Source organism: Serratia sp. OLAL2 (assembly GCF_002752475.1).
In the GTDB taxonomy this organism is placed as follows: domain Bacteria; phylum Pseudomonadota; class Gammaproteobacteria; order Enterobacterales; family Enterobacteriaceae; genus Serratia; species Serratia bockelmannii.
Map to the genome: position 1 here is coordinate 1 of NZ_MSTL01000020.1, position 230686 is coordinate 230686.

Here is a 230686-nt window from a genome sequence, read left to right on the forward strand (position 1 = left end):
TTACTGCATGAATTTTACTTCAGTTAGTCACTCTTCAAGACTTGATATTTTTTTGCATCCGAAGATGCTGGATATCGTCTTGTGGAGTGCCCACACAGATTGTCTGATAAATTGTTAAAGAGCAGTGAGTTAGGCGCTTTCGCTTGCTAACTCGAGGTGGCGTATATTACGCTTTTCACCCGGAGAGTCAAGCGTTTATTTCGCTTTTCTCTCGCTGACCCGGCGGCTTGTCAGTCGTTGTTCCCGGTCAGTGGAGGCGCATTATAGGGAGTTCTCGGCGGGCCGCAACCCCTAAATGCAAAAAACTTTTCAAGCGCGGATTTTTTCGGCAAAAGGGCGAAAAAGCGACGAATTTATGTCACTTTTTCAGGCAAACAGCCATAAAAGCTGGCGATCGCTGGAGTAAAATAGAAATAACGATGTCAGTAAGGACCCGCAGCCATGCCGTTAAATGCACAACAACAGGCCGCCCAACGCAATCTTTCTTATCTGCTTGCAGAGAAACTCGGCCAACAAATTCTGGCGGGCGATTATCAGGCCGGCAGCATCCTGCCCGGTGAAATGGAACTGGGCGAGCAATTCGGCGTCAGCCGCACCGCAGTACGCGAAGCGGTAAAGATGTTAGCCGCCAAAGGCATGTTGCTACCACGCCCGCGCATCGGCACCCGCGTGATGCCGCAGAGCCAATGGAATTTCCTCGATCAGGATTTACTGACCTGGTGGATGACGCGGGAAAACTTCGATCAGGTGATGCAACACTTCCTTATCTTGCGCACCTCGCTGGAGCCACAGGCCTGCGCGTTGGCGGCAGACCACGCCAGCCCGCAGCAAACCAAGCTGCTGGCGGAACTGATGGCGGAAATGCGCGCGCTGCATACCCAGTTTGACCGCGAGCGCTGGATCCAGGTCGATACCCAATTCCACCAGCTCATCTATGAGGCCAGCGGCAACCCGTTCCTGACCTCGTTCGCCAACCTGTTCAGTTCGGTGTACCAAAGCTACTTCCGCGCCATCACCGGCAATGAAGTCATTAAGCTGCGCCATCATCAGGCTATCGTCGATGCGATACTCGCCGGGGACAGCGCCGGCGCGCTCGTCGCCTGCCAGGTGCTGCTGAAAGAGAAAGACTAGACACGCTCCCCGCTTATATATAGAAGAAAGAGACGAGGGACAGACGACCATTTAACCAGGACCGACCATGACCCAATCCGCGCGCAGTATGGCAGGGCTACCGTGGATCGCCGCAATGGCGTTCTTTATGCAGGCGCTGGACGCCACCATCCTCAACACGGCGCTACCGGCGATCGCCCAAAGCCTGGGGCGATCGCCGCTGGCGATGCAATCGGCCGTCATCAGCTACACGCTGACGGTGGCAATGCTGATCCCGGTCAGCGGCTGGCTGGCGGACCGCTTCGGCACCCGGCGCGTGTTCATCTTCGCCGTCACGCTATTCACCCTCGGCTCGCTGCTGTGCGCCCTCTCCCCCACGTTGAGCGCGCTGGTCGCCTCTCGCGTGCTGCAGGGCATCGGCGGCGCGATGATGATGCCGGTCGCGCGGTTGGCGCTGCTGCGCGCCTACCCGCGCAGCGAACTGCTGCCGGTGCTGAACTTCGTCACCATGCCCGGCCTGGTCGGGCCGATTCTGGGGCCGCTGCTGGGCGGGTGGCTGGTCACCTACGCCACCTGGCACTGGATTTTCCTGATCAATATCCCTATCGGCCTGCTCGGCATCTTCTATGCGCGCAAATACATGCCGGACTTCACTACGCCCAAACGCCGCTTCGATTTTCTTGGCTTCATGCTGTTCGGCCTGAGCCTGGTGCTGATCTCCACCGGGCTGGAGCTGTTTGGCGAGCGGGTACTGGCAAGCTACGTTTCGCTGGGTATTCTGCTCAGCGGCTTTGTGATGCTGTTCGGCTACATCGCGCACGCCCGCCGTCACCCTCAGCCGCTGATCGGTCTCGACCTGTTCAAAACCCGTACCTTCTCGGTCGGTATCGCTGGCAACGTCGCCTCCAGGCTGGGCACCGGCTGCGTGCCATTTTTAATGCCGCTCATGCTGCAGGTGGGATTCGGCTATACGGCGATCGTCGCCGGTTGCATGATGGCGCCAACCGCCATCGGCTCGCTGATGGCGAAATCCACCGTCACTCAGGTGCTGCGCTGGTTCGGCTACCGTAAAACGCTGGTCGGCATTACCGTTATCATCGGAGTGCTGATCGCCCAGTTCGCCCTGCAAAGCCCGGGCATGCCGCTGTGGCTAATGATCCTGCCGCTGTTCGTGCTGGGCATGGCGATGTCCACCCAGTTTACCGCCATGAACACCATCAGCCTGGCGGATTTGAACGACGCCAACGCCAGCGCCGGCAACAGCGTCCTGGCGGTCACCCAGCAGCTGTCCATCAGCTTCGGCGTGGCGATCAGCGCAGCGGTGCTGCGTTTTTACGAATCCCTGTCGTTAGGCACCATGATCGACCACTTCCATTACACCTTTATCACCATGGGGATCGTCACCGTGGCGTCGGCGCTGGTGTTTATGTTGCTGAGAAGGAAAGATGGCCGCAATTTGATCAGCGGCCAGGAAAGCAAGAAAGAAGCGAAGGTGGCGAGCTAACGGCGGCCCACCGAGGCGCGTTCCACCAGCTCGGGCGTCAGCACCAGCACCTGGGGCGCGCGCTCCGGGTTTTGCAGGCGGTTGATCAGCGCATCGATCGCCAGTTCGCCCAGCGAATCCTTCGGCTGATGAATGGTGCTCAGCGGCGGCGCCAGATAACGGGCCAACTCAATGTCATCGTAGCCCATCACCGCCATATCCTGCGGCACGGAAAGCCCGGCCTGATACAGCGCCTGATAAACGCCTACCGCCACCGCGTCGTTGCCAGCGAACACCGCATGCGGCGGCTCGTCCAGCGCCAGCAGTTGGCGCATGGCGTTTACCCCGCCCTCAAACTCAAAATCGCAATGCACTTCATACCCTGGCGAAACCGGCAATCCGGCGCGACGCATTGCGTTGCGATAGCCTTCCAGTCGGTGACGAGCGGTGGTTTTATCCTCCGGGCCAGCAATGCAGGCAATCTTGCGGTAGCCGCGGGCGATCAAATGATCGGTCGCCATCTCGCCGCCCAGCAGCGAGTTATCCTGAATAATGTCGTTGGCGCCCTCGAACGGCGCCCAGTCCATCATCACGATCGGCAATGACGGGTAGCGGCTCAGGGCATCTTGCGATGGCCGGTGGTTTTCGGTGCACATCAACAGCAAACCGTCGACGCGCTTTTGCAGCAGCGTCTCCATGCTGCGGTTCATGCGCGCGGCGTCTTCTTCGGTGTTGCACAGGATCAGGCTGTAGCCGCGTTCATAGCAGCTGCGCTCTACGCCGCGCACTACTTCGGCATAAAACGGGTTGTTGCTGGCGGTCACCAGCATGCCGATAGTGCGCGTCTGATTGAGCTTCAGGCTGCGCGCCAGCGCAGAAGGCGCATAGTTCAGCTGTTCCACGGCCGCCATGACCTTGTCGCGCACGCTGTCGCTGACAAAGCGATTGTTGTTGACCACATGCGAAACGGTAGAGGTTGAAACGCCCGCCAGGCGGGCGACATCTTTCATGGTGGCCAAAGGATCACCCCTGCTGCTGCAAGAAGGCGTCGATCTCTTCACGCCACGGCACCGAAGGCTGCGCGCCGGGGCGGGTCACGGCGATCGCCGCCGCCGCATGGGCGAAACGCACCGCGTCGGCCATGACCTTGCCTTCCAGCAGGGCGGTCACCAGCGCGCCGTTAAAGGTATCGCCGGCGGCGATGGTATCCACCGCTTGCACCTTGAAACCGGGCACCAATTTGCCGTTGCCGTTTTCGCTCAGCCACACGCCGCGGCTACCGAGGGTGATGATCACCGTCGCGATGCCCTTGTCGTGCAGCGCCTGCGCCGCACGCGCCGCATCGACGTCGTTGTCCACGGCGATGCCGGTCAGGCGCTGGGCTTCGGTTTCATTCGGGGTGATCATATCGATCATGCCCAGCAGCTCGTCAGGTAGCTCGCGCGCCGGAGCCGGGTTGAGGATCACCTGCGTGTGATGTTGCTTCGCCAGGCGGGCGGCGGCAATCACCGTCTCCAGCGGCGACTCCAGCTGCATCAGCAGGGCATCGGCGTCGATCACTTTTTGTTGGTAGCGCGCCAGGTAATCCGGCGTCACCGCGGCGTTGGCGCCGGCATCAATGCCGATCACGTTCTCGCCTTCGGCGTTGACGAAGATCAGCGCCACGCCGGTGGTGCTGTCGGCGATGGCTTCAATCGGCTGGGTATCAATGCGATCGCTCGCCAGCTGCCGGCGGACACGTTCGCCGATATCGTCGGCGCCCACGCAGGCGATAAAGGCGATCTTCGCCCCGCTGCGCCCGGCCGCCACCGCCTGATTCGCGCCCTTGCCGCCAAACGCCACCTTATACTGTTTCCCGATCACCGTTTCGCCCGGGTGAGGGAACTGTTCAATATTGAGGATATGGTCGGCATTGATGCTGCCAAGAACCACCAGCTTACCTGTTTCCATCGCATTGATTCCTGAATTGCGCGCCATCGTAAACGCCCCGTTCCGATGGCGCTGGTATGACTTACTGAGTGACCAGTTTCAAATCGACCGGGATGGTCGCCGGCACTTTTTCGCCTTTCAGCACTTTATCGGCGGTTTCCACGCCGATCACGCCGATCTGATCGGGACGCTGCGCCACCGTCGCCGCCAGCTTGCCGCCTTCGACCGCTTTCACGCCGTCAGCGGTGCCGTCGAAGCCTACCACGATCACGTCGGTTTTACCGGCGGTTTGCAGCGCGCGCAGCGCACCCAGTGCCATTTCATCGTTCTGGGCGAACACCGCCTGCACATCCGGGTGCGCGGTCAGCAGGTTCTGCATCACGTTCAGGCCCTTGGTGCGATCGAAATCGGCCGGCTGACTGGCCAACAGTTTGAATTTATTCTGATCCAGCGACTGCTTGAAGCCTTCACCGCGTTCACGCGCGGCAGAGGTGCCGGCGATGCCTTCCAGCTGAATCACCTTGGCATCGGCGCCCGCTTTCTTGGCGATGAAATCACCGGCCATTTTGCCGCCCACGCGGTTATCCGAAGCGATGTGGCTCACCACGTCACCCTTGCTCGCCACGCGGTCCAGCGTGATGACCGGGATCTTAGCCTGGTTGGCCATCTTGATGGCGTTACCCACCGCATCGGAGTCGGTCGGGTTGATCAACAGCAGCTTGGGCGCCCGCACCATCAGATCCTGCACGTTGGCCAGCTCTTTCGCCGGGTTGTTCTGGGAATCCAGCACCACCAGGTTGTAGCCCAGCTTGTTGGCCTCTTGCTGCGCCCCATCCTTCATCGAGACGAAGAACGGGTTGTTGAGGGTGGACACCACCAGCGCGATGGTGTCTTTGGCCATGGCATTGGCGCTCAGGGTGGCGCTCAGCGCGATGGCGGAAGCTAAGGTTGCCAGTTTTTTCATTTTCATCATCGTGATTCCTGTAGGGGGAGGTTACTTGTTGCTTTTGTTATCTACCAGAACCGCCAGCAGTATCACCACTGCCTTCACGATCATTTGGTAGTAGGAAGAAACACCCAATAAATTCAGGCCGTTGTTCAGGAAGCCGAGGATCAGCGCCCCGATCAGCGTGCCGACGATGCGCCCCTTGCCGCCGGCCAGGCTGGTGCCGCCCAGCACCACGGCGGCGATGGCGTCCAGCTCATAGCCGGTGCCGGCGGTCGGCTGCGCCGACGACAGGCGCGCCACTTCGATCACCCCGGCCAGCGCCGCCAGCAGGCCGCACAGCGAGTAGACGATAATCTTCACTTTATCGACGCTGATGCCGGACAGGCGGGTCGCTGCTTCGTTGCCGCCCAGGGCATAAATATAGCGGCCCAGGCGCGTATGGTGCAGCATATACCAGGCGGCGATGAACACGATCGCCATGATCCAGATCGGTGTAGGCACGCCCAGCGGGCGGCCGATACCGAACCAGCCGAAGGTGTCGGCCACGTCGGTGAAACCGGTATTGACCGGGCTACCGTTGGTGTACACCATGGTGACGCCGCGCAGCAGCAGCATCATCACCAGCGTGGCGATAAAGGCCTGCACTTTGCCTTTGGCGACGATCACCCCGGTGCAGGCGCCAATCGCGGCGCCCAGCGCCAATGCCGCCGCCACCGCCACCAGCGCGTTGACCTCAAAGCCGACGATCGACGCCGCCACCGCGCCGGTCAGGGCCAACAGCGATCCTACCGACAGATCGATGCCGGACGTGAGGATCACCAGCGTCATCCCCACCGCCATGATGGCGTTCACCGAAGTCTGCTGCAGAATATTGAACAGGTTGTTCAGGGTGAAGAAGTTCGGGCTCATGGAAGAGACCACGGCGATCAGCACCAGCAGCGCAATCAACGACTTCTGCTCTAACAGCCACTCTTTACTGAACCAGCGCTTGGCTGCGATAGTCTGGGAACTCATATCTGATTACTCCTGCTTTACGCCGTATTGCTTGCCGACGGCTGCCGCCATCAACGCTTCCTGGGTGGCCTGTTCAATCGGGAACTCGCCGCTGAGATGCCCTTCGTGCATCACCAGAATGCGATCGCTCATGCCCATCACCTCCGGCATTTCCGAAGACACCAGAATGATGCTCAGCCCTTCCTGCTTGAACTGGTTGATTAACTGATAGATCTCTTTTTTGGCCCCGACGTCGACACCGCGCGTCGGCTCATCGAGGATCAGCACTTTCGGCCGGGTCATCAAACCACGGGCGATCGCCACTTTTTGCTGGTTGCCGCCGGAAAGCAGGCCGATCTGCTGCTCCATCGACGGCGTTTTGATATTGAACAGGCGGATGAAATCCCCCACCGCCTGCCGCTCGTCGGCCTGTTTCAGGCTGCCGTCGGCGCGGCTGAAGTAGCGCAGCGCGGTCAGCGACATGTTTTCCTTCACCGACATGCCCAGCACCAGGCCGTCGCGCTTGCGGTCTTCCGAGATATAGACGATGCCGTTCGCCAACCCGTCCTGCGGCGAGTGGGTGACCACGTCGCGGCCGTCCAGGCTGACGGTGCCGGCCTTACGCGGCGCGGCGCCGTACAGGATCTTCATCAATTCAGTGCGCCCGGCGCCCATCAGCCCGGCCACGCCGAGGATCTCGCCGCGGTACAGCGTAAAGCTGACGTCTTCAACGCCGGGTCCGGAAAGGTGGCTGACGTCCAGCCGCTTTTCCCCGCGCGGCAAATCAAGGCGCGGGTATTGTTCTTCCAGCTTGCGGCCGACCATCATCTCTATCAGCGAATCTTCCTGCAGCTCGCTCACCGGCCGCTCAGCGATGAACTGCCCGTCGCGGAACACGGTCACGTCGTCGCAGATTTCAAAAATCTCTTTCAGGCGGTGCGAGATATAAACGATGCCGCGCCCTTCGGCCTTCAGCTCGTTGATCACCTTGAACAGCGAGGCGGTTTCGGTGTCGGTCAGCGCATCGGTCGGTTCGTCCATGATGATCACTTTCGATTCGAAGCTCAGTACCTTGGCGATCTCCACCATCTGCTGATCGCCGATCGACAGCTCCCCCACCAGCCGGTGGCTGCTGTAGCGCAGGTTGAGGCGCGCCAACAAGCGATCGGCCTCGGCGTACATGCGCTTCCAGTCAATGCGGCCGAAACGGTTGACGAACTCGCGGCCGAGGAAGATGTTTTCCGCAATCGTCAGCTGCGGGATCAGGTTCAGCTCCTGATGAATAATGCCGATGCCCGCTTCCTGCGAATCTTTAGGCCCGTTGAATACCACCTCTTTACCGAGAAAATACTGACTGCCGGCGTCTTTCTGGTAGATGCCGGTCAGCACTTTCATCATGGTGGACTTCCCGGCGCCGTTTTCCCCCACCAGCGCCATCACCTTGCCGGGATAGACGCTGAGGGCGGCGCCGGAAAGCGCCTTCACGCCGGGAAAGGCTTTATCAATCCCTTTCAGTTGCAGTAAAGGTTGCATACGCGCCTCAGAAAGTTACGCCGCCGCACAGGATCACGTTCGCGTAAGGCGAACACTCTCCGCTGCGGATCACCGCCCGGCTGTGCTCGGTTTGCGCTTTAAACGCCTGATGGCTGATATAGCGCACGCTGATGGTATTGCCCTGGCGTTGGCCCAGTGCGGTCAGTTCAGCCAACAATGCCTCGTGGAGCGACGGATTTTGTTTCACGATCTCTTCCGCCAGGATGGCGTTTTCTACCTGCATCTCTTGCGTGACCGCCGCGAACACCTGCATGAAGGTCGGCACGCCCTGCGTCAGCGCTAGATCGATGCGCTGCGTCGCCGCCGGTATCGGCAGGCCCGCATCGCACAAGGTGAGCTGATCGGTGTGCCCCAGCCGGGCAATCACGGCAGACACGTCGGAATTCAGTAATACGCCTTTTTTCATCTTCTCACTCCGCTAGCGAAACGTTTCGCTCTCTGGAGGAGTTTAAAAAAACGGCAGGGGAAGGCAACCGGGACAATGCAGAAGTGTGATCGCTATCGAAACGTTTCGTTCGCGCGCGGAAAAAGCGCAAACAAAAGGGGCTCAGCCATGCTGAACCCCTGTCAGGCGGGTTAGATCTCGACCTGCGTGCCGAGCTCGATGACCCGGTTCGGCGGGATCTCAAACTGATCCGGCGCGCGCAGCGCGTTGCGGCTCAGAGCGACGAACAGCTTGCCGCGCAGGTAGAGGTACCATGGCCGCTTGGTGAGGATCAGCGATTCATGGGACATGAAGAACGACGTCTCCGACATGCGGCACGGCAACCCTTCCAGCCCGCAGCGGTGGAACACTTCCTCCACGTTCGGCGTTTCGCGCCAGCCGTAGCTGGCCACCACCCGCCAGAAGGTCGGCGACAGCTGCTCGATGGTCACCCGGCGCACGTTGTGCACGTAAGGCGCATCCTCGGTGCGCAGCGTCAGCAGCACCACGCGCTCATGCAGCACCTTATTGTGTTTCAGGTTATGCAACAGCGCAAAAGGAATGACATTGGTGGCGCGCGACAAGAAGACCGCGGTGCCCGGCACCCGTACCGGCGGCGATTTCTCCAGCGAGGCGATCATCGCCTCCAGCGAGTTGCCGTGCTCATGCAGACGGCGCAACAGGCGGAAGCGCTCGCTCTTCCAGGTAGTCATAATGATGAACATCACCAGCGCCAAGGTCAGCGGCAACCAACCGCCAGAGAACAGCTTCAGGGCGTTGGCGGAGAACATCGGCACGTCGATGATCAGCAATATGGTCACGATGCCGATCGCCAGGAAGCGGTTCCAGTGCCAGTTGTTGATCGCCACCGAGGTGACCAGAATGCTGGTCAGCACCATGGTGCCGGTGACGGCGATGCCATAAGCCGCCGCCAGGTTGCTGGAGTGCTCGAACCCGATGATCACCAGCACCACCGAGATGTACAGCGTCCAGTTGATCACCGGAATGTAGATCTGGCCAGATTCCATTTCCGAGGTGTGAATGATGCGCATCGGCGAAAGATAGCCCAGGCGCACCGCCTGGCGGGTCAGCGAGAAGACGCCGGAAATCACCGCCTGCGAAGCGATAACCGTCGCCAGAGTCGCCAAAATCAGCAGCGGGATCAGCGCCCAGTCGGGCGCCAGCAGGAAGAACGGGTTTTTGATCGCCTCAGGGTTTTTCAGCAGCAGCGCCCCCTGCCCGAAGTAATTGAGCACCAGCGAAGGCAGCACCACGGTGAACCAGGCCAGGCGGATCGGGAACTTGCCGAAGTGCCCCATGTCGGCATATAGCGCCTCAACGCCGGTGATAGACAGCACCACCGCCCCCAGCGCGAAGAACGACACCTTCTTATATTCCATAAAGAAGTTGAGCGCCCATTTGGGATTCAGCGCCTGCAGCACTTCCGGGTTCGAAATGATGCTGCGCGCGCCCAGCACCGCCAACACGATGAACCACAGCAGCATTACCGGGGCGAACAGCTTGCCGACGCTGCCGGTGCCGTGTTTTTGGATAACGAACAGCAGGGTCAGCACCAGAATCGAGAGCGGGACGATATAGGCGTCGAGCGCAGGCGCGGCGATTTCCAACCCCTCTATCGCCGACATCACCGAGATCGCCGGGGTGATCACCACCTCGCCATAGAAGAAGCTGCCGCCGATCAGGCCCAGTATCACCAGCACTGCGGTGGTGCGCGCCGAGGTATTTCGCCCGGCCAGCGACATCAGCGTCAAAATGCCGCCTTCGCCGGCGTTGTCCGCCCGCATCACGTAGGTAAGATATTTGAGGGAAACGATCACGATCAGCATCCAGAAAATCAGCGACAGGAAGCCGAAAACCACGTCTGGACGAACATCGAAGCCGTAATGGCCGGAGAAACACTCTCTCAACGTATAGAGAGGACTGGTGCCGATATCACCGTAGACCACGCCGATGGCAGCCAGGGTTACCGCCGATAGGGACTGCTTATGCTCTGCGCTCATAATTCGTTTCTTTATCAGAACATCCGTTAGCGATGCATCCGCATCAGGCAAAATACGGGCTCAAAGATCCGTCACGCCCACCAGAAAGCCGCACAGTATGCACCATTTATACGGCTTGCCTACCCTTATATCAGAGCCGAAAAATAAACAAAATGTGAACCGGATATCCGACTCAACTGAGAAAAATTTTACTAATCAATAAGCTATACCATTAAAAATAATGGTGGTTTATCATCGAATTATCGACCAAGATTGGCTAACTCTCGGACAATACGACGATTATATGACGCCATCATCCCTTCTGGCAGAACGAATTTCCCGCCTCAGCAGCGCGCTGGAGAGCGGCCTCTATGAGCGGCAAGAGGCAATCCGCCTGTGCCTGCTGGCGGCGCTGAGCGGCGAAAGCGTATTCTTGCTCGGCCCGCCCGGCATCGCCAAGAGCCTGATCGCGCGCCGGCTGAAGTTTGCCTTCCGCAACGCCCGCTCCTTTGAATACCTGATGACGCGCTTTTCCACGCCGGAAGAGGTCTTCGGCCCGCTCTCGATTCAGGCGCTGAAAGACGAAGGGCGCTATCAGCGCCTGACCGCCGGCTATCTGCCGGAAGCGGAGATCGTGTTTCTGGACGAGATCTGGAAGGCCGGCCCGGCGATCCTCAACACCCTGCTGACGGCGATCAACGAACGGCGCTTTCGCAACGGCAACAGCGAAGAACCGATCCCGCTGCGCCTGCTGGTCACCGCCTCCAACGAACTGCCCGAAGCGGACAACAGCCTCGAAGCCTTATATGACCGCATGCTTATCCGCCTGTGGCTGGACAAGGTGCAGGATAAACAGAATTTCCGCTCGCTGCTGGTCAACCGCCAGAGCGAAAGCCAAAACCCGGTGCCGGCGGCGCTGAGCATCAGCGACGAAGAGTTTCTGCAGTGGCAGCCGCAGATCGACAAGGTGGCGCTGCCGGAAGCCTGCTTTGAGCTGATTTTCCAGCTGCGTCAGCGGCTGGACGCGCTGGAGCAGGCGCCATACGTCTCCGATCGGCGCTGGAAAAAAGCCCTGCGTCTGCTGCAGGCCTGCGCCTTCTTCAGCGGGCGCGATGCCATCGCCCCGCTCGACCTGATGCTATTGAAAGACTGCCTGTGGCACGATCTCACCTCGCTGAAGCTGCTGCAACAGCAGATCGATCAGCTGCTGACCGAGTCGGCCTATCAGCAGCAGTCGATGCTGATCCAGTTGCAACAGATCCATACCCGCTGGCTGCAGGACCAGCAGCAGCAAAGCGATCGGCAGGCCATCAGCCTGGTGAAAAAGGGCGGCATGTTCAGCCGCAAACCGCAATATGCGCCGGCCACGCCGTTCGCCGGCGGCACCCTCACCCTGCTGCTGCAAAAACCGCTGCAGCTGCATGACATTCAGGTCAACCATCTGAGCATTGAGAGCAGCGTGCTGGATAACTGGCTGCAAAAAGGCGGCGACGTGCGCGCCAAGCTGAACGGCATTGGCTTCGCGCAGCCGATCGATTTGGACGTCGATGACCAACTGCACCTGACGGTGCTGGACGTCAGCCGCCAGCCTTCGCTGCTGGCGCTGCCGGGCAAACAGGCCACCGCCACGCCGCAGGCGCTGCTGGATGAAATGGACGCGTTGGCCCAGCGCCTGGCGGAGCAGCGCCGCGCCTTCAGCCAACATCAGCCCTGTCTGTTCACGCCTGCCGCTGGCCTGGCCAAGATCGAAGCCAGTCTGCTGCAAGTGGCGGAACAGGTTAAACAGCAACAGCAGCAAATGCGCGGCCAGTAACCATGCTCAGTCTGGAGACGCTCGATCTGCTTCTGGCGATCACCGAAGGCGAGATGATCGAGGAGATGATCGTCGGCATGCTGGCGGCGCCGCAGCTGTCGGTGTTCTTTAAAAAGTTTCCGGCCCTTCGCCGGGCGCTGGATCGCGATCTGCCACGCTGGAAACTGCAGCTCAAGGAGCGTCTGCAGGAGGCTATGGTGCCGCCGGCGCTGGCGCAGGAGTTTTACCGCTACCAGCAGTGCCAGCTGGAGAACAACACCCAGTTCTATCACAACCTCAATGACACGATGGAGCTGCTGCGCCAGCTGGTTTCCCCGTTTTATGAACAGGCGCGCGCTCTGGTGGACGCCGCCGATCTGCCCAATCACCCGCTGGACGACAGCTTCCAAACCCTGTTCTTGCAGCGCTGGCGCATCAGCCTGACGCTGCAGGCCACTATGCTGCACCACCAGTTGCTGGAACAAGAGCGCGAGCAGCTGATGGCGGAACTGCAGGAGCGCCTGGCGCTGAGCGGCGCGCTGGAGCCGCTGCTGTCGGAAAACGACACCGCCGCCGGCAGGCTGTGGGACATGAGCAAAGGCCAGCTGCAGCGCGGCGATTACCAGCGGCTGGTGGAGTATGGCAACTTTTTGCAGCAGCAGCCGGAGCTGAAAAAGCTGGCGCAGCAGCTGGGCCGCAGCTATCAGGCCAAGGCGGTGCAGCAACAGGACGCGCAGCCGGAGCCGTTCAGGGTCATGGTGCAGGTGCCGGCCACGCTGCCGGAAGAAGTGAGCGGCATTCATCAGAGCGACGACATCCTGCGTCTGCTGCCGCCGGAGCTGGCGACGCTGGGGATTGAAGAGCTGGAATTCGAGTTTTATCGCCGTCTGTTGGAAAAGCGACTGCTGAGCTACCGTCTGCAGGGCGACGTCTGGCAGGAACAGATCCTGATCCGTCAGGTCACCCACCAGCAGCAGGATCAGCAGCCGCGCGGGCCGTTTATCGTCTGCGTGGACACCTCAGGATCGATGGGCGGCTTCAACGAACAGTGCGCCAAGGCGTTCTGTCTGGCGCTGCTGCGCATTGCGCTGGCGGACAACCGCCGCTGCTACATCATGCTGTTCGCCAACCAGATCGTGCATTACGAGCTCACCACCGCCAGCGGCATCGAGCAGGCCGTGCGTTTTCTCGGTCAGCAGTTTCGCGGCGGCACCGATCTGGCGGCCTGCTTGAACGCCACCATCACCAAAATGGCGGAGAGCGGCTGGTTCGACGCCGATGCGGTGATCATTTCCGATTTTATCGCCCAGCGGTTGCCGGAGGAGGTAATAAAGAAGGTGAAACAACAGCAGCAAAGCCACCAGCAGCGTTTCCATGCGGTGGCGATGTCCGCCTACGGCAAACCCGGCATCATGCGCATCTTCGATCATATCTGGCGCTTCGATACCGGGCTGAAAAGCCGTTTGATGCGCCGCTGGCGGCGCTAGGCGGTTAGAGCAGGCCTTCGACCGCCCCGCGCACTTCCGGCGACCACACGCCGCACTGCACCTGGCCGATATGCGACAGCTGCAACAGCAGCATCACCAAACGCGACTGACCGATGCCGCCGCCGATGGTCTGCGGCATATCGCCGCGCAACAGCGACTGGTGCCATTCCAGCTTCATGCGTTCTTCATCGCCGGTCAGCGCCAGCTGATGTTTCAGCGCCGTGGCGTCGACGCGGATGCCCATGGAAGACAGCTCGAAAGCGTCCTGCAGCACCGGGTTCCACACCACGATATCGCCGTTCAGGCCCGCCAGTCCATCCGTCGCCGGCGTGGTCCAGTCATCATAATCCGGCGCCCGCACATCGTGCGATTTGCCGTGCGACAGCTTGCCACCGATGCCGATCAGGAACACCGCGCCCAATTCTTTGGCGATCGCCCGCTCACGCCCTTTGGCGTCCAGATCCGGATAGCGCTGCAGCAGGGTTTCGCTGTGTACGAAGTGGATCTGTTCCGGCAGGAACGGGGTCAGGCCATGCTCACGGCTGACTTCCGCTTCCGTCGCCTTGATCGCGGCGTAAATGCTGCGCACGGTGCTTTTCAGGTAGTCCAGGCTGCGCTCACCGTCGCCCATCACCCGCTCCCAGTCCCACTGATCGACGTACACCGAGTGGATTGGCGTCAGGCGGTCCTCATCCGGGCGCAGCGCCTTCATATGGGTATACAGGCCCTCGCCGGCGCCGAAATCGTAGCTGCCCAGGGTTTTGCGTTTCCATTTCGCCAGCGAATGCACCACTTCGAAGGTGGCGTCAGGCAGAGTTTTGACCTTAACCTGCACCGCTTTCTCGCTGCCGGAGAGGTTATCCTGCGTGCCGTCGCCCAAACGGCTGAGGATCGGCGCTTGCACTTCGATCAGGCCGAGCTGTTGCTCCAGCTGGCGGGAGAAGAAGGATTTGACCTGGCTGATTTGTTGTTGTTTTTGGATAAACTGTTTTTTCATTGCCGTATCTCTTGTAAACCTGTCTCTGTTGACATCGATTAAGCAACAAAATGACACGTCAATTCAATATCCATTAATCAATATTGCCTTTTCACTTTTAATCGTTCATTTTTACCCGGACAGAATTCAACAATCGTTAATTAATGGGGGATTAAATGGCGGAAATTTATCAGATCGATAATCTCGATCGCGGCATCCTCAACGCCCTGATGGACAATGCGCGCACACCGTACGCTGAACTGGCGAAAAACTTCGCCGTCAGCCCCGGCACCATTCATGTGCGGGTGGAGAAGATGAAACAGGCCGGGATCATCACCGGCGCGCGTATTGACGTCAGCCCTAAACAGCTGGGCTACGACGTGTGCTGCTTTATCGGCATCATATTAAAGAGCGCCAAGGACTACCCTTCGGCCCTGAAGAAGCTGGAAAGCCTGGAAGAAGTGGTAGAAGCCTATTACACCACCGGCCACTACAGCGTCTTTATTAAGGTAATGTGCCGATCGATCGACGCGTTGCAACAGGTACTTATCAACAAGATCCAGACCATCGACGAGATCCAGTCTACCGAAACGCTGATCTCGCTGCAGAACCCCATTATGCGCACCATCGTGCCGTAACCCGCCAAATTGCATACCCACATTATCCACAGGTAGATCCCAGCCGATTCACAGCGTACAATGCAGCCACTTTGAGTGAGAAGGTTGGGATCGTTGGTTCATGGCAGACATTACTCTGATCAGTGGCAGTACGCTTGGCAGCGCCGAATACGTGGCTGAACATTTGGCTGAAAAGCTGGAAGACGCGGGTTTCTCTACCGAGATGCTGCACGGCCCTGAACTGGATGAACTGCCGTTGACCGGCCGCTGGCTGGTGGTCTCTTCCACGCACGGCGCCGGCGAACTGCCGGATAACCTTCAGCCGCTGTTGGAACAGCTCGCTGAACAGCAGCCGGATCTTTCCGAGGTGCAGTTCGGCGCCGTCGGTTTGGGCAGTTCGGAATACGACACCTTCTGCGGCGCGATCAAACAGATCGACGATCTGTTGATCGCCAGAGGCGCTAAAAGGATCGGCGATCGTCTCGAGATCGACGTGACCGAGCATGAAATTCCCGAGGATCCGGCCGAGGAATGGGTAAAAACCTGGATTAATTTACTCTAATTCGTCTAAAGATCGCGCGAACGATTGTGGATAACTAAGCTTAAAAGCAGGGTAAAAGCCGTAGTTATCCCAATAACAACCGTAGTGCGCTTTTTGTCCTGTGCATAACAAGCCTTTTAGATCCCAGCTTATCTGCGTCGGGATCACCGATCATTCACAGCAAACGATCCTCCTTAATCTGCTGATCTTCATCGTGAATAGTCACTTATCCACAGAGGATCGCGATCCTAATAAGAGATCTAATAAAGAGATCTTTAAATAAAAAAGATCTTCTTTTAATTACCGACGATCCTGACCACTTGGTCGATCGTCTAAACTTGAGTAGAATCCCCGACCCCAGGGCAAATACGATCGTTCGCAATACGGCGAGGTGCAGTTCCATGTTTTATCCAGATCAATTTGACGTCATCATCATCGGTGGTGGCCATGCAGGTACCGAGGCCGCCATGGCCGCGGCACGCATGGGACGTCAGACTTTATTATTGACACACAATATCGATACGCTGGGACAGATGTCCTGTAACCCGGCGATTGGCGGTATTGGTAAAGGGCATCTGGTTAAGGAAATTGATGCACTCGGTGGCCTGATGGCAACGGCGATCGACCACGCCGGCATCCAGTTTAGGATACTAAACGCCAGCAAAGGCCCAGCCGTTCGTGCCACACGCGCTCAGGCGGATCGCGTACTGTATCGCCAGGCGATCCGTACCGCGTTGGAGAACCAGCCCAACCTGATGATCTTCCAACAACCTGTTGAGGATCTGATCGTCGAAAACGATCGCGTAGTCGGCGCCGTCACCCAAATGGGCCTGAAATTCCGCGCCAAGGCGGTGGTATTGACCGTAGGCACCTTCCTGGACGGCAAGATCCATATCGGTCTGGAAAACTACAGCGGCGGCCGCGCCGGGGATCCACCTTCGATCTCGCTGTCGCAACGTTTGCGAGAACTGCCGCTGCGCGTTAACCGCTTGAAAACCGGTACGCCACCGCGCATCGACGCCCGCACTATCGATTTCAGCGTACTGGCGCCACAACACGGCGATACGCCGGTGCCGGTATTCTCGTTCCTGGGCGATGCCAGCCAACACCCGGAACAAATGGCGTGCTACATCACCCACACCAATGAAAAAACCCATGACGTGATCCGCAATAACCTCGATCGCAGCCCGATGTATGCCGGGATCATCGAAGGGATCGGCCCACGTTACTGCCCGTCGATCGAAGACAAGGTCATGCGCTTTGCCGATCGCAATGCGCACCAGATCTTCCTCGAGCCGGAAGGCCTGACCAGCAACGAGATTTACCCTAACGGGATTTCCACCAGCCTGCCGTTCGACGTGCAGATGCAGATCGTCCGTTCGATGGAAGGAATGCAAAACGCGCGTATTATTCGCCCTGGTTATGCTATCGAGTACGATTTCTTCGATCCACGCGATCTGAAGCCGACGCTGGAAAGCAAATTCATTCAGGGGCTGTTCTTCGCCGGTCAGATCAACGGCACCACCGGGTATGAAGAAGCCGCTGCGCAGGGCCTGCTGGCCGGTTTAAACGCCGGGCGCTTCGCCGACGAACAAGAAGGCTGGGCGCCACGTCGCGATCAGGCTTACCTGGGCGTGCTGGTGGACGATCTCAGCACCCTCGGCACCAAAGAGCCGTACCGCATGTTTACCTCACGCGCCGAGTATCGTCTGATGCTGCGCGAAGACAACGCCGATCTCCGCCTGACGGAAAAAGGCCGTGAACTCGGCCTGGTGGACGACGTGCGTTGGGCACGTTACAGCGAGAAGTTGGAGCGAATCGAACGCGAACGCCAGCGCCTGCGCGACATCTGGATGCACCCGCACGCCGAGAACGTCGAACAGGTCAATGCGCTGCTGAAAGCGCCGCTGTCGCGTGAAGCGAACGGCGAAGAGCTGCTGCGCCGTCCGGAGATGGATTACGCGCAGTTGACCGGCACCGACGCCTTCGCGCCGCCGCTGGGCGACGTACAAGCGGCTGAACAGGTCGAGATCCAGGTCAAATACGAGGGCTACATCGCTCGTCAGCAGGAAGAGATCGAAAAACAGCAGCGCAACGAGAATACCTTGCTGCCGTTGGATCTCGACTACCGTCAGGTTTCGGGACTGTCGAACGAGGTGATCGCCAAGTTGAACGATCACAAACCGAACTCCATCGGCCAGGCTTCGCGCATCTCCGGCATTACGCCGGCGGCGATCTCGATTTTGCTGATCTGGCTGAAAAAGCAGGGACTGCTGCGCCGCAGCGCATAAATCTTGCATCCAGGCGGCCGTTTGTTCATCCCGTAGCCAAACGGCCGCTGACATCACTTGCGCCCTGAATTATCATAGTCGCCTCATTGCGCCAGCTAACCATCCGCTGGTCGTTCAGCGCCTGCCAGAGGATCCGTTGTGCAAAAAAAATTAGACTCGCTGCTTGCGGCGGCAGGCATTGAGCTGCCCGATCAGCAAAAACAGCAGCTGCTGGGTTATGTCGGCATGCTGGATAAGTGGAACAAGGCTTATAACCTCACGTCGGTGCGCGATCCGCAGCAAATGCTGGTGCGCCACATCCTCGACAGCATCGTGGTCAACCCGCATTTGCAGGGCTCACGTTTCATCGATGTCGGCACCGGCCCCGGCTTGCCGGGCATTCCGCTGGCGATCGTGCGCCCAGACGCGCATTTCACGCTGCTCGACAGCCTGGGCAAGCGCGTGCGCTTCCTGCGCCAGGTGCAGCATGAGCTGGGCCTGAACAATATCGAGCCGGTGCAGAGCCGCGTCGAAGCGTTTCCGGCTGAGCCACCGTTTGATGGCGTGATCAGCCGCGCGTTCGCTTCGCTGCAGGATATGCTGTCCTGGTGTCATCATCTGCCGGCGAAAGGGCAGGGGCGTTTTTACGCGTTGAAAGGCGTGCGCCCGGATGAAGAATTGGCGCACTTGCCGGAAGGCGTCAGCCTGGAATCCATTGTGCGGCTTCAGGTGCCTGAATTGGAAGGTGAACGCCATCTGGTGGTGCTTAAGGCAAACTGAGTTTGTTTTTGATCAAACAAGCGTGAATTAAAGGTAGTACTAAGCGTAAAGATAAGCAGGCTAATTAATTGGTCGCTTTTTTTAGTTAATTTACTTTCTATTAACACAAAAAACGCGGCTAATTAGCGACAATAGAGTAATTGCATTTGGAAATAGTCACGTTAGCAATCATGTGCGAAAGATTGGCCTTTGCTGCTAATGTTAATTGGCTGTTGGAATATTGCCTCGCTGCTTGTCAATAAAAGGTTTTCGCCGGGTATACGGATTGTTTTTGAACAGTTAACTGATAATGTTTTGATTTATATAATCTTTTGATCGCTCAAATTGCTAAAGACGGTTTGGTTGACCATCGGCTATAAATCAGGAAGGGGTATTACTGTGATCGGCTTCGCGTTTCTAAACGCAACGCTGGAATAATCAGACAATTAAATGCGTCCTATTATTCCGACCGTTTTCTTGTGAAAATAGGCTGGAATAGGGAAATTTAAATAATTGTTCACCTTTTCGCTACTTATCGATTGAATTCGTTGGTATGCCCCGTATAATTTGCTCGTTTTTTGCTGCTTGACTCAGGACAGCAAAAACAGTTGTATACGTCACTCAGCATACCCCCTCAGGGGTACGGAGAGAACAAACGTCATGTCTGTGTCCCTTTACAGCGGGAAAGTCGCACGCAAACTGCTGTTTTTGCAGTTAATGACTTTTGTTCTGATCAGCGTTGCTTTCTGGCTGAAAAGCCCGGAATGGAGCGCTTCGGCGCTGGCAGGCGGTCTCGCCGCCTGGTTGCCGAGTGCAATGTTTATGCTGTTTGCCTTGCGCCATCAGGCGCAAACGCCGGCGCCCGGTAGGGTTGCCTGGTCGTTCGCCATCGGCGAGGGGCTAAAGGTCGTGATCACCATCGTTTTGCTGATCGTGGCGCTGGGGGTGTTCAAGGCGGAGTTTATACCGCTTGGCCTGACCTATTTAGCGGTGTTAGTGGTGCAGATAGTGGCACCGGCCGTGATTAACAGTTACCGAAATTAACTAAATAAAGGGTAGAGGCATCATGTCTGCAGAGGGATACAACAGTCCACAGGAGTATATCGGTCACCACCTGACGCAGCTTCAGGTCGGGACTGGGTTTTGGTCGATTAACCTCGACTCGATGTTTTTCTCCGTCGTCCTCGGGGTTTTGTTCCTGGTGATTTTCCGCAAAGTGGCTAAAAACGCCACCAGCGGCGTGCCGGGTAAACTGCAAACCGCCGTGGAGCTGGTGGTTGGTTTCGTCGACAGCAGCGTGCGCGACATGTACCACGGCAAGAGCAAGGTGATTGCGCCGTTGGCGCTGACCGTGTTCGTCTGGGTGTTCCTGATGAACCTGATGGACCTGATTCCGGTAGACTTCCTGCCGTTCATCGGGGCGCATCTCGGTCTGCCTGCGCTGCGCGTGGTGCCTACCGCTGACGTGAACGTCACGCTGTCTATGGCGCTGGGCGTGTTTATCCTGATTCTGTTCTATAGCATCAAAATGAAAGGCGTTGGCGGGTTCGTTAAAGAGTTGACCATGCAGCCGTTCAACCACCCTGTATTCATTCCTATCAACCTGATTCTTGAAGGTGTCAGCCTGCTGTCCAAACCTGTTTCACTGGGTCTGCGACTGTTCGGCAACATGTATGCGGGTGAGTTGATCTTCATCCTGATTGCCGGCCTGTTGCCGTGGTGGTCACAGTGGGTCCTGAGCTTGCCTTGGGCTATCTTCCACATCCTGATCATTACGCTTCAAGCCTTTATTTTCATGGTTCTGACGATCGTCTATCTGTCGATGGCGTCTGAAGAGCACTGATTTTCTTAAAACACTTGCACTTTTAAACTGAAACAAACTGGAGACTGTCATGGAAAACCTGAGTATGGATCTGCTGTACATGGCTGCCGCTGTGATGATGGGTTTAGCGGCAATCGGTGCTGCGATCGGTATCGGCATCCTGGGTGGTAAATTCTTGGAAGGCGCTGCTCGTCAGCCTGACCTGATTCCTCTGCTGCGTACACAGTTCTTTATCGTTATGGGTCTGGTCGACGCCATCCCGATGATCGCTGTAGGTCTGGGTCTGTACGTGATGTTCGCCGTCGCGTAAGTAGAGTAACCCTCTACGACGTAACCAAACTATTAACTTTTAAAGAGGCATTGTGCTGTGAATCTTAACGCAACAATCCTCGGCCAGGCCATCGCGTTCGTTCTGTTTGTCTGGTTCTGCATGAAGTACGTATGGCCGCCGATCATGGCTGCCATCGAGAAACGTCAGAAAGAAATCGCTGACGGCCTCGCTTCTGCAGAGCGTGCCAAAAAAGATCTGGACTTAGCGCAAGCCAATGCGACCGACCAGCTGAAAACTGCTAAGGCAGAAGCTCAGGTGATCATCGAGCAAGCGAACAAACGCAAAGCTCAGATCATGGATGAAGCGAAAGCCGAAGCCGAGCAGGAACGTAACAAAATCGTGGCGCAGGCTCAGGCTGAGATCGAAGCCGAACGTAAGCGCGCTCGTGAAGAGTTGCGTAAGCAAGTCGCGATGCTGGCAATTGCCGGCGCCGAGAAGATCATCGAACGTTCCGTGGATGAAGCTGCTAACAGCGACATCGTTGATAAACTGGTCGCTGAACTGTAAGGAGGGAGGGGCTGATGTCTGAATTTGTAACTGTAGCTCGCCCCTACGCCAAAGCAGCTTTTGACTTTGCCGTTGAGCACCAAAGCGTAGAGCGCTGGCAGGAGATGCTGGCGTTTACGGCTGAAGTCACTCGCAATGAACAGATTTCTGAACTGCTGTCTGGCGCGGTTGCGCCAGAAACGCTGTCCAAGACGTTCATCGCGGTTTGTGGCGATCGGCTCGACGAACATGGCCAGAACTTTATCCGTGTAATGGCCGAAAATGGACGTTTACTGGTTCTTCCTGCCGTGCTGCAGCAGTTCATCGAACTGCGCGCCTCGCTGGAATCCACCGTCGAAGTCGAAGTGCTCTCTGCGAGCGCGCTGAGCGACGAACAGCAGGCGAAAATCGCCGCTGCGATGGAAAAACGTCTGTCACGCAAAGTTAAGCTGAATTGCAAAATTGACAAGTCTGTACTGGCCGGCATCGTTGTTCGCGCCGGCGATATGGTGATTGATGGCAGCGTTCGCGGTCGTCTTGAACGCCTGACAGACGTCTTGCAGTCTTAAGGGGACTGGAGCATGCAACTGAATTCCACCGAAATCAGCGAACTGATCAAGCAGCGCATTGCTCAGTTCAATGTAGTGAGCGAAGCTCACAATGAAGGTACTATCGTTTCCGTCAGCGACGGGATCATCCGCGTACACGGCCTGGCCGAAGTTATGCAGGGCGAAATGATCGCGCTGCCTGGCAACCGTTACGCAATCGCATTGAACCTGGAGCGCGACTCCGTCGGTGCCGTGGTCATGGGTCCGTATTCGGATCTGGCCGAAGGCATGAAGGTTAAATGCACTGGCCGTATCCTGGAAGTTCCAGTCGGTCGTGGTCTGCTGGGCCGCGTAGTTAACACCTTGGGCGCACCTATCGACGGCAAAGGCCCGATTGAAAACGACGGCTTCTCTCCGGTAGAAGCTATCGCGCCAGGCGTTATCGAGCGTCAGTCCGTTGATCAGCCGGTTCAGACTGGCTACAAATCCGTTGACGCCATGATTCCAATCGGCCGTGGCCAGCGTGAGCTGGTGATCGGTGACCGTCAGACCGGTAAAACCGCGCTGGCGATCGATGCGATCATCAACCAACGCGACTCCGGCATCAAATGCGTTTACGTGGCTATCGGCCAGAAAGCGTCCACCATCGCTAACGTGGTGCGCAAACTGGAAGAGCACGGCGCACTGGCCAACACCATCGTGGTGGTGGCGACCGCTTCCGAATCCGCTGCACTGCAATACCTGGCGCCATACGCCGGTTGCGCAATGGGCGAATACTTCCGTGACCGCGGTGAAGATGCGCTGATCGTGTACGATGACCTGTCCAAACAGGCCGTTGCTTACCGCCAGATTTCCCTGCTGCTTCGTCGTCCGCCAGGTCGTGAAGCTTACCCAGGCGACGTATTCTACCTGCACTCCCGCTTGCTGGAGCGTGCAGCGCGCGTTAACGCCGAATACGTTGAAGCCTTCACCAAAGGTGAAGTTAAAGGCCAAACCGGTTCATTGACCGCTCTGCCGATCATTGAAACCCAGGCGGGTGACGTTTCCGCGTTCGTTCCGACCAACGTAATCTCGATTACCGATGGTCAGATCTTCCTGGAATCCAACCTGTTCAACTCCGGTATTCGTCCGGCAGTTAACCCGGGTATCTCCGTATCCCGTGTTGGTGGCGCCGCGCAGACCAAGATCATGAAGAAACTGTCCGGTGGTATCCGTACCGCGCTGGCGCAGTATCGTGAACTGGCTGCGTTCTCCCAGTTCGCCTCCGATCTGGACGACGCGACCCGCAAACAGCTGAGCCACGGTCAGAAAGTGACCGAGCTGCTGAAACAGAAACAGTATGCGCCGATGTCGGTCGCACAACAGTCTCTGGTGCTGTTTGCCGCAGAACGCGGTTACCTGAACGACGTCGAAGTCGCCAAAGTGGTGAGCTTCGAAGCCGCGCTGGTCGCCTATGCGGACCGCGAGCACGCCGAACTGCTGAACCACATAAACCAAACTGGCAACTTCAATGATGAGATCGAGGGCAAGTTGAAAGACATCCTCGAGACCTTCAAGAAAACCCAGTCCTGGTAACGCCGAACGGTCCTGCTGTTGAAAGACAGCAGGCCGTCTGGCACTGAGGAGAAGCAGAGATGGCCGGCGCAAAAGAGATACGTAGTAAGATCGCTAGCGTGCAAAACACGCAAAAGATCACTAAAGCGATGGAAATGGTCGCCGCCTCCAAAATGCGTAAATCGCAGGATCGCATGGCGGCCAGCCGTCCTTATGCAGAGACCATGCGCAAAGTGATTGGTCACCTTGCGTTAGGGAATCTGGAGTACAAGCACCCGTACCTGGATGAGCGTGACGTTAAGCGCGTCGGGTATCTGGTGGTGTCTACTGACCGTGGTCTCTGCGGCGGCTTGAACATCAACCTGTTCAAAAAGCTGCTGGCGGAGATGAAAGCCTGGTCCGAAAAAGGCGTCGAAACCGATTTGGCGCTGATTGGCTCTAAAGCGGCCTCTTTCTTTGGTTCCGTGGGCGGCAACGTGGTTGCCCAGGTGACCGGCATGGGGGACAAACCTTCCCTGTCGGATCTGATCGGGCCGGTGAAAGTGATGCTGCAGGCCTACGACGAAGGTCGTTTGGACAAGCTGTACATTGTCAGCAACAAATTTGTTAATACGATGTCCCAAGAGCCACAGGTGCTTCAGCTGCTGCCGTTACCGCCAGCCGATGACGAAGAGCTGAAGAAAACGCCTTGGGATTACCTGTATGAACCCGATCCAAAAGTGCTGCTTGATACCTTGCTGCGCCGCTATGTGGAGTCGCAGGTTTATCAGGGCGTCGTGGAAAACCTGGCCAGCGAGCAGGCCGCACGAATGGTCGCGATGAAAGCCGCAACCGATAACGGCGGTAGCCTGATCAAAGAGCTGCAGTTGGTATACAACAAGGCGCGTCAGGCCAGCATCACTCAGGAACTCACCGAGATCGTTTCGGGAGCCTCCGCGGTTTAAGCTAGGTTTACGAATTACGTAGAGGATTCAAGATGGCTACTGGAAAGATTATCCAGGTAATCGGCGCCGTGGTGGACGTCGAGTTCCCTCAGGATGCCGTACCAAAAGTGTACGATGCCCTTGAGGTAGAAAACGGCACCGAAAAACTGGTGTTGGAAGTTCAGCAACAGCTGGGCGGTGGCGTGGTTCGCTGTATCGCAATGGGGACCTCCGACGGTCTGCGTCGCGGTCTGAAAGTGAACAACCTGGACCACCCGATTGAAGTGCCGGTGGGTAAAGCTACCCTGGGCCGTATCATGAACGTATTGGGCCAACCGATCGACATGAAAGGCGACATCGGCGAAGAAGAGCGTTGGGCGATTCACCGCGCGGCGCCAAGCTACGAAGAGCTGTCCAGCTCCCAGGAACTGCTGGAAACCGGTATCAAGGTAATGGACCTGATTTGTCCGTTCGCCAAGGGCGGTAAAGTTGGTCTGTTCGGCGGTGCGGGCGTAGGTAAAACCGTAAACATGATGGAGCTGATCCGTAACATCGCGATCGAGCACTCCGGTTATTCCGTGTTTGCGGGCGTGGGCGAGCGTACTCGTGAGGGTAACGACTTCTACCACGAAATGACCGACTCCAACGTTCTGGACAAAGTATCCCTGGTTTACGGCCAGATGAACGAGCCACCAGGTAACCGTCTGCGCGTTGCGCTGACCGGTCTGACCATGGCGGAGAAATTCCGTGACGAAGGCCGTGACGTTCTGCTGTTCGTTGACAACATCTACCGTTACACCCTGGCCGGTACCGAAGTGTCCGCACTTCTGGGCCGTATGCCATCCGCGGTAGGTTATCAGCCAACGCTGGCGGAAGAGATGGGCGTTCTGCAAGAACGTATCACCTCGACCAAGACCGGTTCCATCACTTCCGTACAGGCCGTTTACGTTCCTGCGGATGACTTGACTGACCCGTCACCAGCCACCACCTTTGCGCACTTGGACGCAACCGTGGTACTGAGCCGTAACATCGCTTCTCTGGGTATCTACCCGGCCGTTGACCCGCTGGATTCTACCAGCCGTCAGCTGGATCCGCTGGTTGTTGGCCAGGAGCACTACGACGTAGCGCGTGGCGTGCAGTCCATTCTGCAACGCTACCAGGAACTGAAAGATATCATCGCGATCCTGGGTATGGACGAGCTGTCTGAAGAAGACAAACTGGTCGTATCCCGTGCGCGTAAGATCCAACGCTTCCTGTCTCAGCCGTTCTTCGTGGCAGAAGTCTTCACCGGTTCTCCGGGCAAGTTCGTATCGCTGAAAGACACCATCCGTGGTTTCAAAGGCATTATGGACGGCGACTATGACCACCTGCCGGAGCAGGCGTTCTACATGGTTGGCACCATTGAAGAAGCAGTGGAAAAAGCCAAGAAACTGTAACGCCTTGAGAGGAGGGTGATATGGCTATGACTTACCATCTGGATGTAGTCAGCGCGGAAAAACAGATGTTTTCCGGCCTGGTGCAGAAGATCCAGGTGACAGGCAGCGAAGGTGAACTGGGGATCTTCCCTGGCCATGCGCCGCTGCTGACTGCCATCAAGCCTGGCATGGTGCGTATTGTTAAGCAGCACGGTGAAGAAGAGTTCATCTACCTGTCCGGCGGCATCCTCGAGGTGCAGCCGAGCGTGGTTACCGTGCTGGCGGACACTGCTATCCGTGGTACTGACCTCGACGAAGCGAGAGCGTTGGAAGCTAAGCGTAAAGCTGAAGAACACATTCGCAGCTCTCATGGCGATGTCGACTATGCTCAGGCATCCGCTGAACTGGCGAAAGCGATCGCAAAACTGCGCGTTATCGAGCTCACCAGAAAAGCGATGTAATGTTTGGGTGCTCTGCACCCAACTTTAAGAAAGCGGCCTATAGGGTCGCTTTTTTTTTACTTTAAAATAAGCATTTCAGCCCGGCGAACAGAGTGGTGTATAACCCCTGATATCAGGAAAGAAACGTCGCCGAACGCCGACAGTTTTTTCGTCCTGAAGCCGAATCGGCCATGATGGCGGCAGGCCAAGAGCCGCACGGCCTGCACCGGGTTCGTGATGAGAAATATGTAGTAATATCGTCGCTAAACGGTTTTACTTTCGTCTATCAAAATGGAGTTATCAGGTTGCTTATGTCGAACAGCGCAATGAGCGTGGTCATCCTCGCCGCGGGCAAGGGTACGCGCATGTATTCCGATCTTCCCAAAGTGTTGCATCCGTTGGCCGGTAAGCCGATGGTGCAGCACGTCATTGATGCCGCGATGAAACTGGGCGCGCAACATGTTCACCTGGTATACGGCCACGGCGGCGATTTGTTGAAAAGCACGCTGACGGACGGCGCGCTGAACTGGGTGCTGCAGGCGGAGCAATTGGGCACCGGCCATGCAATGCAGCAGGCGGCGCCGCATTTTGCCGACGATGAAGACGTGCTGATGCTGTACGGTGACGTGCCTTTGATTTCCGTGGATACGCTGCAACGCCTGATTGCGGCCAAGCCGCAGGGCGGCATCGGTCTGCTGACGGTGAAACTGGACGATCCGAGCGGTTACGGCCGCATCGTGCGCGAGCAGGGCAACGTGGTGAGCATCGTTGAACACAAGGACGCCAGCGAGGCACAGCGTCAGATTAATGAGATCAATACCGGCATCCTGGTGGCGAACGGGCGCGATCTGAAGCGCTGGCTGGGGATGCTGAACAACGACAACGCACAGGGCGAGTTTTACATCACCGATATCATTGCGTTGGCCCATGCAGACGGCAAGAAAATCGAGGCTGTACACCCGTCGCGCCTGAGTGAAGTGGAAGGTGTGAACAACCGCCTGCAACTGGCGACCCTGGAACGCGTATTCCAGTCGGAACAGTCTGAAAAGCTGCTGTTGGCCGGCGTGATGCTGCTGGATCCGGCGCGTTTCGATTTGCGCGGGGAACTTGTTCACGGCCGCGACATCACTATTGATGCGAATGTGATTATCGAAGGTCACGTCAAGTTGGGCGATCGGGTGAAAATCGGCGCCGGCTGCGTGCTGAAAAACTGCGTGATCGGTAATGATTGCGAGATCAGTCCTTACAGCGTGCTGGAAGACAGCGTGCTGGAAGTCGGCTGCACCGTGGGGCCATTTGCCCGCCTGCGCCCAGGCGCGGAGCTGGCGGCAGGGGCCCACGTCGGCAACTTCGTGGAAATGAAAAAGGCGCGTCTGGGCAAAGGCTCCAAGGCCGGCCACCTCAGCTACCTGGGCGATGCCGAAATCGGCGATGACGTGAATATCGGCGCCGGCACCATCACCTGTAACTACGATGGCGCCAACAAGCACAAGACGCTGATCGGCGATGGGGTGTTCGTCGGTTCCGATACTCAGCTGGTGGCGCCGGTATCGGTCGGCAAAGGCTCCACCATCGCCGCAGGCACCACGGTGACGCGCGATATTGCCGAGAACGAATTGGTGCTGAGCCGCGTCAAGCAGGTGCACATTCAGGGCTGGCAACGTCCGGTGAAGAAGAAGTCATAGTGTGTTTTGCGTTGGGCTCTGTTCACGAGCCCAATACAAAACATAATAACCCCCACCATCTACAGGCTCGGGGGACGCACGGTAAAAACCGGCAAAAATCAGGTCAAAGGCATCGAAAGCGCCCATGAAGGGCGTTCATTAGGAATATAACTGATGTGTGGAATTGTAGGCGCAGTAGCGCAACGTGATATCGCAGAAATCCTGTTGGAAGGTTTACGTCGTCTTGAGTACCGCGGTTATGACTCCGCCGGTCTGGCGGTGGTCGATGAAAAAGGCAACGTCAGTCGCCTGCGTCGCGTAGGCAAGGTACAAAAACTGGCCGAAGCGGCGGAGCAAACCGATCTGCACGGCGGTACCGGTATCGCTCACACCCGCTGGGCAACGCACGGTGAACCGACCGAAGCGAACGCGCACCCGCATGTTTCCGACTACATTACCGTGGTGCATAACGGCATCATCGAAAACCACGAACCGCTGCGCGAGCTGCTGATCGAACGTGGTTACCGTTTCAGCTCCGAAACCGACACCGAAGTGATCGCGCACCTGGTGCACTGGGAACAGTTGCAGGGCGGTACGCTGCTGGAAGTGGTTCAGCGCGTGATCCCACAGCTGCGCGGCGCTTACGGCACCGTGGTGATGGACAGCCGCGATCCGAGCGTATTGGTCGCGGCGCGCTCCGGCAGCCCGCTGGTTATCGGCCGCGGCGTTGGGGAAAACTTCATCGCCTCCGATCAGCTGGCGCTGCTGCCGGTCACCCGCCGCTTCATCTTCCTGGAAGAAGGCGACGTGGTGGAAGTGACTCGCCGCACCGTCAACATCTTCGACAAGCAGGGCAACGCCATCGAGCGTCCTGAGATCGAATCCCAGGTGCAGTATGACGCCGGCGACAAGGGCGCTTACCGTCACTACATGCAAAAAGAGATCTACGAACAGCCGCTGGCGCTGAAAAACACCCTGGAAGGGCGTTTCAGCCATGGCCAAATCAACCTGAGCGAGCTGGGCCCGCACGCCGACGAGCTGCTGGCCAAGGTGCAACACGTGCAGATCATCGCCTGTGGGACTTCTTACCACTCCGGGATGGTGGCGCGCTACTGGTTTGAAGCGTTGGCCGGCGTGCCGTGCGACGTCGAGATCGCGTCCGAATTCCGTTACCGCAAATCGGCGGTGCGTCCGGGCAGCCTGATCATCACCCTGTCGCAGTCCGGCGAAACCGCCGACACGTTAGCGGCGCTGCGCCTGTCCAAAGAGCTGGGTTATCTTGGTTCGCTGGCCGTTTGTAACGTTGCGGGCTCTTCGCTGGTGCGTGAATCCGATCTGGCGTTGATGACCAAAGCGGGCACGGAAATCGGCGTAGCCTCGACCAAAGCCTTCACCACCCAGCTTACCGTGCTGTTGATGCTGGTGGCGCGCCTGGGCCGCCTGAAAGGCATGGCGGAAAGCGTGGAGCAGGAGATCGTGCACGGCCTGCAGGCGCTGCCGGCGCGTATCGAGCAGATGCTGTCGATGGATAAAGAGATCGAAGCGCTGGCGGAAGGCTTCTCCGACAAGCACCATGCGCTGTTCCTCGGCCGCGGCGATCAGTATCCGATCGCCATGGAAGGGGCGCTGAAGCTGAAAGAGATCTCCTATATTCACGCCGAAGCTTATGCGGCGGGCGAGTTGAAACACGGCCCGCTGGCGCTGATCGACGCCGATATGCCGGTGATCGTGGTGGCGCCAAACAACGAACTGCTGGAAAAGCTGAAGTCCAACATTGAAGAAGTGCGCGCGCGCGGCGGCCAGCTGTACGTGTTCGCCGATCAGGACGCCGGCTTTGTCAGCAGCGAAGGCATGACCATCATTCCTCTGCCGCACGTCGAGGAAATCGTCGCGCCGATCTTCTACACCGTGCCGTTGCAGCTGCTGTCTTACCACGTGGCGCTGATCAAAGGCACCGACGTTGACCAGCCACGCAACCTGGCGAAGTCTGTCACCGTAGAGTAATTTGCCGCAGGTAAACTGCAAAAGCCGGCCTTCGCGCCGGCTTTTTTCATGAGTGGCCTTAAAGATGACAGCGCGACCGATTCGGCGATAAACGTTGTCATATTCAAGCGGATAGGCCGCGCCAAAACGGTTTTTTTATTGCTTGGCAAATGTGCTGTTTCACAACTAACTTTTTGATTTATAGATAAAACAATACCCATCAAACGCACTGTAATATAACTGTCATATTGCGTACATTTTTCTGTCACCAAACTGTCCTATTTTCCCTCCTGCAGCAATACTTACTCTGATTAAAACGACTCGAAGTCGATTTTAAGTATCCCATTAGGAGGGATTATGAAACTGATGCGTACCACCGTCGCCAGTATTGTGGCAGCGACCTTCTCCCTGACCGCCGTGTCCGCGTTCGCTGCTGCCAGCCTGACCGGTGCAGGTGCGACATTCCCCGCTCCGGTTTACGCCAAGTGGGCAGATTCTTATCAGAAAGAAACCGGCAACAAAGTTAACTATCAGGGCATCGGCTCCTCTGGCGGCGTGAAGCAAATCGTGGCCAACACCGTTGACTTTGGCGCTTCCGATGCTCCGCTGTCTGACGACAAACTGGCGGCCGATGGCCTGTTCCAGTTCCCGACCGTGATCGGCGGCGTGGTACTGGCGGTGAATATCCCGGGCATCAAATCCGGCGAACTGACGCTGGACGGTAAAACCCTGGGCGATATCTACCTGGGCAACGTCAAAAAGTGGAACGATCCGGCTATCACCAAGCTGAACCCTGGCGTGAAACTGCCTGACCAGAATATCGCCGTAGTGCGCCGCGCCGACGGTTCCGGCACCTCGTTCGTGTTTACCAGCTACCTGTCCAAGGCCAACGCGCAGTGGAAAGAGAAGATTGGCGCCGGTTCTACCGTTAACTGGCCGACCGGTCTGGGCGGCAAAGGCAACGACGGCATCGCCGCCTTCGTTCAGCGTCTGCCTGGCTCTATCGGCTACGTAGAATACGCTTACGCCAAACAGAACAACCTGGCTTACACCAAGCTGGTATCCGCCGACGGCAAACCGGTTAGCCCGACCGAAGAGAGCTTCAGCAACGCGGCCAAAGGCGTGGATTGGAGCAAGACCTTCGCTCAGGATCTGACTGACCAGAAAGGCGACAACGTGTGGCCAATCACCTCCACCACCTTCATTTTGGTGCACAAAGAGCAGAAAAACCCTGCTCAGGGTGCCGAAGTGCTGAAGTTCTTCGACTGGGCTTATAAAACCGGCGCCAAGCAGGCGAACGAGCTGGATTACGCCACCCTGCCGACAGAAGTGGTTGAGCAGGTGCGCGCGGCCTGGAAAACCAACGTAAAAGACAGTTCAGGTAAAGCGCTGTACTAACAACGCAGGGGCGCGGGTTCGCCGCGCCCCACACAGTTCTTCAGGCTCCGATCCCGGTTGGGGCTGCCAGGGTTCAAACAGAGAGTAATCTATGGCTGAGTACAAGCCGACCATCAAAGCACCGGGCAAAAACGGTGACATCATTTTCAGCGCGCTGGTGAGACTGGCTGCGCTGATTACCCTATTGTTGCTGGGCGGCATCATCGTTTCGCTGATCTTCGCCTCCTGGCCAAGCATGCAGAAATTCGGCTTCGCCTTCCTGTGGACCAAAGAGTGGGACGCACCGGCGGAGCAGTTCGGCGCGCTGGTGCCGATCTACGGTACCGTGGTCACCTCGCTCATCGCGCTGATCATCGCCGTGCCGGTGAGTTTCGGCATCGCGCTGTTCCTGACCGAACTGGCGCCGAACTGGTTGAAGCGGCCGCTGGGCATCGCCATTGAGCTGCTGGCGGCCATCCCAAGCATCGTCTACGGCATGTGGGGCCTGTTTGTGTTCGCCCCGCTGTTCGCCGAATACTTCCAGACGCCAGTGGGCGACGTGCTGTCAGGCATTCCTATCGTCGGCGAGCTGTTCTCCGGCCCGGCCTTCGGCATCGGTATCCTGGCCGCCGGGGTGATCCTGGCGATCATGATCATTCCTTACATCGCTGCGGTGATGCGCGACGTGTTCGAACAGACGCCGGTAATGATGAAAGAGTCGGCCTACGGCATCGGCTGCACCACTTGGGAAGTCATCTGGCGCATCGTGCTGCCGTTCACCAAAAACGGCGTCATCGGCGGCGTGATGCTGGGCCTGGGCCGTGCGCTGGGGGAAACCATGGCGGTGACCTTTATCATCGGCAACACCTACCAGCTCGACAGCGCTTCGCTGTATATGCCGGGCAACAGCATCACCTCGGCGCTGGCCAACGAATTCGCCGAAGCTGAGTCCGGCGTGCACACTGCCGCGTTGATGGAGCTGGGCCTGATTCTGTTTGTTATCACCTTTATCGTGCTGGCGCTGTCGAAACTGATGATCATGCGTCTGGCCAAGAATGAGGGGCGTTAACATGGCGACGATGGATATGCAAAACGCAGTCGTTCTGGCGGAAAGCCGCCGCAAAATGCAGGCCTGGCGCCGGCAGAAAAACCGCCTCGCGCTGTTCCTGTCGATGGCGACCATGGCGTTCGGGTTGTTCTGGCTGATCTGGATCCTGATCGCCACCGTCACCAAAGGCTTCGACGGCATGTCGCTGGCGCTGTTCACCGAGATGACCCCGCCGCCGAATACCGCAGGCGGCGGCTTGGCCAACGCTATCGCCGGCAGCGGCCTGTTGATCCTGTGGGCGACCCTTTTCGGTACGCCGCTGGGCATCATGGCCGGCATCTACCTGGCGGAATACGGCCGTAAATCCTGGCTGGCGGAAGTGATCCGCTTTATCAACGACATTCTTTTGTCCGCACCGTCGATCGTGGTGGGCCTGTTCGTTTACACCATCGTGGTGGCGAAGATGGAACACTTCTCCGGCTGGGCCGGCATCGTGGCGCTGGCGCTGCTGCAGGTGCCGATCGTCATTCGTACCACCGAGAACATGCTGAAACTGGTACCGGATACGCTGCGCGAGGCCGCTTATGCCCTGGGTACGCCGAAATGGCGCATGATTTCCGCCATCACGCTGAAGGCGTCGGTGTCCGGCATCATCACCGGCGTGCTGCTGGCGATTGCACGCATCGCGGGGGAAACCGCACCGCTGCTGTTCACTTCGCTGTCGAACCAGTTCTGGAGCACCGACCTGATGCAGCCGATCGCCAACCTGCCGGTGACCATCTTCAAATTCGCCATGAGCCCGTTCGCCGAATGGCAACAGCTGGCCTGGGCCGGGGTGCTGTTGATCACCCTGTGCGTACTGTTACTGAATATCCTGGCGCGCGTGGTTTTCGCCAAGAAAAAGCATTCATAAAACTTTGAGCGCCGCTTTGGCGGCGCTGATGAAAAGAGAGAAGTCTTGATGAGTATGGTTACTGACGCTTCCAGCAGCAAAATTCAGGTACGCGATCTGAACTTCTACTATGGCAAATTCCATGCGCTGAAGAACATCACGCTGGATATCGCCAAGAACAAGGTCACCGCGTTTATCGGCCCGTCCGGCTGCGGCAAATCTACCCTGCTGCGCACCTTCAACAAGATGTACCAGCTGTACCCGGAACAGCGTGCGGAAGGCGGCATCCTGCTGGACGGCCAGAACATCCTGACCGACAACTCGGATATCGCGCTGCTGCGTGCCAAGGTCGGCATGGTGTTCCAGAAGCCGACGCCGTTCCCGATGTCGATTTACGACAACATCGCCTTCGGCGTTCGCCTGTTTGAAAAGCTGTCGCGCGCCGATATGGACGAGCGCGTGCAGTGGGCGCTGACCAAGGCGGCGCTGTGGAATGAAACCAAGGACAAGCTGCACCAGAGCGGCTACAGCCTCTCCGGCGGCCAGCAGCAGCGTTTGTGCATCGCCCGCGGCATCGCCATTCGTCCGGAAGTGTTGTTGCTTGATGAGCCTTGCTCGGCGCTGGATCCGATCTCCACCGGCAAGATTGAAGAGCTGATCAGCGAGCTGAAGGCTGATTACACCGTGGTGATCGTGACGCACAACATGCAGCAGGCGGCGCGCTGCTCCGACTCTACCGCATTTATGTATCTGGGCGAGCTGATCGAGTTCAGTGATACTGATAACCTGTTCACTGCGCCGCAGAAAAAGCAGACTGAAGACTACATCACTGGCCGTTATGGTTGATAGGAAGCATCATGGATAACCTGAATTTAAACAAACACATTTCCGGCCAGTTCAACGCAGAGCTCGAGCATATCCGCACCCAGGTGCTGACCATGGGCGGGCTGGTGGAGCAGCAGCTGACCGACGCCATCACCGCGATGCACAATCAGGATGGCGAGCTGGCCAAGCGCGTGATCGAAGGCGACGCCAAGGTCAACATGATGGAAGTGGCGATCGATGAAGCCTGCGTGCGCATTATCGCCAAGCGCCAGCCGACCGCCAGCGATCTGCGTCTGGTGATGGCGATCATCAAAACCATTTCCGAGCTGGAGCGCATCGGCGACGTGGCGGACAAGATCTGCCGCACCGCGCTGGAGAAGTTCTCGCACCAGCACCAGCCGCTGCTGGTCAGCCTGGAGTCGCTGGGGCGCCACACCGTGCAGATGCTGCACGACGTGCTGGACGCCTTCGCGCGCATGGATCTGGACGAGGCGATCCGTATTTACCGGGAAGATAAAAAAGTCGACCAGGAATACGAAGGCATCGTGCGTCAGCTGATGACCTACATGATGGAAGATTCGCGCACCATTCCGAGCGTGCTGACCGCGCTGTTCTGCGCCCGTTCTATCGAGCGTATCGGCGACCGCTGCCAGAACATCTGCGAATTTATCTTCTATTTCGTCAAAGGGCAGGATTTCCGTCATTTGGGTGGCGATGCCCTGGAAAAGCTGCTCTCCCCGGGCGGTAAAGACGACAAAGCCGACTAACCCTTTCCGGGTAATATCCTTCAAAGGCGCGGTTTCCCGCGCCTTTATTCCATCTTAAGAGCGTAAAGATAAAAAGGTTATAAATATAGCTTTTTATATTATTTCCTGACCTATGTGGCGCTTGCTAGCTTATCCGCCAGCAGGACATCAACCACTTAGGAGCTTTCTATGAAACATCGCGCTTTGGCCTTAACGTTGTTAGCCAGTCTGACCGGCCTCGCCGCCGGTGCCGCGCACGCGGACAAACTTGACGATATCAAGCAAGCCGGCGTGGTGCGCATCGCGGTGTTCGACAGCAACCCGCCGTTCGGCTACATCGATCCGCAGAGCAAGAAGCTGGTGGGCTACGATGTGGATGTCGCCGACGCGATCGGCAAAGCGCTGGGGGTGAAAGTGGAGCTGCGCGCCACCAACCCGGCCAACCGCATTCCGCTGCTGGTGTCGAAGAAGGTTGACCTGATTGCCGCCAACTTCACCATTACCGACGAGCGCGCCAAGGAAGTGAACTTCAGCGTGCCGTACTTCGCCACTGGCCAGAAATTCATCGCCCGCAAAGGCGTGTTGAAAACGCCGGAAGACATCAAGAAGCTGCGCATCGGCGCGGATAAGGGCACGGTGCAGGAAATCACCCTGCGCGAGCGTTTCCCGACGGCGAAAGTGATCTCCTACGATGATACCCCGCTGGCGTTCGTGGCGCTGCGTAACGGCAACGTGCAGGCGATCACTCAGGACGACGCCAAGCTGGTCGGCCTGCTCGGCAACCTGCCGGCGGCGCAAAAGGCGGAGTTTGAAATTTCGCCGTTCAGCCTGACCAAAGAGTATCAGGGCGTCGGCATTCCCAAGGGTGAAGATCGCCTGACCGCCGCGGTGAACGAGACGCTGATCAAGCTGGAAAAAGACGGCGAAGCGGTTAAGATTTACGATCGCTGGTTCGGGCCGGAAACCCAATCCGCTCAACCGCGCGGCGATTTCAAAATCGCGCCTTTGGATCAGCAACCAAAAGCCTGACTTAACCGCTTGCGGTGAGATAGGCACGGAGGGGCGCAGCTTGCTGCGCCCCTGATGCATTCTGCAAGACAAGGATTGAACATGAACCTGGACTGGCTGCTGGCGCCGCAATACCTGAGCTGGCTGTGGCACGGCTTTCTGCTGACGCTGTGGCTTTCCGCCTGCGCGGGCCTGGCGGCCACGTTGCTGGGCTTTGTGCTGGCGGCGATGCGCGACAGCAGCCTGCGGCCGTTGCGTTGGCTGGCGATGGGGTACAGCTCGCTGTTTCGCAATACGCCGCTGCTGGTGCAGCTGTTCTTCTGGTACTTCGCCGCCGGGCAGATCCTGCCGTCCGCCGCCATGCAGTGGCTGAACAGCTCACATCAGGTCGGCCCGCTTGAGTGGCCGTCGTTCGAGTTTCTCGCCGGTTTCTTTGGCCTGACGCTCTACTCCACCGCCTTTATCGCCGAAGAGATCCGCTCCGGCATTCGCGGCGTCGCCGGCGGGCAGAAATATGCCGCTCAGGCGCTGGGACTGACCGGCTGGCAGGCGATGCGCTACGTGGTGTTGCCGCAGGCGCTGAAAATCGCGCTGCCGCCGCTGCTGGGGCAATACATGAACGTGATCAAGAACTCGTCGCTGACCATGGCGATCGGCGTTGCCGAACTCTCTTACGCCTCGCGTCAGGTCGAAACCGAAACCCTGCGCACCTTCCAGGCGTTCGGCGTGGCGACGGTGCTGTATATCGCCATCATCGCGCTGCTGGAAGGTTGGGGCATGTGGCGACAACAGCGTAAACCGCTGGGAGGACATTGAGATGGATTTCAGCGTGATTCACGACAACCTGGGTTACCTGCTGTGGGGCACCTGGCCGGACGGGCCGCTGGGTGGCGCGGCGCTGACGTTGGCGATCAGCCTGATGGCCGGCGTGGCCTCGGCGGTGCTCGGCACCTTACTCGGCGTGGCGCTGGCGATGTCACGCGTCGTCGCCGCCGGGCTGCTGGCGGCGGTGTTGGGCTTTTTCCGCGCCATTCCGGTCATCATGCTGATCTTCTGGACCTATTTCCTGCTGCCGATGGTGTTTGGCGTCGAGATCCCGGAAATCACTACCGTGGTGTGCGCGCTGGCGCTGATCGCCTCGGCCTATCTGGCCCATGCAGTGAAGGCCGGCATCGCCGCGATCGGCCCCGGCCAGTGGCAGGCTGGGCTTTCTCTGGGGCTGACGCGTTGGCAGACGCTGCGCATGATCGTGCTGCCGCAGGCGCTGCGCATGATGGTGCCGTCGTTCATCAACCAGTGGATCTCCCTGATCAAGGACACCTCGCTGGCTTATATCGTCGGCGTTGGCGAACTGACCTTCCTGGCGACCCAGGTCAACAACCGCAGCATGGTCTATCCAATGGAAGTGTTCCTGTTCGTGGCGCTGGTCTACTTCGTGTTCTGCCTGGCGCTCGATCTGCTGGCCAACGCGGTCAACCGCCGCTTCGGCGCGCAAACCCGCGCGCTGAAACGGTCCTGGCGCTGGTGGCGCAACAAGCCGCCGTTGCCGGCCAGTTAATCGGCCGTGAGCCGCCAGCCGCGTTCGCGCCACAGCGCGGGCAGTTGGGCCAGGTCGTCAAACGTGGTCACCAGCGGGTGGTCAATCGGCGGGTTATGCGGATCGGCGCAGAAGTAAAAGACCGGGATGCCGGCATGGATGCCGGCCTGCGCGCCGGCGGGCGAATCGTCCACCAGGATGCAGCGCGTCACCGGCACCTGCATCTGTTCGGCGGCGTGAAACACGATCGCCGGATCCGGCTTCCAGCGCTGAATGTCATAGCCGCTGAATAACCGGTCATCAAAATAAGGCAGCATGCCGGTTAGGCCGAGCGAATGCTGCATCTTGCTGACCGGCCCGTTGGAGACGGTGCAGACAGGCACCGTTATCTGCGCCAGCAGCTCACGGGCGCCGGCAATCTGTTGCAGTTCGCTGTCGAACAACCGCGCCACTTCCTGCCGATACAGCGGCTCCAGTGTCTCTTTGGCCAGGTCAGTGCCCTGCTCGGCGTTGACCCGATCGATGATCTCGTACAGCTTCACCCCTTTGTATTTCTTGAATACCTCTTCCAGCGACAGATGAATGCCGTAGTGGGCGAACATGTGCACATAGGCTTTGCTGCACAGCACTTCGCTGTCTACCAGCGTGCCATCGCAGTCGAACAAAATGCAGTCAATCTGATTCATGCGGGACAGGTTCCTTCGGGTTAACGCCGCTGAGGCCGCTCAGCGATCACTTGATCAGGTTACGCGCCTTGAGATCGTGCAAAATCAGCGCGGCGACGTGTGAGCACTGCGGCAGATCGCGACTGTCGCACCACTTCAGCTCGGCGATTTCGGCGGCCGGCTGCAGCTGCCCGGTAAAGTCGGCCTGGTAGCAGCGAATGCGCACCTGGGTGCCGTCCTGCTTGCCGTCCGCCGGGCCGGTGAATTCGCCGTAAAACGCGATGGATTGCGACAGCAGCGCAACGGTCAGCTCTTCGTCGATTTCGCGGCACAGCGCCTGTTCGTCGGTTTCGCCCGCTTCGCGCTTTCCGCCCGGCATATAAAACAGCGTCTTATTGTGTGAGCGCACCAGCGCCACTTTGTCATCTTTCAGCGCGATCAACGCCAGCTTATCGATAAAGGTCGAAGACATGCGGATTCCTGTTTTTAACGGATAGGGATAGAGGGGCGATAGGCCATTTTATCGGCCGTGCCGGCAAACGGCAACGCAGTGGGCGGCAAGGGGGATGAATGCCTGTAAATACAAGCCGTTGACGCGTTTAGCCGTAAAGACGGCGAAAAAAACCTGTGACCGACATCAAAAGCCCCACTTTTTGTTATAGGATAGCCGGCGACTGTCCATTCCCATTTTCGGAATTCTGATAATGACCAAACCAGTATCTGGCCTTGACGCTGAGCAAGGCTTGCTTGGGCGCGTGTTTAAACTCAAGCAACATGGCACGACGGCGCGTACGGAAACGATTGCCGGTATCACCACCTTTCTCACCATGGTGTATATCGTGTTCGTTAACCCGCAAATTTTGGGCGCGGCGGGCATGGATACCCAGGCGGTATTTGTCACCACCTGTTTGATCGCCGCCTTCGGCAGCATCTTTATGGGCCTGCTGGCGAACCTGCCGGTGGCGCTGGCGCCGGCGATGGGCCTGAACGCCTTCTTCGCCTTCGTGGTGGTCGGCGCGATGGGCATCTCCTGGCAGGTGGGCATGGGCGCCATCTTCTGGGGGGCGGTCGGCCTGCTGTTGCTGACCATTTTCCGCATTCGCTATTGGATGATCGCTAACATTCCGGTCAGCCTGCGGGTCGGCATTACCAGCGGCATCGGTCTGTTCATCGGCATGATGGGGCTGAAAAACGCCGGCATCGTGGTGGCTAACCCGGACACGCTGGTGACCATCGGCAGCCTGACCTCGCACAACGTGCTGCTGGGGGCGCTCGGCTTCTTCATCATCGCCGTGCTCTCTTCGCGTAACTTCCACGCGGCGGTGCTGGTGTCGATCGTGGTCACCACCCTGATCGGCTGGATGCTGGGCGACGTGAAATACGGTGGCCTGTTCTCCCTGCCGCCGAGTATCACCTCGGTGGTGGGCCAGGTCGACGTGGCCGGCGCACTGAACATCGGGCTGGCCGGGGTTATCTTCTCGTTTATGCTGGTGAACCTGTTCGACTCTTCCGGCACCCTGATCGGCGTTACCGATAAAGCCGGCCTGACCGACAACCAGGGCAAATTCCCGCGTATGAAGCAGGCGTTGTACGTTGACAGCATCAGCTCAGTGGCCGGTTCGCTGGCGGGTACCTCTTCCGTGACCGCTTACATCGAAAGCTCGTCCGGCGTCGCCGTCGGCGGCCGCACCGGTTTGACGGCGGTGGTCACTGGCCTGCTGTTCCTGCTGGTGATCTTCCTGTCGCCGTTGGCGGGTATGGTGCCGGCTTACGCTGCCGCCGGCGCGCTGATCTATGTCGGTGTACTGATGACCTCCAGCCTGGCGCGGGTGAAGTGGGACGATCTGACCGAAGCGGTACCGGCATTTGTCACCGCGGTGATGATGCCGTTCAGTTTCTCGATCACCGAAGGTATCGCGCTCGGCTTTATCTCCTACTGCGTGATGAAGCTCGGCACCGGCCGCTGGCGTGAAATCAGCCCGTGCGTGGTGGTGGTGGCGCTGCTGTTCGTACTGAAAATCGTCTTTGTCGACGGCCATTGACAGCCAAAGGGCCGACGTCTGTCGGCCCTGAACGCTAGACTCCCGGCGTCGCGTCCGGCGCCTGGTCCAACACCCACTGCAACGGCCGCCTGAAGCGCGCCTGCCAACTGCCGGCGGCATCCTCGCCCTGGGCGAAGTGCAGCGTCTCTACCTGGTTATCCTCTCCAAACAGATTGGCGAAGTGCAACGCCAGCGCCTGCTCGCTGAAGTTCTGCCGATCGTAATACGCCATCACGATTTTCTTTTGCGCCGCCAGCGACTGCTGGGCCGGCTTGATCTCCCCGTTGGGGGCGATCAGGAGCGCGCCGGCGTAAAACTGCGGGTACTTCGCGATCAGGTTGGCGGCGTGCAGTGCACCCTGGCCGCGGGCGCTGAGGTAAATCCGTTGGGTATTCAGCTTTAGCTGCGGAGCCAGCTGTTGCAGCGTACGCTGAATGGCGGTTTGGGTGCTCTCATCGCTGTAATTCGACCAGCGGAAGCTGTTTTCCGACAGCATCTGCGTGCCGTTGATCTCGATGTAGGCTACGCCCATTTCGCCGAACAGCAGCCGTTCTTCGGGGCTGATAGCGGCGGCTTTGCCGTAGGTATGCAGGAAGATCACCGTTGGCCAGCCTTCGGGCGGCGCTTCGCCGTCCGGCATCGCGTAGCTGGCTTTGCCTTCATAGCGGCGAGCGTGCTGCAGATAGCGCGCTTTGGTGGCGGCCAAAATGGATTGGTAGGTGGCGGAATGTTGAATGCTGTTGAAGGCGTCGTCCTCCAGCAGGTTGTAGTAGTACCACAGGCCGCGGTCGGCGCTCAGCTGCAGGTAGCGTTCCGCCAGCTCGGTTTGCCCTTTCTCTGCCGACGACACCGCCAACTGGTAGGGCGCCCAGACATTGCGGCCGTCTTCGCGCATCAGCGTCAGGTACAGCGACATGGCGCCCAGCTTTTTGTCTTCCTGGTTTTGCGCGGATCGCGACAGCTGGGCGTTGAGCGCACTGTGTGCCGGCAGCTCCAGCGGTTCTTCACCGGCGGGATAACGCATGTCTGCGGCGAAAGCGGGACTGGTGATGGAAACAAAAAATAACGCTAAAATGAAAAAATACATGATGCTATGGCTTTAATTTTCAATGAATTGACGGACTTCATGTCCTGTTGCGGCGCCCGGTGGGCGCCGCGAGACGGTCACTCCACGCGGCGAATAAAATCGCTGAACGCGGACAGCTGGCCGGTCAGGAAGTCCAGCGTTCCCTGATCGCTCAGTTCACCGGCCTGTTCATCGACCTTGCTCTGGATCACGCCGCCCATAAACTCAGGCTTGTTCATTACCATCGCATCGAGGAATACCAGGATCTGGCGCAGATGGTATTGGCAGCGCGCGCCGCCGATCGGCCCCATCGAGCTGGTTTGAATGGCGACCGGCTTGCCGGCCAGCGGCTGATTCGGCAAGCGAGACAGCCAGTCGATGGCGTTCTTCAACCCGCCGGGCACGGAATAGTTATATTCAGGGGTGACGATGATCACGCCGTCGGCCTGGCGGATCTGTTCGGCGATCGCCTCGACAGCGGCAGGGAAGCCTTCACCCTGTTGCATGTCGGCGTCGTACAGTGGGATATCGCGGATGGATGGTAGCGCTTCAATGGTGACGCCCTGCGGAGCCAGCCCTGGCAGGGCGCGGGCTACCATGGCGTTGTAAGAGCCTTTACGCAGGCTGCCGAGCAGAGTGACGATTTTTAAGGCTTGGTCTGACATGATGATTCTCCCTTTCGAATGAGCAGATTCAGCGTACAACATGGGCGAATAGTAGGCTAAAGCGCGGGTCGAGAATAGGCGATTGCTCAACATTTAGCTGTCTTTACAATTTAATCCAGCGACTCGAGCGGTAAAGACAGCGTTATCCGCTTTGCGCCGCGTTAACCGGGCGTCTTCAGGCCCGTCAGTTTAACGAAGCGCGAGGACGCCGCCGGGCTGCGCGGTGAGATTTCCCCGTCTTTGTGCAGTCCACCGCGCTCTTCGTAGCGCCAGCACAGCAGGCGATCCAGCCCAGGGCTGCCGGCGCAGGCCCAGCTCAGGTATTCGTCGGCGTCGCTCATCACCTGAACGTCCGGCGTGGCACTGGAGCGCAGGTGGCCGGAGAAGGGATGCAGACGCAGCGTAGACTGGCCGCTGTTACCGAGGCCGGAAATTTTCAGCACGCTTTGCCGGATGCTCCACAGCTGAGTTTCTGCCTCCAGCCGATCGTCCTGCGCACCGATCCAGGCACTTTCCGCCGGTGTCTGATGCGCGTGTTGCAGCGCGCTTTGCCGGGTGCCGCGCGCCCGCATCACTTCGATATCCAGTCCGACCTTGCCCTCGTCGCTAAGCAGTACACCCACGGTGTTGCTGGCGTAGGCGAGGCTAAAATCGGGCAGCTGATGATCGGCGAAACAGGGGCGGCCGGTCGGCGTGGTGGCTATAGGGGGGAGCGTCGGCAAGCCGTATAGGTAGAACATCATTTCGGCGAGCAGAATGCGCCCTTGCAGGTAGCGCGTGCGGCGCTTAACGGAAAAGGTGCGGGTGGCGGCTATCACTTCGTCGGAGAGTCTCTGGGTATCCAGGACAGCGGAGGCCGGGGTCCATCGGGCAAAATGACACGCCATTGTTCACTCCATGACAGAGGGTCGCTAAGAACGCAGGGGTGTTAGATTAAGACTAAGTTGAGGATTTATCATCAAAAAACACTATGCGGATTATCCTATTTATTAACGATGGAAGAGGTATCGTCCGACGCGGCATCGCTCCACCATTGGATCATTGATGCGTTCGGTGCCAAATCAAAGTATGGCTTGCCCAGCAAGTGATTGAGGATGCGCGCTGAACGCCAGGCCATCAGGCTCAGTCCGCCTTCTGCGCTGCCGTGGCTGTGTATCCCGGCATTTACCGCATAAATTCGATTTTGCTCCGGCCCGAGCCATTCAAGATTAAAATTCGGCAGCAGCGGTAGATGCTGCTTCGAATCGAGCGGGATGCGCGGCACCAAGGGTTTCAGGTACGCGGGCAGAGAGGCGCGATAACCGGTGGCGAGAATGACGATATCAGCCCTGAAACTTTCCCGGCGATTTTCCAGACCGTGAAGCGTGCGCAGGTGAAAAGCCTCATCCATTGATTCGACGGTCAGTAGAGTACGATGGGGCAGTAAACGCACATTGCGTGTCTGGCGCATCACGTCAAAACGCATATAAAGCTCACGGTACAAGGTTCGCAGCGTATGATTGCTGATGCCGTCTGCCGGCAATTTCTGTGTTTTGATTTCACGTGCGCGGATCTCGGCCGGCAGCGTATAGAAATAGTCGACGTATTCAGGAGTGAAATATTCGTTGGTGAAGGGGGAGTCGTCCAGCGGCTGAAAATTGGGACGACGCGAGAGCCAATCCAGCTGTGCCGGCTCGCCCCAGTGTCCCTGCAACGCGTTCAAAAAAACATCGGCGCCGCTTTGGCCGCCGCCCACCACCATAACTCGCTTGCCGCTGAAGTCTGGATTGCGCAGGGCTATTTCGGCGGCATGCATGCAGTTTTCACCCAGCGCCGGGTAAAATGCTTCCGGCAACCAAGGGTCATGTCCGGTACCCAGACAGATATTTTTCGCCCACAGGGTCTGGTTGTGGGTACATACCTTGAACAAACCTTTTTCATCGTCGAAATCAATACGCTCTACGGACTGTGAAAACTGTAGCCCGTCTAACCTTTCGCAGGCCCAACTCAGGTAGTCGGAAAATTCTTCCCGGCTGATAATTTGCTGCTCGGTGATTAAAAAACGATAAATTTTTTTCTGTTCGACCAAGTAATTAATAAATGAAAATTGGCTGCGTGGGCTGACGGCGGTAACCAGATCCTGAAGTACATAGGTTTGCATATAAGCTGAGGGTAGCAGCATACCGGGATGCCAACGGAAGCTGGCGTTACGATCGAGAAAGGTATAATTGACGGCGCCGCTTTCGGCGGCCAGAGCGGCCAGACTGAGATTGAAAGGCCCCAATCCCACGCCGATCAAGTCTAAAGGTTCGTTCATGTAAGCTTATCTCTCACGCAGCAAAATTGATGAGATAAGCTTAGGTGAGTTTTGATGCCGCCGGGAGAAGTAACATGCGGGCGCCGAGTAGGATACGGCGCTCGCAGTCGATTATTTCCCGATACAGAAGCTTGAGAAGATACGGCCCAGCAGATCGTCGGAGGTGAATTCGCCGGTGATTTCACTCAGGGCCAGCTGCGCCTGGCGCAGTTCCTCGGCCAGCAGCTCCCCCGCGTAAGCGCTCACTAACTGTTCTTTACCCTGCACCAGGTGCTGTGCCGCCAATTCCAGCGCCTGCAGGTGGCGACGGCGCGCCAGGAAGCCGCCTTCCATATTGCTGGTGAAGCCCATGCTCTGTTTAAGATGATCGCGCAGCACATCGACGCCTTCGCCGGTGCGGGCCGACAGGCGAATAAGTGAGTGGTTATTCACTTCTGTCAGACCCAGCGTTTCACCGGTGATGTCGGCCTTGTTGCGTACCACGGTAATCGGCAGCGTGCCTGGCAGGCGCGCCATAAACTCCGGCCAGATCGCCGCCGGCTCGGTGGCGGCGGTGGTGGTGCCGTCAACCATAAACAGTACCCTGTCGGCCTGTTCGATCTCGTTCCACGCACGTTCGATGCCGATACGCTCTACTTCGTCGCTGGCATCGCGCAGGCCGGCGGTGTCGATGATGTGCAGCGGCATGCCATCGATATGGATATGTTCGCGCAAGACGTCGCGGGTGGTGCCGGCGATATCGGTCACGATCGCCGCCTCGCGCCCGGCCAACGCATTGAGCAGGCTCGATTTACCTGCGTTGGGGCGCCCGGCGATCACCACCTTCATCCCTTCGCGCAGCAGGCTGCCCTGGCGCGCTTCGCCGCGCACGTTGTCCAGATCCGCCATTACGTCGTTGAGCTGCGCCTCGATTTTACCGTCGGACAGGAAGTCGATTTCTTCGTCCGGGAAGTCGATCGCCGCTTCCACGTAGATTCGCAGGTGAGTGAGCGCTTCCACGAGCTGGTGGATGCGGGTGGAAAACGCGCCCTGCAGCGAGTTCATCGCCGAACGTGCCGCCTGCTCGGAGCTGGCGTCGATCAAATCGGCAATCGCTTCGGCCTGCGCCAAATCGAGTTTGTCGTTGAGAAATGCGCGCTCGGAGAACTCGCCGGGCCGTGCGATGCGCACGTCAGGGAGCGCCAGCACACGCTTGAGCAACAGATCGAGGATCACCGGCCCGCCGTGGCCCTGCAGTTCCAGCACGTCTTCGCCGGTAAAGGAGTTCGGCCCCGGGAACCACAGCGCGATGCCCTGATCGAGGGTGGCGCCCGTGGCGTCGCGGAACGGCAGATAGTCAGCGTAGCGCGGCTTCGGCAGCTTGCCGAGCAACGCCTGGGCGACGTCTTTGGCCTTGCTTCCGGAAATGCGCAGAATGCCGACGCCGCCGCGTCCCGGCGGGGTGGCTTGGGCAACGATGGTATCGGTGGTGCTCATAACGGTTCTCTCTGACGATTAAGATGCAAAAAGGCGGTCTAATGACCGCCTTTGGGGTGACTGCAAGGGTCGGCGCGCCGAACCCCTACAATACGCTTAGCTTTTTTTCTTGTCGCGGCTGTGCAGACCGCGTTTTTCCAGACCACGGTAAATCAGCTGCTGCTGCAGGATGGTCACCAGGTTACTGACGATGTAATACAGCACCAGACCGGACGGGAACCACAGGAAGAACACTGTGAAGATCACCGGCATGAAGGTCATGATTTTCTGCTGCATCGGGTCAGTCACGGTGGTTGGCGACATCTTCTGAATGAAGAACATCGTCACGCCCATCAGGATTGGCAGGATGTAGTACGGGTCTTGCGCCGACAGGTCATGGATCCACAGGGCGAACGGCGCGTGGCGCAGCTCGACCGAGCCCATCAGCATGTAGTACAGCGCCAGGAAGATCGGCATCTGAATGATCAGCGGCAGGCAGCCGCCGAGCGGGTTCACTTTCTCCGACTTGTACAGCGCCATCATCTCTTGGCTCATGCGCTGTTTGTCATCGCCGATGCGCTCGCGCATCGCCTGCAGCTTCGGCTGCAGCATGCGCATTTTCGCCATCGAGGTGTACTGCGCCTTGGTCAGCGGGTACATGATGCCGCGCACGATGAAGGTGATGATGATGATGGAGAAGCCCCAGTTACCGATAAAGCCGTGGATGAACTTCAGCAGTTTGAACAGCGGCTGGGAGATGAACCACAGCCAGCCGTAATCCACGGTCAGGTCCAGGTGCGGCGCCAACTGGGCCATCTGGTCCTGCAGCTCCGGGCCGACCCACAGGGTCGCGTTCAGCTGCTGCTGAGCGCCAGGCTGCACCACGACCGGGGTAGATTTGAAGCCGATGGTGGACAGGTTGTCACCCGGTTTGGCGGTGTAGAAGGTGTTGTCACCCTTGGTCGCCGGTACCCACGCGGTGGCGAAGTACTGCTGCAGCATGGCGACCCAACCGTCTTTGGTGGTGACGCTCAGGTTTTCGTCTTTGTCGAACGCGTATTTCTGGTACTTGTCCTCGCTGGACGAGTACGCCGCGCCGCGGAAGGTGTGCAGCGCGAAGTTGCTGCTGCCGGTGTCGCGGTGCTTAGGCAATTCGGTGGTCTGCTTCAGCTGGCCGAACAGGGTCAGCTCCAGCGGCGTCGCGCCTTTGTTGTCGATGCTGTAATCCACGCCGACCGCATAGTGATTGCGTTTGAGCACGAAGGTCTTGGTGTAGATCGCGCCGTCTTTATCGGTGTAGGTCAGCGGGATGCGCAGCTCGTCCTGGCCTTCCGGCAGGGTGTAGCTGTCCTGCGCCGCCTGATACAGCGGGCGCTCGCCGTTGGCCGGGTTGTCCGGGCCGTTTTTACCGGTCAGGCCGCTTTGTGCCTGATAGACGAACGACGGAGTGGTTTCCAGCAGTTGGAACGGAGTCGATGAACCCAGGGTATCCGGGTAGGCCAACAGTTTAGCCTGCTCGATATCGCCACCACGGGTGTTGATGGTCAGTGACAGCACGTCGGTGTTCACGGTAATCAGCTTACCCTGACCACTGGCTGGCACGGCCTGGCTGGCGGCATCACCGGCTACTGCGTTCGAAGTCTGTTGCGTGGTCTGTGCGGCCGGCTGCGGAGCATTGTCCGTTTGCCATGCCTGCCAGATCATGAAAGACACGAACAGCAGAGCGATGAGGAGAAGATTGCGTTGCGAATCCATCGTTAGTGTTCTCTGTTATCGTCGGTTTTTGGCGGCACCGGATCATCGCCACCTGGGTTCAAAGGGTGGCATTTTAATACGCGTTTCAATGCTAACCAACTGCCTTTTATCATGCCAAACCTGCTTAATGCCTCAATTGCGTAATGAGAGCATGTCGGCTGGAAGCGACAACGAGGCCCTAGCAGCGGACTGATGACGAGCTGATAGGCCCGCACCAGCCCGATCAGGATGCGGGAGCCTGGCGACAGTGGCGACGCCATAATTTATCCAAAGCTTCCGTCAGCGCGCGGTTATCCAAATCCGCTATCCCCTTTTTGGCCACCACGACAAAATCCATCGCCGGTAATTCGTGCTGACGCAAGCGGAAGCTTTCGCGGGTTAGGCGTTTGATCCGATTACGCTCGTGCGCGCGTTTGACGTGTTTTTTGGCGACGGTAAGACCGATGCGGGGATGCCCCAGCTGGTTCAGGCGGCCGAGGATGGTGATTTGCGGCGTGCCAGCCCGTTGTGGCTGCTGGAAGACGAAAGTGAAATGAGTGGGAGTTAACAAACGTAACTCCCTGGGAAAAGCGAGCTTAACCACTCAGCGGGTTAGCTTTATTACTTAGAAACAGTCAGACGAGCACGGCCTTTCGCACGACGGCGGGCCAGAACTTGACGACCATTTTTGGTGGCCATACGAGCACGGAAACCGTGGCTACGGTTGCGCTTCAATACGGACGGTTGGAAAGTGCGTTTCATAGCGATTTCTACCTAAACTTAAAATAATTACTGATCAGTAAACGCGTTTGGCTACTCGGCGTGAAGATGACCGACGCCTCAATCGCAATACATAAAGAAGCGGGATTGTAATAATTGTACAGTCCTGAGTCAATTCGCATCGCGCCAGCCTACCTGGTTGTCTGCCAATAACGGAACAAAATCCGGTCTTGGCCCGTGGTCACCGCAGAATCCTGTCTGGCTAATGACGCACCATAAGGAACCAGGTATCACACGTAGGGCGAAGATTATACGGACTCGGGGTGAAATCGCAAGGATCCCCGTGAGATCCTTTGCGCGCGATCCCAGGATCCGACGTGGATAACAGGGTATAACCGGTTGACAATGTAAAAAACGCGGCGCAGCGGCCGGGATCTGCGCGGTCATTCGGCGTTGGCGGTGAAAAGATCGCCGCCGGCCGCGACCTGTGGATAAAATGGATCTAATCTGTGAGGAAGGGGAGGATCTCTTGCTCGGATTGCGCTATGATCCGTCATTCCGATCGCGATCCCTCATGCCGGGATCGTGAGGGACACAAACCGTGAAAGGCGGTTCGCATCCCCCACAGGCAAACAGCCGATGCCGGGTATGTGTCAAAAATCATGAGTTATAAAAAAGTTGCCCGTTTCTTTTCTTTATTGATCTTGTTCGAGTGGAGTCCGCCGTGTCACTTTCGCTTTGGCAGCAGTGTCTTGCCCGATTGCAGGATGAGTTACCTGCCACAGAATTTAGTATGTGGATTCGCCCATTGCAGGCGGAACTGAGTGACAACACCCTGGCGCTGTACGCGCCTAACCGTTTTGTGCTGGATTGGGTTCGCGATAAGTACTTAAACAACATCAATGGTCTGCTGAATGATTTCTGCGGCACGGACGCGCCTTTGCTGCGTTTTGAAGTCGGCAGCAAGCCGATCACGCAGGTGATCAGCCAGACCGTGACCGCCAGCGTCAGCAGCGCCCCTGCGGCCCCGGCGGCGCGTACGGCTGCACCTTTGCGCCCGAGCTGGGACAACGCGGCGGCGCAGCCCGAGCTCTCTTACCGCTCCAACGTCAATCCTAAACACACCTTCGACAACTTCGTCGAGGGTAAGTCCAACCAGCTGGCGCGCGCGGCGGCTCGCCAGGTGGCGGACAATCCGGGCGGCGCCTACAACCCTTTGTTCCTGTATGGCGGTACCGGCCTGGGTAAAACTCACCTGCTGCACGCGGTCGGCAACGGCATCATGGCGCGCAAGGCCAACGCCAAAGTGGTCTACATGCACTCGGAACGCTTCGTGCAGGACATGGTCAAAGCGTTGCAAAATAATGCCATCGAAGAGTTTAAGCGCTACTACCGTTCGGTCGACGCCTTACTTATCGATGACATCCAATTTTTCGCCAACAAGGAGCGTTCGCAGGAAGAGTTCTTTCATACCTTTAACGCCCTGTTGGAAGGCAATCAGCAGATCATCCTGACCTCGGATCGCTACCCTAAAGAGATCAACGGGGTGGAAGATCGCTTGAAGTCCCGCTTCGGTTGGGGGCTGACGGTGGCGATCGAGCCGCCGGAGCTGGAAACCCGCGTGGCGATCCTGATGAAAAAGGCCGACGAAAACGACATTCGCCTGCCGGGCGAAGTGGCGTTCTTCATCGCCAAGCGCCTGCGTTCCAACGTGCGTGAGCTCGAAGGGGCATTGAACCGCGTGATCGCCAACGCCAACTTTACCGGCCGGGCTATCACCATTGATTTCGTGCGCGAAGCGCTGCGCGATCTGCTGGCGCTGCAGGAAAAGCTGGTCACCATCGACAATATCCAAAAGACGGTGGCGGAGTATTACAAGATTAAAGTCGCGGATTTGCTGTCCAAGCGGCGTTCGCGATCCGTTGCCCGCCCGCGCCAGATGGCGATGGCGCTGGCGAAGGAACTCACCAACCACAGTCTGCCGGAAATCGGCGATGCGTTTGGTGGCCGCGACCATACCACGGTGTTGCACGCCTGCCGGAAGATCGAGCAGCTGCGTGAGGAAAGTCACGACATCAAAGAAGATTTCTCCAATTTAATCAGAACATTATCTTCATAGCGCTATGAAATTTATCGTTGAACGTGAGCATCTGCTAAAACCGCTGCAACAGGTGAGCAGCCCGCTGGGCGGCCGCCCGACCTTGCCGATCCTGGGCAACCTGCTGTTGCAGGTGACGGAAGGCTCCCTGCTGCTGACTGGCACCGATCTGGAGATGGAGATGGTGGCGCGCGTCGCCCTGTCCCAACCGCATGAGCCGGGCGCGACCACCGTGCCTGCGCGCAAATTCTTTGATATCTGCCGTGGCCTGCCGGAAGGGGCGGAGATCGCCGTCACGCTGGAGAGCGAGCGCATGCTGGTGCGGTCCGGCCGCAGCCGTTTCTCACTGTCTACGCTGCCCGCGGCGGATTTCCCGAACCTGGATGACTGGCAGAGCGAGGTGGAATTTACCTTGCCGCAGGCGACGCTGAAGCGCCTGATCGAAGCTACCCAGTTCTCGATGGCCCATCAGGACGTGCGTTACTACCTGAACGGCATGCTGTTTGAAACCGAAGGCGAAGAGCTGCGCACCGTCGCGACCGACGGCCACCGCCTGGCGGTGTGCTCGATGCCGATCGGCCAGCAGCTGCCGTCGCATTCGGTGATCGTGCCGCGTAAAGGGGTGATGGAGCTGGTGCGCCTGCTGGACGGCGGCGATTCGCTGCTGCAGTTGCAGATCGGCAGCAACAACATCCGCGCCCACGTCGGCGATTTCATCTTCACGTCCAAGCTGGTTGACGGCCGTTTCCCGGACTATCGTCGCGTCTTGCCGAAGAACCCGGATAAAACGCTGGAAGCCGGCTGCGATCTGCTCAAGCAGGCGTTTGCCCGCGCGGCCATTCTCTCGAACGAGAAATTCCGCGGCGTGCGGCTGTACGTCAGCCAGAACCAGCTGAAGATCACCGCCAACAACCCGGAGCAGGAAGAGGCGGAAGAGATCCTCGACGTCAGCTACGACGGCGCGGAGATGGAGATCGGTTTCAACGTCAGCTACGTGCTGGACGTGTTGAACGCGCTCAAGTGTGAAGACGTGCGCCTGCTGTTGACCGACTCGGTCTCCAGCGTGCAGATCGAAGACGGCGCCAGCCAGGCGGCGGCCTACGTTGTCATGCCAATGCGGTTGTAGTCTCGTTACCTTGAATTACAGCACCGTCATCGGTAAAGAGATTGCATGGCTCTGACGCGTTTATTGATTAAAGACTTCCGCAATATCGAGGCGGCGGATTTGGCGCTAGCGCCGGGATTCAACTTCCTGGTTGGCGCCAACGGCAGCGGCAAGACCAGCGTGCTGGAAGCGGTGTATACGCTCGGCCACGGCCGTGCCTTTCGCAGCCTGCAGGCTGGTCGGGTGATTCGCCACGACCAACCGGAGTTCGTGTTGCATGGCCGCATCGAAGGTGCGGAGCGCGAGCTGTCGGTAGGATTGAGTAAGAGCCGTCAGGGTGACAGCAAAGTACGCATCGATGGCAGCGACGGCCACAAGGTGGCCGAGCTGGCGCAGCTGCTGCCCATGCAGCTGATCACCCCCGAAGGTTTTACCCTGCTGAACGGCGGGCCGAAATTCCGGCGCGCCTTCCTGGACTGGGGCTGTTTTCATAACGAACCCGGTTTTTTCACCGCCTGGAGCAACCTGAAACGGTTACTGAAGCAGCGCAATGCCGCGCTGCGCCAGGTGAGTCGCTATGCGCAGATCCGCGCTTGGGATCAGGAACTGATCCCGCTCGCGGAGCGCATCAGCGAATGGCGGGCGGAATACAGCGACGCGATCGCCGCGGATATCACCGCGACCTGTGCGCAGTTTCTGCCTGAATTCGGCCTGAGCTTCTCCTTCCAACGCGGCTGGGACAAAGAGAGCGACTACGGCGAGCTGCTGGAGCGCCAGTTTGAGCGCGACAGGGCGTTGACCTATACCGCGGTGGGGCCGCATAAAGCGGACTTTCGCATTCGTGCCGACGGCACGCCGGTAGAGGATTTGTTATCGCGCGGTCAGCTTAAGCTGCTGATGTGCGCGTTGCGCTTGGCGCAGGGTGAGTTTCTCACCCGGCAGAGCGGGCGGCGTTGCCTGTATCTGATTGATGATTTTGCCTCCGAGCTGGACACCGGCCGTCGCCGGTTGCTGGCCGATCGCCTGAAAGCCACCCAGGCCCAGGTTTTTGTCAGCGCAGTCAGCGCTGAACAAGTGACCGACATGGCCGGTGAAAAGGGCAAGATGTTCCGCGTGGAACAGGGTAAAATAGAGGTTCAACCACAGGACTAAAATGAGCGAGAAACGTTGATGTCGAATTCTTATGACTCCTCAAGTATCAAGGTATTAAAAGGGCTGGATGCGGTGCGCAAGCGCCCGGGCATGTATATCGGCGATACCGATGACGGCACCGGTCTGCACCACATGGTATTCGAGGTTGTGGACAACGCTATCGACGAAGCGCTCGCGGGCCACTGTAGTGACATTCAGGTCACCATCCATGCCGACAACTCGGTATCGGTGCAGGATGACGGCCGCGGCATTCCGACCGGCATTCACCCTGAAGAAGGGGTTTCAGCCGCAGAGGTCATCATGACCGTGCTGCACGCCGGCGGTAAATTCGACGACAACTCCTATAAAGTTTCCGGCGGCCTGCACGGCGTGGGCGTCTCGGTGGTTAACGCCCTGTCGGAGAAACTGGAGCTGGTGATCCGCCGCGAAGGCAAAGTGCACGAACAAACTTACAGCCACGGCGAGCCGCAGGCGCCGCTGAACGTGGTGGGCGAAACCGAGCAGACCGGCACCATGGTGCGCTTCTGGCCGAGCCACCAGACCTTCACCAATGTGACCGAGTTCGAGTATGACATTCTGGCCAAGCGTCTGCGCGAGCTGTCCTTCCTCAACTCCGGCGTGTCTATCCGCCTGAAGGACAAGCGTACCGACCGTGAAGACCACTTCCATTACGAAGGCGGCATCAAGGCGTTTGTCGAGTACCTGAACAAGAACAAAACCCCGATCCACCCGAACGTGTTCTACTTCTCGACCGTGAAAGACGACATCGGCGTGGAAGTGGCGCTGCAGTGGAACGACGGTTTCCAGGAAAACATCTACTGCTTCACCAACAACATCCCGCAGCGCGACGGCGGCACGCACCTGGTCGGTTTCCGTACCGCGATGACCCGTACGCTGAACAGCTACATGGAGAAGGAAGGCTACAGCAAGAAGGCCAAGGTCAGTGCCACCGGCGATGACGCACGTGAAGGCCTGATCGCCGTGGTCTCGGTGAAGGTGCCGGATCCGAAGTTCTCTTCTCAGACCAAGGACAAGCTGGTCTCTTCCGAGGTGAAAACCGCGGTTGAAACGCTGATGAACGAGAAGCTGGTGGATTACCTGATGGAGAATCCAGGCGACGCGAAAATCGTGGTCGGCAAAATCATCGACGCGGCGCGCGCGCGCGAAGCGGCGCGTAAAGCGCGTGAGATGACCCGCCGCAAAGGCGCACTGGATCTGGCCGGCCTGCCGGGCAAGCTGGCGGACTGCCAGGAACGCGACCCGGCGTTGTCCGAACTGTACCTAGTGGAAGGGGACTCCGCGGGCGGCTCTGCCAAGCAGGGGCGCAACCGCAAGAACCAGGCTATCTTGCCGCTGAAGGGGAAAATCCTCAACGTCGAGAAAGCGCGTTTCGACAAAATGCTCTCCTCGCAGGAAGTGGCGACGCTGATCACCGCGCTGGGTTGCGGCATCGGCCGCGACGAGTACAGCCCGGACAAGCTGCGTTATCACAGCATCATTATCATGACCGATGCCGACGTCGACGGTTCGCACATCCGTACGCTGCTGTTGACCTTCTTCTATCGCCAGATGCCGGAAATCATCGAGCGTGGCCACGTGTTCATCGCACAGCCGCCGCTGTACAAGGTGAAGAAAGGTAAGCAAGAGCAGTACATCAAAGATGACGAGGCGATGGATCAGTACCAGATCGCTATTGCGATGGACGGCGCTACGCTGCACACCAATGCCAGCGCACCGGCGCTGGGTGGCGAACAGCTGGAAAAACTGGTGGCTGAGCACTATGGCGTGCAGAAGCTGATCGGCCGCATGGAGCGCCGCTACCCGCGCGCGCTGCTGAACAGCCTGATCTATCAGCCGACGCTGAACGAAGGCGATCTCAGCGATGAAGCCAAGGTGAAAACCTGGATTGCTTCGCTGGTGCAGGCGCTGAACGACAAAGAGCAGCACGGCAGCAGCTATGACTTCGTTATCTTCGAGAACCGCGAGCGCCAGATGTTCGAGCCGGCGCTGCGCATCCGCACCCACGGCGTGGATACCGACTATAAGCTGGACTTCGACTTCATCCACGGCGGCGAATACCGCAAGATCTGTCAGCTGGGCGAGAAGCTGCGCGGGCTGGTCGAAGAGGGCGCGTTCATCGAGCGCGGCGAACGCCGTCAGCCGGTAGACAGCTTCGAGCAGGCGTTGGAGTGGCTGGTGAAAGAGTCGCGCCGCGGCCTGTCGGTGCAGCGTTATAAAGGTCTGGGCGAGATGAACCCGGAGCAGCTGTGGGAAACCACCATGGATCCTGAAAGCCGCCGTATGCTGCGCGTGACCGTCAAGGATGCCATCGCTGCCGATCAGCTGTTCACCACGCTGATGGGCGATGCGGTTGAACCGCGCCGCGCCTTTATCGAAGAAAACGCCCTGAAAGCGGCGAACATCGATATCTGATGCGTTAATGGCTGTGAAAATCCGCGCCGGGCGACCCGCGCGGATTTTTTTTGCGCCTTTTTTGGCGCTGACAGCCGAGGCTGAAACGCGTTAGCATGGGAAAAAACCACTGGGAGAAGCGTTGAATGGCTATTGAACTGATTGCGATCGACATGGACGGCACGTTGCTGGATCCGCAGCACCAAATCACGCCGGCGGTAAAGCAGGCTATCGCGGCGGCGCGGCGCAAAGGGGTGCACGTGGTGTTGGCCACCGGGCGGCCTTATGTCGGCGTGCAGGATTATCTGCGCCAGTTGGACATTCAGGGCCCCGGCGATTTCTGTATCACCTATAACGGCGCGCTGGTGCTGCGTGCGGTTGACGGCGCCTGCATTCTGCAAGAAACGCTGGGCTTTGAGGATTATCTGCACTTTGAGCAGATGGCGCGCGAGTTCGGCGTTCACTACCAGGCGTTTGATTTCGATACCCTGTATACCCCGAACAAGGATATCGGCAAGTACACCATACACGAGGCGGAAATGACCGGTATTCCGCTGAAATACCGCAGCGTGGAAGAGATGGATCGCCAGATGCGTTTCCCTAAAGTGATGATGATCGACGAGCCGGAGCTGTTGGACCGCGCTATCGCGCGCATCCCGGCGGAAACGCGCGAGCGTTATACCATCCTGAAAAGCGCGCCTTATTTCCTCGAGATCCTGCACAAGAACGTCGATAAGGGCGCCGGGGTGAGAATGCTGGCCGAGCATTTGGGCGTGGCGCGGGAAAACATCATGACGCTGGGGGATCAGGCCAACGATACGGCGATGATCGAATATGCCGGCGTCGGCGTAGCGATGGGCAACGCCATTCCCGAACTGAAAGCGGTGGCGCAGTTTGTCACCAGCGCCAATACAGAGGACGGCGTGGCGCGCGCTATCGAGAAGTTCGTGCTCAACGCCTGATAACGCGTGGGCGCTGCGGCGCCCCTTTATACTTTCGCCAACACCCCTTTGGCGATCTGCAGATCCTGAATCGCCAAGCCGGTGAGATCGGCGATGGTGATGTGCTGCGGCTCGCGTCGTACCCGCCCTCCCTGCGCCAAGACGGCGCCCATTTCGACGATTGGCGTTGAAATCAGCCTGTTTTGCCGATAAGCCGTCGCGATCTCGCCATAGTCCGCGCACTGCGTCAGGGCATCGACCAGCAGCGCGTCTGCGTTGGCCACCAAATCGGTCGCCAGTTCCTGCTTGCCGGGCGCGTCGGCGCCCACGGCGGTGATGTGCGTGCCGGGCCGAATATCCGCCGCCTGCAATATCGGTTCGCGGCTGGGCGTGGTAGTCACGATCAGCCGACAGTGCGCTGCCAGTTCCGCCGCATTCTGCGTAACCCGCACCCGAAAACCCTCGGCTTCGGCATCGCGCCGATACGCCGCCAGCGCCTGTTCGTCTCGTCCCCACACCCATACGTCTCGGCAATCGGTCACCGGTTTCAGGCATTGCAGCTGCAGCCGCGCCTGCAGACCCGTGCCGACCATGCCGATCGCCTGAATATGCGGCGGCGCGCACAGCTCGGCGGCGATGCGGCCGGCCAGGGCGGTGCGCAGCGCGGTCAGCCAACCTTCATCCTGCAGCAGCGCCTGCGGTTCGCCGGTCTGGGCGGAGAACGCCATCACCAGCCCCTGATTGCTCGGCAGGCCGTGTTCGGCGTTGCGATAGAAACCGGCGGAGATCTTGACCACGAACAGTTCGTCACCTTCCAGCCAGGCGGACTTGATGCAGCAGTCGCCGGCGGCACGCTCGAACAGGAAATGCTGCACCGGCGGTTGTTGCACTCGCTGTTGCGAGTAGGCGATAAAACCCTGCTTCAGCAGCGGCGTTATGGTCTCGGCGTCGAACGCGGCGAGGATTTGCTGCCGATTAAGGATGTGCATCGGCGATGGCCTTGAGGTATTTCCCCAGCACGATGTTCTTGCCGCACAGTACCACCGCCACCTTTTTACCCTGGTATTCCGGCGCCAGTTTGATCGCCGCCGCCAGCGCCACGCCGGCCGCGCCTTCGATAATCCAGCGATCGCTGGCGGCTATCCGGCGCATAGCGTGTTTGATCTCTGCCTCGCTAACCAGCACTTTGCGGTCGATCAGCTGTTGGCACAGCGGAAAGGTCACGGCGCCCGGCTCGACGCCGCCGGCGGTGCCGTCGGACAGGGTTTCTTGCTCTTCCACCGGGAAGATATGGCCCGCTTCCAACGCGCTGTACAGGCTGGTGGCGTTTTCCGGCCAGCAGGCGATAAGCTGCGTGTTCGGCGACAGTTGCCGCAGAACGGTGCCGATACCTGCGATATAGCCACCGCCGCCCACCGCCACGAACACCGCGTCCAGATCGGTGAGTTGTTCAACCAGCTCCATGCCGCAGGTGCCCTGGCCGGCGATCACCTGCTCGTCGTTATACGGCGAGATATAGGTTTTTCCCTGTTCGCGTGCGGCCTGTTCCCCCGCCAGTTCGGCGTTCAGCGCATCGCCCGGCACCAATTCCACGGTGCCGCCCAGTGCACGAATGGTGTCGAGCTTGATGCTCGCGGCCGTCTCTGGCGCATAAACCGTGACGCCAACCCCCATCAGGTACCCCGCCAGGGCGACCGCTTGGCCGTGGTTGCCGGTTGAGGCGGCGATCACGCCGCGCCGGCGTTGCTCGTTATCCAGCAGCCGCAGCTTGTTGCTGGCGCCGCGAAATTTAAAGGAACCGGTGTGCTGCAGGTGATCGCATTTCAAATACAGCTCGCAGCCCAATTGCTGAGAAAGCAGTACGCTGCGCTCCAATGGCGTGACCCGCACCTGAGGGCGCAGTTGCTGATGGGCAGAAACAATGGCATCGAAGAGGGGATTCATACCGGCTCCAGAATATTTTGGACTTAAAAATCCATATTGTACTTTTTTGTATTGATTGTAAACCCTGCCATCCGACCGGCGGGTAAGCCGGCCAGCAAACGGCAATGGCCGGAGAAGAGCATCGGGTTGGCGGTGAAAGTAATCATTAACCTGTCGTTTAGCGACACGATTTTTTATTTATTTGCGTTAAGAAAGGCGCTGCCGCTGAATTATTTTGATCAAGTAAATGAGAATGAAAAAATAGCGCTCGCGGCATCTGCCTATACGGCATGGGCACCGCTGAGTTTCGCTGCCTGGAATACGGCCGCCTACCCGGGCGTTTATTTCCTGCCGGCGCCGCCGAGCGGCTTAAATGATAAGACGCTGAAAAATAATTGCGCCAAAATGCCCCCGAGCGCCTCTCGCTGGCCATATGAAACGCTGCCGCCGATCCGGTAAGATGGCCGTTCAGTGCCAGCATGCGCAGGAGAGCCGCCATGAGCCATCGGGAAAAACAACTGACTTTCGACCCACGCGGGCATCAGTTAACCAATATCAACGTCTGGACGCCGGATAGCCAATGGCTGGCTTATGACGTGCGCCCGCGCGGCGCCTCTTTCACCGGCCTTAGCATCGAGCGGGTCAACGTCACCAGCGGCGCGGTGGAAGTGGTTTATCGCGCCCAGCACGGCGCACACGTCGGCGTGGTCACGGTCAGCCCCGATGCGCCGGCGCGTTACGTCTTCATCCACGGCCCGGAACACCCGGACAGCGCCTGGCAGTATGATTTTCATCACCGCCGCGGGGTGATCGTTAGCGAACCGGATCGCGAGTTGGCCATTACCCTCGACGCGCTGGATATCACGGCGCCCTACACGCCCGGCGCGCTGCGCGGCGGCAGCCATGTGCACGTTTTCAGCCCGGACGGCAGCCGCCTCAGCTTTACCTACAACGATCACGTGATGCATGAATGCGATCCGGCGCGCGATCTGCGCAACGTCGGCGTGGCTGTGCCGCTGCACGGGGTCAATCCGCCGAAACAGCATCCCCGTGAATATGACGGCAGCCACTATTGCGTGCTGGTCAGTGAGACCGTGCCGCAGCCGCAGCCGGGCAGCGATCAGATCAATCGCGCCTACGAAGAGGGCTGGATTGGCCGCGAAGGTTACCGTAAGGCCGACGGCAGCCGGCAGCGCTGGGCGCTGGCGTTCATTGGCGATACGTTGTCCGCCGCCGGCGAAAAGCTGCCGGAGGTGTTTATCGTCGATCTGCCGGAGAACGACGCCGACTACGCCAGGGCCGGCGCGGTGCCGCTGCAGGGGACGGAAAGCGAGCTGCCGGCGCCGCCGCTTGGCGTCAGGCAGCGGCGGGTAACCTTTACCGGGGAGCGTCGTTTTCCGGGCGTCGCCGGTGCGCCGCGCCATTGGCTGCGCAGCTCGCCGGACGGCAGCCAAATCGCATTTTTGATGAAGGATGACGGCGGCGTGGTACAGCTGTGGACGGTGTCGCCGAACGGCGGTGAGCCGCGCCAGGTCAGCCGCGCCGAGCATGACATCCAGTCGGCGTTCAGCTGGCACCCGCAGGGCGGGGCGATAGCCCTGGTGTGTGACAACAGCGTGATGCTGTGTGAGGTCGCCAGCGGCCGCCTGCAGCGTTTAACGCAGCGCAGCCTGCAGCCGCCGTCGGGAGATGCCGTGGTGTTTTCGCCGGATGGCAAGAAAGTGGCGTTTATGCGCGAGATTGCCGGATTCAACCAGATCTTTGTGGTTGAGGCGTAAGGCGGGCCTGATGGCCCGCTGCGTGCGTGATTAGTGTGTGGCGGTGCTGTCGTTGCCCTCGCCGGGGTTGCCGGTTGCCGCCAGATTCTGCTGCTCGCTGCGCAGGATGCGCGCTTTTGGCGAGTCTGCGGTGGCGTCATTGCCTGAACGCAGATAGTCGTAAGGCAGCAGCACGGTATCCATCACTGCGGAGAACGGCAGATCCAGCGCCACCAGCGGCATCATCGCCCAGCTGGTGTTGTCGTCCTTCAGCATGTCCACGCTGGCGCGGGTGCCGGGATAGTAACCCTGATTCGGGCCGGTATGGCTCATCACGCTGGAGCAACCGCTGGTCGCCAACAACATGCAGCCCGTCGCTATCGCTTTCATCGTCGTCATTAATCCATCCTGCAGGGTTGCTGTGCCCCTAAATTAAGCTGATTTATAACATCCTGTTGCTGCTTTAAAAGAAGCAAAATCCCGCTCTGTGGCGGCTCTCTCACTTTAGTGTAAGTGGTAAAAAAACTTTCACCTAACCGAAAAGCGCTTTTTTTGATCCTCGCCCGTTGAATTGATGAAATCAACCCCCATTTTATCATCAGAGCCGGATTGAGAATTTGCCGTAAGGGAATTCTGGCTTAATTAGCCTGTCCAGAATGGAAGGCGTATTTATTTCAACCTCGCTGAAGTGCCTTAGGAGGCTGTTTTATGCGTAATTTCGATCTTTCTCCGCTATACCGTTCCGCCATTGGTTTCGATCGCCTGTTCAACGCGCTGGAGGCCGGCCAGAGCCAGGGCAACGGCGGTTATCCCCCTTATAATGTCGAGCTGGTGGACGAAAATCATTATCGCATCGCCATTGCGGTAGCCGGGTTTGCCGAGCAGGAGCTGGAGATCACCACGCAAGATAATCTGCTGATCGTGCGCGGTGCGCACAATAACGAACCGGCAGAAAAAACCTATTTATATCAGGGCATCGCTGAGCGTAATTTCGAGCGTAAATTCCAGCTGGCCGAACATATTCAAATTAAAGGCGCCAAACTGGAAAACGGCCTGCTGTATATCGATATGCAGCGCATCGTGCCGGAAACATTAAAACCGCGCCGTATCGAAATTAAATAATTCCCTTTTCGCCGGCAGGAACGCTGTCGGCAAATATGCAGTAACAATCCGCCTGCCGTCAGGGGGCTGAATAAACACATCTCGCTTAATGAAAGGAGTTGTTCCTATGCGTAATTACGATCTATCCCCGCTTCTGCGTCAATGGATTGGTTTTGATAAATTGGCCAGTTCAATGGGCGGCCAGGAACCCCAGGGGTTCCCGCCGTATAACATCGAGAAAAGCGATGACAATCACTACCGTATTTCTCTGGCGCTGGCCGGTTTCCGGCAGAGCGAACTGAATATCGAAGTGGAAGGGCCGCGGCTGACCGTCAGCGGTAAACCCACGCCGCCGGAAAAACAGGTCGAGTACCTGCATCAGGGGTTGGTGTGCAAAGAGTTCCAGCTGACCTTCACTCTGGCGGAACACCTGCAGGTATCCGAGGCCAAATTTGAAAATGGCCTGTTGCACATCGATCTGGTGCGTCAGGTTCCGGAAGCCTTGCAGCCTCAGCGCATTGCCATCGGCGCGACGCCGGAGCTGGAAGCCAAATAACCGACTGAAAAACGGTCATCATCATGCGGGGGAGATCCAGACGGATCTCCCCCGTTGCGTTATGTGGCGCACGCCACAGTCCCCCCGTCTGCCCGATGCCATAATCCTTGTTAATTGTGTGTCTTTGTCCGCAAATCCCATGTTCAACTTTGGCAAGGATGTGACCTATGAGCGATATCGCCCTGACCGTCAGCATGTTGGCGTTGGCGGCCGTCATTGGGCTGTGGATGGGGAACTGGAAGCTGTACGGCGTCGGGCTGGGCATCGGCGGCGTGCTGTTCGGCGGTATCCTGGTCGGGCACTTTGCCCAGAGCGGGCAAATCAGCCTGAACGGGGACATGCTGCACTTTATCCAGGAGTTTGGCCTGATCCTGTTCGTTTACACCATCGGCATCCAGGTCGGTCCCGGTTTCTTCTCTTCGCTGCGCGTCTCTGGTCTGCGCCTCAACGCCTTCGCGGTGCTGCTGGTACTGACCGGCGGCGTCGTGGCGGCGGCGGTGCACAAGCTGTTCGACGTGCCGCTGCCGATCATCCTCGGCGTGTTCTCCGGCGCGGTCACCAACACCCCGGCGCTGGGCGCCGGTCAACAAATCCTGACCGATCTCGGTTCCGATCCGGCGTTGGTGGACGGCATGGGGATGGGCTACGCCATGGCCTACCCGTTCGGCATTTGCGGCATCTTGCTGGTGATGTGGCTGATCCGATTGGTCTTCCGCATCAACATCGAGCGCGAGGCGCAGGCGTTTGAAAACAGCCTGGGCAATCAGCGTGAGCTGCTGCACGCCATCAACGTGGCGGTGCGCAATCCCAACCTGCAGGGCATGGCGATTAAGCAGGTGCCGTTGCTCAACGGTGAAGCGATCGTCTGTTCGCGCCTCAAGCGCGGAGAGCTGCTGATGGTGCCGGCGCCGCACGAGCGGCTGGAACTTGGCGACTACCTGCATCTGGTGGGCAAGCGTGAAGATCTGGAGAACGCCCGGCTGGTGATCGGCGAAGAGGTGGACGCTTCGCTGTCGACGCGCGGCACCGCGCTGCAGGTGGTGAGGGCGGTGGTGACCAACGAGCAGGTGCTGGGCAAGAAAATCCGCGAGCTGAACCTGAAGCAGAAGTATGACGTGGTGATTTCACGCCTCAACCGCGCCGGCGTGGAGCTGGTGGCCGGCAGCAACGTGACGCTGCAGTTCGGCGACATTCTCAACCTGGTCGGCCGGCCGGAGGCCATCGACGCGGTGACGGCAATCGTCGGCAACGCCCAACAAAAACTGCAGCAGGTGCAGATGCTGCCGGTCTTTATCGGCATCGGTCTCGGGGTGCTGCTGGGCTCCATTCCGCTGTTCGTGCCCGGCTTCCCGGCGGCATTGCGGCTGGGGCTGGCCGGCGGGCCGTTGGTGGCGGCGCTGATCCTGGGGCGCATCGGCAGTATCGGCAAGCTGTATTGGTTTATGCCGCCGAGCGCCAACCTGGCGCTGCGCGAACTGGGCATCGTGCTGTTTCTGGCGGTGGTCGGTTTGAAATCGGGCGGCAATTTTATCGATACGTTGCTGCACGGCGAGGGGCTGACATGGATTGGTTATGGCGCGTTAATCACCGCCATTCCGCTGCTGAGCGTCGGTATTCTGGCACGCACGGTGGGCAAGATGAACTACCTGACGCTGTCCGGCATGCTGGCGGGATCGATGACCGATCCGCCGGCGCTGGCCTTCGCCAACGGTCTGCATCCCACCAGCGGCGCCGCCGCGCTGTCTTACGCCACCGTGTATCCGTTGGCGATGTTCCTGCGCATCATGTCGCCGCAGCTGCTGGCGGTGCTGTTCTGGACGCTGTAGTGCGGATCGTCTACAGCCGATAAGGCATCAACACGCCATTGTCAGTGCCGAAATCTTTGGGGTTGCGGGAGATGAGCATCCGGAATCCCACCTGCGCTGTGGCCCAGATAATGGCGTCTGGCAGTTTCACATGCTGTGAGTGGCGCAGTTCTACGGCGCGTTCAGCGACTTCATCGGTAATAGGCAGCAGCAGAAATTGCCCTAAAAACTGACGTGTTTTCAGCTCCAGTGCCGGACCCTGTTTTTTAGCACCTACCATCACTTCCATCCAGGTGATGGCGCTGATGGCCGGATTGATGTGATACTCGACCAGAACGTCCCTGGCTTGAGGAATGCCGTTGAGATAATCGATCAGGATATTGGTGTCGAATAACGCCCGTTGAGCCACCATTATTCCCACTCCTCGCGCTGACGATTTTCGTACTCCACGCCATCTCCCATCGCCCCGGACCAGAGCCCGAAAGCGTTGCTGGGATCTTCCACGTGGTTCTCCGTCAGATAGCGGGAGACTGCTTGACGAATGATCTCGGCCCGCGGAACGTGGCGGATATTTTTCAGATTATCGAGCTGCCGCAGGTCTTCTTCAGGTAAATCGATCACGATGCGAGTCATCGTTGGCCCTCCAAAAAAAGATATACGATATATGCATCGTATATCTTTGTCGGTCAATTTTCAATCAGTCGGCGTTAGCCTTTCTGATGTGCGCGCTCGATCTCTTCCGCCAGAATAGCCACGCCGCGCTCGATTTTCTCCGGATCGGGCACGTAGTTCATGCGCATGCACTGGTGGGTGTGCGGCCATTCATGCTCCAACCCCGGGAAGAAGTAGTGGCCCGGCACCATCAGCACGCCGCGCTTTTTCAGGCGCTGATACAGCACTTCGGTGGTGATCGGCAGATCCTTGAACCACAGCCAGAGGAAGATAGCCCCTTCCGGTTTGTGGATCAGGCAGCGCTCCGGCGACAGGTAGCGGCGAATAATCTCGATGGTGTGCTCGACGCGCTGTTTGTAGAACGGGCGAATTACCTCGTTCGACAGGCGCAGCAGATCGCCGCGCGCGATCATTTCCGTCGCCATCGCCGGCCCCATGCTGCCTGGCGACAGGCTGATGATGCCGTTCATGTTGGTTAGCGCGGTGATCACCTTCTCGTCGGCGATCACGATGCCGCAGCGCGAGCCCGGCAGGCCGAGCTTGGACAGGCTCATGCACAGGATGGTGTTCGGGTTCCACAGCGGCGTGGCGTCGCTGAAGATGATGCCGGGGAACGGCACGCCGTAGGCGTTGTCGATCACCAGCGGAATATCACGCTGCTGCGCCAGCAGGTCGAGCTTCATCAGCTCTTCGTCGGTGATCACGTTGCCGGTCGGGTTGGTCGGCCGTGAAACGCAGATCATGCCGATGTCATCGCCGATGGTGAGATGTTCGAAATCGACGTGATACTTGAACTGGCCGTCCGGCAGCAGCTCGATGTTCGGTTTGGCGGAGACGAACAGCCCTTCGTCCAGCCCGGCGTCGGCATAGCCGATATATTCCGGCGCCAATGGGAACAGCACGCGGCGGCGCGAACCATCGGCGTAGCGGCCGGCGAACAGGTTGAACAAGTAGAAAAACGCGCTTTGGCTGCCGTTAGTCAGTGCAATATTCTGTGGCGAAATCTCCCAGCCGAGCTCGTCGCGCAGCAGATTGGCCAGCGCTTTCAGCAGCGCGTCTTTGCCTTGCGGGCCGTCGTAGTTGCACAGCGCCTCGGTCAGTTTGCCCTGGTCGAGCATCTCCTGGCACAGCTGTTTGAAGTAGGCTTCCATCTCTGGGATCTGCGCCGGATTGCCGCCGCCGAGCATGATGGCACCGGGGGTGCGCAGGCCTTCGTTCAGGTCGTCCATCAAACGGGTAATGCCCGCATAACGGGTAAATTTTTCGCCGAAAAGTGAGAAAGTCATAGGTGCAGCAGTACTGTTTCTTAGCAGGTAATCACCCACCATACCGCCAGACAAATCCCGCTGCAATGCGGCCGACAAATCGGCCAATGGTCACAAACTTCGCTCATTGGCCGATTAGCAGCATATTACGCTGGATTATTGTGACCGTTCGCCGGCCCACACCACCATCACCTTATCGTCGCCGAGCCGGCGGCTGAAGGCGTAATAGGCGGCGTGCGCCTGCGGGGTTTGCACGCCGCCGCCGATCGCCGGGTGGCGAGCGCGGAACTGCCCTAACCGTTGCCAGTGGGCCAGCAACGGGGCTTTTTCCCCCTGCAACTCACGCCAGTTCATGTCGGAGCGGGTACCCTGCAGCGGATCGGAACCGGTTGGGCCGAGCGGGCGGCCGCTTTCATCGCCGTAGTAAATCTGCACCGCGCCCGGCGCCAGCAACAGCAGGTTCGCCGCCCGCTGTTGGCGAGGCAGCGAGCCTTTGGCGTCGCTGGCGAAGAACAGCCGGGTGTCGTGCGAAGAGAGGTAGCTCAGCACGTTGAAATCCTGCAGCCGCTCGGCCATCTGCCGGTAGGTGGCATCGATGTCGGCGAAGCAGCCCAATGCCTGCGACGCCTGGTCCTGGAAATCGAAGTTGATCATCGCGTCGAAGCCGTTTTGGTAATAGTCGCTTTTCATCACCCCGTGGCCCCAGGCCTCGCCAGTCATCCAAAACGGCGCATCATCCAACGCCTGCTGCGGATGCTCCGCTTTCCATGCCGCCAATGCCGCCGTGGCGCGCTGTTTCAACAGCGCCAGCGTCGGTTTTTCCACGTGCTTGGCGGTATCGACGCGAAAACCGTCGATGCCGTAATCGCGCACCCACTGGCTGAGCCAGACGGTCAGGTAATCGCGGGGGGTGGCGCCGGGCATGTCGCGCGCGGCGGTGTCGGGTTTGTGGCGATAGAACAGCGGCAGGCCGCTGGCGCCGGGCGCTTCGGTTTTGATATCCGGCAGGAAGGCCAGTGACATCGTCAGATCGTCATAGCCCGGCGCGTCATAGTCGCCGATGTCGGTGCGGATCCAATTTTTCCCCCACCATGGGTGCCAGCCCGCCTTGTCGCTGAAGTTGATGTAGTCGTTGAAGCTGTGCCAGTTTTGCCCTGGCCCGGGGCGCCAGTCGCTCCAGTTTTTCCCCAGGGTTTTCTCCACCTCTGCGCCTTGCAGATACAGCGAGCCGAAGTGGAACGTCTGCATATCCGCCAGCGTGGCGTAGCCGACGTGGTTCACCACCACGTCGAACAGAATGCGAATGCCGCGGCGATGCGCCTGCTCGACCAGCGTGCGCAGCTCCTGTTCGGTGCCCATGTTGGCGTCGAGGCGAGTCCAGTCCAGCGCGTAATAGCCGTGATAGGCGTAATGCGGGAAATCACCTTGGGTGCCGCCGCCGACCCAGCCGTGGATCTGCTCCAGCGGCGAGCTGATCCACAAGGCGTTGACGCCGAGCTGCTGCAGATAATCCAGCTTCTGCGTCAGGCCGGCCAGATCGCCGCCGTGAAAGGTGCCTATTTCCTGCAGGCCGTCGCTGCGGCGCCCGTAGCTGTGGTCATTGGCCGGATTGCCGTTCTCAAAGCGATCGGTCAGCACGAAGTAGACCGTGGCGTTATGCCAGCTGAACGCCGCCGGTTTCGCCGTGGCGGCGGATTCCAGCAGCAACAGGCCGCCGCTGGCGGGGGCGGGCTGCAGCGTGATTTTTCCCTGGCTCACCTGCGCCGTTTGGCCGGAATAGAAATCGCGCAGCGTTTCGCCTTCGGTGAAGGTGGAGGTGACGTCGACCGTGACCGGCTTACCGTCCCAGCGCGGGCAGCTGCGGACGGCAACGGCGGCGCTTTCCGGCACGCTGCTTAGGCTGAGCTGCAGCGTCGGCGTGCCGCTGCGCGTATCGACGCGCACCTGATAGTCGCCGGCGCGGAACTGCCGCCAGCTGACCGGCGGGTTGGCGCCGCACGGGTGCAGCGACAGCGTCTGGTTAAGTTTTATCGCCTCCGCCGGTTGCCAGCAGTGGTTATCCTGATACAGGCGCAGCGGCAGCTGGCCTTTGGGCAGCGTGGCCTGGCTGGTGAACAGCCCGGCGGCCGTTTCGTCGAGGGCCGGGAAACCCGGCAGTGTCCAGCTGGCCAGCGCCGAAGGCGACAGCAGCATCAATAAGGGCAGGGGTAACAGTTTCATGGCTCTCCTTACGCGCGGCAGGAAGCGTTTTTCTCGCAGGGTAGCGCCCAGTGTGGCAAACGACGGAAAAATGGCCTCCTCCCTGCGAGGGTTTTTCGAGGAGGAGAGGAAGGGCGGAGCGTTTTCGGATTGATTCGGCTTGGCTTTGTGCGCGCGCTGCGGCAGATTAAACGGTGAACATCAAAGGAGGTTAGCGATGACGGACAAAAACTGGCGAGAAGAGATCGTTCAGGCAATTCAGGATGCCGAATTGCAGCACTTCGCCGAAGAACATCAGCTGCAGGCGCTGTTCGCGCCGCAGCAGGAAGAGCAACACGGCCGGTTATCCTCAGACCACCGGCCGCGCTGAGTTATTTCCGCAACAGCTGCGGGTTGACGCAGTTTTCTTTCACCGTGCCGGTCAACGCGGCGATCAAATTATCCACCGCGCAGGCGGCCATGCCGTAGCGCGTTTCATGGGTGGCGGAGCCGATGTGCGGCAACGCCACCACGTTCGGCATGCTGAGCAGCGGCGAGTTGGCCGGCAGCGGCTCTTTCTCGAACACATCCAACCCGGCGGCGTGGATCACGCCGTTTTGCAGCGCTTCGATCAGCGCCTGCTCATCCACTACCGGCCCGCGGCCGGCGTTGATCAGAATGCCGCTTTTCTTCATTTTCGCCAGCTGTTCGCGGCCGATCATGTGGAAGGTTTGTTCGGTCAGCGGCAGCGTGATGCAAACGAAATCCGACTCGGCCAGCAGGGTATCCAGATCGCAGCGACGGGCGTTGAAGCGTTGCTCCGCCTCTTCGTGCGTGCGGCGGGCGTTGTACAGCACCGGCATGCCGAAGCCGAAGTGCGCGCGCTGCGCCAGCGCCAGGCCGATGCGGCCCATGCCGAGGATGCCGATGGTTTTGTGGTGCACGTCGACGCCGAACCAGTCCGGCCCGATGCTGCCGCGCCATTCGCCGGCCTTCACCCGCTCCGCCACTTCCACCACCCGGCGCGCGGTCGCCAGCACCAGGCTCATGATGGTGTCGGCGACGGTTTCGGTCAACACCGTCGGGGTGTGCATCAACAGCACGTTATGGGCGTTGAGCGCCTCGACGTCGAAGTTGTCGTAGCCGACGGAAACGGTCGAGGCCGCGCGCAGTTTGGGCGCCTGCTGCAGGAAGGCTTCGTCAATTTTACCGCCGGAACCGATGATCCCTTCGGCCTGCTGCAACGCCTGGCGCAGTTCGTCGCGGTTCTCCGGCTGCAGGCCGTTGAAGGCGTGCACGGTGAAGTGCTGTTCCAGACGTTCAAGCAGATCGGCGGGCAGGCTTTTGTACAATACGATAGAAGGCTTCATCACGAACTCCAGCTGGGCCAAAGGGGGCATGGTGCCCCCCCGGTTGGGTTAACAGATAAAAAGTATAACTGGATCAAGCCAATTGCGGCTGGATCTCGTTGCGGGCGGGCTTGACGATCAGCGTCAGCACCACCGCCACCACCAGTGCGATGGCCATGAACATGTAGGAAGCCGCCGGGCTGCCGGTGGCGCCATTCAGATAGCCGACGAACCACGAACCGAAGAACGAACCCAGTGCGCCCATGCTGTTGATCAGCGCCATGGCGCCCCCGGCAACGTTTTTCGGCAGCATTTCCGGAATGATGGCGAAGAACGGCCCGTAGGGGGCGTACATCGCGGCGCCGGCGACCACCAGCAGGCCGTAGGAGATCCAGAAGTGGTTGGCGCCGACGGCGTAAGAACCGAAGAACGCCAGCGCGCCGATCAGCAGCAGCGGCCAGACAAACAGCTTGCGGTTTTGCATTTTGTCCGACGCCCAGGAGACCACGATCATGGCGATGGTCGCCGCCAGGTAAGGCACCGCCGACAGCCAGCCGGCCTCCACCATGCCCATCTGCATGCCGCTGCGCAGGATGGAAGGCAGCCACAGCACGAAGCCGTACACGCCGATGCTCCAGGCGAAGTACTGCACGCACAGCAGGATCACGTTGCGTGAGCGGAAGGCTTCGCCGTAGTTGCGCACGGCCTTGATGCCTTTTTGCTCTTCGTCCAGCTGCTGCTGCAGCGCCTGTTTCTCATCGGCGCTCAGCCAGCCGGCCTGCGCCGGTTTGTCTTTCGCCAGCACCCACCAGCAGAACGCCCAGATAACCGCCGGAATGCCCTCGATGATGAACATTTCACGCCAGCCGAAGGCGTGGATCAGGTAACCGGACACCACCGACATCCACAGCACCGTCACCGGGTTGCCGAGGATCAGGAAGGTATTGGCGCGTGACCGCTCCGATTTGGTGAACCAGTTGCTGATGTAGATCAGCATCGCCGGCATCACCGCCGCTTCCACCACGCCGAGGATAAAGCGGATGGCGGCCAGCATCGGAATATTGCTGACCACGCCGGTCAGCGAGGCGCAGCCGCCCCACAGGATCAGGCACCAGAAGATCAGTTTTTTGACGCTGCGACGTTCGGCGTAGATGGCGCCGGGAATTTGGAAGAAGAAATAACCGAGGAAAAACAGCGCGCCCAGCAGCGAGGCCATGCCTTTGGTGATGCCGAGATCTTCATTGATGCCGGCGGCAGAGGCGAAGCTGAAGTTGGCGCGATCGAGATAGGCCAGGCTGTAGGTGATAAACACGATGGGCATGATGTACCACCAGCGTTTGGCCGCGACAGTCGCTTTGTTCATGTTCAGTATCCTTCAGTGGTGTTGCATCCCCTTCGCCCGGCACGCTGGGCGTGAAAGACGAAGGGGCAGATGCTCTCCCGACGCGTCCCGGTTGTAGGGCCAGAGGCTGACGTCATGCGGAGAAGTCGTTTTTTTTATTGTTATTCGGCCAGCGCCGCACGGGTCGGCAGGCCTTCGCTGTCGCCGATGGCCTGGATCGCCAGCGAGCCGATTTTGTTGCCGCGCTGCACCGCCTGTATTAGCGTTTTGCCTTCCAGCAGGGCGCTGAGGGTGCCGACGGCAAAGCCGTCCCCGGCACCGACGGTATCCACTACGTTGTCGACCTTGACCGCGGCCACTGTCGCCTTATCGCCGGCGGCGGTTTTAAACCAGGCGCCGTCCGGGCCGGTTTTGATGATCACCGCCTGCACGCCGCGCTCCAGATAGAAATCGGCGATGCCTTCCGGCGTCGACTGGCCGGTGAGGATCTGTCCCTCTTTCAACCCCGGCAGAACCCAGTCGGCGGCGAACGCCAGCTGGTTCAGCTGCTCGATCATCACCTCGCGGCTGGGCCACAGCACCGGGCGCAGATTGGGATCGAACGAAATGGTTTTACCCATGGCACGCATCTCGCGCGCCGCATGGTGGCACAGCGCCAGCGACTCGCTGGACAGCGCCGCCGCCACGCCGCTCAGGTGTAGGTGGCGCGCGGAACCGAAATACTCGCGGTTGAAATCGGCAATCGACAGGTGGCTGGCCGCCGAGCCCTTGCGGAAATACTCCACACTGGGATCGGTACCATCGGTGGTTTTGGATTTCACCTGAAAACCGGTGGGGTAGTGGCCGTCGACCGTCACCTGCCGGTAATTGATGCCTTCTTTTTTCAACTGCTGCAGGGTGAAGCGCCCGAACGAATCGTTGCCGACGCGGCTGACCCAGCCGACGTTCATACCCAGACGCGCCAGGCCGATCGCCACGTTCAGTTCGGCGCCGGCGATGCGTTTGGTGAAGGTTTCCACCTCCGCCAGATCGCCGGTTTGTGCCGCCACGAACATCGCCATGGCTTCACCCAGCGTGACCACATCCAGGGGCGCCTGCTGCGCCGTCGTTGCCGTTAACGTTGTCATCATGGGGTTACTCCGCACGCAAGATATTGACGTAATGGCGGGTGACGGCTTCCAGGTCATCGCCCTGCAACGGGAATTCGATACCGCGCGGCGCATCGTGCGGCAGGCGGGCCAACAGGTCGCGCCAGCTGCCGTCGGTCTCGTCCAGCGCGATGGCGCGCCAGCCGCGCGGGCCTTGGGTGGCGGCTTTGACGTGCACGTAACCGACGTGGCGGGCCAGGCGTTCGGCGGCGGCGAAGGCGTCTTGCCCCACCCACAGCCAGTTGGCCATATCGAAGGTCATGCTGACCGGCAGGTGGCTATCTTCCGCGGCGTGGAAAAAGGCGTTCAGCATCGACAAAATGCCGCAGTCCGGCGTTTGGTCGTTCTCGACCACCAGCTTGACCGGGTGTTGCTCCAGCGCCACTTTCAACTCGGTAAAATCAAAGCCGGGGCGGAAATGGCCGAGGGAGAGCTTCAGCTGGCGCGCGTTCAGCGCCTGCGCTTCCGCCAGCAGCGCCGACAGGTTGGGGTTCAGCGTATGTTGCGGTGTGAACAGCGCCTCAGGGGCGGAATAGACGGCGAACAGCTGCTGGCGATCGATCTCTTGCGCCAGCGCCGGCAGGCTGTCCAGTTCACCGGCGGTGAACAGTTCGCGGCGGATCTCCACTCCGTCGGCGCCCGCGCCGGCGATGATGGGCAACAGCGCGCGCTGGCCGCCGTGTTGTTTGACGGTATCGGTGCCGTAGGCGCCGGTGACCACGATGATTTCTGTTTTCATTTTGACTCCTGAGGCGGCATTGTCGCCGCCGCTGCTGTTACCGGTACGTTAAATGGAACCGGTTCCAGCGAAAAGCGACAGAGTGTAAAAATATGATCGCAATCACGAAGCTGAGCAAAAAACAGCCGATGCAGATAGAGGCGGGGCGGTCAACGGCCCCGGAGAAGGTGGATTAGCGGGTGGTGGAGCCGCGGACGATCAGCTCGCCGGAGAACATCTGCTCGCCGCTGGGGGTGGCCAGGCCCTGAATGCGCTGCACCAGCCGCTCCAGCGCCGCGTGCCCCATTTGGTAGGTAGGTTGTTTCAGCGTGGTGATGCCGACGCCCGCCAGCTCCGCCCACTCCAGCTCGTCAAAGCCCAGCAGGCCGATGTCGTTGCCCCACTGGATGCCGAGCCGACGCATGGCGCGCGCCACCTGCAGCGTCAGGGCGCCGTTGGCGGAGATCACCGCTTTGCGCATGCCGCGATGGCGGCCGCTGAAATCGCTCAGCACCTGCTCCAGCTTCTGCCGATCGTTGAGCGGCGTTTCGGCCTGCTCCGCCAACAGCGCGGGGTGCTGCGCCATGGTATGTCTGAAAGCGTGCAGGCGTTCGAGACGGGTATTAACCGTACCGAGCGGCTCGCTGAGGAACAGGATCGCTTCGAAACCTTGTTGCAGCAGGTGTTCGGTGGCGACGGTGGCGGCTTCGCGGTTGTTCAGGCCCACCACGTCGCAGGCGAAGTCGGGGATTTTTCGATCGATCAGCACCATGGGCAGCATCGACTGTTGCAGCGTGGATAATGCTTCCTCGCGCATGCCGACCGCGTTGACCACGATGCCTTCTACCCGGTAACTGCTGAGCAGCTGCAGGTAGTGCTGTTCCTGATTGACTTCGTTGTTGGTGTTACACACCAGCAGGGTAAAACCGTGTTGACGGCAGGCGGCCTCGATGCCGCGCATCACGTCCACCGAATAGGGGTTGGTGATATCGGCGAGGATCAGGCCGATCAGGCGGGTCTGGCCGCCCTTCAGGCTGCGCGCCATCTGGCTTGGCCGGTAGTCGAGCTGCTGGATAGCCTGTTCGATGCGCTGTTTGAGATCGTCGGAAAGCAGGTGCTGTTCACCATTCAGATAGCGCGACACGCTGGTCTTGCCGGTTTTGGCGATGCTGGCCACATCGCTGATGGTGGCGCGTCCTGAGGTGCGCGTTGCCTTGCCTGTGCTCACAGCCGATCCCTCCTGCGGTTAATTGCCAAGGAGACTACCATACCCGATGTGCGAGCGGGAATATTGAAGGATAAGGAGAAAGTCGGGAGGAAGCGGCGGGGCACCGGTGGCGCCCCGCACGGGATTACTGCAGCGGGCTGAGGGTGATCTCGACGCGGCGGTTTTGCGCCTTGCCTTCCGCGGTGCTGTTGGAGGCGATCGGGTTGTCCGGGCCGGCACCGGTGGTGCGGATACGGTTCGCCGCCACGCCCTGGGTGATCAGCGCGCTGGCTACGCCGTCGGCGCGCTGCTGCGACAGGTTCATGTTGAGCGAGCGGGAGCCGGTGCTGTCGGTGTAGCCGACCACGTTGACCGCGGTTTTCGGATACTCTTTCAGCACCATGGCGACGCCGGTCAGGGTGTTGGCGCCCGCCGGTTTGAGCGTGGCGCTGCTGCTGTCGAAGGTCACATTATTCGGCATGTTCAGCACGATGTTGTCGCCCTGGCGGGTGACGCTGACGCCGGTACCTTTCATCTTGTCGCGCAGTTTGGCTTCCTGCACGTCCATGTAATAGCCTGCGCCGCCGCCGAGGGCTGCACCGGCCGCTGCGCCGATCAGCGCGCCCTTGCCGCGATCTTTCTTGGAAGAGGACAGCACGCCGACGCCGGCGCCCAGTGCGGCACCGAGGCCCGCGCCGATGCCGGATTTACCGACTTCGGATTCGCCGGTGTAAGGGTTGGTGGTACAGGCCGACAGCGTGAGCGCGACGCTCACTGCGCCGGCAATAATTGCAATGCGTTTTTTCATGTTCTTGTCCTTAATGGCATCAATTCTGTACGCGCCGGCCCAACACGGGGGCGCAAAAAGTAGGCGACGCAGGTGGGGCTCGCATCACCGCGCTACTATGACGCGTTGGCTCGCCGGCAGTTCCGGAGAAAAACGTGACAAATGATGAGCGCGGGTAAGTGCTGGGGGAGTTATGCGATAAAACGCCGGGCGGCGCCATGCAGCGGATTCCTAATTGCGCGCCGCCAGGGCGCGAATGCGCCTTTTTTAACCGTAACCGGTTGAATTCTCGATTGCCGGCCAGTTCATGATCAGCGTATAGGCTTGGGTTTCGTCGTTAAACAGGCGTTGCGTCACCTGAAAACCGTGCTTGTGGTAGAACGCGCAGGCTCGCAGGTTCTGCTGATACACCTCCAGGCTGAGCCGGCGGTAGCGCTGCTGCACGTGCGTCATCAGCGCCTGGGCGACGCCGCGGCCGTGATACGCCCGATCGACGAACAGCGCGCCGATGAACTGCTCGTCCAGCACGCTGATAAAGCCGACGATCTCGTCGTTATGCCAGCAGGCCCAGCTTTGCGCGCGCGGCAGGTAGTTTTCCCGCACCAGTGCGGCGCTCTCATGCCAGTATTTTTCCGCCACGAACGGATGGGCGGCGATGGTGCTGGGCAGCCACAGCGCCATCAGCCGTTCGATATCCTCTGGGCCACAGGGGCGGATCACCGTGGCTTTGGGTAGCACATGCACCCCGTGAGATGATCGTTCACCAGCCCGCTGGCCTGCATGAAGGCGTAACAGATCGTGGAGCCGATAAACTTGAAGCCGCGCTTTTTCAACGCTTTGGACATGGCGTCGGACTGCTCGGTTTTAGCCGGCACCTGGCTCAGCGCCTGCCAGCGGTTGAGCTGCGGCCGGCCGCCGACGAAGTCCCAGATGAAGGTAACGAAATTCTCGCCGGACGCCTCCATCGCCAGATAGGCTTTGGCGTTGGTGATGATGGCTTCTATCTTGCCGCGGTGGCGGATGATGCCGCTGTCCTGCAGCAGGTTTTCCACGTCCTGCTCGGTCATGGCGGCGACCCGCTGCGGATCGAAACCATGGAAAGCACGCCGGTAATTCTCGCGCTTTTTCAGGACGGTGATCCAGGAAAGGCCGGCCTGCTGCCCCTCCAGGCACAGCATTTCAAACAGCTCGCGCGCGTCGGTGGTGGGCGCGCCCCATTCCTTGTCGTGATACTCGAGATACAACGGATCGGCCGTCACCCAACCGCAACGTTCGTCTGCCATCCTGACTGTCCTTATGCTGTGTTTATGAACAGTAATCATCGCTCGAAGCGCCGAACTTGGCAAGCCTCTGATTGTTTTGTCATCAGCCCGCTTGACGTGGTGAAAAAGCCGACAATAGTTACTACATGGCCGGTGGAAAACCGGCCAACGATAAAAACGACATTGCCTTCATTTGCAGGCTCTCAGGAGTCGATTCATGCCTCTAAAAATAACGTGCATGCCCCGCCCGGCGGCGCTTGCAGTGGCGTTGCTTTGCAGTATGACCCTTCCGGCTCAGGCGTACGATCAACTGTACGTCTTTGGCGATAGCCTGAGCGATACCGGCAACAACGGCCGGTTCACCTATGACGGCAGTCAGCACCTGCTGTACGACGAAGCGTTGGCGCAACGCATCGGCGCGGCGCTGGTGGCCTCGGACAACGGCGGTGAAAACTACGCCGCCGGCGGCGCCGTGGCGGTGCCGGGCCTGAACCCGGTCGACAACACCCAGGATCAGGTGCAGCGCTACCTGAATCGGGTTAACGGCCAGGCCGATGGCGACGGTTTGTATATTCACTGGATCGGCGGTAACGATTTGGCGGCGGCGGCGCTGAATGCCGCTACCGCGCCCGGCGTGGCCTATAACAGTGCCGCGGCCGCCGCCGCGCAGGTGCATTCGCTGCTGAACGCCGGTGCCGGCACGGTGATCGTGCCGACGGTGCCGAACATCGGCTCCACGCCGCAGCTGATGGAACTGATCATTCAGCAGGCGCTGCCGCCGGTACAGGGGGCGGCGATCCAGGCGGCCTATGCCACGCTTAATTCGGTGGCTACCCCGGACAACGCTTCGCGCACGCAGGCGATCCACGCGGCGTTGGCCGCCGCGGCGAAGCAGGGCAGTGCCATTCCTCAGGTGCAGCAGGCGATCGCCGCGCAGCTTATCGCGGCGTATGACAGCCTGAGCGCGCAGGCCGCTCAGCTGACCGATTTCTATAATCAAAGTGAAGACCGTCTGCTGGCGCAGGGGGGCGGCAATATCGTGCGGGTGGACGTCAACAAGCTGTTCGCCGAAGCGATCGCCAATCCGGCGCAGTTCGGCTTCGCCAACACGGCCGGCATGGCTTGCCCGGCGGGCGTTTCCTCGGCGGTTTGCCGTTCCGACATGCCCGGCTTCGACGCTGGCCAGTCCTATCTGTTCTCCGACCATTTCCACCCCAGCCCGCAGGCGCACCTGCTGATTACGGATTATATTCAGGCGGTGTTGGATGGCCCGGCGCAGGTGGTGGCGCTGAATCAGGCGACGGCGGCGATGGCGCGTGACAGCCGCGCCACGCTCGACAGCCGTTTCCAGCAGCTGCGCAACGGCGACAACCCGCAGGGCTCGCTGGGCGTGTTCGGCGGCTACGCCGGCCAGCACTACGACTATGCCGATAATCGGGCGGCGGGGGACGGCAACGCCACCACCCACAACCTGACCGTCGGCGTGGACTATCAACTGACCGACAGCTGGTTGATCGGTGCGTTGATCGCCGGTTCCAACGACGATCAGCATCCTTCCAGCCGTTTTGATTACAAGGCGCGTGGGCTGCTGCTGTCAGCCTTCAGTTCGCTGGCGCTGTTCGAGCACGGTTGGGTCAACGCCGATCTGCACTATGCGAGGATGGATTATGACGACATCCGCCGCAGCATGCGGCTGGGGCCGCTGACGCGTACCGAAACCGGGTCGACCACCGGCAAGCAGTGGGGCGCGCGCGTGACCGCCGGCTATGACTTCCCGATCGCCTCTTACCTGACCACCGGGCCGGTGGCGCAGTTCGCCTGGGACTACAGCCGCGTTTCCGGCTACAGCGAAGATGGCGATGACAGCACCGCCATGCGCTTCAACGATCAAACCTATCACTCGCAGATCGGCGCGTTGGGCTGGCGGCTGGATACGCAATTCGGCGTGTTTAACCCCTATGCGGAAGTGAGTTATCAGCATCAGTTCGGCGATGACGTCTACCGCGCCGGCGGCGGCCTGAAATCGACGCAAACCTCGTTTACCCGCGACAGTGCGGGCCAGGACAAAAACTGGGTGGATGTCACGCTGGGGGCCAACATGCCGTTGACGGACAGGGTATCGGCCTTCGCCACCGTTTCGCAAACCGGCGGGCTGAGCAGCGGCGAGCAGTTTATGTATAACGTCGGCGTCAGCGCACGTTTTTGAATTGGCCATCGGCGCGCTCAAGGGCGCAGGATAGTCATAAGGTCTGATAAGGGATTTATGAGGAAGGCGGCCTGGGGGGAATTATGCGGGCCGCAATGACGTTGGCGGAAATACAAAAAAAAACTGATCCTATGAAAGGATCAGGTAGCCACTTGGCCAACACCAGGGAAAATTTTATTTATTATTGTATAACCAAAGATTAACTGTCAATTTGTTTCTGTGGCCCGTTAGCGCCGTCTTTCATCCCTGGCCGTTCCTCCCATGCCCCGACCGTCGGCACGCCGCGTGATATCGCCTTATTGTTCACGATAATAAGAAATAATCTGGCACTTGATCACATTATCTCTCGATGAGGGGAGTTTTTTAGTTGATAAAATTAACAAAAATAACATTGTCGCAACTTTATCTCGTGGCAAATATAAAGATACACGCACGGAAATCAGCCTGAATTTGACCGGCGAGGGGAGAAATAGCGTTCAGCTAATTGACTATTTAAACGGCGGTGAGTGATATTTTTGTTTAGATACTCTAATGTTTTTGCCGGGTGTGTCTTTCTGAACGGCGAGGCGACCGGCCGGCGCGTTGTCCTTCCCTCGGTGCCCGCCGCGTGAAAATCCAGCGCTTCTCACCCCGATTCGCACTTGTTGCCGGATTCTGGCTGTATATCTTACGGTCAAAGGGTATACTGGCGCATTCCATCTAAATCCACTTGTATCGCGTGCGAATTCAACATGCAAAAGTTTGATACCAAGACCTTCCAGGGCCTGATCCTGACACTGCAGGATTATTGGGCGCGCCAGGGCTGCACCATCGTTCAACCATTGGACATGGAAGTCGGCGCGGGAACCTCACACCCGATGACGTGCCTGCGCGCACTGGGGCCGGAGCCGATGGCGACCGCCTATGTGCAGCCATCCCGTCGCCCGACCGACGGCCGCTACGGCGAAAACCCGAACCGTCTGCAGCACTACTACCAGTTCCAGGTGGTGATTAAGCCATCGCCGGACAACATTCAGGAACTCTACCTGGGCTCGCTGAAAGAGCTGGGTCTGGATCCGACCATCCACGACATTCGCTTCGTGGAAGACAACTGGGAAAACCCGACGCTCGGCGCCTGGGGCCTGGGTTGGGAAGTGTGGCTGAACGGCATGGAAGTGACGCAGTTCACCTACTTCCAGCAGGTCGGCGGCCTGGAGTGCAAGCCGGTAACCGGCGAGATCACCTATGGTCTGGAGCGTCTGGCGATGTACATCCAGGGCGTGGACAGCGTATACGATCTGGTGTGGAGCAACGGCCCGCTGGGTGTCACCACCTACGGCGACGTGTTCCACCAGAACGAAGTGGAGCAATCCACCTACAACTTCGAATACGCCGACGTCGACTTCCTGTTCTCCTGCTTCGAGCAGTACGAGAAAGAAGCCCAATCGCTGCTGGCGCTGGAAAAACCGCTGCCGCTGCCGGCCTACGAACGCATCCTGAAGGCGGGCCATACCTTTAACCTGCTGGACGCGCGCAAGGCGATTTCGGTGACCGAGCGTCAACGCTACATTCTGCGCATCCGCACGCTGACCAAAGCCGTTGCCGAAGCCTACTACGCTTCCCGCGAAGCGCTGGGCTTCCCGATGTGCAACAAGAAGAACGAGAACTAAGAGGCAGCCATGACTCAACAGACTTTCCTGGTGGAAATCGGCACGGAAGAGCTGCCGCCGAAGGCGCTTCGTTCCCTGGCGGAATCTTTCGCCGCCAACTTCACCGCCGAGCTGGACAACGCCGGCCTGGAACACGGTGACGTGAGCTGGTTCGCCGCACCGCGCCGCCTGGCGCTGAAAGTGGCCAACCTGAGCGCGGCACAGGCCGATCGCGAAATTGAAAAACGCGGCCCGGCGATCGCCCAGGCGTTCGACGCCGAAGGTAAACCGAGCAAAGCGGCCGAAGGCTGGGCGCGCGGCTGCGGCATCACCGTCGATCAGGCTGAACGCCTGGTGACCGACAAGGGCGAGTGGTTGATGTACCGCGCCCACGTCAAAGGTCAGTCGGCGCAACAACTGCTGGCCGGCATGGTCAGCACCGCGCTCGGCAAGCTGCCGATCCCGAAACTGATGCGCTGGGGCGATTCCGACGTGCAGTTCGTGCGTCCGGTGCACACCGTCACGATGCTGCTGGGCGCCGATCTGATCCCAGGCACCGTGCTGGGCATCGAATCCGCGCGCACCGTGCGCGGCCACCGCTTCATGGGCGAAGCCGAGTTCACCCTCGACAATGCCGACCAATACCCGCAGATCCTGCTGGAGCGCGGCAAAGTGGTCGCCGACTACGAAGCGCGTAAAGCCCTCATCAAGCGCGATGCCGAACTGGCGGCGCAGAAGATTGGCGGCAAGGCCGATCTGAGTGAAAGCCTGCTGGAAGAAGTGGCTTCGCTGGTGGAATGGCCGGTGGTGCTGACCGCCAAATTCGAAGAGAAATTCCTGGCGGTGCCGGCGGAAGCGCTGGTGTACACCATGAAGGGCGACCAGAAGTATTTCCCGGTGTACGACGCCGCGGGCAAACTGCTGCCGAACTTTATCTTCGTAGCCAACATCGAGTCGAAAGACCCGCAGCAGATCATCTCCGGTAACGAGAAGGTGGTGCGTCCGCGTCTGGCCGACGCCGAGTTCTTCTTCAACACCGACCGCAAGAAGCGTCTGGAAGACAACCTGCCGCGCCTGGAAACCGTGCTGTTCCAACAGCAGCTGGGCACCCTGCGCGACAAGACCGACCGCATTCAGGCGCTGGCGGGCTGGGTTGCCGGCCAGATCGGCGCTGACGTCAACCACGCCACCCGCGCGGGCCTGCTGTCGAAGTGCGACCTGATGACCAACATGGTGTTCGAATTCACCGACACCCAGGGCGTGATGGGCATGCACTACGCGCGCCACGACGGTGAGGCGGAAGACGTCGCCGTTGCGCTGAACGAGCAGTATCAGCCGCGCTACGCCGGCGATGCGCTGCCGCAGTCGCTGGTGGCCTGTTCCCTGGCGATCGCCGACAAGATGGACACCCTGGCCGGCATCTTCGGCATCGGTCAGCATCCGAAGGGCGATAAAGACCCGTTTGCGCTGCGCCGTGCCGCGCTGGGCGTGTTGCGTATCATCGTCGAGAAAAACCTGCCGCTGGATCTGCAGACACTGACCGAAGAGGCCGTGCGCCTGTACGGCAGCAAGCTGACCAATGCCAAGGTAGTCGACGAGGTGGTGGAATTCATGCTGGGCCGCTTCCGCGCCTGGTATCAGGAAGAAGGCCACGCGGTCGATACCATTCAGGCGGTGTTGGCGCGCCGTCCGACCAAGCCGGCCGACTTCGACGCGCGCGTCAAGGCGGTATCCCACTTCCGCACGCTGGACGAGGCGGCGGCGCTGGCTGCGGCCAACAAACGCGTCTCCAACATTCTGGCGAAGTCTACCGAAACGCTGAACGACAGCGTGCGCGCCTCGGTGCTGAAGGACGCGGCGGAGATCCAGCTGGCGACTCACCTGGTGGTGCTGCGCGACAAGCTGCAGCCGTACTTCGCGGCGGGCAACTACCAGGAAGCGCTGGTGGAACTGGCCGCGCTGCGTGAGCCGGTGGATGCGTTCTTCGACAACGTGATGGTAATGGCGGACGATGCGGAAGTGCGCGTAAACCGCCTGACGCTGCTGAGCAAATTGCGTGAACTGTTCCTGCAGGTGGCGGATATCTCCGTACTGCAGTAAACGGCTCTGTGCTGTGAAAAGGCGCCTGCGGGCGCCTTTTTTATTTCCGTTTCCTGGGTGCGAAGGCAAGGTCGCCTGGCGACTTGGGGGGCGACTTGGGGGGCGACTTGGGGAAATTGAAGCGTCCGGTCGCCGACGGCAATGAACCTCAGTGCGTTTTGCGCACGATGTTCAACCGCCTCCGGCCGAGACAATGTTCACCGCAAACGGAATCGCGTATCGGAACGCCGCCAGTTGATCTATTCTTATAGGCGCACGGAGTGCGCAAAAAGGGGCGGAGTCCAATGAAAAAGCAGGTTTATAACAGGAGTTATGTCACATGGCGGTAGGGATCCAGAGCAGAGGTTTCGCGCGTTGGTTGGCACCGGTATTGGCATTGTTGGTGGTCATGCAATTGACCGCCTGCGGCGATAAAGAGCCGGAACAGCGCAAAGCATTTATCGATTACTTACAGAATACCGTGATGCGCAGCGGGGCGAACATCCCCACGCTGAGCGAAGACCAGAAGCAGAAGTTCGGCAACTATGCCGGTGATTACGCGATTTTGGTCGGCTTTTCGCAGCAGTTGTCCAAGTCGGTCGGCGCCAGCCTGACCCCGGCGCTGGATCAGATTAACCAGATCCGCACCGCGCAGGACTACCTGAACAAACGCGACGCGCTGCAGCAATCGGTCGGGGCGTTGAACCTGCTGGGCCAGCAGATCCAGTCGGCCAAATCGCAGGCGGATACTGCTCACGCGGCGCTGAAACAGCCTGACGATCTGAAGGCGGTGTACAACCAGGCCTATGACAAAATCGTCACCGCACCGGCCAACGCCTTGATGCCGGCGATCCCGACCACCGCCAGCTTTGTGCAGGATCTGGTGCAGGTCGGCGATTTCCTGCAGAGCCAGGGAAATCAGGTCAGCTTCAACAACAACGGCGTGCAGTTCCGTACCGCGCAGCAGGTGGCGCAGTACAACACCATGATGTCGAATCTGGTGGCCAAACAGCAGAACCTGATGAATGCGCAGAAGACCATTCAAAGCGTGACGCAATAATAACGCGTCCAGGCGCGAAACAGGCCGGCATTGCCGGCCTGTTTTATTTCCCCTCAGCGTTTCCAATAGCTTGCTGGTTTATTGCGCAGGCTTCTGTACTACACTTCAATTAATCCATTCATTAGGCAATGTAGTTTTCTTTCATTCATCACTTCGCTAGTTCCCGGCGGGATGAGTGCTCACAGGGAAGATCAAACAGAGCGTTGCGATCGGCGCTGCAGCTAAAAATAAATTGTGACTAATGTCACAATTCAAAAACAAAACGCCAATTTAAAAATGTGATCATAGTCACTTTATTGGGGGTTTTGTGGCGACTTTTTTCTCACTGTGCTTTTTTTACACGTCATAAGTGTGATCTTTATCACTATAAATGAGGGTTTGTTGGGGTGTTGTATGTGACTTGTATCACAAAAAATTCGTGAAGTTCGCGTGACAAAAACAGCGTGATAGAGTCCGTTTCGCATACAGCGGCAACACGGCTGGATCGTCACAACAATAATCACGCGCTCTATTGTCAGCGCGTAACAATAGGGGTGTGTTTTATGTTTTCACCAGACATCAAGGTTAAAGTGCAAAACTTTGGCCGCTTCCTGAGCAACATGGTGATGCCCAACATCGGCGCCTTTATCGCCTGGGGGATTATCACCGCGCTATTCATTCCAACCGGCTGGCTGCCGAATGAAACCTTAGCCAAGCTGGTCGGCCCGATGATCACCTACCTGCTGCCGCTGCTGATCGGTTATACCGGCGGGCGGCTGGTGGGCGGCGATCGCGGCGGCGTGGTCGGTGCCATCACCACCATGGGCGTCATCGTCGGTGCCGACATGCCGATGTTCCTCGGCTCGATGATCGCCGGCCCGCTGGGTGGCTGGGCTATCAAGCATTTCGACCGCTGGGTGGACGGCAAGATCAAAAGCGGCTTTGAAATGCTGGTGAACAACTTCTCCGCCGGCATCATCGGCATGCTGCTGGCGATCCTGGCCTTCCTGGGCATCGGGCCGCTGGTGGAGGTGCTCTCCAAGCTGCTGGCGGCGGGCGTGCACGTGATGGTGAAGAACAACCTGCTGCCACTGGCGTCCATCTTCGTTGAACCGGCGAAAATCCTGTTCCTGAACAACGCCATCAACCACGGCATCTTCTCGCCGCTGGGTATCCAGCAGGCCACGGAAGCCGGCAAGTCGGTGTTCTTCCTGATTGAAGCCAACCCAGGCCCGGGCATGGGCGTGCTGATGGCCTACATGTTCTTCGGCCGTGGCAGCGCCAAGCAATCCGCCGGCGGTGCGGCGATCATTCACTTCCTGGGCGGCATCCACGAAATCTACTTCCCTTACGTGCTGATGAATCCACGTCTGCTGCTGGCGGTGATCCTGGGCGGCATGACCGGCGTATTCACCCTGACGATGCTGAACGGCGGCCTGGTTTCTCCGGCTTCCCCGGGTTCGATCCTGGCGGTGCTGGCGATGACGCCGAAAGGCGCCTACTTCGCCAACATTGCGGCGGTGTGCGCAGCCTTTGCCGTCTCCTTCGTGGTGTCCGCTTTCCTGCTGAAAACCTCCAAAGTGAAAGAGGATGACGATCTGGAAGCCGCGACCCGCCGCATGCAAGAGATGAAATCGCAGTCCAAAGGCGGCGCAGCGGCGCCAGCGTCGGTCGACGGCGATCTGAGCACCGTGCGCAAAATCATCGTCGCCTGCGATGCGGGCATGGGTTCCAGCGCCATGGGCGCCGGGGTGTTGCGCAAGAAAGTGGCGGACGCCGGGCTGAAGAACATCTCGGTGACTAACAGCGCCATCAACAGCCTGCCGGACGATGTGGATCTGGTCATCACGCACCGCGATCTGACCGAGCGCGCGATGCGCCACGCGCCGCAGGCCCAGCACATCTCGCTGACCAACTTCCTCGACAGCAAGCTGTACAGCGATCTGGTCGACCGTTTGGTAGCGGTCAACAAAACCACCGACAACCAGCAGAAGGTGCTGGGCGCGCTGGACGACAGCTTCGAAGCCGGGGAACCGAACCTGTTCAAGCTGAGCGAAAGCAATGTGTTCCTCAACCTGCAGGCTAGCGACAAAGAGCAGGCGATCCGTTTCGCCGGCGAGCAGCTGGTGAAAGGCGGCTACGTCGAGGCGGAGTACGTGCCGGCGATGCTGGAGCGCGAAAAGCTCACCTCCACCTACCTGGGCGAGTCGATCGCCGTGCCGCACGGCACCATCGAGGCCAAAGACCGGGTGCTGCGCACCGGCGTGGTGTTCTGCCAGTACCCGCAGGGCGTGCGCTTCGGCGATGAAGAGGATGAAGTGGCTCGGCTGGTGATCGGCATCGCCGCGCGCAACAACGAGCATATTCAGGTGATCACCAGCCTGACCAACGCGCTGGATGACGAGAGCGTGATTGAGCGGCTGGCGAATACCACCAGCGTCCAGGAAGTGCTGGACCTGCTCGGCGGCAAAAAAGCTGGATAACAGAATCATTTTAAAGGGTGCAGCGTGCTGCACCCTTCGACATTAAGAAGGTAGAGTTATGAAAGCATTACATTTTGGCGCAGGGAATATCGGCCGCGGTTTTATCGGCAAGCTGCTGGCGGACGCCGGGGTTGAACTGACCTTCGCCGACGTCAATCAAACGGTGCTGGATCTGCTGAACAGCCGTAAAAGCTACGCGGTGCACGTGGTGGGCGAGCAAGAACGCGTGGAGCGCGTCAACAACGTCAGCGCCGTCAACAGCGGCAGTGAGGCGGCGGTGGCGCTGATCGCCGAAGCGGATCTGGTGACCACCGCCGTTGGCCCGCAAATTCTCGCCAAAATCGCCGGCACGATCGCCAAAGGGCTGGTGCTGCGTCATCAGCAGGGCAATGTGCAACCGCTGAACATCATCGCCTGCGAGAACATGGTGCGCGGCACCAGCCAGCTGAAACAGCATGTGTTCGCCGCGCTGCCGCAGGATGAGCAGGCATGGGCTGAGCAGCATGTCGGCTTCGTCGATTCGGCGGTCGATCGCATTGTGCCGCCGACGGACAGCAACGACCCGTTGGAAGTGACGGTGGAAACCTTCAGCGAATGGATCGTCGATCAGACCCAGTTCAAAGGCCAGCCTCCGGCGATCGCCGGTATGGAGTTGACCGATAACCTGATGGCGTTCGTCGAGCGCAAGCTGTTCACCCTCAACACCGGTCACGCCATCACCGCCTACCTCGGCCAACAGGCCGGGCTGCAAACCATTCGTGACGCCATTCTCGACCCGGCGATCCGCCGCGTGGTGAAAGGGGCGATGGAAGAGAGCGGCGCGGTGCTGATCAAGCGTTACGGCTTCGACGCCGACAAGCACGCCGCCTACATCAACAAAATCCTCGGCCGCTTCGAAAACCCGTATCTGCACGACGACGTCGAGCGCGTGGGCCGTCAGCCGCTGCGCAAACTGAGCGCCGGCGATCGCCTGATCAAACCGCTGCTGGGCACGTTGGAATACGGCCTGCCGCATGCCAACCTGATCCAGGGCATCGCCGCCGCCATGAGCTACCGCAGCGAACAGGATCCGCAGGCGCTGGAGTTGGCGGAACTGCTGAACACGCTCGGGCCGAAAGCCGCGCTGGCGCAAATTTCCGGCCTGCCGGCGGAAAGCGAGGTTGTAGAAGAGGCCGTTGCTGTGTATAACGCCATGCACAAGTAGAATCGTGATGATGAACACCCGAGCGCAGCTTGCTGCGCTCCTGCAACCCGAGTTCGGCATCGACGGCCCTCCCCACGCCTTTCGAAAAGCGACGATGGAAGAAGCACAGGCATTTGAAAACCAGGTTCTGGAAAAGCTGAACGCGGGCAAAACGGTGCGCAGCTTCCTGATCGCAGCGGTAGAGCTGCTGGCGGAAGCGCTCAACGTGCTGGTGGTGCAGGTATTCCGCAAGGATGACTACGCGGTGAAATATGCCGTCGAACCGCTATTGTCCGGCAGCGGCCCGCTGGGGGAGCTGTCGGTGCGCCTGAAGCTGATGTACGGCCTGGGGGTGATTTCCCGCCACGAATATGAAGATGCCGAGCTGCTGATGGCGATGCGCGAAGAGCTGAACCACGACGGGTCGGAATACCGCTTCGTCGATGACGAAATTCTCGGGCCGTTCGGCGAGCTGCACTGCGTGGCCGCGCTGCCGCCGGTGCCGACCTTCCTGCAGCCGGGCGAGGCGGATGAAGCGCTGATCGCCATGCAGCGCCAGCGCTATCAGCAGATGGTGCGCTCCACCATGGTGCTGTCCATTACCGATCTGATCGCCGGCATCGGCGCCAAACAACCTTCCCGACTCTCTCCTCTCGGCCGCGGCTAAGCAAAGGCCGCGCGCCACTCGTCGAACAACAGCCACAGCGCGGTGGCGGCCATCAGTCCGGACATCACGCCGTTGAAGGCGCGCAGTTTCCAGGTCACTCGCAGCGCGTTGCGCAACCGGTCGCCCAGCACCGCCCACAGCAGCACGCACGGCAGGTTCAGCAGCGCGAAACCGGCGATGACCGACAGCGTATGGACGAAGGTGGCGCCTTCGCGCGGGGTGAACAGGATCGCCACGTTGATCACCATCAGCCAGGCTTTGGGGTTGACCGCCTGAAACAGTGCACCGTTGAGCAGGCTCATCGGCTGCGCCTGCTCTTTGGCGTCCGGCGAGGCCGCCTGAAACAGCTTCCATGACAGCCACAGCAGATAGGCGCAGCCGATCACCGCCAGCGGGAGGCGGATGACGCCGGCCCAGCTCAACGCCAGCGCCAGCAGCGGGATAATGATCGCCAGCTGTACCGCACAACCGACACAGATGCCAAACAGCATCGGCAGGGTGCGGCGCAGGCCGAAGTTGACGCCCGACGAGGCCAGCAGCAGGTTGTTGGGGCCGGGGGTGATCGACATGACGGTGACGTAGCTGACAAAGGCGGAGTCCAGCATGGCAGGTTCCTTGAAAATGACGGTGATAACGAGAGGATCAGCATAATCGCTGCAATGGGATGGTGACAGAACCACAAATCGGATATTGTCATGGTTACAGTTGTGCAAAATGTAAACTGTACCCATTACTTGGAGAGAAACTGTGACCTTGCTCGATGAAACCCCGGATACCCGCTACCTGCAGCTGGCGGATACGTTGGCCGAGGCCATTCGACGCGGCACGCTGCTGCCCGGTGACCGCTTGCCTTCGGTGCGGCGCTGTGCGCAAACGCACCGCGTCAGCATCAATACCGTGGTGTCGGCTTACCGCACGCTGGAGGATCGCGGGCTGATCGAAGCGCGACCGCAGTCGGGGTTTTATGTCCGCAGCACGCTGCCGGCGCTGAAGATGGCCTCGGCGCCCAGCGGCCGCATCGAGCCGCCGGCGGACGACGTGCTGGCGCTGATCGATACGGTATTCGCCGCCCAGCAGAATCCGGCCTTCACTAACATTGCGCTGGCCTGCCCGCAGACCAGCGACTTCTATCCCGGCGGCAAGCTGGGGCGTATGTTGTCTTCTCAGCTGCGCCGCCAGCCGGATCTGATCGGGCAGTATCCGTTGCCGCCCGGCAGCCTACGGCTGCGCCAGCAGATCGCCCGCCGCTCGATGACGCTGGGCATGTTGCTGGAGCCGGGCGACGTAGTGCTGACCCATGGCTGCATGGAGGCGCTGCAGCTGGCGCTGCGCGTCACCACCAAACCGGGTGACTGCGTCGGGCTGGAGTCGCCAACCTATTTCTATCTGCTGCCGCTGCTGGCCAGCCTGGGGCTGAAAGCGCTGGAAATCCCCACCGATCCGCAGCTGGGGCTGTCGCTGGACGCGCTCGAGTTGCTATTGAACGAGAAGCGGCTGAACGCGGTGATCGCCATGCCGACGGTGCAAAACCCGTTGGGCTGTACCATGCCGCTGGCGGCGAAAAAGCGGCTGGCGCGGCTGATGAACGATCATCAGGTGCCGTTGATTGAAGACGGGCTGTATGCCGAGATCCAGTTCGGCGGCGCGCTGTCGCCGGCGGTGAAGGCGTTCGATCGCGACGGCTGGGTGCTGTTTTGCTCCAGCTTCACCAAAACGCTGGCGCCGGATTTTCGCGTCGGCTGGATCTGCGGCGGCCGTTTTCACGAGGCGTTGCGCAAGCTGAAGGCGGTGTCGTCGATGTCCGAGTCGCAGCTGCTGTCGGAAACGCTGGCGACCTTCCTGGAGAGCGGAGGCTACGATCACCATTTGCGCAACCTGCGCAAGCGCTATGCGGCGCAGGTCGACGAGGCGCGGGCGCTGATCGCCCGGCATTTCCCACGCGGCACGCTGGCCACGCAGCCGGCGGGCGGCTTCGTGTTCTGGGTCGAATTCCCTCCCGGCGTGGACAGCGTGGCGCTGTTCCATCAGCTGTTGGAGGAGCAGATCTGTTTGACGCCGGGCACCCTGTATTCGCCCAGCGGGCGCTACCGCAACGCGCTGCGGCTCTCCTGCTGCTACCCGTTCAACGCGCGCTACACCCAGGCGTTGGCCCGGCTCGGCGCCAAGGCCTGCGAGATGAGCGGCCTGCCGCCCGGTATTGCGCAGGACGGGTAACGGCGCGCGCCTTTTGCTACAATGCCGGTATCATTGATTAGCGTGCCATTTTGGGCACAACGGGCCAGAGACCATGAAAGAGAAAGAAAAGGCAGAGATCAAGCGCCTGAGCGACCTGCTGGACGCCTTGAACCACAAAGACGCCACCGTGATCCAACAGGGCAACCCTGAGTTGATCGCGCAGCACACCAAAGAAAAAGAGAAACTGGCGACGGAGATCGAGCGCCTGAAAGACGTGCGTGGCGAGAAGCTGAGCGCCGAAGCGCAGAAGCTGAGCAAGCTGCCGTTCAGCCGCGAGATCACCAAGAAAGAGCAAGCCGATATGGGCGCGCTGAAGAAAAGCGCGCGCGGGCTGATTGTGGTGCACCCGATGACCGCGCTGGGCCGCGAGATGGGCCTGAAAGCGGTCACCGGTTACGCCAAGAAAGCGTTCTGAACCCCCGGGCGTCAGACCTTGGTGGTGAAATACGCCTTGGTCTGATAGGGCACGGTGACCGTGTCCTGGCCCTGCAACTCCTCTTCTTCCGCCACCAGCTGGCGCAACCGATCGATAACCTGCTCCTGTTGCGCCTGTGGCAGTGCGGCGATAAAGCTGGTTGAACGTACCCGGTTGTAGATCACGTCCTCCACCGCGCCGCGGTGGCCCAGCATAAACACCTGCTCCTGCAGCGGTTCAAAGCCTTTGAACGGGAAGAATTTGCGCCATTCGCCGGTATAGAAACGCGGCGCATCGCCTTCGTGGCTATCGACGATCTGATTCAGTTTACGCACCCAACCGACGCGCGCATCGCGCATGTTCCACACCAGACCGAGTTTGCCGCCGGGCTTGAGAATACGCTGGATTTCCGCCAGCGCCTGCGGCGTGGCGAACCAGTGGAAGGACTGGGCGCACACCACGGCATCGACCGACTCGTCCGGTAGCGGGATCGCGTCGGCGGTGCCCGCCAGCGTTTTCACCTGCGGCAGCGCCGCCGACAATTTTTCCAGCATTTGCGGCACCGGTTCGACGGCGATCACCTGCGCGCCGGTTTCCAGCAGGCGCGGAGTGAACTTGCCGGTACCGGCGCCGAGATCGATGACCGTCATGCCGGCGTGCAGGCCGATAGACTCACGCAGCCAGGCGGCGATTTCCGGCGGGTAATCCGGCCGGCCTTTCACATAGCGATCGGCGTTGGCCTGATAGCCCTCGGCGGCGGCGTGATGAATCGAATGGGTCGGGGTGGTCATATACCTGGCTCCTGGCTGAAAAACACGCGGCTACAGTATATACCCGTCATACTTGAAGCTGCATCTGTGTTGACTGCGAGCGCTCACCCCAGTCACTTACTTGAGTAAGCTCCTGGGGACTCCCGCTCTTGCCGCCGTGATGCAACTCCAATTATTTAGGGTAATGGGCGGAAGAAGAGGGTTAACGCGGCATTCGGCGCACGTTTTTCATCTTTTCCGCCAGCGATTTCAACGGCCGAGCAGGCGACGGTTGAAGTCCTCGAGGCGCCCTTCGGCAAGCCGCGTGAGCATGGTCTTGCTCCAGCTGGCGGAGAGGCCGGCCACCGCCAACAGGCGGCGATATTGTTCCGCGTCGAACGGCATGTGCCAGGCGATGGCGATGGCTTCGGCCACCGACACGTCGCTGTTGCGCGCCGCCAGCTCCAGCGGACGATCGCCGCTGACCGCACCCGGCGAGACCACCCGATACAGCCAGCCGCAGCGGCCGCTTTGCTGCATCAGCACCGAAATATCCTCGATGGCGAAGTGGTAGTTGAGCTTGAAGCACGGCGAGCGCGGCTGGGTGACCTGGATCAGCGCTTCGCCCCAGCGGAAGATGTCGCCCATAAACACATTGTGTTCGGTCAGTCCTTCGGTGGAGATATTCTCGCCGAAGGCCGGGGCGCAAAACTGCTCGGCCTGCGCCGGAAACTGTTCGCGCCAGTGGGCATAATGCTCGCGCGGGTAGTGGCACAGCGCGCGGTCCGGCCCGCCGTGGTAGCTTTTCTCGGCTTGCTCGTCGCCTTCCAGGCCGAGCGGCGTGAGCCGGATGGCGCCATCCACCTGGCGTTTGGCGATGGCGCTGGGGCGCCCGCCTTCATAGGGTTGAATATTGCCGATGTAAACGTCTGGGTGATGCATGTGCGCCTCCGTGTCTCGCGTCGAGGGCTCAGCATAGCGTGAGTTGTGTCAGGGGGACATAACAACCCGCCCGAAAATCCTCGGGCGGGGGCGTGGCGTCAGAAGGTGGTCCAGTTCTCCTCCGCTGCGGCGTTGGCGGCCGTGGTTTTTACGGCAGGCGCTTTCGGCGCGGCGGTTTTCACGGCGGTGGGTTCGGTCTGCTCCGCCAAACGGAACACCGAAACGCTCTGCAGCAGCATGTCGGCCTGTTCTTCCAGCGAATCGGCGGCGGCGGCGGACTCTTCCACCAGCGCGGCGTTCTGCTGGGTGGTGTGATCCATCTCGACGATCGCCTGGCCAATCTGGGCGATGCCGCGCGTCTGCTCATCGGAGGCGGCGGCGATTTCAGCCATGATGTCGCGCACGTGGGTGACCGAGCGGACGATCTGTTCCATGGTGTTGCCGGTGCTTTCCACCAGTTCGGTGCCGGTTTTCACCCGGCTGACCGACTCGGCGATCAGCCCTTCGATCTCCTTGGCCGCTTGGGCGCTGCGGCTCGCCAGGCTGCGCACTTCGCTGGCGACCACCGAGAAGCCGCGTCCCTGTTCGCCGGCGCGCGCCGCTTCCACCGCGGCGTTGAGCGCCAGGATGTTGGTCTGGAAGGCAATACCGTTGATCAGGGTGGTAATTTCAGCGATACGCTGCGAACTGCTGGAGATATCGCGCATGGTGCTGACCACGTTCTCCACCAGCTTGCCGCCCTGTTGCGCGGTCTGCGAAGCGTCGGTGGCCAGCTGATTGGCGTGATGGGCATTGTCGGCGTTTTGTTTCACCGTGGCGGTCAGCTGTTCCATGCTGGCCGCGGTTTCTTCGACCGCCGCCGCCTGCTGTTCGGTGCGGGAGGAGAGATCGGTGTTGCCGGCGGCGATTTCCGCGGAGGCGGTGGAGACCTGGCTGACTCCCATCTGGATCTTCTCAATCATGGTGCGCAGATTTTGGCTCATCGCCGCCACCGCGTTCAGCAGTTGTCCCAGCTCGTCGCGGCGGGTACTGGTCTGCGCCTGGCGCAGATCGCCGCTGGCGATGCGTTCCGCCATCGCCAGCGTGCTGTGCAGCGGACGGGTGATCTGCAGCGTGATGCGCCAGGCGATAAGTATCCCGGCGATGATGGCGATCAGGGTGGTGATGCCCATCTGCAGCTGCGCCAGGTTGATGTTGCTGCGCGTCTGCGCCAGTTCGTCCTGCATAAAGGCGTTCACCAGCGTGCCGATCTCATGCGCGCGTTCGCCGAGCTGCCGGCTGATCTGCTGTTCGTGCTCATAGGCCGGCAGATAGGCCGCGATGCGGTTTTTGTAATCGTCCAGGGCGGCCAGCAGCGGTTGCAGCTGCGGGCGCTGCACGTCGCTGACCCGGCGGCTCAGGGCGTTGGCCGCGTCGCGCGCGTCGTCGATGGCCGCCATCAGCGGCGCTTCGGTTTCCTTGTTCAGGCTCAGCAGCAGACCGCGCGCGCCGTAGCGCACCTGGGTCAGCTTCTGGTTCAGTTGAATGAAGGCCAACTGCAGATCGCCGTTGGTGAGCTGGCGCTCCACCTGGCTCAGGCTGGCCTGCACTTCCGACATGTTCCAGCTCTGGCGCACCGCGTCTTTCGCCGAGACCGCCTGCTCAAAGATTTTTTGCTGTTGCTGATATTCCCCAATCAGCGTCACCAGACGCTGCAGATCCTTGCGGCTTTGGGCGTCCCAGTCCAACGCCTGGCCCTGGTCTATCAGTTTGACGGCGTTATCGATATTGGCGCGATTGTTCTGCAGATACTCCGGCTGGTAGGTCTGGCCGTACATGGCGCGGTTGTATTTGGCCTGGTTGATCTCCTCGTTCAGCCGGTTGCTGAAGTCGATGCGATCGGCGCGGGATTCGATGATGTGCAGGTATTGCGCCCCGGTGCCGGCGATGACGACCGCCAACAGCAGCAACAGCGCGAAGCCGAGGCCGAGCTTTTTACCTACGGTGAGATGAGTGAACTTTCCTGCTAATGCTTGCAATGCCGCCATAGCGTTTTTCCTTCTCCGGGCGAACGTCAATTGAACAAACCATCGGCAAGAAGTGGTCAAACTTTAGCGGATTTCAGGCAAAAAAATACCCGCCGGCGGCGGGCATCTTCATCAACGGGGGCGAATTACTTCTTCGCGGCGAAGCGTGCGGCGGCTTCGTCCCAGTTGACCACGTTCCAGAACGCCTTGATGTAGTCAGGGCGTTTGTTCTGGTATTTCAGGTAGTAAGCGTGTTCCCACACGTCCAGGCCGATGATTGGGAAACCGGAAGCGCCGGCGACGGCTTCGCCCATCAGCGGGCTGTCCTGGTTGGCGGTAGACACCACGGCCAGCTTGCCGTCTTTCAGCACCAGCCAGGCCCAACCGGAACCGAAGCGGGTGGCTGCGGCTTTCTCGAACTCTTCCTGGAATTTCTCAACGCTGCCGAAATCGCGCTCGATGGCCGCTTTCAGATCGCCGCCCAGCGTGGTGCCGGTTTTCAGGTTTTTCCAGAAGAAGCTGTGGTTGGCGTGGCCGCCGGCGTTGTTGCGCATGAAGGTGCGTTTGTCGGCAGGCACTTTATCCAGATCCTGGATCAGCTCTTCAACGCTGTATTTGGCCAGCTCAGGGTAGGCTTCCAGCACGGTGTTGGCGTTGTTGACATAGGTCTGGTGGTGTTTGGTGTGATGGATTTCCATCGTCTGCTTGTCGAAATGCGGTTCCAGTGCGTCGTAAGCGTACGGCAGGGATGGCAGTGAATAACTCATAATCATCATCTCCAGTGGTGTATGGGCGGCGCAAAGGGCGAGCACCGCGTAAGCAGTCGGATCATTATAGTTAATTAAATGATATTGAAAATGATTATCAATGCCCTGTGAAGTGTGTGGTTAATGTACAAATCGATGCGCTAACATACTGATAGGAGAGGGCGGCGGGTGGCCGCGTCAAGCCATCGCCCCGGTACGTGGGTTACTCTCTATACTGTAGAGAGCGCCAAGGTCGAAATGTATCGAAATGTGCCAATGCGTTCACTGAATGAGCACGAGTGTGTAACAACCACAAGCACGCTGTGGTAATATGGCCGGCGTTCGTAGCAAGCATAACAACAGTGACATTCGCGTTTGCCGCGCTAGCGGGGCAGGCGCATTTGAACAATGTGACAATCGAGAGTAAAGGAGACCCCCATGCAGGTCAGCAGAAGGCAGTTCTTTAAGATCTGCGCTGGCGGTATGGCAGGAACGACGGTGGCCGCGCTGGGCTTTGCCCCCGAAGTGGCGTTGGCGGAAACCCGGCAGTATAAACTGCTGCGCGCCCGTGAGACCCGTAATACCTGTACGTATTGTTCCGTCGGCTGTGGGCTGTTGATGTACAGCCTTGGTGATGGCGCCAAGAACGCCAAAGAAAGCATTTTCCATATCGAAGGGGATCCGGATCACCCGGTGAACCGCGGCGCGCTTTGCCCGAAAGGCGCCGGCCTGGTTGACTTCATCCACAGCGAAAGCCGCCTCAAGTACCCGGAATATCGGGCGCCGGGGTCGGACAAATGGCAACGCATCAGCTGGGACGACGCCTTCACCCGCATCGCCAAGCTGGTGAAAGAAGACCGCGATGCCAACTTCATCAAAACCAACGACCAGGGCGTTACCGTCAACCGTTGGCTGACCACCGGCATGCTGTGCGCCTCGGCCGCCAGCAACGAAACCGGTTTTCTGTCGCAAAAATTTAGTCGCGCTCTCGGCATGCTTGCCGTAGACAACCAGGCGCGTGTCTGACACGGACCAACGGTAGCAAGTCTTGCTCCAACATTTGGTCGCGGTGCGATGACCAACCACTGGGTTGATATCAAGAACGCGAATTTGATTATCGTCATGGGCGGTAATGCGGCGGAAGCGCATCCGGTGGGGTTCCGCTGGGCGATGGAAGCCAAAATACACAACAATGCCAAGCTGATCGTGATCGATCCGCGCTTTACCCGAACCGCATCGGTGGCGGACTTCTACACGCCGATCCGCTCCGGGACCGACATTGCTTTCCTGTCGGGCGTGTTGCTGTATCTGATGACCAACAACAAGTTTAATCGCGAGTACGTCGAGGCCTACACCAACGCCAGCCTGCTGGTGCGGGAAGACTTTGCCTTCGAAGACGGCTTGTTCAGCGGCTACGACGCGGAAAACCGCAAGTACGACAAAACCACCTGGAACTACCAGTTCGACGAGAACGGCTTCGCCAAGCGCGACGTCACGCTGCAGGATCCGCGCTGCGTGTGGAACCTGCTGAAGCAGCACGTGAGTCGCTACACGCCTGACGTGGTGACCAACATCTGCGGCACGCCGAAGGACGATTTCCTCAAGGTGTGCGAATACATCGCCGAAACCTGCGTCGCGGATAAGACCGCTTCGTTCCTGTACGCCCTGGGCTGGACTCAGCACTCGGTCGGCGCGCAGAACATCCGCACCATGGCGATGATCCAGCTGCTGCTCGGCAACATGGGCATGGCGGGCGGCGGCGTCAACGCGCTGCGCGGCCACTCCAACATCCAGGGTCTGACCGATCTCGGCCTGCTGTCGCAGAGCCTGCCGGGCTACATGACGCTGCCGTCGGAGAAACAGACCGATCTCGACACCTACCTGAAGGCCAACACGCCGAAGGCGCTGCTGCCGGGCCAGGTGAACTACTGGGGCAACTACCCGAAATTCTTCGTCAGCATGATGAAGACCTTCTACGGTGACAAGGCGCAGAAGGACAACAGCTGGGGCTTTGACTGGTTGCCGAAGTGGGACAAGGGCTACGACGTGCTGCAGTACTTCGAGATGATGGCGCAGGGCAAGGTCAACGGCTACTTCTGCCAGGGCTTTAACCCGGTGGCGTCGTTCCCGAACAAAAACAAGGTAGTGGCTTCGCTGTCCAAGCTGAAGTTCCTGGTGACCATCGATCCGTTGAACACCGAGACTTCCAACTTCTGGCAGAACCACGGCGAGTTCAACGAGGTGGATCCTTCGCAGATCCAGACCGAAGTGTTCCGCCTGCCGTCCACCTGCTTCGCCGAAGAGAACGGTTCGATCGTCAACTCCGGCCGCTGGTTGCAGTGGCACTGGAAAGGCGCGGACGCCCCGGGCGAAGCGCTGAACGACGGTGAGATCCTGGCGGGCATCTTCAGCCGCCTGCGCGAGATGTATGCGCGCGACGGCGGTGCGGTGCCTGAACAGGTGCTGAACATGACCTGGGACTACCTGACGCCGGACAACCCGGCGCCGGAAGAGGTGGCGCAGGAGAACAACGGCAAGGCGCTGGCGGATCTGCTGGATGCCGACGGCAAAGTGCTGGTGAAAAAAGGCGAGCTGCTCAGCTCGTTCGCGCAGCTGCGCGACGACGGCACCACCGCCAGCGGTTGCTGGATCTTCGCCGGCAGCTGGACGCCGGCCGGCAACCAGATGGCGCGGCGCGACAACGCCGATCCGTCCGGCCTCGGCAATACGCTGGGCTGGGCCTGGGCATGGCCGCTCAACCGCCGCATTCTGTACAACCGCGCCTCGGCGGATCCGCAGGGGAAACCGTGGGATCCGAAACGCCAACTGCTGGAGTGGGACGGCGCCAAGTGGGTCGGGGCCGATATCCCGGACTACAGCACCGCCGCGCCGGGCAGCGACGTCGGGCCGTTCATCATGCAACCGGAAGGCATGGGCCGCCTGTTCGCCACCGACAAGATGGCGGAAGGGCCGTTCCCTGAACACTACGAGCCGTTCGAAACGCCGCTCGGCACCAACCCGCTGCACCCGAATGTGGTGTCCAACCCGGCGGCGCGCGTGTTCAAGGACGATCTGGCGGCGATGGGCAAATCCGACAAGTTCCCGTACGTCGGCACCACCTATCGTCTGACCGAGCACTTCCACTACTGGACCAAGCACGCGCGGCTGAACGCCATCGCGCAGCCGGAGCAGTTCGTGGAGATCGGCGAAAAGCTGGCGGAGAAGAAGGGCATCAAGCAGGGCGATACCGTGAAGGTCAGCTCCAACCGCGGCTACATCAAGGCCAAGGCGGTGGTGACCAAACGTATTCGCACGCTGCAGGTGCACGGCCAGGAAGTCGACACCATCGGCATCCCGATTCACTGGGGTTACGAAGGGGTGGCGAAGAAAGGCTTTATCGCCAACACGCTGACGCCGTTCGTCGGCGACGCCAATACGCAAACGCCGGAGTTCAAGGCGTTCCTGGTCAACGTGGAAAAGGTGTAACGGAGACGAATTATGGCCATGCAATCTCAAGACATCATTCGTAAATCCGCCACCAATGGCTTCACGCCGGCGCCGCGCGCCCGTGACCACCAGGAAGAAGTGGCCAAACTGATCGATGTCACCACCTGTATCGGCTGCAAGGCCTGTCAGGTGGCCTGTTCCGAATGGAACGACATCCGCGACGAAGTGGGGCACAACGTCGGGGTGTACGATAACCCCGCCGATCTGACCGCCAAGTCGTGGACGGTGATGCGCTTCTCCGAGGTGGAGGAAAACGGCAAGCTGGAATGGCTGATCCGCAAGGATGGCTGCATGCACTGCGCCGATCCGGGCTGCCTGAAGGCCTGTCCGTCGGAAGGCGCGATCATTCAGTACGCCAACGGCATCGTCGACTTCCAATCCGAGCACTGCATCGGCTGCGGCTACTGCATCGCCGGCTGCCCGTTCGACGTGCCGCGCATGAACAAGGACGACAACCGGGTGTACAAGTGCACCCTGTGCGTCGACCGCGTGGACGTCGGCCAGGAACCGGCCTGCGTGAAAACCTGCCCGACCGGCGCCATTCACTTCGGTACCAAGGAAGCGATGAAGCAGGTGGCGGCGGATCGCGTCAGCGAGCTGAACACCCGCGGCTACCAGAACGCCGGTCTGTACGATCCGGCGGGGGTGGGCGGCACGCACGTGATGTACGTGTTGCACCACGCCGACAAACCGCAGCTGTACCACGGTTTGCCGGACAACCCGAGCATCAGCCCGGCGGTGACCTTCTGGAAGGGCGTGTGGAAACCCCTGGCGGCCATCGGTTTTGCCGCCACCTTCGCGGCCAGCGTGTTCCACTATGTCGGCGTCGGGCCTAACCGCGTCGACGATGAGGATGAGCACGACGAGTCGCATGACGAGGAGACGCGCAAATGAGAAAGGAAAAGCCCATTCAGCGTTACAGCGCACCGGAGCGCATCAACCACTGGATCGTGGCATTTTGCTTCGTGTTCGCCGCCATCAGCGGGCTGGGGTTCTTCTTCCCCTCCTTCAACTGGCTGATGAACATCTTCGGGACGCCGCAGCTGGCGCGCATTCTGCACCCGTTTGTCGGGGTGATCATGTTTGCCGCGTTCCTGCTGATGTTCCTGCGCTACTGGAAGCATAACCTGATCAACCGGGAAGATATCGTCTGGGCCAAGAACATCCACAAAATCGCCATGAACGAGGAAGTGGGTGACACTGGGCGCTATAATTTCGGCCAGAAGTGCGTGTTCTGGGCGGCGATTATCAGCCTGGTGCTGCTGCTGGCCAGTGGCGTGGTGATCTGGCGGCCGTATTTTGCGCCGTCGTTCTCCATCCCGCTGATCCGCATCGCGCTGCTGGTGCATTCGCTGGCCGCGGTCGGCCTTATCATCGTGATTATGGTGCACATTTACGCCGCATTGTGGGTAAAAGGCACCATTACCGCGATGGTGGAAGGCTGGGTGCCGGCGGCCTGGGCCAAGAAACATCATCCGCGCTGGTACCGTGAGGTCCGCGAGAAACGACAGGAAGATAAACCCTGATGAGTATCCGCATCGTTCCTAAAGAGCAGTTAGGGGCACAGCGTGAGAAGTCCACAACGGCGGAGAACATCCCGCCGTTACTTTTCGCCAACCTGAAAAGCCTGTACAGCCGCCGCGCCGACCGTCTGCGTCAGCTGGCGGTCGACAACCCGCTGGGCGACTACCTTAACTTCGCCGCCGAACTGGCGCAGGCGCAGCAGCATGCGCTGCACGATAATCCGCTGGCGCTCGATCTGAGCGAAGCGTTGGCGCAGGGCGCCGCCAGCGGCAAACCGCCGCTCGATCTGAGCGTGTTCCCGCGCAGCGAGCACTGGCGCAAGCTGCTGACGTCGCTGATCGCCGAGCTGCGTCCGCAGGCGCCGGAGCACATTCTGGCGGTGCTGGACAACCTGGAGAAGGCCTCGGCGCACGAGCTGGAGCTGATGGCCGACGCCTTGCTCAACCGCGAGTTCGGCAAGGTGGGCAGCGAGAAGGCGCCGTTCCTCTGGGCCGCGCTGTCGCTCTATTGGGCGCAGATGGCCAGCCTGATCCCCGGCAAGGCGCGCGCCGAATACGGCGAGCAGCGCCAGTTCTGCCCGGTGTGCGGCAGCATCCCGGTTTCCAGCATGGTGCATATCGGCACCGTTAACGGCCTGCGCTACCTGCACTGCAACCTGTGCGAAAGCGAATGGCACGTGGTGCGGGTGAAGTGCAGCAACTGCGAGCAGACCCGCGATCTCAACTACTGGTCGCTGGACAGCGAGCAGGCGGCGGTGAAGGCGGAAAGCTGCGGCGACTGCGGCACTTACCTGAAGATCCTCTATCAGGAAAAAGACCCGCAGGTCGAAGCGGTGGCTGACGATCTGGCTTCGCTGGTGCTGGACGCCCGCATGGAAGAGGAAGGCTTCGGCCGCAGCAGCATCAATCCGTTCCTGTTCCCGGCGGAGTAACCGCCCGGCCCCGTTCGCGCGGGGCCGGACCCGCAATTTAAGAACGGGCTTCTGGCATTCGCCCGGGCGAGTTGCTACGTTTAGGCCATGACGCGCCAAGCGAAAGGAACCACGATGTTAAACACCCTGGCAAAACTGACCGCGGTCGCCGTGCTGGCGATCGGACTGGCGGCCTGCGACAACAAGGACGACACCAAACCGGCGGTGCCGCCACCGGACACCAAGCCGACCGTGACGCAGCCCGCGCCACCGCCGCCTGCGCCGGTAGAAACCCCGCCCGCGCCGCCGGGGCTGAACGTGTCGCTGCAGAAGGGCAAGATCACCTTCGAGTTGCCGCCGGGCTTTAGCGATCAAACGCTGAACAGCGGCATCGTTAATGACAGCACCTCCACCATCCAGCGCTTCCTCGACGGCAAGTCGCGCCAGAGCGCGGTTTCGTCCGAAGTGATCCCGCCGGACGGCATGAAGATCAATACCAGCGACAAAATGCTGAAAGAGCTGACGCAGAGCGCCATTACGGTGCTGGCCGAGCGCTATCAGAATATCCAGACCACCAAAGAAGAGAACTTCACCGTCGGCAAACAGAAGTTTCGCCGGGTGGATACCGAGCAGACCGTCAACGGGCAAAAGGTGGTTTCCACCCTGGTGTTGACGGTGTTCAACAAGCGAGTAGTGACGCTGCAAATGCTGTCGCCGGCCAAAACGCCGGAAGTGCATCAGGCGCTGGTGCAGCGGATTATCGATACTCTGGCGGTGAAGTAAGGGCATTGCGCCGCGGCCAGGACGAAGCGGAGGAGACCGGATGAAGCTTATCGGCAGTTACACCAGCCCCTTTGTGCGCAAGATTTCCGTGATGCTGCTGGAGAAGGGGATCGCGTTTGAATTCGTCAACGATCCGCCGTATGAGCCCGGCAGCCGGGTGAAGGAGCTGAACCCGCTCGGCAAAGTACCGGTGCTGATCGCTGATGATGGCGAGGTGTTTTACGACTCGCCGATCGTGGCCGAATACCTCGAACTGCTGACGGTGGAGCCGGCGTTTTTGCCGGCCGATCGCGCCACCGCGCTGCGCGTCCGCCGGGTGGCGGCACTGGCGGACGGCGTGACTGAAGCGGCGGCGACGCTGTTCCGCGAAAGCCGGCGCGCGCCGGAAAAGCAGGACGAAAACTGGATGCTGCGCCAGCGTGACAAGCTGACGCAGGGCCTGGACGCATTGGAGGCGCTGGCGCAGGAAAAAACGTGGCTCAATGCCGAGCGGCTGACGCTGGCGGATATCGCCACCGGCTGCGCGTTGGGCTACCTCAATTTCCGCCACATTCTGCCCAACTGGTGCGTCCAACGTCCGGCGCTGGTCAAGCTGGCCGAACGCCTGTTCGCCCGCGAAAGTTTCGCCCGCACGGCACCGCCCTGAACGTTCTTTTCTCCCCGCCGCGGCGGGGTTTTGCTATGCCGATACGTCTAAATTGAAAACCGAGCGACCATGAGCACTGAATCCCACCTTCTTTACAGTCAACTGCCCGCCATCGACCGTCTGCTGCGTGAACCCGCGATTGAACCGCTGGTGGCTCAGCATGGCCAGACGCTGATCGGCGAACTGCTGCGCCGGCTGCAGGCCGAGGCGCGCGACGCGATAAAACAGCAGCAACGTTTACCGGCCTGGTGCGGCGACTGGCCGCAGGCGCTGCGGGCCGAGCTGGCCCGGCAGCAACGCCCGGCGTTATTGCCGGTGTTCAACCTCAGCGGCACCGTGCTGCACACCAACCTCGGGCGCGCCCTGCTGGCGCAGCCGGTGCAGGATGCGGTGAGCGCGGTGATGGGGGAGGCGGTGACGCTGGAGTACGATTTGGACGGCGCCGGGCGCGGCCATCGCGATCGGGCGGTGGCGAGTCTGCTGTGCCGGCTGACGGGCGCGGAAGACGCCTGCATCGTCAATAACAACGCGGCGGCGGTATTGCTGATGTTGGCGGCGATCGCCCCCGGCAAAGAGGTAGTGGTGTCGCGCGGCGAGCTGGTGGAAATCGGCGGCGCGTTTCGCATTCCCGACGTGATGCGTCAGGCCGGCTGCCAATTGGTGGAAGTCGGCACCACCAACCGCACCCATCTGAAAGATTACCGCCAGGCCATCAGCGAGCAGACTGGCCTGTTGATGAAAGTGCACACCAGCAACTACAGCATTCAGGGCTTTACCGCGGCGGTCGACGAGGCTGAACTGGCGCAGCTCGGGGCCGAACAGGGCGTGCCGACCGCCACCGATCTGGGCAGCGGCTCACTGATCGATATGGCGCAGTACGGCCTGCCCGCCGAACCGATGCCGCAGCGGCTGCTGGCCGCCGGCGTCGATCTGGTGACGTTCTCCGGCGATAAGCTGCTGGGTGGCCCGCAGGCCGGCATCATCGTCGGCAAGAAGGCGCTGATCGCGCGCCTGCAGCAGCACCCGCTCAAGCGCGCGCTGCGCGTCGGCAAGCTGACGCTGGCGGCCCTGGAGGCCACGCTGCGGCTCTATCTGCAGCCGGAAAAACTGGCTGAGCAGCTGCCGACGCTGCGGCTGCTGACCCGCCCGCAGCAGGAGATGCAACAGGCGGCCGAGCGGCTGCTGACGGCGCTGACGCCACGGTTTACCGCCGATTTCGATCTGCGCGCCGAACCGTGCTGGTCGCAGATTGGCAGCGGTTCGCTGCCGGTGGATCGCCTGCCCAGCTATGCGCTGACCTTCACGCCGCGCGACGGCCGCGGCGCCACGCTGGAAGCGTTGGCTGAGCGCTGGCGCCGCCTGCCGCAGCCGGTGATCGGCCGCCTCGGCGACGGCCGGCTGTGGCTGGATCTGCGCTGTCTGGAACAGGAAGGGGCGCTGATCGACGCGTTGAGCGCATCATGATCATCGCCACCGCCGGCCATGTCGATCATGGCAAAACCACCCTGCTGCAGGCGATCTCCGGGATCAATGCGGATCGCCTGCCGGAAGAGAAGCGCCGCGGCATGACCATCGATCTGGGCTACGCCTACTGGCCGCAGCCGGACGGCCGGGTACTGGGCTTTATCGACGTGCCCGGCCACGAGAAATTCCTCGCCAATATGCTGGCGGGCGTCGGCGGCATTGACCATGCGCTACTGGTGGTGGCCTGCGATGATGGCGTGATGGCGCAGACCCGCGAGCATCTGGCGATCCTGCGCCTGAGCGGGCGCCCGGCGCTGACGGTGGCGCTGACCAAGGCCGACCGGGTGGAGGCGGCGCGTGTTGACGAGGTACGCCGCCAAGTGCGTGATGAGCTGGCGCGCCAGGGCTGGCCCGATGCGCCGCTGTTTGTCACCGCGGCGGCGGCGGGAGAGGGCATCGAGGCGCTGCGCGCGCATTTGCTGGCGCTGTCGCCCGGCGAGCACGCGCTGACGCGCCGTTTTCGCCTGGCGGTAGACCGTGCGTTCAGCGTCAAAGGGGCGGGGCTGGTGGTGACCGGCACCGCGCTCGGCGGCCGGGTGAAGGTGGGGGATACGCTGTGGCTGACCGGCGCCGACGCGCCGGTGCGGGTGCGCGGCCTGCATGCCCAGAATCAAACCGTGGAACAGGCGCAGGCCGGGCAACGCATCGCGCTTAACATCAGCGGCGATGTCGATAAAGATCGGATCGCGCGCGGCGATTGGCTGCTGGCGCAGCGCCCGCCGGAGGCGGCGGAACGCATTCTGGTGGCGCTTGAGACGGATCGGCCGATCCGCCATTGGCAGCCGCTGCATCTGCACCATGCCGCCAGCCACATCACCGGGCGCATTTCGCTGCTGAACGACGGACTGGCGGAACTGATCCTCGATCGCCCGCTGTGGCTGGCGGAAAACGATCGGCTGGTGCTGCGCGATATCGGCGCGCGGCAAACGCTGGGCGCGGCCCGGGTGCTCAGGCTGAATGCGCCCAAGCGCGGCAAGCGTCAGCCGGACTATCTGGCATGGCTGCAGGCCTTGGCGCAGGCGCAAGACGACGTGCGGGCGCTGGCGCTTGAGTTGCCGCAGGGCGCGCTGTCTCTGGCGGCGTTCGCCTGGGCGCGTCAGTTGACCGACGACGGCCTGGCGGCACTGTTGGCGAACCGCGATCTGCTGATCGTCGGTGACCGGGCTCTGGCGCAGGATCAGGTGCAACAGGCGGAAAGCCGCCTGCTGCAGGTGCTGGCGGAGTATCACCAACAGCACGCCGATCAGCTGGGCTTAGGACGCGCCCGCCTGCGGCGCATGGCGCTGCCTCAGCAGCCGGAAGCGCTGGTGTTTATGATGATCGATCGGCTGCTGAAGGCCGGCGCGCTGCGCAATACGCGCGGCTGGCTGCACTTGCCGGAACACGGCCTGGCGTTCAGCGCCGACGAGGCGCCGCTGTGGGCGCGCATCGAACCGCTGTTCGGCGACGAGCCGTGGTGGGTGCGCGATCTGGCGAGCGAACTGGGCGAGGAAGAGAGCCGGGTACGGGCGCTGCTGCGCAAGGCGGCTCAGCTGGGCCATGTGACGGCGGTGGTGGTGGATCGCTACTACCTCAGCCGGCGCATCGATCAGTTCGCGGCGCTGATCCGCGAGCTGGATGCGGAGCGCGGGGGCGCCAACGCCGCCGACTTCCGCGATCGGCTCGGCGTCGGCCGCAAGCTGGCGATCCAGGTGCTGGAGTTCTTCGATCGCAGCGGCTTTACCCGCCGCAAGGGCAACGAGCATCTGCTGCGCGACGGCGGGCTGTTCGGTAGCGAGTCCCCTACCCGATAAACCTGACGGCGGCCCGGCTGATGTCGGGCGTTTGGGCGGTGAGAAACGCCTGTAAACGTTCGATCAGCGGCCGTTTTGCCGATTCTTCCGGCCAAACCAGATAGTAACCGTCGCCGGTACGTACGGCGACGTCACAAGGCAGCGCCAATAACCCCTCCTCAATCGTCCGCAGGCTCAGCGCCAGATCGCCGATCGAAACGCCGTGCCCGGCGATGGCCGCCGCGTTGCCCTGTTCCAGTGAATCAAATACCTGGCCACGTGTGAGATCGATCGGGGCTGCGATGCCGCTTTTTTGCAGCCAGCGCCGCCAGTCGCGCCGATCGGGCGAAGGATGGATCAGCGGGCAGGTGGCGAGATCGCGCTGCCCGTCGGCGAGCAGCGCGGGGGCGCAAATTGGGATCAGCCATTCGTCGAACAGCTTGGCGGCGGCGGTGTGGGCGCCGAAATGGCCGTTGCCGAGCAGGATGGCGCAGTCGTAGGGTTCGCTGAAAAAATCCACGCTGTCGATGTCCATCCACACGCTGGCTGCCTGCACCTCGAACGCCTGCGCCGTTTGCCGGAATCGGCTCAGGCAGTCCAGCAGCCAGCGTAGGGTCAGGGTGGAGGGCGCCTTCATCCGCAGCAGATCGCGGTGGCTTCTGAACAGCTCGCAGGCTTGTTCGATGCGGCCAAACCCTTGCTGCAGCTCGGCGGCGAAGATTTTTCCCTGCGGGGTGACCTCGATGCGTGGGCCGTTGCGCTGGAACAGCCGACAGCCGAAGTGCTGCTCCAGCGTTTTGATGTGCTTGCTGACGGCGCTGGGGGTGAGATGCAGCTCGTCGGCGGCCAGCGTGAACGAGCCGGTGCGGGCGGCGCTCTCGAAAGCGCGCAGGGCGTAAAGCGGCGGAAGGGAACTGGCCATCGCGGCGTCTCTAAGAATGAGTCTGGCTCACAGTAAACGACAGGATTACTCCTTTTTCAAGGCGGGGGCTACGGCATCATAATGATCCGACGCCAACCGCCTGAATGTGAGTGAAATAAAGATGAACCTGTCGTTGCTGGCGGCGTATTTCGCCGCCATTTTCTTGCTGATCGCCACGCCAGGGCCGGTGGTGATGATGGTCGCCAACACCGCGGCGCGCTTTGGCGCCCGGCGCGCGCTGTTGACCGCGCTGGGCAGCAATGGGGCCTCTTTGTTGCTGATCGGTATTGCCGCGCTGGTTGTCACTGGGCTGTTCGCGGTGGATATGCGCTTGCTGCAGTGGATAGGCCTGCTGGGCTGCCTGTTTATCGGCCGCATGGCGATCGCCTCGCTGTATGAGGATTTATCCGCACGAACCCCCGATGCGCAGCCCGTTGCACCGTCGCAAAAACGCTCGGCGATCGCGTACGGTTTTCTGGTAGGCATCGCCAATCCCAAGGACATCATCTTCTTCGTCGCCTTTTTTCCGCAGTTTATCGCCGTCACCCCTTCGGTCGGCGCCAGCCTGACGCTGCTGACCGCGCTGTGGGTGCTGGCTGATTTCGCCATCTTGCTGGCCTATATCACCCTGCTGTCGGGAACGGCGCTGCAGCGCGCGCGGCGGGCGATCTCTGTCCTGTCGGCGTTGCTGTTGTTGGGGGTGGCGGTAGTGGGAGCGGGGTATGCGCTGTGGGAGCTGCTCGGCTGAGGCCGCATAAAAAAACGCCGGTCGGGAAACCGGACCGGCGTTTTATCGTCGCGTTTACACCGCGCCGGTCGGCTGCGGTGTGGGGTCGCCGTTGCGGCGTTTGCCGAGGAACAGCGCCACCAGCGTCAGCCAGCACAGGCCGCTGATGAGGTTGAACAGGTTGAACAGCCCGCTGCCGCCCCAGACGTAGGCGACCTTGGCCAGCTCGATGCCGACGGTGAATACCATCATGCTCAGCATGCCCATAGTGGCCGACACGGTGCCTTTGCTGACGTTGCTGGAGAACAGCGTCAGGCGGTACAGCCCGGCGTTGGCGAGGCCGATGCCGAAAGCGTACAGGCTCAGGCCGGCGGTCATCCACAGGTAGGCGTGGCTGGAGAACTGGGTTGCCAGCGCGGCGATCAGCAGCCCCAGCAGCATCGGGCCTGCGCCCAGCTTGATCAGGCGCTCCACGCTGTTCTTGCCGGTCAGGCGCGCCAGCGTCAGGTTGCCGAGGATCAGCGCGCCGAACACCGGGATTTGCAGCAGGCCGTAGTCCAGGGTCGACAGCGACTCCCCGCTGATCAGGATCACCGGTGACTGGGCGATCCAGGCCAGCAGCGGCAGGCTGGCGAAACCGATCGCCAGCGCGCCGCACAGGAAGCGGCGGTTGCCCAGCACCTGGCGGTAGTCACGCCACAGATTGGCGGCGGAAAACGCCTCGCCCTGCAGCGTGGCGGTTTCCGGCATGGCTTTCCACAGGCCGTAGAAGGCGATGGCCGCCAGCGCCGCAAACAGCACGAACATGCTCTGCCACGGCGCGACGTGGATCAGCGCCGCGCCGGCCAGCGGCCCGAGCAGCGGGGCGATCAGCGCCACGTTGGCCATCAGGGCGGTGATTTTGATGCACACCGATTCTTCAAACGACTCCTGGATGGTGGCGTAGCCGACCGCGCCGATAAAGCACAGGCCGATGCCCTGCAGGAAACGCATGGCGATGAACTGCTCGATGGTGGTGACCAGCAGGATCGCCAGGCAGGAGACGATAAAGAACGCCACCCCGGCCAGCATCACCGGGCGACGGCCGCGGCGATCCGACAGCGGCCCGAGCAGCCACTGCAGGAAGATGCCGCCGGCCAGATAGGCGGTCATCGAGGTAGGCACCCACTCTTCGCCGGCGTTGAAATCCGCCACGACGGCCAGCATGCCCGGCTGAATCATATCGTTGCCGATATAGGTGGCGAACTCGAACAGCACCAGACAAAGAGGGAATAAAAGCGCCTGTCGGCCCAAACGTGCCGCAGGTGGTAATGTCGTTTTCATATTATTGTACTGATAGTAAAAGAGAAAAAGGAACTGCCAGGGCGGGAAGCGCAAACTGAGCGAGTTATGGCGGCTATTTTGCCGCCAATTGTTCACCTTCGCAATCATAAGGTGTTGTTTAAGTACATTCTGATATTTCGCTTTTGGGTTGTCGCCGAACGCCGTGCCCGATAACCTCTTCTTAACATATCAATATGACACAAGATCGGGCGAGCGTTTGAGCGAGAAAATCGGCTGGATAGACAACCTGCGGGCGATGGCGTGCATGATGGTGGTGATGATCCACGCCACCACCTATTACGTCACCAACGGCGCGGCGATAGGGTTGCACAACTGGGACATCGCCAACGTGCTGAACTCGCTGTCGCGCGTATCGGTGCCACTGTTCTTTATGATTTCCGGCTACCTGTTCTTCGGCGAAAAGAGCGCCGGCCGCCGGCATTTCACCCGCATCGTCTGCTGCATTCTGTTCTACAGCGCCATTGCGCTGATCTACATCGCGGCTTTCACTAAGATCGGTTTCTGGCCGTCGCTGCGCGGCATGTTGCAAAAGCCGGTGTTCTATCATCTGTGGTTTTTCTACGCTATCGCGGTGATTTACCTGCTGTCGCCGCTGATCAGCGTCAAACCGGTGTCGCGCCGCTACCTGGCCGCCGCGCTGGTGGTGTTGGCGGCGATCGCCAACCCGAATACCGACAAGCTGACCTTCGGCAACGCGCATCTGCTGCCGGTTAACCTGTATATCTACGGCGATACCTTCTACTACCTGCTGTATGCGTTGGCCGGACGGGCGATTGGCATGATGGAGGCGCGCGGGCGCGCCGTGGGCTGGTTGGCGGCGTTGGGATTTGCGCTGTGCGTGGCGCTGATCGCACGCGGCACCAAACATCAGCTGTTCATCAACGGCAACTTCGCCGATATCTACTACATCTACAGCGGCCCGCTGGTGTTTATGGCGGCGGTGGCGCTGCTGGTGTGGGTGAAACACTGTCTGCCGCAGCCGATCGGCTGGCTGAGCGTATTTTCCCGCCATTCGCTGGCGATTTACGGTTTTCACGCCCTTATCGTCAACGTGATGCGCAATCGGCACCTGGATTTCACCGGCCACCCGCTGCTGGATATCTTCTGGGTGTTCGGTGTGGCGCTGGGGGGCAGCCTGCTGCTGTCTGTCGGCCTGCAGCGGCTGGATACCCGCCGGCTGGTGTCATAGCGGCGAGCGCTGGCGCTGCTGAGCGCGGCGCAGCTGCCGCCCGGAAGAAAAACCGGCCGCCAGCGCGGCCTTCTCCAACCCATACCCTTGTTGCAGGCGCTGTTGCGCCACCGCCAACCGTAGCTGCTCATGATATTCCCGTACGCTGATGCCGACATGGCTGCGAAACAGCCGCGCCAAATGGCGGCTGCTGACGTGCGCCTTCTCCGCCACCTGCAGCACCGACCAGTCGGCTTCCGGCTCGGCGGCCATCACGTCCTGCGCGCGGTGCACCGCCGGGTGCAGGTGGTTGCGGTAACGCAGCCAGGGCGACAGCTGCGGATCGTCGCCGGCGCGGCGGAAATAGACCACCATGTCGCGTGCGACGTCGCGCGCCCGGCCGGAGCCGCAGTGGCGGTGGACCAGGTGCAGCGCCAAATCGATGCCGGTGGTGATGCCCGCGCTGGTGTAGACGCCGCGATCTTCGACGAAGATGCGGTTCTCTTTCACCTGCGCCGCCGGCGCCTGCCGGCGGATACGCTCGATAACGTCGTGGTGGGTGGTGCACTGATAGCCGTCGAGCAGCCCGGCCTGCGCCGCCAGCAGCGCGCCGGAACAGATGCACACCAGGGTGATGCGCTGCCGCTGCAGATCGGGCCGCAGCGTCGCCAGCCAGCGGCGCGCCTGCCCGGCCTCCTCTCCGGCGAAATAGCGCTGCGAATCGCCGACGCCCGGCAGCACCAGGATGGCGCCGTCTTCCAGGCGTTCGGGCAACGGCTGCAGGCCGCTCAGCGTCATGCCGATGGAACAGACGACCTGCGGCGCCGGGCTGAGATAACGCAGGGTGAACTGCCCGGCGAGGCGCAGGGTTTCCGCCGGGCCGCTGACGTCCAGCGACAGTACGTTGGGCAACAGCAGAAAATAGACGGCCTGCGACATGATTACTCCTGTGCGAGTTGCGCCAGCGCCTCATCCACGCTGGCGATGCGGGCGAAACGATCGACCAGTACGGTTTCAGTATGCCGCTTCAACTGCGCGGGGGTAAAGATTTCACCGTCGGGATGGCGCATCGGGAAGGTTAACGTCGCCTCGGTGACGAAAGTCACCCGATAACCGAGATCGGACGCCACCCGGGTGGTGGTTTCGCAGCACTGCTCGGTGCGGATGCCGGAGACGATCAGGTGGTTGATGTCCCGCTCGCGCAGCCAGGCGTCGAGGCCGGATTCGGTCAGCGCATTGTGCACATGCTTGTGCACGGTGATATCCGCCTGGTGGGTGAGGAACGGCAGGCGCTGCACATGGCCTGAAGCCAGTGAGAACGGCCCCTGCGGCGAGACGTGCAGCACGTCGACCAGGGCCGCGCCGCGCTGTCGGCAGCCTGCGATCAGGCGGGTCAGCGCCTGTTGAAACGCCGGCAGATCGTCCTCCTGCCAGAATGGACGGTGCTGGAATGATTGCTGGACATCGATGATCAATAACGCGCTCTGTGACATTTTCGGCCCTCCGCCAGTGTGTGTTGCGACCATCTTGCGCCGCGCCTTACTCTGGCAGAAGGCCAAAAACGGCCATCATGATGACAACAACGGACCGACCTTAGGCTTTGCTCACCTGGCCGGCGACCAGGCGCCCCTGATGGAAGGTGGCGCTGCGCGCCGGCAGACGGGCGACCGCCTCGGCGGAACAGCTGGCGTTGACCAGCACGAACTCGGCGGCATCGCCGGCTTTCGGCCAGGCGCGCTGCCCCTTATCGTCCAGCGGCAGCACGCCGCCGGTGGAGATGGCCATGGCACGCGACAGGTGATACTCGTCGGAACCGCGGTACAGCTGGGCGTACAGATTGGCCTTCTCCAGGATGTCGCCGGTGCCGAACGGCGACCAGTGGTCGATCACGCTGTCGGTGCCGGTCATCACGAACACCCCTTTCTCGCTGAGCTGCGGCAGCGGCATCATCAGGCCGCCGATCGGTACCGTGGAGGCGATGGTAATCTGCTGCGCCGCCAGCCGGGTGGCGGTTTCCGCCAGTTCGCCCGGCGTCAGCGTGGTCAGGGCGAAAGCGTGGCTGATGGTGACCTTGCCGCGCAGCGCCGGGTTTTTCTCCACGGTGGCGATCATGTAGTTAATGGCGGCGACCCCAGCCGGGCTGGTTTCATGCAGGTGGATATCCACGCCTTTGCCGGTATCGAGGGCGATCTGGAACATGGCGTCGAGCGATTTCTCCATCGCACCGTCGACGTTGGTCGGATCCAGCCCGCCGACGTACTGCACGCCCATCTGCATCGCTTCGCGCATCAGCGCGTCGACCCTGGAGTGCAGCAGCCCGTGCTGCGGGAAAGCGACGATTTCACAGCTGAAATCCGCCCGGTGATTTTCCAGCGCGCGCTGCAGGTGCTCCAGGCTTTTCAGGCCGCTGACCGGATCGATATTGCAATGGCTGCGCGCCACGGTGCTGCCTTTGGACTGCAGCAAGGCGATCAGGTTTTCCGCCCGTTGCTGCGAGGTGGGCAGCAGTGTCGGGATCAGCGTCTGCTCCAGCGCGATCATGTCCATGATGGTCTTGCCCTGGCGCGGGCGCGGTGCCTGCCATGGGCCGCTGTAGAAGGTTTTGTCCAGGTGGATGTGCATATCGCGGAACGCCGGCAGCAGCAGCTGGCCCCGCGCCTGATAGCGGGGCACGCCGGCGGGCAACGCGGCGTTGGCGGCGTGAATGGCGGCGATCTTGCCGTCTTTGATCTCAAGCGTATACAGCGCGGTGCGGGTGCCGATCACTGTTTCGCCGTCGTATTCAAAGCCGTCTTCCAGCCGCACCTCGCTCAGGCAGTAGTGACGATCGGTCAGGGTCATCGGCGTTGGCGCACACGGCTCGCCGCTAGGCGAAGCGGCCTGCGCCATGCCGCCGGTCAGGCCGATCACCGCGCAGGCGGTGGTGAGTTTGCCGGTTTGGCTGAGGAAGGCTCTGCGGCCCGGTTGCTGAGGGTTTTCCACGTTCGGTTCCTTAATCCAGAGGTGAGGGAGTGAAAACATCCCCCAATTTAGGAGAGGAACCGACCGGTTGGCAGCGACATTTGCCACTGGTGACTATTCGATTTGGTAATGATCGGCGTCTGCCGGCGGAATGGTGCTCTTGGCTTGCTCTTTCGCAGCTTTAATGGCTACATTTGTAGTCATTAAAGCTACATTGAGGTCAGCGTGATGCACGATCCGATGCTCGAATTACTGTTCAGCGAATACCGTAGAAAAGTGCTAAGTCTGCTGTTTATTGAAGCCGGGCAGGCGTTTCATGTGCGAGAAATTGCGCGGCGCACCGCAACTCAGGCCGGGACTTTACATAAAGAGTTGAGCCGGCTGGCTGAAGGCGGCATCTTGCTCAGGCAGCGGCAGGGCAACCAAATTTGCTATCAGGCTAACGCCGATTGCCTGATTTTTCCCGAGCTGGCGGCGATTTTCCGCAAGACCTGCGGCCCGGCTGCGCGCTTACGGCAGGTGCTGGCAGGATTTGGGGAGGACATTGAACGGGCTTTCATCTTTGGTTCCGTCGCCAGTGGCAAAGCGACGGCGGCCAGTGATATCGATGTTCTGATCGTCGGTAAACTGTCTTTTGCGGATGTAATTCAGGCGGTTTATCCGCTGCAGGCAACGCTGGGTCGGGAAATTAACCCCAAACTGTACTCGCCGGAAGAGTGGCGAGCGGCTTTGGCCGAGAACTCCGCGTTTATTCAGGACATTATGCAGAAACCCCAACTCTGGATTGCGGGAGACAAGGATGACGCTGGACAATCTGGTCGGGCTGGGACTGGAGGTGATACCGCCTGACGCGGGGGCGATTAAAAAACTGCTGGCCGCCGCCGCTCGCAACCGACGCGATGCGGGTATCACTCAGCTCAGCAATGAGAGCCGTTTCGACACGGCATATAAAGCGGTCATGCAAATGGCCAATGCCGCTTTGCAAGCCAAAGGATACCGCACGCTGACCAGCAGGCCTGGCCATCACCAGACCATGATCCAAACGTTGCCGCTCACTGTAGGGTTGCCGCGCGAGGCAATGATCTGCCTGGATGCATTGCGAAAACAGCGCAACGTGGCGGATTATTCCGGCGACTTGGTGACGGACGCGGCGGTACAAGCTTGCCTTGAGCAGACAGAAGCGCTGTGGGTACGGATTATCGACTGGCTGCAGCGCGAACATCCGCAGATAGTGGCGTAAGCGGTCTCATTTCAACCCGCAAAACACCGTTAGCCGCTGGGCCAGCGCCAGCGTGGCGGCAGGGGCGCCGTCGCGGTAGTAGAGCGCCAGTTCGAAGCTGTCTATCGGCGGCAATCCTTCGGCCTCGCCCAGCACCCGGTGCGCGGGCAGACGGCAGCCGGCCGGCAGCAGGGTGACGCCCAGCCCGGCGGCCGAAGCGGCGGTCAGCGCCGCCAGGCTGGCGCTGCTGTAGCCGATGCGCCAGCGTTTGCCGAGGTTGTCGAGCGCCTGGCACAGCTCGTCGCGGTACAGGCCGTTGAGCGGGAACACCGCCAGCGGCACCGGCGATTGCTCGATGGCCGGGAAGGCCAGGCTGTCCAGCCACAGCAGCGGTTCCGGCCGCGCGGCGCGCGGCGGTTGCCGGCGGCGCTGTTTCACCAGGATCAGATCCAGCTCTTCACGCGCGTAGGCGCTGTGCAGATCGGCGCTCAGGCCGCTGGCGACGTCCAGCCGCAGGTGCGGGTGCTCACGGCTGAAGTCGGCCAGCAGCTCGGTGGTGGGCACGGCGAAATCCTCCGGCATGCCGATCCGCAGCACGCCGTCGCGCCAGATGCCGGTCAGCGCGTCGTGGGCTTCTTCATTTAGCGCGATAATGCGGCGCGCGTAGCTCAACAGCTTGACGCCTTCTTCGGTCAGCAGCACCTGATGCGAGGAGCGCTCAAACAGCGGCTTGCCCAGCATCTCTTCCAGCCGGCGTACCTGCTGGCTAACGGTGGACTGCGACAAAAACACCCGCTCTGCGGCGCGGGTGAAGCTGTTGCTGTCGCACACGGCGACGAAGCTGAGCAGCAGCTGCGGATTGAACATCGGGTAACGATTCATTTTCCCACTGTTGGCTATTTTATTATTTAATTTCCCAATACTAGCGGCGTTGCCTACAGTAACGCAACGCTGCGGCGATCGCGCTGTGACGCCGCACTCTTCATTTCGCAGTACCAGGAATATGCCGTGTTAAATCATTCTGTTAATTCACCTTCCCCGCGCCGCTGGCTCAATCCTCTGCTGCTGGCGCTGGTGTTGATCGGCCTGAACATGCGGCCGCTGTTGACCTCGATTGGTCCGTTGCTGCCGACGTTGCGCCAGGCCACCGGGCTGAGTTTTGGCGGCGCGGCGCTGTTGACCACGCTGCCGGTGCTGATGATGGGGCTGATGGCGCTGGCGGGCGGCGCCATCAATCGGCTGTTCAGCGAACGCAGCGCCGTGACGTTGAGCCTGCTGGCGATCGGGCTGGGCGCGCTTTGGCGCGAACTGGCTCCCGGCAGCGTGCAGCTGCTGATGAGCGCGGTGCTGGGCGGGCTCGGTATCGGGGTGATCCAGGCGGTGATGCCCGGCATCATCAAGCATCACTTCCTTAAAAGCATGGCGCTGGTGGCCGGGCTGTGGTCGGCGGCGCTGATGGGCGGCGGCGGGTTGGGGGCGGCGATCACCCCGTGGCTGATGAGCGTAGGGCACGACTGGCACAGCGCGCTGGCCTGGTGGGCGTTGCCGGCCCTGGTGGCGCTAGTGGTCTGGTGGCCGGTCAGCCGCGGGCTGTCTCGCCTGGGCGCGGCGGGCGAAAACCGCGGGCCAGGCCTGCTGCGCAACCGGCGCGCCTGGCTGCTCGGCGCCTATTTCGGCCTGATCAACGGCGGCTATACCAGCCTGATCGCCTGGCTGCCGCCGTATTACATGCAGCTCGGCTGGCAGCCGCAGGCCAGCGGTTCGCTGCTGGCGTTGATGACCTTTGGCCAGGTGGTGGGGGCGCTGCTGCTGCCGGCGCTGGCGCGCAATCATGACCGGCGGCCGCTGCTGTTGCTGGCGCTGATGATGCAACTGAGCGGCTTTATCGGCCTGATTTACCTGCCGCAGACGCTGCCGTGGCTGTGGGTGCTGCTCTCCGGGCTGGGGCTGGGCGGCGCGTTCCCGCTGTGCCTGGTGCTGGCGCTCGATCACCTGCACCAGCCGGCGGCAGCCGGGCGGCTGGTGGCCTTTATGCAGGGCGTCGGCTTCCTGCTGGCGGGCGTCACGCCTTACCTTTCCGGCCTACTGCGCGATTACAGCGGCGGCTTCGTGCTGGACTGGCAGATCCACGCGCTGCTGGTGGTGGTGCTGATCGCCATCACCTGGCGCTTCCATCCGCACAGCTACCGACGGGCGTTCGCCGAATAATATTTCTGTCATTGCCGCTCCCTATAGTGACGTTGCTTTTACTTCTGGGCGATAACAACGAAAAGGGACAATGACATGCACAACACCAAAACCCGGTTGGCGCTGCTGGTCGGCTGCATGGCGCTGAGCGCCAACCTGTGGGCCGACGCGCAGCCGGTGCAAGCGACGCTGGCCGGGCATGCGCTGCTGCCGGTGAAATCCGCCGTTTCCACGCCGAAGGACGCGCCGAGCGATCTGCAGCAGAGCGGCAAATACACCAGCGGCAAACGCGTCACCGAGCTGGGCAGCGTGGCGGGCAAATCCGCCGATCGCCTGACCGGCCTCGGCCTGCCGATCGACGGCCAGCCGCTACAGGGCCACTCCGGCATCAAACACATGCCCGACGGCACCTACTGGGTGCTGACCGACAACGGCTTCGGCAGCAAGGCCAACTCCCCGGACGCCATGCTGTACCTCAACCACTACAAGATCGATTTCAAAGACGGCACGGTCGCGCCGCTGAAGACGGTGTTCCTGCACGATCCGGATAAAAAGGTGCCGTTTCACATCATCAACGAGAGCACCGAGAAGCGTTATCTGACCGGCAGCGATTTCGATCCGGAAAGCTTCCAGTTTGCCGACGATGCCTTATGGATCGGTGAAGAGTTCGGGCCTTACCTGATCAAGGCCGACCTGAACGGCAAAGTGCTGGCGGTATTCGACACCCAGGTAGACGGCAAGGTGGTGAAATCGCCGGACAACCCGACGCTGACCCTGCCGGGCGCGCCGGACGGCAAGCAAAACTTCCAGGTGGCGCGCTCCAAGGGCTTTGAAGGCATGGCCGCCTCGCCGGACGGCAGCAAGCTGTACCCGCTGCTGGAAGGGGCGCTGTGGGACGGTGAGCAGTTCGAGAACGTCGGCGGCAAACGCTACCTGCGGGTGCTGGAGTTTGACGTCAAACGGCAGGCCTGGACCGGCCGCAGCTGGCAGTACGCGCTGGAAGACAACCAGAACGCCATCGGCGACTTCAACATGATCGACGCCACCCACGGGCTGGTGATCGAGCGCGACAACGGCGAAGGCACGCCGGACAAAGCCTGCGCCGCCGGTGCGCCGACCGACAACTGCTTCAGCCAGGTGGCCAAGTTCAAGCGGGTGTATAAAATCGCCTTCTCGGACGCTAACGTCGGCAAACCGGTCGAAAAACTGGGCTATATCGACCTGATGAACATTCAGGATCCGAACAAGCTGGCGCGCAAGCCGCTGAACGACGGCGTGCTGACCTTCCCGTTCTTCACCATCGAGAACGTGGACGTGGTGGACGCCAACCACATCATCGTCGGCAACGACAACAACTTCCCGTTCTCCTCCAGCCGCCAACCCAATATGGCGGATGACAACGAGTTCATCCTGCTGGACGTGAAGGATTTCCTGAAGTAGCGCTCCCCGGCCGCCGAATCGCCGGCGGCCGCCATTTCCCGCTTAGCGCAACGAACAAACTGCGCTATAATCAGCGCCTTGCTTCTTCTCTTCTCCAAGGAAGATCCTCGTCCCCGGTGGGGCGGCCGGACTTCAAATCCGGTTGGGGCCGCCAGCGGTCCTGGGCAGGTTCGACTCCTGTGATCTTCCGCCAAATTACTGTTTTCCACACTTTCTTGAATTCAACAAAATCCTATCCGAGCGATTCACCTCGCAGACATTTTTTGGGAAAATAACCGTTGATCGAGTAATGAGCTTCGATGGGCTTCTCTGGCATACTAAGCGAATTACAGCGTTGTAAGTCAGATTAAAGCGGAGGCGACATGACAGACAAGCACTTAACCCAATCACCGGCAGGTGAGTTTGTCATGTTTGCCAGCGATGACGGCGAAGTGCGCGTTGAATGTCGTTTTGAGCAAGAAACGCTGTGGCTGCCCCAGGCGACCATCGCGAATCTTTATCAAGTGACTCCCCAGGCGATTACGCAGCACATCAAAGCGATCTACGAAGAAGCGGAACTTGAACAAAACGCAACCTGTAAGTCTTACTTACAGGTTCAGCAGGAAGGGGGCCGTCAGGTAAGTCGCAATATCCTGCACTATAGTCTGCCCGTTATTCTTGCCGTCGGTTATCGTGTTCGTTCCGCTCGCGGCACCCAATTTCGCCAGTGGGCGACCCAAACGCTCCAGGAATACCTAATCAAAGGCTTCGTGATGGATGACGAGCGGCTTAAAAATCCGCCCGTAGGTTCATCCGCTGTGCCTGATTACTTTGATGAGATGCTAGAGCGCATCCGTGATATCCGTGCCAGTGAGCGTCGGGTTTATTTGCGGGTTAGGGAGATCTTCGCATTAGCTGCCGACTATCAGCCGTCACTTAAAGAGACAACGTTGTTTTTCCAAACAATCCAAAACAAGCTGCATTTTGCCTGCACCGGCCACACCGCTGCCGAACTTATCAATCAGCGGGCTGACGCCAGCCAGCCCCATATGGGCTTGAGCAGCTATAAGGGTGAAGAGGTGCGCAAAAGCGACGTGACGGTGGCGAAAAATTACCTCAATCAAGACGAAGTCAGCGAACTCAATCGCGTGGTCAACATGTGGTTAGATTTCGCTGAAGATCAGGCGCGGCGTCGTCAACAGGTGTTCCTGCGTGATTGGCAGGATAAGCTGGATCAGTTTCTGCAATTTAACGACCGTGACGTTCTACAAGGGGCTGGCACAGTCAGTAAGAAAGCGGCAGATGAAAAAGCGCAGGCTGAATACGTCCTGTATGCCGAGCAGCAGCGCCGCTTAAAAGAAGCGGCGGGGGAACAGGATATTGCCGGTTTACTGCAGTGGAAAACAGACACCAAAAAGCGTCCATAAAGCCCCTTAAAGGGTAACACCGATCGGTTAAGCAAAATGATCGGTTGAACGATCCGGTAGGTAGACGACAATAGCCTCATCAATTCTCTGATGGGGCTTTTTTATGCTTTCGACCTGGCTTGACGATACACAGACATGGGCTGAACCCGCTTCACTTTCCTGTTTTCAGCGTGCCATTCCCCTTGAGTGGATTTCTCAGGTGCTTGATTCTACCAATAAAGCCAGTATTCGTAAGCGTAAGTTCCCCGCAGAACTCGTGGTGTGGCTCATTGTCGGCATGGGCCTGTACCGCGACCGCTCCATCACGGACGTTGTGACAAAACTCGACCTCGTCCTGGGTTCGCAGGAAAGTGAGACTCTGGCTGCCAGCTCTATTGCCCAGGCCCGCCAGCGGCTTAGCGATGAACCGCTTCGCGAACTCTTTACGCTGACGGCCGGACACTGGACTCAACAGGAAGATAAGGATGACCTCTGGCACGGGCTACGGCTGTTCGCTGTTGATGGCACGCTTTTTCGCACACCCGATACGCCCGAACTTGCAGACCATTTTGAGTACATAAAACATCGTCCAGACAGACACACTGAATACCCGATGGTCAGGTTGTGCGCCATGATGTCGCTGCGCAGCCGGTTGATCCATGACGTGAAATTCGGGCCGGCAAACACTGGCGAAGTCAACTACGCGAAGCAGTTATCGCCGCAGGCGAAGAGCCTGACATTGTTTGACCACTGCTATTTATCAGCAGAGTTACTGATTAACTGGCAACGTAGATAGAATGATGCGCACTGGCTGGTTCCCCTGAAAGGGAACACGAAATACCGGGTAGTGGAAACGTTCGGTAAAGGAGATCATCTTGTGGAGATGCAGGTCTCACCACAGGCCCGAAAACAGGACAGCTCGCTCCCTGAATACTGGCAGGTCCGACTAATAGAATATGAAGATGAATCAGGTGATTACAAAGGTTTTATCAGCTCTCTGACCGCTCCGGAGCTGTATCCGGCAGACGCGTTGCGTTATGTGTACCAAGCGCGTTGGAGCATAGAAAACGGCTACGGCGAGCTGAAACAGTTCCAGTTGAGTACAGCCACGCTGTTGCGCAGTCAGAAAATGAGCGGAATATATCAGGAAATATGGGGTCTGTTGACGGCCTATAATCTGATCAGAATGGAGATGAGCCAGATAGCACGGGAAGCCAGGGTGTCTCCGTTACGAATAAGCTTCGTGATGGCGATGAGACTGATCCAGGATGAACTCATCTGGTGCTCACTGGGAAAACCGGGGACAATCCCGACGAAGCTGAAGAAAATGCGGGAGAATGTGAAGCAGTTCATCCTGCCAGAAAAGAGAAAACGGCCCAAAAAGAGGACCGTTCGTATCTCAAAAACCCAGTACCCCGTTCACTCAAAACATCTTAAGTGAACGGTGTTACCTTAAAGGGGGGAGTTTGGAGATCGGAAATTATTGTACTGTAAGGATGTTTTTTAAACATAATCCGTTATCGCAATAGGGTCACTCCTGCACTATACGGTATTCTTAGGGGATTGATCTTAATAACAAAAAAACCCAACAATATTGCAATTGTTGGGCGTTATTTGTTATGGGTAAAATGTCAGATTACCAATTGCCATCCTGATAATCGAACGAGATCTGGTAGGCAAATTTTTCAGGGGAAATTTTTGTCTTGAAATACGGTTGAAGCAATGGAATCCAACCACGTTCAACATTGAACCCACCATTATTAATATTATCTTCCAATGGCAACCCTAAGCCTTCGATAACTGAGCCATCATCCCCAAAGTCCTTAGAGTATTCTTCCCCTACAAATTGACGTGAATCAATTTCAAACCAAACAAGATTTAATTTTAGTCCCATGATAACTCTCCTTACAGATATTTCTTTTTAATGTTGCGTTCAGGTCTCGGCTCTTTAGTACGTACGCCGGTGGTGGGATCAAATGCACCTAGGTGCGTACCGTCGCTGGCTCGATATCCCTCCAGCTCGCCGTGCCGTGAATCCCATTCATAGAATTTACGGCCCTTGTCGCCATACCAGCGTGCTCGAAGGCCTCCTCCCCCCTGAACTGGATTCTTCGACTCACCTTTTTTGAGTTCACCCAGCCCGTGTATATCCTCTGTTTTTGGAGGCCGATGATAATCATGCCCAAATTCTGTTAGCCCTTTGCGGGGTTTGACAAGCTCAGGCTTATCCTCCTTGGCCGGTTTTTTTCGTGGTTTGTTGAACATGACATAAATCGGATCAAGACCACTTTCAACCGGTGGAACCAAAATATAGTCATGGATCTGCTGAACATCACCATTGGGCAATGCAGTCAGCGTTCCTTTCCCTGACACATCGACACTGCCCCCCGTCGAAAGCTTGCCTGCAGGCGCACCAACCGGCGTGACGGTAATAATATAACCGGATACGCTCTTGTCATTCGCCGGTGTCCAGGTCAGAGAGATAGCACCGTCATCAGTGGTAAAGCGTAACTCCCTTTTCACCGCATCCCATGATAGTGGCCTTAGTGGCACCGCACCTTTTACGTTCCGCTCATCAGGGCGAACGATGTTGATGTGGATTTTCTCTTCCCCGACATCCCCCGTCTCACGAGAAACCAGCCGATAAGGTAACCGCACCGAATTATAGTTGCCGAGCGCATTCCTCACATCGTCTCGCGTCAATCCGAACCGACCAACACCCAGGGATGACATGACGGTCAATGCCGGCACGTCCAAACTCTCGGAAAAAACAAAAGAGAGCTGAGCAAACTCAGCCGTGGTGACCTGCCCGTTGGCATACAGTTTTTCCGCAGGTGTCCTCGTCAACGCCGCCGAGGCCCGGGCAAACGCGCCACGGACACCGGCTTCCAGTGTCTCCGTCGTCGCCACCGAATTATAGTTGCTGATAGCAAACCCGCTTTCACGCCAGAAGTAGGCAGTCTGCTCCAGAAACAGCGGACTGGGTTTGCTGCCCATGACCGGCGGATATTTGGGCAAATCGCCATCGCCAACCGTAAGAACGAATTCTTTCTTCGCCTGGTTGCGCCAGAACGCCGCTTGCGCTTGCGGTGACAACGAAGCAATATCCGGATCGGTCGGCTGCCGTGCGCGAATTTTGCTCATATTGTCTTTGGCAATGCGATCAAATTCAGCAACCTGAGCCGCTAGATCCTTTTCTTCCTTACGCAGCCGGGAAAGATCTTCGTTTAATGCAGCAATGGTGCCATTGGTTCTTTCCACGTCACGATGAAATTGTTCGGCTCGTCCCGCCTGACGGCGAGCGCGCGCATTGGCTTCCTGGATAGATTGACGTTCAGCAATTCGCTGATTGAGGGTGATTTGAGCCTGCTTTTCCTCAATCTGTCGCTGGTTGATAGTCCGTTCAGGCAGCAACCATTGATAACTGTGTGACTTTCGGTACTCATCCGTTTGAACTGACTCACGACGTTGGCGTGCATCCTGATAAGTCAGAAATGCCTTGCGTTCGGCTTCGCGTGCATTGACTTCATTTTGCGGAATGATCTCCACCACGGCCACATAAGCCGGCGGCAGATTACTGCCTGGAGGGAACACCACGATACCATCGTGCGTATTGCCACCCGGTTGCGTCGCTGGCAACGGTTTGGCTTCAGCATTATTTATCTCGGTAACACCGTCCACAGGTTTCGCCGTGGTTGGCGGCGCCGGCGCATTGACGCGAATATGAATATCAGGCATGCCCGGTACAATTCCTACCGTATAGACGTCCGGTCGCTTGGTGGGCTTGGCCTCCACAACCGGAACGCTCATCGGTAACGACGGTGAACGAACAACGGCTACTTTTTGCTGCCCCTCATCAACGAGGTCAGCAATACGAGCGCTGACCAGGGTTGCCGGTTGAGTGGGAAGTTGGCCCGGCGGCGTCTGAGTGACCAAATCCGCAGGGAGTGTCGTCACAATATGTCGCACCATAGACATATCATCAGGAGCGATCTTGGTTGGCGTAATGCCTTCCACGACCAATCCCCACAGACTAGTTCGCCACAATGTGCCTACCGTGGGAATACCGAGCGTTTTCACTTTGGTTATCGATTTTGTGATAAACGATTGTACCTTTTGGGATTTCAGTAGGCTGAATCCCCATGCGCCATCGAACAGTGAAAGATTGAACTGTGCCCCCACAGCGACAGACGCTTGTGCTTCCGGAAACAGGCTTAGGTTAACATTGCCGCCACTGTTGGCGGGATCCCTGTCCCCACCATTGTTGCCACCACCAGTATGCCCGCCAGTGTCCTTATCCTTGCCTCCCCATGGGTTGTTTTCTGAACTCCAGCCAGAGTGATCGGATGCATCCACACCCCCACCCAGCCCCGTCGGCCCACCATTCACCCCACCGCCAGGACCGCGGCTGTCTTTACCATCACCACCACTCATAACTCATCTCCTGTTGAAATTGCACACAAATACTGTATGCATATCCAGTTTTTAGCGAGAATTAAAGGAGTTTACAAGTCATTAACCCAGCTGGTTGTTGTGCTGTATATCAAACAAAACAGAGAGGAGGTTTGGGGTGAATGGGGTTTGAGGGCCAATGGAACGAAAACGTACGTCAAGTAGATAATTAATTGTTTAATTTGAAAATTAATGCTCCCTACTCTCCCTTCAAAATATCCTCCGGGAGTATGACTGGTTGCAGAAGCTGGAGTGGGAACGGACGCGCAGCCGGGATTAACCCACATTTGTCAGTGTGACAGCTGTCGCAGGCGGCTGCTTTTTTGTGTCACGCTTGGTATAGACGAGAATAATTATCATTTGATTGGCGGGCTTGAGAGGATGGTTTAGCATCAAACACTATATAAACACAGTGTTTGTGTGCAAAATGACAGATATCAAAAAGGAGATTTTATGGAGCATAAATGGGAAGTTATCCAAACTGACCCCTTAAACCCTACAAGCAAAATCATTTGGGGGCATAATAGGGGGCATGGTTCAAAATCGAAATTGATAAAACTGAGTAAATTCAAATTAATTGGCTATCAAATGCGACTCCTGTGATCTTCCGCCAATCATCGTCTCCCTTGTTCTTCTGTGTTAGCCGAGCTCTGCAGCATAAATGACCGTCCACCTAGATGGATATGAGATCTTGCAGCCAAACAATGAGATTGTCCGGCTGCGCGAGGGATTACTACGGCTACTTATTGAATAGGTGCGTGCCGATGGATAAACAGCCGCTGAGTAAAAAAATGGATGACAGAATAGAAATGTAAATGAGTGACTTCATTCAGGCCTCTGACGATTAGAAAAGCGAAACGCAGCCGGATAACGCAAGCGTTGATGATAGGGTTAAAAGGTAATAGGCAATCTTTAGAAACATAAATTCATCCTGTTTTTGCGGTATCGACTCTCGGTTTGATAACGTCTGATTCATTTTGTAGAAAATGAATAACTGCATATTTAATCCGGCTATCCGGGTCTGGAAGACCGGGGTGTTTTCACTTTGGCGCCATGTTGAGCGTTTCTTTGCAGTGGATTGACACTGGGTTGATGATTTTTTGGCATGCTTTCATTTTGGGTGAATAAACCATTCAGACAGTTAAACTGTAATGAGGAAAGCCATCGTGAAAACCATGTCGTTAATCTTTTTACTGGTATCAATATTCATCACCGCGATTCATTGTCATGAAAGCCCATGTTCCGGCATTCAAAGCGGTATTGCCATACTCGGCAACGGAGCAGGAGCAATAACCTGTGATTTCAAGTCGTGCTCTTCTCATGATGTACCGCAATGCGTTAATGCCCCCAGGCTTTATATATTCAAACCGTTACTAAAGCGTTTGAAAACCGCGTTAAAACCCCAGTTTTTAACTTCATCAGTCAAATTTTCCTGAATCGTCGGTTGAAGAGTAATGAAACTTTAATTACAGCAAGCTATTGAGTGGAGGATCTTTAAAGTCCCATTACTCTTCTGAACGTCACTTTGCGGTTTCAGGTTTTTGCACTGGCTTAGAACGTGTAGCTTATTGCCACGACTCCCGTTGTCCCCTCCTTTTGTTTAACGATAGGGCTACTGGCGGCGTTATCCCCCAGCCAGGTATGGTTAATGCCAACCCATCCACCCCAGGTTTCGGTAAACTGATGCGCCCACGTCAGGCTCACGTCGGTGCCGTAATAACCGCCCGAGCTGTTATAACGAGAGTAACCCGAATTAGCGCTTTGCGTGCTATTAACGCCGTACCAGGTGTTCATATAGCGAGAGTCTGCAAATAATGCGCTGATTTTTAGCGCGACGGTATCCTCCTCATCCAGAACAGGAATGAAATCGACGGAGGTCGCGTAAGATATCCCCTGGCTATCACTCAGCGGCAGGGTGGCTTTTCCCTCTAAGACCAACCATGGCGTTACCGCCCATCCCAAGGCTAAGCCAGTGTTAACGGTAGCTGAAATATCTCCCATGCCTTTAAGCGTGTCAGATCCTTTACGCCAACCTGAATCTTCATCGGTTCGCCCTGAATCATAGCCTATCGTTGGAATGAAATATAAACCGTTCTTGCTTTGGAAACGAAAACCAGCACCATTCATTGAATCGACAAAAAAGTTATCCTGTTGGAAATGAAATTGCGGTGCGGCTCCCCAGGTTTGTTCATTTGAGCCGCTGTATTTAGGCGATGATGCCGCGCCAAGGCTTACGGTAAATGCCGTTCCGCTGTTATCGTTATTACTTGCATGGCTGGGTGGAATGCTGGATATTATCAGCAGAGCCAACGTATTTTTAATGATTTTCTTTTCTAACATTATTAGCCTCGGTATTATGTGTATCGGTATGATAAGACTGTTCACGCAAGGCGGAGTATGCCGATGATTTGTCAATTAACCGTCAATGAATAATCAATAAATAGCCAAGATCCTTCAGGGGAATGAGATGCAAAATAAACGGGTTCTAGTCATTGAAGACGATGTCGATGCGGCAAATGTACTGGAGGCTTACCTTAAGCGTGAAGGCTATAATGTCGCGGTGGTGGGGAATGGGCTGATGGGTTTGAATACGGCTTTAACCTGGAAGCCCGATCTTATATTACTAGATGTGATGTTGCCTGATATGAATGGAACGGAAATATTGGCGGCGCTCAGGCGCAAGGTGAATACGCCGGTTATCATGATCACGGCCATGGGGGAACCTCATGATAAAATTGGCGCTCTTCGCTATGGTGCGGATGATTATATCGTTAAACCCTATAACCCCGGTGAAGTTATGGCACGTGTGCAGGCAGTGTTAAGACGAAGCGGCGGAAGTCAGCTGGCTGGCGAAGAAATATTGCGCTGGGAAAGGCTCGAACTGGATATCGCTAGTATGGTAGCGAGAGTCATCACGAGCGAGGACGGCATCCATGTTCTGGATTTAACATTAACCGAGTTTTCCATTCTCAGTACGTTAATGAAAGCGTCGACACGGCCACTGAGTCGTCAGCTATTACTTGAAAAATGTTTACCTGAAAGCGATGCGCTCGAAAGAGTGGTGGATACGCATGTTTATAATCTAAGACGAAAGCTTGAAGCGGCAGGCGTTGATAACGTGATTTTTAATGTGCGCGGCGTCGGCTATAGGTTTTGCAAATCATGAAAAGGAAAAATAAATCTCTTTTGTTTTGGGTGTCTGTTCGCATCGTCATCGTCGCCATCGTGACGCTTTTTACCATTATTCTGGCGATGTGGGGCATTTTTGCTGCCCAGTATTTTTATGTCATTCATGAAATGCCGGCATCGGTTTACGAAAGATTCTTGGTGCTGCGCGAGAACCCCAGCCTGGACATAGAGGCGTTTCATGAGATCGTCGATACGTATTGGGGGCTGGATTACAGTACACCTTCGCTGACTTCTTTAAATTGGGGATGGCTGCTTATTTTCCTGATCGTTGTCGTTCCATTGATAACGTTAATGTGCGTGCGCATCGCACGCCCTCTTACCGCCCAATTCCGAAATCTCACCGACGTTGCGGAAACCGTGGCTCAGGGAAATTTTAAGCAACAAGCCGAGCTGGTCCAGGCGTGTCCTGATGAAATAATAAGGTTCTCAATAAATTTCAATGAGATGGTCAATAAACTCGCTTTATACGAGCGTGAAATAAAAGCGTCGCATGTGGCGTTGGCCCATGAGTTGCGTTCACCGTTGACCGGGGCTATGGGCCGCCTTCAGGGCATGATAGACAACGTGTTTCCTGCAAGTCAGGCACAGCTGAATATGGTGATGACGCAATTAAAAAACCTGAGTTATTTGACTGACGATCTGTATTTCCTCTCTCTGGCCAGTGCGGGCCAACTGAAATTAAGTAAAAACGTTTTTACTATCAATAGCGTGTTAAAGGAGAGAGTCGCCTGGCTTAAACCTCAGTTGGAGGCTGCGGGCATGTCCATCTCTATCGAGGAGGGCGGGCCGCTTCATTTTATTGGGGATGAATTCAGACTAGGTCAGGTATTCAGCATACTTATCGAAAATATGCTTCGTTATTGTAGCCAGGGCGATCGAATGTGCATTCGTCTCGAACAGACCGCACAGGAAATCGTGTTGGCTTTTCAAGATACGGGGCCTGGCGTTGCACAGGATTATTTGCCGCAAATGTTTGAGCGTTTTACTCGCGGTGAGACTTCCCGCGCGCGCGATTCCGGCGGCAGCGGGCTCGGGCTCTCCATTGCGAAAGCGATTTGCGCTGCCCATCATGGAACGATAAAGGCCAGTCTGCCGGCCGGCAAAGGGCTGTTAATCACGATAAACTTGCCCCTGCCGGCAGTGTCATAATGCGCTGAAGGGGGCATTATGGGCGGCGAACCCCCTCACTCCCGCTGCAAAAAGAACTGCTTGATGGTCTGCCGCAGCCAGCGGTGCGCCGGATCGCGATCCAGGCGCGGGTGCCAGGCCTGGACGATAAACACCGATTCCAGCTCGAGCGGCAGCTCGAGCTCCGCCAACGGCAGGTGGATGTTGCTCACCCCCTGCAGCACGTGGCGCGGCAGCGGCAGGATAAAGTCCGATTTCATGGTCAGCATCATCGCCGAATGAAAGCCCGGCAGGGTCAGGGCGACGTTGCGCTGCAGGCCGAGATCGCGCAGCGCGTCGTCGATCGGCCCCTGCGTGCGTCCGCGGCGAGAAACGCTGATATGCGGGTAATGGGTCAGGGTTTCGGGCGTTACCCGGCCGATGATCGGGTGCCCAGGGCGCACCAGCGCCTGAAAGGTGCTGGTGAACAGGCTCTGCGTCTTGATTTCCGGGTGCCAGTCGCGTGAGGAACCGATCACCAGATCCACTTTGCCGCTGCGCAGCGCGTCATCCTCGCCGTCGCTTTCGGCGATGAATTTCAGGCCGCTCAGCGGCGCCGATTCCCGCAGCGTCTCCAGCAATCCGCCCGCCAGCGCGCCGATAAAGATATCGTTGGCGCGAATGGTGAAGGTTCTGGTCAGCTTGCCGGGTTCGAACGCATCACTCGGTGCGATCAGCGCAGTGGCCTGCTCGATGATGTCGCCGAGCTGGCGTTTCAACTCCAGCGCACGCGGCGTCGGCACCAGATGCTTACCGGCTCTGACCATGATCGGGTCGTCGAACTGCCGGCGGATGCGCCCGAGAATGCGGCTCATTGCCGGCGCGCTCAGATTCATCTTCTCGGCGGCGCCGCTCACGCTCCCTTCTTCCAGCAGCAGATTCAGCGCATAGATCAGGTTGAAATCAATTTTTTGCGGCATGGCCTCTCCGGGGGGGGTGCGCTCAATGGGTTGCGTTTTGTGCAACTAGTTAATTACATCATTTCATTTTAAACAATCGAAATAACTCCGGATACTGCCCACGACAACAAAGATTGAGGCTGAAACAGCAGGAGTGGGGAATGGTTGAGGTGTCTGTTACGCCGCACCACAAAAATCGATGGCTCGCCAGCGCCGGTGAAATCAACGGCCGTACCTGGCTGGGGTTGTTCGGCGTGTTTTTGGCGGTGATGGCCAGCGGCGTGGGGGAAAACGCCAGCAAGTTTGCGCTGGCGGATATACAGGGTGGCATGCTGCTGAGCTTCGATGTCGGCAGCTGGCTGACCACATGCTACGTCACCGGCTTTGTGATCGGTTCCGGGTTCACGCCCTGTTTTTGGCCGACCTTTTCGCTGCGCCGGGTGGCGTTGACGATGTGCGGCATTTACCTGGCCGGTGGGCTGTTGACGCCCTGGTTGGGAGATCAGTATGGCGTGCTGCTGGCGGTGCGCAGCCTGCAGGGCTTCGCCGGCGGCGCGTTGCCGCCGATGCTGATGACGGTGGTGCTGCGTTTTATGCCGCCGCTGATCAAGGTGCTGGGGCTGGGTGCCTACGGCTGGGTCTCGGCCTGGAGCGCTACGTTGGGCGCTACCGCCGCCGCCTTTGCCTTTCACTGGGGCTGGAGCGGGTATTTCTACTGGAACCTGCCGCTGATGGCGATCGCCGCCGTGTGCATCGGTTACGGCCTGCCGCAGGATCCGTTGCGGCTGGAGCGCCTGCGGCAGTTCAACTGGCGCGGCCTGCTGCTCGGCGGCATGGCGCTCGGCATGTTGACGGTGGGCATTTCACAGGGGGAGCGCCTCGACTGGCTGAACTCGCCGCTGATCTACGTTTTATTATTGGGCGGCGGCGGATTATTGGCGTTATTTCTGATTAACGAATGGTATCACCCGCTGCCTTTTTTTAATTTGCAGCTATTAAGCAAAAGGAATTTGTCTTTCTCCTTAATTACGCTGGGTGGCGTGCTGTTAATTATGGTGTCGCTGGTTAATATCACGTCGGGATATTTAGCCGCGATTCAGGGTTATCGTCAGGAACAAACCTCCGACTTAATGCTGTGGGTCGCATTGCCGCAATTAATTACGCTGCCGATCGTCGCCATAATTTGCAATACGCCGCGGGTGGATTGCCGCTGGGTGCTGGCGATCAGCCTGCTGTTGATGGCCACCGCCTGCGTGCTGGCGGCTCAGCTGACGCCGGAATGGAACGGCGACACGTTCCGCGTCATCGCGCTGTTGCAGGCGGTCGCTCAACCGATGGCGATCATCCCGTTGCTGATGCAGGCGACCGGCGGGCTGTTGCCGACCGACGGGCCGTTTGCGGCGGCCTGGTTCAACGCGGTGAAAGGTTTCGCCGCCACCGCTGCCGGCGGCGCCATCGCGCTGCTCAGCCGGCAGCGCGGGGATTATCACGCCGGTACGATCGCCGACGGCTTCGGCTCGGCCTACAGCCGCGCATCGGGGTCGGCGGAGCAGCTGGCGCAGCTTGCCGCCCGGCAGGGCCACGTGCTGGCCAGCGCCGATCTTTATCTGTTGGTTGCCGGCCTGGCGTTATTACTGACCGCGCTGATTTTAGTTATGCCGACCCGTATTTATCCGCCGCGTTCGGTCGCTGCCTGACATTTTATCATCAGAAATAAATATTAATTGGAGTCACTTTTATGGCTAACAAGAAAGTCGCCGTCGCCGTATTGGCGGTTGCCGTCATTACGCTGGGGTTATTAATCAATAAGTTCTTTATTAAAGAGACACAGCAGAATACCAACGACGCCTATATTCGCGCCGATATCTCGCGTATTTCTCCGCAGATTGCCGGTGAAATTGCGCAGGTGTTGGTCAGGGACAACCAGTGGGTCAAACAGGGGGAATTGCTGGCGGTGATCGATCCGCGTGAATCCAACGTCGCATTGGCGCAGGCGACGGCGCAGGAGCAATCCGCCCGCGCCCGCCAGGACGACGCCAGGGCCAACCTGACCCGACAGAGCGCGCTGATCGCCGCCGCGCAGGCGGAGCGGCAGGCGGCGCAGGCGGAGCTGGCGTTTGCGCGCCAGGAGCAGAACCGCTACCAGAGAATGGCCAGCAGCGGCGCGGGTTCACAGCAGGCGGCGCAGCAGGCGACAACGCGAGTGCACACGCTTTCCGCCAATGTGGCGCAGGCGGAGGCGACGCTTAAAGCGGCGCGAAACATGGAGCAGGTGCTGCAAGCCAAGCTGGCGGACAGCGATGCCGAGCTGATGCTGGCGCAGGCGAAGAAAGCGATGGCCGAGCTGAACCTGTCTTACACCCGCATCACCGCGCCGATCGGCGGCGTGATCGGCAAGAAAAGCCTGCGGGTCGGGGAGTTCGTCAAACCGGGCGATGCGCTGCTGGCCATCGTGCCGCAGGACAAGCTGTACATCATCGCCAACTACCAGGAAACCCAGTTGGAAAACATTGCGCACGGGCAGTCGGTGGACATCCATATCGATACCTTTCCCGGCCAAACGCTGAAAGGGCAGGTGGACAGCATCGCGCCGGCTTCCGGCGTCAGTTTCGCGGCCGTGGCGCCGGAGAACGCCACCGGCAACTTCACCAAGATCGTTCAGCGCATCCCGGTGAAAATTGTATTTGATATCAACAAAGAGCACGCCGCTTTGTTGAGCGCCCTGCGCGTCGGCATGTCTGCGGACGTCAGCATCAATACGCTGGACGGGGGCCTGCAATGAACAGAGCCGTGATCCCGCTGCTGTTGATTGCGCTGAGCGGCTGCCGGGCGGTGGGGCCGGACTACGCTCGGCCGCAGAACGCGCTGCCCGAGAGCTGGGGTGAGCAGGCCGGCGGCGGGGCGCTGCCGGTGGCCTGGTGGTCGATATTCAACGATGCGTCGCTGTCGCAACTGGTGCAGCGCGCGGCGGCCGGCAACCTGGATCTGCAGCTCGCCACGGCGCGCATGCAGCAAAGCCGCGCCTTGCTGGGCGTGACAGAGGCGGCGCTGATGCCGGATCTGAGCCTGGACGGCGCCTATCAGCGCCAGCGCGCCACCTCGGTGGGCAGCATGGATCCGTCCGGCAACGGCGGAGAGGCGGATTATAACCTCTGGCGCGGCGGATCCAGCGCCACCTGGGAGCTGGACATGTGGGGCAAGCTGCGTCGCGCGTCGGAAAGTGCGCGCGCCGGCTTTGCCGCTTCGCAGGAGAACCGGCGCGCACTGCTGACGTCGGTGACGGCGGAGGTGGCGAGCGACTATCTACGCCTGCGCGCCACGCAGCAACAGCTGGCGGTGGCGCAGGAAAACCGCGCCACGGCGCTGCGCACGCTGCAGCTGACGCAAAGTCGTTATCAGAGCGGCGCGGGCAACGAACTGGATGTCGATCAGGCGCAGGTGCAGTTGGCGCAGGTGGATGCCCTGCTGCCGACGCTGTTCGATAGGCAGGAACGCTTGATCAACGCCATCAGCCTGCTGTTGGGCGAGCGGCCGGGCGCGCTGAAAGCGATGTTGGCGCCGACGAAGCCCCTGCCGACGCTGGCGCGCGCGGTGCCGATGGGCGTGCCGTCGGATCTGGCGCTGCGCAGGCCGGATATTCGCGAAGCGGCGGAGCGTTTGCATCAGGCAACCGCCGAGATCGGCATCGCCACCGCCGACTACTATCCGCGCATCACGCTGACCGGCAATGCGGGCTATCAGGCACTGGCACTGGCGGATATGGGCAGTTGGTCCACGCATACCTTCGCCATCGGCCCCGCCCTGTATTTGCCGCTGTTCGACGGGGGGAAAATCACCCAACGGGTGCGCCTGAGCGAATACCGGCAGCAGGAAATGGCCATCGCCTACCAGCAAACGGTGTTGCGCGCCTGGCACGAGATCGACGACACGCTTTCCGGCTATCGCGCCCAGCAGCGCCGCCAGACGCACCTGACCGAGGCGCTGGCCGCCAACCGACACGCGTTTGCGCTGGCGCGCGACAGCTATCTGAACGGTGCGAGCGATTTTATCCACGTTCTGAGCACGCAGCGTGCGCTGCTGGATCTGCAGTCCGCGCAAATTGTTTCAGAGGAGGAGACGGCGATCGCCGTGGTGAATATCTATCGAGCGCTGGGCGGCGGCTGGGAACACACCTACCCGTCGGCGGCGCCACAGGAGAAGGCTGATGCACAACACGCTGAATAAGATTGTCGACGAGATGCTGGAAAGAGACACCCGCCGCAAACGGGAGGCCCGGGTGAGCGCCGTGCGGCAAGTCACCGCCCGGATCCGCCGCATCACGTTGAGCGGCGACGATGTGGATAAGTTTATCGCCGATCCGCGCGCGCAGGAGCCGGCCAGTTGGGTCAAAGTGTTCTTCCCGTGGCGCGACACGCTGGCCGGACGGGCTTACACCCTGAGCGGCATCGACAAACTCGCCCGCACTTTCGATATCGATATGGTGCTGCACGGCGAAGGCCCGGCGTCGAACTGGGCGCGCGACGCGATGCCGGGCGACAAGCTGGGGTTCGCCGGCCCTTGCTCCGGCGGCTTCCGGTTGTTGCCGCAAACTCGCTGGCTGCTGTTGCTGGGCGATGAGACCGCGTTGCCCGCCATGCGCACCATTCTCGCCTCGCTGTCCGACCCGTTGCCGGTGCTGTGGTTCGCCGAAGTGGGCGATGCGCAGGAGATTCAGGATGTCGATTATTCCTTTTTGCAGGTGAACAGCTGGCAAATTCGCACCCGACATTTTGACAGCGTGATGAACAGCCCGCTGGTGCAGGCTGTCAGCCATTGCGAACTGCCGTCCGGCGAAGGGCAGGTATGGCTGGCCTGCGAACACCAGATTGCCGCGTACCTGAAGGCGCGCTTTATCAACGAAATGGGTATCTCCCGCGCTGCGCTGTTTGCCAAGGGGTATTGGAAAAAGGGCGAAGCCAACTTCAAGGGCGCGATTTAACTCAGGCGAGTGAGGATGGTTATGATTGAGAGAGTGTTATTGGCGGTGGACTGCTTTGAACACAGCGGCAATGCCCTGGATTTTATGGCGCGCCTGCAAGGCTGCATCGGCGACGTGATCGTGCTGACGGTGGTAGACAATGCCTTTACGCTCAGCCGCAGCGGCCTGCGTTTCGACAGCGATGAGCGCGAGGAGTACCCCGCCGCTCAACGGGAAGAGGCGCTGGCGGAAAAGCAGGTCGGTCAGGTGACGCGGGCGCTGAAGCAGCAGGGTTTCAACGCCCAGGGCTTGCTGGCAGCGGGGACGCCCATCGAGGTGATCCCGGAACAGATGGCGCTGTTCAACTGCGATTTGCTGATCATCTCGCACCGCCACCTGTCTTCGTTGGGGCGCTGGCTGAACGCCTCCGTCACGCGCGGCCTGCTGGATGAGATTGGCCAACCGGTATTGGTGATCCCGCGCTAAGCTATGGGTAAGGGCAGCCGCATGCGGCTGCGCGCGTTCGGCGACGAAGGCCGCACATACCGGAGGTCAACATGCGAAGTCTGGAAGATCAACTTGCCGCTTATGCCGCCTATCATCGCGATGCGCGCAATATCGTCACGCACTTTATCGGCATCCCCCTGATCGTCGTCAGCCTGCTGACGCTGCTCTCCCGGCCGGCATGGGGTGCGGGGTGGCTGCCGTTCTCGCCGGCCTGCGCGGTGGTTATTGTTTCGGCTCTCTATTACCTGCGGCTGAGCCTGCGCCTTGGCGTCATGATGTTGGCGTTGCTGCTGCTGTGCCTCGGGGTCGGCGCCTGGGTGGCGTCGCTGTCGACGGCGGCGTGGCTGAGCGTCGGCATCGGCGGCTTCGTCATCGGCTGGCTGTTTCAGTTTGTCGGGCATTTCTGGGAGGGACGAAAACCGGCGTTTATGGACGACGTGACGGGTCTGATCATCGGCCCGCTATTCGTGCTGGCGGAAGCCTGCTTCCTGGCCGGCGGGCTGCGCGAACTGCAGCGGAACATCGAAATGCGCTCGGGCAAAGTGCGCAACGGGAGGGCATGAGGTGGCGCTGATTCCCACGGTGGCGGCATTTCCGCTGCAGCGGGCTTTTATCCCGCTGCTGGAAGCGCTGACGGCGGGGCTGCCACGCCAATTCCCGGCACTCATCCACAGCATTTACCTCTACGGCAGCGTCGCGCGTGGCGAAGCCCTTCCCGGCGTGTCCGATCTGGACATCACGCTGTTGCTCAACAAGCCAGCCGATAGTGAGGCGTTACAGCGCCTTGAGGCGTGGCGGCAAGCCTTTCAGCTGGAGCAGCGGATCGTGAGCAAGGTCGACTTTGATATCGGCAGCGTTGATGAGGCGTTGGCGCCGGAGCATCACGATTCCTGGGGATTTTGGCTGAAGCATCACTGCCGCTGCCTGTGGGGCGAAGACCTGTCCGCCGCTTTTCCGCTGTTTCAGCCCGATCGGCGCATCGCGTTGGCGGTCAATGCCGATTTGCCCCGCGTATTGGCGCGTTATCGGGAGCAACTGCTGCAGGCCAGGACGGTATCGGATGAGAGGCGCTTAAAGCGCGAAGCGGCCAGAAAACTGATCCGAGCCACCAATATGCTGCGCGCCGAGGGAAGCCCGTTCTGGCCGATAACGTTAACCGACTATGCCGAACAGCTGTTGGCGCTTTATGCAGAGCAGCGAGATGAAATGGACTATTGGTTAGCGCACGCGGTGGGAGAGGCGAATGACGCGGATTTTAGCGACAGAATGATGCGATTTCTCGACTGGATCGAAGCACAGAAAAAATAACGCCGGCTTGAGCCGGCGTTGTCGGCAATCGTTATCCGATCGTCGGGTAATCGGTGTAGCCTTCCCGGCTGCCGCCGAAGAATTTCTCTTTGATTGGCGCATTCAGCGCCAGCCCGTGTTGCAGGCGGTGGGGCAGATCCGGGTTGGCGATGAACGGGCGACCGAAGCCGATCAGATCCGCCCAGCCTTTGGCCAGCGCTTCTTCAGCGCGTTCACGCGTGTATTTGCCCGAGTAAATCAGCGTGCCGCGGAAAATCAGGCGCAGCGATTCTTTGAACGCTGCCGGCATCACCGGGGCATCATCCCAGTCCGCTTCGGCGATGTGAATGTAAGCGGCGCCGATATCGTTCAGCACGCTGGCCGCTGCCAGATAGGTGGCTTCCGGGGTATCGTCCTGCGAGCCCATCAGGGTGGTCAGCGGCGCCAGGCGCACGCCCAGTTTCTCTTTGCCGATGGCATCCGCTACCGCCTGCGCGACTTCCCGCAGGAAACGCAGGCGATTTTGCAGTGAACCGCCGTATTCGTCGTCGCGCTGGTTTTCCCGCGAGTCGATAAACTGATTGATCAGATAACCATTCGCACCGTGCAGCTCTACGCCGTCGAAACCGGCGGCGATAGCGTTGCGTGCCGCTTGAGCGTAGTCGTTAACGATCGCCGGAATTTCTTCCCGCGTTAAGGCGCGCGGTGCGGAGTGCTGCACCATTTCACCCACGCCATGTTCCGGCCCGCGACCTTCGACATCCACGAACACCTTGACCCCGTCGGCCTGGATGGCGGAGGAGGAGACCGGCGCGGCGTGGCCAGGCTGTAAAATGGTATGCGACACGCGGCCGACGTGCCAAAGCTGCGCGAAGATCTTGCCGCCGGCCTGATGTACGGCGTCGGTCACTTTTTTCCAACCGGCGATGTGTTCCGGGGAGTAAATGCCGGGTGTCCAGGCATAACCCTGGCCCTGCTGGCTGATCTGCGTGCCTTCACTGACGATCAGCCCGGCGCTGGCGCGCTGGGCATAATATTCAGCCATCATGTCGGTGGCGACGTCGCCGGCGCCGGCCCGAGAGCGGGTCATTGGCGGCATGACGATGCGATTGTTCAGCGATAAACCGTTTAAAGAATACGAGTCAAAAAGCATGGCGCTTCCCTCTATGTGAATTAGGTCGTAGGGCATTGATGTTTTACTGAGGCCATTATATTTCGTCGTTTAATTCTAAAAACGCGCACAATAACAAAACACTTTTGCTCTGTGTTCAATAGTTGCGGCAGCCGCCGATGGGTCGGTATGGCGGCTTGCACAGGTGGTGAGAATGAACCCGATGTGCGCTCGGGCGACGGCGGCTATTGCTTGTCGGCGCATTGCTGAGATAGAGTCGGCGGCTGTTTTTCCCCACGATTTTTAACAAAATCGCAAAAGTCTTTTAGCCTCCTGCCTGCTTATCTTTGGTGTGATCAATGTCATACTTTTGGCATCTTAACTTTCCCGCGCTTCGGCAGCGGTTAACCGGAGTTGTTGAATGAAAATTAACTTTCCCTTATTAGCCCTGGCGGTGGGGGCGTTCGGCATCGGCACGACCGAGTTTTCCCCGATGGGGTTGCTGCCGACCATCGCCAAAGGGGTGGATGTCTCCATCCCGATGGCCGGCATGTTGATCAGCGCCTACGCCGTTGGCGTGATGGTCGGCGCACCGCTGATGACGCTGCTGCTCTCGCACCGGGCGCGCAGAAGCGCGCTGATCTTCCTGATGGCGATCTTTACCCTGGGTAACGTGCTGTCGGCCATTGCGCCTGACTACACCACCCTAATGCTGTCGCGCATCATCACCAGCCTGAACCACGGCGCGTTCTTTGGCCTCGGTTCCGTGGTGGCCGCCAGCGTGGTGCCGAAGGAGAAACAGGCCAGCGCCGTGGCGACCATGTTTATGGGGTTGACCATCGCCAATATCGGCGGGGTGCCTGCCGCGACCTGGCTGGGTGAAACCATCGGCTGGCGCATGTCGTTCCTGGCCACCGCAGGGTTAGGGGTGATCGCCATGTTGGGGCTGTGGTTCTCGTTGCCGAAAGGCAGCGCCGGCGCGCGCCCGGATGTGAAGCGCGAACTGTCGGTATTGGTACGCCCGCAGGTGCTGTCCGCCTTGCTGACGACCGTGCTGGGCGCGGGCGCGATGTTCACGCTCTATACCTATATCTCGCCGGTATTGCAGCACATCACCGATGCGACGCCGCTGTTCGTGACGTCCATGCTGGTGTTGATCGGCGTCGGTTTCTCCATCGGCAACTACCTGGGCGGCAAATTCGCCGACCGTTCCGAGAGCGCGACGCTGAAGGGCTTCTTGCTGCTGTTGGTGGTCATTATGCTGGTGATCCCGTTCCTGGCGCGCAGTGAAATCGGCGCCGCAGTCAGCATGGTGATTTGGGGCGCGGCGACCTTTGCCGTGGTGCCGCCGCTGCAGATGCGCGTGATGCGTGTCGCCAGCGAAGCGCCGGGCCTGTCGTCCTCGGTCAACATCGGTGCCTTTAACCTGGGCAATGCGCTGGGCGCCGCCGCCGGTGGCGCGGTGGTCTCCGCCGGGCTGGGATACAGCTTCGTGCCGGTGATGGGCGCAATTATTGCCGGATTGGCGTTGCTGCTGGTGCTGTTCACCCACCGTCAGGCCGAAAAAGTGGCCTACGCCAGCAACTAAGTTGTACCTGCACGGCGGAACTCTCCGCCGTGCTCACTCAAAGCCCAGCAGGCTGAACGCATCGTCCTGCGGGGCGTAGCCGAGCAGGCGTCGGGTCTCTTCCAGCGATAAACGTTTGTAGCGGTTGTTGGAAACCCCGTGCACCACCGCATATTGCACCCCTTCGACACGAATGCAGCGCTCCAGCAGATCGGCGGCGTCGCGATGGCTGAGAAAAGCGCTCATGTCGCGGGCGCTAAGCTGTTCGCCCCGGCTCAGGGTGGTGAAGTTGGCGATGCGCACCGACAGGGCGGAAAGCCCTTCCTGATGGGCGAAGTAGGCGGCGATGCCTTCGCCGAAGGCCTTGCTGGCGCCGTACAGGTTTTTCGGCTTTGGTGCGTCATCCGGGCGGATTTGATAGTCGAGCGGATAGCCTTCCACCGCCTGCGCGCTGCTGGCGAACACCACCCGGCGGCAGCCGGCGTCTTTCGCCGCGCGGAAGATATTGAAGGTGCCCAGAATGTTGTTGTCCATCAACGAACCGCAGAAGTCGGCATCGGGGGAGGGATCGGCCGCCAGATGCAACACGGTGTCGATATTGGCGCAGGCCGCGCGGCAGGCGTCGAGATCGGCGATGTTGAAGCTGATGACTTCGTCGCCGGGCTGCCGATCGCGCAGCAGGCTGACATCCCGTTCCGCCAACCGTAGCGGGTAGCGATCGCCCATCGCCTGACGAAACGCCGTGGCTACCCGGCCGCCGGCGCCGGTGATCAGAATCCGTCCTACATCAGTACGCAACACCATGGTGACTGCCATCCCTACTCTCGATTAAGCGTTGACCAGTAATAATCCCCTGCGTGACTTTTGTCCAGTATTTATATTAGTCATTCTGATGCTTTATGCCGGTAATGGGCACGTTGTGCCGAGCGTTTCGACCAGGAAATTCATCACCGCACGCACGGCTGCGGTGCGCGCTAAATCGGGATACGTCACCAGCCAAAGCTCACGCGTTGGCGCGGCGTTGGCCGTTGGCAATGCGACCAGATCCGGATCGCCATCGGCGACGAACGTCGGCAAAACGGCGGCGCCTAGCCCTGAACGCGCCGCCTGTTGCAGTGAAAACAGATCGCTGGCCTGAAAGACCACCGGACGCCCCTGCAACAGCTGCACCAACCATTGCTGATGCGGCTGCTGCCGATAGTGATGGTCATAGGCGAGAAAGCGGCGCGCCGCGTCGGGCAGAGCCGCGTGCTCCGGTGCGGCATACAGCGCGTAGCGCATCATGCCGATGCGCTGCGTCAACAGCTCCGGTTGCTGTGGGCGCACCATGCGCACGGCGATGTCGGCTTCGCCGCGATCCAGCTCGGCGAGCGCCGATTCACCCGACAGCGTGACGACGATCTGTGGAAAAGCCTGGTTAAATGCGGCAATGCGCGGCGCGAGAATATGCGCGGCGATCGACGGCGGCGCACTGATGCGCACCCCGGCCTGTGGCGTTGCGCCGGCGCTGCGCGCATGGCGGGCAATAGCCTGGCTTTGCGCCTCGATCTCCGCCGCCAGCCCGGCAATCGCCTGCCCGTCCTGGGTCAAGGGCGTGCTGCGTGGCTGACGCACGATCAAACGCAGGCCGAGCGCCTGTTCCAGCGCCGCTACGCGTCGCCCGACGGTGGCGTGATCGCAACCCAGCTCCCGCGCTGCCGCCGACAAGGAACCGGTACGCGCCAGCGCCACGAAGTGTTTTAAATCCTGCCAGTCAAACATCAGTGAATTCCTGCACGGTATCGACGTAATTTTCAGGAATATTCACACAGAGCGCGCCGTGATTCAATGTGTGAACGTTCCCTTTAAAATCGAAAAATTAGGTTAGGTTTTCTTATGAATTTACAGTTGCAACACCGTACGGCATTGGTCACGGGCGCCAGCGAAGGGATCGGTGCCGGCATGGTCAGGGTATTGGCTGCTCAAGGGGTCAAGGTGGTGGCTACCGCACGACGCGGTGATCGGCTGCAGGCGCTGGCGGATGAGGTTGAACGGCAAGGGGCGGTGCGCCCGTGGGTAGCCGTTGCAGACGTGACCGACCCCGACGCGATAACCCAGCTGGCGGCGCAGGCGCTGCGCCAGGCGGGGACAGTCGATATTCTGATCAACGCGGTCGGTGCGTTTCACCCCACGACGCTGAACGACAGCGATCGCAGCTGGGATGACGCCTTTGCTTTGAACTTCACACCGGCCCGGCGGTTGACTCAGGCGCTGTTGCCGGCCATGCAGGCGCAAGGCTGGGGCCGGATTATCAACATCAGCGGATCGATGGAGCCGCGCAGCCTGAGCGCCGCCAGCGCCGCCAAGGGCGCGCTGCATCTGTGGGCCAAAGGATTGGCCAGCGACGTGGCTGCGCAGGGGATTACCGTCAATACGTTACAGCCGGGGCGCATCAACAGTGAACAGATCCGCGAGCGCTTATACGCTTGCGATGAAGCGCGCCGGGCGTTCATTGCGCAACATATCCCGATTGGCTACTTCGGCGAACCGGAAGATATGGCCTATCTGGCGGCGTTTCTTTGTTCCCCGCTCGCGCGATATATCACCGGCGCGGTGATCCCGGTAGATGGCGGCATGCATTATTTCGCGCATTGAGGCCGTTTTGCCCCCGCGATCACAGTTCGGCAATTTGCCGGCGCAAAGCCTTGCCCCGGCAAAATCCACGGTGTTAACGTCATAGCTCAACCGATTTAGGGTTGTTACTGCTGCGGCAGGCAAAACCTAAACCTCGCGTTTCTGTTCCCCGATGGGACAGAGGCCGCGAGGTTTAGGTTTTTTTTTGCGCCGCATTTCGCCCCGGCGCCAGGCCAGTGCGGGGAGGGGAGCGGCAGAACGCGAAGTCTAAGGATAACCGTATGAAATATGACACATTAGCCAGTGAGATTTTGGCCGGCGTCGGTGGCCGCGACAATGTGAAAAGCTTGGTGCACTGCGCCACCCGCCTGCGGTTCAAGCTGCGCGACGACAATCGTGCCAACGCGGCAGCGCTGAAGAAAAACCCGGGCGTCATCATGGTGGTGGAGAGCGGCGGCCAGTTCCAGGTCGTGGTGGGCAACCACGTGGCGGAGGTGTTCGACGCGGTCAATCGGGTCGGCGGATTGGCCGAGGGCGCGCCGAGCGACGACGCGGGCGGTAAAAAAGACAACCTGCTCAGCCGCTTTATCGATCTGGTGTCCGGCATTTTTACCCCGCTGCTCGGGGTGATGGCCGCTTCGGGGATCCTGAAAGGCTTCCTGGCGCTGAGCCTGGCCTGCGGCTGGCTGCTGGAGAGCGGTGGCACCTTCAAAATGCTGTTCGCCGCCAGCGACTCGCTGTTCTACTTCTTCCCGATCATGCTCGGCTACACCGCCGGGAAAAAATTCGGCGGCAACCCCTTCGTCACCATGGCGATCGGCGGCGCATTGACGCATCCGCTGATGATGGCGGCGTTCGAAGCGGCGCAGCAGCCGGGCGCGGTGCGCGAATATTTCTTCGGCATTCCGCTGACTTTTATCAACTACAGCTCGTCGGTGATCCCTATCATCTTTGCGGCCTGGGTGTCCTGCCGCCTGGAGCCGTTGTTTAACCGGGTGATCCACAGCGCGCTGCGCAATTTCATCACGCCGCTGCTGTGCCTGGCGATCACCGTGCCCTTGACCTTCCTGCTGATCGGCCCGGCGGCAACCTGGCTCAGCCACCTGCTGGCCAACGGCTATCAGAGCATTTACGCCTTTAACCCGATCATTGCCGGCGCCTTTATGGGGGCGATGTGGCAGGTGTGCGTGATCTTCGGCCTGCATTGGGGATTGGTGCCGTTGATGATCAACAACTTGAGCGTGCTGGGGCGCGACACCATGGTACCGCTGCTGTTGCCGGCGGTGATGGGGCAGGTCGGCGCCACGCTGGGCGTGATGCTGCGCACCCGCGACGCCAAGCTGCGGGCGCTGTCTGCTTCAGCCATCGGCGCCGGGATCTTCGGCATCACCGAACCGGCGGTGTACGGCGTCACGCTGCCGAACAAACGCCCATTCATCTTCGGCTGCATCGGCGGCGCGCTGGGCGGTGCGGTGATTGGCTACTTCCATACCTCGGTCTACTCGTTCGGCCTGGTGAGCGTATTCACCTTTGCGCAGATTATCCCCGGCGGCGGCATCGACGCCACGGTATGGGGCGCGATCGGCGGCACCCTGCTGTCGTTCGTGTTCGCCGCGCTGGCCAGCTATCTGTTCGGCGTCGCGCCGGCGGAAGAGACGGTACAGCCTGAAGCCGCCGCGCCGCTTAACCGCAAACAGGCCATTCTCAGCCCGATCGCCGGCGATATCGTGCCGCTGGATCAGGTGAACGACGCGACCTTCGCCAGCGGCCTGCTGGGGAAAGGGGTGGCGATTGCGCCGCAGCAGGGGCGCGTAGTGGCGCCGGTCAGCGGCAGCGTGGCGTCGCTGTTCAAAACCAAACACGCCATCGGCATCGAATCGGACGACGGCGCGGAGATTCTTATCCACGTCGGCATCGATACCGTGAAGCTCGACGGGGCGCATTTCACCGCCCACGTGCGGGAAGGCGAGCGGGTCGCCCCGGGCGATCTGCTGATCGAGTTCGACCAGGCGGCGATCCATGCCGCCGGCTATGACACCACCACGCCGATCATCATCAGCAACAGCGATGACTACGTGGACGTGTTGACCAGCGGCCTGTCTCCGGTGCAGGAACAGGCGCCGCTGCTGACTTTATTACGTTAATTGAGGAGCAAGCGATGAACGGCAAGTTTCCGCAACATTTTCTGTGGGGCGGCGCGGTAGCGGCGAACCAGGTAGAAGGCGCGTATCAGGCTGACGGCAAGGGGCTGTCGACCTCCGATCTGCAGCCGCAGGGCATCTTCGGCGCCATTACGCCGCGCATGGCGGGCGACAGCGGCATCAAGGACGTGGCGATCGATTTCTATCATCGTTATCCGGAGGACATCGCGCTGTTCGCCGAAATGGGCTTCAAGTGCCTGCGCACCTCGATCGCCTGGACGCGCATTTTCCCGCAGGGCGACGAAGAGACGCCGAACGAAGCCGGGCTGGCGTTTTACGATCGGCTATTCGACGAGATGGCGAAATACGGCATTCAGCCGCTGATCACGCTGTCGCACTATGAGATGCCTTACGGTCTGGTGAAGCGCTACGGTGGCTGGGGCGATCGGCGCACCATCGATTTCTTCGAGCGCTATGCGCGCACCGTATTCGAACGTTATAAGCACAAGGTCAAACGCTGGCTGACCTTCAACGAAATCAACATGTCGCTGCACGCGCCCTTCACCGGGGTTGGCCTGCCGCAGGAGAGCGACAAGAGCGCCGTCTATCAGGCGATCCACCATCAGTTGGTGGCCAGCGCCAAAGCGGTGAAGGCCTGTCACGAGATCGTGCCGGAGGGCCAAATCGGCAACATGCTGCTGGGCGGCATTCTGTACCCGCTGAGCTGCAAGCCGGAAGATCTGCTGGAAACCCAGCGGCAAAACCGCGACTGGCTGTTTTTCGGCGACGTGCAGGCGCGCGGCTATTACCCGGCCTATATGCAGCGCTTTTTCCGTGAAAACGGCATTCAGGTGACGATCACCGAGGAAGATCGGCAAACGCTGCGCGAAACCATCGACTTCATCTCGTTCAGCTATTACATGAGCGGCTGCGTCACCGCCGACCCGGAGCAGTACGAGACGGCGCGCGGCAACATTCTCGATATGGTGCCGAACCCGCACTTGGCCAGCTCGGAGTGGGGGTGGCAAATCGACCCGATCGGGCTACGCTACCTGCTCAACGTGCTGTACGACCGCTATCAGAAGCCGCTGTTCATCGTCGAGAACGGGCTGGGCGCCAAAGACCGCGTCGAGGCGGACGGCAGTATCAACGACGACTACCGCATCAACTACCTCAATGACCATCTGGTGCAGGTGGCGGAAGCCATCGACGACGGCGTCGAGGTGATGGGCTACACCAGCTGGGGGCCGATCGATCTGGTCAGCGCCTCGAAGGCCGAAATGTCGAAGCGCTACGGCTTCATTCACGTCGACAGAGACGATGCCGGCAACGGCAGCCTCGAGCGCCGCCGCAAGAAGAGTTTCTACTGGTACCGCGATGTGATCCACAGCAATGGCGCCAGTCTGAAAGACCGACGGTAACCCTTCAGCCCGGCGGCAAGCGCCGGGCGTTAACCTAACGTTATTCGCTGCTGTTCATGATGGGAAATTCTCTCCCAGGGAATGCTGTTGCCCGCAGTCAGCCGTTATGCGGAGAAATATAATAATGATGAAAAGCTTATTACCTCGTTCCATGACCCTGGCGGCGCTGGCGCTGTGGTGCAGCCAGGCGCAGGCGGAAACGCTGCAAACCGGCAAGGACGTTGAAGCCCCCACCGCTAAATGGGAAGGGGTGGCGCTCGGTTTTGAACCGCCGCAGCCTGGGCTGTTGGGGGATATGCTGGGGATCAGGCCGATCCTGGAGGATCATGGCTTCCACTATAACCTCGGCTACCTCAGCCAGCTGTCGTATAACGCCGGCGGCGGTTACAACCACGATAAACAGGCGTCGTATATCGACCAATTTTCGCTGACCTTCAGCCAGGATTTGCAGGCGCTGACCGGCATTCCGGACGCGGCGATCGAAGGCAATATCGTCAACCGCAACCATGACAACAACCTGACCCGCGATCGGCTGCAGGATCCGCGCGTCGGCCTGACCGATCTGTCGCAAGAGAGCTATGGCGGACAGTCGATTACCCGGCTGGGTTGGTTGACCTTCAGCCGTTCTTTCCTCGACAGCCGGCTGCAGTGGCGCATCGGCATGATGAACAAGGTGCAGGATTTCGATCAGATTATCCCCTGCGATTTTCAGACGCTGACGCTGTGCGGCGGCAAGTCCGCCAACTCGTTGACCTGGTACAACTGGAACGTGCATTACTGGGGCACCACGCTACAGTACAAGCTGACCGATGGCCTGACGCTTAAGGGCGGGGTGATGGAGCAGAACCCGAGCGCCCCCAGCCGCAGCCACGCCTGGAGTTGGTCCACCAAGGGCAGCAAAGGCTTCCTGTTGCCGATGGAGCTGGAGCTGAAAACCCACGCCGTCAACCAGCTGCCGGGGGTGTATAACCTGGGCGTGCTGTTCACCAACGCGCGCCAGAGCGATCTTTATGAAGGGGTGTCCGGCGGGCCGGGCGCCAGCGATCCGCAGGGCTATCGCAACCACGATCGCACCTGGTTCCTGTATACCGGTTTCAACCAGCAGGTGACGCGCCATGCGGATGACGTCAACCGCGGCCTGAGCGTGTTCTACAGCCTGGGGCTGGGAGATCAGCGCAGTAACTACCTGCACTGGTCTACCTCGACCGGCATTCGCTATCGCGGGCTGTTCGATGCGCGGCCGGACGACTGGCTGGGGCTCGGCGTCTCGGTGGTGAAACTGAGCGACCGCTATAAAGACAATCAGCGGTATCTCAACCAGATGAGCGGCATCAGTGATTATCACGATCCGAACTACCGGCCAGTGCCGGGCCATTCGGTGACGGCGGAGCTGTATTACCGCGTTAACGTCACGCCGTGGCTACAGCTGCAGCCGGGCCTGCAGTACTGGCATCACCCGGCGGGCGTCAGCGAGACGCAGGACGCCTGGGTGACGGCGTTGAAAACGGTGGTGACCTTCTGATCAGGCCGCGTCGCTCTCGCGGTAGCGCCGGCGGGCGTGTTCGAACCAGCTGGCCGGCACGTTGTGCGGTGGCTGCTGCAACCTGAGCAGCCCCTGTTCAACGATATGGCTGGCTTGGCGCCACAGCGTCGGGTCGCCTTCGGTCAGCACCTCCAGCAGGCGCTGTTTCTCGATCAGGTAGGTCTGGGCGAAGTGGCTGTCGTAGTCCAGCAGCGAGCGGGTGTTGTCGATTAGATCCGCCAGCTTGATGGTTTTGGCCTGCGGCGACGCGCCGGCGCTGTGGCGCCGATCGCGGTTTTTACGCTCGAAGCGGTTGCCGTCCTCGGCGTGGCTGACGTTGGTCAACATCCGCACCAGTTCCGCCACTTTTGGCCCAAAGTGGCTGTCGATATCGCCGAGGGTGGTGGGTGTGTCTTCCACCGTATCATGCAGCCAGGCGGCCGCCAGCATCTCTTCGGTGTGCGGCACGCTGCGCACCAGCTCCATCACCGCCTGCGGGTGGACGATATACGGATCGTCGGTGTATTTGCGGCGCTGATCGATGGCCGCATGCGCCTTGGTGGCGTAGCGGCGCGCGCGTTCTACAAGCGTGTTCGTCATTTCCTTTCCCTCCGAGCATCCTCTGCATAAAAAAAGGTAGCATACCTCACAAGAAATAGCTTGCGATTACATCGTGCGCTATCTATATTCGTACGCATGAAAAGCACCGATACCGAACAACCCAAGGCGAAGAACCTGCTACAGCTCGATCAGCAGCTCTGTTTCGCGCTGTACTCCGCCAACCTGGCGCTGCACAAAGTCTACCGCAAGCTGTTGAGTCAGCTCGAACTCACCTACCCGCAATACCTGGTGATGATGGTGCTGTGGGAACGCGATCGGGTGACGGTATCGGATATCGGTGAGCGGCTGTTCCTCGATTCCGCCACGCTGACGCCGCTGCTGAAGCGGCTGGAAACCGCCGGTTTGCTGGTGCGCTATCGCGCCACCACCGACGAGCGGCAGGTGATCATCGCACTCACCGAAGCCGGCCGCGCGCTGCGCGAGCGGGCGCAATCGGTGCCCGAGGCGGTGATGTGCGCCACCGACTGCAGCCTGGACGAGATCGTCTCGCTCAAACAGCAGCTGGAAAAGCTGCGCGGCAGCCTGATCGATCAGATTTGACCCACCGCCGCCGGACGCAAGAACGGCACGGGTGGTCTACACTGGTTAATAAGTGTCAAAAATAAGTAGTGCGCGATTTAATCGCAAAAGATAAATATGTGACCGGCTTTACCTCGTGGAAGCCGTAGTCATCTCGCCAACCAGCAAGAAGGAATGAACGATGTCTATTGAGAAAGTGGTTTACCGCGCTCACGCCACCGCAACCGGCGGCCGCGACGGCCGTGCGACCTCCTCCGACGGCGTGTTGGACGTGAAATTGGGCGTGCCGAAAGAGATGGGCGGCGCCGGCGGCGAAGTTACCAATCCCGAGCAGCTGTTCGCTGCCGGTTACTCGGCCTGTTTCCTCGGCGCGTTGAAGTTTGTCGCGGCGAAGGAAAAGGTCAAAATCCCGGCCGAAGCCAAGATCGACGGCACCGTCGGTATCGGTGAAATCCCCAACGGCTTCGGTATCGAAGTGCAGCTGGATATCTCGCTGCCGGGCATCGAGCGCAGCGTGGCGGAAGATCTGGTGAAAAAGGCGCACGTGGTGTGCCCATACTCCAACGCTACCCGTGGAAATATCGATGTGACTCTGAACGTTAAGTAAGATTTTTGCCGAAATATGGAAAAAATGGAGGGTTTGTCCCTCCATTTTCTTGCGTGCCCTGCCTGAAAATCGTTCAAAAAAACGGTAAATTTTGTCCGTTTTGTGAGAATTCTCTTGATTATTACCCGCAAAATAACGCTTATTGCCGGTTGGCTGAACCAGAAGCCGCAATCAGTGTCTGACTGAGTCAGAACCGCTACACCGCCCCCGGAGCCACCGCGTTACATGAACAAAGTTAAATCGCTATCGCAGCAGAATTTATCGTTATTGTTAGCGATCTATATCGGCATCTTTCTCAACCTGTCCGTTTTCTATCGCCGTTTTGATTCGTTGGCGCATGGCATTCAGGGGATTAAGCTTATTTCGGCGGTGACGGAAGTCATCGCTATCGTCCTGTTCACATTCTTCATCATGCGGCTGGTATCGCTCGGCGGCCGGCTGTTTTATCGCATCGTCGCCTCGCTGCTGGTGTTGATTTCGGTGGCTGCCAGCTACTACATGACGTTTTTCAACGTGGTGATTGGCTACGGCATCGTGGTGTCGGTGATGACCACCGACATCGATCTGTCGAAAGAGGTGGTTGGCCTGCACTTTGTGCTGTGGATGGTGGCGCTCAGCGCCTTGCCGCTGCTGCTGATCTGGAAAAACAGCCTGCGTTACACCCTGATCGAACAGCTGAAAACCCCCGGCCATCGCATCAAACCGCTGATGGTCTTGCTGGCGGTGGTGGCGTTGGTCTGGCTGCCGCTGCGCATGCTGGACGATGAGCAAAGCGTGCAAGAGAAGCTCTCCAACGTCGATCTGCCGAGCTACGGCGGCGTGGTAGCGCACTCGTATCTGCCGTCCAACTGGCTGTCGGCGCTGGGGCTGTTTGCCTACACCCGCTATGACGAAAGCCAGGACCAGAGCACGATGTTCGATCCGGGCAAACACTTCACTTATGTACCACCGGCGGATATCGACGATACCTACGTGGTGTTCATCATCGGTGAGACCACGCGCTGGGATCACATGGGCATGCTGGGCTATGAGCGTGATACCACGCCGCGGCTGTCTAAAGAGAAGAATCTGGTGGCGTTCCGCGGCGAGTCGTGTGACACCGCTACCAAGCTGTCGCTGCGCTGCATGTTCGTGCGCGAAGGCGGCACCGAAGACAACCCGCAGCGCACGCTGAAAGAGCAGAACGTGTTCGCGGTGCTGAAGGATCTGGGCTTCTCTTCCGAGCTGTTCGCCATGCAGAGCGAGGTGTGGTTCTACAACAACACCGAGGTGAACAACTATTCGTTCCGCGAGATGATCGCGTCCGAGAAGCGCAACGACGGTAAGGCGGTCGACGATATGCTGCTGGTGGACGAAATGAAGGAGTCGCTGGCGCGTTATCCGAAGGGCAAACACCTGGTGATCCTGCATACCAAAGGCTCGCACTACCTGTACTCGCAGCGCTATCCGCGCAGCTATGCGCGCTATCAGCCGGAGTGCATGGGGGTGGATGATTCGTGCACCAAGGCCCAGTTGATCAACGCCTTCGACAATACGGTGCTGTATACCGACAGCTTTATCAGTAATGTGATCGACCAGGTGCGGGATAAGAAGGCCATCGTGTTCTATGCCGCCGATCACGGCGAATCGATCGGTGAGAATACGCACCTGCACGGCACGCCGCGCGAAATGGCGCCGCCGGAGCAATTCCGCGTGCCGATGATCGTGTGGGCGTCGGACAAGTTCCTCGAAAACCCGCAGCACCTCAGCGCCTTTGAGCAGCTGCAGGCGCAGCAGCGCATCGGCAAAACGCATCGCCATGTCGAGCTGTTTGACACCCTCCTTGGCTGCCTCGGATACACGTCTCCCGATGGCGGCATCGTGGATAAAAACAACTGGTGCCATCTGCCACAGGATAAAACGGCGCCAGCCCGTCTGTGATCCCTCCCGCCGGGTGCCTGCCTTGCGCACCCGGTAATTTCACCCAATACATTCTCTTCATCAATTATTCCGGTGTGTGCATACGGTATACTTGCGCACTTCCCCTTCTAACCGGAGATTTCCATGACCCTGCGCGTGGCGTTTATCGACGATCATGACATTGTGCGTTCGGGCTTTGTGCAGCTGCTGTCGCTGGAGGCCGATATTCAGGTGGTGGGCGAGTTCAGCAGCGCGGCGCAGGCGCGCGCCGGCCTGCCGGGGCTGGAGACGGAAATCTGCATTTGCGACATTTCGATGCCGGACGGCAGCGGGCTGGATCTGCTGGCGGACATTCCTTCCGGCATCCGCGTGGTGATGCTGTCGATGCACGATAACCCGGCGCTGGTGGAAATGGCGCTGGAACGCGGCGCCAGCGGTTTCCTCTCCAAGCGTTGCAAACCGGAAGATCTGATCACCGCGGTGCGCACCGTCGCCGGCGGCGGCGTCTACCTGATGCCGGAAATCGCGCAGCAGTTGGCGCGGGTGAAGGTGGATCCATTGACCCGCCGCGAGCGCGAGATCGCGCTATTGCTGGCGCAGGGCCAGGAGGTGCGCGAGATCGCCGCCGCCTTGGGGCTGTCGCCGAAGACGGTGCATGTGCATCGCGCCAACCTGTTCGCCAAGCTGGGCATCACCAACAACGTTGAGCTGGCCAGACGGATGCTGAACCTGTGACGCAGCGTCTGATCACCCAGCTGGCGCTGTTTTTCATCTACGCCGCCAGCTCGTTTTGCCTGTGGGGCATCGGCACCGCGCTGATCGACCCGCCCTGGCAGGCGCTGCTGTTGTTCCCGTTCGGCCTGCGCATGGGCATTTTGCTGCAGAGCCCGTACCGTTTCTGGCCGGGGATCCTGCTGGCCGACCTGCTGCTGATGGCGCTGCTGGCGGACCAGTTCGGTTACGGCCCGGCGCTGTGGGCGTCGGTGGCGGTGCTGGTGCTGACGGTGCTGCTCAGCCTGCTGGCCTCGCCGTGGCTGTTGCGCCATCAGCAGAGCGACAGCGAATGGCGATGGCCGCTGTTGCAGGGTGCGGTGGTCACCGCCGCCGCCTTGCTGCAGGCGCTGGTGTGGCAGCTGGTGAGCGGCGAAGGCGCCCGTGCGCTGCTGCTCGGCCTGACCGGCGGTTTCACCATCGCGCCGACCTGCCTGCTGTTGTGGCACTATCTGGCACGCCAAATCTGGGTGCCGCTGGAGCCGGGGCTGATCCACAAGCCGGTGGAGCTGCGTCTGGGCCACCTGGCCAGCTATCTGCTGCTGTTTGCATTCAGCATCTGGCTGCAGCAGCAGGTGAACGCCGCCGAGCTGCGGCGTTTCGCACCGTTCTGCCTGGCCATTCCTATCGTGTTCATGTCTTATCGCTATGGCTGGCAGGGCGCGTTGTTGGCGACGCTGCTCAACGGCGTGGCGCTGATGGTCAACGAGCCGCCGCAGCCGGAGTCGCACCGCGATCTGCTGCTGTCGCTGCTGGCTCAAAGCCTGACCGGGCTGCTGCTGGGCGCCGGCATTCAGCGCCAGCGCGAACTGAATCAACAGTTGCGGCTGCGGCTGGCGGAGAACCGCCAGCTGGCGCGGGCGCTGGTGACGGCGGAGGAGCAAACCCGGCGCGAGGTGGCGCGCGAGCTGCACGATGAAGTGGGGCAGACCATCACCGTGATCCGTACCCAGGCCAGCATCGTCAAACGCCTGGCGCCGGAACCGGCGGTGATCGGCTGCGCCGACACCATCGATGCGTTGGCGCTGCGGGTCTACGACGGGGTGCACGACGTGCTGACCCAGCTGTGGCCGGCGGCGCTGAACAACCTGCCGCTGTCGGCGGCGGTGGCGGCGATGCTGCGGGAATCGCTGCCGCAGGACGCGTCGCTGGTGAGCAGCCTGCAGTGGCAGGTACCGGACGAGCTGCTGGATGAAACGCTGAAAATCACGCTGTACCGGGTGTGTCAGGAAGGGGTGACCAATGTGTGCCGCCACGCCGGCGCCAGCCGCCTGGAGCTGGACGCACGCCTGCAGCCGCGCAAAGGCGCCGCGCCGCTGATCGCCCTGACCATCCGCGACAACGGCGTGGGCTTCGAGGCGGAAAACCATCAGCCGGGGTATGGCCTGCGCGGCATGCAGGAGCGCATCAGCGCCCTTGGCGGCAGCCTGCGGCTCACCTCGGAGCGGGGCGCCTGTTTGAGTGTGATCTTGCCCACAGTTTCACCGGAGCAAGCGCAAAACTAGGAAAAACTCCTAATTGCGTCGGGAATCCGGCGTAAGCCTCCCGCGCGCGCGGGGAGCATCATAGCGGCACTTTATTCAATCCTCTGAGGTTCCACATGTGGTCTTTCCTTAAAAGCCGCTCGGACGCGCCGCAGGTCACCGATCAACGGCAGATCGACGCCAGCTACAAATACTGGCGCATCCAGCTGATGTGCACCATGTACATCGGCTACGCTGCGTTTTACTTCACGCGCAAAAGCTTCAACTTCATCATGCCGGCGATGCTGAGCGATCTGGGTCTGACGATGTCCGACGTCGGTATCCTCGGCACGCTGTTCTACATCACCTACGGCTGCTCGAAATTCATTTCCGGCATGATCAGCGATCGCTCCAACCCGCGTTACTTTATGGGGTTGGGCCTGATCATGACCGGGGTGCTGAATATCTTCTTCGGCCTCAGCTCGTCGCTGCTGATGCTGGGCACGCTGTGGATCCTCAACGCCTTCTTCCAGGGTTGGGGCTGGCCGCCGTGCTCCAAAATCCTCACCAGCTGGTATTCGCGTTCCGAGCGCGGCAGTTGGTGGGCGATCTGGAATACCTCGCACAACGTCGGCGGCGCGCTGATCCCGCTGCTGGTGGGCTTTATCTCGCTGCACTTCAGCTGGCGTTACGGCATGATCATTCCCGGCATCATCGGCGTGGTGCTCGGCCTGCTGATGTGCTGGCGCCTGCGCGACAAGCCATCCACCCTGGGGTTGCCGAGCGTCGGCAAATGGCGTAACGACGCCATGGAGCTGGTGCAGGAATCGGAAGGCCAGGGGCTGAGCAACCGCGAGATCATCAAACGCTACGTGCTGACCAACAAGTACATCTGGCTGTTGGCGGTCTCTTACGTGCTGGTGTACATCGTGCGCACCGCGATCAACGACTGGGGCAACCTCTATCTGACGCAGGAAAAGGGCTATTCGCTGATGACCGCCAACTCGGCCATCTCGCTGTTTGAAGTGGGCGGTTTTATCGGTTCACTGGTGGCCGGTTGGGGCTCCGACAAGCTGTTCCGCGGCAACCGAGGCCCGATGAACCTGATTTTCGCCATCGGTATCTTCCTGTCGGTGGCGGCGCTGTGGCTGATGCCGGGCGTGACCTACCTGCTGCAGGCCTGCTGCTTCTTCGCCATCGGCTTCTTCATCTTCGGCCCGCAGATGCTGATCGGCATGGCGGCGGCGGAGTGCTCGCACAAGGATGCGGCGGGCGCGGCGACCGGTTTCGTCGGCCTGTTCGCCTACCTGGGCGCAGCGCTGTCCGGCTATCCGATTGCGCGAGTGATGGAAGTCTGGCACTGGAACGGCTTCTTCGTGGTGATTTCCATCGCCGCCTGCCTGTCGGCGCTGTTCCTGCTGCCGTTCCTGCGTGCGCAGACGCCGGCACTGAAACCGGCCAACGCCTGAGTAAAATACGCTGCGCAGCCCCCGGCGCAGCGCATTATGGCGCTTTTATCATCACTTGAAATGCAGGGGAAAAAAAGTGATTGACGCCTATAACCGCCAGCAGTAAGATGCGCCCCGCATCGGCGAGTAGCGCAGCTTGGTAGCGCAACTGGTTTGGGACCAGTGGGTCGGAGGTTCGAATCCTCTCTCGCCGACCACCATTCGAAAAACCTGCTTTTTAAAGCAGGTTTTTTTTCGCCTGCAGTTTATGAGGATGAGTACCTCCGCAGGAGGTTCGAGCCTCGCGAAGCGAGACAACGTTGCTTCAGCAACGGCCCGCAGGGCGCGTATCAAAGATGCGCGTAATCCTCTCTCGCCGACCACCATTCGAAAAACCTGCTTTTTAAAGCAGGTTTTTTTTCGCCCGTAGTTTATGAGGATGAGTACCTCCGCAGGAGGTTCGAGCCTCGCGAAGCGAGACAACGTTGCTTTAGCAACGGCCCGCAGGGCGCGCATCAAAGATGCGCGTAATCCTCTCTCGCCGACCACCATTCGAAAAACCTGCTTTTTAAAGCAGGTTTTTTTTCGCCTGCAGTTTATGAGGATGAGTACCTCCTTCGCTACGACCGGCTTCGCTTTATGGCGTGCCTCAATCTGCCGTCCTCGTGAAATATATTTATCCTTTACGCTTAATTAATTCACATTCCTTATTCCCATTAGGTTCTTATTTTCATGTTTAAATAAATTCATGCTTGCCAAATAAAACCCGATTGATAGCGCTCTTGTTTTCACGTTTTTTTTACCTATAGTCTAAATGGACAACGCGGGAACTCTTATTCCCGTCGCGTGGGAAATACCGTGATTATTTATTAACGTTAATCTTCGTGGATTATTGCGGAATTTTTTCGCTTCGGCAATGCGTAGCGACGATTAACTCTTTTATGTTTATCCTCTCGGAATAAAGGAATTAGTTATGCGCAAATTTAATAAACCGCTGTTGGCGCTGTTGATCGGCAGCACGTTGTGTTCCGCGGCGCAGGCCGCCGCGCCGGGCAAGCCGACCATTGCCTGGGGCAACACCAAGTTCGCTATCGTCGAAGTCGATCAGGCGGCCACCGCTTATAATAATCTGGTGAAGGTAAAAAATACCGCCGACGTTTCTGTCTCCTGGAATTTATGGAATGGCGACGCGGGCACGACGGCCAAGATTTTATTAAATGGTAAAGAGGCGTGGAGTGGTCCTTCAACCGGTTCTTCCGGTACGGCGAATTTTAAAGTGAATAAAGGCGGCCGTTATCAAATGCAGGTGGCACTGTGCAATGCCGACGGTTGCACCGCCAGCGACGCCACCGAAATTGTGGTGGCCGACACCGACGGCAGCCATTTGGCGCCGTTGAAAGAGCCGCTGCTGGAAAAGAATAAACCGTATAAACAGAACTCCGGCAAAGTGGTCGGTTCTTATTTCGTCGAGTGGGGCGTTTACGGGCGCAATTTCACCGTCGACAAGATCCCGGCGCAAAACCTGACCCACCTGCTGTACGGCTTTATCCCGATCTGCGGCGGCAATGGCATCAACGACAGCCTGAAAGAGATCGAAGGCAGTTTCCAGGCCTTGCAGCGCTCCTGTCAGGGCCGCGAGGACTTCAAAGTCTCGATCCACGATCCGTTCGCCGCGCTGCAAAAAGCGCAGAAGGGCGTGACCGCCTGGGATGACCCTTACAAGGGCAACTTCGGCCAGCTGATGGCGCTGAAGCAGGCGCATCCTGACCTGAAAATTCTGCCGTCGATCGGCGGCTGGACGCTGTCCGACCCGTTCTTCTTCATGGGCGACAAGGTGAAGCGCGATCGCTTCGTCGGTTCGGTAAAAGAGTTCCTGCAGACCTGGAAGTTCTTCGACGGCGTGGATATCGACTGGGAGTTCCCGGGCGGCAAAGGCGCCAACCCTAACCTGGGCAGCCCGCAAGACGGGGAAACCTATGTGCTGCTGATGAAGGAGCTGCGGGCGATGCTGGATCAGCTGTCGGCGGAAACCGGCCGCAAGTATGAGCTGACCTCCGCCATCAGCGCTGGCAAGGACAAGATCGACAAGGTGGCTTACAACGTTGCGCAGAACTCGATGGATCACATCTTCCTGATGAGCTACGACTTCTATGGCGCCTTCGATCTGAAGAACCTGGGGCATCAGACCGCGCTGAATGCGCCGGCCTGGAAACCGGATACCGCCTACACCACGGTGAACGGCGTGAATGCGCTGCTGACGCAGGGCGTCAAGCCGGGCAAGATCGTCGTCGGCACCGCCATGTATGGCCGCGGCTGGACCGGGGTGAACGGCTACCAGAACAACATTCCGTTCACCGGTACCGCCACCGGGCCGGTTAAAGGCACCTGGGAGAATGGCATCGTGGACTACCGCCAAATCGCCAGCCAGTTCATGAGCGGCGAGTGGCAGTATACCTACGACGCCACGGCGGAAGCGCCTTACGTGTTCAAACCTTCCACCGGCGATCTGATCACCTTCGACGATGCCCGCTCGGTGCAGGCCAAAGGCCAGTACGTGTTGGATAAGCAGTTGGGCGGCCTGTTCTCCTGGGAGATCGACGCGGACAACGGCGATATTCTCAACAGCATGAACGCCAGCCTGGGCAATAGCGCCGGCGTTCAATAATCGGTTGCAGTGCGTTGCCGGGGGATATCCTTTCGCCCCCGGCTTTTTCGCAGCCGAAAGTTTTTTTACGCCGCACAGATTGTGGGCCTGCCCGGTGCAAAACGCGCTCATCGGACTCACCCTTTTGGGTAATCCTTCAGCATTTCCTCCTGTCTTTAACGGCGATCACAAAAATAACCGTTCAGATATTCATCATTCAGCAACAAAGTTTTGGCGTTTTTTAACGGAGTTAAAAACCAGTAACTTTGTTAGGGTCAGACCAATGCGCTAAAAATGGCCGCTTAGCATAAATTTTCATGCTGGAACTGTTAACAAAAGGTTTTTTTTATGTTTGTTTGCTGTTTCTCACAGTCTGCGTAAATCCCCACTGGTTATATTGACGACACCCCAAACAGTTGGCAACTTGATAGCCTCAGGGGTAAGAGCGAGAGTTGTTTGAGTGAATTCCACGCGCTCAGACGTCCCCGCCGCGATGCGTTCCATCCGGCATTCTCTCCTCGTACGCCTTCTGCCTTCGGGCGCCGATCGCACAGGCCACGCAATAAAAAATACAGGTCTGGCGGCAATTACACACATCACATCACACAATGGAGCACTAACGATGACACGTTCCTTGGGTAAATCGGGGATTCTGAAATTCGGTATTGGGCTGATCGCGCTGACCGTGGCGGCCAGCGTACAGGCCAAGACGTTGGTTTACTGTTCTGAAGGTTCCCCGGAAGGGTTCAACCCGCAGCTGTTTACCTCCGGCACCACCTACGACGCCAGCTCGGTACCGATCTACAACCGCCTGGTCGAATTCAAAATCGGCACCACCGAACTGCAGCCGGGCCTGGCTGAGAAGTGGGACGTCAGCGAAGACGGCAAAACCTACACCTTCCACCTGCGCAAAGGCGTGAAGTGGCAGAGCAACAAAGACTTCAAACCGACGCGCGATTTCAACGCCGACGACGTGGTGTTCTCCTTTGAGCGCCAGTTGGATGCGAACAACGCCTACCACAAAGTGTCTGGCGGCAGCTACGAATACTTTGAAGGCATGGACATGCCTAAGCTGATCGCCAAGATTGAAAAAGTGGACGACAACACCGTGCGCTTCGTGCTGAACCGCCCGGAGGCGCCGTTCCTGGCTGACCTGGGCATGGACTTCGCGTCCATCCTGTCCGCCGAATACGCCGACGTGATGATGAAAGCCGGCACGCCGGAGAAAGTCGACCTGAATCCGATCGGCACCGGTCCGTTCCAGCTGCTGCAATACCAGAAAGACTCCAAGATCCTGTACAAGGCATTCGACGGTTTCTGGGGCACCAAGCCGAAGATCGATCGCCTGGTGTTCTCCATCACGCCTGACGCCTCCGTGCGCTACGCCAAACTGCAGAAAAACGAATGTCAGGTGATGCCGTACCCGAACCCGGCCGATATCGCCCGCATGAAGCAAGACAAGTCCATCAACCTGATGGAACAGCCAGGCCTGAACGTGGGTTACCTGTCGTTCAACGTCGAGAAAAAGCCGCTGGATAACCTGAAGGTGCGCCAGGCGTTGACCATGGCGGTCAACAAGCAGGCGATCATCGACGCGGTTTATCAGGGCGCGGGCCAGGCGGCCAAGAACCTGATCCCGCCAACCATGTGGGGCTATAACGACGCGGTGCAGGATTACGCTTACGATCCGGCCAAGGCGAAAGAGTTGCTGAAAGAAGCGGGCATGGCCGACGGTTTCAGCATCGACCTGTGGGCGATGCCGGTACAGCGTCCTTACAACCCAAACGCACGCCGCATGGCGGAAATGATCCAGGCCGACTGGGCCAAGATCGGCGTGAAAGCCAAAATCGTGACCTATGAGTGGGGTGAATACCTCAAGCGCGCCAAAGCGGGCGAGCACCAGACGGTGATGATGGGCTGGACCGGCGACAACGGGGATCCGGATAACTTCTTCGCCACGCTGTTCAGCTGCGCGGCGGCGAAAGACGGCTCAAACTACTCCCGCTGGTGCTACAAGCCGTTTGAAGATCTGATTCAACCGGCGCGCGCCGAATCCAACCACGACAAGCGCATCGAACTGTACAAACAGGCGCAGGTGGTGATGCACGATCAGGCTCCGGCGCTGATTGTCGCACACTCCACCGTGTACGAGCCTGTGCGTAAGGAAGTGAAAGGCTACGTCGTGGATCCGCTCGGTAAGCATCACTTCGAGAATGTCTCTGTAGACTGATTTCGACCGCTTTACCGGAGACGCACGAATGGACTTGCAGGGGCGCAACAGGTTTGCGCCCCTGCTGACCAGTCTCCGGCGTATGGCCGTCGAATCGTTCAAAGGCATGTGAGCGTTAATAAGCCTGGCGGACGATGAGCTGCCGGGCATTGATACAGAGAGTTCGGGATATGTTGCAGTTCATACTCCGACGTTTGGGGTTAGTTATCCCAACGTTTATCGGCATTACATTGCTGACTTTTGCATTCGTCCATATGATCCCCGGCGACCCGGTGACCATCATGGCCGGGGAACGCGGTATCTCCGCCGAGCGCCACGCGCAGCTGATGGCGGAAATGGGGCTGGACAAGCCGCTTTATCAACAATATTTCTCCTACGTGTCCAACGTGCTGCACGGCGATCTGGGCACCTCACTCAAAAGCCGCATCTCCGTCTGGAGCGAGTTCGTTCCGCGCTTTCAGGCTACGCTGGAGCTGGGCTTCTGCGCGATGCTTTTCGCGGTGCTGGTAGGCATCCCGGTCGGGGTGCTGGCGGCGGTCAAACGTGGCTCGGTCTTCGATCATACTGCGGTGGGCATCTCGCTGACCGGCTATTCGATGCCGATTTTCTGGTGGGGCATGATGCTGATCATGCTGGTGTCGGTGCAGCTTAACCTGACGCCGGTGTCGGGGCGCATCAGCGACACGGTATTCCTTGACGACAGCCAGCCGCTGACCGGCTTTATGCTGATAGACACCCTGATCTGGGGCGAGCCGGGCGACTTTATCGACGCGGTGATGCACATGATCCTGCCGGCCATCGTGCTGGGCACCATCCCGCTGGCGGTGATCGTGCGCATGACCCGTTCCTCGATGCTGGAGGTGTTGGGTGAAGACTACATTCGCACCGCCCGCGCCAAGGGCGTGAGCCGTATGCGGGTGATCGTCGTCCACGCGCTGCGCAACGCGCTGCTGCCGGTGGTGACGGTGATCGGGCTGCAGGTCGGCACCATGCTGGCCGGCGCCATTCTGACCGAAACCATCTTCTCCTGGCCGGGGCTGGGCCGCTGGCTGATCGACGCGCTGCAGCGCCGCGATTACCCGGTGGTGCAGGGCGGGGTGTTGCTGGTCGCCTGTATGATCATTCTGGTTAACCTGCTGGTAGACGTGCTCTACGGCGTGGTCAACCCGCGTATTCGCCACAAGAAATAAGGGGCGCTCTCATGTCTCAAATCACTGAGTCTGCAGTTAAAGGTGCGCCGAAGCCAATGACCCCGTTTCAGGAGTTCTGGCACTATTTCAAGCGCAATAAAGGGGCCGTGGTCGGCCTGGTGTATATCGTTCTGATGCTGGTGATCGCGCTCGGCGCCGGCGTGCTGGCGCCGCATGCGCCGGCGGACCAGTTCCGCGATGCTCTGCTCAAGCCGCCGGTGTGGCAAGAGGGCGGCAGCTGGCAATATATCCTCGGCACCGACGACGTGGGCCGCGACGTCCTGTCGCGCCTGATGTACGGTGCACGGCTGTCGCTGTTGGTCGGCTGCCTGGTGGTAGTGCTGTCGCTGATCATGGGCGTGATATTCGGCCTGCTGGCCGGTTACTTCGGCGGCGTGGTGGACGCGATTATCATGCGCGTCGTCGACATCATGCTGGCTCTGCCGAGCCTGCTGCTGGCACTGGTACTGGTGGCGGTATTCGGGCCGTCGATCGTTAACGCTTCGCTGGCGCTGACCTTCGTCGCCCTGCCGCACTATGTGCGTTTGACGCGCGCGGCGGTGCTGGTGGAGGTCAACCGCGACTACGTCACCGCATCGCGGGTGGCGGGCGCCGGCGCACTGCGCCAGATGTTCGTCAATATTCTGCCTAACTGCCTGGCGCCTTTGATCGTGCAGGCTTCTCTCGGTTTCTCGAACGCCATTCTGGACATGGCCGCGCTCGGCTTTCTGGGCATGGGCGCGCAGCCGCCGACGCCGGAGTGGGGCACCATGCTCTCCGACGTGCTGCAGTTCGCGCAAAGTGCCTGGTGGGTGGTGACCTTCCCCGGCGTGGCGATCCTGCTGACGGTGCTGGCATTCAACCTGATGGGGGACGGTTTGCGTGACGCTCTCGACCCCAAACTCAAGCAGTAACAGAGGACGAGAGAGATGGCGTTATTGAATGTAGACAAGCTTTCGGTGCATTTCGGTGACGAAGGCACCCCGTTCCGCGCGGTAGACCGCATCAGTTACAGCGTGGAGCAAGGTCAGGTGGTCGGCATCGTCGGTGAATCCGGCTCCGGCAAATCCGTCAGTTCGCTGGCGATCATGGGCCTGATCGATTTCCCCGGCAAGGTGATGGCCGACAAGCTGGAGTTCAACGGCCAGGATCTGCGCAAGATCTCCGAAAAAGAGCGCCGCCAGCTGGTGGGCTCCGAAGTGGCGATGATCTTCCAGGATCCGATGACCAGCCTGAACCCGTGCTATACCGTCGGTTATCAGATCATGGAGGCGCTGAAGGTGCATCAGGGCGGCAATCGCCGCACTCGCCGCCAGCGTGCTATCGACCTGCTGACCCAGGTGGGCATTCCTGATCCGGCTTCGCGGCTGGACGTATACCCGCACCAGCTTTCCGGCGGCATGAGCCAGCGCGTAATGATCGCCATGGCCATCGCCTGTCGGCCGAAGCTGCTGATCGCCGATGAGCCGACGACCGCGCTCGACGTGACCATCCAGGCGCAGATCATCGAGCTGTTGCTGGACCTGCAGCAGCGCGAAAACATGGCGCTGCTGCTGATCACCCACGATCTGGCGCTGGTGGCGGAAGCCGCGCATCACATCATCGTGATGTACGCCGGCCAGGTGGTGGAATCCGGCAAGGCGGCGGAGATTTTCCGCGCGCCGCGCCACCCATACACCCAGGCACTGCTGCGCGCGCTGCCGGAGTTTGCCGCCGACAAGGCGCGGTTGGCTTCGCTGCCGGGCGTGGTGCCGGGCAAATACGATCGCCCGACCGGCTGCCTGCTCAATCCGCGTTGTCCGTACGCCAACGAGCGCTGCCGTAACGAGGAGCCGGAACTGCGCAGCATTCCCGGCCGTCAGGTTAAATGTCACACACCGCTGGATGATGCGGGGAGGCCGACCGTATGAGCCAGAATCAACCTTTACTGCAGGCGATTGACCTGAAGAAGCATTACCCGGTGAAAAAGGGCCTGTTCGCGCCGGAGCGGCTGGTCAAGGCGCTCGACGGTGTGTCCTTCACCCTGGAGCGCGGCAAAACGCTGGCGGTGGTCGGCGAATCGGGCTGCGGCAAATCGACGCTCGGCCGCCTGCTGACGATGATCGAAGTGCCGACCGGCGGCGAGCTGTACTACCAGGGGCAGGATCTGCTGAAGCCGGACGTCTCGGCCGAGAAACTGCGACGCCAGAAGATCCAAATCGTGTTCCAGAATCCTTACGGATCGCTCAACCCGCGCAAGAAGGTCGGGCAGATCCTCGAGGAGCCGCTGTTGATCAACACGTCGCTCAGCGCCGCCGAACGGCGGGAAAAAGCGCTGGAGATGATGGCGAAGGTCGGCCTGAAGACCGAACATTATGACCGCTACCCGCACATGTTCTCCGGCGGCCAGCGCCAGCGTATCGCCATTGCCCGCGGGCTGATGCTGAATCCGGACGTGGTGATCGCCGATGAACCGGTGTCGGCATTGGACGTGTCGGTGCGCGCGCAGGTGCTGAACCTGATGATGGATCTGCAGCAGGAGCTGGGGCTGTCCTATGTGTTTATCTCGCACGATCTGTCGGTGGTGGAACACATCGCCGACGAGGTGATGGTGATGTACCTCGGTCGCTGCGTGGAAAAGGGCAGCAAAGAGGCGATCTTCAACAACCCGCGTCATCCGTACACTCAGGCGCTGCTGTCGGCGACGCCGCGGTTAAACCCGGATATGCGCCGCGAGCGCATCAAATTGACCGGCGAGCTGCCCAGCCCGATGAATCCGCCGCCGGGCTGTGCGTTCAATGCCCGCTGCCGCCGCGCTTTTGGCACCTGCGTACAGCTGCAGCCGCAGCTCAAACAGTACGGTGAGCAGATGGTGGCCTGCTTTGCGGTCGATCAGGACGAACATCCGGGGGCGTAAGGCGTCGAACGTCATCGCTTAAATTCACGCCGGCATCACGCCGGCGTTTTTTATTACTCAATCAAAGGGTTAGTCAGTAAACGATCGCGACAACCCATTTTTTAAATTATTCCCTTAACGTCATTCTGACAAATCGTTATTTTTTTAAGAATCTTCGCATAAAAATAATAATCGAATAATAGAATTCAATGGTTTGTTGTTAATAACATTCTGTCGGTCGAGCTGTTTCGCCATTTCTATTATAAAACCCTAATAAAAAAGCACGCCGGCGGCGTGCTTTAGGTTGATGAGGTCGCGCTTATTGCGGATAAGGCACCCAGTCGCCGCCGTTCAGGCGAATGTAAGGCTTGCCCTGATATTGCATCACGATAGCGTTGTCGTTTTCGGAGATGACCGGGGTCTGCGGCAGCGCCTGCGTCAGTGTCTGCCAATCGACGCTGGATTCGCTGAAGACCTTGCCGTCCACCAGGCGCGACACCAGTTCAGACAGCGCCAGATAGCTGCTCGGCGTTTTGATCTGCAGTGGACTGCCCTGATGCGGCGCCTTCATGCCCACCAGTTTGATGCCGACCGGCGTATGGGTGATGTTCGGGCTGGGGATATCGCGCAGGCCGGACATCTGCATCTTGTCACCCACTAACGCCGCCCCGTGTTCCGGCACGATCACCACCACCACTTTGCGGCCGGATTTTTCCAGCTGATCGAGGAAGGTGTTCAGCTGATCGAACAGCTTCTGCGCGCGTGGCTGATAGTCGGCGCTCTTGTTGGCGCCGACGAAGCGGTTGCCGTCGTGCAGCGGGATGACGTTGAAGAAGGTAGCGGTGCGGCCGTCGCCGCCTTTTTGCTGCTGATCCAGCCAGCGGGTCAGCAATTCGAGATCGTTATAAATCGGCTCACTGTCGAACGACGTCAGCTCGTTGCCGATGCCGGCCTGCGACATTAACGGCGCCTGCATGTCGCCCTGTTCACGCAGCTCTTTCAGGTAGTTGCCGAATACCCCGGAGTGATCGAGCATCAGCTGTTCCTTGAAGCCGAGTTTTGTCAGGTTGTCGAATAGGTAACACTGCTGGTTCACCGGCTGGTACAAATCATGATGCGAAAGCTGGCCGCAGCTGGCGCGCAGCAACCGTATCGAGGCCGGGCCGCTGTAGGCGGTGGCCGAATTGAAGCTGTCGAACATGATATCCATCTTCGACCACAGCGGATGATTCTGCAGGTTGACCGCGTCCATATCGGCCCAGGCCAGCGAACAGATGTTGATCACCAGCAGATCGAACGGCTGGGCGTCGGCGGGCAAGGTGGTCGGGAACGCGGTGGCGCGGCCTTTTTCCCGGTCGTAGAACTGGTTCAGGTAGGCCGTCAGGTTGGCGCTGGTCGGCGGCAGGCTGTCCGCCGGCGCAGCGTCCCCCGCCGCCGGCGCGGCCGTGGCCGGCGTATTGGCGCTGCCGGCCGAGGCTGTGGAGGTCGAGGGCAGCAGTGAGACCGCCGGCCCGGCAATGTTGACGATATTGAGCCACACCAGCGCCGCCACGGTGAATACGGTGACGCGCACCCATTGCGCGACGAACAGGTAGGCGATAAACAGTACGAAGGCCGCGCCGATCATCTGCCAGTTGATAAAGCGGTTGACCAGTTCCAGCAGATACTGGGCGCTGAAGCCGGCCAGCTGCGACCCCTGGCTGAGAATGCTGTTGATGCCCGGCAGCCAGGTGTCGTGGTAGAACAAGGCGATGCCGATCGGGATGGCGAGGTAGTGGCGCCAGCGATGCAGGCGTTGCGAAGGGATCGGCATCAGCAGAAACGCCATGAACACCAGGTTCGGCAGCGCGTGGAAATTCAGGTAGCCGAACCACAGCAGGGCGAATTTAGCCAGAAAATAAAGGTTCCAGCCACCCAGCCCACGCCAGTAGCGCCACAGAGCGTTATCGGATTGCGTATTCGAGTTTCGATTCATGGCTGCTTCTTACGTTTAATCTGAGATGAGGAGCCAGTGCGCACCCACAAACCGGCGGATTTCAAATAGCGCGGCGATAACAACAGGTTTTGCCAGTATTGACGCAAATGCGGAAAACGCCGGTGAAAGGCGTAACCCAGCGGAATGAAGATCAGCGCGCACAGCAGGATCAGTTGCACGATATCGTTAAGGTTCAGCATGCGGTTCCTCCTGCGGGTCAAGCGACAGCGTGAAGGCGACCGGCTGCCGCCGTTCCACGGGTTCCTCGGCCACCGCCACGCTGGGGCGCGGCGCGGCGCCGGCGGTACCGGTAGCCGAAAGCTGCCAGTGCCCCTGGGCCATGCGTTTGATTTCCGAAACGATATCGACGTCCTGGTGCCACACCACCCGGTTGCTGAAGGCTTCATCCACCGGCAGCCGGAAGATGAACTTCAGCGCGGTATCCAGATCGTTGATGCGGCAGGTGGACAGGAACAGCACCAGCCGCCCCTGCACCACGGTCATCACATCGCCGAACCGCCGCAGGTGGCACAGGGTCATCGCCTGTTCGGCGCGTAGGCCGGTGGCCGGGCGTAGCGCCACCATCACGCCTTTGCCGTCCTCAGGCAGCAGCGTGTTGCCCATCAGCGAAAGCACCGCCTGGCTGAACGCTTCCGGCCGCATATAGCCTTTGAGCTGCAGCGGGCGTAAACCGGCCAGTAACGCATCGATGTCGGCGGGCACATGGCGTGAGAAACGCTGCCCCTGGATGCCCTCGAGCATGGTGAGAAAACGCGACAGCGGCGCGACGTGCGGCACGATCAGATTGGCGCCGCAGGCCAGCAGCAGCCGTTCGTCGCTGTAGCGCAGGCTGGCGCTCATCTCGCGCACCGCGATTTTCAGGCCGCTGCCGCGGCTGCGTCGCAGGGTGTGGATCTGGTGCGCCAGGTGATCGATTTGGTCGCTTTGATACAACGCGAAAATCAACGTTGCCGAGAGTCTCAGCATGCCGTGCTGCGCCAGTTCGTCGTTGCTGTCCAACAGCTGCCAGTTGGCGGACAGCGGCGGCGCGCCCTCCAGAATGCTGCGTTCGGCCAGATACTGACCTTCGTCGCTGCGCAAGGCGGTGGGGGAGGGTTGACTATTTTCATCCTCGCCCTGCCAGCCGCCCTGTGCGGCGTACAACGTCAGCAGTTGATTGGCGTTGATGCCGTTTTCGGTGCTCCACCAGTTCACCAGATATTGCGCGCTGTCCTGCTGCCATTGCAGGCTGGATAGGCCGTTCAGGATACGATGCTGTGCGCTGAGCTGCCCTTTAAGCTTATTGATGCCGCCGCCGTGGCTGAGGATCAACAGCGTGCAGCCCTGCCGCCGCAGCCAGGCGGCGAGGGTACGCGTCCACTCGCGCAGCTCTTCGGTGGTGAAGGTTTGCCACAGGCTGGCGTGGGCCAGCAGGATAAGCAAGCGATTCTGCGGCCGCAGGGCGCGCATCAGATCGTCGCTCAGCTGCGTCAGCGCGGCTTTTTTCTCTGGTAATTGATACAGCGGCAGCTTTTGCAAAGCGGGCGAAGCCAGCTCGGCCAGCAGGCTTTCGGGTTTGTCGCCGCTGCAGATCAGGGCGACTTTGTGAGTGGCCGGCTGGGCGGCGATCACCTGGCGACACAGCAACGCGGCGTCGCTTTGCCTGTCGACATTGATCCAATAGAGCCCCGGAGCCTGCATCACCGAGAGCTCTTCCCAAATCTGCCGAATGCCTAGAGAAAAAGAGTGCGCCATAGGATGTGTTCTACTTTCGTTGAAAGCCGACTAAAGGCGTTTATATTTAAAGATAGCCATTTTTACTCTGGCAATAACAAATATCCGACGCTATTCGGCAATATTTGTTGAGAATCATCTTATTGCCTGTCTCTTTTTGTATCGTTGCTATAGTTAATTAACATAGCCTATTTTCGCCAAGGCGGAAGAATGAATAACGCACCTACCCATTTTCGTGCAGCGGCACCTGGGGAGAGCCAGGATGACCTGCAGGCGCTCAGCCAGGCTTTTTCATTGCCGAAATTAAGCTATGTCGATATTTCGCGGCAGGAGCGGCTAACGCACATGATGACGCGCTGGTCACTGTTGGCCGAATTGGCGCAGACTGCGGGGAGCCATTGATCTATGCCGGTGATCGCGCTGCAAGGGCTGCGGGGTGGGATGGGGACGACGTCGGTCACGGCGGCGCTCGCCTGGGCGTTGCAGCAGCTGGGTGAGTCGGTGTTGGCGATCGATTTCACGCCGGATAATCTGCTGCGCTTGCATTTCAACACGCCGTTCGAACTGGCACGCGGCTGGGCCCGCGCGGAGCAGGACGGCGGCGGTTGGCAGGAAGGCGCGCTGCGTTATTGTGAAAACCTCGATTTTCTGCCGTTTGGCCGCCTGAATGCGGCGGAACGGCTGGAAGTGCAGCGTCAGTGTCAGCAGCTGCCCGAACGCTGGCGCGACAACCTGCGCCAACTGAGCGCCGGCGATCCGCAGCGCTGGATCCTATTGGATGTTCCGATCGGGGACGGCGCTCTGGCGCAGCAGGCGCTGCAGCTAGCCGACAGCGTGTTCATGCTGTTGAACCCCGACGCCAACTGCCAGGTACGGCTCCATCAGCAGACGCTACCGAACGACTGCCGGTTCCTGGTCAATCACTACTCCTCCGCCAGCCAGCTGCAGCAGGATTTGCATCAGCTGTGGCTGCAAACCCTGAGCGGTCTGTTGCCGGTGGTGATCCACCGTGATGAAGCGCTGGCGGAAGCGCTGGCGGTCAAACAGCCGCTGGGCGAGTACCGCCCCGAGAGTCTGGCGGCGGATGAAGTGCTGACGCTGGCCAACTGGTGCCTGATCAACCTCAAACGGGGTGTTGCGCCATGAGCCGGGTGCTGAGCCTGCTGCTGGTGCCGCCGGTGCGTCAGGCGGTGCAGGCGCGCTACCGCGGCTATCGCCGCAACGGCGCGTCGGCGCTGACCGCGTTTTTTGCCACGTTGCTGGTGGCGCTGGGGTGGATGCTGCTGCGCTTTGAATCACCGGCCTGGCAGCGTGTGCGTACCGGCCACGCTTACTGGTTCCCGCACCTGTCCGCCGAACGCCCACGCCCGGCGGATGCGCTGCGCTATCTGCTGCAGGGCCTGTGGCTACTGCTGTTCCGCAGCGGCCGCGCGCCAGTGCAGCGTGACTATTTCGCTGGGTGGCGTCGGCTGCAGCAGCGCTACGCCGATTGGCTGCAGGGCCTGCCGCAGCGGCTGAAAAACGCCGGCGTGGAACAGCGTTCGGTAGAGCGCCTCGGCCGCATGAACCGCGGCATGCGACGCGCGCTGTTTATTCTGGTCGGCGTGCTGGCGGCGATCCTCGCCATGCTGTGCATCTCGCAACCGTTCGATCTGTCGGCGCAATTCGTGTTCGTCGTGCTGCTGTGGGGGATCGCGATGGTGGTGCGCCGGGTGCCGGGGCGCTTGCCTGCGCTGATGCTGATCGTGCTGTCGCTGACTGTCTCCTGCCGTTACCTGTGGTGGCGCTATACCGCCACGCTGAACTGGGACGATCCACTTAGCCTGGTGTGCGGCCTGTTGCTGTTGGTGGCGGAAACCTACGCCTGGGTGGTGCTGGTGCTGGGCTATTTCCAGACTATCTGGCCGCTTAATCGCCAGCCGGTGCCGTTGCCCGCTGACAGCGCGACCTGGCCAACCATCGATTTGATGGTGCCGACTTACAATGAGGACCTCGGGGTGGTGAAGCCGACCGTCTATGCGGCGCTGGGCATCGACTGGCCGAAGGAAAAGGTGAATATCTATATCCTTGATGACGGTAATCGCCCCGAATTCCGTGCGTTCGCCGCCGAAGTGGGGGTGAAATACATCGCCAGGCCGACCCACGAACATGCCAAGGCCGGCAACATCAACAACGCGTTGAAGCAGGCCACCGGCGAGTTCGTGGCGATTTTCGACTGCGACCACGTGCCGACGCGCTCTTTCCTGCAGCTGACCATGGGCTGGTTCTTCAAAGACAAAAAGCTGGCGATGCTGCAGACCCCGCACCACTTCTTCTCGCCGGATCCGTTCGAGCGCAACCTGGGGCGTTTCCGCCAGACGCCCAACGAGGGCACCTTGTTCTACGGGCTGGTGCAGGACGGCAACGACATGTGGGACGCCACCTTCTTCTGCGGCTCTTGTGCCATCTTGCGCCGCAGCGCGCTGGACGAGATCGGCGGCATCGCGGTGGAAACCGTCACCGAAGACGCCCACACCTCGCTGCGTTTGCACCGGCGCGGGCATACCTCGGCCTATATCCGCATTCCGCAGGCTGCCGGGCTGGCGACCGAAAGCCTGTCGGCGCACATCGGCCAGCGCATTCGCTGGGCGCGCGGCATGGTGCAGATCTTCCGGCTCGACAACCCGCTGCTGGGCAAGGGGCTGAAACTGGCGCAGCGCCTGTGCTACGCCAACGCCATGCTGCACTTCCTGTCGGGCATTCCGCGGCTGATCTTCCTCACCGCACCGCTGGCGTTTTTGCTGCTGCATGCCTACATCATCTTCGCGCCGGCGCTGGCGATCGCGCTTTATGTGCTGCCACACATGATCCACGCCAGCCTGACCAACTCGCGTATCCAGGGGAAATACCGCCATTCGTTCTGGAGCGAAATCTATGAAACGGTGCTGGCCTGGTATATCGCGCGGCCGACCACGGTGGCGCTGTTCAATCCGCACAAGGGCAAATTCAACGTCACCGCCAAGGGCGGGCTGGTGGAGGAGGAGCACGTAGACTGGGTGATCACCCGACCTTATATGTTCCTGGTGATCCTTAACCTGGCCGGGCTGGCGTTCGGCGCCTGGCGGCTGGCCTATGGCCCGACGGACGAGGTGATGACGGTGATCATCAGCCTGGTGTGGGTGCTGTACAACATGACCATTCTCGGCGGCGCGGTGGCGGTGGCGGTAGAGGCCAAGCAGGTGCGTCAGGCGCACCGCGTGGAGATCGCCATGCCGGCGGCGATCGCGCGTGCCGACGGCCACCTCTACCCCTGCACGCTGCGCGATTACTCCGACGGCGGCGTGGGCATTGAGATGCGAGTGGAAAACGCGTTGAAAGACGGCGACAAAGCCTCGCTGCTGCTCAAGCGTGGCCAGCAGGAGTACAGCTTCCCCTGCGTGGTGACGCGCGCCTTCGGCAACAAGGTGGGGGTGCGTCTGGTCAATCTCACCACCCGTGAACACATCGATTTCATTCAGTGCACCTTCGCCCGCGCCGATACCTGGGCGCTGTGGCAGGACGGGTTCCCTGAAGACCGGCCGATCGAAAGCCTGCGCGACGTGCTGGCGCTGGGCTTCCGGGGCTATGTGCGCATGGCGGACTACGCGCCGCCGCTGGTGCGCGGTTTGCTGGTCGGGGTCACGTCGCTGACCGCCTGGGTCGTGTCGTTTATTCCGCGCGGCGTCGGCAGGGATCCGACCTTGGGTCAACAAGAAACAGTGGGTTAGCTGCGAGTTCAACCGCCCGCTCACTCGCCCGGTGAACAGGCTCCAACATTGATGATGATACGATGACGCGAAAAATAACCTGGTTAACTGCTCTGGCCTTAGGCATCAGTACCTTGTCGCAGGCCGAAACCGTCACCGCGCCGACCGTGGCCGCCCAGCCGCCGATCGCCGCGGCGGCCGATACGGCGACCGCGCCACCGCTGGCCACCGCACCGCAGGATCCGAATGCGCCGGTGCGCGACGTATCGCTGTCGTTTGCGCAGATAGCGCCGCCGCCGGGCACCTTTGTTCTGCGCGGCACCCGGCCGGACGGACAGATCGAATTCGGCGTGCGCAGCGATGAGGTGGTCTCGCAGGCGATGCTCGATATGGAGTTTACGCCGTCACCGGCGCTGATCCCGGTGGAGTCGCACGTCAAGGTCTATCTGAACGACGAACTGATGGGCGTAACCACCCTCGCCAAAGAGCAGCTGGGCAAGCCCAATCGCATCCAGATGGCGATCGATCCCCGCTATATCACCGATTTTAACCGCGTAAGGCTGGTGTTCGTCGGTCATTATCAGAACATCTGCGAAAACCCGGCCAGCACCTCGCTGTGGCTCGACGTCAGCAAGTCCAGCGCGCTGAAGCTGCGTTTCCAGACGCTGCCGGTGAAAAACGAGCTGTCGCACTTCCCTGAGCCGTTCTTCGACAGCCGTGACAATCGGCCGCTGACGCTGCCGATGGTGTTCGCCGGCCAGCCTGACCTCACCCAGCAGCGCGCGGCGGGTATTCTGGCCTCCTGGTTCGGCAGCAAGGCGCAGTGGCGCGGGCAATCCTTCCCGACGCTGTACAACGCGCTGCCGACGCAGCACGCGGTGGTGTTCGCCACCAACTCGCAGCGCCCGGATTTCCTGCGCGATTATCCGGCGGTCAACGGCCCGACGGTGGAGATGATCAGCCACCCCGACAATCCGTACGTCAAACTGCTGTTGATTCAGGGGCGTGACGACAACGATTTGATCACTGCTGTGAAGGGCATCGCGCAGGGCAACATCCTGTTCCGCGGCCAGAACGTGACGGTGGACAAGGTGGAACAGCTCGCGCCGCGCCAGCCTTACGACGCGCCGAACTGGGTGCGCACCGATCGGCCGATGACCTTCGCCGAGCTGCAGCAATATGCCGAACAGCTGCAAACCAGCGGCATCGAGCCTGGCCCGATTTCGCTGACCATGAACCTGCCGCCGGACCTGTTCCTGATCCGCAGCACCGGCATCGATATGCACCTGAAATACCGCTATACCGCGCCGCGCATTCAGGACGGTTCGCGGCTGAGCGTCAGCCTGAACAACCAGTTTGTGCAGGCGTACTCGCTGGTGCCGGAACACGAACAGGGCGCGCAGCTGCTGCGCCTGCCGTTGACGCAGGGGCTGCTCGACTCCGACAAGAACGTCAATATCCCGGCGCTGCGGCTGGGGGCTACCAACCAGCTGCGTTTTGACTTTGACTACACCACGCTGCTGGCCAGCGGCGCGGAAGGGCGCTGCGAAACCTATTCCTTCACGCAAAACCATGCGGTGATCGACGGTGCGTCTACCATCGATTTCTCCGGCTACCGCCACTTTATGGCGATGCCGGACCTGCGCGCCTTCGCCAACGCCGGCTTCCCATTCAGCCGCCTGGCGGATCTGTCGCAAACGCTGGTGTTGGTGAACCAGAAACCGCAGCCGGCGCAGGTCAGCGCGCTGCTGAACGCGCTGGGTGTGATCGGCGCGCAAACCGGTTATCCGGCGCTGGCCTTCACGCTGAGCGACGACTGGTCGCTGGCCAAGGATCGCGACGACGACATCCTGATGGTCGGCACCATTCCGCCGGCGCTGCGCGACGACAAGAAAATCAGTCTGCTGGTGGACGCGACCCAAAGCTGGGTGAAACAGCCGACGCGGCAGCCGCCGCTGCCGAGTGCGGAAGTGCTGGCAGAGGACACCAAGCCGGACAGCAAGACCAGCGTCAGCTCCGAGGGCGCAATGTCGGCGATCATCGGCGTACAGTCGCCGTTCAACGACCAGCGCAGCATCGTGGCGCTGTTGGCGGACAGCCCGCGCGGCTATGAGCTGCTCAACAATGCCCTGCTGGACAGCGGCAAGCGCGCCGCGGTGTTTGGTTCGGTGGCGGTGATCCGCGAATCAGGGGTCAACAGCCTGCGCGTCGGCGATATTTACTATGTCGGCCACCTGCCGTGGTGGGAGCGGCTGTGGTATGCCCTCTCCACCCATCCGGTCCTGCTGGCGGTGATCGCGGTGGTGCTGGTGGTGATCCTGGGGCTGATGCTGTGGCGCGGCCTGAAGGCCTTCAGCCGGCGTCGTCTGGCGCCTGAAGATCGGGATTGACGGCGGTGAGCGCGATGCTGCAACGCCTGTCGCTCGGCATGCTGCTGCTGTGTGCGTTCAGCGCGGCGGCGGTCTGCGAGTGGCCGGGCTGGCAACAGTACAAGCAATTCTACATCAGCCCGCAGGGGCGGGTGATCGATCCGAGCAGTCCGAACAAGATCACCACCTCCGAGGGACAGAGTTACGGCCTGTTCTTCGCTCTGGTGGCCAACGACCGGCCGACCTTCGATCGGCTGTTGGCCTGGACGGAGAACAACCTGGCGGCGGGCGATCTCAGCGCCCGTTTGCCCGCCTGGCTGTGGGGCGAGAGCGACGACAAGCAGTGGAAGGTGCTGGACGCCAACTCGGCGTCAGATGCCGATCTGTGGATCGCTTATAACCTGCTCGAAGCCGGCCGCCTGTGGAAAAGCCGGCGTTATCAAACCCTGGGAACGCTGCTGCTGCAACGCATCGGCCGCGAGGAAGTGGCCGACATCCCCGGCCTGGGCCTGATGTTGCTGCCGGGCAACGTCGGGTTTGTGGCGGAAGATCGCTGGCGGCTGAACCCCAGCTACCTGCCGCCGCAGCTGCTGGCGCGTTTTGCGGCGCTGAACGGCCCGTGGCGCGCGATGCGCCAGGTCAATCAGCGGCTGTGGCTGGACAGCGCGCCGCACGGCTTCTCACCGGACTGGGTGGTGTGGCGAGTCGGCACCGGCTGGCAGCCGGATACCGTCAAGCCGAACGTCGGCAGCTACGACGCGATTCGGGTCTATCTGTGGGCCGGCATGCTGGCGGACGACGATGAGCATAAGGCGGCGCTGCTCGCACGCTTCCAGCCGATGGCGCAGCTCACCGCCAAACAGGGTGTGCCGCCGGAGAAAACCGATACCGCCAGCGGCAAAACCACCGGTGACGGCCCGGTCGGCTTTTCCGCCTCAATGCTGCCGATGTTGGCGACGCAGGCCGAGGCGCTGGCGACACAGCGGCAACGCATCAGCGAACATCCGCCGGGTGACGACGCTTATTTCAGCGCCTCGCTGACGCTGTTCGGTCAGGGGTGGGATCAACAACGTTATCGCTTTAATCGTCAGGGTGAATTGCAACCCTCGTGGGACGGCCAATGCACAACTTCAAAATAAACTGGCTGAATTTGATTCCGCTGAGCCTGGCGATGCTGCCGCAGGCGCGCGCCGCGGAGGCCGTGGCCCCGGAGCAGTGGCTGCTGGAGCAGGTGCGCATTGGCGAGGCCGGCAACAAGGACGATCTGGTGCGCCAGTCGCTGTACCGGCTCGAGCTGATGGATCCGAATAACCCGGACGTGATCGCCGCGCGTATGCGTTTGGCGCTGCGGCAGGGCAACATGGCGCTGGCGCAACAGCAGTTGGACAAGCTGAAAACTCTCGCGCCGCAGTCCAGCGCCTATCGCCAGGCGCAAATGAACATGCTGCTGACCCAGCCGGAAACCCGGCAAAAGCTGCAGCAGGCCCGCCTGATGGCGACCGCCGGCCGGCTGCCGGAGGCCAAGGCGCAGTACGATGCGCTGTTCCACGGCGAGCCGCCGACGCTCGATCTGGCGGTGGAGTATTGGCGGCTGGTGGCGCGTTTGCCGGGGCAGGAGGCGAAGGCGTTAAAGCAGTTGCAGGCGCTGGACCAGCAATATTCCGGCAACGTGGCGCTGCGCATGTCGCTGGCGCGTATGCTGTTCAGTCAGAATCAGGACGCGCAGGCCTATGAACTGCTGCAGAAGATCGCCGCCGATCCGGCCGGGCGCGGCGATGCCGCCGATCTGTGGCTGGACAAGGTCAAAGCGATGCCGGTCAACGCGCAAAGCGTGGCGGCGCTCAACCGCTTCCTCGGCGTGTTCGATACCGGCGATCAGGCGACCCGCGCCCGTGAAGAGCTGGCCAGACAACAGAAACTGTTGGCCGATCCGGCTTATCAGGCGCGGGTGCGCGGCCTGGCGCAGGTGGATAAAGGTGGCAGCCGGGCGGCCATTCCGGCGTTGCAAAAGGCGCTGGCGGCAGCGCCGAACGACGCCGAGGTGCTGGGCGCGCTCGGCCAGGCCTATTCGCGCGCCGGTAACCGCCCGCAGGCGCTGAAGCTGTTTCGCCAGGCGCTGGCCGCCGACAAGAATGGCTACGGCAGCGGCAAATGGCAAAGCCTGATCAAGAGCACCGGCTACTGGCTGGCGATCGACGAGGGCGACAAAGCGCTCAAGGCAGGCAATCTCGCGCTGGCCCGGCAGAAATATCAGCAGGCGCGCCAGCTCGACGACAGCGACGGCGATGCGTTTATCGGCCTGGGCGATGTGGCGGTGGCGAGCAAGGATGACGCCGCGGCGGAAGGGTTTTATCAGCAGGCGCTGCGACGCGATCCCGGCAACGGCAGCGCGCTGCGCGGCCTGGTGAATATCTATCAACGGCAGTCGCCGGAAAACGCGTTGGCCTACCTCAGCGGCCTGCCGCGCAGCCAACAGGCCAAGCTGCGCAGCACCTTCGACGGGCTGCGGCTCGACATGTTGAAACAGCAGGCGGAGACGCTGGCGCAGCAGCAACAGTGGCAACAGGCGGTGGAAATTTATCGCCGCGCCCAGGCGATGGATCCCGACGATGTCTGGCTGACCTATCGCTACGCGCAGGCGCTGCGTCAGGCTGGGCAGCCGCAGCAGGCGGACGCTCTGTTCCGGCAGCTGGCGCAGCGCCAGCACGCCAATCCGCAGCTGACCTACGCCTATGCGCTCTATCTTTCCGGCAGCGATCGCGACCGGCAGGCGCTGGCGCAGCTCAATACGCTGCCGGCGGCGCAGTGGAACGACAACATGCGCGAACTGGCGCAGCGGCTGAAAATGCAGGCGACGATCGCGCATGCCGAAGGGCTGCGGGCGGCCGGTGACGAACCGGCGGCGGAAGCCTATCTGCGCCGGCAGCCGGCGGACACGCGCATCGATTTGCTGCTCGCCGACTGGGCGCTGGCGCGCGGGGAGTATGCGGCGGCGCTGGACGACTATCAGCGGGTGAAACGCCGTGAACCGAACAATCCGGATGCGCAGCTGGGCGAGATCGAAGCCTATGTGGCGCAGGGAGATCTTGACGCGGCGCGCCAGCGGCTGAAAACCGAACCGCAGCCGCAAGACGCTTCGCTCAACAGCCAACGGCGGGTTGCCAACGCCTGGAGTGCGGTCGGCGATGCGCAGCAGGCCGACGCGCTCTTCGGCCGGCTGAAAACGGCGGCGGCTTCAGAACCCGTCGGGCAGACCAAGGCGCTGATCTACCGTGACGCCGCCCGTCTGGAGCGGGCTCAGCAACAGCCTGAGCGGGCGCAGCAGGATTTCCGGCAGGCGATGGTGGCCGGCGGCATCACGCCGACGCTGCCGCAGGATAATGACAGCTACACTTATTTGACGCGCAATAACGCGGGCGACGACTGGCTGAAACGCGGCATCCGCTCCGACGCCGCGGATCTGTATCGACAGCAGGACGTGAACGTCACACTCGATCACGATTACTGGCGCTCGAGCGGCACCGGCGGCATTTCCGATTTCAATGCACACGACACCATGCTGCAGGTGGACATGCCGCTGTATGACGGGCGCGCCTTCTTGCGCACCGACACCGTGCAGCTGGATGCCGGCCGCTTCTCGACCGACGGCAGCGGCCACTATTACGAGACCTTCGGCACTTGCAACACGCAAGGGTGCCGCGGCGATGAACACCAGAAAACCACCGGCACCAGCGTGGCGGCCGGCTGGAAAAACGATCGCTGGGCCGCCGATATCGGCACGACGCCGATGGGCTTTGAGGTGGTCGACTGGACCGGCGGCCTGGCCTACAGCGGCGACTGGAACCACATCGGCTGGACGCTGGCGGCCTCGCGGCGGCCGATCTCCAGCTCGCTGCTGGCGTTCGGCGGTGCCAAAGATCCGAACACCGGTACCACCTGGGGTGGCGTGCGCGCCACCGGCGTCAGCCTGAGCGCCAGCTACGATCGCGGCGAGGCGAACGGCGTATGGGCCGATCTCAGCGCGCACCAGATTACCGGCAAGAATGTGGCGGACAACCAGCGGCAGCGGTTGATGGCCGGTTACTACTACAAGCTGATCAACGAAGACAATCGCCGCCTGAGCGTCGGGCTCAATACCATGCTGTGGCATTACCAGAAGGATTTGAGTGGTTATTCGCTGGGGCAGGGCGGCTATTACAGCCCGCAGCAATATCTGTCTCTGTCGCTGCCGGTCAACTACCGTCAGCGCACCGAGAACTGGTCGTGGGAGCTGGGCGGTTCGGTTTCGCTGTCCCATTCCAAAACCGACAGCCAGCGCCGTTATCCACTGCAGGGGCTGATCCCGGATTCGTTGCCCGATAAGTTCGCCGTCGAGGACGGCAGCTCCTCAAGCGGCGTCGGTTATACCCTGCGGGCAATCGTCGAACGCCGTCTCAGTTCGCACTGGACGCTCGGCGCCGGCATCGACATTCAACAGGCGAAGGACTATACGCCGAGCCACGCGTTGATTTATCTGCGCTATTCCCTGGCCGGCTGGCAGGGGGATCTCGATTTGCCGCCGCAGCCGCTGACGCCTTACGCCGACTTTAAGTAGTCGGAAGAGGAAAGATTCGGAGTGTCGGACGCCGGGGAGTTTTGTTACCCTGTGTCCGGGTCGTGTTTGTTCGCTTTAGGAAAAGACTGAAACCCGCGATTTTCTTGGTTTTGCCTGCGGCATAGCCAGATAAAAACAGCCGATGATCGAGTATACTCAGCCCGGTTCGAGGGGGCGGGTGAGAGTCAGCCCCCTTTTTGTTTTAGCCCGATTTCACGGAGAGCAGGTTTGCGGGTCAGGCGTTCGTTAACGATTAAGCAGATGGCGACAGTGTCCGGCGTGGCGCTGGTCACGATCTGCATCTTTATCGTGATCCAGTTATTCCACTTTGTGCAGCAGCGCAGGGATGACTACGCCCAGCAACTGGAGAATATCGCTCACTCCGTGCGCCAGCCGCTGGCGGAAGCGGTGCTGCGGATGGACGTGCCGGAAGCCAAAAGGGTGCTGAACACCCTGTTGCCGGTCGGCATTCTCAGCCGGGCGGATATCGTCTTGCCGAACGAGTTTCAGGCGCTGCACGCCAATTTCCCGCCGGAGCGGCCGGTGCCGACGCTGATCGCCCGGCTGTTTGAACTGCCTATCCAAATTTCCGTGCCGCTCTATTCGCTGGAACGGGTGCCGGCCAACCAGCAGCCGCTGGCCTATCTGGTGCTGCAGGCCGATTCGTTCCGCATGTACCAGTTTATCCTCAGCATTTTGTCGACCATGCTGTCGACCTACCTGCTGCTGGCGCTGATCCTGTCGGTGGCCATCACCTGGTGCATGAACCGGTTGATGGTGCACCCGCTGCGCGCGATGGCCAAAGAGCTGGAGAACATCTCGCAGGACGAAGCGCCCTATCACCAACTGATGCTGCCGGCGCTGCACCAGGACGACGAGCTCGGCCTGCTGGTGCGCAACTACAACCGCAATCAACAGACGTTGGCCAAGGCGCATGCCGACATGAGCCGCCTGAGCACCCGCCACCCGGTGACCGAATTGCCAAATCCGGCGTTGCTGAACGCGTTGCTGGAACAGCATATCGCCTCCAGCCTGCGCCCCGAGCGTTTTAACCTGTTGGTGATCGGCATCGAGACGCTGCATGAAGCGTCTGGCGTGATGAGCCCGGCGATGCGTGAAGCGTTGCTGCTGGCGTTGGCGAAGAAGCTGCGCGGCTGCATCGACGAAAACGGCGTGCTGGCACAGCTGAGCAATACCGAATTCGCCATTCTGGCCAAGGGCATCGAGCGGCCGTTCCACGCCATGCAGCTGGCGCGGCGTATCATGGCGGAGATCAACGCGCCGTTGACGCTGGAAGGTTTGGCGCTGCGGCCCAACGCCAGTATCGGCATCGCGCACTACCTCAATCAGGGGGAGAGTGCGGAACAGCTGCTGCGCAGCGCCACCTCGGCGATGATGTCCGCGCACCGCGAAGGAAAAAATCAGATCCTGTTCTTCGAGCCCAGCCTGACGGAACGCACGCAGAAGCGGTTGACCCAGGAGAGCGAGATCTTGCACGGCATCGAGCAGCGGCATTTCACGCTGTTCCTGCAGCCGCAGATCGACATGCAGTCCAACGAGGTGATCGGCGCCGAAGCGCTGCTGCGTTGGCAGCAGTATGACGGCAGCTATACCCTGCCGGCCGACGTTATCCCGCTGGCGGAAGAGCTGGGTGTGATCGTGCCTCTCGGCAACTGGGTGTTGGAAGAGTCCTGCCGCATCCTGGCAGACTGGCAGCAACGCGGCATTGCGCTGCCGCTGGCGGTCAACGTTTCCGGTATTCAGATGCAACATGAGGCGTTTGTTCCGCATCTGAAAAACCTGCTGGCGCAGTATCGGATCGATCCGCGCAAGCTGCTGCTGGAGATCACCGAGACGGTACGTATCGACGATCTCGACCACGCGCTGGCGCTGCTGCGTGAGCTGCACGATCTGGGATTGTCTATCGCGCTAGATGACTTCGGCATGGGCTACTCCAGCCTGGAGTACCTGAACCGGTTGAAATCCCTGCCGATCGATTTGATCAAAATCGACCGCAGCTTCATTCAGGGGCTGCCGGCCGACGATGCGATGGCGCGTATCGTCAGTTCGATCTCCGAAGTGCTGGCGTTACCGGTGATGGCCGAAGGCGTGGAAAACGCCGGGCAGCGCGACTGGCTGCTGCAGCACGGCATTCGCAGCGGGCAAGGATTCCTGTTCGCCCGTCCGCTGCCGCGCGAAGCGTTCGAAGCCGAGTTTTGCCGCGCGGCGCCGTGAGCGCCGCGTGACCTTTCCGGTACTTTTCCCCGTCCGAAAATCGCCATTCTTCATCTACCTCTTTTGAGTTAGTGCAAACAAAGGCTTACGCAATTTTCAGCTTTGCACCTCGACTGACGCGTTTCAGCTCTTAAATTCACATCAACCCTCAGGGGCGGGTGCAACAAATTATTTCCATGTTGTTAAGTGGGTGTTATTTTCCGCGCAAGCAATGAACAGGCTGGATTTTTAGACTGCTGCCTGGTGCGTGTCTTCCCCCCATAGGATGTTCATATGAAAACAACGATCTTTAAGAGCCTCTATTTTCAGGTACTGACGGCGATCACGCTGGGTATCCTGCTTGGCCATTTCTACCCTGACCTCGGCGCCGAGATGAAACCTCTGGGCGATGGCTTCGTCAAACTGATCAAGATGATCATCGCACCGGTGATCTTCTGCACCGTGGTGACCGGCATCGCCGGCATGGAAAGCATGAAGGCGGTGGGGCGCACCGGCGCCATCGCGCTGCTGTATTTTGAAATCGTCAGCACCATCGCGCTGATTATCGGTCTGGTGATCGTCAACCTGGTGCAACCGGGCGCCGGCATGAACGTCGATCCCGGCACGCTGGACGCCAAGGCGGTGGCGGTCTACGCCGAGCAGGCACAGCAGCAGGGCATCATTCCGTTCCTGCTGGACATCATCCCCGGCAGCGTGATCGGCGCGTTCGCCAGTGGCAACATTCTTCAGGTGCTGCTGTTCGCGGTACTGTTCGGCTTCGCCCTGCATCGTCTGGGCGACAAAGGGCAGCTGATCTACAACGTGATAGACAGCTTCTCGCGGGTGATTTTCGGCATCATCAACATGATCATGCGCCTGGCGCCGCTGGGGGCCTTCGGCGCTATGGCGTTTACCATCGGTAAATACGGTGTCGGCACCCTGGTGCAACTCGGCCAACTGATCGTGTGCTTCTATATCACCTGCATCCTGTTCGTGGTGGTGGTGTTGGGCAGCATCGCCCGCGCCAACGGCTTCAGCATCTTCAAATTCGTCAACTACATCAAAGAAGAGCTGCTGATCGTGCTGGGGACCTCGTCGTCCGAATCCGCGCTGCCGCGCATGCTGGATAAAATGGAGAAGCTGGGCTGCAAGAAATCAGTGGTGGGTCTGGTTATTCCGACCGGGTACTCCTTCAACCTGGACGGCACCTCTATCTACCTGACCATGGCCGCGGTGTTTATCGCGCAGGCGACCAATACCCACATGGACATCATGCATCAGATTACCCTGCTGGTGGTGCTGCTGCTCTCCTCCAAAGGGGCGGCGGGTGTCACCGGCAGCGGCTTTATCGTGTTGGCCGCCACCATCTCCGCCGTCGGCCACCTGCCGCTGGCCGGCCTGGCGCTGATCCTCGGCATCGACCGCTTCATGTCGGAAGCCCGTGCGTTGACCAACTTGGTGGGCAACGGGGTGGCGACCGTGGTGGTGGCAAAATGGTGTAACCAGCTGGATGAAAAACAGCTGAAAGACACGCTGAACAACAAAAACACCGGCGCGGACAAAACGCTGCCTTCCGCCTGATATCGGCGGTAAATCACCGGCCGCATCCACGGCCGGTGAGGTTCTTCCCCCTGCCTCGTAACGATTTTTTGCATTAAAAACCCCGCAATCCATTATTTTTCACTCTAATGAGTGACATCCGCAAAGGCGCGCGGTCTAACACGGTGGTACACTTTCTGCTTTCCGCCCCACCGTGAAACTCAGGGCGTATTTTTATGATTCCATTGAATGGAATACACGCATTTGCATAAGAAATTGGATAGTCATTAAGTAGGGGTTCACATGCAGGGCACCAGAATTCATCTTATAGTTGGTGGGTTGCTATTGGCTGCAGCCAGTAGCAGCGTGCAGGCTGAAGCACTACAACCCGACCCTGCCTGGCAGCAGGGGGCGTTGGCCAACGGGTTTTCATGGCAGATTCTCGATACGCCGCAGCGGCCGAGTGACCGCGTTGAACTGCGGTTGATCGTCAATACCGGCTCTTTGGTGGAGTCTTCGCAGCAGACCGGCTTTGCTCATCTGCTGCCGCGGCTGGCGTTGGCGCGTAGCGAAAGCTTCACGGCCCCGCAGCTGCGCGCCCTGTGGCAGCAGAGCGTGGACAACGAGCGGCCGCTGCCGCCGGCTATCATCTCGTATGATTTCACCATGTATAACCTCAGCCTGCCGAACAACCGGCCCGACCTGCTGAAAGAAGCGCTGGCCTGGCTGGCGGATACCACCGGCAAATTGGCGATCGACGAGCATACGGTGCATGCGGTGATGAATTCCAGCATCAATCCGGTCGGCACTTTCCCGCCTAATACCCAAGACGTCTGGTGGCGTTACCGCCTGAAAGGCTCGACGCTGCTGGCGCACGATCCGGCGCAGCCGGCAAAACGGCCGGTCAACCTCGAGCAGCTGAAGAAATTCTACCAACAGTGGTATACCCCGGATGCCATGACGCTGTTCGTGGTCGGCAAGGTTGACAGCCGCAGCCTGGGCGAGCAGATCAACAAGGCGTTCTCGCCGCTGCAAGGCAAACGTGAAACCCCGGCCCCGATGCCGACGCTGACACCCCTGCCGCAGCAGCCGGTGAGTCTGATCAGCGAGCAGGTGAAACAGGATACGCTGTCGATCATGTGGGATTCGCCGTGGCACCCGATTCGCGATTCGCAGAGCCTGCTTCGTTACTGGCGTGGCGATCTCGCCCGCGAGGCGCTGTTCTGGCATCTCCAGCAGACGCTGGAAAAAAGCGAACAGAAGAGCCTGCATCTGGGCTTTGACTGCCGCGTGCAGTATCAACGAGGGCAGTGCGCCATTCATCTGGATACGCCGAACAACAATCTGAACGGCAGCCTGGGCTTTATTGCCCGCGAGCTGGCCAACGTGCGTGACAACGGCCTGTCGAAAGAAGAATTCGATGCGCTGCTGGCGCAGAAAAACGATCAGCTGAGCAAGCTGTTCGCGACCTACGCCCGTACCGACACCGATGTGCTGATGAGCCAGCGTCTGCGCTCGCAACAGAGCGGGGTGGTGGATATTGCGCCGGAGCTGTATCAGAAGCTGCGCCAGGAGTTCCTGTCCAGCCTGACGCTGGAGACGCTGAATCAGGCGCTGAAGCTGCAGCTTTCTCAGGAGGCGACGCTAGTGCTGATGCAGCCGAAGGGCGAGCCGGAAATGAGCATGAAGCAGCTGCAGGAAACCTATGACGGCATCATGATGCCGGCGCCGGCGGTGGTGACGGAAGAAGCCAAGCCGGCCGACGCCGCGGTGGCAGTGCCGGCGACGGACGCCAGCGCGCAGTAATTCGCCGCAGGGGGGCTCAGGCCCCCTCAGTTGCGGTACAGCACCTTGATGATGTGGTAACCGAACTGGGTTTTGACCGGGCCGTAAGGTTTGAGCAGCGGGATGCTGAACACCGCTTTATCGAACGCCGGCACCATCGCGCCTTTGTTGAACTCGCCCAGCGAGCCGCCGTTGCGTTTTGACGGGCAGCTCGAGTATTTGCGCGCCAGCGTGTCGAAGCTGACGCCGCGCTTCAGCTTGGCCAGCAGCTCGTTGGCCAGCTTTTCATTGTCTACCAGAATGTGCAGGGCGCACGCCGTTTTTGCCATGGTATTGCCTTTGTCGATGCGAAAATTGCGCTGATTATACCCGCTAAATCTCGTCGGCGCTTTCTGCTACAATTCCCTTCCACGTTTTACAGCCGAGCAAGCCAGCACCATGCGATTAAACCCCAGCCAACAACAAGCCGTCGAATTCGTTACCGGGCCCTGCCTGGTGTTGGCCGGTGCCGGTTCCGGCAAGACGCGCGTTATCACCAACAAGATAGCCCACCTGATCCACCACTGCGGCTACCAGGCGCGGCACATCGCCGCTGTGACCTTTACCAACAAGGCCGCGCGCGAGATGAAAGAGCGCGTGTCGCAAACCCTGGGGCGCAAAGAGGCGCGCGGGCTGATGATTTCCACCTTCCATACCCTGGGGCTGGAGATCATCAAGCGGGAATACGTGGCGTTGGGGATGAAATCCAACTTCTCGCTGTTCGACGACCAGGATCAGCTGGCGCTGTTGAAAGAGCTGACCGAAAAGTGGCTGGAAAGCGATAAAACGCTGGTGGCGCAGCTGATTTCGACTATCTCCAACTGGAAAAACGACCTGATCGATCCCCAGCGGGCGGCGGAGCTGGCGCGCTCGGAGCGCGACAAGCTGTTCGCCCACTGCTACGGCCTGTACCACGCCCATATGCGGGCGTGCAACGTGCTGGACTTCGACGACCTGATCCTGTTGCCAACGCTGCTGTTGCAACGCAACGAAGAGGTGCGCGAACGCTGGCAGCAGCGCATCCGCTACCTGTTGGTGGATGAATACCAGGATACCAACACCAGCCAGTACGAGCTGGTGAAGTTGTTAGTGGGCAACCGCGCGCGCTTTACCGTGGTGGGTGACGATGACCAGTCGATCTACTCCTGGCGCGGCGCGCGGCCGCAGAACCTGGTGCTGCTGAAGGAGGATTTCCCGGCGCTGCAGGTGATCAAACTGGAGCAAAACTACCGTTCCAGCGAGCGCATTCTGAAGGCGGCCAATATCCTGATCGCCAATAACCCGCACGTGTTTGAAAAACGGCTGTTTTCCGAGCTGGGGTATGGCGAAGAGCTGAAAGTGGTGACTGCCAACAACGAGGAGCACGAAGCCGAGCGGGTGGTGGGGGAGCTGATCGCCCACCACTTCGTGAAAAAGACCAACTACGGCGACTATGCGATCCTGTACCGCGGCAACCACCAGTCGCGGGTGTTTGAAAAGATGCTGATGCAGAACCGCATTCCGTACAAGATTTCCGGCGGCACCTCGTTCTTCTCGCGCCCCGAGATCAAGGATCTGCTGGCCTACCTGCGCGTGCTGACCAACCCGGAGGACGACAGCGCCTTCCTGCGCATCGTCAATACCCCCAAGCGCGAGATCGGCCCGGCGACGCTGCAGAAGCTCGGCGAATGGGCCAACCAGCGCAACAAGAGTTTATTCCACGCCAGTTTCGATCTGGGGCTGAGCCAGCACTTGACCGGGCGCGGGCTGGAATCGTTGCAGCGCTTCACCCATTGGCTGGGCGGCATCGCCCAACAGGCGGAGCGTGAGCCGGTGGCGGCGGTGCGCGATCTGATCCGCGGCGTGGATTATGAAAGCTGGCTGTTTGAAACCTCGACCAGCCCGAAGGCCGCCGAAATGCGGATGAAGAACGTCAACACGCTGTTCGGTTGGATGACGGAGATGCTGGAAGGCAACGATTTGGACGAGCCGATGACGCTGACCCAGGTGGTGACGCGCTTCACCCTGCGCGACATGATGGAGCGCGGCGAAAGCGAAGAAGAACTGGATCAGGTACAGCTGATGACGCTGCACGCCTCCAAGGGGCTGGAGTTCCCTTACGTGTTCCTGGTGGGCATGGAAGAGGGCCTGCTGCCGCACCAGAGCAGCATTGACGAAGACAATGTCGACGAAGAGCGGCGTCTGGCCTATGTGGGGATCACCCGCGCGCAAAAAGAGCTGATCTTCACCCTGTGCCGCGAGCGCCGTCAGTACGGTGAGCTGGTGCGGCCGGAGCCGAGCCGCTTCCTGCTGGAGTTGCCGCAGGACGATTTGGCGTGGGAAACCGAGCGCAAAGTGGTGAGCCCGCAGGAGCGGATGCAGAAAGGGCAGAGCCATCTGGCCAATATCCGCGCCCAGCTGGCCAAGGCCAAAGGCGGGAATTAAAAAGACAGGGCGCTCATCGCGCCCTGGTCATTTCAACGTTGTTCTTCCAACCGCAGCGTCCAGTGGACGTAGCTCTGCCAGTGGCTTTCCTGCTCCAGCGCCTCGGCGCGCAGCGGATGCTGTTCCAGCCACCCCGGCGGCAAAATCACCGTCAGTTCATCGTCCTGATTGGCGCGTAAACGCACCGCCGGCAGCGTGTCGTCGCGGCGGCGGCTGGCGAAGATGATCGCCAGGCGCAAAATGCGGCACAGACGCTGCGCGGTGCGCGGCGGCAGGGCGTTTTGCTGGTTCAACAGCGACAGGTCGAGAGGGTTGCTCTGGTTTTGCAGCAGGGTGGCCAGCAGTTTTTTCTGCGCCGGGGTAAAGCCGGGTAAGTCCAGATGGCGGATCAGGTAGGCGGCGTGTTGCGGCGCCTGCTTGAAATCGACGCTGAGGCCGAGTTCGTGGATCAGGCTGGCGCTGTGCAATAGCTCGCGACATCGTGCGTCCAACTGCCATTCGTTGGCGACCTGCTGCGAGAAATTGGCGGCGAGCTGGCTCACGCGTTCGGCCTGCTCGGTATCGATCAGGTAACGGCGCTGCAGGTTGCGGATGGTGCGGATGCGAATATCCTGCTCCACCGGCAGATGCAGCATGCCGTAAACCAGGCCTTCACGCAGCGCTCCGCCGGCCAGCATCATGCTCTCGATGCCGAGCTCCTGGAAAATGGCCAGCAGAATGGACAGGCCGCTCGGGAAGACCAGCGCGCGCTCCAGCGTCAACCCTTCGATCTCCAGCTCTTCCAGCTTGCCGCACTGAATGGCACGCTGTTTCAACTGGCGCAGCTTGGGCAGGGTGATGCGTTCATCCATGCCTTGCGCCACCATGATCTCCTGCAGCGCTTGCACGGTGCCGGAAGCGCCGACGCAGATCTGCCAACCTTGCTGGCGCAGCTGCGGTGCGATCGGCCGCACCATTTCGCGCGCGGCCTGTTCGGCGCGCTCGAAGTTTTCTTGCCCGAGGTTGCGGTCGCTGAAGTAGCGCTCCAGCCAGGTAACGCAGCCCATCGACAGGCTATACAGCTGCGATGCCTGTGCGCCGGTGCCGGTGACCAGTTCGGTGCTGCCGCCGCCGATGTCGACGACCAGCCGCTGATCCGGCCCGCCGGTGGTGTGCGCGACGCCGTGATAAATCAGCCGTGCCTCTTCTTCGCCGCTGATCACCTGCACCGGGCAGCCGAGGATTTGCTCGGCGACCTGCAGGAACTCATCGGCGTTGGACGCCAGGCGCAGCGTGGCGGTGGCGACGACGCGGATCTGCTCGCGCGGAATGTCCTGCAGGCGTTCGGAGAACAGCCGCAGACACTGCCAGCCGCGCTGCATGGCCTCATGCGACAGGTGATTGTGCTGATCCAGCCCGGCCGCCAGGCGCACCTTGCGCTTGATCCGCGCCAGAGTCTGAATGCTGCCGGCCACCTCGCGCACCACCAACATGTGGAAGCTGTTGGAGCCGAGGTCGATGGCAGCATAAAGCGTGCTGGAGCTGAGCATGGCGATCAGCTCGGGCGTTTACGGTTGCTGCGCGGCGCGCCGCCGCGACGAGGCGCGGAGTTGCGACGTGGGCCGTTGCCGCCGCGCGGACGCGACAGGCGCTTCGGCGCCGGCAGATCGGTCAGCAGCGCATCGCTGTTGTACTTGCTCACCGGAATGCTGTGGTCGATATAGGTCTCGATCGCCGGCAGGTTGAGCGCGTACTCTTCACACGCCAGGCTGATGGAGTGGCCGCTGGCGCCTGCTCGGCCGGTACGGCCGATGCGGTGCACGTAGTCTTCGCAGTCGTCAGGCAGATCGTAGTTGAAGACGTGCGTGACGGCGGGAATGTGCAGACCGCGCGCGGCGACGTCGGTGGCGACCAGGATATCCAGGTTGCCCTTGGTGAAATCGTCGAGGATGCGCAGGCGTTTTTTCTGCGCCACGTCACCGGTCAGCAGGCCGACGCGGTGACCGTCGGCGGCCAGATGGCCCCAGATGTCTTCGCAGCGGTGCTTGGTGTTGGCGAAGATGATGGCGCGATCCGGCCACTCTTCTTCGATCAGCGTCTGCAGCAGACGCATTTTTTCTTCGTTGGACGGGTAGAACAGCTCTTCTTTAATGCGGTGGCCGGTTTTCTGTTCCGGTTCCACTTCAACATATTCGGCGTTGTTCATCTGCTCAAAGGCCAATTCGCGTACGCGATAGGACAGGGTAGCGGAGAACAGCATGTTCAGGCGTTGATCGGCCGTAGGCATACGGCGGAACAGCCAACGGATGTCTTTGATAAAGCCAAGATCGTACATGCGATCGGCTTCATCCAGCACGACAACCTGCATCGCGCCGAGATCGACATAGTTCTGCTTGGTGTAATCGATTAAACGGCCGGTGGTGCCAATCAGAATGTCCACGCCGCTTTCCAGCACTTTCAGCTGTTTGTCGTAGCCGTCGCCGCCGTAGGCCAGGCCCAGTTTGAGGCCGGTGCTCTGGGAGAGCGCTTCAGCATCGGAGTGGATTTGCACCGCCAGTTCACGCGTAGGCGCCATGATCAAGGCGCGCGGCTGATTGGTCTGGCGATCCTGTTTCGCCGGGTGAGTCAGCAAATAGTGAAAAGTAGACGCCAAAAACGCCAGCGTCTTTCCGGTACCGGTTTGCGCCTGACCTGCAACGTCACGCCCGGAGAGCGTGAGCGGCAATGCTAACGCCTGGATAGGCGTGCAATTGTGAAACCCTTTTTTCTCAAGGGCTTCAAGGACTAACGGGTGCAGGGCGAAGTCGGAAAACTTCTGTTCGGTCAAGTGTGTTTTGCTCATAGTGTGGTAGAATATCAGCTAACTATTGCTTTACGAAAGCACATCCGTTGAAATAAACGCGGTGCAATAAAATCACCTTGAGTTGGTTAATGCTACACCAACAAGGTAGACATAATCCTGTGGAGTAGAACATGAGCGATAAAATTATTCACCTGACTGACAGCAGCTTCGAAGCCGATGTGCTGAATGCGGAAGGGCCGATCCTGGTCGATTTCTGGGCTGAATGGTGTGGGCCGTGCAAGATGATTGCTCCGATTCTGGATGAGATTGCCGAAGAGTTCGAAGGCAAACTGACCATCACCAAGCTGAATATCGATCAGAACCCGGCTACCGCGCCTAAGTACGGTATCCGTGGCATCCCTACGCTGTTGCTGTTCAAGAACGGTGAAGTGGCCGCGACCAAGGTTGGCGCGTTGTCTAAAGGTCAGCTCAAAGATTTCCTGAACGCGAATCTGTAATCGGGCGGGAAGCCCAGTATCAGGTGCCTGGCGGTGATGTTCAATTCACCGCTAGACGCCTGCCAAGAAGCGTGTTAAGTTTAACCACACTGCATATAGAACTTGCCCGAAGTTTTAAATCTAAAGAGTTTGAATCTAAAGCTATACTCTGTGTCGAACCACTGGCGTTGAAAGTAAACTGAACTCAGCCCGTGTTTTGGCAATCAAACGGTTTTGCAAAAATCATTTTTAAGGTACCTTCGATCTTCAACCGTCAATGCGTGCGCCCGATGTAAGCCATTTCTTACCGCGACGGCTCTGCGCCCGGTGATCGAACGTCCAGTAAACAGGCACGCATCTCGCTGCCATACCATTCACGATACAAGTTCGAGACATACCCCGAGTTTAAGAACCCACCACTATGAATCTTACCGAATTAAAGAATACGCCGGTTTCTGAGCTGATTACTCTCGGCGAAAATATGGGGCTGGAAAACCTTGCCCGCATGCGCAAGCAGGACATTATCTTCTCCATTCTGAAGCAACATGCGAAAAGCGGAGAAGATATCTTCGGCGACGGCGTGCTCGAGATATTGCAGGATGGATTCGGTTTCCTCCGCTCTGGAGACAGTTCCTACCTCGCCGGTCCCGACGACATCTATGTATCCCCTAGCCAAATCCGCCGCTTCAACCTCCGCACAGGTGACACCATTTCCGGTAAGATTCGTCCGCCAAAAGAAGGCGAGCGCTATTTTGCCCTGTTGAAAGTCAACGAAGTCAACTACGACAAGCCGGAAAACGCCCGCAGCAAGATCCTGTTCGAGAACTTGACGCCGCTGCACGCCAATTCCCGTCTGCGGATGGAGCGCGGCAACGGCTCGACCGAAGACCTGACGGCGCGCGTACTGGACCTGGCGGCACCGATTGGCCGCGGCCAGCGTGGCCTGATCGTGGCACCGCCGAAAGCCGGTAAAACCATGCTGCTGCAGAACATTGCGCAGAGTATCGCTTACAATCACCCAGACTGCGTGCTGATGGTGCTGCTGATCGACGAACGTCCGGAAGAAGTGACCGAGATGCAGCGCCTGGTGAAAGGTGAAGTGATCGCATCGACCTTCGACGAACCGGCTTCGCGCCATGTACAAGTGGCCGAAATGGTAATCGAGAAGGCCAAACGCCTGGTTGAGCACAAGAAAGACGTGATCATTCTGCTTGACTCCATCACCCGTCTGGCGCGTGCCTACAACACCGTGGTACCGGCTTCCGGTAAGGTGCTGACCGGTGGTGTGGACGCCAACGCCCTGCATCGTCCGAAGCGTTTCTTCGGTGCGGCACGTAACGTGGAAGAGGGCGGCAGCCTGACCATCATCGCGACCGCGCTGGTTGATACCGGTTCGAAGATGGACGAAGTGATCTACGAAGAATTTAAAGGTACCGGCAACATGGAATTGCACTTGGCGCGTAAAATCGCCGAGAAACGCGTATTCCCGGCGATCGATTACAACCGCTCCGGTACCCGTAAAGAAGAGCTGCTCACCACCTCTGAAGAGCTGCAAAAAATGTGGATCCTGCGCAAAATCATTCATCCGATGGGTGAGATTGACGCGATGGAGTTCCTCATTAATAAGTTGGCGATGACTAAAACCAACGATGAATTCTTCGATATGATGAAACGCTCATAATTCGTTAAAAAATTCGCTGAACGCCACGCCTAGTCGTGGCGTTTTTCGCTTTTGGCGGATACGATAAGTAGCAGTAATGGAAAAGTAAGTTGTTTCCTCGACTTATTGAGAATTCATCTTGTTTGTCGGTCGGCGTTGCGTCGGTCGGCTTTGCTGCTGTCGTTTTGTCAGCCGATGCGAAGAAAATAGGCATGAATCACCGTTGTCATAGGAAATGACCGAAAGGTGGCGGGGGCCGATGGCACAAGCTATTGCCCGTGGTAAGCTGCCTTATCTTCTACAGAGATCTGTTAACTGTGAACTTACTCACTATGAGTACTGAAATTCTATTTGTTTTCCTGTTTTCTTTGGCTTTTCTCTTTGTTGCCCGCAAGGCGGCAAAACGTATTGGTCTGGTAGATAAACCCAATTATCGCAAACGCCATCAGGGGCTGATTCCTCTGGTCGGCGGTATTTCCGTTTATGCCGGATTGTGCTTCGCATTTTGGATCTCCGAACAGCCTATCGCGCACGCCAAGCTTTACCTCACCTGCGCCGGCATTCTGGTGTTTGTGGGCGCGCTCGACGATCGTTTTGACATCAGCGTTAAGATCCGCGCCCTGGTGCAGGCGTTGGTCGGCATCGCCATGATGGTGTTCGCCGGTCTGTATCTGCGCAGCTTCGGCCATGTGCTGGGCGACTGGGAGATGTTGCTGGGGCCGTTCGGCTATTTGGTGACGTTGTTCGCGGTATGGGCGGCGATCAACGCCTTCAACATGGTCGATGGCATTGATGGCCTGCTGGGTGGGCTGTCATGCGTTTCCTTCGGCGCGCTGGGTCTGTTGCTGTACCTGAGCGGTCACCATGAGATGGCGTTCTGGTGCTTTGCGATGATCGCCACCATCGTTCCCTATATTTTGCTCAACCTCGGCATCCTCGGCCGCCGTTATAAGGTGTTCATGGGGGATGCCGGCAGTACCCTGATCGGCTTTACCGCCATTTGGCTGCTGTTGCAAAGCTCGCAGGGCAAGGCACACTCGATTAACCCGGTGACTGCGCTGTGGATCATCGCTATTCCGCTGATGGACATGATAGCAATCATGTATCGTCGTTTACGCAAGGGGATGAGCCCCTTCTCTCCCGATCGTCAACATATTCACCACCTGATCATGCGCGCCGGCTTTACGCCACGGCAGGCTTTCGTATTGATCACCCTGGCGGCCGCATTGCTGGCGGCGGTGGGCGTGATCGGCGAACGCCTGACTTTTATCCCTGAGTGGGTTATGTTGGCATTATTCTTGCTTGCTTTCTTCCTGTACGGTTACTGCATCAAGCGCGCCTGGCGGGTTGCGCGGTACATTAAGCGTATCAAGCGCCGGTTGCGGCGTTCGGGCGATAACAAGCAAGTACCTTAACCAGAGACCAGAGGCTTTTTGGCTGTGATGAATCCAGAAACAACGTCTGACAAGCATACCCCGGCGGTGGATAACGAACTCGATATCCGCGGCCTGTGCTGCACCCTGTGGCGCGGCAAACCGTGGATAATCGGCATTGCGGTGCTGTTCGCGGCGGTCGCGCTGATCGTCTCTTATCTGGTTAAGCAAGAATGGAGCGCGACCGCAATCACCGACAAACCCACGGTGAATGCGCTGGGCGGTTACTACTCCCAGCAACAGTTCCTGCGCAATCTGGATGTGCGCACGTTGCCGGCGACGGCGGGCGATCAGCCGAGCATCGCGGATGAAGCGTACAATGAGTTCATCATGCAACTGGCGGCTTACGATACGCGTCGCGATTTCTGGCTGCAGAGTGATTATTACAAGCAACGTCAGGAAGGGGATGCCCGCGCCGATGCGGCGCTGCTCGACGAGCTGATCAACAACATCCTGTTCACGCCGCGTGACGACAAAAAAGTCCCGAACGACGGCGTGAAGCTGACGGCGGAAACCGCCGCGGACGCCAACCGCCTGCTGCGTCAATACGTGGCTTTCGCCAGCCACCGTGCTGCTCTGCACCTGAACGAAGAGATCCAAGGGGCATGGGCCGCTCGCACCACCTCGATGAAGGCGCAGGTCAAGCGTCAGGAAGCGGTGGCAGAGTCGGTTTACAAGCGCGAGCTGAATACCACGCAGCAGGCGCTGAAAATCGCTGAAAGCCAGGGGATTAGCCGCACGCAAACCGACACTCCGGCCGAGCAACTGCCGGATTCTGATCTGTTCCTGCTGGGCCGGCCAATGCTGCAGGCACGTCTGGAAGGCCTGCAGGCCTCCGGCCCGACCTACGATCTGGATTACGATCAGAACCGCGCGATGCTGGCGACGCTGAACGTTGGCCCGACGTTGGATGAGAAGTTCCAGACCTATCGTTATTTGCGCACGCCGGAAGAGCCGGTAAAACGTGACAGCCCACGCCGGGTATTCTGGCTGATTCTGTGGGGCGCGATGGGCGCTTTGGTTGGCGCGGGTGTTGCCTTGGCGCGTCGGCCGCGTAGTTAAAAAATAATATAATAATCTGATGCAGGGCGCGTGAGCTCCCCATTCGCAGGCGGTGCCTGCGATTAACCGACCAAAAGAGATTCGCTGTGAAAGTGTTGACTGTTTTCGGCACCAGACCTGAAGCCATTAAAATGGCGCCGCTGGTACATGCACTGGCCCAGGATGAGGCCTTTGACGCAAGAGTCTGCGTAACGGCACAGCATCGTGAGATGTTGGATCAGGTATTGCGGTTGTTTGAGATCACGCCGGATTACGACCTGAACATCATGAAACCCGGCCAGGGGCTAACGGAAATCACCTGTCGCATCCTGGAAGGGTTGAAAGGGGTGCTGGAAGACTTCAAACCGGACGTGGTGCTGGTGCACGGCGATACCACCACCACGCTGGCGACCAGCCTGGCGGCGTTCTATCAACGCATCCCCGTTGGGCATGTCGAGGCCGGGCTGCGTACCGGCAATCTGTATTCTCCCTGGCCGGAAGAGGCCAACCGCAAACTGACCGGCCATCTGGCGATGTACCATTTCGCGCCAACCGAGAACTCGCGCCAGAATCTGTTGCGCGAGCTGCTGCCGGACAACCGCATTTTCGTGACCGGCAATACGGTAATCGACGCGCTGTTCTGGGTGCGCGACCGCGTGATGAGTGATGCTGCGCTGCGCGCGGGCCTGGCACAGCGTTACCCGTTCCTCGACGCCGACAAGAAACTGATCTTGGTCACCGGCCATCGCCGCGAAAGCTTTGGCGGCGGCTTTGAGCGGATTTGCAGCGCGCTGGCGGAGATCGCCAGCAATCACCCGGAAGTGCAGGTGGTGTATCCGGTGCATCTCAATCCAAACGTCAGTGAGCCGGTGAATCGCATTTTGAAAGGCATCGACAACGTCATGCTGATCGAACCGCAGGATTATCTGCCGTTTGTCTATTTGATGACCCAGGCTTACATGATCCTGACCGATTCCGGCGGCATTCAGGAAGAGGCGCCCTCGTTAGGCAAACCGGTGCTGGTGATGCGCGACACCACCGAACGCCCGGAGGCGGTAGATGCGGGCACGGTGCGTCTGGTCGGCACCGACGTGGCCAAAATTGTTGAAGCGGTGACCCGGCTGTTGACGGACGAAAGCGAATATCACGCGATGAGTCGGGCGCACAACCCGTACGGTGACGGGCATGCCTGTCAGCGTATCCTCGAAGCTTTAAAGAATCATCAGGTGAAACTATGAGTTTTGACACTATTTCGGTTATCGGCCTGGGTTATATCGGCTTGCCAACGGCGGCGGCGTTTGCCTCCCGCAAGAAAAAAGTGGTGGGTGTAGATGTTAACCAACATGCGGTAGATACCATTAACCGCGGCGCGATCCACATCGTTGAGCCGGATCTGGATAAAGTGGTCAAAGACGCCGTCGACGGCGGGTTCCTGCAGGCGGTGACCAAACCACGGGCGGCCGATGCGTTCCTGATCGCAGTGCCTACCCCGTTCAAAGGCGATCACGAGCCGGATCTGGCCTATGTCGAAGCGGCGGCGAAATCGCTGGCGCCGGTGCTGAAAAAAGGCGATCTGGTGATCCTGGAGTCCACCTCGCCGGTGGGAGCCACCGAACAAATGGCAGAATGGCTGGCGCAGGCGCGCAGCGATCTCAGCTTCCCGCAGCACGCGGGTGAAGCGGCGGACGTGAATATCGCCTACTGCCCGGAGCGCGTGTTGCCGGGGCAGGTGATGGTGGAGCTGATTCAAAACGACCGCGTGATCGGCGGCATGACGCCGAAGTGCTCGGAGCGCGCCAGCGCGCTGTACAAGATTTTCCTCGAGGGCGAATGCGTGATCACCAATTCGCGCACCGCCGAGATGTGCAAGCTGACGGAAAACAGCTTCCGCGACGTGAATATCGCCTTTGCCAACGAACTGTCGCTGATTTGCGCCGAGCAGGGGATCAACGTCTGGGAGCTTATCCGCCTGGCAAACCGCCATCCACGGGTGAATATTCTGCAGCCGGGGCCGGGCGTCGGCGGTCACTGCATTGCCGTCGATCCGTGGTTTATCGTGGCGCAGAATCCGCAGCAGGCGCGCCTGATCCACACCGCACGCCTGGTGAACGACGGCAAACCGCTGTGGGTGGTCGACCGTGTGAAAGCGGCGGTGGCCGATTGCCTGGCCGCCACCGACAAGCGCGCGTCCGAGGTGAAAATTGCCTGTTTCGGCCTGGCCTTCAAGCCGAATATCGACGATTTGCGTGAAAGCCCGGCGGTAGAGGTGGCGCACCTGATCGCCGAATGGCACGTCGGCGAAACGCTGGCGGTGGAACCGAACGTCGAACAGTTGCCGAAGTCGCTGGCGGGCCATGTGACGTTGACGCCGATTGCCGAGGCGTTGCAGCAGGCCGATGTGATCGTGATGTTGGTCGATCACCAACAGTTCAGGGCCATCCGGCCGGAAGAGATTAAGCAAAGCTGGATTGTGGATACCAAGGGGGTTTGGCGTTGAAGCGTATTTTAGTCACCGGTGGCGCCGGATTTATTGGTTCCGCAGTCGTGAGGCATATCATCGAGGCCACCGGCGACAGCGTGGTGGTGGTGGATAAGCTGACCTATGCCGGTAACCTCGAGTCGCTGGCGGTGGTGGCCGACAGCGATCGTTATGCCTTCGAGCAGGTCGACATCTGCGATCGCGCCGGGTTGGATCGGGTATTCGCCCAGTATCAACCGGATGTAGTGATGCACCTGGCGGCGGAAAGCCACGTCGATCGTTCCATCGATGGCCCGGCGGCGTTTATCGAAACCAACGTGGTCGGCACTTACACGATGTTGGAAGCGGCGCGCCACTATTGGCAGCCGTTGGCAGCGGAGAAAAAACAGGCTTTCCGCTTCCATCATATCTCCACTGATGAGGTGTACGGCGATCTGCATGGCTCCGACGATCTGTTCACCGAAACCACGCCATATGCGCCGAGCAGTCCGTATTCCGCCTCCAAGGCGTCGAGCGATCATCTGGTGCGCGCCTGGCTGCGCACCTACGGTTTGCCGACCCTCGTGACTAACTGTTCGAATAACTACGGTCCTTATCACTTCCCGGAGAAGTTAATTCCGTTGGTGATCCTGAATGCCGTCGCCGGTAAACCGCTGCCGGTATACGGCAACGGCGCGCAGGTGCGCGACTGGCTGTATGTCGAGGATCACGCGCGTGCGCTCTATCAGGTCGTGACCGAAGGCGTGGTGGGCGAAACTTACAATATTGGTGGCCACAACGAGCGTAAGAATATCGAAGTGGTACAGACCATCTGCGATCTGCTGGAAGAACTGGCGCCAAACAAACCACAGGGCGTGGCGCACTACCGCGATCTCATCATTTACGTGAAGGATCGTCCGGGCCACGACATGCGTTACGCCATCGACGCCGGCAAAATTGATCGTGAGCTGGGCTGGCGGCCGCAGGAAACGTTCGAAAGCGGCATTCGCAAAACCGTGGTTTGGTACCTGAACAACGAGGTATGGTGGCGCCGGGTGCAAGACGGTTCTTATGCCGGCGAGCGTTTGGGGCTGTCCGAGTGAATGTAGCGCAGTGCTGTCTTTATAAGGCACTGCGGATTTGGGAGCAAGTATGAAAGGTATTGTACTGGCTGGGGGTTCCGGGACGCGTCTACATCCGATTACCCGCGGAGTCTCGAAACAGCTGTTGCCGATTTACGATAAGCCGATGATCTATTACCCGATGTCGGTACTGATGCTGGCGGGGATCCGCGATATTTTGATCATCTCGACCCCGGAAGATCTGCCGTCCTTCGAGCGTTTACTGGGTAACGGCGAACAATTCGGCATCAATCTCAGCTACGCTGCGCAGCCTAAGCCTGAAGGCCTGGCCCAGGCGTTCCTGATCGGCGAGGAGTTTATCAACGGCGATTCTTGCTGCCTGGTGTTGGGCGATAACATCTTCTTCGGCCAATCTTTCAGCCCGAAATTAAAAACCGTCGCGGCCCGCACCGAGGGGGCCACCGTATTCGGTTATCAGGTCATGGATCCTGAACGCTTTGGCGTGGTGGAGTTTGACGATAACTTCCGTGCGTTGTCGATCGAAGAAAAGCCGAAGAAACCGAAATCCGATTGGGCGGTGACCGGTCTGTACTTCTACGATAGCCAAGTGGTGGAGTTTGCCAAGCAGGTGAAGCCTTCCGAGCGCGGCGAGCTGGAAATCACCAGCATCAACCAGATGTATCTGGAGCGCGGTGAACTGACCGTCGAGCTGTTGGGACGTGGTTTCGCCTGGTTGGACACCGGGACTCACGACAGTCTGCTAGAAGCCAGCAGCTTCGTGCAGACGGTCGAGAAACGTCAGGGCTTTAAAATCGCCTGTCTGGAAGAGATCGCCTGGCGCAACGGTTGGCTGGATGATGAGGGCGTCAAACGTGCCGCCCACTCCTTGTCCAAAACGGGCTATGGCAAGTATTTGCTGGATTTACTGCATGTGCGTCCACGCCATTATTGAGCCTTTGGCGTGGGAAAGCGAGTTTTTCGCGCTAGACAGCGCGAAACTCAGCTTCTCATCCTCAGCCCCGGTTCTGGCTGAGGCCGAGTTGGCGGCTTATGCCTTGGTGCAGGCCAAAGTCCCCGCTCAGCACCTTGCGTTGGCGGACGGTCTGGCTGATTTGGGATTTCGCCTGGTTGAGGGCGAGGTCGATCTGGTTCTGGCTCTTGAGCATGATCACGTGGTTGAACCGGGTTTCGTCGCCCAGACGTCCCGCCTGGCGGCAGAAGCCGATATCCCGGCATTGCGCACCGCGGCGGCTCAGGCGTTCACCGTCAGCCGCTTTCGTACCCCCTGGTATCAACCTGATGACAGCGGCCGGTTTTATGCTTTGTGGATCGAAAAGGCCGTTCTGGGCACCTTCGATCATCAGTGCCTGTTGGCGCTGGACGAACAGGGGCGGCCAGAGGGATTTGTCAGCCTGCGTGACATTGGCGGCCAGGAAATGCGTATCGGCCTGCTGGCGGCTTTCCCCGGCGTATCAGGCCGGGGCATTGGCACTCGGCTGATGACTGCGGCGCTGGCCGAATGTCGGCGGCAAGGAATGCAGCGCCTGCGGGTCGCGACCCAGACAGGCAATATCGCCGCATTACGACTCTATCAACGACAGGGTGCCGTGATTGAAAGCACCGCGTACTGGTTATACAGAGGTAGACATGATTCCATTTAACGCTCCACCGGTTGTTGGCACTGAACTGGAATATATGCAGGCTGCCATGGGCAGCGGCAAATTGTGCGGCGACGGCGGCTTTACCCGTCGCTGCCAGCAGTGGATGGAACAGCGTTTCGGCAGCGCGAAAGTGTTGTTGACGCCTTCCTGCACCGCGTCGTTGGAAATGGCCGCCATCCTGCTGGATATTCAGCCGGGTGACGAAGTGATCATGCCGAGCTTTACCTTCGTTTCAACCGCCAACGCCTTTGTGCTGCGCGGTGCCAAAGTGGTGTTCGTCGACCTGCGTCCGGACACCATGAACATCGACGAAACCAAAATCGAAGCGGCGATCACCGATAAAACCCGCGCGATTGTGCCAGTGCACTATGCCGGCGTTGCCTGCGAGATGGATACCATCATGGCGCTGGCGAAGAAATATAACCTGTTCGTGGTGGAAGACGCCGCGCAGGGTGTGATGTCGACCTACAAAGGCAAGGCATTGGGCACCATTGGCCATATCGGCTGCTTCAGCTTCCATGAAACCAAAAACTACACCGCCGGCGGCGAAGGCGGCGCGACGCTGGTGAACGATCCGGCCCTGATCGATCGGGCGGAAGTCATCCGCGAGAAAGGCACCAACCGCAGCCAGTTCTTCCGTGGCCAGGTCGATAAATATACCTGGCGCGACATCGGTTCCAGCTATTTGATGTCTGACCTGCAGGCCGCTTACCTGTGGGGCCAGCTGGAAGTGGCGGAACGCATCAACCAGCGCCGTTTGGCACTGTGGCAGAAGTACTACGACAGCTTCCTGTCGTTGGCAAAGGCCGGCCGCATCGAACTGCCGAGCATCCCAGCCGACTGCGTGCATAACGCGCACATGTTCTATATCAAGCTGCGTGATATCGAAGAGCGCACGGCCTTTATCGACTACCTGAAGGAAGCCGAAATCATGGCCGTGTTCCACTATATCCCGCTGCATGACTGCCCGGCCGGCGAACAGTTTGGCCGCTTTGCCGGCGAAGATCGTTACACCACGCAGGAAAGTGCGCGTCTGGTGCGCTTGCCGCTGTTCTACAATATGTCTGATGTCAATCAGCGTACGGTAATCAATACCATCCTGAGCTTCTTTGCCTGATATGTCGTTGGCAAAAGCATCGATATGGACCGCCGGCTCCACGCTGATCAAAATTGGCGTGGGGCTCTTGGTAGTGAAACTGCTGGCGGTAGCGTTTGGCCCCAGCGGCGTGGGGCAGGCGGGTAACTTTCGCCAGTTGATCACCGTGCTGGGCGTGCTGTCCGGCGCGGGTATTTTTAACGGTATAACCAAATACGTTGCGGAGTACCATCAGGATCCGCAGCGTTTGCGCCTGGCGGTCGGTACCGCGTCGAGCATCGTGCTGGGCTTTTCGACCTTGCTGGCGCTGGTGTTTCTGTTCGCCGCCGAACCGATCAGCATCGGGCTGTTCGGGCATGCCGATTACGTCGGCGTGATGCGCGCCGTCGCTTTCATTCAGATGGGCATCGCCTACGCCAACCTGTTCATGGCGGTGCTGAAAGGCTATCGCGACGCGATGGGCAATGCGCTGGCGGTGATCGGCGGCAGCCTGATCGGCGTGGTGGCATATTACCTGTGCTTCAAGCTGGGTGGCTATGAAGGCGCGCTGGCGGGGCTGGCGCTGGTGCCGGCGTTGGTGGTGCTGCCGGCCGGGCTGATGCTGTGGCGGCGCAAAACGCTGCCGCTGCGCTATTTGGCGCTGCGTTGGGACAAACGGGTGGCCGGTAACCTCGGCAAATTCACTGTCATGGCGTTGATCACCTCGGTGACGCTGCCGGTGGCCTACGTCATGATGCGAAACCTGCTGGCCGCGCATTACGGTTGGGATGAGGTGGGGATCTGGCAAGGCGTCAGCAGCATTTCCGATGCCTATCTGCAGTTTATCACCGCCTCGTTTACCGTCTATCTGCTGCCGACGCTGTCGCGGCTGACGGACAAGGGCGCCATCTCGCGGGAGATCGTGCGCTCGCTGAAATTCGTGCTGCCGGCGGTAGCGGCAGCGAGCTTTACGGTCTGGGTGCTGCGCGATTTCGCTATCTGGCTGCTGTTCTCGGATAAATTCGTCGCCATGCGCGATCTGTTTGCCTGGCAACTGGTGGGCGACGTGCTGAAAGTCGGGGCTTATGTATTCGGCTATCTGGTGATCGCTAAAGCGTCGCTGCGCTTTTATATCCTGACGGAAGTCAGCCAGTTTCTGCTGCTGACGCTGTTCTCGCACTGGCTGATCCCGCAGCACGGCGCGCTGGGGGCGGCTCAGGCCTATATGGCAACCTACATCGTGTATTTCGCGCTCTGTAGCTGCGTGTTTCTTATTTATCGTAGACGAGTATGACCACACTGATTCACGTTCTGGGATCCGATATCCCGCATCATAACCAGACGGTGCTGCGCTTCTTCAACGACGTGCTGGCGCCGCGTTTGCCGGCTGAGCAGACGCGGCATTTTATGGTGGCGGCCAAGGATGTGGCGGCACTGGGGGATTTCCCCGCCCTGAATATTGAGCCTTACGCCGATAAGAAAAGCCTGGCGGCGGCGGTGATCGCCCGCGCCCAGGCCGATCGCGCTGCGCGCTTCTTCCTGCACGGCCAGTTCAATCCGGGGCTGTGGCTGGCGCTGCTGAGCGGCAAGATCAAGGCGCGTCAGATCAGTTGGCATATTTGGGGCGCCGATCTGTACGAAGACGCCACCAGCTGGAAATTCAGGCTGTTTTATCTGCTGCGCCGCATTGCCCAGGGGCGGGTGGGGAATGTATTTGCTACCCGCGGCGACGTGATTCACTACCAGCAGCGCCATGCGCGGGTACCGGCTTCGCTGCTGTACTTCCCGACCCGCATGGATCCGGCGCTGACCGACGTTCACGTCGAGAAAAATCTGGCCGGGCCGATGACGATTCTGGTGGGCAACTCCGGCGATCGCAGCAATCGGCATATCGAAGCACTGCAGGCGATCCATCAGCAGTTCGGCGCCGACGTGCGCGTGATCCTGCCGATGGGCTATCCGGCCAATAACGACGCTTACATCGAGCAGGTGCGTGCCGCCGGATTGCCGCTGTTCGGCGAGAAAAATCTGCAGCTGCTCACGCAGCAGGTGGCATTTGAAGACTACCTCAATATTCTGCGCGCCTGCGATCTCGGCTATTTCATTTTCAATCGCCAGCAGGGGATAGGCACCCTGTGCCTGCTGATTCAGTTTGGCGTACCTTTCGTGCTCAGCCGGCAAAACCCGTTCTGGCAGGACTTGGCGGAACAGCACCTGCCAGTATTGTTCTACGGCGATTCTCTCGACGAGGCGGTGGTGCGCGAAGCGCAGCGTCAGCTGGCGGCGGTAGATAAACAGGCGATCGCCTTCTTCAATCCGAACTATGTCGACGGCTGGCAGCAAGCTCTGGCGCTGGCGGCGGGAGAGCACTCATGACGTTGGCGCAATTCGGCGGCCTGTTCGTCGTCTACCTGGTCAGCCTGACGTTTATTCTGACGCTGACCTACCAGGAGTTTCGGCGCGTGCGCTTTAACTTCAACGTCTTCTTCTCGCTGCTGTATTTGCTGACGTTTTATTTCGGCTTCCCGCTGACCTGTCTGCTAGTGTTTCAGTTTGACGTCGAGGTGGTACCGGTGGAGTTTCTGCTGTACGCCTTGCTGTCGGCGACGGCGTTTTACGCCATCTATTACGTCACCTACAAGACCCGGCTGCGCAAGCGCCGCTCTCAGCCGCGTGCGACGCTGTTCACCATGAACCGGGTGGAAACCCATATGACCTGGGTGCTTCTGGCCCTGGTGGCGATCGGGACCGTGGGTATCTTCTTCATGCAGAACGGCTTCCTGCTGTTCAAGCTCAATTCCTACAGCCAGATCTTCTCCAGCGACGTGTCCGGCGTGGCGCTCAAACGGTTCTTCTACTTCTTCATTCCGGCGATGCTGGTGGTCTATTTCCTGCGGCAGGATCTGCGCGCCTGGTTCTTGTTCCTGGTGGCGACGGTGGCGTTCGGCATTCTGACCTACGTCATCGTCGGCGGCACCCGCGCCAATATCATCATCGCCTTCGCGCTGTTCCTGTTTATCGGTATCGTGCGCGGCTGGATCACGCTGTGGATGTTGGCGGCGGCGGGCATATTCGGTGTGGTCGGCATGTTCTGGCTGGCGTTGAAGCGCTACAGCCTGGACGTCAGCGGCGCGGAAGCGTTTTATACCTTCCTTTATCTGACCCGAGATACTTTCTCGCCGTGGGAAAATCTGGCGCTGCTGCTGCAAAATTACGACAAGATCGATTTCCAGGGCCTGGCGCCGATCCTGCGCGATTTCTACGTCTTTATCCCAACGTGGCTATGGCCGGGCCGGCCGGACGTGGTGCTGAACTCGGCCAACTATTTCACCTGGGAAGTGCTGAACAATCACTCCGGGCTGGCGATATCCCCGACGCTGATCGGTTCGCTGGTGGTGATGGGCGGCGCGCTGTTTATCCCGCTCGGCGCGATTCTGGTGGGCATGATCATCAAGTGGTTCGACTGGCTGTATGAGTTGGGCAAAACCGAGCCGAACCGCTATAAGGCGGCTATCCTGCAAGGATTCTGCTTCGGCGCGGTGTTCAACATAATCGTATTGGCGCGCGAAGGGGTGGACTCATTCGTTTCGCGCGTGGTGTTCTTCTGCATTATTTTCGGCGCCTGTCTGGTGCTGGCGAAGTTGCTGTATTGGCTGTTCGATACCGCCGGGCTCATCAAGGCCAGAGTGACGCGCGCCCGCGCGCTGGCCTCTCCCCCACGGGCGGACGGTCTTTTGTAAGGGTAATGAGAACGATGGAAACAAAGATTTCGGTGCCGCAGTATGAGCTGCGCGGTTTCAGCCTGTGGGGCTTTCGCGATATGGCGCACTGCATGGACTTTCTGTTCGACGGCGGCCGGGTCAAACAGGGCACGCTGGTGGCCATGAACGCGGAAAAGATCCTGAAGGCGGAAGAGGACCCGGCGCTGCATGCGTTGCTGGATGAGGCGGAGTACAAGTACGCCGACGGCATCAGCATGGTGCGCTCGATTCGCCGCAAATACCCGGCGGCGGACGTTTCGCGCGTTGCGGGCGCCGATCTGTGGGAAGCCTTGATGCAGCGCGCCGGTCGTGAAGGCACGCCGGTCTTCCTGGTCGGCGGCAAGCCGGAGGTGCTGGCGGAAACCGAGCAAAAGCTGCGCAGCCAGTGGAATGTCAACCTGGTGGGTAGCCAGGATGGCTATTTCAAACCGGAGCAACGTGAGGCGCTGTTCGAGCGTATTCGCGCCAGCGGTGCCGCTATCGTGACGGTGGCGATGGGATCGCCGAAGCAGGAGATCCTGATGCGCGACTGCCGCAAGGTGCATCCGCAGGCGCTGTACATGGGCGTGGGCGGCACCTACGACGTCTTTACCGGCCACGTGAAGCGTGCGCCCAAGGTGTGGCAGAACCTAGGTCTGGAGTGGCTCTACCGCCTGCTCAGCCAGCCCAGCCGCATCGGCCGGCAGTTGAAGCTGTTGAAGTTTGTCGGCTACTACTACAGCGGCAAGATGTAACCTCTACATCCGGGGCGGAAAGTGCTGTTCCGCTCTGGTCTGCTGTACCAATAATCTGCTTTTGCACGTTTCTCCCGCATATCTATAACCCCCAGCCCTAAACGCAGCCGCATTTATTCCATAAAGTTTTAAATTGCGGTTTGCTTATAGCGGCGAAATGCGAAACGATACCGCCCGGAAATTATCCCCGGCCGCTGAAGCCTGATGCGACAGCGCTGAACGATGTTCTTCTCACGGTAACTTCGCTCCGACTACCCGTTGATGCCAACCCGAACGGCAGGGGATGATTTATTCTTTTAATAATGACAATAACGACCGGCAGCGGCCGGCAGGCAAACACAACCCGAGAAAAATTATTGAGGATTTATGGCACACAAAGAGAAACCGCAAGGGCTACACCGGGGCCTTGAGGCCCGGCACATCGAGCTTATCGCTCTGGGGGGCACCATCGGCGTCGGCCTGTTTATGGGGTCGGCCAGTACGCTGAAATGGGCCGGGCCGTCGGTGCTGCTGGCTTACATCATCGCCGGGCTGTTCGTGTTTTTCATTATGCGTTCGATGGGGGAGATGCTGTTCCTCGAGCCGGTCGCCGGGTCGTTTGCCGTTTACGCGCATAAGTACATGAATCCCTACTTCGGTTACCTGACCGCCTGGGGTTACTGGTTTATGTGGATCGCCGTTGGTATTTCTGAGATCACCGCCATCGGGGTGTATGTGCAGTTCTGGTTCCCGGAAATACCGCAGTGGGTGCCTGCACTGATCGCCGTGGCGATGGTGGCGCTGGCCAACCTGGCGGCGGTGCGCCTGTACGGTGAGCTGGAGTTCTGGTTCGCCATGATCAAGGTCACCACCATCATCGTGATGATTCTGGTGGGGCTGGGGGTGATCTTCTTCGGTTTCGGCAACGGCGGTGAGCCTATCGGTTTCGCCAATCTGACGGCGCACGGCGGTTTCTTTGCCGGTGGCTGGAAAGGCTTCCTGTTTGCGCTGTGCATCGTGGTGGCGTCCTATCAGGGGGTTGAGCTGGTAGGCATCACCGCCGGGGAAGCCAAGAACCCGCAGGTGACGCTGAAACGCGCGATCAACAATATCCTGTGGCGCATCCTGATCTTCTATGTCGGCGCAATCTTCGTCATCGTGACCATCTTCCCGTGGAACGGCATCGGCACCACCGGCAGCCCGTTTGTGCTGACCTTCGCCAAGATCGGCATCGTCGCCGCCGCCGGCATTATCAACTTTGTGGTGCTGACCGCCGCGCTCTCCGGTTGCAACAGCGGCATGTACAGCGGCGGCCGCATGCTGTACGCCCTGGCCAAGAACCGCCAACTGCCGGCGGCGTTGACCAAGCTTTCCGCCAGCGGTGTGCCGGTGAACTGCATCGCCGTCACCATCGCCTGTCTGTTGGTGGGGTCCGCGCTGAACTACATTATCCCGAATCCGGAGCAGGTGTTCGTGTATGTCTACAGCGCCAGCGTGCTGCCGGGCATGGTGCCGTGGTTCGTGGTGCTGATAAGCCAGCTCTATTTCCGCCGTGCCCATAAGGAAGCGATCAAAACCCACAGCTTTAAGTCGATCATGTTCCCGTATGTGAACTATCTGACCATCGCTTTTCTGGTTTGCGTGCTGGTCGGCATGGGAATCAACCCAGATACGCGAATTTCCCTGCTGGTCGGGGCGATTTTCTTAGCCGGCGTCAGCCTGTGCTACTTCGCTTTCGGTATGCATAAGAAACATCATCCGGCTGAAAATCGGGTAGAAACGCGGCAATAAACGGTGAAAAGGGGCTACGGAGTGCGCTTTCCTGCGCAGGAGTGAGCAAAGCGTAATCAAACGCAACATTTCTGCGAAAAAGCACTAGACAGGATTGGCGTAAATCCGTAGTATCCCCTCCCGCAACGGCGCTACGCGCCCGTAGCTCAGCTGGATAGAGCGCTGCCCTCCGGAGGCAGAGGTCTCAGGTTCGAATCCTGTCGGGCGCGCCATTAAGTTTGTGCGCAGGAGCTGCGGTGGTAATATTACCGCGTGAGTAAGAAGAAGTAGTAATGGTGGCTATAGCTCAGTTGGTAGAGCCCTGGATTGTGATTCCAGTTGTCGTGGGTTCGAGTCCCATTAGCCACCCCACTTCCTAACGAAGTGAAGATTTAGCAGTATTTTGTGACAGTGCGAAGGTGGCGGAATTGGTAGACGCGCTAGCTTCAGGTGTTAGTGTTCTTACGGACGTGAGGGTTCAAGTCCCTCTCTTCGCACCACGCAAAATATCTGATAAATATAAGATTTATATGGACAACGGTCTGATAAATCGGGTAGTATGAGCAACACAAATCGGCGAGTAGCGCAGCTTGGTAGCGCAACTGGTTTGGGACCAGTGGGTCGGAGGTTCGAATCCTCTCTCGCCGACCACATTCGAAAAACCTGCTTTTTAAAGCAGGTTTTTTTTCGTCTGCGGTTTATGAGGATGAGTACCTCCGCAGGAGGTTCGAGCCTCGCGAAGCGAGACAACGTTGCTTTAGCAACGGCCCGCAGGGCGCGCATCAACGATGCGCGTAATCCTCTCTCGCCGACCACTTTCAAAGAAACCGACGCAAGTCGGTTTTTTTACATCTGCCGTTTATGAGAGCAAGTTTTCTCAGCATGACGAAGCTAATACCGACAAGCCCGTGCAGCAATGCGCGGGTTTTTTGCGTATCGAAGGATGGGCATTTTGTCTCTGCTGGCAAGCGTGTTGGTTTTCAGCGACAACGCCATCCAGCGCTGTCGTCAGGTTGAGACAAATAATTCATTGATTTAAAAAGATAAAGTTGGCTTTGGCTTAAGTCGTCGTTTTGAGGCGACATCCTGATAACGGCCGCTGGCAAGGAATGCCAGGAAGTGGTTTGCAACGCAAAGGATGGAATTAAATAAAAATCAATATTTTCAATATCTTGAATTCTATTTTCTTATGGGGATGGACTCAATATAAAAGTTGGCACGCCAAATGCTATATCTATAGCGTAGATGCTCATTCCACCTCTTATGTTCGCCTTAGGCTTCATAAACCCTGGGAATGACGCAGAGCCGATTTAGGGTGCCTATCGCCCACGAGAACGATGACTAACCCGTCATCACGCTCAGGGCAGAACGTTGAGTGAGGCACCGCCCCTGTTGTCCTAGACCTGATTGCTTCTTTATACACTTGCCATACGGCAAGTGTTTTTTTTGCGCCACAGAAAAACCCTGAGCAAAAAAAAGCGCGGCATCGGGGCCGCGCTCTTCTCTCTCGGGCAGGGCGTTATTCGCCGCCGTTCTGTTTCAGCGTCAACATCAGCCCCTCACGCCGCATCTGCGCCGCCTCATCCGAACGATGCAGTTTCTCCAGCGTATCGGCCAGCCAGGCGTAATCGTAGGCGTCCGGACGCTGTTTCAGCGCTTCGCGGAAGGCGTCGGCCGCTTGCTGCCACTCGCCGTGCTTCATCAGCAGTTGCCCCAGCGTGCTGTTTAACAGCGGCGTCGCGCCGTGTTGTTTCATCTGCTGACGCAGCGCTTTCTCAAGCTGCTCGGGGTTGCCGGACTTCAGCCGCGGCAGCAACAGCACCAGGCGCTCGTCGTATTGGCGCTTCAGGCTGTCGAGCACAATCTCCTGCGCCAGCTCGTGGTCGTTGCATTCGATCAGGTGTTCCACCATCGCGATTTGCAGCGGCACCTCGTGACGCGTCTTGCGGCTCTGATCTTTCCACCAGCGCTTCAGGCCTTCACTGCCTTCGTCCGCCATCGCCTGATTCATCAGACCGATGTAAGCCTGCTGCTGCAACGCCTGCAGCTGCTCTTCGCTGTGCAGTTCGATTTTACGCATCGACGGCAGCACTTCCAGCAGCGACGCGTAGGCGCCGGTGCGCAGATAGGCTTGTTCCGCCAGGCGCAGCACTTCCGGATGGCGCGGCGCCTGGTTCAGCAGGCGATCGACGCCGTGGCGCGCGGCGTGGTTCTCGCCCTGCGCCAGCTGGATGCGAACCCGGGTGATATCCACCGGCAGCTGATCGGTGTCGGCGGCTTCGGCGGCGCGTTCCAGATATTGATTGGTACGGAAGTCATCGCCGCGTTGCTGCGCGGCCTCGGCGGCCAGCAGGTAGTTCACCACCGGCTGTTCAGCGTGATCGGCGTTGCGCGTCATCAGCTTCTCAACCTGCTTATAGTCGCCTTCCGCCAGTTTGATCAGCGCGGCTTTGGTTTGCTGGCGCGCGCGGGTGCGCTTGCGGCCGATAAACCAACCGCGCGTGCGGGCGCCGGTACGGAAGATGCGGCGCAGGATCCACTCGATCGCCAGCAGCACCACGAACAGCAGCACCAACATGATCACCAGGCCGGTGACGCTGGTTTCGATATTGTAGTTATCGGTCTGGATCAGCACGTAGCCCTGATGCCCGGCCAACATCGGCCCGAGCACCACGCTGGCGATCACCACCAGGAACAGAAATAGCACGCGTAACATGGCTTAACCCTCCTGGTGAGCGGCAGGGGACTGGGTCATCAGGTTGCGCACCCGGGTCTGCATCACTTTTTCGAGCAGCGGCTGGCTTTTCAGCTGATCCGGCACGTCCATCGAGATCGACTGTTGGCTCAGGTTATCCAGCTCTTCCAGGAAAGCCTTGGTCGCCGGATCGGTGGTGTCGAAATAGGCGCGCACCCAGGTGGAGACGGTTTCCAGCGATTGCTTGTAGGTCTCGTTCTGGTGGCGTGGGATGGCCTGTGCGGCCACCAGCAGGCGCGAACGGATATTTTCGCGCAGGTAGATGTCCTGGTTCGGCGCCAGCAGCGGTTCGGCGCTGGTATCGCGACGGCGGATGGTGATGAAGTCAGCCATGAAATTGCGCCAGCTCTTGGCCAGGTTCTGCCGCCATTCGCCGATCGAGCCGGAGAGCTCGCTGCTGTTTTGATCCATCGGCGCTTCGTCGGTGTCGTTATCGGCCAGGCGCAGGTTATCCACCTGGTTGGACAGCTGATTGACCTTGAGGATGATGCCGTCGTAATCGACCTGGGTCAGCGTAGAAAGCGTGCTGATGTCTTCGGTAATGGCGCGGCGCACGTCGAGCAGGCTAGGATCGTTCATGTCCGCCAGGCTGGCGTCGGCGCTTTTCAGCAACGCGGCGGCGCTGGTCACGTCTTGATCGCTCCACAGCTTGCGGCCGGCCATTTTCACCAGGAAATCGGCCTGCGCCAGCAGCCAGGTTTTGGCGTCGCTGCCGGAGATGGTCGCCACTTTTTCCTGCAGCTCGCTCAGTTGACGCGCCAGATTCGCCTGCTCGCGATCGGCGGCGTCCAGGGTTTTACCCTGCTGCTGCAGCAGGCCTTCCAGCGCATTTCTTTCCTGCTGTTGGCTCTGCTTCACGCCTTCAAGCTGCTGCTGCAGCGCCTGATTGGCGGCGATCAGCTGTTGCGCCTGCTTGTGCGTGTGGTAATAGCCGCCCGCGCCGAGGGCGATGACCAGCACGATAGCGATCGCGCCGAGCACCGGGCCGGTGTTCTTGCCTTTGCGGCTGGCAGCGGCTGGCTGCTGGGAGCTCTCAACCGCGGTGGTTGGCTCTTCAACCGGGGCGGCTGGGGTATTTTGTTCCGTCATAGTGGCACATCCCATAGTCAGATTATTGTAGCGCGCGGATCAGCGCGTCATTATCGGCGTTGTCAGCTACCCGAATCGTACGCCAGCCCAAATCCCGGGCGAGGGTAGCCAGGCGTTCGCTCACTACTACCAGGCGGCAACGCAGCAGCCATGAAGAACGATAGTAATCAGGAACTAAAGTATAGAGCTGTTGTAACATTTCACCGCTGGTCACCACCAGCGTATCCACACCGGCACGCTGCCAGTGGGCGCTTTGCTCGCTGCCGTCGTAGTGCACCGGGCTGCGTTGATAGCATTCATAATAGCTGACGTCGGCGCCGCGCTCGCTCAGCGTTGTGCCCAGCAACTCGCGGCCGCCGTTGCCGCGTAAAATCAGCGCACGTTTGCCCGCCAGTTTTTGCAGCGCCGGCAGCAGCAGCAGCGTTTCGCTGATCTCGCGTTCGCGCGGGTATTCCACCGGCAAACTGCTGATGCGGTGCAGCGCCAGCCCGGTGGTACGGCCAATGGCGTAATAGGCCAGGTGAGCGGGCCAGCTCAGTCCGGCGCGGCCGATGACCGAGTCGGCATAGTTCACCGAATGCTGCGACAGCACGAATACCAGATCGCCGGCGTTCAACTGCTGCAACGCCTGCGGCAGCTGCGGCAGATCGCTGCCGGGGGCGAAGTCGATCAGCGGTGCATGATAGGCAACCCGGCCGAGTGCGCGCAGCCGGCTCACTAACTGCTCTCCCGAAGGCGATGGGCGGGTTACCAGGATCGTCATGCCGGCGGATTTCCCTGATAAACTTCGCGCAGGATCTCGCGCGCGCCGCGCGCCAGCAGCTCTTCCGCCAGCTCAACGCCCATCCGTTCGGCTTCGGCGGCCGGGCCGCGGCGTTCGCCGCGCACCATCTGGCTGCCGTCCGGCGCGCCGACCAGGGCGCGCAGCCACAGGCTGTCGCCATCCAGTTCGGCATAGCTGCCGATCGGCACCTGGCAGCCGCCTTCCAGGCGGGTGTTCATCGCCCGCTCGGCGCGCACGCGGGTTTCGGTGGCCGCATGGTTCAGCGGCGCCAGCAGCGCGCGGGTGACGCTGTCGTCGAGACGGCATTCAATGCCGACCGCACCCTGGCCGACCGCCGGCAGGCACTCTTCGGCGCTCAGCGGGCTGCGGATGCGTTGCTCCAGCCCCAGGCGCTTCAGGCCGGCCACCGCCAGAATAATCGCGTCGTAGTCGCCGTTGTCCAGCTTGGCCAGGCGAGTGCCGACGTTGCCGCGCAGGTCGCGTACGATCAGGTCCGGGCGGCGTTCGCGCAGTTGGCACTGGCGGCGCAGGCTGGAGGTGCCGACCACGCTGCCCTGCGGCAGCTGATCGAGCGAGGCGAAACGATTGGAAACAAAAGCGTCGCGCGGATCTTCGCGTTCGCAAATGGTGGTCAAACCGAGGCCGGCAGGGAAATCGACCGGCACGTCTTTCATCGAGTGCACGGCGATGTCGGCGCGGCCTTCCAGCAGCGCGAGCTCGAGTTCTTTAACAAACAGGCCTTTACCGCCGACTTTCGCCAGCGGCGTATCCAGAATAACGTCGCCGCGCGTCACCATCGGCACCAACTCGACCTGCAGGCCGGGATGGCTGGCCATCAGACGTTGCTGCACATAATGTGCTTGCCAGAGTGCAAGCGGGCTTTGTCGGGTGGCAATTCGAATAATTTTGTCTAACATGCTTGTTACCGTTTTTATATTTCGCCATCCATCCTACCACTGAGAGCCAATACTGTCAGTGCAAGAAGCCGGAGGCGGAAAAAGGACAACGGAATCAAAGGGACGTGTGATGTGCTTTGGGGCAGTTAACACTGCGGGTAAATCGTTTAGGGAAGCGCTACAATAATTGTGAAGCGTTACCTCCTTTACGGTCAATCAGCAAGGTGTTAAATTGATCACGTTTCCAGCAATAAGTCGCCAAATATTCTTCTTACACTAACGGCGCTTATGGAATACGGGTTTTTTTCTAAACACCGGGATAATCAGGCGAGACGTCTTGTACCTCTACATCGAGACATTGAAGCAGAGACTGGATGCGATCAATCAGCTACGCGTCGATCGCGCCCTAGCGGCTATGAAGCCCGCGTTTCAACGGGTATACAGTCTGCTGCCCACCTTACTGCACCACCACCACCCGCTGATGCCGGGTTACCTGAACGGTAACGTTCCCCATGGCATTTGCCTCTACACGCCTGATGAAACTCAACAAGATTACCTGAACGATTTAGAAGACAAATGGGGCAGCCCGTTTGACAAGCCGGCCAGCGGCGAGCTGCCGATCACCGGCGTCTACTCGATGGGCAGCACCTCGTCTATCGGCCAAAGCTGCAGCTCGGATCTCGACATCTGGGTCTGCCACCAGTCCTGGCTGGACAACGAAGAACGCACCCGTTTGCAGCAAAAATGCAGCCTGCTTGAGAAGTGGGCCGCCTCGATGGGGGTGGAGGTCAGCTTCTTCCTGATCGACGAAAACCGCTTCCGCCATAATGAAAGCGGCAGCCTGGGTGGCGAAGACTGCGGCTCGACGCAGCACATCCTGTTGCTCGATGAATTCTATCGCACCGCAGTGCGCCTGGCTGGCAAACGCATCCTGTGGAACATGGTACCGGGTGAAGAAGAAGCGCACTACGATGAATACGTGCTGTCGCTGTACGCGCAGGGTGCGCTGACGCCGAACGAGTGGCTGGATCTCGGTGGCCTGAGTTCGCTGTCGGCGGAAGAGTACTTCGGCGCCAGCCTGTGGCAGCTGTACAAGAGCATCGATTCGCCTTACAAGGCGGTGCTGAAGACCCTGCTGCTGGAAGCCTATTCCTGGGAATACCCCAATACCCAACTGCTGGCGACGGACATCAAACACCGGCTGCATCAGGGTGAGATCGTCAGCTTCGGGCTTGATGCCTACTGCATGATGCTTGAGCGCGTGACCCGCTACCTGACCGACATCAACGACACCACCCGCCTCGATCTGGCCCGCCGCTGTTTTTACCTGAAAGTATGTGAAAAGCTGTCGCTGGCCAAGGCCTGCGTCGGCTGGCGGCGCGAGATCCTCAGCCAATTGGTCAGCGAGTGGGGCTGGAGCGAAGAGCGTCTGGCGATGCTGGATAACCGCGCCAACTGGAAAATCGAGCGGGTGCGCGAAGCGCATAACGAACTGCTCGATGCGATGATGCAAAGCTACCGCAACCTGATCCGTTTCGCTCGCCGCAACAACCTCAGCGTCAGCGCCAGCCCGCAGGATATCGGCGTGCTGACCCGCAAACTGTACGCGGCGTTCGAAGCGCTGCCCGGCAAGGTGACGCTGGTGAACCCGCAGATCTCACCGGACCTGTCGGAAAACGATTTAACCTTTATTCACGTGCCGGTTGGCCGCGCCAACCGCACCGGCTGGTACCTGTATAATCAGGCACCGGCTATGGATTCGATCGTCAGCCATCAGCCGCTGGAATATAACCGCTACCTGAACAAGCTGGTGGCCTGGGCCTATTTCAACGGCCTGCTAACGCCGCAGACCCGCCTGCACATCAAGAGCGGCAACCTGTGCGACACCGCCAAGCTGCAGGAGCTGGTGGCCGACGTTTCTCATCACTTCCCGCTGCGCCTGCCGGCGCCGACGCCGAAAGCGCTGTACAGCCCGTGCGAAATTCGCCATCTGGCCATCATCGTCAATCTGGAAAACGATCCGACCGCCGCCTTCCGCAATCAGGTGGTGCACTTCGATTTCCGCAAACTGGACGTGTTCAGCTTCGGCCAGCAGCAGCAGTGTTTGGTGGGCAGTATCGATCTGCTGTATCGCAACTCCTGGAACGAAGTGCGTACCCTGCATTTCAGCGGCGAGCAGTCGGTGCTGGAAGCGCTGAAGACCATTCTCGGCAAAATGCACCAGGACGCCGCGCCGCCGGAGTCGGTGGAAGTGTTCTGCTACAGCCAGCACCTGCGCGGCCTGATCCGCACCCGTATCCAGCAGCTGGTGTCGGAGTGCATCGAGCTGCGCCTGTCCAGTACCCGGCTGGAACCCGGCCGCTTCAAGGCGGTGCGCGTTGCCGGGCAGACTTGGGGGCTGTTCTTCGAGCGCCTGAGCGTGTCGGTGCAAAAGCTGGAGAATGCGGTGGAGTTTTACGGCGCCATCTCCAACAACAAGCTGCACGGCCTGTCTATCAAGGTGGAAACCGATCAGGTGCATCTGCCGCCGGTGGTGGACGGCTTCGCCAGCGAGGGGATCATCCAGTTCTTCTTCGAAGACACCTCAGACGACAAGGGCTTCAACATCTATATTCTGGATGAGTCGAATCGGGTGGAGGTGTATCACCACTGCGAGGGCAGTAAAGAGGAGCTGGTGCGCGACGTCAGCCGCTTCTACTCCTCGTCGCACGATCGCTTCACCTACGGCTCCAGCTTCATCAACTTCAATCTGCCGCAGTTCTATCAGATCGTGCAACTCGACGGGCGCACGCAGGTGATCCCGTTCCGCAGCAACGTGCTGTCCAGCCTGTGCGTGACGGTGGCCGACGGCGCCGCTCAGCCGCTGAAACAGCAGTTCCAGCTGCATTGACGCCGCAAGGGCTCGGTTGCCGAGCCCTGCTTAGCCTCAGGAAAAATGCAGTTCCTCGCCGGCCTGCGCGCTGGCCGCTTCGCTGAGCAGCTGATAAAACGGCTGCCCGCTGCGATCGCATAGCCAAACGCCGTCGCGGTAGTTGAAGTGATAACCGCCGGCCTTGGTGGCGAGCCACACCTGGTGCAGCGGCTCCTGGCGGTTGATGACGATTTTGGTGCCGTTTTCGAAGCTCAGCGTCATTACGCCGCCATTGGTTTCGTAATCGATATCCGCATCGCCGTCAAAATCGTCCAGTGTCTCTTCAATATTCAGCATCAGCTGGTCGGCCAACTGGTGAAACTCACTGTCGTTCATATTCAATTCCTATTGCTTTTCATGATCCACCTGCGATTATAGAGACCTTGGACGCATGAATTACAGGCATTAATGCAAATGAAAAAACAACTACGCTATGCGCTGATGGCAGTTCTGGTTACCGGCCTCGCCGGCTGCGGTCTGAAAGGCCCGCTTTACTTCCCGCCTGCCGATCCCGCCAGCCAGAAACCGGCCAAGCCGCCGGTGCAAACGGGCGATCAGGTGCAAAAGAACCAGCAGGAGCAGTCTGGCTCTCAGCAAAAACCGTCGATGGTTGACCAGTAAACCCCGGTTTGCGGTAGCGAGCGCCACCGCAACATCAAGACGGATAGCGCGTCCAGATAGCGGAGTATGATATGCAGTTCTCCAAAATGCACGGTCTGGGCAACGACTTTATGGTGGTCGATGCCGTTACACAGAATGTCTATTTTTCACCTGAGCTGATCCGCCGGTTGGCCGATCGGCACCTGGGCGTCGGCTTTGACCAGATGCTGGTGGTAGAACCGCCTTACGATCCCGAACTGGATTTTCACTACCGAATTTTTAACGCCGACGGCAGCGAAGTGGCGCAGTGCGGCAACGGCGCGCGTTGCTTCGCGCGTTTCGTGCGGCTGAAAGGGCTGACCAACAAACGCGACATCCGTGTCAGCACCCAAACCGGGCGCATGGTGCTCAGTGTCACCGACGACGATCTGGTGTGCGTCAACATGGGCGAACCGAATTTCGACCCGCAGGCGGTGCCGTTCCGCGCCACTAAGGCTGAAAAGACCTACATCATGCGCGCGGCGGAACATACCGTGCTGTGCGGCGTGGTGTCGATGGGTAACCCGCATTGTGTTTTGCAGGTGGACGATGTAACAACTGCCAAGGTGGAGCTGCTTGGGCCGGTGCTGGAAGGGCATGAACGCTTCCCGGAACGGGCCAACATCGGCTTTATGCAGGTGGTGAGCCGCGATCACATCAAGCTGCGCGTTTATGAACGCGGCGCTGGTGAAACGCAGGCCTGTGGCAGCGGCGCCTGTGCGGCGGTGGCGGTGGGGATCCAACAGGAATTGCTGTCAGAAGAGGTGCATGTAGAACTGCCGGGCGGCAGCCTGCATATTCGCTGGAAAGGGCCGGGCAACCCGCTGTTTATGACCGGTCCGGCAACCCATGTCTATGACGGATTTATTCATCTATGAAAAGCGTAGAAGAACAGAGCGTCGCCGGCCTGGCGCTGGATGACGACACCATGATGCAGTACCTGCTGCAGAACCCGGATTTCTTTATTCGCAACGCGCGCCAGGTTGAGCAGATGCGCGTGCCGCACCCGGTGCGCGGCACCGTTTCGCTGGTGGAATGGCACCTGGCCCGCCAGCGCAATCACATCGAACGGTTGGAAGAAGAGATCACGCTGTTGATGGAGCAGGCCAGCGCCAACGAAGGGCTGTTCGCCCGGTTGCTGCACCTGCAGGCCGATTTGGCCACCGCCGACAGCCTGCAGGACATGCTCAACCGGCTGCAGCGCTGGGCGCGCGGCTTCGGTTTGGCCGGTGCCACGGTTCGGCTGTTCGCCGAGCGCTGGAATATCGGCGCGCCTTCCGATTTCACCCACCTGGCGCTGACGCGTTCGGCGTTCGAGCCGTTCCGCATTCAGCGGCTGGGCAGCGAACAACACTACCTCGGCGGCTTGAACGGCCCCGAGCTGCTGCTGCTGTTGCCGCAGGCCAAACAGATCGGCCAGATTGGCTCGGTGGCGCTGTCGATGCTGGGCGACGACGGCGAGCTGGGCATGGTGATCTTCAGCAGCCGCGATACGCAACACTATCAGCAGGGCATGGGCACGGTGATGCTCAATCAACTGGCGCGCATGCTGCCGGCGCTGCTGGAACGCTGGATAGAACGAGCATGACGCCGATTGCGCCCAGCCTGCAGCAGCCGGTGGACGCGTTTCTGCGTTATCTCAAGGTAGAACGGCAACTCAGCCCGCTGACGCAGCTCAGCTATTCACGCCAGCTGGCGGCGCTGATGCGCCTGGCGCAGGAGATCGGCGTCACCGACTGGGCAGCGCTGGACGCCGCCCGGGTGCGCATGCTGGCGGCGCGCAGCAAACGCGCCGGTCTGCAGTCCGCCAGCCTGGCGCTGCGGCTCTCTTCGTTGCGTAGCTTCCTCGATTGGCTGGTCAGCCAGGGCGTGCTGCACGCCAACCCCGCCAAGGGCATCCGCACGCCGCGCAGCGGCCGCCATCTGCCTAAAAATATCGATGTCGATGAAATGAACCAACTGCTGGAGATCGATCTCAACGATCCGCTGGCGGTGCGCGATCGCGCCATGCTGGAGGTGATGTACGGCGCCGGCCTGCGCCTCTCCGAGCTGGTGGGGCTGGATTGCCGCCATGTCGATATGGCCGCCGGCGAGGTGTGGGTGATGGGGAAAGGCAGCAAAGAGCGTAAATTGCCGATCGGGCGCACCGCCGTCACCTGGCTGGAACACTGGCTGGCAATGCGCGATCTGTTTGGGCCGCAGGACGACGCGATGTTCCTGTCCAATCAGGGGCGGCGCATCTCGACGCGCAACGTGCAAAAACGCTTCGCCGAGTGGGGCGTGAAACAGGGCGTTAACAGCCATATTCACCCGCACAAACTGCGCCACTCCTTCGCCACCCATATGCTGGAGTCCAGCGGCGATCTGCGCGCGGTGCAGGAGCTGCTCGGCCACGCCAACCTGACCACCACGCAAATTTATACCCACCTCGACTTTCAACACCTGGCGAACGTGTACGATGCCGCGCATCCGCGTGCCAAACGGGGGAAATCCTGATGCATTTTTATCGCCCGCTGCGCCCGCTGGCGGCGCTGACTTTCGATCTGGACGACACGCTGTATGATAACCGTCCGGTGATCCGGCAAACCGAACAACAATCGGTGGCCTTCCTGCAGAGTTACCACCCCGGCCTGAGCAGCTTTCAGTCGGCGGACTTCCACCGCCTGCGCCAGGAGCTGCGCGAGCAGGAACCGGAGATCTACCATGACGTCACCCAGTGGCGCTGGCGCGCTATTCATCTGGCGCTGAGCCGGCAGGGGCTGCGCGACGCCGAAGCGGCGATCGGGGCCGATGCGGCGATGCAGAACTTCGCGCTGTGGCGCAGCCGCATCGAGGTGCCGGAAGCGACCCACGCCACGCTGAAGGCGTTGGCCGCGCGCTACCCGCTGGTGGCGATCACCAACGGCAACGTCGATCCGTCTCTGTGCGGCCTGGACGGTTATTTCCAGTTCGTGTTGCGCTCCGGGCCGGACGGGCGCGCCAAGCCGTATCAGGACATGTACCACCTGGCCGTTGAGCGGCTGGGCGTGGCGCCCGAGCAGATCCTGCACGTGGGCGACGATCTGACCACTGACGTGGCCGGCGCGCTGCGCGCGGGGCTGCAGGCCTGTTGGATCAACGATCGGCAACGCTGCCTGATGCAGGCTGCCGACAGCCGCTTGCTGCCGCATATTGAGATTTCGCAGTTGGCATCGCTGACAGCATTGTTATAATCCCTGCCAGAACTCTGTATAAATTTCCAGTGAAAAACCCGTCACCGGCGGGTTTTCCCTTAACCATTAGTGGTGCCTATGGACGTCTCCGATCTGCTCGACAGCCTGAATGAAAAACAACGTGAAGCCGTGGCGGCGCCGCGCAGCAACCTGTTGGTTCTGGCCGGAGCGGGCAGCGGCAAGACGCGGGTGCTGGTGCACCGCATCGCCTGGCTGCTGTCGGTGGAGAACTGCTCACCGTATTCGATCATGGCGGTGACCTTCACCAACAAGGCGGCTGCGGAAATGCGCCACCGTATCGAACATCTGATCGGCACCAGCCAGGGCGGCATGTGGATCGGCACCTTCCACGGCTTGGCGCATCGTCTGTTGCGCGCCCACCACCTGGAGGCCAACCTGCCGCAGGATTTCCAGATCCTCGACAGCGACGACCAGCTGCGGCTGCTCAAGCGCATCATCAAGGCGCTGAACGTTGACGAGAAGCAGTGGCCGCCGCGTCAGGCGATGTGGTACATCAACGGCAAGAAAGACGAGGGCCTGCGGCCACAGCACGTCGAGACCTACAACAACCCGGTAGAGGCCACCTGGCTGCGCATCTATCAGGCCTATCAGGAAGCCTGCGATCGCGCCGGGCTGGTGGATTTCGCCGAGCTGCTGCTGCGCGCGCACGAACTGTGGCTGAACAAGCCGCATATCCTCAACCACTACCGCGAGCGTTTCACCAACGTGCTGGTGGACGAATTCCAGGATACCAACAGCATCCAGTACGCCTGGATCCGCTTGCTGGCGGGCGGCAACAGCAACGTGATGATCGTCGGCGACGATGACCAGTCGATCTACGGCTGGCGCGGCGCGCAGGTGGAAAACATCCAGCGCTTCCTGAAGGATTTCCCCGGCGCGGAAACCATCCGCCTGGAGCAGAACTACCGTTCCACCAGCAACATCCTGAAAGCGGCCAACACCCTGATCGCCAACAACGACGGGCGCATGGGCAAAAATCTGTGGACCGAAGGCGGCGAAGGCGAGCCGATTTCCCTCTACTGCGCCTTCAACGAACTCGACGAAGCGCGCTTCGTGGTCAACCGCATCAAGACCTGGCAAGACAACGGCGGCGCGCTGAACGACTGCGCCATCCTGTACCGCAGCAACGCCCAGTCGCGCGTGCTGGAAGAGGCGCTGCTGCAGACGGCGATGCCGTACCGCATCTACGGTGGCCAGCGCTTCTTCGAACGCCAGGAAATCAAGGATGCGCTGGCTTACCTGCGCCTCATTTCCAACCGCAACGACGATGCGGCCTTCGAGCGCGTGGTCAACACCCCGACGCGCGGCATCGGCGATCGCACCCTCGACGTGGTGCGCCAGGCGGCGCGCGATCGCCAGCTGACGCTGTGGCAGGCGACGCGCGAGCTGATGCAGGACAAAGTGTTGGCCGGCCGCGCCGCGTCGGCGCTGCAGCGCTTTATCGAACTGGTGGAGTCGCTGGCGCATGAAACCGCTGACATGCCGCTGCACGTGCAGACCGACCGGGTGATCCGCGACTCCGGGCTGTTCATCATGTATGAGCAGGAAAAGGGCGAAAAGGGGCAGGCGCGTATCGAAAACCTTGAGGAACTGGTGACGGCGACGCGTCAGTTCAGCTATCAGGAAGAAGATCAGGATCTGATGCCGCTGCAGGCGTTCCTGTCGCATGCGGCGCTGGAAGCGGGCGAAGGTCAGGCCGACGCCTATCAGGACGCGGTGCAGCTGATGACCCTGCACTCGGCCAAGGGCTTGGAGTTCCCGCTGGTGTTTATCGTCGGCATGGAAGAAGGCATGTTCCCGAGCCAGATGTCGCTGGATGAAGGCGGCCGTCTGGAGGAGGAGCGCCGTCTGGCATATGTGGGCGTAACGCGCGCCATGCAGAAACTGACGCTGACCTATGCCGAAACGCGCCGTCTGTACGGCAAAGAGGTTTACCATCGGCCGTCGCGCTTTATCGGCGAACTGCCGGAAGAGTGTGTGGAAGAAGTGCGCCTGCGCGCCAGCGTATCGCGCCCGGTCAATCACCGCCGCATGGGCACGCCGATCAGCGAGAACGATACCGGCTACAAGCTGGGCCAGCGCGTGCGCCATCCCAAGTTTGGCGAAGGCACCATCGTCAATCTGGAAGGCAGCGGCGAGCACAGCCGGTTACAGATCGCTTTCCCGGGCGAGGGCATCAAGTGGCTGGTGGCGGCCTACGCTCGCCTGGAAACGGTATAAAGAGAGGGGAGAGTTGCAGGGGCAGGCCCCTGCAATCGTTCATTATCAGTGAGGGTAGCGATCGCCGACCTGCGCGGTGGCATACCAGCGCATCACCGCTTCGGTGCCTTCGCCGCCTTCCTGCGGTGCCCATTGCATGCAGTCCTCTTCGGTCAGCGCCTGATACGGGCCCTGCTTCACTTCGAACACCACGCCGCCGGCATCGACCGACAGCACCGCATGCCAGGTAAAGGCCGGCATCTCCAGCACTTTGGTTTCTTCGCCAAGCAGGGTGCGCTGTGTTACGACGCCGTCATCGTTGAACTGCAGCACCACAAAGCGGCCGCGCAGCGGCGTCAGCAGCTCCCAGGTTTGCGGGTGGCGGTGCGGGCGGATATAGGTGCCGGGCTCCATGGCGATCGCCAGTCGTTGCACCGGGTCGCTCAGCTCTTCGTGTAAGGTGCGGTGCGCGCGCAGGCGGGGCACGCTGGCGGCCTGTTCGCTCATCGCGGTCAGTTCATGGGCGGTAATCTGTTTCATCGTTTAAATCCGCATGCTTGTCGTACCATTAGGGTGATGTCATCTTAGCAACATTCTTGGTGGCGGTAAGCGATCGTCGCGACTTTTTCAGCACGGTTTAAGCGTCATTTCTGCCATTGATCATCGTGATGATTTGTTGCGCAATTATCCCGCCTAACGTGTTGACAGGCTTTTTCTTCTCGGCGTAACATGCGCGCACTATTATCATTGAGGACAGACGCCTTGGACACACCCAGTAGATACTGGCTCACTGACCTGCGCCGCAGGTATAACTTCTAAGGCTCTCCGTTTTTGCTGATAGCCTTCGTGGTTGTCGGCGACCCCGCAAAGTGTCGCTATGAGTCAGATCTCTTCATGGTCTGAAACAATCGGTGATACGCATCCCCTCTGTTTCTGTGCTTCAACGCGTTGTCCGCACCCGTTACCTTCACGGAGTTTTGGCACATGCTGAGCGCTTTTAAATTAGATAACCGCCGCTTGTCCCGTCTGGAACTGGACGACTCGGATGATCTCACGTCATCGCTGTGGGTTGATCTGGTCGAGCCGGAAGAGGGCGAGCGTGAGCGCGTGCAGAATGAGCTGGGACAAAGCTTGGCGACGCGTCCCGAACTGGACGACATCGAAGCCTCCGCCCGTTTCTTTGAAGACGAAGACGGTCTGCATATCCACTCCTTCTTCTACTTTGAAGATGCGGAAGATCACGCCGGCAACTCCACGGTGGCGTTCACCATTCGCGACGGCCGCCTGTATACCCTGCGCGAGCGTGAACTGCCGGCGTTCCGCCTGTACCGCATGCGCGCCCGCAACCAGACCATGCTCGAAGGCAACGCCTACGAACTGCTGCTGGATTTGTTCGAAACCAAGATTGAACAGCTGGCGGACGAGATAGAGAACATCTACAGCGATCTGGAACAGCTCAGCCGGGTGATCATGGAAGGGCATCAGGGCGACGAATACGACGCCGCGCTGTCGACGCTGGCGGAGCTGGAAGATATCGGCTGGAAGGTGCGTTTGTGTCTGATGGATACCCAGCGCGCGCTCAACTTCCTGGTGCGCAAGGCGCGTTTGCCGACCGGCCAGCTGGAGCAGGCGCGTGAAGTGCTGCGCGACATCGAATCCCTGCTGCCGCACAACGAATCGCTGTTCCAGAAGGTGAACTTCCTGATGCAGGCGGCGATGGGCTTCATCAATATCGAACAGAACCGCATCATCAAGATCTTCTCGGTGGTGTCGGTGGTATTCCTGCCGCCTACGCTGGTGGCCTCCAGCTACGGCATGAACTTCGAATTCATGCCGGAACTGAAATGGTCGTTCGGCTACCCGGGCGCCATCACGCTGATGATCCTGGCCGGCCTGGCCCCTTACCTGTACTTCAAGCGCAAAAACTGGCTGTAACCCGGCGGCGCCGGGCTTAGCGCAGCTTGCGTTGGGTGTAGAGCGCGTCGAGGGTGAACAGGATCAGCGCCGCCCAGATAAAGCCGAAGGTCACCAGCTTGTCCTGGCCGATGGTCTCACCGTAGAAGGTGACCGCCAGCAGGAACATCAGCGTCGGGCCGAGATACTGGAAGAAACCGAGCGTCGACAGGCGCAGCCGGGTAGCCGCCGCGGTGAAGCACAGCAGCGGTACGGTGGTGACGATGCCGGCGGCGACCAGCAGCAGGTTCAGCGACCACGGGTTGGCGCTCAGGTGGCTGGTGGGGCTGTCGGCGAACAGGAACAGATAGGCGGCCGCCACCGGCAGCAGCCATAGCGTCTCAATCAGCATGCCGGTCTGGGCGTCGATGGCGATTTTCTTGCGCAGCAGGCCGTAGAAAGCGAAGCTGAACGCCAGCCCCAGACCGATGATCGGCAACGAGCCGAACTGCCAGAGCTGCACCAGTACCCCGGTGAATGCTAGCGCCACCGCCACCCACTGCATGCGACGAAAGCGCTCGCCGAGAAACAGCATCCCCAGCAGCACGTTAACCAGCGGGTTGATGAAGTAGCCCAGGCTGGCTTCCAGCATATGGTGATTGTTCACCGCCCAGATGAACAGCAGCCAGTTGCCGCCGATCAACAGCGCGGTGACCGCCAGCAGCAGCAGTCGTTTGCGGTTTTGGCAGGCGGCGCGCACTTTAGGCCAGTTGCGGCCCAGCGTGATCAGCGCCAGCATGAAGAAAAACGACCAGATGATCCGGTGGGTGAGGATCTCGTCCGCGGACACTTGCTGGATCAGTTTGAAATAGGCCGGGGCAATGCCCCACATAAAATAGGCGGCCAGGGCGAAGAAAATGCCCTGACGCGTTTGCTTTGCGTCCATGACGTCACTCTGGTGGGGAACTTAAGATGCGGTGAGTGTACTGAAGACGCTCACCGCACACAATCATCAGCCGACCAGATAGGTGGCGGTGGCGGTCGCGATATGCAGGCCGTCGTGGTTATGCAGTTCTACGCGCGCCACGGCGACCTTGTTGCCGCTGCGCAGCACGCTGGCGGAGGCGACGAAGTGCTCGCCGCGGCCGGGGCGCAGGTAGTCGACGCGCAGGTCGATGGTGCCCATGCGCGACAGTTTGGCGGCGATCTCTTCTTCGATCAGCGGCTCCAGGCGCGTCAGCACGCCGCCGGCGCAAGCCAGCCCGGCGGCGACGTCGAGCACCGCGGCAATCACGCCGCCGTGCAGAATTTCCTGTGCGGCGTTGCCCACCAGCTTGCGCTGGTTGGTGAAGCTCAGCTCGACGTAGTCATCGTCGAAGCGGCGCAGCTCCAGGCCAAGCTCGCGGTTGAACGGCATGTGGTAGACAAAGATTTCGCCGATCTTGCGGCGGGCGGCTTCCAGGGTCAGTGGTGTGGTCGACATAGCGGGTTTCCATTTTTCTTTTGCGTTTTAAGGGAGCTAACTGGTCAGTCCAGGTTAATGAGATGTTGATTTTATGCTTAACCTTTGTTGCTTTCCAGACTATTCCAATAAAACCGGCCTGCGCTGCGGTAAAACGCCCTTTGTGTGTAAAATGGCCTGATTTTTTCCGGGCTTGCCCTTTTTCGTTGGAGTGAGGAGAGGTTATGCGCATTTTGTCAGGGATCGTTTCCGCCACGCTGCTGATGCCGGCGCTGGCATTGGCTGAGGAAGCCAAAGAGCAGCAGATTCACGATAAGCCGGCGGTGCGCGGCAGCATTATCGCCAACCTGCTGCAGGAGCACGAGAATCCGTTCACGCTGTATCCTTACGATCCCAATTATCTGCTGTACACCGACACCAGTGATATCAACAAAGAGGCCATCAAGACGTACAACTGGGGCGACAAGGCGCGCAAGGACGAGGTGAAATACCAACTTAGCCTGGCGTTTCCTCTGTGGCGGGGCATTGCCGGCGACAACTCGGTGCTCGGCGCGTCTTATACTCAGCGCTCCTGGTGGCAATTGTCCAACCGCGGCGAGTCTTCGCCGTTCCGCGAAACCAACTACGAGCCGCAGCTGTTCGTGGGGTGGGCGACCGATTACCGTTTTGCCGGTTGGACGCTGCGCGATGTTGAAATCGGCGTGAACCATCAATCTAACGGCCGCTCGGATCCGACGTCGCGCAGCTGGAATCGCGGCTATGCGCGGCTGATGGCGCAAAACGGCAACTGGCAGGTGGATCTCAAGCCCTGGTTCCGCTTCTCGGAGAGCTCGAGCAACGACGACAACCCGGACATCACCAAATACATGGGATACTACCGGTTGAAGGTCGGTTACGCCTGGGGCGACAGCGTGTTCAGCGTCGACAGCCACTATAACTGGAACAGCGGCTACGGCGGCGCGGAGCTGGGCTGGAGCTATCCGATCACCCGCAACGTGCGTTTCTATACCCAGGTATTCAGCGGCTACGGCGAATCGCTGATCGACTATAACTTCCGGCAGACACGGGTGGGCGTTGGTGTCATGCTGAACGATATTATGTAATCATACCCGCTGGGTGTGTACCGATGAAAAAATGGGGAAGTGTGTGTCAACCGCAGCAGTGATTAACAGAGAGTTGCTGGCCGAGCAGGTATTGCGCGATACCTTTGGCTATCAGCAATTCCGTCCGGGGCAGCAAACGATTATCAACGCCGCGATCGGCGGGCAGGATTGCCTGGTGGTGATGCCGACCGGCGGCGGCAAGTCGTTGTGCTACCAAATCCCGGCGCTGGTGATGGACGGCCTGACGCTGGTCGTTTCCCCTCTGATCTCGCTGATGAAGGACCAGGTCGACCAACTGTTGGCCTACGGCGTTTCCGCCGCCTGCTATAACTCGACGCAAACCCGCGAGGAGCAGCTGGACGTCATGGCCGGTTGCCGCAACGGTAACATCAAGATGCTGTACATCGCGCCGGAACGGCTGATGATGGAAAGCTTCCTCAGCCTGCTCGACCACTGCCCGCCGGCAATGCTGGCGGTGGATGAGGCGCACTGCATCTCGCAGTGGGGCCATGACTTCCGGCCGGAATATCGCGCGCTGGGCCAACTGAAACAGCGCTTCCCGTCGATGCCGGTGATCGCGTTGACTGCCACCGCCGACGAGTCCACCCGCGGCGATATCGTGCGTCTGCTGTCGCTGCAGGATCCGCTGGTGCAGGTCAGTAGCTTCGACCGGCCGAACATCCGCTACACGCTGGTGGAAAAATTCAAACCGCTCGATCAGCTGTGGCGCTTCGTGCAGGATCAGCGCGGTAAGAGCGGCATTATCTATTGCAACAGCCGCGCCAAGGTGGAAGACACCGCTGCGCGCTTGCAAAGCCGCGGGCTGAGCGTCGGTGCCTACCACGCCGGGCTGGACAACGATCGTCGCGCCCAGGTGCAGGAAGCGTTCCAGCGCGACGATCTGCAGGTGGTGGTGGCCACCGTCGCCTTCGGCATGGGCATCAACAAACCCAACGTGCGCTTCGTGGTGCATTTCGACATCCCGCGCAATATCGAATCCTATTATCAGGAGACCGGCCGAGCCGGGCGTGACGGCCTGCCGGCCGAAGCCATCCTGCTGTACGATCCGGCCGACATGGCCTGGCTGCGCCGCTGCCTGGAGGAGAAACCCGCCGGGCAGCAGCTGGACATCGAACGCCACAAGCTGAACGCCATGGGCGCGTTCGCCGAGGCGCAAACCTGCCGCCGCCTGGTGTTGCTCAACTACTTCGGCGAAGGCAAGCACGAGAACTGCGGCAACTGCGACATCTGCCTCGATCCGCCCAAGCGCTACGACGGGCTGGAGGACGCGCGCAAGGCGCTGTCCTGCGTGTACCGCGTCGGCCAGCGCTTTGGCCTCGGGTACATCGTGGAAGTGCTGCGCGGCTCCAACAACCAACGCATTCGTGAATACGGTCACGACAAGCTGCCGGTGTACGGCATCGGCCGCGATCAAACCACGGAGCACTGGACCAGCGTGCTGCGTCAGCTGATCCATCTGGGCTTTATCACCCAAAACATCGCCATGCACTCGGCGCTACAATTGACCGAGGCGGCGCGTCCGGTGTTGCGCGGCGAGGTGGCGCTGCAGCTGGCGGTGCCGCGTATTCAGAGCCTGAAGTCGCGCAGCAGCGCCAACCAGAAATCCTACGGCGGCAATTACGATCGCAAGCTGTTCGCCAAGCTGCGCAAACTGCGCAAATCGATCGCCGACGAAGAAAACATTCCGCCCTACGTGGTGTTCAACGACGCCACGCTGCTGGAAATGGCCGAGCAGATGCCGATCAAGGCCGGCGATCTGCTGAGCGTCAACGGCGTCGGCCAGCGCAAACTGGAGCGTTTCGGCGCGCCCTTTATGGCGATGATCCGCGACCATCTCGACAATGATGAAGACTGAGGGCGATAAATCATGCTGATGCTGTTTCTCACCGTGGCGCTGGTGCATCTGATTGCGCTGATGAGCCCGGGGCCGGACTTCTTTTTTGTGTCGCAAACCGCCGCCAGCCGCTCGCGCCGTGAGGCGATGATGGGCGTGGTCGGCATTTCGCTCGGCATCGTGGTATGGGCCGGCGTGGCGTTGATGGGGCTGCATCTGATCCTGCAGAAGATGGCCTGGTTGCATCAGATCATCATGGTCGGCGGCGGCATTTACCTGTGCTGGATGGGGTGGCAGCTGCTGCGTTCCGCGCGGGCGCAACGAGCGCAGCCGGCGGCGGAGGCCCAGGTGGCGTTGCCGAAGGCCGGGCGCAGCTTTATTCGCGGCTTCCTGACCAATTTGTCCAACCCGAAAGCGGTGATCTATTTCGGCAGCGTGTTCTCGCTGTTCGTCGGCGACAGCGTCGGCGCCGGCGCGCGCTGGGGGCTATTCTTGCTGATCGTTGCCGAGACCTTCGTCTGGTTCAGCCTGGTGGCGGTGGTGTTTGCGCTGCCGGCGATGCGCCGCGGCTATCAGCGGTTGGCCAAGTGGATAGACGGGGTAGCGGGCGTGTTGTTTACCGGCTTCGGGTTACACCTGATCTTTACCCGCTGACCGGCGGTGAGATGCCCAAGGCCGAGCAGCGATGCCCGGCCTTTTTTGTCAGGCTTTGCGGGCGGTCGCCAGCAGCCCCGCCACCAGAATGAACAGCGAACCGAACACCCGGTTAAGCAGCTGCATCTGGCGCGGCGTTCTCAGCCAGCCGGCGATGCGCGTCGCCAGGGTGGCGTAACCGATCATCACCAGAATATCCACCACCACGGTGGTGACGCCGAGCACCAGGTACTGCTCGGCCTGCGGTTGATTGGGCAAGATGAACTGCGGGAACAGCGCGGCGAGGAACACGATGCTTTTCGGGTTGGTCAGGTTGACCAGCACCGCGCGGCGGAACAGGCGGCGGCGCGGCATGCTGCCCGCCAGCGCATGCAGATCCAGCGCGCCGGCGGCGCGCCATTGTTGGATGCCGAGCCACACCAGGTAGGCGGCGCCCAGCCATTTCAGCAGCTCGAACGCCAGCAGCGATTGCGATATCAGCGCGCCGAGGCCGATGCCCACCAGCACGATGTGCGCGCTCAACCCGACCTGCAGCCCGGCGATTGACGCGGCGGCGCCGCGATAGCCGTGGCTGATGCCGGTGCTCATGGTGTTGATGGCGCCGGATCCAGGGGACAGGCTAAGGATAAGCGTGGTCAGCAGGTAGGTTAACCACCAGTCCAAGGTCATGGTTCTCGGCTCCCTGAAAGTGTCGTTTTGTGCCACAATGCGCCGAGGCGGCGCCGTTTTTTGTCAGAATTGAATCACAATACGCTAGTATGATTTCTTGTGCCAGCGGTCACATTTTCCGCCGGCCCCACAGGGAAAACGCTCTCGATGACCTCGTTCACTCTCAGCTCCGATGACTGGTTAACGCGTGAAACGCAGTTCGCTGCCTTCGCCACCGGGCCGCTGCTGGATTTCTGGCGGCAGCGCGAAGAAGGCGAGTTCAGCGGCGTGGACGGCGTGCCGATCCGCTTTGTGCGTTTCAGTTCCGCGCGGCATCAGCGCGTGGTGGTGGTCAGCCCCGGCCGCATCGAAAGCTACGTGAAATACCCCGAGGTGGCCTACGATCTGTTCCACTGCGGTTACGACGTGGTGATCGTCGATCATCGCGGCCAAGGGCGTTCCGGGCGTTTACTGGCGGATACGCACCGCGGTCATGTGGTAAACTTCGCCGACTACGTGGACGATTTCGAGCAGCTTTGGCAGCGCGAAGTCGAGTCGCGCGGTTACCGGCAGCGCTTCGCGCTGGCGCATTCGATGGGCGGCGCGATCCTGGCGCAGTTCCTGCAACGCCGGCCGCAGGCGTTCGATGCGGCGGCGTTTTGCGCGCCGATGTTCGGCATCCAGTTGCCGATGCCGGGCTGGCTGGCCGACCGCATCCTCGACTGGGCGGAGACCCGTCCGGCGATCCGCGACTACTACGCGGTGGGCACCGGCCAGTGGCGGCCGCTGCCTTATGTGGTCAACGTGTTGACCCACAGCCGCGAACGCTACCGGCGCAGCCTGCGTTATTACGCCGACTATCCCGAGCTGCAGGTGGGCGGGCCGACCTACCATTGGGTGCGGGAGAGCATCCGCGCCGGCCGGCAGATCATCGCGCAGGCCGGGGAGATAACAACGCCGCTGTTGCTTTTGCAAGCCGGTGAGGAACGGGTGGTTGACAACCGTTCGCACCAGGCTTTTTGTCAGGCTCTGTCAGACGCGGGGCGCCCTTGCGAAGGGGGGCTTCCGTGGGTTATCAACGGCGCACGCCATGAGATCCTGTTCGAGCGGGACGCGATGCGCGCCGAAGCACTGAACGCAATCCTGCGCTTCTTTGCTCAACACTTAGGTGGCGCGCTGCCGCCGACAACTCCATCAGAGGTTAGAACATAACGCTATGTATCACGTCGTCGCTTCCGATTTAGATGGCACGCTGCTGTCTCCCGACCATACCCTGTCGCCGTACGCCAAAGAAACGCTGAAGTTGCTGACCCAGCGCGGCGTGCATTTCGTGTTCGCCACCGGCCGCCACCACATCGACGTGGCGCAGATCCGCGACAGTCTGGAGATCAGTGCCTTTATGATCACCTCCAACGGCGCGCGGGTGCACAACACGGCCGGCGAGCTGATCTTCAGCCACAACCTGGACGAGGATATCGCCCGCGATCTGTACGGCATGCTGCACGACGATCCGGAGATAACCACCAACGTCTACCGTAACGATGACTGGTTCATCAACCGCGAAAGCCCGGAGCAGGAAGAGTTCTTCCAGGAGTCGGTATTCAAATATCAGCTGTTTGAGCCGGGCCTGCTGGAAACCGACGGCGTCTGCAAGGTTTACTTTACCTGTGAAGATCATGAGCGGTTGCTGCAGGTGGAAGACGCCATCAACGCGCGCTGGGGCGATCGGGTCAACGTCAGCTTCTCGTTCCCGACCTGTCTGGAAGTGATGGCGGGCGGCGTGTCGAAAGGGCATGCGCTGGAAGAAGTGGCCAAGATCATCGGCTATACGCTGCAAGAGTGCATCGCCTTCGGCGACGGTATGAACGATCTGGAGATGCTGTCGATGGCCGGCAAGGGCTGCATCATGCGCGACGCGCATCAGCGCCTGAAGGATATGCTGCCGGAGCTGGAAGTGATCGGCTCCAATGTCGATAACGCGGTGCCGCACTACCTGCGCAAGATGTTCCTCTGAGATAACCAGGCCGTTTCTCTGAAATAATAAGGGCGCCTTGCGGCGCCCTTGGCATTACTTGTGCTGGCCCTGCTTCTGCAGGAATTGCACGCCCTTGTCCGGGAAGTCGGTGAACACGCCGTCGACGCCGGCCTGGTTGTAAATCACGTCATACAGCTGGTTTACGTCGGTCACGTACTTCGGCAGCGCATCGGCGCGGATGGTGAACGGATGCACCGCCAGCTTGCTGGCATGCGCTTCTTTCACCATGTCGGTCAGCACGATGTGGCCCGGCTTGGATTGATCCGCCACCACCAGCATGTGGTAGTCCGGCCCGATACCGTCGGCATACTGAGCGATTTTCTTCATCGCACCCGGTTTGAACATCCAGTCGTAGTCGTATTCTACCCACTTGCCGTCGGCTTTCTGCTCGTAGGTTTCCTGCCAGTCGTTATAGGCGATCAGCTGCACCAGCTTCAGATCCATGCCCAGCTTCGGCTCCAGCTCGTTCTTGATGCGCTTGAGCTCGTTGGCGTCGAAGCACTGCAGGTAGACGTTGTCGTTCTTGCCGGTGTAGCCGTACTGCTTGAGCACCGCCAGCACTTTGCTGGAGATGTCTTTGCCTTCCTGCTTGTGGAACCAAGGCGCTTTGATTTCAGGATAGATGCCGATGTTTTTGCCGGTCGAATGGTTCAGACCCTGCACGAACTCGATCTCTTCCTGGAAGGTGTGGACGCGGAAGTCGGATTTGCCCATCGGGAAGCGGCCAGGGTAGCCCTGTACCTTCTTGCCGTTTTCGATGTCAAAGCCTTCGGTGAACTTCAGCGATTTGATCTCCGCCAGCGTAAAGTCGATGGCGTAATAACGACCGTCTTTGCGTGCGCGGTTCGGGAAACGTTCGGCGACGTCGGTGACGCGATCGAGGTAATGGTCGTGCAGCACCACCAGCTCGTTGTCCTTGGTCATCACCAGATCTTGTTCGAGGTAATCGGCGCCCTGCGCGTAGGCCATTGCCTTCGCCGGCAGAGTGTGTTCCGGCAGGTAGCCGCTGGCGCCGCGGTGGGCGATCACCACTTTGTCCGCCGCCTGGGCGGCGCTGACCATTGAGGTGGCGAGAATGATCCCTGTCAGCAGGGCTTTGACTTGAGTCCGCATTCCGTTTTCTCCGTGTTGTTGGGGGCAGGGTAGTAAAAAGGCCGCAGGGCGGCCTTTAAATCATGCAAAAGTCGTGTGACGGTTAGCCGCGCTTGCCGGCAGCGATTTCCGCGTGGTGTTTCTTCTCGTTCAGCATGGTCAGCAGCAGCAGGATAACCGCCAGCACGCCGCCGCCGATCATCACCATGAAGCCGCCGTCCCAACCGAAGAAGTCTACGGTGTAACCGACGATGGCGCTGGCCGCAACCGAGCCGCCCAGGTAGCCGAACAGGCCGGTGAAGCCCGCGGCGGTGCCGGCGGCTTTCTTCGGCGCCAGCTCCAGCGCGTGCAGGCCGATCAGCATCACCGGGCCGTAGATCAGGAAGCCGATGACCAGCATACAGATCATGTCCACGGTCGGGTTACCGGCCGGGTTCATCCAGAACACCACGGTGGCGATGGTCACCAGCGTCATGAAGAACACGCCGGTGGCGCCGCGGTTGCCTTTGAACACTTTGTCCGACATCCAGCCGCACAGCAGGGTGCCCGGGATACCGGCGTATTCATACAGGAAGTAGGCCCAGGAAGACTTGTCCAGCGCGAAGTGCTTCACTTCTTTCAGGTAGGTCGGTGACCAGTCCAGAATGCCGTAACGCAGCAGGTAGACGAACACGTTGGCGACAGCGATGTACCACAACAGCTTGTTCGGCAGGATGTACTGCATGAAGATCTGCTTGGCGGTCAGCTCTTCTTCGTCTTTTTCGCTGTAGTCGTCCGGGTAGTCGTTTTTGTACTCTTCAATCGGCGGCAGGCCGCAGGATTGCGGGGTATCGCGCATCAGGGCGAAGGCGATCAGGGCCACCAGGATGGCGCCGAAGGCCGGCATGTACAGCGCCGCGTGCCAGTCGTTGAACCAGGCCATGCCCAGCAGGAACAGCAGCGGCGGCAGGCCGCCACCCACGTTGTGGGCGCAGTTCCAGATGGAGACGATGCCACCGCGTTCTTTCTGCGACCACCAGTGCACCATGGTGCGGCCGCACGGCGGCCAACCCATGCCCTGGAACCAGCCGCACAGGAACAGCAGAACGAACATCACCGCGATGCTGGAAGTTGCCCACGGTACGAAGCCCATGAACAACATCACCGCCGCCGCCAGGATCAGGCCGGCAGGCAGGAACACCCGCGGGTTGGAACGGTCAGAGACCGAACCCATGATGAATTTGGAGAAGCCGTAGGCGATAGAGATGCCCGACAGCGCGAAGCCGAGGTCGCCGCGGCTGAAGCCTTGTTCGATCAGGTAAGGCATGGCCAGGGTGAAGTTCTTACGCACCAGATAGTAGGCGGCGTAACCGAAGAAGATCCCCAGGAAAATTTGCCAGCGCAGCTTACGGTAGAGCGGATCTACCTTATCGCTCGGCACACGGGCGATGTGTGCGGCTGGCTTAAAAATACTCAACATGAGCGCCTCCGATGGCTTTATCTGTTATCACATCAATATGACCTTTTACGTTCATTTGATGATTGAGCGGATATCGAATGTGGTGTTTTTGTGTTCCATAACGAGCGCCATTGTCATCAAATACGCCTGGTGTCGCTGTGACGAATGGCGCAATTGTTACACTTTCATGAAACCACGGCGGATTTTGAGCGATTCGTTAACGTTATGAAATAGAAAAACGTCCAAAAATCGTGATTATGATCACATTGATGGTTTTTTGTGGTCATTTTTATTTCGTTTTATGTTCGTTATTGTTCCTTATCAAACAAAGACCCCAATAACCGTGGCTCAATAGGCTCATAACTACCGATCCTGAGGGAGCGACATGAGCAGCTATTTTGACGGCGGCGAAACGGATGTGATCATCATCGGCGGCGGCGCCACCGGCGCAGGCATTGCCCGCGACTGTGCGCGGCGCGGCCTGCGATGCATTTTGCTGGAGCGCCACGACATCGCCACCGGCGCCACCGGCCGCAACCACGGTTTATTGCACAGCGGCGCGCGCTATGCGGTGACCGACGGCGAGTCGGCGCGCGAGTGCATCGAAGAAAACCGCATCCTGAAACGCATCGCGCATCACTGTATCGAGCGCACCGACGGGCTGTTCATCACCTTGCCGCAAGACTCGCTGGACTATCAGCAGCAGTTTATCGCGGCCTGTCGCCAGGCCGATATCGACGCCGAAGCGATCGACCCGCAGCTGGCGCTGCGGCTGGAGCAGGCGGCTAACCCGGCGCTGATCGGCGCGGTGCGCGTACCGGACGGCACCGTCGATCCCTTCCGGCTGACCGCCGCCAACATGTTGGACGCGCGCGAGCACGGTGCGCAGATCCTGACCTACCACCAGGTGGTGGGATTGTTGCGCAGCGGCGATCGGGTAACGGGCGTGCGCGTTTACGACCATCAGAATCAGCGGCGCTATGAGCTGCACGCGTCTGTGGTGGTCAACGCCGCCGGTATCTGGGGCCAGCAGATCGCCGAATATGCCGATTTACGCATTCGCATGTTCCCGGCCAAGGGGGCGCTGCTGATCCTCGGCCATCGCATCAACAACATGGTGATCAACCGCTGCCGCAAACCGGCGGACGCCGACATCCTGGTGCCGGGCGACACCATCTCGCTGATCGGCACCACCTCGACCCATATCGACTACGACCAAATTGACAACATGCTGGTGACCCCGCAGGAGGTGGACATTCTGATCCGCGAGGGGGCGCTGTTGGCGCCCA

The 230686-nt window shown here is 59.8% G+C and carries 199 protein-coding genes, 6 tRNA genes, 3 other RNA genes and 1 pseudogene (1 of these 209 cut by a window edge); 139 read left to right on the plus strand and 70 right to left on the minus strand.

Annotation, left to right across the window (positions count from 1 at the left end; translation table 11 throughout):
- The first annotated feature begins 441 nt into the window (after positions 1 to 441).
- Positions 442 to 1131: a FadR/GntR family transcriptional regulator gene (locus BVU99_RS21910; RefSeq protein ID WP_033652336.1), complete on the plus strand. Its 690-nt coding sequence runs from the start codon at positions 442 to 444 to the stop codon at positions 1129 to 1131.
- Positions 1132 to 1198: 67 nt separating this feature from the next.
- On the plus strand, positions 1199 to 2614 hold the full coding sequence (mdtD, locus tag BVU99_RS21915; protein ID WP_099816895.1) for a multidrug transporter subunit MdtD: 1416 nt from the start codon (positions 1199 to 1201) through the stop codon (positions 2612 to 2614).
- On the opposite strand, the gene rbsR is transcribed toward mdtD, so the two are convergent.
- The 7 genes from rbsR to kup form a co-directional block, all read right to left on the minus strand.
- The gene (gene rbsR / locus BVU99_RS21920; protein WP_025304727.1) at positions 2611 to 3612 is read right to left on the minus strand and encodes a ribose operon transcriptional repressor RbsR; all 1002 of its coding nucleotides are present in this window, start codon (positions 3610 to 3612) and stop codon (positions 2611 to 2613) included. The two genes, mdtD and rbsR, sit on opposite strands and share 4 nt — an antisense overlap.
- 4 nt (positions 3613 to 3616) lie before the next feature.
- Positions 3617 to 4543, minus strand: a complete 927-nt coding sequence (gene rbsK / locus BVU99_RS21925; RefSeq protein ID WP_099816896.1) for a ribokinase — start codon at positions 4541 to 4543, stop codon at positions 3617 to 3619.
- A 61-nt stretch (positions 4544 to 4604) separates the two neighbouring features.
- Positions 4605 to 5492 (minus strand): ribose ABC transporter substrate-binding protein RbsB, encoded by an 888-nt coding sequence (gene rbsB, locus BVU99_RS21930; RefSeq protein ID WP_025304729.1) that lies wholly within the window; start codon positions 5490 to 5492, stop codon positions 4605 to 4607.
- 24 nt (positions 5493 to 5516) lie between these two features.
- A complete protein-coding gene (gene rbsC / locus BVU99_RS21935; protein ID WP_025304730.1) occupies positions 5517 to 6485 on the minus strand; it encodes a ribose ABC transporter permease in 969 nt (322 codons plus the stop codon).
- A gap of 6 nt (positions 6486 to 6491) precedes the next feature.
- Complete coding sequence (gene rbsA / locus BVU99_RS21940) at positions 6492 to 7997, minus strand: ribose ABC transporter ATP-binding protein RbsA (protein ID WP_099816897.1); 1506 nt, start codon at positions 7995 to 7997, stop codon at positions 6492 to 6494.
- A 7-nt stretch (positions 7998 to 8004) separates the two neighbouring features.
- Positions 8005 to 8424 (minus strand): D-ribose pyranase, encoded by a 420-nt coding sequence (gene rbsD / locus BVU99_RS21945; protein ID WP_049295016.1) that lies wholly within the window; start codon positions 8422 to 8424, stop codon positions 8005 to 8007.
- Positions 8425 to 8594: 170 nt separating this feature from the next.
- Positions 8595 to 10463, minus strand: a complete 1869-nt coding sequence (gene kup, locus BVU99_RS21950; RefSeq protein WP_015379467.1) for a low affinity potassium transporter Kup — start codon at positions 10461 to 10463, stop codon at positions 8595 to 8597.
- A 283-nt stretch (positions 10464 to 10746) separates the two neighbouring features.
- Between kup and ravA the strand changes: the two genes are divergently transcribed.
- Both ravA and viaA read left to right on the plus strand, forming a co-directional pair.
- On the plus strand, positions 10747 to 12255 hold the full coding sequence (gene ravA / locus BVU99_RS21955; RefSeq protein WP_025304733.1) for an ATPase RavA: 1509 nt from the start codon (positions 10747 to 10749) through the stop codon (positions 12253 to 12255).
- 2 nt (positions 12256 to 12257) lie between these two features.
- Positions 12258 to 13721: an ATPase RavA stimulator ViaA gene (gene viaA, locus BVU99_RS21960; protein WP_099816898.1), complete on the plus strand. Its 1464-nt coding sequence runs from the start codon at positions 12258 to 12260 to the stop codon at positions 13719 to 13721.
- A gap of 4 nt (positions 13722 to 13725) precedes the next feature.
- Here viaA and asnA read toward each other — a convergent pair whose 3' ends face one another.
- A complete protein-coding gene (gene asnA / locus BVU99_RS21965; RefSeq protein ID WP_099816899.1) occupies positions 13726 to 14718 on the minus strand; it encodes an aspartate--ammonia ligase in 993 nt (330 codons plus the stop codon).
- A 155-nt stretch (positions 14719 to 14873) separates the two neighbouring features.
- On the opposite strand from asnA, the gene asnC reads away from it, so the two are divergent.
- From asnC to BVU99_RS22085, 23 genes are all read left to right on the plus strand, one after another.
- Positions 14874 to 15335 carry a transcriptional regulator AsnC gene (asnC, locus tag BVU99_RS21970; protein WP_004933786.1) on the plus strand — a complete coding sequence of 154 codons (462 nt, stop codon included), beginning with the start codon at positions 14874 to 14876 and terminating at the stop codon, positions 15333 to 15335.
- A 100-nt stretch (positions 15336 to 15435) separates the two neighbouring features.
- Entirely contained in the window at positions 15436 to 15876 is a 441-nt protein-coding gene (gene mioC, locus BVU99_RS21975; protein WP_049204643.1) for an FMN-binding protein MioC, read from the plus strand.
- A gap of 380 nt (positions 15877 to 16256) precedes the next feature.
- The gene (mnmG, locus tag BVU99_RS21985) at positions 16257 to 18146 is read left to right on the plus strand and encodes a tRNA uridine-5-carboxymethylaminomethyl(34) synthesis enzyme MnmG (protein ID WP_089181460.1); all 1890 of its coding nucleotides are present in this window, start codon (positions 16257 to 16259) and stop codon (positions 18144 to 18146) included.
- Positions 18147 to 18284: 138 nt separating this feature from the next.
- Positions 18285 to 18905 carry a 16S rRNA (guanine(527)-N(7))-methyltransferase RsmG gene (rsmG, locus tag BVU99_RS21990; protein ID WP_025304738.1) on the plus strand — a complete coding sequence of 207 codons (621 nt, stop codon included), beginning with the start codon at positions 18285 to 18287 and terminating at the stop codon, positions 18903 to 18905.
- Positions 18906 to 19544: 639 nt separating this feature from the next.
- A complete protein-coding gene (gene atpI, locus BVU99_RS21995; protein ID WP_025304739.1) occupies positions 19545 to 19928 on the plus strand; it encodes a F0F1 ATP synthase subunit I in 384 nt (127 codons plus the stop codon).
- Positions 19929 to 19950: 22 nt separating this feature from the next.
- On the plus strand, positions 19951 to 20727 hold the full coding sequence (gene atpB / locus BVU99_RS22000; protein WP_025304740.1) for a F0F1 ATP synthase subunit A: 777 nt from the start codon (positions 19951 to 19953) through the stop codon (positions 20725 to 20727).
- 49 nt (positions 20728 to 20776) lie between these two features.
- The gene (gene atpE / locus BVU99_RS22005; protein WP_004093904.1) at positions 20777 to 21016 is read left to right on the plus strand and encodes a F0F1 ATP synthase subunit C; all 240 of its coding nucleotides are present in this window, start codon (positions 20777 to 20779) and stop codon (positions 21014 to 21016) included.
- A gap of 57 nt (positions 21017 to 21073) precedes the next feature.
- Positions 21074 to 21544 (plus strand): F0F1 ATP synthase subunit B, encoded by a 471-nt coding sequence (gene atpF, locus BVU99_RS22010; RefSeq protein WP_004933804.1) that lies wholly within the window; start codon positions 21074 to 21076, stop codon positions 21542 to 21544.
- A gap of 14 nt (positions 21545 to 21558) precedes the next feature.
- Entirely contained in the window at positions 21559 to 22092 is a 534-nt protein-coding gene (gene atpH, locus BVU99_RS22015; RefSeq protein WP_025304741.1) for a F0F1 ATP synthase subunit delta, read from the plus strand.
- Between the two features lie 12 nt (positions 22093 to 22104).
- Positions 22105 to 23646 (plus strand): F0F1 ATP synthase subunit alpha, encoded by a 1542-nt coding sequence (atpA, locus tag BVU99_RS22020; protein ID WP_099816900.1) that lies wholly within the window; start codon positions 22105 to 22107, stop codon positions 23644 to 23646.
- 59 nt (positions 23647 to 23705) lie between these two features.
- Entirely contained in the window at positions 23706 to 24569 is an 864-nt protein-coding gene (atpG, locus tag BVU99_RS22025; RefSeq protein ID WP_004933811.1) for a F0F1 ATP synthase subunit gamma, read from the plus strand.
- Positions 24570 to 24601: 32 nt separating this feature from the next.
- Positions 24602 to 25984 carry a F0F1 ATP synthase subunit beta gene (atpD, locus tag BVU99_RS22030; protein ID WP_004933813.1) on the plus strand — a complete coding sequence of 461 codons (1383 nt, stop codon included), beginning with the start codon at positions 24602 to 24604 and terminating at the stop codon, positions 25982 to 25984.
- 20 nt (positions 25985 to 26004) lie between these two features.
- Entirely contained in the window at positions 26005 to 26424 is a 420-nt protein-coding gene (locus BVU99_RS22035) for a F0F1 ATP synthase subunit epsilon (protein ID WP_004933814.1), read from the plus strand.
- A 290-nt stretch (positions 26425 to 26714) separates the two neighbouring features.
- A complete protein-coding gene (gene glmU, locus BVU99_RS22040; protein WP_099816901.1) occupies positions 26715 to 28088 on the plus strand; it encodes a bifunctional UDP-N-acetylglucosamine diphosphorylase/glucosamine-1-phosphate N-acetyltransferase GlmU in 1374 nt (457 codons plus the stop codon).
- Positions 28089 to 28241: 153 nt separating this feature from the next.
- Entirely contained in the window at positions 28242 to 30071 is a 1830-nt protein-coding gene (gene glmS, locus BVU99_RS22045) for a glutamine--fructose-6-phosphate transaminase (isomerizing) (protein WP_043140722.1), read from the plus strand.
- 336 nt (positions 30072 to 30407) lie between these two features.
- Positions 30408 to 31448: a phosphate ABC transporter substrate-binding protein PstS gene (gene pstS, locus BVU99_RS22050; RefSeq protein WP_043140725.1), complete on the plus strand. Its 1041-nt coding sequence runs from the start codon at positions 30408 to 30410 to the stop codon at positions 31446 to 31448.
- 91 nt (positions 31449 to 31539) lie between these two features.
- Complete coding sequence (gene pstC / locus BVU99_RS22055) at positions 31540 to 32496, plus strand: phosphate ABC transporter permease PstC (protein ID WP_016929615.1); 957 nt, start codon at positions 31540 to 31542, stop codon at positions 32494 to 32496.
- A 1-nt stretch (position 32497) separates the two neighbouring features.
- Positions 32498 to 33388: a phosphate ABC transporter permease PstA gene (gene pstA / locus BVU99_RS22060; RefSeq protein ID WP_025304746.1), complete on the plus strand. Its 891-nt coding sequence runs from the start codon at positions 32498 to 32500 to the stop codon at positions 33386 to 33388.
- Between the two features lie 48 nt (positions 33389 to 33436).
- Positions 33437 to 34213 (plus strand): phosphate ABC transporter ATP-binding protein PstB, encoded by a 777-nt coding sequence (gene pstB / locus BVU99_RS22065; RefSeq protein WP_004933831.1) that lies wholly within the window; start codon positions 33437 to 33439, stop codon positions 34211 to 34213.
- Positions 34214 to 34224: 11 nt separating this feature from the next.
- Complete coding sequence (gene phoU / locus BVU99_RS22070; protein WP_033636521.1) at positions 34225 to 34959, plus strand: phosphate signaling complex protein PhoU; 735 nt, start codon at positions 34225 to 34227, stop codon at positions 34957 to 34959.
- Positions 34960 to 35127: 168 nt separating this feature from the next.
- The gene (locus tag BVU99_RS22075) at positions 35128 to 35967 is read left to right on the plus strand and encodes an ABC transporter substrate-binding protein (protein WP_019455482.1); all 840 of its coding nucleotides are present in this window, start codon (positions 35128 to 35130) and stop codon (positions 35965 to 35967) included.
- Between the two features lie 81 nt (positions 35968 to 36048).
- Positions 36049 to 36762, plus strand: a complete 714-nt coding sequence (locus BVU99_RS22080; RefSeq protein ID WP_025304748.1) for an amino acid ABC transporter permease — start codon at positions 36049 to 36051, stop codon at positions 36760 to 36762.
- Position 36763: 1 nt separating this feature from the next.
- Entirely contained in the window at positions 36764 to 37504 is a 741-nt protein-coding gene (locus tag BVU99_RS22085) for an amino acid ABC transporter permease (RefSeq protein ID WP_099816902.1), read from the plus strand.
- Here the strand turns inward: BVU99_RS22085 and yieH are convergent.
- Positions 37501 to 38169: a 6-phosphogluconate phosphatase gene (yieH, locus tag BVU99_RS22090; RefSeq protein ID WP_025304749.1), complete on the minus strand. Its 669-nt coding sequence runs from the start codon at positions 38167 to 38169 to the stop codon at positions 37501 to 37503. The genes BVU99_RS22085 and yieH overlap by 4 nt on opposite strands.
- A gap of 46 nt (positions 38170 to 38215) precedes the next feature.
- Entirely contained in the window at positions 38216 to 38620 is a 405-nt protein-coding gene (locus BVU99_RS22095) for an NUDIX domain-containing protein (RefSeq protein ID WP_016929609.1), read from the minus strand.
- Positions 38621 to 38852: 232 nt separating this feature from the next.
- Here BVU99_RS22095 and BVU99_RS22100 point away from each other — a divergent pair, with 232 nt between their 5' ends.
- Complete coding sequence (locus BVU99_RS22100; RefSeq protein ID WP_004933851.1) at positions 38853 to 40190, plus strand: NCS2 family permease; 1338 nt, start codon at positions 38853 to 38855, stop codon at positions 40188 to 40190.
- A gap of 34 nt (positions 40191 to 40224) precedes the next feature.
- Here BVU99_RS22100 and BVU99_RS22105 read toward each other — a convergent pair whose 3' ends face one another.
- The 9 genes from BVU99_RS22105 to rpmH form a co-directional block, all read right to left on the minus strand.
- Positions 40225 to 41277, minus strand: coding sequence for a hypothetical protein (locus BVU99_RS22105; RefSeq protein WP_025304751.1), 1053 nt, complete (start codon positions 41275 to 41277; stop codon positions 40225 to 40227).
- A 77-nt stretch (positions 41278 to 41354) separates the two neighbouring features.
- Positions 41355 to 41921, minus strand: a complete 567-nt coding sequence (locus BVU99_RS22110) for an NADPH-dependent FMN reductase (RefSeq protein ID WP_025304752.1) — start codon at positions 41919 to 41921, stop codon at positions 41355 to 41357.
- A 161-nt stretch (positions 41922 to 42082) separates the two neighbouring features.
- Entirely contained in the window at positions 42083 to 42808 is a 726-nt protein-coding gene (locus tag BVU99_RS22115; protein WP_025304753.1) for a 4'-phosphopantetheinyl transferase superfamily protein, read from the minus strand.
- Between the two features lie 95 nt (positions 42809 to 42903).
- The gene (locus BVU99_RS22120; RefSeq protein WP_099816903.1) at positions 42904 to 44217 is read right to left on the minus strand and encodes a SidA/IucD/PvdA family monooxygenase; all 1314 of its coding nucleotides are present in this window, start codon (positions 44215 to 44217) and stop codon (positions 42904 to 42906) included.
- Between the two features lie 111 nt (positions 44218 to 44328).
- Positions 44329 to 45693, minus strand: coding sequence for a tRNA uridine-5-carboxymethylaminomethyl(34) synthesis GTPase MnmE (gene mnmE, locus BVU99_RS22125; RefSeq protein ID WP_025304755.1), 1365 nt, complete (start codon positions 45691 to 45693; stop codon positions 44329 to 44331).
- Positions 45694 to 45789: 96 nt separating this feature from the next.
- Positions 45790 to 47427 (minus strand): membrane protein insertase YidC, encoded by a 1638-nt coding sequence (gene yidC, locus BVU99_RS22130; RefSeq protein ID WP_025304756.1) that lies wholly within the window; start codon positions 47425 to 47427, stop codon positions 45790 to 45792.
- 2 nt (positions 47428 to 47429) lie between these two features.
- Positions 47430 to 47687 (minus strand): membrane protein insertion efficiency factor YidD, encoded by a 258-nt coding sequence (yidD, locus tag BVU99_RS22135; protein WP_004933881.1) that lies wholly within the window; start codon positions 47685 to 47687, stop codon positions 47430 to 47432.
- Positions 47651 to 48010: a ribonuclease P protein component gene (gene rnpA / locus BVU99_RS22140; protein ID WP_004933883.1), complete on the minus strand. Its 360-nt coding sequence runs from the start codon at positions 48008 to 48010 to the stop codon at positions 47651 to 47653. Before rnpA ends, yidD begins: the two co-directional genes overlap by 37 nt.
- Positions 48011 to 48027: 17 nt before the next feature.
- Positions 48028 to 48168 (minus strand): 50S ribosomal protein L34, encoded by a 141-nt coding sequence (rpmH, locus tag BVU99_RS22145; RefSeq protein ID WP_000831330.1) that lies wholly within the window; start codon positions 48166 to 48168, stop codon positions 48028 to 48030.
- Between the two features lie 682 nt (positions 48169 to 48850).
- Here rpmH and dnaA point away from each other — a divergent pair.
- From dnaA to yidA, 5 genes are all read left to right on the plus strand, one after another.
- Positions 48851 to 50245, plus strand: a complete 1395-nt coding sequence (gene dnaA / locus BVU99_RS22150; protein WP_071826153.1) for a chromosomal replication initiator protein DnaA — start codon at positions 48851 to 48853, stop codon at positions 50243 to 50245.
- 4 nt (positions 50246 to 50249) lie between these two features.
- Positions 50250 to 51350, plus strand: coding sequence for a DNA polymerase III subunit beta (gene dnaN, locus BVU99_RS22155; protein ID WP_004933892.1), 1101 nt, complete (start codon positions 50250 to 50252; stop codon positions 51348 to 51350).
- Between the two features lie 45 nt (positions 51351 to 51395).
- Positions 51396 to 52481: a DNA replication/repair protein RecF gene (recF, locus tag BVU99_RS22160; protein WP_025304758.1), complete on the plus strand. Its 1086-nt coding sequence runs from the start codon at positions 51396 to 51398 to the stop codon at positions 52479 to 52481.
- Between the two features lie 18 nt (positions 52482 to 52499).
- Complete coding sequence (gyrB, locus tag BVU99_RS22165) at positions 52500 to 54914, plus strand: DNA topoisomerase (ATP-hydrolyzing) subunit B (protein WP_025304759.1); 2415 nt, start codon at positions 52500 to 52502, stop codon at positions 54912 to 54914.
- Between the two features lie 125 nt (positions 54915 to 55039).
- Complete coding sequence (gene yidA, locus BVU99_RS22170; protein ID WP_025304760.1) at positions 55040 to 55855, plus strand: sugar-phosphatase; 816 nt, start codon at positions 55040 to 55042, stop codon at positions 55853 to 55855.
- A gap of 26 nt (positions 55856 to 55881) precedes the next feature.
- Here the strand turns inward: yidA and BVU99_RS22175 are convergent, their stop codons facing one another.
- Positions 55882 to 56823, minus strand: a complete 942-nt coding sequence (locus BVU99_RS22175) for an ornithine cyclodeaminase family protein (RefSeq protein WP_025304761.1) — start codon at positions 56821 to 56823, stop codon at positions 55882 to 55884.
- Complete coding sequence (locus BVU99_RS22180) at positions 56810 to 57778, minus strand: threonine/serine dehydratase (RefSeq protein WP_099816904.1); 969 nt, start codon at positions 57776 to 57778, stop codon at positions 56810 to 56812. Before BVU99_RS22180 ends, BVU99_RS22175 begins: the two co-directional genes overlap by 14 nt.
- A 36-nt stretch (positions 57779 to 57814) precedes the next feature.
- Between BVU99_RS22180 and BVU99_RS22185 the strand changes: the two genes are divergently transcribed.
- A complete protein-coding gene (locus BVU99_RS22185; RefSeq protein ID WP_144334736.1) occupies positions 57815 to 58216 on the plus strand; it encodes a hypothetical protein in 402 nt (133 codons plus the stop codon).
- A 38-nt stretch (positions 58217 to 58254) separates the two neighbouring features.
- Positions 58255 to 59535: a DUF3748 domain-containing protein gene (locus BVU99_RS22190; protein WP_099816905.1), complete on the plus strand. Its 1281-nt coding sequence runs from the start codon at positions 58255 to 58257 to the stop codon at positions 59533 to 59535.
- Positions 59536 to 59565: 30 nt separating this feature from the next.
- On the opposite strand, the gene BVU99_RS22195 is transcribed toward BVU99_RS22190, so the two are convergent.
- Complete coding sequence (locus BVU99_RS22195) at positions 59566 to 59913, minus strand: YceK/YidQ family lipoprotein (protein ID WP_016929593.1); 348 nt, start codon at positions 59911 to 59913, stop codon at positions 59566 to 59568.
- A 309-nt stretch (positions 59914 to 60222) separates the two neighbouring features.
- On the opposite strand from BVU99_RS22195, the gene ibpA reads away from it, so the two are divergent.
- From ibpA to BVU99_RS22210, 3 genes are all read left to right on the plus strand, one after another.
- Entirely contained in the window at positions 60223 to 60636 is a 414-nt protein-coding gene (gene ibpA / locus BVU99_RS22200; protein ID WP_004933919.1) for a small heat shock chaperone IbpA, read from the plus strand.
- Between the two features lie 106 nt (positions 60637 to 60742).
- Entirely contained in the window at positions 60743 to 61171 is a 429-nt protein-coding gene (gene ibpB / locus BVU99_RS22205; protein WP_004933922.1) for a small heat shock chaperone IbpB, read from the plus strand.
- Between the two features lie 167 nt (positions 61172 to 61338).
- On the plus strand, positions 61339 to 62997 hold the full coding sequence (locus BVU99_RS22210; protein WP_099816906.1) for a putative transporter: 1659 nt from the start codon (positions 61339 to 61341) through the stop codon (positions 62995 to 62997).
- A gap of 10 nt (positions 62998 to 63007) precedes the next feature.
- Here BVU99_RS22210 and BVU99_RS22215 read toward each other — a convergent pair whose 3' ends face one another.
- The 4 genes from BVU99_RS22215 to BVU99_RS22230 all read right to left on the minus strand — a co-directional run bounded on the left by BVU99_RS22215 (position 63008) and on the right by BVU99_RS22230 (position 67133).
- Positions 63008 to 63388 carry a type II toxin-antitoxin system VapC family toxin gene (locus tag BVU99_RS22215; protein ID WP_025304766.1) on the minus strand — a complete coding sequence of 127 codons (381 nt, stop codon included), beginning with the start codon at positions 63386 to 63388 and terminating at the stop codon, positions 63008 to 63010.
- Positions 63388 to 63609, minus strand: a complete 222-nt coding sequence (locus tag BVU99_RS22220; protein WP_025304767.1) for a ribbon-helix-helix domain-containing protein — start codon at positions 63607 to 63609, stop codon at positions 63388 to 63390. The genes BVU99_RS22215 and BVU99_RS22220 overlap by 1 nt, the downstream gene beginning before the upstream one ends.
- A 74-nt stretch (positions 63610 to 63683) precedes the next feature.
- Positions 63684 to 64934 (minus strand): valine--pyruvate transaminase, encoded by a 1251-nt coding sequence (locus BVU99_RS22225; protein WP_049204660.1) that lies wholly within the window; start codon positions 64932 to 64934, stop codon positions 63684 to 63686.
- Between the two features lie 135 nt (positions 64935 to 65069).
- A complete protein-coding gene (locus BVU99_RS22230; RefSeq protein ID WP_099816907.1) occupies positions 65070 to 67133 on the minus strand; it encodes an alpha-amylase in 2064 nt (687 codons plus the stop codon).
- 196 nt (positions 67134 to 67329) lie between these two features.
- On the opposite strand from BVU99_RS22230, the gene BVU99_RS25190 reads away from it, so the two are divergent.
- Complete coding sequence (locus BVU99_RS25190) at positions 67330 to 67482, plus strand: hypothetical protein (RefSeq protein ID WP_162837931.1); 153 nt, start codon at positions 67330 to 67332, stop codon at positions 67480 to 67482.
- A 1-nt stretch (position 67483) separates the two neighbouring features.
- On the opposite strand, the gene ghrB is transcribed toward BVU99_RS25190, so the two are convergent.
- The 8 genes from ghrB to BVU99_RS22270 form a co-directional block, all read right to left on the minus strand.
- Positions 67484 to 68461 carry a glyoxylate/hydroxypyruvate reductase GhrB gene (gene ghrB / locus BVU99_RS22235; protein ID WP_049204664.1) on the minus strand — a complete coding sequence of 326 codons (978 nt, stop codon included), beginning with the start codon at positions 68459 to 68461 and terminating at the stop codon, positions 67484 to 67486.
- Positions 68462 to 68534: 73 nt separating this feature from the next.
- Complete coding sequence (locus tag BVU99_RS22240; protein WP_033639091.1) at positions 68535 to 69803, minus strand: MFS transporter; 1269 nt, start codon at positions 69801 to 69803, stop codon at positions 68535 to 68537.
- A gap of 140 nt (positions 69804 to 69943) precedes the next feature.
- Positions 69944 to 70909, minus strand: coding sequence for a sugar kinase (locus tag BVU99_RS22245; RefSeq protein WP_049207119.1), 966 nt, complete (start codon positions 70907 to 70909; stop codon positions 69944 to 69946).
- 7 nt (positions 70910 to 70916) lie between these two features.
- A complete protein-coding gene (locus BVU99_RS22250) occupies positions 70917 to 71669 on the minus strand; it encodes a hypothetical protein (RefSeq protein WP_025304773.1) in 753 nt (250 codons plus the stop codon).
- Between the two features lie 172 nt (positions 71670 to 71841).
- A complete protein-coding gene (locus BVU99_RS22255; protein WP_025304774.1) occupies positions 71842 to 72876 on the minus strand; it encodes a LacI family DNA-binding transcriptional regulator in 1035 nt (344 codons plus the stop codon).
- Between the two features lie 124 nt (positions 72877 to 73000).
- Positions 73001 to 73663, minus strand: a complete 663-nt coding sequence (locus BVU99_RS22260; RefSeq protein ID WP_016929583.1) for an OmpA family lipoprotein — start codon at positions 73661 to 73663, stop codon at positions 73001 to 73003.
- 246 nt (positions 73664 to 73909) lie between these two features.
- Positions 73910 to 74362 (minus strand): N-acetyltransferase, encoded by a 453-nt coding sequence (locus BVU99_RS22265; protein WP_043140746.1) that lies wholly within the window; start codon positions 74360 to 74362, stop codon positions 73910 to 73912.
- Complete coding sequence (locus BVU99_RS22270; protein ID WP_025304776.1) at positions 74359 to 74925, minus strand: DNA-3-methyladenine glycosylase I; 567 nt, start codon at positions 74923 to 74925, stop codon at positions 74359 to 74361. The genes BVU99_RS22265 and BVU99_RS22270 overlap by 4 nt, the downstream gene beginning before the upstream one ends.
- 196 nt (positions 74926 to 75121) lie before the next feature.
- Between BVU99_RS22270 and BVU99_RS22275 the strand changes: the two genes are divergently transcribed.
- From BVU99_RS22275 to BVU99_RS22305, 8 genes are all read left to right on the plus strand, one after another.
- Positions 75122 to 77110, plus strand: a complete 1989-nt coding sequence (locus tag BVU99_RS22275; protein ID WP_099816908.1) for an autotransporter domain-containing protein — start codon at positions 75122 to 75124, stop codon at positions 77108 to 77110.
- Between the two features lie 330 nt (positions 77111 to 77440).
- Complete coding sequence (locus BVU99_RS25195) at positions 77441 to 77620, plus strand: hypothetical protein (RefSeq protein WP_127146956.1); 180 nt, start codon at positions 77441 to 77443, stop codon at positions 77618 to 77620.
- 221 nt (positions 77621 to 77841) lie between these two features.
- On the plus strand, positions 77842 to 78759 hold the full coding sequence (gene glyQ, locus BVU99_RS22280; RefSeq protein WP_043140757.1) for a glycine--tRNA ligase subunit alpha: 918 nt from the start codon (positions 77842 to 77844) through the stop codon (positions 78757 to 78759).
- 9 nt (positions 78760 to 78768) lie between these two features.
- Positions 78769 to 80838 carry a glycine--tRNA ligase subunit beta gene (gene glyS, locus BVU99_RS22285; protein ID WP_049207117.1) on the plus strand — a complete coding sequence of 690 codons (2070 nt, stop codon included), beginning with the start codon at positions 78769 to 78771 and terminating at the stop codon, positions 80836 to 80838.
- A 319-nt stretch (positions 80839 to 81157) separates the two neighbouring features.
- Positions 81158 to 81877, plus strand: a complete 720-nt coding sequence (locus BVU99_RS22290; RefSeq protein ID WP_025304780.1) for a DUF3053 domain-containing protein — start codon at positions 81158 to 81160, stop codon at positions 81875 to 81877.
- A 542-nt stretch (positions 81878 to 82419) separates the two neighbouring features.
- On the plus strand, positions 82420 to 84339 hold the full coding sequence (locus BVU99_RS22295; RefSeq protein ID WP_025304781.1) for a PTS mannitol transporter subunit IICBA: 1920 nt from the start codon (positions 82420 to 82422) through the stop codon (positions 84337 to 84339).
- A gap of 58 nt (positions 84340 to 84397) precedes the next feature.
- Entirely contained in the window at positions 84398 to 85543 is a 1146-nt protein-coding gene (locus BVU99_RS22300; RefSeq protein WP_049295024.1) for a mannitol-1-phosphate 5-dehydrogenase, read from the plus strand.
- A 94-nt stretch (positions 85544 to 85637) separates the two neighbouring features.
- Positions 85638 to 86189 (plus strand): MltR family transcriptional regulator, encoded by a 552-nt coding sequence (locus tag BVU99_RS22305; protein ID WP_016929575.1) that lies wholly within the window; start codon positions 85638 to 85640, stop codon positions 86187 to 86189.
- Here BVU99_RS22305 and BVU99_RS22310 read toward each other — a convergent pair.
- Entirely contained in the window at positions 86186 to 86794 is a 609-nt protein-coding gene (locus BVU99_RS22310) for a LysE family translocator (RefSeq protein WP_025304783.1), read from the minus strand. The genes BVU99_RS22305 and BVU99_RS22310 overlap by 4 nt on opposite strands.
- 142 nt (positions 86795 to 86936) lie before the next feature.
- Here BVU99_RS22310 and BVU99_RS22315 point away from each other — a divergent pair, with 142 nt between their 5' ends.
- Together BVU99_RS22315 and BVU99_RS22320 are read left to right on the plus strand one after the other, a co-directional pair.
- Entirely contained in the window at positions 86937 to 88403 is a 1467-nt protein-coding gene (locus tag BVU99_RS22315; protein WP_025304784.1) for a PLP-dependent aminotransferase family protein, read from the plus strand.
- Between the two features lie 73 nt (positions 88404 to 88476).
- Positions 88477 to 88839, plus strand: coding sequence for a YibL family ribosome-associated protein (locus BVU99_RS22320; RefSeq protein WP_025304785.1), 363 nt, complete (start codon positions 88477 to 88479; stop codon positions 88837 to 88839).
- Positions 88840 to 88850: 11 nt separating this feature from the next.
- Here the strand turns inward: BVU99_RS22320 and BVU99_RS22325 are convergent, their stop codons facing one another.
- The 4 genes from BVU99_RS22325 to sodA all read right to left on the minus strand — a co-directional run bounded on the left by BVU99_RS22325 (position 88851) and on the right by sodA (position 93303).
- Entirely contained in the window at positions 88851 to 89630 is a 780-nt protein-coding gene (locus BVU99_RS22325) for a class I SAM-dependent methyltransferase (RefSeq protein WP_043140768.1), read from the minus strand.
- A gap of 228 nt (positions 89631 to 89858) precedes the next feature.
- A complete protein-coding gene (yiiM, locus tag BVU99_RS22330) occupies positions 89859 to 90530 on the minus strand; it encodes a 6-hydroxyaminopurine reductase (protein WP_025304787.1) in 672 nt (223 codons plus the stop codon).
- 98 nt (positions 90531 to 90628) lie between these two features.
- Entirely contained in the window at positions 90629 to 92557 is a 1929-nt protein-coding gene (locus BVU99_RS22335; RefSeq protein ID WP_099816909.1) for a methyl-accepting chemotaxis protein, read from the minus strand.
- 125 nt (positions 92558 to 92682) lie between these two features.
- Positions 92683 to 93303, minus strand: coding sequence for a superoxide dismutase [Mn] (sodA, locus tag BVU99_RS22340; RefSeq protein WP_004934003.1), 621 nt, complete (start codon positions 93301 to 93303; stop codon positions 92683 to 92685).
- A gap of 417 nt (positions 93304 to 93720) precedes the next feature.
- On the opposite strand from sodA, the gene fdnG reads away from it, so the two are divergent.
- From fdnG to selB, 8 genes are all read left to right on the plus strand, one after another.
- Entirely contained in the window at positions 93721 to 96768 is a 3048-nt protein-coding gene (fdnG, locus tag BVU99_RS22350; protein ID WP_144334737.1) for a formate dehydrogenase-N subunit alpha, read from the plus strand.
- 12 nt (positions 96769 to 96780) lie between these two features.
- Positions 96781 to 97683, plus strand: a complete 903-nt coding sequence (fdxH, locus tag BVU99_RS22355) for a formate dehydrogenase subunit beta (RefSeq protein ID WP_033649532.1) — start codon at positions 96781 to 96783, stop codon at positions 97681 to 97683.
- Complete coding sequence (fdoI, locus tag BVU99_RS22360) at positions 97680 to 98315, plus strand: formate dehydrogenase cytochrome b556 subunit (RefSeq protein WP_004934017.1); 636 nt, start codon at positions 97680 to 97682, stop codon at positions 98313 to 98315. The genes fdxH and fdoI overlap by 4 nt, the downstream gene beginning before the upstream one ends.
- Positions 98315 to 99244 (plus strand): formate dehydrogenase accessory protein FdhE, encoded by a 930-nt coding sequence (fdhE, locus tag BVU99_RS22365; protein ID WP_025304790.1) that lies wholly within the window; start codon positions 98315 to 98317, stop codon positions 99242 to 99244. Before fdoI ends, fdhE begins: the two co-directional genes overlap by 1 nt.
- 114 nt (positions 99245 to 99358) lie before the next feature.
- Positions 99359 to 100006, plus strand: a complete 648-nt coding sequence (locus BVU99_RS22370; protein WP_025304791.1) for a DcrB-related protein — start codon at positions 99359 to 99361, stop codon at positions 100004 to 100006.
- Between the two features lie 40 nt (positions 100007 to 100046).
- The gene (locus BVU99_RS22375) at positions 100047 to 100652 is read left to right on the plus strand and encodes a glutathione S-transferase (RefSeq protein WP_025304792.1); all 606 of its coding nucleotides are present in this window, start codon (positions 100047 to 100049) and stop codon (positions 100650 to 100652) included.
- Between the two features lie 69 nt (positions 100653 to 100721).
- Positions 100722 to 102116 carry an L-seryl-tRNA(Sec) selenium transferase gene (gene selA, locus BVU99_RS22380; RefSeq protein ID WP_099816910.1) on the plus strand — a complete coding sequence of 465 codons (1395 nt, stop codon included), beginning with the start codon at positions 100722 to 100724 and terminating at the stop codon, positions 102114 to 102116.
- On the plus strand, positions 102113 to 103969 hold the full coding sequence (gene selB / locus BVU99_RS22385; protein WP_049295029.1) for a selenocysteine-specific translation elongation factor: 1857 nt from the start codon (positions 102113 to 102115) through the stop codon (positions 103967 to 103969). Before selA ends, selB begins: the two co-directional genes overlap by 4 nt.
- On the opposite strand, the gene BVU99_RS22390 is transcribed toward selB, so the two are convergent.
- Positions 103959 to 104870, minus strand: coding sequence for a LysR family transcriptional regulator (locus BVU99_RS22390; protein WP_099816911.1), 912 nt, complete (start codon positions 104868 to 104870; stop codon positions 103959 to 103961). The genes selB and BVU99_RS22390 overlap by 11 nt on opposite strands.
- Before the next feature lie 121 nt (positions 104871 to 104991).
- Between BVU99_RS22390 and BVU99_RS22395 the strand changes: the two genes are divergently transcribed.
- The gene (locus BVU99_RS22395; RefSeq protein ID WP_060448344.1) at positions 104992 to 105618 is read left to right on the plus strand and encodes a LysE family translocator; all 627 of its coding nucleotides are present in this window, start codon (positions 104992 to 104994) and stop codon (positions 105616 to 105618) included.
- 54 nt (positions 105619 to 105672) lie between these two features.
- Here the strand turns inward: BVU99_RS22395 and BVU99_RS22400 are convergent, their stop codons facing one another.
- Positions 105673 to 106920, minus strand: a complete 1248-nt coding sequence (locus BVU99_RS22400) for an MFS transporter (protein WP_049204735.1) — start codon at positions 106918 to 106920, stop codon at positions 105673 to 105675.
- Between the two features lie 217 nt (positions 106921 to 107137).
- Between BVU99_RS22400 and BVU99_RS22405 the strand changes: the two genes are divergently transcribed.
- Positions 107138 to 108130, plus strand: coding sequence for an acyltransferase (locus BVU99_RS22405; protein ID WP_099816912.1), 993 nt, complete (start codon positions 107138 to 107140; stop codon positions 108128 to 108130).
- On the opposite strand, the gene BVU99_RS22410 is transcribed toward BVU99_RS22405, so the two are convergent.
- The 3 genes from BVU99_RS22410 to BVU99_RS22420 all read right to left on the minus strand — a co-directional run bounded on the left by BVU99_RS22410 (position 108125) and on the right by BVU99_RS22420 (position 111091).
- On the minus strand, positions 108125 to 109048 hold the full coding sequence (locus BVU99_RS22410; protein ID WP_099816913.1) for a helix-turn-helix domain-containing protein: 924 nt from the start codon (positions 109046 to 109048) through the stop codon (positions 108125 to 108127). The two genes, BVU99_RS22405 and BVU99_RS22410, sit on opposite strands and share 6 nt — an antisense overlap.
- 2 nt (positions 109049 to 109050) lie before the next feature.
- Complete coding sequence (locus tag BVU99_RS22415; protein ID WP_060448350.1) at positions 109051 to 109602, minus strand: isochorismatase family protein; 552 nt, start codon at positions 109600 to 109602, stop codon at positions 109051 to 109053.
- A gap of 100 nt (positions 109603 to 109702) precedes the next feature.
- The gene (locus BVU99_RS22420) at positions 109703 to 111091 is read right to left on the minus strand and encodes an amidohydrolase family protein (RefSeq protein ID WP_099816914.1); all 1389 of its coding nucleotides are present in this window, start codon (positions 111089 to 111091) and stop codon (positions 109703 to 109705) included.
- Between the two features lie 207 nt (positions 111092 to 111298).
- Between BVU99_RS22420 and BVU99_RS22425 the strand changes: the two genes are divergently transcribed.
- Entirely contained in the window at positions 111299 to 111919 is a 621-nt protein-coding gene (locus tag BVU99_RS22425) for a nucleotidyltransferase domain-containing protein (RefSeq protein WP_049295035.1), read from the plus strand.
- Complete coding sequence (locus tag BVU99_RS22430) at positions 111870 to 112310, plus strand: hypothetical protein (RefSeq protein ID WP_049295036.1); 441 nt, start codon at positions 111870 to 111872, stop codon at positions 112308 to 112310. Before BVU99_RS22425 ends, BVU99_RS22430 begins: the two co-directional genes overlap by 50 nt.
- A 6-nt stretch (positions 112311 to 112316) precedes the next feature.
- Here the strand turns inward: BVU99_RS22430 and BVU99_RS22435 are convergent, their stop codons facing one another.
- Positions 112317 to 113171 carry a LysR family transcriptional regulator gene (locus tag BVU99_RS22435; RefSeq protein ID WP_049295037.1) on the minus strand — a complete coding sequence of 285 codons (855 nt, stop codon included), beginning with the start codon at positions 113169 to 113171 and terminating at the stop codon, positions 112317 to 112319.
- Positions 113172 to 113381: 210 nt separating this feature from the next.
- Between BVU99_RS22435 and BVU99_RS22440 the strand changes: the two genes are divergently transcribed.
- The 5 genes and pseudogenes from BVU99_RS22440 (at position 113382) to BVU99_RS22455 (ending at position 118742) form a co-directional block, all read left to right on the plus strand.
- Positions 113382 to 114497 carry a cyanate transporter gene (locus tag BVU99_RS22440; protein ID WP_343227010.1) on the plus strand — a complete coding sequence of 372 codons (1116 nt, stop codon included), beginning with the start codon at positions 113382 to 113384 and terminating at the stop codon, positions 114495 to 114497.
- 75 nt (positions 114498 to 114572) lie between these two features.
- Positions 114573 to 115916 (plus strand): esterase-like activity of phytase family protein, encoded by a 1344-nt coding sequence (locus tag BVU99_RS22445; RefSeq protein ID WP_099816916.1) that lies wholly within the window; start codon positions 114573 to 114575, stop codon positions 115914 to 115916.
- A 98-nt stretch (positions 115917 to 116014) separates the two neighbouring features.
- A tRNA-Sec gene (locus tag BVU99_RS25200) sits at positions 116015 to 116109 on the plus strand.
- 169 nt (positions 116110 to 116278) lie between these two features.
- Positions 116279 to 117322, plus strand: coding sequence for a virulence RhuM family protein (locus BVU99_RS22450; protein ID WP_099816917.1), 1044 nt, complete (start codon positions 116279 to 116281; stop codon positions 117320 to 117322).
- Between the two features lie 103 nt (positions 117323 to 117425).
- Positions 117426 to 118742, plus strand: a pseudogene (locus BVU99_RS22455) (IS4 family transposase).
- 195 nt (positions 118743 to 118937) lie between these two features.
- Here BVU99_RS22455 and BVU99_RS22460 read toward each other — a convergent pair.
- The 3 genes from BVU99_RS22460 to BVU99_RS22470 form a co-directional block, all read right to left on the minus strand.
- A complete protein-coding gene (locus BVU99_RS22460; protein ID WP_025304809.1) occupies positions 118938 to 119195 on the minus strand; it encodes a colicin E3-like toxin immunity protein in 258 nt (85 codons plus the stop codon).
- 11 nt (positions 119196 to 119206) lie between these two features.
- Entirely contained in the window at positions 119207 to 121735 is a 2529-nt protein-coding gene (locus BVU99_RS22465; protein WP_099816918.1) for a colicin-like bacteriocin tRNase domain-containing protein, read from the minus strand.
- Positions 121736 to 123304: 1569 nt separating this feature from the next.
- On the minus strand, positions 123305 to 124093 hold the full coding sequence (locus tag BVU99_RS22470; RefSeq protein WP_099816919.1) for a MipA/OmpV family protein: 789 nt from the start codon (positions 124091 to 124093) through the stop codon (positions 123305 to 123307).
- Between the two features lie 127 nt (positions 124094 to 124220).
- Between BVU99_RS22470 and BVU99_RS22475 the strand changes: the two genes are divergently transcribed.
- On the plus strand, positions 124221 to 124919 hold the full coding sequence (locus tag BVU99_RS22475) for a response regulator (protein WP_099816920.1): 699 nt from the start codon (positions 124221 to 124223) through the stop codon (positions 124917 to 124919).
- Positions 124916 to 126091 (plus strand): ATP-binding protein, encoded by a 1176-nt coding sequence (locus tag BVU99_RS22480; protein WP_025304813.1) that lies wholly within the window; start codon positions 124916 to 124918, stop codon positions 126089 to 126091. The genes BVU99_RS22475 and BVU99_RS22480 overlap by 4 nt, the downstream gene beginning before the upstream one ends.
- A 35-nt stretch (positions 126092 to 126126) precedes the next feature.
- Here BVU99_RS22480 and BVU99_RS22485 read toward each other — a convergent pair whose 3' ends face one another.
- On the minus strand, positions 126127 to 127029 hold the full coding sequence (locus tag BVU99_RS22485; RefSeq protein ID WP_025304814.1) for a LysR family transcriptional regulator: 903 nt from the start codon (positions 127027 to 127029) through the stop codon (positions 126127 to 126129).
- A gap of 140 nt (positions 127030 to 127169) precedes the next feature.
- On the opposite strand from BVU99_RS22485, the gene BVU99_RS22490 reads away from it, so the two are divergent.
- The 7 genes from BVU99_RS22490 (at position 127170) to BVU99_RS22520 (ending at position 133780) form a co-directional block, all read left to right on the plus strand.
- A complete protein-coding gene (locus tag BVU99_RS22490) occupies positions 127170 to 128705 on the plus strand; it encodes an MFS transporter (protein WP_099816921.1) in 1536 nt (511 codons plus the stop codon).
- A 41-nt stretch (positions 128706 to 128746) separates the two neighbouring features.
- Entirely contained in the window at positions 128747 to 129790 is a 1044-nt protein-coding gene (locus BVU99_RS22495) for an HlyD family secretion protein (protein ID WP_099816922.1), read from the plus strand.
- A complete protein-coding gene (locus tag BVU99_RS22500; RefSeq protein WP_099816923.1) occupies positions 129787 to 131232 on the plus strand; it encodes an efflux transporter outer membrane subunit in 1446 nt (481 codons plus the stop codon). The genes BVU99_RS22495 and BVU99_RS22500 overlap by 4 nt, the downstream gene beginning before the upstream one ends.
- The gene (locus BVU99_RS22505; RefSeq protein WP_025304817.1) at positions 131213 to 131986 is read left to right on the plus strand and encodes a siderophore-interacting protein; all 774 of its coding nucleotides are present in this window, start codon (positions 131213 to 131215) and stop codon (positions 131984 to 131986) included. Before BVU99_RS22500 ends, BVU99_RS22505 begins: the two co-directional genes overlap by 20 nt.
- Positions 131987 to 132007: 21 nt before the next feature.
- Positions 132008 to 132451 carry a universal stress protein gene (locus BVU99_RS22510; RefSeq protein ID WP_025304818.1) on the plus strand — a complete coding sequence of 148 codons (444 nt, stop codon included), beginning with the start codon at positions 132008 to 132010 and terminating at the stop codon, positions 132449 to 132451.
- Positions 132452 to 132522: 71 nt separating this feature from the next.
- On the plus strand, positions 132523 to 133035 hold the full coding sequence (locus tag BVU99_RS22515; protein ID WP_049205736.1) for an Mpo1-like protein: 513 nt from the start codon (positions 132523 to 132525) through the stop codon (positions 133033 to 133035).
- A gap of 1 nt (position 133036) precedes the next feature.
- Complete coding sequence (locus BVU99_RS22520; protein WP_099816924.1) at positions 133037 to 133780, plus strand: nucleotidyltransferase domain-containing protein; 744 nt, start codon at positions 133037 to 133039, stop codon at positions 133778 to 133780.
- Between the two features lie 31 nt (positions 133781 to 133811).
- On the opposite strand, the gene BVU99_RS22525 is transcribed toward BVU99_RS22520, so the two are convergent.
- Positions 133812 to 134912 carry an alkene reductase gene (locus BVU99_RS22525; RefSeq protein WP_043142322.1) on the minus strand — a complete coding sequence of 367 codons (1101 nt, stop codon included), beginning with the start codon at positions 134910 to 134912 and terminating at the stop codon, positions 133812 to 133814.
- Positions 134913 to 135291: 379 nt separating this feature from the next.
- Between BVU99_RS22525 and BVU99_RS22530 the strand changes: the two genes are divergently transcribed.
- Complete coding sequence (locus tag BVU99_RS22530) at positions 135292 to 136458, plus strand: MFS transporter (RefSeq protein ID WP_025304822.1); 1167 nt, start codon at positions 135292 to 135294, stop codon at positions 136456 to 136458.
- 33 nt (positions 136459 to 136491) lie between these two features.
- On the opposite strand, the gene BVU99_RS22535 is transcribed toward BVU99_RS22530, so the two are convergent.
- Positions 136492 to 137241, minus strand: coding sequence for an NAD(P)-dependent oxidoreductase (locus BVU99_RS22535; protein WP_043142321.1), 750 nt, complete (start codon positions 137239 to 137241; stop codon positions 136492 to 136494).
- 93 nt (positions 137242 to 137334) lie between these two features.
- A complete protein-coding gene (locus BVU99_RS22540) occupies positions 137335 to 138198 on the minus strand; it encodes a LysR family transcriptional regulator (RefSeq protein WP_099816925.1) in 864 nt (287 codons plus the stop codon).
- A gap of 114 nt (positions 138199 to 138312) precedes the next feature.
- On the opposite strand from BVU99_RS22540, the gene BVU99_RS22545 reads away from it, so the two are divergent.
- The 4 genes from BVU99_RS22545 (at position 138313) to BVU99_RS22560 (ending at position 144134) form a co-directional block, all read left to right on the plus strand.
- Positions 138313 to 139071, plus strand: coding sequence for an SDR family oxidoreductase (locus BVU99_RS22545; protein WP_025304825.1), 759 nt, complete (start codon positions 138313 to 138315; stop codon positions 139069 to 139071).
- 260 nt (positions 139072 to 139331) lie between these two features.
- The gene (gene bglF / locus BVU99_RS22550) at positions 139332 to 141194 is read left to right on the plus strand and encodes a PTS beta-glucoside transporter subunit IIABC (protein ID WP_025304826.1); all 1863 of its coding nucleotides are present in this window, start codon (positions 139332 to 139334) and stop codon (positions 141192 to 141194) included.
- 14 nt (positions 141195 to 141208) lie between these two features.
- Positions 141209 to 142612 (plus strand): 6-phospho-beta-glucosidase, encoded by a 1404-nt coding sequence (ascB, locus tag BVU99_RS22555; protein ID WP_025304827.1) that lies wholly within the window; start codon positions 141209 to 141211, stop codon positions 142610 to 142612.
- 127 nt (positions 142613 to 142739) lie between these two features.
- Positions 142740 to 144134, plus strand: coding sequence for a carbohydrate porin (locus tag BVU99_RS22560; RefSeq protein WP_025304828.1), 1395 nt, complete (start codon positions 142740 to 142742; stop codon positions 144132 to 144134).
- Here the strand turns inward: BVU99_RS22560 and BVU99_RS22565 are convergent, their stop codons facing one another.
- Positions 144135 to 144734: an HD domain-containing protein gene (locus BVU99_RS22565; protein WP_025304829.1), complete on the minus strand. Its 600-nt coding sequence runs from the start codon at positions 144732 to 144734 to the stop codon at positions 144135 to 144137.
- A 96-nt stretch (positions 144735 to 144830) separates the two neighbouring features.
- On the opposite strand from BVU99_RS22565, the gene BVU99_RS22570 reads away from it, so the two are divergent.
- The 15 genes from BVU99_RS22570 (at position 144831) to dppF (ending at position 160422) form a co-directional block, all read left to right on the plus strand.
- Entirely contained in the window at positions 144831 to 145295 is a 465-nt protein-coding gene (locus tag BVU99_RS22570) for a MarR family transcriptional regulator (RefSeq protein ID WP_025304830.1), read from the plus strand.
- Between the two features lie 160 nt (positions 145296 to 145455).
- Positions 145456 to 145881 carry an organic hydroperoxide resistance protein gene (locus BVU99_RS22575; RefSeq protein WP_004934114.1) on the plus strand — a complete coding sequence of 142 codons (426 nt, stop codon included), beginning with the start codon at positions 145456 to 145458 and terminating at the stop codon, positions 145879 to 145881.
- Between the two features lie 225 nt (positions 145882 to 146106).
- On the plus strand, positions 146107 to 147801 hold the full coding sequence (gene eptB, locus BVU99_RS22580) for a kdo(2)-lipid A phosphoethanolamine 7''-transferase (protein WP_099816926.1): 1695 nt from the start codon (positions 146107 to 146109) through the stop codon (positions 147799 to 147801).
- Positions 147802 to 147924: 123 nt separating this feature from the next.
- Complete coding sequence (gene uhpA / locus BVU99_RS22585; RefSeq protein WP_025304832.1) at positions 147925 to 148515, plus strand: transcriptional regulator UhpA; 591 nt, start codon at positions 147925 to 147927, stop codon at positions 148513 to 148515.
- Positions 148512 to 150056 carry a signal transduction histidine-protein kinase/phosphatase UhpB gene (uhpB, locus tag BVU99_RS22590; protein WP_099816927.1) on the plus strand — a complete coding sequence of 515 codons (1545 nt, stop codon included), beginning with the start codon at positions 148512 to 148514 and terminating at the stop codon, positions 150054 to 150056. Before uhpA ends, uhpB begins: the two co-directional genes overlap by 4 nt.
- Positions 150057 to 150151: 95 nt before the next feature.
- The gene (locus BVU99_RS22595) at positions 150152 to 151483 is read left to right on the plus strand and encodes an MFS transporter (RefSeq protein ID WP_025304834.1); all 1332 of its coding nucleotides are present in this window, start codon (positions 150152 to 150154) and stop codon (positions 151481 to 151483) included.
- Between the two features lie 120 nt (positions 151484 to 151603).
- A tRNA-Pro gene (locus tag BVU99_RS22600) sits at positions 151604 to 151680 on the plus strand.
- A 36-nt stretch (positions 151681 to 151716) separates the two neighbouring features.
- Positions 151717 to 151845: non-coding RNA, RtT sRNA (locus BVU99_RS22605), on the plus strand.
- 36 nt (positions 151846 to 151881) lie between these two features.
- A non-coding RNA gene (locus BVU99_RS22610) (RtT sRNA) lies at positions 151882 to 152010 on the plus strand.
- A gap of 425 nt (positions 152011 to 152435) precedes the next feature.
- The gene (locus BVU99_RS22615; protein WP_099816928.1) at positions 152436 to 154127 is read left to right on the plus strand and encodes a glycosyl hydrolase family 18 protein; all 1692 of its coding nucleotides are present in this window, start codon (positions 152436 to 152438) and stop codon (positions 154125 to 154127) included.
- Positions 154128 to 154728: 601 nt separating this feature from the next.
- Positions 154729 to 156336 (plus strand): dipeptide ABC transporter periplasmic-binding protein DppA, encoded by a 1608-nt coding sequence (gene dppA, locus BVU99_RS22620; RefSeq protein WP_025304836.1) that lies wholly within the window; start codon positions 154729 to 154731, stop codon positions 156334 to 156336.
- A 170-nt stretch (positions 156337 to 156506) separates the two neighbouring features.
- Positions 156507 to 157526 (plus strand): dipeptide ABC transporter permease DppB, encoded by a 1020-nt coding sequence (dppB, locus tag BVU99_RS22625; protein WP_038630050.1) that lies wholly within the window; start codon positions 156507 to 156509, stop codon positions 157524 to 157526.
- Positions 157527 to 157537: 11 nt separating this feature from the next.
- On the plus strand, positions 157538 to 158440 hold the full coding sequence (dppC, locus tag BVU99_RS22630) for a dipeptide ABC transporter permease DppC (RefSeq protein ID WP_025304838.1): 903 nt from the start codon (positions 157538 to 157540) through the stop codon (positions 158438 to 158440).
- A gap of 15 nt (positions 158441 to 158455) precedes the next feature.
- The gene (dppD, locus tag BVU99_RS22635) at positions 158456 to 159436 is read left to right on the plus strand and encodes a dipeptide ABC transporter ATP-binding protein (protein WP_004934132.1); all 981 of its coding nucleotides are present in this window, start codon (positions 158456 to 158458) and stop codon (positions 159434 to 159436) included.
- Positions 159433 to 160422 (plus strand): dipeptide ABC transporter ATP-binding subunit DppF, encoded by a 990-nt coding sequence (gene dppF / locus BVU99_RS22640; protein WP_015376237.1) that lies wholly within the window; start codon positions 159433 to 159435, stop codon positions 160420 to 160422. Before dppD ends, dppF begins: the two co-directional genes overlap by 4 nt.
- A gap of 298 nt (positions 160423 to 160720) precedes the next feature.
- On the opposite strand, the gene bcsG is transcribed toward dppF, so the two are convergent.
- Genes bcsG through bcsE form a run of 3 tightly spaced genes read right to left on the minus strand, consistent with a single transcriptional unit; the run spans position 160721 to position 164131 of the window.
- Entirely contained in the window at positions 160721 to 162376 is a 1656-nt protein-coding gene (bcsG, locus tag BVU99_RS22645) for a cellulose biosynthesis protein BcsG (protein WP_099816929.1), read from the minus strand.
- A complete protein-coding gene (gene bcsF / locus BVU99_RS22650; protein ID WP_004934139.1) occupies positions 162373 to 162576 on the minus strand; it encodes a cellulose biosynthesis protein BcsF in 204 nt (67 codons plus the stop codon). The genes bcsG and bcsF overlap by 4 nt, the downstream gene beginning before the upstream one ends.
- A complete protein-coding gene (gene bcsE, locus BVU99_RS22655) occupies positions 162563 to 164131 on the minus strand; it encodes a cellulose biosynthesis protein BcsE (RefSeq protein ID WP_089181521.1) in 1569 nt (522 codons plus the stop codon). The genes bcsF and bcsE overlap by 14 nt, the downstream gene beginning before the upstream one ends.
- A gap of 189 nt (positions 164132 to 164320) precedes the next feature.
- On the opposite strand from bcsE, the gene bcsR reads away from it, so the two are divergent.
- From bcsR to BVU99_RS22700, 9 genes are all read left to right on the plus strand, one after another.
- On the plus strand, positions 164321 to 164512 hold the full coding sequence (gene bcsR / locus BVU99_RS22660) for a cellulose biosynthesis protein BcsR (protein WP_025304843.1): 192 nt from the start codon (positions 164321 to 164323) through the stop codon (positions 164510 to 164512).
- 3 nt (positions 164513 to 164515) lie between these two features.
- Positions 164516 to 165256 carry a cellulose biosynthesis protein BcsQ gene (gene bcsQ / locus BVU99_RS22665; protein ID WP_025304844.1) on the plus strand — a complete coding sequence of 247 codons (741 nt, stop codon included), beginning with the start codon at positions 164516 to 164518 and terminating at the stop codon, positions 165254 to 165256.
- On the plus strand, positions 165253 to 167856 hold the full coding sequence (gene bcsA, locus BVU99_RS22670) for a UDP-forming cellulose synthase catalytic subunit (protein ID WP_099816930.1): 2604 nt from the start codon (positions 165253 to 165255) through the stop codon (positions 167854 to 167856). Before bcsQ ends, bcsA begins: the two co-directional genes overlap by 4 nt.
- A gap of 62 nt (positions 167857 to 167918) precedes the next feature.
- A complete protein-coding gene (gene bcsB / locus BVU99_RS22675; RefSeq protein WP_099816931.1) occupies positions 167919 to 170225 on the plus strand; it encodes a cellulose biosynthesis cyclic di-GMP-binding regulatory protein BcsB in 2307 nt (768 codons plus the stop codon).
- Positions 170226 to 170230: 5 nt separating this feature from the next.
- Positions 170231 to 171343 (plus strand): cellulose synthase complex periplasmic endoglucanase BcsZ, encoded by a 1113-nt coding sequence (bcsZ, locus tag BVU99_RS22680; RefSeq protein WP_099816951.1) that lies wholly within the window; start codon positions 170231 to 170233, stop codon positions 171341 to 171343.
- Positions 171325 to 174798 (plus strand): cellulose synthase complex outer membrane protein BcsC, encoded by a 3474-nt coding sequence (gene bcsC, locus BVU99_RS22685; protein WP_099816932.1) that lies wholly within the window; start codon positions 171325 to 171327, stop codon positions 174796 to 174798. The genes bcsZ and bcsC overlap by 19 nt, the downstream gene beginning before the upstream one ends.
- Before the next feature lie 228 nt (positions 174799 to 175026).
- Positions 175027 to 177033, plus strand: coding sequence for a biofilm formation regulator HmsP (hmsP, locus tag BVU99_RS22690; RefSeq protein WP_025304849.1), 2007 nt, complete (start codon positions 175027 to 175029; stop codon positions 177031 to 177033).
- Between the two features lie 273 nt (positions 177034 to 177306).
- The gene (locus BVU99_RS22695) at positions 177307 to 178593 is read left to right on the plus strand and encodes a dicarboxylate/amino acid:cation symporter (protein WP_016929514.1); all 1287 of its coding nucleotides are present in this window, start codon (positions 177307 to 177309) and stop codon (positions 178591 to 178593) included.
- Between the two features lie 261 nt (positions 178594 to 178854).
- Positions 178855 to 180357, plus strand: a complete 1503-nt coding sequence (locus BVU99_RS22700; protein WP_099816933.1) for a pitrilysin family protein — start codon at positions 178855 to 178857, stop codon at positions 180355 to 180357.
- A 26-nt stretch (positions 180358 to 180383) separates the two neighbouring features.
- Here the strand turns inward: BVU99_RS22700 and ppiC are convergent, their stop codons facing one another.
- Positions 180384 to 180665: a peptidylprolyl isomerase PpiC gene (gene ppiC / locus BVU99_RS22705; protein ID WP_004934175.1), complete on the minus strand. Its 282-nt coding sequence runs from the start codon at positions 180663 to 180665 to the stop codon at positions 180384 to 180386.
- Between the two features lie 109 nt (positions 180666 to 180774).
- Between ppiC and rep the strand changes: the two genes are divergently transcribed.
- Positions 180775 to 182799, plus strand: a complete 2025-nt coding sequence (gene rep, locus BVU99_RS22710) for a DNA helicase Rep (protein WP_043142264.1) — start codon at positions 180775 to 180777, stop codon at positions 182797 to 182799.
- A gap of 32 nt (positions 182800 to 182831) precedes the next feature.
- Here the strand turns inward: rep and ppx are convergent, their stop codons facing one another.
- The gene (gene ppx, locus BVU99_RS22715) at positions 182832 to 184328 is read right to left on the minus strand and encodes an exopolyphosphatase (RefSeq protein ID WP_043142260.1); all 1497 of its coding nucleotides are present in this window, start codon (positions 184326 to 184328) and stop codon (positions 182832 to 182834) included.
- Between the two features lie 5 nt (positions 184329 to 184333).
- On the minus strand, positions 184334 to 185620 hold the full coding sequence (gene rhlB / locus BVU99_RS22720; RefSeq protein WP_025304853.1) for an ATP-dependent RNA helicase RhlB: 1287 nt from the start codon (positions 185618 to 185620) through the stop codon (positions 184334 to 184336).
- A 131-nt stretch (positions 185621 to 185751) separates the two neighbouring features.
- Here rhlB and trxA point away from each other — a divergent pair, with 131 nt between their 5' ends.
- The 20 genes from trxA to BVU99_RS22820 all read left to right on the plus strand — a co-directional run bounded on the left by trxA (position 185752) and on the right by BVU99_RS22820 (position 203526).
- Positions 185752 to 186078 carry a thioredoxin TrxA gene (trxA, locus tag BVU99_RS22725; protein ID WP_025304854.1) on the plus strand — a complete coding sequence of 109 codons (327 nt, stop codon included), beginning with the start codon at positions 185752 to 185754 and terminating at the stop codon, positions 186076 to 186078.
- 400 nt (positions 186079 to 186478) lie between these two features.
- Positions 186479 to 187738, plus strand: coding sequence for a transcription termination factor Rho (gene rho / locus BVU99_RS22730; protein ID WP_004934188.1), 1260 nt, complete (start codon positions 186479 to 186481; stop codon positions 187736 to 187738).
- Positions 187739 to 188034: 296 nt separating this feature from the next.
- Positions 188035 to 189132 carry a UDP-N-acetylglucosamine--undecaprenyl-phosphate N-acetylglucosaminephosphotransferase gene (wecA, locus tag BVU99_RS22735; protein ID WP_025304855.1) on the plus strand — a complete coding sequence of 366 codons (1098 nt, stop codon included), beginning with the start codon at positions 188035 to 188037 and terminating at the stop codon, positions 189130 to 189132.
- 27 nt (positions 189133 to 189159) lie between these two features.
- Positions 189160 to 190212 (plus strand): ECA polysaccharide chain length modulation protein, encoded by a 1053-nt coding sequence (gene wzzE / locus BVU99_RS22740; protein ID WP_033631474.1) that lies wholly within the window; start codon positions 189160 to 189162, stop codon positions 190210 to 190212.
- A gap of 86 nt (positions 190213 to 190298) precedes the next feature.
- Entirely contained in the window at positions 190299 to 191429 is a 1131-nt protein-coding gene (gene wecB / locus BVU99_RS22745; RefSeq protein WP_043142254.1) for a UDP-N-acetylglucosamine 2-epimerase (non-hydrolyzing), read from the plus strand.
- Entirely contained in the window at positions 191426 to 192688 is a 1263-nt protein-coding gene (wecC, locus tag BVU99_RS22750) for a UDP-N-acetyl-D-mannosamine dehydrogenase (protein ID WP_060448378.1), read from the plus strand. The genes wecB and wecC overlap by 4 nt, the downstream gene beginning before the upstream one ends.
- Positions 192685 to 193752: a dTDP-glucose 4,6-dehydratase gene (gene rffG / locus BVU99_RS22755; protein ID WP_060448402.1), complete on the plus strand. Its 1068-nt coding sequence runs from the start codon at positions 192685 to 192687 to the stop codon at positions 193750 to 193752. Before wecC ends, rffG begins: the two co-directional genes overlap by 4 nt.
- Positions 193753 to 193801: 49 nt before the next feature.
- Positions 193802 to 194683: a glucose-1-phosphate thymidylyltransferase RfbA gene (gene rfbA, locus BVU99_RS22760; protein WP_049295055.1), complete on the plus strand. Its 882-nt coding sequence runs from the start codon at positions 193802 to 193804 to the stop codon at positions 194681 to 194683.
- Entirely contained in the window at positions 194661 to 195392 is a 732-nt protein-coding gene (rffC, locus tag BVU99_RS22765; protein ID WP_049295056.1) for a dTDP-4-amino-4,6-dideoxy-D-galactose acyltransferase, read from the plus strand. The genes rfbA and rffC overlap by 23 nt, the downstream gene beginning before the upstream one ends.
- Positions 195379 to 196509: a dTDP-4-amino-4,6-dideoxygalactose transaminase gene (rffA, locus tag BVU99_RS22770; RefSeq protein ID WP_049203642.1), complete on the plus strand. Its 1131-nt coding sequence runs from the start codon at positions 195379 to 195381 to the stop codon at positions 196507 to 196509. Before rffC ends, rffA begins: the two co-directional genes overlap by 14 nt.
- Position 196510: 1 nt before the next feature.
- Positions 196511 to 197761 carry a lipid III flippase WzxE gene (gene wzxE / locus BVU99_RS22775; RefSeq protein ID WP_099816934.1) on the plus strand — a complete coding sequence of 417 codons (1251 nt, stop codon included), beginning with the start codon at positions 196511 to 196513 and terminating at the stop codon, positions 197759 to 197761.
- A complete protein-coding gene (locus tag BVU99_RS22780; RefSeq protein WP_099816935.1) occupies positions 197758 to 198843 on the plus strand; it encodes a TDP-N-acetylfucosamine:lipid II N-acetylfucosaminyltransferase in 1086 nt (361 codons plus the stop codon). The genes wzxE and BVU99_RS22780 overlap by 4 nt, the downstream gene beginning before the upstream one ends.
- Positions 198840 to 200207, plus strand: a complete 1368-nt coding sequence (wzyE, locus tag BVU99_RS22785) for an ECA oligosaccharide polymerase (RefSeq protein ID WP_060448383.1) — start codon at positions 198840 to 198842, stop codon at positions 200205 to 200207. The genes BVU99_RS22780 and wzyE overlap by 4 nt, the downstream gene beginning before the upstream one ends.
- A 14-nt stretch (positions 200208 to 200221) precedes the next feature.
- Positions 200222 to 200962: a lipopolysaccharide N-acetylmannosaminouronosyltransferase gene (gene wecG, locus BVU99_RS22790; RefSeq protein WP_025304866.1), complete on the plus strand. Its 741-nt coding sequence runs from the start codon at positions 200222 to 200224 to the stop codon at positions 200960 to 200962.
- Positions 200963 to 201328: 366 nt separating this feature from the next.
- Complete coding sequence (locus tag BVU99_RS22795; RefSeq protein ID WP_025304867.1) at positions 201329 to 202732, plus strand: amino acid permease; 1404 nt, start codon at positions 201329 to 201331, stop codon at positions 202730 to 202732.
- A gap of 135 nt (positions 202733 to 202867) precedes the next feature.
- Positions 202868 to 202944, plus strand: a tRNA-Arg gene (locus tag BVU99_RS22800).
- Positions 202945 to 203007: 63 nt separating this feature from the next.
- Positions 203008 to 203083: transfer RNA gene (locus tag BVU99_RS22805), tRNA-His, on the plus strand.
- A 41-nt stretch (positions 203084 to 203124) separates the two neighbouring features.
- Positions 203125 to 203211: transfer RNA gene (locus BVU99_RS22810), tRNA-Leu, on the plus strand.
- 74 nt (positions 203212 to 203285) lie between these two features.
- Positions 203286 to 203362 (plus strand) — tRNA-Pro (locus BVU99_RS22815).
- A 35-nt stretch (positions 203363 to 203397) separates the two neighbouring features.
- Positions 203398 to 203526: non-coding RNA, RtT sRNA (locus BVU99_RS22820), on the plus strand.
- Positions 203527 to 204230: 704 nt separating this feature from the next.
- Here the strand turns inward: BVU99_RS22820 and hemY are convergent.
- Genes hemY through hemC form a run of 4 tightly spaced genes read right to left on the minus strand, consistent with a single transcriptional unit; the run spans position 204231 to position 208256 of the window.
- The gene (gene hemY, locus BVU99_RS22825) at positions 204231 to 205427 is read right to left on the minus strand and encodes a protoheme IX biogenesis protein HemY (RefSeq protein WP_004934228.1); all 1197 of its coding nucleotides are present in this window, start codon (positions 205425 to 205427) and stop codon (positions 204231 to 204233) included.
- A gap of 3 nt (positions 205428 to 205430) precedes the next feature.
- A complete protein-coding gene (gene hemX, locus BVU99_RS22830; protein ID WP_016929498.1) occupies positions 205431 to 206555 on the minus strand; it encodes a uroporphyrinogen-III C-methyltransferase in 1125 nt (374 codons plus the stop codon).
- A 22-nt stretch (positions 206556 to 206577) separates the two neighbouring features.
- Positions 206578 to 207318: a uroporphyrinogen-III synthase gene (gene hemD / locus BVU99_RS22835; RefSeq protein ID WP_049209355.1), complete on the minus strand. Its 741-nt coding sequence runs from the start codon at positions 207316 to 207318 to the stop codon at positions 206578 to 206580.
- Positions 207315 to 208256, minus strand: a complete 942-nt coding sequence (hemC, locus tag BVU99_RS22840; protein WP_041037210.1) for a hydroxymethylbilane synthase — start codon at positions 208254 to 208256, stop codon at positions 207315 to 207317. Before hemC ends, hemD begins: the two co-directional genes overlap by 4 nt.
- A 316-nt stretch (positions 208257 to 208572) precedes the next feature.
- On the opposite strand from hemC, the gene BVU99_RS22845 reads away from it, so the two are divergent.
- Positions 208573 to 211125 (plus strand): class I adenylate cyclase, encoded by a 2553-nt coding sequence (locus tag BVU99_RS22845; RefSeq protein WP_019452546.1) that lies wholly within the window; start codon positions 208573 to 208575, stop codon positions 211123 to 211125.
- Between the two features lie 36 nt (positions 211126 to 211161).
- On the opposite strand, the gene cyaY is transcribed toward BVU99_RS22845, so the two are convergent.
- Entirely contained in the window at positions 211162 to 211482 is a 321-nt protein-coding gene (gene cyaY, locus BVU99_RS22850; protein WP_004934237.1) for an iron donor protein CyaY, read from the minus strand.
- Positions 211483 to 211560: 78 nt separating this feature from the next.
- Here cyaY and BVU99_RS22855 point away from each other — a divergent pair, with 78 nt between their 5' ends.
- From BVU99_RS22855 to uvrD, 6 genes are all read left to right on the plus strand, one after another.
- Positions 211561 to 211767, plus strand: a complete 207-nt coding sequence (locus BVU99_RS22855; protein ID WP_004934241.1) for a lipoprotein — start codon at positions 211561 to 211563, stop codon at positions 211765 to 211767.
- Between the two features lie 71 nt (positions 211768 to 211838).
- Positions 211839 to 212663: a diaminopimelate epimerase gene (dapF, locus tag BVU99_RS22860; protein ID WP_025304871.1), complete on the plus strand. Its 825-nt coding sequence runs from the start codon at positions 211839 to 211841 to the stop codon at positions 212661 to 212663.
- Complete coding sequence (locus tag BVU99_RS22865) at positions 212660 to 213373, plus strand: DUF484 domain-containing protein (protein WP_049209356.1); 714 nt, start codon at positions 212660 to 212662, stop codon at positions 213371 to 213373. The genes dapF and BVU99_RS22865 overlap by 4 nt, the downstream gene beginning before the upstream one ends.
- Complete coding sequence (gene xerC, locus BVU99_RS22870) at positions 213370 to 214281, plus strand: tyrosine recombinase XerC (protein ID WP_021504817.1); 912 nt, start codon at positions 213370 to 213372, stop codon at positions 214279 to 214281. The genes BVU99_RS22865 and xerC overlap by 4 nt, the downstream gene beginning before the upstream one ends.
- Positions 214281 to 214997 (plus strand): 5-amino-6-(5-phospho-D-ribitylamino)uracil phosphatase YigB, encoded by a 717-nt coding sequence (yigB, locus tag BVU99_RS22875; protein WP_025304873.1) that lies wholly within the window; start codon positions 214281 to 214283, stop codon positions 214995 to 214997. The genes xerC and yigB overlap by 1 nt, the downstream gene beginning before the upstream one ends.
- Positions 214998 to 215075: 78 nt before the next feature.
- Positions 215076 to 217238 carry a DNA helicase II gene (gene uvrD, locus BVU99_RS22880; protein WP_025304874.1) on the plus strand — a complete coding sequence of 721 codons (2163 nt, stop codon included), beginning with the start codon at positions 215076 to 215078 and terminating at the stop codon, positions 217236 to 217238.
- Between the two features lie 45 nt (positions 217239 to 217283).
- Here uvrD and BVU99_RS22885 read toward each other — a convergent pair whose 3' ends face one another.
- Complete coding sequence (locus BVU99_RS22885; RefSeq protein WP_049203606.1) at positions 217284 to 217757, minus strand: WbuC family cupin fold metalloprotein; 474 nt, start codon at positions 217755 to 217757, stop codon at positions 217284 to 217286.
- A 444-nt stretch (positions 217758 to 218201) separates the two neighbouring features.
- Here BVU99_RS22885 and corA point away from each other — a divergent pair, with 444 nt between their 5' ends.
- Positions 218202 to 219152, plus strand: coding sequence for a magnesium/cobalt transporter CorA (corA, locus tag BVU99_RS22890; RefSeq protein WP_004934262.1), 951 nt, complete (start codon positions 218202 to 218204; stop codon positions 219150 to 219152).
- A gap of 16 nt (positions 219153 to 219168) precedes the next feature.
- Here the strand turns inward: corA and rarD are convergent, their stop codons facing one another.
- Positions 219169 to 220056 (minus strand): EamA family transporter RarD, encoded by an 888-nt coding sequence (rarD, locus tag BVU99_RS22895; RefSeq protein ID WP_025304876.1) that lies wholly within the window; start codon positions 220054 to 220056, stop codon positions 219169 to 219171.
- Between the two features lie 66 nt (positions 220057 to 220122).
- Complete coding sequence (locus tag BVU99_RS22900) at positions 220123 to 220593, minus strand: thioesterase family protein (protein ID WP_016929489.1); 471 nt, start codon at positions 220591 to 220593, stop codon at positions 220123 to 220125.
- A 203-nt stretch (positions 220594 to 220796) separates the two neighbouring features.
- Here BVU99_RS22900 and pldA point away from each other — a divergent pair, with 203 nt between their 5' ends.
- Genes pldA through rhtC form a run of 3 tightly spaced genes read left to right on the plus strand, consistent with a single transcriptional unit; the run spans position 220797 to position 224184 of the window.
- The gene (pldA, locus tag BVU99_RS22905) at positions 220797 to 221675 is read left to right on the plus strand and encodes a phospholipase A (protein WP_025304877.1); all 879 of its coding nucleotides are present in this window, start codon (positions 220797 to 220799) and stop codon (positions 221673 to 221675) included.
- A 43-nt stretch (positions 221676 to 221718) separates the two neighbouring features.
- Positions 221719 to 223551, plus strand: coding sequence for an ATP-dependent DNA helicase RecQ (gene recQ / locus BVU99_RS22910; RefSeq protein ID WP_099816936.1), 1833 nt, complete (start codon positions 221719 to 221721; stop codon positions 223549 to 223551).
- A 12-nt stretch (positions 223552 to 223563) separates the two neighbouring features.
- On the plus strand, positions 223564 to 224184 hold the full coding sequence (rhtC, locus tag BVU99_RS22915) for a threonine export protein RhtC (RefSeq protein ID WP_043142215.1): 621 nt from the start codon (positions 223564 to 223566) through the stop codon (positions 224182 to 224184).
- A 48-nt stretch (positions 224185 to 224232) separates the two neighbouring features.
- Here rhtC and rhtB read toward each other — a convergent pair whose 3' ends face one another.
- Complete coding sequence (gene rhtB, locus BVU99_RS22920) at positions 224233 to 224853, minus strand: homoserine/homoserine lactone efflux protein (protein WP_025304879.1); 621 nt, start codon at positions 224851 to 224853, stop codon at positions 224233 to 224235.
- A 147-nt stretch (positions 224854 to 225000) separates the two neighbouring features.
- Between rhtB and pldB the strand changes: the two genes are divergently transcribed.
- Together pldB and yigL are read left to right on the plus strand one after the other, a co-directional pair.
- Entirely contained in the window at positions 225001 to 226044 is a 1044-nt protein-coding gene (pldB, locus tag BVU99_RS22925) for a lysophospholipase L2 (RefSeq protein WP_043142212.1), read from the plus strand.
- Positions 226045 to 226048: 4 nt separating this feature from the next.
- Positions 226049 to 226846, plus strand: a complete 798-nt coding sequence (gene yigL, locus BVU99_RS22930; RefSeq protein WP_025304881.1) for a sugar/pyridoxal phosphate phosphatase YigL — start codon at positions 226049 to 226051, stop codon at positions 226844 to 226846.
- 54 nt (positions 226847 to 226900) lie between these two features.
- Here the strand turns inward: yigL and glpQ are convergent, their stop codons facing one another.
- Both glpQ and glpT read right to left on the minus strand, forming a co-directional pair.
- Positions 226901 to 227980, minus strand: coding sequence for a glycerophosphodiester phosphodiesterase (gene glpQ, locus BVU99_RS22935; RefSeq protein ID WP_025304882.1), 1080 nt, complete (start codon positions 227978 to 227980; stop codon positions 226901 to 226903).
- An 82-nt stretch (positions 227981 to 228062) separates the two neighbouring features.
- A complete protein-coding gene (gene glpT / locus BVU99_RS22940) occupies positions 228063 to 229418 on the minus strand; it encodes a glycerol-3-phosphate transporter (RefSeq protein WP_025304883.1) in 1356 nt (451 codons plus the stop codon).
- Between the two features lie 364 nt (positions 229419 to 229782).
- Here glpT and glpA point away from each other — a divergent pair, with 364 nt between their 5' ends.
- A protein-coding gene (glpA, locus tag BVU99_RS22950; protein WP_099816937.1) for an anaerobic glycerol-3-phosphate dehydrogenase subunit A crosses the window boundary here: on the plus strand, positions 229783 to 230686 show its 5' portion. 746 nt of this gene lie beyond the right edge of the window; only the first 904 of its 1650 coding nucleotides appear in the window; its start codon is at positions 229783 to 229785; its stop codon lies off the right edge, out of view.

Coding starts and splice junctions, on each gene's coding strand:
- BVU99_RS21910 (WP_033652336.1), top strand. CDS start 442: ATGCCGTTAAATGCACAACAACAGGCCGCCCAACGCAATCTTTCTTAT.
- mdtD (WP_099816895.1), top strand. CDS start 1,199: ATGACCCAATCCGCGCGCAGTATGGCAGGGCTACCGTGGATCGCCGCA.
- rbsK (WP_099816896.1), bottom strand. CDS start 4,543: ATGGAAACAGGTAAGCTGGTGGTTCTTGGCAGCATCAATGCCGACCAT.
- rbsB (WP_025304729.1), bottom strand. CDS start 5,492: ATGAAAATGAAAAAACTGGCAACCTTAGCTTCCGCCATCGCGCTGAGC.
- rbsC (WP_025304730.1), bottom strand. CDS start 6,485: ATGAGTTCCCAGACTATCGCAGCCAAGCGCTGGTTCAGTAAAGAGTGG.
- rbsA (WP_099816897.1), bottom strand. CDS start 7,997: ATGCAACCTTTACTGCAACTGAAAGGGATTGATAAAGCCTTTCCCGGC.
- rbsD (WP_049295016.1), bottom strand. CDS start 8,424: ATGAAAAAAGGCGTATTACTGAATTCCGACGTGTCTGCCGTGATTGCC.
- kup (WP_015379467.1), bottom strand. CDS start 10,463: ATGAGCGCAGAGCATAAGCAGTCCCTATCGGCGGTAACCCTGGCTGCC.
- ravA (WP_025304733.1), top strand. CDS start 10,747: ATGACGCCATCATCCCTTCTGGCAGAACGAATTTCCCGCCTCAGCAGC.
- viaA (WP_099816898.1), top strand. CDS start 12,258: ATGCTCAGTCTGGAGACGCTCGATCTGCTTCTGGCGATCACCGAAGGC.
- asnA (WP_099816899.1), bottom strand. CDS start 14,718: ATGAAAAAACAGTTTATCCAAAAACAACAACAAATCAGCCAGGTCAAA.
- asnC (WP_004933786.1), top strand. CDS start 14,874: ATGGCGGAAATTTATCAGATCGATAATCTCGATCGCGGCATCCTCAAC.
- mioC (WP_049204643.1), top strand. CDS start 15,436: ATGGCAGACATTACTCTGATCAGTGGCAGTACGCTTGGCAGCGCCGAA.
- mnmG (WP_089181460.1), top strand. CDS start 16,257: ATGTTTTATCCAGATCAATTTGACGTCATCATCATCGGTGGTGGCCAT.
- atpI (WP_025304739.1), top strand. CDS start 19,545: ATGTCTGTGTCCCTTTACAGCGGGAAAGTCGCACGCAAACTGCTGTTT.
- atpB (WP_025304740.1), top strand. CDS start 19,951: ATGTCTGCAGAGGGATACAACAGTCCACAGGAGTATATCGGTCACCAC.
- atpE (WP_004093904.1), top strand. CDS start 20,777: ATGGAAAACCTGAGTATGGATCTGCTGTACATGGCTGCCGCTGTGATG.
- atpH (WP_025304741.1), top strand. CDS start 21,559: ATGTCTGAATTTGTAACTGTAGCTCGCCCCTACGCCAAAGCAGCTTTT.
- atpA (WP_099816900.1), top strand. CDS start 22,105: ATGCAACTGAATTCCACCGAAATCAGCGAACTGATCAAGCAGCGCATT.
- atpG (WP_004933811.1), top strand. CDS start 23,706: ATGGCCGGCGCAAAAGAGATACGTAGTAAGATCGCTAGCGTGCAAAAC.
- atpD (WP_004933813.1), top strand. CDS start 24,602: ATGGCTACTGGAAAGATTATCCAGGTAATCGGCGCCGTGGTGGACGTC.
- BVU99_RS22035 (WP_004933814.1), top strand. CDS start 26,005: ATGGCTATGACTTACCATCTGGATGTAGTCAGCGCGGAAAAACAGATG.
- glmU (WP_099816901.1), top strand. CDS start 26,715: ATGTCGAACAGCGCAATGAGCGTGGTCATCCTCGCCGCGGGCAAGGGT.
- glmS (WP_043140722.1), top strand. CDS start 28,242: ATGTGTGGAATTGTAGGCGCAGTAGCGCAACGTGATATCGCAGAAATC.
- pstS (WP_043140725.1), top strand. CDS start 30,408: ATGAAACTGATGCGTACCACCGTCGCCAGTATTGTGGCAGCGACCTTC.
- pstC (WP_016929615.1), top strand. CDS start 31,540: ATGGCTGAGTACAAGCCGACCATCAAAGCACCGGGCAAAAACGGTGAC.
- pstA (WP_025304746.1), top strand. CDS start 32,498: ATGGCGACGATGGATATGCAAAACGCAGTCGTTCTGGCGGAAAGCCGC.
- pstB (WP_004933831.1), top strand. CDS start 33,437: ATGAGTATGGTTACTGACGCTTCCAGCAGCAAAATTCAGGTACGCGAT.
- phoU (WP_033636521.1), top strand. CDS start 34,225: ATGGATAACCTGAATTTAAACAAACACATTTCCGGCCAGTTCAACGCA.
- BVU99_RS22075 (WP_019455482.1), top strand. CDS start 35,128: ATGAAACATCGCGCTTTGGCCTTAACGTTGTTAGCCAGTCTGACCGGC.
- BVU99_RS22080 (WP_025304748.1), top strand. CDS start 36,049: ATGAACCTGGACTGGCTGCTGGCGCCGCAATACCTGAGCTGGCTGTGG.
- BVU99_RS22085 (WP_099816902.1), top strand. CDS start 36,764: ATGGATTTCAGCGTGATTCACGACAACCTGGGTTACCTGCTGTGGGGC.
- yieH (WP_025304749.1), bottom strand. CDS start 38,169: ATGAATCAGATTGACTGCATTTTGTTCGACTGCGATGGCACGCTGGTA.
- BVU99_RS22095 (WP_016929609.1), bottom strand. CDS start 38,620: ATGTCTTCGACCTTTATCGATAAGCTGGCGTTGATCGCGCTGAAAGAT.
- BVU99_RS22100 (WP_004933851.1), top strand. CDS start 38,853: ATGACCAAACCAGTATCTGGCCTTGACGCTGAGCAAGGCTTGCTTGGG.
- BVU99_RS22105 (WP_025304751.1), bottom strand. CDS start 41,277: ATGTATTTTTTCATTTTAGCGTTATTTTTTGTTTCCATCACCAGTCCC.
- BVU99_RS22110 (WP_025304752.1), bottom strand. CDS start 41,921: ATGTCAGACCAAGCCTTAAAAATCGTCACTCTGCTCGGCAGCCTGCGT.
- BVU99_RS22115 (WP_025304753.1), bottom strand. CDS start 42,808: ATGGCGTGTCATTTTGCCCGATGGACCCCGGCCTCCGCTGTCCTGGAT.
- BVU99_RS22120 (WP_099816903.1), bottom strand. CDS start 44,217: ATGAACGAACCTTTAGACTTGATCGGCGTGGGATTGGGGCCTTTCAAT.
- mnmE (WP_025304755.1), bottom strand. CDS start 45,693: ATGAGCACCACCGATACCATCGTTGCCCAAGCCACCCCGCCGGGACGC.
- yidC (WP_025304756.1), bottom strand. CDS start 47,427: ATGGATTCGCAACGCAATCTTCTCCTCATCGCTCTGCTGTTCGTGTCT.
- yidD (WP_004933881.1), bottom strand. CDS start 47,687: ATGGCGTCGCCACTGTCGCCAGGCTCCCGCATCCTGATCGGGCTGGTG.
- rpmH (WP_000831330.1), bottom strand. CDS start 48,168: ATGAAACGCACTTTCCAACCGTCCGTATTGAAGCGCAACCGTAGCCAC.
- dnaN (WP_004933892.1), top strand. CDS start 50,250: ATGAAATTTATCGTTGAACGTGAGCATCTGCTAAAACCGCTGCAACAG.
- recF (WP_025304758.1), top strand. CDS start 51,396: ATGGCTCTGACGCGTTTATTGATTAAAGACTTCCGCAATATCGAGGCG.
- gyrB (WP_025304759.1), top strand. CDS start 52,500: ATGTCGAATTCTTATGACTCCTCAAGTATCAAGGTATTAAAAGGGCTG.
- yidA (WP_025304760.1), top strand. CDS start 55,040: ATGGCTATTGAACTGATTGCGATCGACATGGACGGCACGTTGCTGGAT.
- BVU99_RS22175 (WP_025304761.1), bottom strand. CDS start 56,823: ATGCACATCCTTAATCGGCAGCAAATCCTCGCCGCGTTCGACGCCGAG.
- BVU99_RS22180 (WP_099816904.1), bottom strand. CDS start 57,778: ATGAATCCCCTCTTCGATGCCATTGTTTCTGCCCATCAGCAACTGCGC.
- BVU99_RS22190 (WP_099816905.1), top strand. CDS start 58,255: ATGAGCCATCGGGAAAAACAACTGACTTTCGACCCACGCGGGCATCAG.
- BVU99_RS22195 (WP_016929593.1), bottom strand. CDS start 59,913: ATGACGACGATGAAAGCGATAGCGACGGGCTGCATGTTGTTGGCGACC.
- ibpA (WP_004933919.1), top strand. CDS start 60,223: ATGCGTAATTTCGATCTTTCTCCGCTATACCGTTCCGCCATTGGTTTC.
- ibpB (WP_004933922.1), top strand. CDS start 60,743: ATGCGTAATTACGATCTATCCCCGCTTCTGCGTCAATGGATTGGTTTT.
- BVU99_RS22210 (WP_099816906.1), top strand. CDS start 61,339: ATGAGCGATATCGCCCTGACCGTCAGCATGTTGGCGTTGGCGGCCGTC.
- BVU99_RS22215 (WP_025304766.1), bottom strand. CDS start 63,388: ATGGTGGCTCAACGGGCGTTATTCGACACCAATATCCTGATCGATTAT.
- BVU99_RS22220 (WP_025304767.1), bottom strand. CDS start 63,609: ATGACTCGCATCGTGATCGATTTACCTGAAGAAGACCTGCGGCAGCTC.
- BVU99_RS22225 (WP_049204660.1), bottom strand. CDS start 64,934: ATGACTTTCTCACTTTTCGGCGAAAAATTTACCCGTTATGCGGGCATT.
- BVU99_RS22230 (WP_099816907.1), bottom strand. CDS start 67,133: ATGAAACTGTTACCCCTGCCCTTATTGATGCTGCTGTCGCCTTCGGCG.
- BVU99_RS25190 (WP_162837931.1), top strand. CDS start 67,330: ATGACGGACAAAAACTGGCGAGAAGAGATCGTTCAGGCAATTCAGGAT.
- ghrB (WP_049204664.1), bottom strand. CDS start 68,461: ATGAAGCCTTCTATCGTATTGTACAAAAGCCTGCCCGCCGATCTGCTT.
- BVU99_RS22240 (WP_033639091.1), bottom strand. CDS start 69,803: ATGAACAAAGCGACTGTCGCGGCCAAACGCTGGTGGTACATCATGCCC.
- BVU99_RS22245 (WP_049207119.1), bottom strand. CDS start 70,909: ATGACAACGTTAACGGCAACGACGGCGCAGCAGGCGCCCCTGGATGTG.
- BVU99_RS22250 (WP_025304773.1), bottom strand. CDS start 71,669: ATGAAAACAGAAATCATCGTGGTCACCGGCGCCTACGGCACCGATACC.
- BVU99_RS22260 (WP_016929583.1), bottom strand. CDS start 73,663: ATGAAAAAACGCATTGCAATTATTGCCGGCGCAGTGAGCGTCGCGCTC.
- BVU99_RS22270 (WP_025304776.1), bottom strand. CDS start 74,925: ATGGCAGACGAACGTTGCGGTTGGGTGACGGCCGATCCGTTGTATCTC.
- BVU99_RS22275 (WP_099816908.1), top strand. CDS start 75,122: ATGCCTCTAAAAATAACGTGCATGCCCCGCCCGGCGGCGCTTGCAGTG.
- glyQ (WP_043140757.1), top strand. CDS start 77,842: ATGCAAAAGTTTGATACCAAGACCTTCCAGGGCCTGATCCTGACACTG.
- glyS (WP_049207117.1), top strand. CDS start 78,769: ATGACTCAACAGACTTTCCTGGTGGAAATCGGCACGGAAGAGCTGCCG.
- BVU99_RS22290 (WP_025304780.1), top strand. CDS start 81,158: ATGGCGGTAGGGATCCAGAGCAGAGGTTTCGCGCGTTGGTTGGCACCG.
- BVU99_RS22295 (WP_025304781.1), top strand. CDS start 82,420: ATGTTTTCACCAGACATCAAGGTTAAAGTGCAAAACTTTGGCCGCTTC.
- BVU99_RS22300 (WP_049295024.1), top strand. CDS start 84,398: ATGAAAGCATTACATTTTGGCGCAGGGAATATCGGCCGCGGTTTTATC.
- BVU99_RS22305 (WP_016929575.1), top strand. CDS start 85,638: ATGGAAGAAGCACAGGCATTTGAAAACCAGGTTCTGGAAAAGCTGAAC.
- BVU99_RS22310 (WP_025304783.1), bottom strand. CDS start 86,794: ATGCTGGACTCCGCCTTTGTCAGCTACGTCACCGTCATGTCGATCACC.
- BVU99_RS22320 (WP_025304785.1), top strand. CDS start 88,477: ATGAAAGAGAAAGAAAAGGCAGAGATCAAGCGCCTGAGCGACCTGCTG.
- BVU99_RS22325 (WP_043140768.1), bottom strand. CDS start 89,630: ATGACCACCCCGACCCATTCGATTCATCACGCCGCCGCCGAGGGCTAT.
- yiiM (WP_025304787.1), bottom strand. CDS start 90,530: ATGCATCACCCAGACGTTTACATCGGCAATATTCAACCCTATGAAGGC.
- BVU99_RS22335 (WP_099816909.1), bottom strand. CDS start 92,557: ATGGCGGCATTGCAAGCATTAGCAGGAAAGTTCACTCATCTCACCGTA.
- sodA (WP_004934003.1), bottom strand. CDS start 93,303: ATGAGTTATTCACTGCCATCCCTGCCGTACGCTTACGACGCACTGGAA.
- fdxH (WP_033649532.1), top strand. CDS start 96,781: ATGGCCATGCAATCTCAAGACATCATTCGTAAATCCGCCACCAATGGC.
- fdoI (WP_004934017.1), top strand. CDS start 97,680: ATGAGAAAGGAAAAGCCCATTCAGCGTTACAGCGCACCGGAGCGCATC.
- fdhE (WP_025304790.1), top strand. CDS start 98,315: ATGAGTATCCGCATCGTTCCTAAAGAGCAGTTAGGGGCACAGCGTGAG.
- BVU99_RS22370 (WP_025304791.1), top strand. CDS start 99,359: ATGTTAAACACCCTGGCAAAACTGACCGCGGTCGCCGTGCTGGCGATC.
- BVU99_RS22375 (WP_025304792.1), top strand. CDS start 100,047: ATGAAGCTTATCGGCAGTTACACCAGCCCCTTTGTGCGCAAGATTTCC.
- selA (WP_099816910.1), top strand. CDS start 100,722: ATGAGCACTGAATCCCACCTTCTTTACAGTCAACTGCCCGCCATCGAC.
- selB (WP_049295029.1), top strand. CDS start 102,113: ATGATCATCGCCACCGCCGGCCATGTCGATCATGGCAAAACCACCCTG.
- BVU99_RS22390 (WP_099816911.1), bottom strand. CDS start 104,870: ATGGCCAGTTCCCTTCCGCCGCTTTACGCCCTGCGCGCTTTCGAGAGC.
- BVU99_RS22395 (WP_060448344.1), top strand. CDS start 104,992: ATGAACCTGTCGTTGCTGGCGGCGTATTTCGCCGCCATTTTCTTGCTG.
- BVU99_RS22400 (WP_049204735.1), bottom strand. CDS start 106,920: ATGAAAACGACATTACCACCTGCGGCACGTTTGGGCCGACAGGCGCTT.
- BVU99_RS22410 (WP_099816913.1), bottom strand. CDS start 109,048: ATGTCGCAGGCCGTCTATTTTCTGCTGTTGCCCAACGTACTGTCGCTG.
- BVU99_RS22415 (WP_060448350.1), bottom strand. CDS start 109,602: ATGTCACAGAGCGCGTTATTGATCATCGATGTCCAGCAATCATTCCAG.
- BVU99_RS22425 (WP_049295035.1), top strand. CDS start 111,299: ATGCACGATCCGATGCTCGAATTACTGTTCAGCGAATACCGTAGAAAA.
- BVU99_RS22430 (WP_049295036.1), top strand. CDS start 111,870: ATGACGCTGGACAATCTGGTCGGGCTGGGACTGGAGGTGATACCGCCT.
- BVU99_RS22435 (WP_049295037.1), bottom strand. CDS start 113,171: ATGAATCGTTACCCGATGTTCAATCCGCAGCTGCTGCTCAGCTTCGTC.
- BVU99_RS22440 (WP_343227010.1), top strand. CDS start 113,382: ATGCGGCCGCTGTTGACCTCGATTGGTCCGTTGCTGCCGACGTTGCGC.
- BVU99_RS22445 (WP_099816916.1), top strand. CDS start 114,573: ATGCACAACACCAAAACCCGGTTGGCGCTGCTGGTCGGCTGCATGGCG.
- BVU99_RS22450 (WP_099816917.1), top strand. CDS start 116,279: ATGACAGACAAGCACTTAACCCAATCACCGGCAGGTGAGTTTGTCATG.
- BVU99_RS22460 (WP_025304809.1), bottom strand. CDS start 119,195: ATGGGACTAAAATTAAATCTTGTTTGGTTTGAAATTGATTCACGTCAA.
- BVU99_RS22465 (WP_099816918.1), bottom strand. CDS start 121,735: ATGAGTGGTGGTGATGGTAAAGACAGCCGCGGTCCTGGCGGTGGGGTG.
- BVU99_RS22470 (WP_099816919.1), bottom strand. CDS start 124,093: ATGTTAGAAAAGAAAATCATTAAAAATACGTTGGCTCTGCTGATAATA.
- BVU99_RS22475 (WP_099816920.1), top strand. CDS start 124,221: ATGCAAAATAAACGGGTTCTAGTCATTGAAGACGATGTCGATGCGGCA.
- BVU99_RS22480 (WP_025304813.1), top strand. CDS start 124,916: ATGAAAAGGAAAAATAAATCTCTTTTGTTTTGGGTGTCTGTTCGCATC.
- BVU99_RS22485 (WP_025304814.1), bottom strand. CDS start 127,029: ATGCCGCAAAAAATTGATTTCAACCTGATCTATGCGCTGAATCTGCTG.
- BVU99_RS22490 (WP_099816921.1), top strand. CDS start 127,170: ATGGTTGAGGTGTCTGTTACGCCGCACCACAAAAATCGATGGCTCGCC.
- BVU99_RS22495 (WP_099816922.1), top strand. CDS start 128,747: ATGGCTAACAAGAAAGTCGCCGTCGCCGTATTGGCGGTTGCCGTCATT.
- BVU99_RS22500 (WP_099816923.1), top strand. CDS start 129,787: ATGAACAGAGCCGTGATCCCGCTGCTGTTGATTGCGCTGAGCGGCTGC.
- BVU99_RS22505 (WP_025304817.1), top strand. CDS start 131,213: ATGCACAACACGCTGAATAAGATTGTCGACGAGATGCTGGAAAGAGAC.
- BVU99_RS22510 (WP_025304818.1), top strand. CDS start 132,008: ATGATTGAGAGAGTGTTATTGGCGGTGGACTGCTTTGAACACAGCGGC.
- BVU99_RS22515 (WP_049205736.1), top strand. CDS start 132,523: ATGCGAAGTCTGGAAGATCAACTTGCCGCTTATGCCGCCTATCATCGC.
- BVU99_RS22525 (WP_043142322.1), bottom strand. CDS start 134,912: ATGCTTTTTGACTCGTATTCTTTAAACGGTTTATCGCTGAACAATCGC.
- BVU99_RS22530 (WP_025304822.1), top strand. CDS start 135,292: ATGAAAATTAACTTTCCCTTATTAGCCCTGGCGGTGGGGGCGTTCGGC.
- BVU99_RS22535 (WP_043142321.1), bottom strand. CDS start 137,241: ATGGTGTTGCGTACTGATGTAGGACGGATTCTGATCACCGGCGCCGGC.
- BVU99_RS22540 (WP_099816925.1), bottom strand. CDS start 138,198: ATGTTTGACTGGCAGGATTTAAAACACTTCGTGGCGCTGGCGCGTACC.
- BVU99_RS22545 (WP_025304825.1), top strand. CDS start 138,313: ATGAATTTACAGTTGCAACACCGTACGGCATTGGTCACGGGCGCCAGC.
- bglF (WP_025304826.1), top strand. CDS start 139,332: ATGAAATATGACACATTAGCCAGTGAGATTTTGGCCGGCGTCGGTGGC.
- ascB (WP_025304827.1), top strand. CDS start 141,209: ATGAACGGCAAGTTTCCGCAACATTTTCTGTGGGGCGGCGCGGTAGCG.
- BVU99_RS22560 (WP_025304828.1), top strand. CDS start 142,740: ATGAAAAGCTTATTACCTCGTTCCATGACCCTGGCGGCGCTGGCGCTG.
- BVU99_RS22565 (WP_025304829.1), bottom strand. CDS start 144,734: ATGACGAACACGCTTGTAGAACGCGCGCGCCGCTACGCCACCAAGGCG.
- BVU99_RS22570 (WP_025304830.1), top strand. CDS start 144,831: ATGAAAAGCACCGATACCGAACAACCCAAGGCGAAGAACCTGCTACAG.
- BVU99_RS22575 (WP_004934114.1), top strand. CDS start 145,456: ATGTCTATTGAGAAAGTGGTTTACCGCGCTCACGCCACCGCAACCGGC.
- eptB (WP_099816926.1), top strand. CDS start 146,107: ATGAACAAAGTTAAATCGCTATCGCAGCAGAATTTATCGTTATTGTTA.
- uhpA (WP_025304832.1), top strand. CDS start 147,925: ATGACCCTGCGCGTGGCGTTTATCGACGATCATGACATTGTGCGTTCG.
- BVU99_RS22595 (WP_025304834.1), top strand. CDS start 150,152: ATGTGGTCTTTCCTTAAAAGCCGCTCGGACGCGCCGCAGGTCACCGAT.
- BVU99_RS22615 (WP_099816928.1), top strand. CDS start 152,436: ATGCGCAAATTTAATAAACCGCTGTTGGCGCTGTTGATCGGCAGCACG.
- dppA (WP_025304836.1), top strand. CDS start 154,729: ATGACACGTTCCTTGGGTAAATCGGGGATTCTGAAATTCGGTATTGGG.
- dppB (WP_038630050.1), top strand. CDS start 156,507: ATGTTGCAGTTCATACTCCGACGTTTGGGGTTAGTTATCCCAACGTTT.
- dppC (WP_025304838.1), top strand. CDS start 157,538: ATGTCTCAAATCACTGAGTCTGCAGTTAAAGGTGCGCCGAAGCCAATG.
- dppD (WP_004934132.1), top strand. CDS start 158,456: ATGGCGTTATTGAATGTAGACAAGCTTTCGGTGCATTTCGGTGACGAA.
- dppF (WP_015376237.1), top strand. CDS start 159,433: ATGAGCCAGAATCAACCTTTACTGCAGGCGATTGACCTGAAGAAGCAT.
- bcsG (WP_099816929.1), bottom strand. CDS start 162,376: ATGAATCGAAACTCGAATACGCAATCCGATAACGCTCTGTGGCGCTAC.
- bcsF (WP_004934139.1), bottom strand. CDS start 162,576: ATGCTGAACCTTAACGATATCGTGCAACTGATCCTGCTGTGCGCGCTG.
- bcsE (WP_089181521.1), bottom strand. CDS start 164,131: ATGGCGCACTCTTTTTCTCTAGGCATTCGGCAGATTTGGGAAGAGCTC.
- bcsR (WP_025304843.1), top strand. CDS start 164,321: ATGAATAACGCACCTACCCATTTTCGTGCAGCGGCACCTGGGGAGAGC.
- bcsQ (WP_025304844.1), top strand. CDS start 164,516: ATGCCGGTGATCGCGCTGCAAGGGCTGCGGGGTGGGATGGGGACGACG.
- bcsA (WP_099816930.1), top strand. CDS start 165,253: ATGAGCCGGGTGCTGAGCCTGCTGCTGGTGCCGCCGGTGCGTCAGGCG.
- bcsB (WP_099816931.1), top strand. CDS start 167,919: ATGACGCGAAAAATAACCTGGTTAACTGCTCTGGCCTTAGGCATCAGT.
- bcsC (WP_099816932.1), top strand. CDS start 171,325: ATGCACAACTTCAAAATAAACTGGCTGAATTTGATTCCGCTGAGCCTG.
- BVU99_RS22695 (WP_016929514.1), top strand. CDS start 177,307: ATGAAAACAACGATCTTTAAGAGCCTCTATTTTCAGGTACTGACGGCG.
- BVU99_RS22700 (WP_099816933.1), top strand. CDS start 178,855: ATGCAGGGCACCAGAATTCATCTTATAGTTGGTGGGTTGCTATTGGCT.
- ppiC (WP_004934175.1), bottom strand. CDS start 180,665: ATGGCAAAAACGGCGTGCGCCCTGCACATTCTGGTAGACAATGAAAAG.
- rep (WP_043142264.1), top strand. CDS start 180,775: ATGCGATTAAACCCCAGCCAACAACAAGCCGTCGAATTCGTTACCGGG.
- ppx (WP_043142260.1), bottom strand. CDS start 184,328: ATGCTCAGCTCCAGCACGCTTTATGCTGCCATCGACCTCGGCTCCAAC.
- rhlB (WP_025304853.1), bottom strand. CDS start 185,620: ATGAGCAAAACACACTTGACCGAACAGAAGTTTTCCGACTTCGCCCTG.
- trxA (WP_025304854.1), top strand. CDS start 185,752: ATGAGCGATAAAATTATTCACCTGACTGACAGCAGCTTCGAAGCCGAT.
- rho (WP_004934188.1), top strand. CDS start 186,479: ATGAATCTTACCGAATTAAAGAATACGCCGGTTTCTGAGCTGATTACT.
- wzzE (WP_033631474.1), top strand. CDS start 189,160: ATGAATCCAGAAACAACGTCTGACAAGCATACCCCGGCGGTGGATAAC.
- wecC (WP_060448378.1), top strand. CDS start 191,426: ATGAGTTTTGACACTATTTCGGTTATCGGCCTGGGTTATATCGGCTTG.
- rfbA (WP_049295055.1), top strand. CDS start 193,802: ATGAAAGGTATTGTACTGGCTGGGGGTTCCGGGACGCGTCTACATCCG.
- rffC (WP_049295056.1), top strand. CDS start 194,661: ATGTGCGTCCACGCCATTATTGAGCCTTTGGCGTGGGAAAGCGAGTTT.
- rffA (WP_049203642.1), top strand. CDS start 195,379: ATGATTCCATTTAACGCTCCACCGGTTGTTGGCACTGAACTGGAATAT.
- wzxE (WP_099816934.1), top strand. CDS start 196,511: ATGTCGTTGGCAAAAGCATCGATATGGACCGCCGGCTCCACGCTGATC.
- BVU99_RS22780 (WP_099816935.1), top strand. CDS start 197,758: ATGACCACACTGATTCACGTTCTGGGATCCGATATCCCGCATCATAAC.
- wzyE (WP_060448383.1), top strand. CDS start 198,840: ATGACGTTGGCGCAATTCGGCGGCCTGTTCGTCGTCTACCTGGTCAGC.
- wecG (WP_025304866.1), top strand. CDS start 200,222: ATGGAAACAAAGATTTCGGTGCCGCAGTATGAGCTGCGCGGTTTCAGC.
- BVU99_RS22795 (WP_025304867.1), top strand. CDS start 201,329: ATGGCACACAAAGAGAAACCGCAAGGGCTACACCGGGGCCTTGAGGCC.
- hemY (WP_004934228.1), bottom strand. CDS start 205,427: ATGTTACGCGTGCTATTTCTGTTCCTGGTGGTGATCGCCAGCGTGGTG.
- hemX (WP_016929498.1), bottom strand. CDS start 206,555: ATGACGGAACAAAATACCCCAGCCGCCCCGGTTGAAGAGCCAACCACC.
- hemD (WP_049209355.1), bottom strand. CDS start 207,318: ATGACGATCCTGGTAACCCGCCCATCGCCTTCGGGAGAGCAGTTAGTG.
- hemC (WP_041037210.1), bottom strand. CDS start 208,256: ATGTTAGACAAAATTATTCGAATTGCCACCCGACAAAGCCCGCTTGCA.
- cyaY (WP_004934237.1), bottom strand. CDS start 211,482: ATGAACGACAGTGAGTTTCACCAGTTGGCCGACCAGCTGATGCTGAAT.
- BVU99_RS22855 (WP_004934241.1), top strand. CDS start 211,561: ATGAAAAAACAACTACGCTATGCGCTGATGGCAGTTCTGGTTACCGGC.
- dapF (WP_025304871.1), top strand. CDS start 211,839: ATGCAGTTCTCCAAAATGCACGGTCTGGGCAACGACTTTATGGTGGTC.
- BVU99_RS22865 (WP_049209356.1), top strand. CDS start 212,660: ATGAAAAGCGTAGAAGAACAGAGCGTCGCCGGCCTGGCGCTGGATGAC.
- xerC (WP_021504817.1), top strand. CDS start 213,370: ATGACGCCGATTGCGCCCAGCCTGCAGCAGCCGGTGGACGCGTTTCTG.
- yigB (WP_025304873.1), top strand. CDS start 214,281: ATGCATTTTTATCGCCCGCTGCGCCCGCTGGCGGCGCTGACTTTCGAT.
- uvrD (WP_025304874.1), top strand. CDS start 215,076: ATGGACGTCTCCGATCTGCTCGACAGCCTGAATGAAAAACAACGTGAA.
- BVU99_RS22885 (WP_049203606.1), bottom strand. CDS start 217,757: ATGAAACAGATTACCGCCCATGAACTGACCGCGATGAGCGAACAGGCC.
- corA (WP_004934262.1), top strand. CDS start 218,202: ATGCTGAGCGCTTTTAAATTAGATAACCGCCGCTTGTCCCGTCTGGAA.
- rarD (WP_025304876.1), bottom strand. CDS start 220,056: ATGGACGCAAAGCAAACGCGTCAGGGCATTTTCTTCGCCCTGGCCGCC.
- BVU99_RS22900 (WP_016929489.1), bottom strand. CDS start 220,593: ATGTCGACCACACCACTGACCCTGGAAGCCGCCCGCCGCAAGATCGGC.
- pldA (WP_025304877.1), top strand. CDS start 220,797: ATGCGCATTTTGTCAGGGATCGTTTCCGCCACGCTGCTGATGCCGGCG.
- rhtC (WP_043142215.1), top strand. CDS start 223,564: ATGCTGATGCTGTTTCTCACCGTGGCGCTGGTGCATCTGATTGCGCTG.
- rhtB (WP_025304879.1), bottom strand. CDS start 224,853: ATGACCTTGGACTGGTGGTTAACCTACCTGCTGACCACGCTTATCCTT.
- pldB (WP_043142212.1), top strand. CDS start 225,001: ATGACCTCGTTCACTCTCAGCTCCGATGACTGGTTAACGCGTGAAACG.
- yigL (WP_025304881.1), top strand. CDS start 226,049: ATGTATCACGTCGTCGCTTCCGATTTAGATGGCACGCTGCTGTCTCCC.
- glpQ (WP_025304882.1), bottom strand. CDS start 227,980: ATGCGGACTCAAGTCAAAGCCCTGCTGACAGGGATCATTCTCGCCACC.
- glpT (WP_025304883.1), bottom strand. CDS start 229,418: ATGTTGAGTATTTTTAAGCCAGCCGCACACATCGCCCGTGTGCCGAGC.